Source organism: Blastococcus sp. CT_GayMR19, from assembly GCF_004570385.1.
Lineage (GTDB): Bacteria > Actinomycetota > Actinomycetes > Mycobacteriales > Geodermatophilaceae > Blastococcus_B.
In genome coordinates, this window is the sequence record NZ_SPQL01000002.1 from 280306 (window position 1) to 485289 (window position 204984).

At 72.5% G+C, this 204984-nt stretch carries 204 protein-coding genes, 2 pseudogenes and 3 riboswitches (1 of these 209 only partly in view); of the genes and pseudogenes, 109 read left to right on the top strand and 97 right to left on the bottom strand.

Annotated elements, in window-relative coordinates; translation table 11 throughout:
- From E4P39_RS04020 to E4P39_RS04035, 4 genes are all read right to left on the bottom strand, one after another.
- Positions 1–308 carry the 5' portion of a helix-turn-helix transcriptional regulator gene (locus tag E4P39_RS04020; protein WP_209306331.1) on the bottom strand. The gene continues 16 nt to the left of window position 1, outside the view, so the window shows 308 of its 324 coding nt (coding positions 1–308); it begins with the start codon at positions 306–308; its stop codon lies beyond the left edge, outside the window.
- 27 nt (positions 309–335) lie between these two features.
- The gene (locus E4P39_RS04025) at positions 336–515 is read right to left on the bottom strand and encodes a hypothetical protein (RefSeq protein ID WP_135135088.1); all 180 of its coding nucleotides are present in this window, start codon (positions 513–515) and stop codon (positions 336–338) included.
- Positions 516–577: 62 nt separating this feature from the next.
- A complete protein-coding gene (locus E4P39_RS04030; RefSeq protein ID WP_135135089.1) occupies positions 578–1045 on the bottom strand; it encodes a DUF6691 family protein in 468 nt (155 codons plus the stop codon).
- Positions 1042–1539 carry a YeeE/YedE thiosulfate transporter family protein gene (locus E4P39_RS04035; RefSeq protein WP_167761568.1) on the bottom strand — a complete coding sequence of 166 codons (498 nt, stop codon included), beginning with the start codon at positions 1537–1539 and terminating at the stop codon, positions 1042–1044. The genes E4P39_RS04030 and E4P39_RS04035 overlap by 4 nt, the downstream gene beginning before the upstream one ends.
- 116 nt (positions 1540–1655) lie before the next feature.
- Between E4P39_RS04035 and E4P39_RS23125 the strand changes: the two genes are divergently transcribed.
- Complete coding sequence (locus E4P39_RS23125) at positions 1656–1790, top strand: hypothetical protein (RefSeq protein ID WP_280790783.1); 135 nt, start codon at positions 1656–1658, stop codon at positions 1788–1790.
- A 7-nt stretch (positions 1791–1797) separates the two neighbouring features.
- Here the strand turns inward: E4P39_RS23125 and E4P39_RS04040 are convergent, their stop codons facing one another.
- The 4 genes from E4P39_RS04040 to E4P39_RS04055 all read right to left on the bottom strand — a co-directional run bounded on the left by E4P39_RS04040 (position 1798) and on the right by E4P39_RS04055 (position 5298).
- Entirely contained in the window at positions 1798–2319 is a 522-nt protein-coding gene (locus E4P39_RS04040; protein ID WP_245159617.1) for an OsmC family protein, read from the bottom strand.
- 73 nt (positions 2320–2392) lie between these two features.
- Positions 2393–3940 (bottom strand): acetolactate synthase large subunit, encoded by a 1548-nt coding sequence (locus tag E4P39_RS04045; protein ID WP_135135091.1) that lies wholly within the window; start codon positions 3938–3940, stop codon positions 2393–2395.
- Between the two features lie 25 nt (positions 3941–3965).
- Positions 3966–4277 (bottom strand): EthD family reductase, encoded by a 312-nt coding sequence (locus E4P39_RS04050; RefSeq protein WP_135135092.1) that lies wholly within the window; start codon positions 4275–4277, stop codon positions 3966–3968.
- Positions 4278–4362: 85 nt separating this feature from the next.
- The gene (locus E4P39_RS04055; protein ID WP_135135093.1) at positions 4363–5298 is read right to left on the bottom strand and encodes an NADP-dependent oxidoreductase; all 936 of its coding nucleotides are present in this window, start codon (positions 5296–5298) and stop codon (positions 4363–4365) included.
- 116 nt (positions 5299–5414) lie between these two features.
- Here E4P39_RS04055 and E4P39_RS04060 point away from each other — a divergent pair, with 116 nt between their 5' ends.
- Positions 5415–6119 (top strand): DUF4230 domain-containing protein, encoded by a 705-nt coding sequence (locus E4P39_RS04060; protein ID WP_135135094.1) that lies wholly within the window; start codon positions 5415–5417, stop codon positions 6117–6119.
- Between the two features lie 3 nt (positions 6120–6122).
- Here E4P39_RS04060 and E4P39_RS04065 read toward each other — a convergent pair whose 3' ends face one another.
- Complete coding sequence (locus tag E4P39_RS04065) at positions 6123–7322, bottom strand: acyl-CoA dehydrogenase family protein (RefSeq protein WP_135135095.1); 1200 nt, start codon at positions 7320–7322, stop codon at positions 6123–6125.
- A 228-nt stretch (positions 7323–7550) separates the two neighbouring features.
- On the opposite strand from E4P39_RS04065, the gene E4P39_RS23130 reads away from it, so the two are divergent.
- Positions 7551–8207, top strand: coding sequence for a DUF4190 domain-containing protein (locus tag E4P39_RS23130; protein WP_280790784.1), 657 nt, complete (start codon positions 7551–7553; stop codon positions 8205–8207).
- Between the two features lie 86 nt (positions 8208–8293).
- Here E4P39_RS23130 and E4P39_RS04075 read toward each other — a convergent pair whose 3' ends face one another.
- The 3 genes from E4P39_RS04075 to E4P39_RS04085 all read right to left on the bottom strand — a co-directional run bounded on the left by E4P39_RS04075 (position 8294) and on the right by E4P39_RS04085 (position 11203).
- The gene (locus tag E4P39_RS04075; protein ID WP_135135096.1) at positions 8294–9247 is read right to left on the bottom strand and encodes a CoA ester lyase; all 954 of its coding nucleotides are present in this window, start codon (positions 9245–9247) and stop codon (positions 8294–8296) included.
- Between the two features lie 163 nt (positions 9248–9410).
- Entirely contained in the window at positions 9411–10334 is a 924-nt protein-coding gene (locus E4P39_RS04080) for a DMT family transporter (RefSeq protein WP_135135097.1), read from the bottom strand.
- Positions 10331–11203: a PhzF family phenazine biosynthesis protein gene (locus E4P39_RS04085; protein WP_135135098.1), complete on the bottom strand. Its 873-nt coding sequence runs from the start codon at positions 11201–11203 to the stop codon at positions 10331–10333. Before E4P39_RS04085 ends, E4P39_RS04080 begins: the two co-directional genes overlap by 4 nt.
- A 105-nt stretch (positions 11204–11308) precedes the next feature.
- Here E4P39_RS04085 and E4P39_RS04090 point away from each other — a divergent pair, with 105 nt between their 5' ends.
- The 3 genes from E4P39_RS04090 to E4P39_RS04100 are packed head-to-tail and all read left to right on the top strand — an operon-like array spanning position 11309 to position 13822.
- Positions 11309–12547 carry a CBS domain-containing protein gene (locus tag E4P39_RS04090; RefSeq protein ID WP_135135099.1) on the top strand — a complete coding sequence of 413 codons (1239 nt, stop codon included), beginning with the start codon at positions 11309–11311 and terminating at the stop codon, positions 12545–12547.
- Positions 12540–13070 carry a DUF1003 domain-containing protein gene (locus E4P39_RS04095; protein ID WP_135135100.1) on the top strand — a complete coding sequence of 177 codons (531 nt, stop codon included), beginning with the start codon at positions 12540–12542 and terminating at the stop codon, positions 13068–13070. Before E4P39_RS04090 ends, E4P39_RS04095 begins: the two co-directional genes overlap by 8 nt.
- Before the next feature lie 20 nt (positions 13071–13090).
- Positions 13091–13822, top strand: coding sequence for an SDR family oxidoreductase (locus E4P39_RS04100; protein WP_280790799.1), 732 nt, complete (start codon positions 13091–13093; stop codon positions 13820–13822).
- 6 nt (positions 13823–13828) lie between these two features.
- Here E4P39_RS04100 and E4P39_RS04105 read toward each other — a convergent pair whose 3' ends face one another.
- Genes E4P39_RS04105 through E4P39_RS04115 form a run of 3 tightly spaced genes read right to left on the bottom strand, consistent with a single transcriptional unit; the run spans position 13829 to position 15549 of the window.
- Positions 13829–14485 (bottom strand): hypothetical protein, encoded by a 657-nt coding sequence (locus E4P39_RS04105; RefSeq protein ID WP_135135102.1) that lies wholly within the window; start codon positions 14483–14485, stop codon positions 13829–13831.
- A gap of 54 nt (positions 14486–14539) precedes the next feature.
- Complete coding sequence (locus E4P39_RS04110) at positions 14540–14857, bottom strand: AzlD domain-containing protein (RefSeq protein ID WP_135135103.1); 318 nt, start codon at positions 14855–14857, stop codon at positions 14540–14542.
- Positions 14854–15549, bottom strand: a complete 696-nt coding sequence (locus E4P39_RS04115) for an AzlC family ABC transporter permease (RefSeq protein ID WP_245159619.1) — start codon at positions 15547–15549, stop codon at positions 14854–14856. The genes E4P39_RS04110 and E4P39_RS04115 overlap by 4 nt, the downstream gene beginning before the upstream one ends.
- Before the next feature lie 152 nt (positions 15550–15701).
- On the opposite strand from E4P39_RS04115, the gene E4P39_RS04120 reads away from it, so the two are divergent.
- Positions 15702–16853: an Mrp/NBP35 family ATP-binding protein gene (locus E4P39_RS04120; RefSeq protein WP_135135105.1), complete on the top strand. Its 1152-nt coding sequence runs from the start codon at positions 15702–15704 to the stop codon at positions 16851–16853.
- On the top strand, positions 16850–17305 hold the full coding sequence (locus E4P39_RS04125; RefSeq protein WP_135135106.1) for an SRPBCC family protein: 456 nt from the start codon (positions 16850–16852) through the stop codon (positions 17303–17305). The genes E4P39_RS04120 and E4P39_RS04125 overlap by 4 nt, the downstream gene beginning before the upstream one ends.
- Before the next feature lie 124 nt (positions 17306–17429).
- Here E4P39_RS04125 and E4P39_RS04130 read toward each other — a convergent pair whose 3' ends face one another.
- From E4P39_RS04130 to sigE, 4 genes are all read right to left on the bottom strand, one after another.
- Positions 17430–17798, bottom strand: a complete 369-nt coding sequence (locus E4P39_RS04130; protein ID WP_135135107.1) for a twin-arginine translocase TatA/TatE family subunit — start codon at positions 17796–17798, stop codon at positions 17430–17432.
- Positions 17799–17862: 64 nt separating this feature from the next.
- Entirely contained in the window at positions 17863–19170 is a 1308-nt protein-coding gene (locus tag E4P39_RS04135) for a trypsin-like peptidase domain-containing protein (protein ID WP_245159620.1), read from the bottom strand.
- A gap of 284 nt (positions 19171–19454) precedes the next feature.
- Positions 19455–20045, bottom strand: coding sequence for a zf-HC2 domain-containing protein (locus E4P39_RS04140; RefSeq protein WP_245159621.1), 591 nt, complete (start codon positions 20043–20045; stop codon positions 19455–19457).
- The gene (gene sigE / locus E4P39_RS04145; RefSeq protein ID WP_135135108.1) at positions 20042–20626 is read right to left on the bottom strand and encodes an RNA polymerase sigma factor SigE; all 585 of its coding nucleotides are present in this window, start codon (positions 20624–20626) and stop codon (positions 20042–20044) included. Before sigE ends, E4P39_RS04140 begins: the two co-directional genes overlap by 4 nt.
- Positions 20627–20917: 291 nt before the next feature.
- On the opposite strand from sigE, the gene E4P39_RS04150 reads away from it, so the two are divergent.
- The gene (locus E4P39_RS04150; protein ID WP_135135109.1) at positions 20918–21574 is read left to right on the top strand and encodes a class I SAM-dependent methyltransferase; all 657 of its coding nucleotides are present in this window, start codon (positions 20918–20920) and stop codon (positions 21572–21574) included.
- Positions 21575–21612: 38 nt separating this feature from the next.
- On the opposite strand, the gene glgC is transcribed toward E4P39_RS04150, so the two are convergent.
- Complete coding sequence (gene glgC, locus E4P39_RS04155; protein WP_135135110.1) at positions 21613–22833, bottom strand: glucose-1-phosphate adenylyltransferase; 1221 nt, start codon at positions 22831–22833, stop codon at positions 21613–21615.
- A 72-nt stretch (positions 22834–22905) separates the two neighbouring features.
- On the opposite strand from glgC, the gene glgA reads away from it, so the two are divergent.
- The 4 genes from glgA to E4P39_RS04175 all read left to right on the top strand — a co-directional run bounded on the left by glgA (position 22906) and on the right by E4P39_RS04175 (position 27186).
- The gene (glgA, locus tag E4P39_RS04160; RefSeq protein WP_135135111.1) at positions 22906–24078 is read left to right on the top strand and encodes a glycogen synthase; all 1173 of its coding nucleotides are present in this window, start codon (positions 22906–22908) and stop codon (positions 24076–24078) included.
- 19 nt (positions 24079–24097) lie between these two features.
- Positions 24098–24230, top strand: a riboswitch (cobalamin riboswitch).
- 79 nt (positions 24231–24309) lie between these two features.
- Positions 24310–25287, top strand: coding sequence for an ABC transporter substrate-binding protein (locus E4P39_RS04165; protein WP_209306332.1), 978 nt, complete (start codon positions 24310–24312; stop codon positions 25285–25287).
- 13 nt (positions 25288–25300) lie between these two features.
- Positions 25301–26401 carry an iron ABC transporter permease gene (locus tag E4P39_RS04170; RefSeq protein ID WP_245159622.1) on the top strand — a complete coding sequence of 367 codons (1101 nt, stop codon included), beginning with the start codon at positions 25301–25303 and terminating at the stop codon, positions 26399–26401.
- Positions 26398–27186, top strand: a complete 789-nt coding sequence (locus E4P39_RS04175; protein ID WP_135135112.1) for an ABC transporter ATP-binding protein — start codon at positions 26398–26400, stop codon at positions 27184–27186. Before E4P39_RS04170 ends, E4P39_RS04175 begins: the two co-directional genes overlap by 4 nt.
- A 175-nt stretch (positions 27187–27361) precedes the next feature.
- Here the strand turns inward: E4P39_RS04175 and E4P39_RS22150 are convergent, their stop codons facing one another.
- On the bottom strand, positions 27362–28213 hold the full coding sequence (locus E4P39_RS22150) for a biotin-dependent carboxyltransferase family protein (RefSeq protein WP_167761570.1): 852 nt from the start codon (positions 28211–28213) through the stop codon (positions 27362–27364).
- A complete protein-coding gene (locus E4P39_RS22155) occupies positions 28214–28852 on the bottom strand; it encodes an allophanate hydrolase subunit 1 (protein WP_167761572.1) in 639 nt (212 codons plus the stop codon).
- Positions 28853–28938: 86 nt separating this feature from the next.
- Between E4P39_RS22155 and E4P39_RS04185 the strand changes: the two genes are divergently transcribed.
- Complete coding sequence (locus E4P39_RS04185; RefSeq protein WP_245159623.1) at positions 28939–29670, top strand: GAF domain-containing protein; 732 nt, start codon at positions 28939–28941, stop codon at positions 29668–29670.
- A 5-nt stretch (positions 29671–29675) separates the two neighbouring features.
- Here the strand turns inward: E4P39_RS04185 and E4P39_RS04190 are convergent, their stop codons facing one another.
- Positions 29676–30452 (bottom strand): 5-oxoprolinase subunit PxpA, encoded by a 777-nt coding sequence (locus tag E4P39_RS04190; RefSeq protein WP_245159624.1) that lies wholly within the window; start codon positions 30450–30452, stop codon positions 29676–29678.
- A gap of 166 nt (positions 30453–30618) precedes the next feature.
- Between E4P39_RS04190 and E4P39_RS04195 the strand changes: the two genes are divergently transcribed.
- On the top strand, positions 30619–32292 hold the full coding sequence (locus E4P39_RS04195) for a SpoIIE family protein phosphatase (RefSeq protein WP_135135114.1): 1674 nt from the start codon (positions 30619–30621) through the stop codon (positions 32290–32292).
- 12 nt (positions 32293–32304) lie between these two features.
- On the opposite strand, the gene E4P39_RS04200 is transcribed toward E4P39_RS04195, so the two are convergent.
- A complete protein-coding gene (locus E4P39_RS04200; RefSeq protein ID WP_135135115.1) occupies positions 32305–32991 on the bottom strand; it encodes a DUF6766 family protein in 687 nt (228 codons plus the stop codon).
- Positions 32992–33076: 85 nt separating this feature from the next.
- Positions 33077–33487 (bottom strand): hypothetical protein, encoded by a 411-nt coding sequence (locus E4P39_RS04205; RefSeq protein WP_135135116.1) that lies wholly within the window; start codon positions 33485–33487, stop codon positions 33077–33079.
- A gap of 138 nt (positions 33488–33625) precedes the next feature.
- Here E4P39_RS04205 and crtI point away from each other — a divergent pair, with 138 nt between their 5' ends.
- Both crtI and E4P39_RS04215 read left to right on the top strand, forming a co-directional pair.
- Complete coding sequence (crtI, locus tag E4P39_RS04210) at positions 33626–35128, top strand: phytoene desaturase family protein (protein ID WP_135135117.1); 1503 nt, start codon at positions 33626–33628, stop codon at positions 35126–35128.
- Positions 35129–35155: 27 nt separating this feature from the next.
- Positions 35156–35716 (top strand): peroxiredoxin, encoded by a 561-nt coding sequence (locus tag E4P39_RS04215; RefSeq protein ID WP_135135118.1) that lies wholly within the window; start codon positions 35156–35158, stop codon positions 35714–35716.
- 6 nt (positions 35717–35722) lie between these two features.
- On the opposite strand, the gene E4P39_RS04220 is transcribed toward E4P39_RS04215, so the two are convergent.
- The 10 genes from E4P39_RS04220 to dapE all read right to left on the bottom strand — a co-directional run bounded on the left by E4P39_RS04220 (position 35723) and on the right by dapE (position 47109).
- Entirely contained in the window at positions 35723–36760 is a 1038-nt protein-coding gene (locus E4P39_RS04220; protein ID WP_135135119.1) for a class I SAM-dependent methyltransferase, read from the bottom strand.
- A gap of 60 nt (positions 36761–36820) precedes the next feature.
- Entirely contained in the window at positions 36821–38326 is a 1506-nt protein-coding gene (locus E4P39_RS04225) for a leucyl aminopeptidase family protein (protein WP_245159625.1), read from the bottom strand.
- Positions 38327–38424: 98 nt separating this feature from the next.
- Entirely contained in the window at positions 38425–38592 is a 168-nt protein-coding gene (locus E4P39_RS04230; protein ID WP_012947303.1) for a DUF3117 domain-containing protein, read from the bottom strand.
- A gap of 127 nt (positions 38593–38719) precedes the next feature.
- The gene (locus E4P39_RS04235; protein WP_280790786.1) at positions 38720–39307 is read right to left on the bottom strand and encodes a DNA-3-methyladenine glycosylase I; all 588 of its coding nucleotides are present in this window, start codon (positions 39305–39307) and stop codon (positions 38720–38722) included.
- 38 nt (positions 39308–39345) lie between these two features.
- Positions 39346–43206 (bottom strand): hypothetical protein, encoded by a 3861-nt coding sequence (locus E4P39_RS04240; protein ID WP_135135121.1) that lies wholly within the window; start codon positions 43204–43206, stop codon positions 39346–39348.
- Between the two features lie 123 nt (positions 43207–43329).
- Positions 43330–44235 carry an EamA family transporter gene (locus E4P39_RS04245; RefSeq protein ID WP_135135122.1) on the bottom strand — a complete coding sequence of 302 codons (906 nt, stop codon included), beginning with the start codon at positions 44233–44235 and terminating at the stop codon, positions 43330–43332.
- Between the two features lie 53 nt (positions 44236–44288).
- Entirely contained in the window at positions 44289–44750 is a 462-nt protein-coding gene (locus E4P39_RS04250) for an SRPBCC family protein (protein ID WP_135135123.1), read from the bottom strand.
- Entirely contained in the window at positions 44743–45126 is a 384-nt protein-coding gene (locus E4P39_RS04255; RefSeq protein ID WP_245159626.1) for a DivIVA domain-containing protein, read from the bottom strand. Before E4P39_RS04255 ends, E4P39_RS04250 begins: the two co-directional genes overlap by 8 nt.
- Position 45127: 1 nt before the next feature.
- Positions 45128–45994 carry a TIGR00730 family Rossman fold protein gene (locus E4P39_RS04260; RefSeq protein WP_135135125.1) on the bottom strand — a complete coding sequence of 289 codons (867 nt, stop codon included), beginning with the start codon at positions 45992–45994 and terminating at the stop codon, positions 45128–45130.
- Entirely contained in the window at positions 45991–47109 is a 1119-nt protein-coding gene (dapE, locus tag E4P39_RS04265; protein WP_245159627.1) for a succinyl-diaminopimelate desuccinylase, read from the bottom strand. The genes E4P39_RS04260 and dapE overlap by 4 nt, the downstream gene beginning before the upstream one ends.
- Before the next feature lie 72 nt (positions 47110–47181).
- Here dapE and dapD point away from each other — a divergent pair, with 72 nt between their 5' ends.
- Together dapD and E4P39_RS04275 are read left to right on the top strand one after the other, a co-directional pair.
- Positions 47182–48156 carry a 2,3,4,5-tetrahydropyridine-2,6-dicarboxylate N-succinyltransferase gene (dapD, locus tag E4P39_RS04270; RefSeq protein WP_280790787.1) on the top strand — a complete coding sequence of 325 codons (975 nt, stop codon included), beginning with the start codon at positions 47182–47184 and terminating at the stop codon, positions 48154–48156.
- Positions 48157–48300: 144 nt separating this feature from the next.
- The gene (locus E4P39_RS04275) at positions 48301–49683 is read left to right on the top strand and encodes a TrpB-like pyridoxal phosphate-dependent enzyme (RefSeq protein ID WP_245159628.1); all 1383 of its coding nucleotides are present in this window, start codon (positions 48301–48303) and stop codon (positions 49681–49683) included.
- A 96-nt stretch (positions 49684–49779) separates the two neighbouring features.
- On the opposite strand, the gene E4P39_RS04280 is transcribed toward E4P39_RS04275, so the two are convergent.
- Positions 49780–50886 (bottom strand): alpha/beta hydrolase, encoded by a 1107-nt coding sequence (locus tag E4P39_RS04280; RefSeq protein ID WP_135135126.1) that lies wholly within the window; start codon positions 50884–50886, stop codon positions 49780–49782.
- 134 nt (positions 50887–51020) lie between these two features.
- Here E4P39_RS04280 and E4P39_RS23135 point away from each other — a divergent pair, with 134 nt between their 5' ends.
- The 5 genes from E4P39_RS23135 (at position 51021) to E4P39_RS04315 (ending at position 56868) form a co-directional block, all read left to right on the top strand.
- A complete protein-coding gene (locus E4P39_RS23135; protein WP_135135127.1) occupies positions 51021–51689 on the top strand; it encodes a hypothetical protein in 669 nt (222 codons plus the stop codon).
- A gap of 85 nt (positions 51690–51774) precedes the next feature.
- On the top strand, positions 51775–53199 hold the full coding sequence (locus E4P39_RS04290) for an ATP-binding protein (RefSeq protein WP_135135128.1): 1425 nt from the start codon (positions 51775–51777) through the stop codon (positions 53197–53199).
- Positions 53196–53867 (top strand): response regulator transcription factor, encoded by a 672-nt coding sequence (locus tag E4P39_RS04295; RefSeq protein WP_135135129.1) that lies wholly within the window; start codon positions 53196–53198, stop codon positions 53865–53867. The genes E4P39_RS04290 and E4P39_RS04295 overlap by 4 nt, the downstream gene beginning before the upstream one ends.
- Before the next feature lie 459 nt (positions 53868–54326).
- A riboswitch (cyclic di-GMP riboswitch) is annotated at positions 54327–54409 on the top strand.
- Between the two features lie 34 nt (positions 54410–54443).
- Positions 54444–56147, top strand: coding sequence for a hypothetical protein (locus E4P39_RS22160; protein WP_167761574.1), 1704 nt, complete (start codon positions 54444–54446; stop codon positions 56145–56147).
- Positions 56148–56355: 208 nt separating this feature from the next.
- A complete protein-coding gene (locus E4P39_RS04315; RefSeq protein ID WP_135135132.1) occupies positions 56356–56868 on the top strand; it encodes a hypothetical protein in 513 nt (170 codons plus the stop codon).
- A 4-nt stretch (positions 56869–56872) separates the two neighbouring features.
- On the opposite strand, the gene dapC is transcribed toward E4P39_RS04315, so the two are convergent.
- On the bottom strand, positions 56873–58009 hold the full coding sequence (gene dapC, locus E4P39_RS04320) for a succinyldiaminopimelate transaminase (RefSeq protein WP_280790800.1): 1137 nt from the start codon (positions 58007–58009) through the stop codon (positions 56873–56875).
- A complete protein-coding gene (gene fdxA / locus E4P39_RS22165) occupies positions 58006–58332 on the bottom strand; it encodes a ferredoxin (protein WP_167761576.1) in 327 nt (108 codons plus the stop codon). Before fdxA ends, dapC begins: the two co-directional genes overlap by 4 nt.
- Positions 58333–58540: 208 nt before the next feature.
- On the opposite strand from fdxA, the gene E4P39_RS04330 reads away from it, so the two are divergent.
- Together E4P39_RS04330 and E4P39_RS04335 are read left to right on the top strand one after the other, a co-directional pair.
- Positions 58541–61390 carry an EAL domain-containing protein gene (locus E4P39_RS04330; protein WP_348633807.1) on the top strand — a complete coding sequence of 950 codons (2850 nt, stop codon included), beginning with the start codon at positions 58541–58543 and terminating at the stop codon, positions 61388–61390.
- A gap of 48 nt (positions 61391–61438) precedes the next feature.
- Entirely contained in the window at positions 61439–62209 is a 771-nt protein-coding gene (locus E4P39_RS04335; RefSeq protein WP_135135136.1) for a GNAT family N-acetyltransferase, read from the top strand.
- Here the strand turns inward: E4P39_RS04335 and E4P39_RS04340 are convergent.
- From E4P39_RS04340 to E4P39_RS04370, 7 genes are all read right to left on the bottom strand, one after another.
- On the bottom strand, positions 62142–62615 hold the full coding sequence (locus tag E4P39_RS04340) for a hypothetical protein (RefSeq protein ID WP_245159629.1): 474 nt from the start codon (positions 62613–62615) through the stop codon (positions 62142–62144). The two genes, E4P39_RS04335 and E4P39_RS04340, sit on opposite strands and share 68 nt — an antisense overlap.
- Positions 62612–63505, bottom strand: coding sequence for an N-acetyl-1-D-myo-inositol-2-amino-2-deoxy-alpha-D-glucopyranoside deacetylase (gene mshB / locus E4P39_RS04345; RefSeq protein WP_135135137.1), 894 nt, complete (start codon positions 63503–63505; stop codon positions 62612–62614). The genes E4P39_RS04340 and mshB overlap by 4 nt, the downstream gene beginning before the upstream one ends.
- Positions 63506–63698: 193 nt before the next feature.
- On the bottom strand, positions 63699–64727 hold the full coding sequence (locus E4P39_RS04350) for a dipeptide ABC transporter ATP-binding protein (RefSeq protein ID WP_245159645.1): 1029 nt from the start codon (positions 64725–64727) through the stop codon (positions 63699–63701).
- Between the two features lie 49 nt (positions 64728–64776).
- Entirely contained in the window at positions 64777–65829 is a 1053-nt protein-coding gene (locus tag E4P39_RS04355; RefSeq protein ID WP_135135139.1) for an ABC transporter ATP-binding protein, read from the bottom strand.
- Complete coding sequence (locus tag E4P39_RS04360) at positions 65826–66776, bottom strand: ABC transporter permease (RefSeq protein ID WP_135135140.1); 951 nt, start codon at positions 66774–66776, stop codon at positions 65826–65828. Before E4P39_RS04360 ends, E4P39_RS04355 begins: the two co-directional genes overlap by 4 nt.
- Entirely contained in the window at positions 66769–67692 is a 924-nt protein-coding gene (locus E4P39_RS04365) for an ABC transporter permease (RefSeq protein ID WP_135135141.1), read from the bottom strand. Before E4P39_RS04365 ends, E4P39_RS04360 begins: the two co-directional genes overlap by 8 nt.
- 141 nt (positions 67693–67833) lie before the next feature.
- Positions 67834–69495 carry an ABC transporter substrate-binding protein gene (locus E4P39_RS04370; RefSeq protein WP_209306333.1) on the bottom strand — a complete coding sequence of 554 codons (1662 nt, stop codon included), beginning with the start codon at positions 69493–69495 and terminating at the stop codon, positions 67834–67836.
- A 377-nt stretch (positions 69496–69872) separates the two neighbouring features.
- Here E4P39_RS04370 and E4P39_RS04375 point away from each other — a divergent pair, with 377 nt between their 5' ends.
- The gene (locus E4P39_RS04375; RefSeq protein WP_135135142.1) at positions 69873–70043 is read left to right on the top strand and encodes a CsbD family protein; all 171 of its coding nucleotides are present in this window, start codon (positions 69873–69875) and stop codon (positions 70041–70043) included.
- Positions 70044–70171: 128 nt separating this feature from the next.
- Here the strand turns inward: E4P39_RS04375 and E4P39_RS04380 are convergent, their stop codons facing one another.
- Entirely contained in the window at positions 70172–70738 is a 567-nt protein-coding gene (locus E4P39_RS04380; protein WP_167761577.1) for a DUF559 domain-containing protein, read from the bottom strand.
- A gap of 467 nt (positions 70739–71205) precedes the next feature.
- Positions 71206–71967 (bottom strand): NUDIX domain-containing protein, encoded by a 762-nt coding sequence (locus tag E4P39_RS22575; RefSeq protein WP_135135144.1) that lies wholly within the window; start codon positions 71965–71967, stop codon positions 71206–71208.
- A gap of 35 nt (positions 71968–72002) precedes the next feature.
- On the opposite strand from E4P39_RS22575, the gene E4P39_RS04390 reads away from it, so the two are divergent.
- From E4P39_RS04390 to E4P39_RS04415, 6 genes are all read left to right on the top strand, one after another.
- Positions 72003–72476 carry an Rrf2 family transcriptional regulator gene (locus tag E4P39_RS04390; protein WP_135135145.1) on the top strand — a complete coding sequence of 158 codons (474 nt, stop codon included), beginning with the start codon at positions 72003–72005 and terminating at the stop codon, positions 72474–72476.
- Between the two features lie 27 nt (positions 72477–72503).
- Positions 72504–73037 carry an adenylyl-sulfate kinase gene (cysC, locus tag E4P39_RS04395; RefSeq protein ID WP_135135146.1) on the top strand — a complete coding sequence of 178 codons (534 nt, stop codon included), beginning with the start codon at positions 72504–72506 and terminating at the stop codon, positions 73035–73037.
- 241 nt (positions 73038–73278) lie between these two features.
- Positions 73279–74967, top strand: coding sequence for a nitrite/sulfite reductase (locus E4P39_RS04400; RefSeq protein ID WP_135135147.1), 1689 nt, complete (start codon positions 73279–73281; stop codon positions 74965–74967).
- A gap of 1 nt (position 74968) precedes the next feature.
- The gene (locus E4P39_RS04405) at positions 74969–75139 is read left to right on the top strand and encodes a hypothetical protein (RefSeq protein WP_209306355.1); all 171 of its coding nucleotides are present in this window, start codon (positions 74969–74971) and stop codon (positions 75137–75139) included.
- On the top strand, positions 75136–75852 hold the full coding sequence (locus E4P39_RS04410) for a phosphoadenylyl-sulfate reductase (RefSeq protein WP_135135148.1): 717 nt from the start codon (positions 75136–75138) through the stop codon (positions 75850–75852). The genes E4P39_RS04405 and E4P39_RS04410 overlap by 4 nt, the downstream gene beginning before the upstream one ends.
- Positions 75853–75921: 69 nt before the next feature.
- The gene (locus E4P39_RS04415; RefSeq protein WP_135135149.1) at positions 75922–76215 is read left to right on the top strand and encodes a 4a-hydroxytetrahydrobiopterin dehydratase; all 294 of its coding nucleotides are present in this window, start codon (positions 75922–75924) and stop codon (positions 76213–76215) included.
- A 73-nt stretch (positions 76216–76288) separates the two neighbouring features.
- On the opposite strand, the gene E4P39_RS04420 is transcribed toward E4P39_RS04415, so the two are convergent.
- From E4P39_RS04420 to E4P39_RS04435, 4 genes are read right to left on the bottom strand one after another with little or no spacing between them, the layout of a single operon-like run.
- Positions 76289–76681, bottom strand: a complete 393-nt coding sequence (locus E4P39_RS04420) for a DUF3037 domain-containing protein (protein WP_135135150.1) — start codon at positions 76679–76681, stop codon at positions 76289–76291.
- The gene (locus E4P39_RS04425; protein ID WP_209306334.1) at positions 76678–77523 is read right to left on the bottom strand and encodes a HipA family kinase; all 846 of its coding nucleotides are present in this window, start codon (positions 77521–77523) and stop codon (positions 76678–76680) included. Before E4P39_RS04425 ends, E4P39_RS04420 begins: the two co-directional genes overlap by 4 nt.
- Positions 77524–77536: 13 nt before the next feature.
- The gene (locus E4P39_RS04430) at positions 77537–79180 is read right to left on the bottom strand and encodes a polyketide antibiotic transporter (protein WP_135135152.1); all 1644 of its coding nucleotides are present in this window, start codon (positions 79178–79180) and stop codon (positions 77537–77539) included.
- Positions 79177–80094: an ABC transporter ATP-binding protein gene (locus tag E4P39_RS04435; RefSeq protein ID WP_135135153.1), complete on the bottom strand. Its 918-nt coding sequence runs from the start codon at positions 80092–80094 to the stop codon at positions 79177–79179. The genes E4P39_RS04430 and E4P39_RS04435 overlap by 4 nt, the downstream gene beginning before the upstream one ends.
- Positions 80095–80676: 582 nt before the next feature.
- On the opposite strand from E4P39_RS04435, the gene E4P39_RS04440 reads away from it, so the two are divergent.
- On the top strand, positions 80677–81549 hold the full coding sequence (locus E4P39_RS04440) for a hypothetical protein (RefSeq protein ID WP_135135154.1): 873 nt from the start codon (positions 80677–80679) through the stop codon (positions 81547–81549).
- Between the two features lie 337 nt (positions 81550–81886).
- Here E4P39_RS04440 and E4P39_RS04445 read toward each other — a convergent pair whose 3' ends face one another.
- Together E4P39_RS04445 and E4P39_RS04450 are read right to left on the bottom strand one after the other, a co-directional pair.
- Positions 81887–82636, bottom strand: coding sequence for an ABC transporter permease (locus tag E4P39_RS04445; protein ID WP_135135155.1), 750 nt, complete (start codon positions 82634–82636; stop codon positions 81887–81889).
- Positions 82633–83535, bottom strand: a complete 903-nt coding sequence (locus E4P39_RS04450) for an ATP-binding cassette domain-containing protein (RefSeq protein ID WP_135135156.1) — start codon at positions 83533–83535, stop codon at positions 82633–82635. Before E4P39_RS04450 ends, E4P39_RS04445 begins: the two co-directional genes overlap by 4 nt.
- Positions 83536–83669: 134 nt before the next feature.
- Here E4P39_RS04450 and E4P39_RS04455 point away from each other — a divergent pair, with 134 nt between their 5' ends.
- Entirely contained in the window at positions 83670–85790 is a 2121-nt protein-coding gene (locus E4P39_RS04455; protein ID WP_135135157.1) for a catalase, read from the top strand.
- 106 nt (positions 85791–85896) lie between these two features.
- On the opposite strand, the gene E4P39_RS04460 is transcribed toward E4P39_RS04455, so the two are convergent.
- The gene (locus E4P39_RS04460; RefSeq protein WP_135135158.1) at positions 85897–86490 is read right to left on the bottom strand and encodes a hypothetical protein; all 594 of its coding nucleotides are present in this window, start codon (positions 86488–86490) and stop codon (positions 85897–85899) included.
- Between the two features lie 318 nt (positions 86491–86808).
- On the opposite strand from E4P39_RS04460, the gene E4P39_RS04465 reads away from it, so the two are divergent.
- The 6 genes from E4P39_RS04465 to E4P39_RS04490 all read left to right on the top strand — a co-directional run bounded on the left by E4P39_RS04465 (position 86809) and on the right by E4P39_RS04490 (position 94247).
- Positions 86809–87510: a succinate dehydrogenase cytochrome b subunit gene (locus E4P39_RS04465; RefSeq protein WP_245159631.1), complete on the top strand. Its 702-nt coding sequence runs from the start codon at positions 86809–86811 to the stop codon at positions 87508–87510.
- 18 nt (positions 87511–87528) lie between these two features.
- The gene (locus tag E4P39_RS04470; RefSeq protein ID WP_135135159.1) at positions 87529–89475 is read left to right on the top strand and encodes a fumarate reductase/succinate dehydrogenase flavoprotein subunit; all 1947 of its coding nucleotides are present in this window, start codon (positions 87529–87531) and stop codon (positions 89473–89475) included.
- A complete protein-coding gene (locus tag E4P39_RS04475) occupies positions 89472–90287 on the top strand; it encodes a succinate dehydrogenase/fumarate reductase iron-sulfur subunit (protein WP_245159632.1) in 816 nt (271 codons plus the stop codon). Before E4P39_RS04470 ends, E4P39_RS04475 begins: the two co-directional genes overlap by 4 nt.
- A 152-nt stretch (positions 90288–90439) precedes the next feature.
- Positions 90440–91003 carry a PaaI family thioesterase gene (locus E4P39_RS04480; protein ID WP_135135160.1) on the top strand — a complete coding sequence of 188 codons (564 nt, stop codon included), beginning with the start codon at positions 90440–90442 and terminating at the stop codon, positions 91001–91003.
- 216 nt (positions 91004–91219) lie between these two features.
- Positions 91220–93757 carry a bifunctional diguanylate cyclase/phosphodiesterase gene (locus E4P39_RS04485; RefSeq protein ID WP_135135161.1) on the top strand — a complete coding sequence of 846 codons (2538 nt, stop codon included), beginning with the start codon at positions 91220–91222 and terminating at the stop codon, positions 93755–93757.
- Positions 93758–93857: 100 nt separating this feature from the next.
- On the top strand, positions 93858–94247 hold the full coding sequence (locus tag E4P39_RS04490; RefSeq protein ID WP_135135162.1) for an MmcQ/YjbR family DNA-binding protein: 390 nt from the start codon (positions 93858–93860) through the stop codon (positions 94245–94247).
- On the opposite strand, the gene E4P39_RS04495 is transcribed toward E4P39_RS04490, so the two are convergent.
- Complete coding sequence (locus E4P39_RS04495; RefSeq protein ID WP_135135163.1) at positions 94244–95140, bottom strand: DUF1028 domain-containing protein; 897 nt, start codon at positions 95138–95140, stop codon at positions 94244–94246. The genes E4P39_RS04490 and E4P39_RS04495 overlap by 4 nt on opposite strands.
- Positions 95141–95301: 161 nt before the next feature.
- Here E4P39_RS04495 and E4P39_RS04500 point away from each other — a divergent pair, with 161 nt between their 5' ends.
- A complete protein-coding gene (locus E4P39_RS04500) occupies positions 95302–95790 on the top strand; it encodes a hypothetical protein (RefSeq protein WP_209306335.1) in 489 nt (162 codons plus the stop codon).
- 49 nt (positions 95791–95839) lie between these two features.
- Positions 95840–97231, top strand: coding sequence for a multicopper oxidase family protein (locus E4P39_RS04505; protein WP_209306336.1), 1392 nt, complete (start codon positions 95840–95842; stop codon positions 97229–97231).
- Between the two features lie 19 nt (positions 97232–97250).
- Here the strand turns inward: E4P39_RS04505 and E4P39_RS04510 are convergent, their stop codons facing one another.
- On the bottom strand, positions 97251–98303 hold the full coding sequence (locus E4P39_RS04510; protein ID WP_135135164.1) for an adenosine deaminase: 1053 nt from the start codon (positions 98301–98303) through the stop codon (positions 97251–97253).
- A gap of 209 nt (positions 98304–98512) precedes the next feature.
- On the opposite strand from E4P39_RS04510, the gene E4P39_RS04515 reads away from it, so the two are divergent.
- The 3 genes from E4P39_RS04515 (at position 98513) to E4P39_RS04525 (ending at position 103159) form a co-directional block, all read left to right on the top strand.
- A complete protein-coding gene (locus E4P39_RS04515; protein ID WP_167761579.1) occupies positions 98513–99436 on the top strand; it encodes an ice-binding family protein in 924 nt (307 codons plus the stop codon).
- Between the two features lie 212 nt (positions 99437–99648).
- A complete protein-coding gene (locus tag E4P39_RS04520; protein ID WP_135135166.1) occupies positions 99649–100098 on the top strand; it encodes a class F sortase in 450 nt (149 codons plus the stop codon).
- A 238-nt stretch (positions 100099–100336) separates the two neighbouring features.
- Complete coding sequence (locus E4P39_RS04525) at positions 100337–103159, top strand: discoidin domain-containing protein (protein ID WP_135135167.1); 2823 nt, start codon at positions 100337–100339, stop codon at positions 103157–103159.
- Between the two features lie 85 nt (positions 103160–103244).
- On the opposite strand, the gene E4P39_RS04530 is transcribed toward E4P39_RS04525, so the two are convergent.
- Positions 103245–103979, bottom strand: a complete 735-nt coding sequence (locus E4P39_RS04530) for a hypothetical protein (protein WP_245159633.1) — start codon at positions 103977–103979, stop codon at positions 103245–103247.
- A 182-nt stretch (positions 103980–104161) separates the two neighbouring features.
- Between E4P39_RS04530 and E4P39_RS04535 the strand changes: the two genes are divergently transcribed.
- Together E4P39_RS04535 and E4P39_RS04540 are read left to right on the top strand one after the other, a co-directional pair.
- Positions 104162–104686: a hypothetical protein gene (locus E4P39_RS04535; RefSeq protein WP_209306337.1), complete on the top strand. Its 525-nt coding sequence runs from the start codon at positions 104162–104164 to the stop codon at positions 104684–104686.
- A gap of 64 nt (positions 104687–104750) precedes the next feature.
- Positions 104751–107297, top strand: coding sequence for an HAD-IC family P-type ATPase (locus E4P39_RS04540; protein WP_245159634.1), 2547 nt, complete (start codon positions 104751–104753; stop codon positions 107295–107297).
- Positions 107298–107377: 80 nt separating this feature from the next.
- On the opposite strand, the gene E4P39_RS04545 is transcribed toward E4P39_RS04540, so the two are convergent.
- Together E4P39_RS04545 and E4P39_RS04550 are read right to left on the bottom strand one after the other, a co-directional pair.
- Entirely contained in the window at positions 107378–108430 is a 1053-nt protein-coding gene (locus E4P39_RS04545) for a ribonucleotide-diphosphate reductase subunit beta (RefSeq protein ID WP_245159635.1), read from the bottom strand.
- Positions 108427–110805 carry a ribonucleoside-diphosphate reductase subunit alpha gene (locus tag E4P39_RS04550; RefSeq protein ID WP_135135168.1) on the bottom strand — a complete coding sequence of 793 codons (2379 nt, stop codon included), beginning with the start codon at positions 110803–110805 and terminating at the stop codon, positions 108427–108429. The genes E4P39_RS04545 and E4P39_RS04550 overlap by 4 nt, the downstream gene beginning before the upstream one ends.
- 116 nt (positions 110806–110921) lie before the next feature.
- Positions 110922–111140: riboswitch (cobalamin riboswitch) on the bottom strand.
- Between the two features lie 76 nt (positions 111141–111216).
- Between E4P39_RS04550 and E4P39_RS04555 the strand changes: the two genes are divergently transcribed.
- From E4P39_RS04555 to E4P39_RS04570, 4 genes are all read left to right on the top strand, one after another.
- Positions 111217–112461: an MFS transporter gene (locus E4P39_RS04555; protein ID WP_245159636.1), complete on the top strand. Its 1245-nt coding sequence runs from the start codon at positions 111217–111219 to the stop codon at positions 112459–112461.
- A 196-nt stretch (positions 112462–112657) separates the two neighbouring features.
- Positions 112658–113488 (top strand): hypothetical protein, encoded by an 831-nt coding sequence (locus tag E4P39_RS04560; RefSeq protein ID WP_135135169.1) that lies wholly within the window; start codon positions 112658–112660, stop codon positions 113486–113488.
- Positions 113488–115281 carry a fumarate reductase/succinate dehydrogenase flavoprotein subunit gene (locus E4P39_RS04565; RefSeq protein ID WP_209306338.1) on the top strand — a complete coding sequence of 598 codons (1794 nt, stop codon included), beginning with the start codon at positions 113488–113490 and terminating at the stop codon, positions 115279–115281. The genes E4P39_RS04560 and E4P39_RS04565 overlap by 1 nt, the downstream gene beginning before the upstream one ends.
- A 73-nt stretch (positions 115282–115354) precedes the next feature.
- Positions 115355–116110, top strand: coding sequence for a succinate dehydrogenase/fumarate reductase iron-sulfur subunit (locus E4P39_RS04570; RefSeq protein ID WP_135135170.1), 756 nt, complete (start codon positions 115355–115357; stop codon positions 116108–116110).
- Between the two features lie 110 nt (positions 116111–116220).
- Here the strand turns inward: E4P39_RS04570 and E4P39_RS04575 are convergent, their stop codons facing one another.
- On the bottom strand, positions 116221–116712 hold the full coding sequence (locus E4P39_RS04575; RefSeq protein WP_245159637.1) for a DUF4234 domain-containing protein: 492 nt from the start codon (positions 116710–116712) through the stop codon (positions 116221–116223).
- 196 nt (positions 116713–116908) lie between these two features.
- Positions 116909–117136: a hypothetical protein gene (locus E4P39_RS04580; RefSeq protein ID WP_135135171.1), complete on the bottom strand. Its 228-nt coding sequence runs from the start codon at positions 117134–117136 to the stop codon at positions 116909–116911.
- Between the two features lie 135 nt (positions 117137–117271).
- Between E4P39_RS04580 and E4P39_RS04585 the strand changes: the two genes are divergently transcribed.
- On the top strand, positions 117272–117760 hold the full coding sequence (locus E4P39_RS04585; protein ID WP_209306339.1) for a hypothetical protein: 489 nt from the start codon (positions 117272–117274) through the stop codon (positions 117758–117760).
- Positions 117761–117782: 22 nt separating this feature from the next.
- On the opposite strand, the gene E4P39_RS04590 is transcribed toward E4P39_RS04585, so the two are convergent.
- Together E4P39_RS04590 and E4P39_RS04595 are read right to left on the bottom strand one after the other, a co-directional pair.
- Positions 117783–118196, bottom strand: coding sequence for a CBS domain-containing protein (locus tag E4P39_RS04590; protein WP_135135173.1), 414 nt, complete (start codon positions 118194–118196; stop codon positions 117783–117785).
- Positions 118197–118315: 119 nt separating this feature from the next.
- Positions 118316–118762 (bottom strand): nitroreductase family deazaflavin-dependent oxidoreductase, encoded by a 447-nt coding sequence (locus tag E4P39_RS04595; RefSeq protein ID WP_135135174.1) that lies wholly within the window; start codon positions 118760–118762, stop codon positions 118316–118318.
- 156 nt (positions 118763–118918) lie between these two features.
- Here E4P39_RS04595 and E4P39_RS04600 point away from each other — a divergent pair, with 156 nt between their 5' ends.
- From E4P39_RS04600 to E4P39_RS04610, 3 genes are all read left to right on the top strand, one after another.
- The gene (locus E4P39_RS04600) at positions 118919–119431 is read left to right on the top strand and encodes an inorganic diphosphatase (protein ID WP_135135175.1); all 513 of its coding nucleotides are present in this window, start codon (positions 118919–118921) and stop codon (positions 119429–119431) included.
- Between the two features lie 130 nt (positions 119432–119561).
- Positions 119562–119957: a hypothetical protein gene (locus E4P39_RS04605; RefSeq protein ID WP_135135176.1), complete on the top strand. Its 396-nt coding sequence runs from the start codon at positions 119562–119564 to the stop codon at positions 119955–119957.
- Positions 119958–120087: 130 nt separating this feature from the next.
- The gene (locus E4P39_RS04610) at positions 120088–120735 is read left to right on the top strand and encodes a PilZ domain-containing protein (RefSeq protein ID WP_167761581.1); all 648 of its coding nucleotides are present in this window, start codon (positions 120088–120090) and stop codon (positions 120733–120735) included.
- Between the two features lie 13 nt (positions 120736–120748).
- Here E4P39_RS04610 and E4P39_RS04615 read toward each other — a convergent pair whose 3' ends face one another.
- Together E4P39_RS04615 and E4P39_RS04620 are read right to left on the bottom strand one after the other, a co-directional pair.
- Positions 120749–122650, bottom strand: a complete 1902-nt coding sequence (locus tag E4P39_RS04615; protein ID WP_135135178.1) for a CoA-transferase — start codon at positions 122648–122650, stop codon at positions 120749–120751.
- Positions 122651–122663: 13 nt separating this feature from the next.
- Positions 122664–124001, bottom strand: a complete 1338-nt coding sequence (locus E4P39_RS04620) for an MFS transporter (protein WP_135135179.1) — start codon at positions 123999–124001, stop codon at positions 122664–122666.
- 632 nt (positions 124002–124633) lie between these two features.
- On the opposite strand from E4P39_RS04620, the gene E4P39_RS04625 reads away from it, so the two are divergent.
- Both E4P39_RS04625 and E4P39_RS04630 read left to right on the top strand, forming a co-directional pair.
- On the top strand, positions 124634–125227 hold the full coding sequence (locus E4P39_RS04625; protein ID WP_135135180.1) for a carboxymuconolactone decarboxylase family protein: 594 nt from the start codon (positions 124634–124636) through the stop codon (positions 125225–125227).
- On the top strand, positions 125224–126093 hold the full coding sequence (locus E4P39_RS04630) for an RNA polymerase sigma-70 factor (protein WP_135135181.1): 870 nt from the start codon (positions 125224–125226) through the stop codon (positions 126091–126093). Before E4P39_RS04625 ends, E4P39_RS04630 begins: the two co-directional genes overlap by 4 nt.
- 4 nt (positions 126094–126097) lie before the next feature.
- On the opposite strand, the gene E4P39_RS22815 is transcribed toward E4P39_RS04630, so the two are convergent.
- Together E4P39_RS22815 and E4P39_RS04640 are read right to left on the bottom strand one after the other, a co-directional pair.
- Positions 126098–127150: a helix-turn-helix transcriptional regulator gene (locus E4P39_RS22815; protein ID WP_135135182.1), complete on the bottom strand. Its 1053-nt coding sequence runs from the start codon at positions 127148–127150 to the stop codon at positions 126098–126100.
- A gap of 66 nt (positions 127151–127216) precedes the next feature.
- Positions 127217–128170: an IS481 family transposase gene (locus E4P39_RS04640; protein ID WP_135135183.1), complete on the bottom strand. Its 954-nt coding sequence runs from the start codon at positions 128168–128170 to the stop codon at positions 127217–127219.
- 185 nt (positions 128171–128355) lie between these two features.
- Here E4P39_RS04640 and E4P39_RS04645 point away from each other — a divergent pair, with 185 nt between their 5' ends.
- The gene (locus E4P39_RS04645) at positions 128356–129726 is read left to right on the top strand and encodes an FAD-binding oxidoreductase (protein ID WP_209306341.1); all 1371 of its coding nucleotides are present in this window, start codon (positions 128356–128358) and stop codon (positions 129724–129726) included.
- Positions 129727–129801: 75 nt separating this feature from the next.
- On the opposite strand, the gene E4P39_RS04650 is transcribed toward E4P39_RS04645, so the two are convergent.
- Positions 129802–130236, bottom strand: coding sequence for a hypothetical protein (locus tag E4P39_RS04650; protein ID WP_135135184.1), 435 nt, complete (start codon positions 130234–130236; stop codon positions 129802–129804).
- 253 nt (positions 130237–130489) lie between these two features.
- Between E4P39_RS04650 and E4P39_RS04655 the strand changes: the two genes are divergently transcribed.
- Positions 130490–131113: a hypothetical protein gene (locus E4P39_RS04655; RefSeq protein ID WP_135135185.1), complete on the top strand. Its 624-nt coding sequence runs from the start codon at positions 130490–130492 to the stop codon at positions 131111–131113.
- 371 nt (positions 131114–131484) lie between these two features.
- Here the strand turns inward: E4P39_RS04655 and E4P39_RS04660 are convergent, their stop codons facing one another.
- Positions 131485–131994 carry a toll/interleukin-1 receptor domain-containing protein gene (locus tag E4P39_RS04660; protein WP_135135186.1) on the bottom strand — a complete coding sequence of 170 codons (510 nt, stop codon included), beginning with the start codon at positions 131992–131994 and terminating at the stop codon, positions 131485–131487.
- Positions 131995–133314: 1320 nt separating this feature from the next.
- Here E4P39_RS04660 and E4P39_RS04665 point away from each other — a divergent pair.
- Positions 133315–134142, top strand: a complete 828-nt coding sequence (locus E4P39_RS04665) for a hypothetical protein (RefSeq protein ID WP_135135187.1) — start codon at positions 133315–133317, stop codon at positions 134140–134142.
- A 168-nt stretch (positions 134143–134310) separates the two neighbouring features.
- Here the strand turns inward: E4P39_RS04665 and E4P39_RS04670 are convergent, their stop codons facing one another.
- The 3 genes from E4P39_RS04670 to E4P39_RS04680 form a co-directional block, all read right to left on the bottom strand.
- The gene (locus E4P39_RS04670; protein WP_135135188.1) at positions 134311–134925 is read right to left on the bottom strand and encodes a hypothetical protein; all 615 of its coding nucleotides are present in this window, start codon (positions 134923–134925) and stop codon (positions 134311–134313) included.
- Positions 134926–135210 carry a hypothetical protein gene (locus E4P39_RS04675; RefSeq protein ID WP_135135189.1) on the bottom strand — a complete coding sequence of 95 codons (285 nt, stop codon included), beginning with the start codon at positions 135208–135210 and terminating at the stop codon, positions 134926–134928.
- Between the two features lie 140 nt (positions 135211–135350).
- A complete protein-coding gene (locus tag E4P39_RS04680) occupies positions 135351–135842 on the bottom strand; it encodes a hypothetical protein (RefSeq protein WP_135135190.1) in 492 nt (163 codons plus the stop codon).
- A gap of 552 nt (positions 135843–136394) precedes the next feature.
- Here E4P39_RS04680 and E4P39_RS04685 point away from each other — a divergent pair.
- Positions 136395–136784: a hypothetical protein gene (locus E4P39_RS04685; protein WP_135135191.1), complete on the top strand. Its 390-nt coding sequence runs from the start codon at positions 136395–136397 to the stop codon at positions 136782–136784.
- A gap of 244 nt (positions 136785–137028) precedes the next feature.
- Positions 137029–138282 (top strand): IS110 family transposase, encoded by a 1254-nt coding sequence (locus E4P39_RS04690; protein ID WP_135135192.1) that lies wholly within the window; start codon positions 137029–137031, stop codon positions 138280–138282.
- A gap of 276 nt (positions 138283–138558) precedes the next feature.
- Here the strand turns inward: E4P39_RS04690 and E4P39_RS04695 are convergent, their stop codons facing one another.
- Positions 138559–139791, bottom strand: coding sequence for an IS110 family transposase (locus tag E4P39_RS04695; RefSeq protein ID WP_135135193.1), 1233 nt, complete (start codon positions 139789–139791; stop codon positions 138559–138561).
- A gap of 571 nt (positions 139792–140362) precedes the next feature.
- Between E4P39_RS04695 and E4P39_RS04700 the strand changes: the two genes are divergently transcribed.
- From E4P39_RS04700 to E4P39_RS04710, 3 genes are all read left to right on the top strand, one after another.
- Complete coding sequence (locus E4P39_RS04700) at positions 140363–140620, top strand: hypothetical protein (protein ID WP_209306342.1); 258 nt, start codon at positions 140363–140365, stop codon at positions 140618–140620.
- A 181-nt stretch (positions 140621–140801) separates the two neighbouring features.
- Positions 140802–140972 carry a helix-turn-helix domain-containing protein gene (locus tag E4P39_RS04705; RefSeq protein ID WP_135130945.1) on the top strand — a complete coding sequence of 57 codons (171 nt, stop codon included), beginning with the start codon at positions 140802–140804 and terminating at the stop codon, positions 140970–140972.
- A gap of 192 nt (positions 140973–141164) precedes the next feature.
- Positions 141165–142160 (top strand): site-specific integrase, encoded by a 996-nt coding sequence (locus tag E4P39_RS04710; protein ID WP_245159638.1) that lies wholly within the window; start codon positions 141165–141167, stop codon positions 142158–142160.
- Positions 142161–142215: 55 nt separating this feature from the next.
- Here the strand turns inward: E4P39_RS04710 and ychF are convergent, their stop codons facing one another.
- The 11 genes from ychF to E4P39_RS04765 form a co-directional block, all read right to left on the bottom strand.
- On the bottom strand, positions 142216–143289 hold the full coding sequence (gene ychF / locus E4P39_RS04715; RefSeq protein WP_135135195.1) for a redox-regulated ATPase YchF: 1074 nt from the start codon (positions 143287–143289) through the stop codon (positions 142216–142218).
- Positions 143290–143414: 125 nt separating this feature from the next.
- Positions 143415–144053, bottom strand: coding sequence for a response regulator transcription factor (locus E4P39_RS04720; RefSeq protein ID WP_167761583.1), 639 nt, complete (start codon positions 144051–144053; stop codon positions 143415–143417).
- Entirely contained in the window at positions 144050–145291 is a 1242-nt protein-coding gene (locus E4P39_RS23140; RefSeq protein WP_280790790.1) for a sensor histidine kinase, read from the bottom strand. Before E4P39_RS23140 ends, E4P39_RS04720 begins: the two co-directional genes overlap by 4 nt.
- Positions 145288–146112 (bottom strand): ABC transporter permease, encoded by an 825-nt coding sequence (locus E4P39_RS04730; protein WP_135135197.1) that lies wholly within the window; start codon positions 146110–146112, stop codon positions 145288–145290. Before E4P39_RS04730 ends, E4P39_RS23140 begins: the two co-directional genes overlap by 4 nt.
- Positions 146109–147023 (bottom strand): ABC transporter ATP-binding protein, encoded by a 915-nt coding sequence (locus E4P39_RS04735; RefSeq protein WP_135135198.1) that lies wholly within the window; start codon positions 147021–147023, stop codon positions 146109–146111. The genes E4P39_RS04730 and E4P39_RS04735 overlap by 4 nt, the downstream gene beginning before the upstream one ends.
- 106 nt (positions 147024–147129) lie before the next feature.
- Positions 147130–147873 carry a GAF and ANTAR domain-containing protein gene (locus E4P39_RS04740; RefSeq protein WP_209306343.1) on the bottom strand — a complete coding sequence of 248 codons (744 nt, stop codon included), beginning with the start codon at positions 147871–147873 and terminating at the stop codon, positions 147130–147132.
- Between the two features lie 2 nt (positions 147874–147875).
- On the bottom strand, positions 147876–148676 hold the full coding sequence (locus E4P39_RS04745; protein WP_209306344.1) for a GAF and ANTAR domain-containing protein: 801 nt from the start codon (positions 148674–148676) through the stop codon (positions 147876–147878).
- Between the two features lie 20 nt (positions 148677–148696).
- On the bottom strand, positions 148697–149089 hold the full coding sequence (locus E4P39_RS04750) for an STAS domain-containing protein (RefSeq protein WP_135135200.1): 393 nt from the start codon (positions 149087–149089) through the stop codon (positions 148697–148699).
- A gap of 186 nt (positions 149090–149275) precedes the next feature.
- Complete coding sequence (locus E4P39_RS04755; protein WP_167761585.1) at positions 149276–151195, bottom strand: EAL domain-containing protein; 1920 nt, start codon at positions 151193–151195, stop codon at positions 149276–149278.
- A gap of 148 nt (positions 151196–151343) precedes the next feature.
- On the bottom strand, positions 151344–152162 hold the full coding sequence (locus E4P39_RS04760; RefSeq protein ID WP_135135202.1) for an ABC transporter permease: 819 nt from the start codon (positions 152160–152162) through the stop codon (positions 151344–151346).
- Positions 152159–153124 (bottom strand): ATP-binding cassette domain-containing protein, encoded by a 966-nt coding sequence (locus E4P39_RS04765; protein WP_135135203.1) that lies wholly within the window; start codon positions 153122–153124, stop codon positions 152159–152161. The genes E4P39_RS04760 and E4P39_RS04765 overlap by 4 nt, the downstream gene beginning before the upstream one ends.
- A gap of 98 nt (positions 153125–153222) precedes the next feature.
- Here E4P39_RS04765 and E4P39_RS04770 point away from each other — a divergent pair, with 98 nt between their 5' ends.
- The 5 genes from E4P39_RS04770 (at position 153223) to E4P39_RS04790 (ending at position 158321) form a co-directional block, all read left to right on the top strand.
- A complete protein-coding gene (locus tag E4P39_RS04770; RefSeq protein ID WP_135135204.1) occupies positions 153223–153999 on the top strand; it encodes a TetR/AcrR family transcriptional regulator in 777 nt (258 codons plus the stop codon).
- A gap of 124 nt (positions 154000–154123) precedes the next feature.
- Complete coding sequence (locus E4P39_RS04775) at positions 154124–155653, top strand: AlkA N-terminal domain-containing protein (RefSeq protein WP_280790794.1); 1530 nt, start codon at positions 154124–154126, stop codon at positions 155651–155653.
- A complete protein-coding gene (locus tag E4P39_RS04780) occupies positions 155653–156189 on the top strand; it encodes a methylated-DNA--[protein]-cysteine S-methyltransferase (RefSeq protein ID WP_135135206.1) in 537 nt (178 codons plus the stop codon). The genes E4P39_RS04775 and E4P39_RS04780 overlap by 1 nt, the downstream gene beginning before the upstream one ends.
- 85 nt (positions 156190–156274) lie before the next feature.
- Positions 156275–157342 (top strand): DNA recombination protein RmuC, encoded by a 1068-nt coding sequence (locus E4P39_RS04785; protein ID WP_135135207.1) that lies wholly within the window; start codon positions 156275–156277, stop codon positions 157340–157342.
- 172 nt (positions 157343–157514) lie between these two features.
- Positions 157515–158321, top strand: a complete 807-nt coding sequence (locus E4P39_RS04790) for a DUF6542 domain-containing protein (protein ID WP_135135208.1) — start codon at positions 157515–157517, stop codon at positions 158319–158321.
- Positions 158322–158403: 82 nt separating this feature from the next.
- On the opposite strand, the gene E4P39_RS04795 is transcribed toward E4P39_RS04790, so the two are convergent.
- Positions 158404–159381 (bottom strand): 4-hydroxy-3-methylbut-2-enyl diphosphate reductase, encoded by a 978-nt coding sequence (locus E4P39_RS04795; RefSeq protein WP_135135209.1) that lies wholly within the window; start codon positions 159379–159381, stop codon positions 158404–158406.
- Between the two features lie 128 nt (positions 159382–159509).
- Between E4P39_RS04795 and E4P39_RS04800 the strand changes: the two genes are divergently transcribed.
- The 3 genes from E4P39_RS04800 to E4P39_RS04810 all read left to right on the top strand — a co-directional run bounded on the left by E4P39_RS04800 (position 159510) and on the right by E4P39_RS04810 (position 162318).
- A complete protein-coding gene (locus tag E4P39_RS04800; protein ID WP_135135210.1) occupies positions 159510–160661 on the top strand; it encodes a hypothetical protein in 1152 nt (383 codons plus the stop codon).
- Between the two features lie 48 nt (positions 160662–160709).
- Entirely contained in the window at positions 160710–161945 is a 1236-nt protein-coding gene (xseA, locus tag E4P39_RS04805) for an exodeoxyribonuclease VII large subunit (RefSeq protein ID WP_135135211.1), read from the top strand.
- Positions 161946–162096: 151 nt separating this feature from the next.
- A complete protein-coding gene (locus E4P39_RS04810) occupies positions 162097–162318 on the top strand; it encodes an exodeoxyribonuclease VII small subunit (RefSeq protein ID WP_135135212.1) in 222 nt (73 codons plus the stop codon).
- A 19-nt stretch (positions 162319–162337) separates the two neighbouring features.
- Here E4P39_RS04810 and E4P39_RS04815 read toward each other — a convergent pair whose 3' ends face one another.
- Both E4P39_RS04815 and E4P39_RS04820 read right to left on the bottom strand, forming a co-directional pair.
- Complete coding sequence (locus E4P39_RS04815; protein ID WP_135135213.1) at positions 162338–162580, bottom strand: hypothetical protein; 243 nt, start codon at positions 162578–162580, stop codon at positions 162338–162340.
- Positions 162581–162816: 236 nt separating this feature from the next.
- Positions 162817–163434, bottom strand: coding sequence for a DUF4245 domain-containing protein (locus E4P39_RS04820; RefSeq protein WP_135135214.1), 618 nt, complete (start codon positions 163432–163434; stop codon positions 162817–162819).
- 117 nt (positions 163435–163551) lie between these two features.
- On the opposite strand from E4P39_RS04820, the gene glpX reads away from it, so the two are divergent.
- Entirely contained in the window at positions 163552–164598 is a 1047-nt protein-coding gene (gene glpX, locus E4P39_RS04825) for a class II fructose-bisphosphatase (protein WP_135135215.1), read from the top strand.
- A gap of 115 nt (positions 164599–164713) precedes the next feature.
- Here the strand turns inward: glpX and E4P39_RS04830 are convergent, their stop codons facing one another.
- Entirely contained in the window at positions 164714–165343 is a 630-nt protein-coding gene (locus E4P39_RS04830) for a DUF1707 domain-containing protein (protein WP_135135216.1), read from the bottom strand.
- 195 nt (positions 165344–165538) lie between these two features.
- Here E4P39_RS04830 and E4P39_RS04835 point away from each other — a divergent pair, with 195 nt between their 5' ends.
- The 4 genes from E4P39_RS04835 (at position 165539) to E4P39_RS04850 (ending at position 170833) form a co-directional block, all read left to right on the top strand.
- Positions 165539–166957: a class II fumarate hydratase gene (locus E4P39_RS04835; RefSeq protein WP_135135217.1), complete on the top strand. Its 1419-nt coding sequence runs from the start codon at positions 165539–165541 to the stop codon at positions 166955–166957.
- Positions 166958–167071: 114 nt separating this feature from the next.
- Complete coding sequence (locus E4P39_RS04840; protein ID WP_348633808.1) at positions 167072–168346, top strand: citrate synthase; 1275 nt, start codon at positions 167072–167074, stop codon at positions 168344–168346.
- A gap of 118 nt (positions 168347–168464) precedes the next feature.
- Entirely contained in the window at positions 168465–168656 is a 192-nt protein-coding gene (locus tag E4P39_RS04845; RefSeq protein ID WP_135135219.1) for a hypothetical protein, read from the top strand.
- A 170-nt stretch (positions 168657–168826) separates the two neighbouring features.
- Positions 168827–170833, top strand: a complete 2007-nt coding sequence (locus E4P39_RS04850; RefSeq protein WP_245159639.1) for an NlpC/P60 family protein — start codon at positions 168827–168829, stop codon at positions 170831–170833.
- A 75-nt stretch (positions 170834–170908) separates the two neighbouring features.
- On the opposite strand, the gene E4P39_RS04855 is transcribed toward E4P39_RS04850, so the two are convergent.
- From E4P39_RS04855 to E4P39_RS04895, 9 genes and pseudogenes are all read right to left on the bottom strand, one after another.
- A complete protein-coding gene (locus tag E4P39_RS04855; RefSeq protein WP_135135220.1) occupies positions 170909–171670 on the bottom strand; it encodes a hypothetical protein in 762 nt (253 codons plus the stop codon).
- Positions 171670–172014: a hypothetical protein gene (locus tag E4P39_RS04860; RefSeq protein ID WP_135135221.1), complete on the bottom strand. Its 345-nt coding sequence runs from the start codon at positions 172012–172014 to the stop codon at positions 171670–171672. The genes E4P39_RS04855 and E4P39_RS04860 overlap by 1 nt, the downstream gene beginning before the upstream one ends.
- 569 nt (positions 172015–172583) lie before the next feature.
- Positions 172584–173687: a flagellar biosynthesis protein FliA gene (locus E4P39_RS04865; protein WP_135135222.1), complete on the bottom strand. Its 1104-nt coding sequence runs from the start codon at positions 173685–173687 to the stop codon at positions 172584–172586.
- Positions 173688–173754: 67 nt separating this feature from the next.
- A complete protein-coding gene (locus tag E4P39_RS04870) occupies positions 173755–174237 on the bottom strand; it encodes a hypothetical protein (protein WP_135135223.1) in 483 nt (160 codons plus the stop codon).
- 389 nt (positions 174238–174626) lie between these two features.
- A pseudogene (gene csrA, locus E4P39_RS23305) lies at positions 174627–174800 on the bottom strand (carbon storage regulator CsrA); the annotation flags it as partial.
- 96 nt (positions 174801–174896) lie between these two features.
- On the bottom strand, positions 174897–175343 hold the full coding sequence (locus E4P39_RS04880) for a flagellar assembly protein FliW (RefSeq protein WP_135135224.1): 447 nt from the start codon (positions 175341–175343) through the stop codon (positions 174897–174899).
- A gap of 49 nt (positions 175344–175392) precedes the next feature.
- On the bottom strand, positions 175393–176280 hold the full coding sequence (locus E4P39_RS04885; RefSeq protein WP_135135225.1) for a flagellar hook protein: 888 nt from the start codon (positions 176278–176280) through the stop codon (positions 175393–175395).
- A 5-nt stretch (positions 176281–176285) separates the two neighbouring features.
- The gene (gene flgK / locus E4P39_RS04890) at positions 176286–177698 is read right to left on the bottom strand and encodes a flagellar hook-associated protein FlgK (protein WP_135135226.1); all 1413 of its coding nucleotides are present in this window, start codon (positions 177696–177698) and stop codon (positions 176286–176288) included.
- A gap of 73 nt (positions 177699–177771) precedes the next feature.
- On the bottom strand, positions 177772–178260 hold the full coding sequence (locus tag E4P39_RS04895; RefSeq protein WP_135135227.1) for a flagellar protein FlgN: 489 nt from the start codon (positions 178258–178260) through the stop codon (positions 177772–177774).
- 199 nt (positions 178261–178459) lie between these two features.
- Between E4P39_RS04895 and E4P39_RS04900 the strand changes: the two genes are divergently transcribed.
- The 30 genes and pseudogenes from E4P39_RS04900 to E4P39_RS05045 all read left to right on the top strand — a co-directional run.
- Positions 178460–179425 carry a sigma-70 family RNA polymerase sigma factor gene (locus E4P39_RS04900; protein ID WP_245159640.1) on the top strand — a complete coding sequence of 322 codons (966 nt, stop codon included), beginning with the start codon at positions 178460–178462 and terminating at the stop codon, positions 179423–179425.
- 139 nt (positions 179426–179564) lie between these two features.
- Positions 179565–180698 (top strand): flagellin, encoded by a 1134-nt coding sequence (locus E4P39_RS23150; protein WP_135135228.1) that lies wholly within the window; start codon positions 179565–179567, stop codon positions 180696–180698.
- A gap of 137 nt (positions 180699–180835) precedes the next feature.
- Entirely contained in the window at positions 180836–182221 is a 1386-nt protein-coding gene (fliD, locus tag E4P39_RS04910) for a flagellar filament capping protein FliD (protein WP_135135229.1), read from the top strand.
- A gap of 61 nt (positions 182222–182282) precedes the next feature.
- Positions 182283–182669 (top strand): flagellar export chaperone FliS, encoded by a 387-nt coding sequence (fliS, locus tag E4P39_RS04915; protein ID WP_135135230.1) that lies wholly within the window; start codon positions 182283–182285, stop codon positions 182667–182669.
- Complete coding sequence (locus E4P39_RS04920) at positions 182666–183034, top strand: hypothetical protein (RefSeq protein ID WP_135135231.1); 369 nt, start codon at positions 182666–182668, stop codon at positions 183032–183034. Before fliS ends, E4P39_RS04920 begins: the two co-directional genes overlap by 4 nt.
- 431 nt (positions 183035–183465) lie before the next feature.
- Positions 183466–183813: a flagellar basal body rod protein FlgB gene (gene flgB / locus E4P39_RS04925; RefSeq protein ID WP_135135232.1), complete on the top strand. Its 348-nt coding sequence runs from the start codon at positions 183466–183468 to the stop codon at positions 183811–183813.
- Position 183814: 1 nt separating this feature from the next.
- Positions 183815–184219, top strand: coding sequence for a flagellar basal body rod protein FlgC (flgC, locus tag E4P39_RS04930; RefSeq protein ID WP_135135233.1), 405 nt, complete (start codon positions 183815–183817; stop codon positions 184217–184219).
- A gap of 2 nt (positions 184220–184221) precedes the next feature.
- The gene (fliE, locus tag E4P39_RS04935; RefSeq protein ID WP_135135234.1) at positions 184222–184536 is read left to right on the top strand and encodes a flagellar hook-basal body complex protein FliE; all 315 of its coding nucleotides are present in this window, start codon (positions 184222–184224) and stop codon (positions 184534–184536) included.
- Positions 184536–186131, top strand: a complete 1596-nt coding sequence (gene fliF, locus E4P39_RS04940; protein ID WP_135135235.1) for a flagellar basal-body MS-ring/collar protein FliF — start codon at positions 184536–184538, stop codon at positions 186129–186131. Before fliE ends, fliF begins: the two co-directional genes overlap by 1 nt.
- A gap of 61 nt (positions 186132–186192) precedes the next feature.
- On the top strand, positions 186193–187272 hold the full coding sequence (gene fliG, locus E4P39_RS04945) for a flagellar motor switch protein FliG (protein WP_135135236.1): 1080 nt from the start codon (positions 186193–186195) through the stop codon (positions 187270–187272).
- Between the two features lie 15 nt (positions 187273–187287).
- Entirely contained in the window at positions 187288–188025 is a 738-nt protein-coding gene (locus tag E4P39_RS04950) for a FliH/SctL family protein (RefSeq protein ID WP_135135237.1), read from the top strand.
- A 73-nt stretch (positions 188026–188098) separates the two neighbouring features.
- Positions 188099–189409 (top strand): FliI/YscN family ATPase, encoded by a 1311-nt coding sequence (locus E4P39_RS04955; RefSeq protein ID WP_135135238.1) that lies wholly within the window; start codon positions 188099–188101, stop codon positions 189407–189409.
- Positions 189406–189873 carry a flagellar FliJ family protein gene (locus E4P39_RS04960; protein ID WP_135135239.1) on the top strand — a complete coding sequence of 156 codons (468 nt, stop codon included), beginning with the start codon at positions 189406–189408 and terminating at the stop codon, positions 189871–189873. The genes E4P39_RS04955 and E4P39_RS04960 overlap by 4 nt, the downstream gene beginning before the upstream one ends.
- Positions 189861–190808 (top strand): transglycosylase SLT domain-containing protein, encoded by a 948-nt coding sequence (locus E4P39_RS04965; RefSeq protein ID WP_135135240.1) that lies wholly within the window; start codon positions 189861–189863, stop codon positions 190806–190808. Before E4P39_RS04960 ends, E4P39_RS04965 begins: the two co-directional genes overlap by 13 nt.
- A complete protein-coding gene (locus E4P39_RS04970) occupies positions 190805–192448 on the top strand; it encodes a flagellar hook-length control protein FliK (protein WP_135135241.1) in 1644 nt (547 codons plus the stop codon). Before E4P39_RS04965 ends, E4P39_RS04970 begins: the two co-directional genes overlap by 4 nt.
- Positions 192449–192466: 18 nt before the next feature.
- On the top strand, positions 192467–192889 hold the full coding sequence (locus E4P39_RS04975) for a flagellar hook capping FlgD N-terminal domain-containing protein (protein ID WP_135135242.1): 423 nt from the start codon (positions 192467–192469) through the stop codon (positions 192887–192889).
- 65 nt (positions 192890–192954) lie between these two features.
- On the top strand, positions 192955–194205 hold the full coding sequence (locus E4P39_RS04980) for a flagellar hook protein FlgE (RefSeq protein ID WP_135135243.1): 1251 nt from the start codon (positions 192955–192957) through the stop codon (positions 194203–194205).
- 239 nt (positions 194206–194444) lie between these two features.
- Positions 194445–194732, top strand: a complete 288-nt coding sequence (locus E4P39_RS04985) for a flagellar FlbD family protein (protein ID WP_135135244.1) — start codon at positions 194445–194447, stop codon at positions 194730–194732.
- Between the two features lie 3 nt (positions 194733–194735).
- Positions 194736–195506 (top strand): MotA/TolQ/ExbB proton channel family protein, encoded by a 771-nt coding sequence (locus E4P39_RS04990; protein WP_135135245.1) that lies wholly within the window; start codon positions 194736–194738, stop codon positions 195504–195506.
- Complete coding sequence (locus tag E4P39_RS04995) at positions 195503–196405, top strand: flagellar motor protein MotB (RefSeq protein WP_135135246.1); 903 nt, start codon at positions 195503–195505, stop codon at positions 196403–196405. The genes E4P39_RS04990 and E4P39_RS04995 overlap by 4 nt, the downstream gene beginning before the upstream one ends.
- A complete protein-coding gene (locus tag E4P39_RS05000; protein WP_135135247.1) occupies positions 196402–196851 on the top strand; it encodes a flagellar basal body-associated FliL family protein in 450 nt (149 codons plus the stop codon). The genes E4P39_RS04995 and E4P39_RS05000 overlap by 4 nt, the downstream gene beginning before the upstream one ends.
- A gap of 143 nt (positions 196852–196994) precedes the next feature.
- The gene (locus E4P39_RS05005; RefSeq protein ID WP_135135248.1) at positions 196995–198092 is read left to right on the top strand and encodes a flagellar motor switch protein FliM; all 1098 of its coding nucleotides are present in this window, start codon (positions 196995–196997) and stop codon (positions 198090–198092) included.
- Positions 198089–198835 carry a flagellar motor switch protein FliN gene (fliN, locus tag E4P39_RS05010; protein WP_135135249.1) on the top strand — a complete coding sequence of 249 codons (747 nt, stop codon included), beginning with the start codon at positions 198089–198091 and terminating at the stop codon, positions 198833–198835. The genes E4P39_RS05005 and fliN overlap by 4 nt, the downstream gene beginning before the upstream one ends.
- A complete protein-coding gene (locus E4P39_RS05015) occupies positions 198832–199263 on the top strand; it encodes a flagellar biosynthetic protein FliO (RefSeq protein WP_135135250.1) in 432 nt (143 codons plus the stop codon). The genes fliN and E4P39_RS05015 overlap by 4 nt, the downstream gene beginning before the upstream one ends.
- Positions 199260–200114, top strand: coding sequence for a flagellar type III secretion system pore protein FliP (gene fliP, locus E4P39_RS05020; RefSeq protein WP_135135251.1), 855 nt, complete (start codon positions 199260–199262; stop codon positions 200112–200114). Before E4P39_RS05015 ends, fliP begins: the two co-directional genes overlap by 4 nt.
- Entirely contained in the window at positions 200114–200389 is a 276-nt protein-coding gene (gene fliQ, locus E4P39_RS05025; RefSeq protein ID WP_135135252.1) for a flagellar biosynthesis protein FliQ, read from the top strand. Before fliP ends, fliQ begins: the two co-directional genes overlap by 1 nt.
- Positions 200390–200392: 3 nt before the next feature.
- A complete protein-coding gene (gene fliR / locus E4P39_RS05030; protein WP_135135253.1) occupies positions 200393–201157 on the top strand; it encodes a flagellar biosynthetic protein FliR in 765 nt (254 codons plus the stop codon).
- Position 201158: 1 nt separating this feature from the next.
- Positions 201159–202307, top strand: a complete 1149-nt coding sequence (locus tag E4P39_RS05035; RefSeq protein WP_135135254.1) for an EscU/YscU/HrcU family type III secretion system export apparatus switch protein — start codon at positions 201159–201161, stop codon at positions 202305–202307.
- Between the two features lie 198 nt (positions 202308–202505).
- Positions 202506–204551 carry a flagellar biosynthesis protein FlhA gene (gene flhA / locus E4P39_RS05040; protein ID WP_135135255.1) on the top strand — a complete coding sequence of 682 codons (2046 nt, stop codon included), beginning with the start codon at positions 202506–202508 and terminating at the stop codon, positions 204549–204551.
- Positions 204532–204984 (top strand): annotated as a pseudogene (locus tag E4P39_RS05045) (hypothetical protein); the annotation flags it as partial. The gene flhA and the pseudogene E4P39_RS05045, both read left to right, overlap by 20 nt.

Here is a 204984-nt window from a genome sequence, read left to right on the forward strand (position 1 = left end):
TGCGGCCGGAGCCGGCGCGACGGCGCGGGCCGGTAGGCACGGGCGAGCGCGGCGCGTGCGGCCTGGACGCCGTCCGCCGTCAGCGCGTAGTACCGACGGGCAGGCCTGCCTTGGGCACCGGTGTCGATGTCCTCCCACCTCGAGGCCAGCCACCCGTAGCCCTCGAGCCGGGCAAGGATCGGGTGCACCGTGCCGCTGCGCAGCCCCGCAGCCTCGCCGATCTCCAGGCCGTAGAGCTCCCGCTGCGGATCGTCCAGCAGCGCCTCGAGCACACGCTGCGTCGGGATGGTCATCCGCGGTTCGGGCATGTCGGGGTCTCCCTCGGTCGGGACGGGTCAGGCCCCTCCGGGCCACGGCGGCGTCGTCATCAGGCCGCGCGCCGCCGGCGGACGGTCCAGCCCGCAGCGGGCGCAGATCTGGAATCGGCCCCCGTCGGCGGTGCTGCGGGACACGAAGTCGTGCCACTGGAACACCCGGCACCGCCAGAACGGGACACGGATCGCAGGACGGGTCATGGCGTCCTCCTTGGCCTGACAACAGTCGTACTCTACCTAGCCCCCTAGGTAGAGAACAAGTGTCACTCACGTGCGAGGTCACGGACCACGGGCACGAGCGGCTCGATGCTCAGCGGCTGCCGCTGCCGCCGCTCGACGCGGCCACGGAGCCACAGTCCCCCGAGCAGACCGACGAGGACGACGAGGCCGTAGAGCCCGCCGGTCGTCGTCATCACGACCGTCATGCCAGGGCACGTGGCGCCGACCCCGAAGCCGACCCCGAACACCGCACCGCCGTAGACGTGCCGGCGCTCGATGCGCGCGTGCGGCAACGCCAGCGGGCCGGCGAAACGCGTCCGGCCGAGCCGGCGGAGAACGGCGAGGCCGGCGAACGCGACGGCCATCGCGCTGGCCATCATTCCGAAGATGTAGGGGTTCTCCAGCAGCAGCCCGTCGTGGATGGTGTCGTAGTCGCCCAGGCCGCTGACCGTGAGCAGGAACCCGAAGGCGGCGCCGACGGCGAGCACCGACCAGCGGGCCCCCCGGCTCACAGGGCCCCGCCGGTGACGGCGTTCAGCGCCAGCGTCACGACGACCGCGACGGTGAAGAACGTCGCCGTCATGACGAGACTGTCCGGGGAACCGGCCGCACAGCCCGACATCCCGTGCCCGGACGTGCACCCACCCGCCCAGCGGGCGCCGTAGCCCAGCGCTCCTCCCACCAGCAGCAGGACCGGGATCAGAGCGACCGGCGGCAGGAGCTCCGACAGCCGGCCGTACCCGTGGACCACGACCGGCGGGCCGAGCAGCGCCGCGACGATCGAGCCGCCGACCAGGGCGAGGAGGAAGGTCTTCCGCCACGGCTCGGGCCGCCAGCCCTCCATCGGCGCGATCGTCGCCAGCCATGCGCCGGACACCCCCAGGCGCGCGTTGACCAGCCCGTACAGGGCGACGACGCAGAGGCCGACCCCCGGCCCGGTGATCCACCACGGGAGCTGACCATCGATCCAGCCGAGCACGGCGAACCCCTTCGACGACGGGCGCACATGCTGCCATCCCCGGCCGCGGTGCGACGGTCCTCCGGACACGCCGGAAACGGACCTCCTCGGCGTAGCGTCCGCGCCACGGAGCCGTTCGGGCTCCCGACGAGGGAGCGCACACCATGGGTGACAAGTCCCCGAAACAGACGAACGCCAAGAAGCCGCACGGGAAGTCGATCAAGGAGAAGCGGCTGGAGAAGAAGTCGAAGGCCGACACCAGCTCCCAGATGGACAACCTGACCCACGGCAGGAAGTAGCCGCCCGCTAGGCCCTCGCTGCCCGCCGGATCGTGAGGTGCGGCGGGCGGGCGAGGGTCTGGGCGACGACGCAGTAGCGCTCGGTCAGCTCCGCCAGCTTGGCGAGCGTCGCATCGTCCGCGTCGGTGTCCAGCTCCGCGACGACGTCGATCTCGCCCAGGCCGACCCGTGCCTCGCGGGCGACGCCGAGCGTGCCGCGGGCGTCCATCTCGGTGTCGGCGCGCAGCCGGCCGCCGCGGATCTCGATGCCCATGGCCGTCGCCACGCTGCGCATCGTCACGCCCGCACAGGCCAGCAGCGCCTGGAGCAGCATGTCGCCGGAACAGGCATCGCTGCCGTCGCCCCCGGTGAACGGGTGGAAGCCGGCGCGCGCCGGGCCTGCCCAGGTGCCCACGGTGCAGGTGATCCCGGCGTCGGAGAAGTCGGCCTTCGCGTGCAGCTTCGCCCGAGCGGACTCCGGGTCGTCGCGGTACCTCTGCTTCAGCGGGGCCTGCAGCTCACGCAGCGCGGTGGCGTCCATGGGGGTCATGGAAGCACCGGGACGCGGCCGACGGCGGTGTCGACCGCCTGCGACACCTCCGTCGGGCGCAGCTCGGCGTCCATCAGCGAAGCACCGCGACGACGAGGTGCGGGCCGGGCTCGGCCAGCGCCGTCCGCAGCTGGTCGGCCAGCTCGTCCGCCGTCGTCGCCCGGGTGGCCGGCACACCCATCCCGGTTGCGAGCGCCACGAAGTCCAGGTCCGGCGCCCCCAGGTCGAGCAGCCGGCCCGCACGCTCGCCGTCGCCCTGCGCCCCGACGCGCGACAGTTCGTGCTCGAGGATCGCGTACGAGCCGTTGTCGCAGACGATCGTGGTGACGTCGCACCGCTCGCGCGCGTAGCTCCACAGTGCCGAGATCGTGTACATCGCGCTGCCGTCGGCCTGGATGCCGATCACCGGCCGGTCGGGGCAGGCGACCGCCGCGCCCAGCGCCATGGGCAGCCCGGCCCCGATCGCACCGCCGGTGAGGGTGAGCCAGTCGTGCCGCGGCGCACCCGAGGTCAGCTCGTTCAGACCGACGCCCGACGTCAGCGCCTCGTCCACCACGATCGCGTCCTCGGGCAGCAGCGCCCCGATGACGGCCGCCATCGTCCGGGGGGTCAGCTCGCCCGACGGCAGCTCGGGCCGCGACGCCTCCAGCAGCTCGGGGACGGCGTCGGGGGCGGCGAGGTCGGCCAGCGCGCGCAGTGCGGCGACGCCGTCCTCCCCCGGTGCGCTCAGGACGTGCACCGTGCAGTCCTCGGGAACGGGGGAACCGGGCACGTCCGGGTACCCGAAGAAGTGCACCGGCGCCTGGGCTCCGGCGAGGACCAGGTGCTTGGTGCCGGCGAGCGCGGCGATCGCCGTCTCCGGCGGGTAGGGCAGGCGGGTGAGGTCGGGCAGCCCGGCGCCGCGGGCCGTCCGCGCCGGGAAGGTCTCGGTCATCAGGCGCGCCCCGGTGCCCGCCGCGATCTGCCCGGCCGCGAGCTGGCCCTCCTCCCCCACGACGACGTCGCCGCCGAGGAACAGGACCGTCGGCTCACCGGCCCCGAGCACCGCCGCGACGTCCTCGATGACCGACGGCGCCACCCGGGGCGCGGGGCGGCCGGGCAGCGCGTCGGCGACCGCGGCGCCGTCCTCCCAGGACACGTCCGCGGGCAGGATCAGCGTCGCGATCGTCCCGGGCGACGCCGCGGCGGCGGCGACCGCCTCGGCCGCGTCGGCCGCCACGTCGGCGGGGGTCAGCGACCGCCGGACCCACCCCGAGACCGTGCCGGCCACGGCGTCGATGTCGGACTCCAGCGGCGCGTCCAGCCGCTTGTGCGACCGGGAGTGGTCGCCGACGACGTTGACCATCGGTGTCCGGCCGCGGCGCGCGTTGTGCAGGTTGGCGAGGCCGTTGCCCATGCCCGGCCCGAGGTGCAGCAGCGTCGCCGCCGGGCGGCCGGCCATCCGGGCGTACCCGTCGGCCGCGCCGGTGGCCACGCCCTCGAAGAGGGTCAGGACAGCCCGCATGTCGGCGACGTCGTCCAGCGCGGCGACGAAGTGCATCTCCGAGGTGCCGGGGTTGGCGAAGCACACGTCCACGCCCGCGCCGACGAGCGTCCGGATCAGCGCCTGCGCCCCGTTCACCGGCAGCCGTCCGCGCCCCGAACGGTCACGTCGCCTCGTGCACGTCGAAGTGCAGCAACGTGAAGCCGCCGGTGGCGAAGTTGGCGAGATCGCCGCCCGCGGCCTTGCCCTCCGGTGACGCGAGCGACTCGCCCATGGCCTGCTCCGACTCGAAGTCGAGCTCGGCGACGAGGTAGGGCGGCGACTCCGCCGTGCCCATCACCTGGGGGTGCCCGAAGGTCAGCCGGAGGAGGCCCGGCTGCTTCAGCGCCAGGGGGGTGTGGGTGTCCCGGTAGTAGGCGTCGAACGCCTCGGGATCCTCGGGCCGGCCGTAGTTGACGACGAGTCGATGCACCATGGAAGAACCTCCCGACGGGCGCCGGAACTCCGCTGTCCCACGCCGTGCGTCCTACCCAATCAGGTGCCGGCGGCCCGGCGCGAGTTCAGAAGGTGAGCACCAGGCGGCCCCGGACCCCGCCGCGCGCGAGCGACCGGTGTGCCGAGGCCGCCTCCTCCGCCGGGAACGTCTGCGCGACCCGCAGGGTGAGCACGCAGTCCTCGACCTGCTGCCGCAGCCGGTCCAGGGCGGCCCGGTCCTCCGCCGCCCGGCTCACCCGCGTGGGGAGCACCCGCAAGCCCCGCTGTCCGTCCCCGCGGTAGCCCCGCACCGTCGCGACCGCTCCCCCGTCGCGCACCGCCGGCAGCACGAGCGCCTCCTGCACCGAGCCGTCGGCCAGCCCGTCCACACCAGCCGGGAAGTGCTCGCGGATCCGGTCGGCCACGTCGTCCCCGCGGGGGACGACGACGTCGGCACCCAGCTCCCGCACCAGCTGCTCGTCGGCCTCGGAGGCATCGGCGACGACGGTCAGCCCGTCGGCCTTGGCCAGCTGGACGACGTAGCCCCCGAAGGCCCCGGCGGCGCCCGTCACCGCGACCACCTGCCCCGGGTCCAGGCCCATCCGGTCGAGTGCCATCCGGGCGGTGAGGCCGTTCATCGGGAGGGTCGAGGCCGCCGCGGCGTCCGATCCGGCCGGCGCACGCACGACCGAGCCCCCGGGGAGGACGAGATCCTCCCGGTACGCCCCGTGCGCACCCGTCGGGACGACGATGCCCATCGCGGGATCACCGACGCGCAGGTGGTCGACGCCGTCCCCCACCTCGGCGACCACCCCGGCGACGTCCATCCCCGGGACCCACGGCGGCTGCTTCACCGTGTCGCGCGCGGCGTAGGCCCCCAGGACCAGGTGGGTGTCGGTCGGGCTCACCGCGGCCGCGGCCACCCGCAGCCGCACCTGCCCGGGGCCCAGCGGCTCCTCGGGCACATCCACCACGTGCAGGGCCTCCGGCCCGCTGAATTCGGTGACTCCGACCGCGCGCATGGCTCCTGCCTACACGGCCCGTCGTGTTCCCCGCGTGTCGGGAATGACCGCGGCTCCTCCGCCGCTGTAACCGGTGAGCACCGCCCCTCCCCCTTTCCCGGCACGAGAGGTCGCGCATGCCCACGCTGCTGTTCTCCCGCCCCGCCCCCGTCGTCGAGTCGGCCCCGCGTCGCCGGCGGCGGGTCCCCTTCCGGCTCCTGGCGGCGGGCGCCGGCCTGGCCGTGCTCGTGCCGGTCGGCGTGACGGTGGCGGGCTGGCTGCCCGACGAGCCGTTCGCCCAGGACGTCGTCGACCGGAGCACGACCCCCCTGGTGCTCGCCCTGCAGGACCTGCACGAGTACCACGCGGCGACCGGCACCTTCCAGATCGTCGTCGAGCGTGAGGTGGACACCCGCTACGTGCCGTCGGTCATCAGCGGTGAGCGCGTCGAGTTCCTCGCCACCGGGACCGCCGACGCCTACGTCGACTTCGCGGGCCTGGACGCCGGCCGGGTCACCCTCTCCGCCGACGGCACGTCGGCGACGATCGCGTTGCCCGCGCCGCGCGTGGACGAGGTCCGGATCGACCCCGAGCAGAGCCACGTCCTCGACCGCGACCGGGGCCTGGTCGAGCGGATCGGCGACGCCCTGGGCGACAACCCGGTCGACGACAGCGAGCTCTACGCCCTGGCCGAGGACCGGCTCGCCGCGGCCGCCGCGGAGAGCGACCTGCGGGACCGCGCCGAGACCAACACCCGGGCCATGCTGACCGGTCTCGCCGGGTCGCTCGGCGTGGACGAGGTCGAGGTCCGCTTCGCCGAGCCCACCGGGAACGCCGGCTGATCGTCAGCGCTTGAGCGCGTACTCCTTGAGCAGGCCGCGGCTGATGATCGTCTTCTGGATCTCGCTCGTGCCCTCGCCGATCAGCAGGAACGGCGCCTCGCGCATGAGCCGCTCGATCTCGTACTCCTTCGAGTAGCCGTAGCCGCCGTGGATCCGGAAGGACTGGGTGGTTACCTCCGCGCAGAACTCGCTGGCGATCAGCTTGGCCATGCCGGACTCGACGTCGTTGCGCTCACCGGAGTCCTTCATCCGGGCGGCGCGGACCATCATCGTGTGGGCGGCCTCGACCTTGGTGGCCATCTCGGCGAGCTGGAAGGCGATCGCCTGGTGCTGGGCGATCGGCTTGCCGAAGGTCTCCCGCTGCTGGGCGTAGGCGATCGCGAGCTCGAAGGCACGGATCGAGATCCCGCAGGCCCGGGCGGCGACGTTGACCCGCCCCACCTCGACGCCGTCCATCATCTGCGAGAAGCCGCGGCCCGGCGCCCCACCGAGGATGTCGCCGGCGTCGGCGGAGTAGCCGTCGAACACCAGCTCGGTGGTGTCGACGCCCTTGTAGCCCATCTTGTCGATCTTCCCGGGGATGGTGAGGCCGGGAAGCACCTCGCCGAAGCCGGCGGGCTTCTCGATCAGGAACGTCGTGAGGTTCTGGTGGGCCTTCTCGGCGCCCTCGTCGGTGCGCACCAGCGCGGCCACGAGCGTGGAGCTGCCGCCGTTGGTCAGCCACATCTTCTGGCCGTCGATCGTGTAGTTCCCGTCCGCGCCCTTGGTGGCCTTGGTGCGGATGCCGGCGACGTCGGACCCGAGCCCGGGCTCCGACATCGAGAACGCCCCGCGCACCTCACCGGTCGCCATGCGCGGCAGGAGGCGTTCCTTCTGCTCCTGGGTGCCGTGCTGGATGATCATGTAGGCGACGATGAAGTGGGTGTTGATGACGCCCGAGACGCTCATCCAGCCGCGGGCGATCTCCTCGACCACGAGCGCGTAGGTCAGCAGCGACTCACCGAGGCCGCCGAACTCCTCGGGGATGGTGAGGCCGAAGATCCCGAGCTCCTTGAGCCCGTCGACGATCTTCTGGGGATAGATGTCGCCGTGCTCGAGCTCCTGCGCGTTCGGGATGATCTCCCGGTCCACGAAGCTCCGGACGGTCGACAGGATCTCCCGCTGGATGTCGGTCAGGTCGGCGGTCTGGGCGAGACGGGGCATCGGCGCAACTCTCCTCAGGGGACTCCGGCGTCCGTGGTTACCGGGGAGTATGGGCCACCCCGCTCGCGCGTCCGGCGTGTCCCTGCTCCCGCAGCCGTCCGGGGCGATCGGCGCGCCGGAATGGCCGATGATGACCGCACGGCCGCTCGCCCGTGATGGAGTACCCCGGACCGGGAAGTCCCGGTATCGCGTGGGCCGTGCGAACGGCCGCTGGACAGGGAGGCCTCGATGAGCACTTCGGACAAGGACGCCGAGGGGACGCAGCCGCTCTCCGGGAGCTCCGCGGCGCCGACGCCGTCCGGCGGCGGGTACGACCCGAACCAGGAACAGCCCGGCTACGGGCAGCAGCCCTACGGCCAGGAGCCGTCCGGGCAGGGCTACGGACAGCAGCCGTACGGCCAGGAGCCGTCCGGGCAGGGCTACGGACAGCAGCCCTACGGCGAACAGCCGTCCGGGCAGGGCCACGATCAGCAGTCCTACGGCCAGCAGCCGTCCGGGCAGGGCTACGGGCAGCAGTCCTACGGCCAGCAGGGATACGGGCAGCACTACGGCCAGCCCGCATACGGGCAGCAGCCCTACGGACAGCCCGCGTACGGACAGCAGATGCCGGGCTACGGGCCGCCGGTCGGCTACGCGCCCCCGCAGTACGGCCGGCCGACCAACACGATGGCGATCCTGGCGCTGGTGATGGCGTTCGTCTTCGCTCCCGCCGGTCTGATCCTGGGCATCATCGCCCGCAAGCAGATCGCGCGGACGGGCGAGGACGGTGACGGCCTGGCGCTGGCCGGGATCATCGTCGGCGGCCTGATCACCGCGTTCTTCGTCGTCATGATCATTTTCATGATCATCGCGTTCGCCGGGATGTCGAGCTACTCGACGTACTAGGCCTGCTCGACGTCGCAGGCGCGGACGGACGACGCGGCGGCTCCCCGGATCCCCGGGGAGCCGCCGCGTCCGCGTTCAGACCAGGCTCACTCCTCCGGCGGCGTGAACGACGACGACCGCTCCATGCCCGCGGCGCGGCCCTTGCCGGCGATGACCAGCGCCATCTTGCGGCTGGCCTCGTCGATCATCTCGTCGCCCAGCATCGCCGAGCCCTTCTTGCCACCGGCCTCCGACGTCGCCCAGTCGTAGGCGTCGAGGATCAGCTCGGCGTGGTCGTAGTCCTCCTGCGACGGCGAGTAGATCTCGTTGGCAGCGTCGACCTGACCCGGGTGCAGCACCCACTTGCCGTCGAAACCGAGCATCGCCGAGCGCTTGGCGACCTCCTCGAAGGCCGGGACGTCGCGCACCTGCAGGAAGGGGCCGTCGATGGCCTGCACGCCGCGGGCGCGGGCGGCCATGAGGATCTGCATGAGGATGTAGTGGAACGGGTCGCCCGGGTAGTCCGGGTGCAGCGCGCCCACGACCAGCGACTTCATGTTGATGCTGGCCATGAAGTCGGCCGGCCCGAAGATGATCGTCTCGATGCGGTCGCTGGCGAACGCGATGTCGTTGACGTTGATCAGGCCCTGCGCCGTCTCGATCTGCGCCTCGATGCCGATCCGGCCGACCTCCAGACCGTTGGCCTTCTCGATCTGGGTGAGCAGCAGATCCAGCGCCTTGACCTGGGCGGCGTCCTGCACCTTCGGCAGCATGATGGCGTCGAGCTCGGCACCCGCGCCGCCGACGACCTCGACGACGTCCTGGAAGGTCCACTCCGTCGTCCAGTCGTTGACGCGGACGGTGCGGATCTTGTCGCCCCAGCCGCCCTCGTTCAGCGCCGCCACGATGTTCTTGCGCGCACCGGGCTTGGCCAGCGGCGCGCAGGCGTCCTCGAGGTCGAGGAAGACCTGGTCGGCGGGCAGGCCCTTCGCCTTCTCGAGGAACCGCGGGTTGCTGCCCGGGACGGCGAGGTTGGAACGACGGGATCGGAGCTCGGCCACGGTGCCTCCGCTGGGGGATCGATCGGGAAGGTCGGTTACCGGAGGGTAGCGACGACCGTTTCCCGCTGCTTCGCCGCGTTGATCACCGGGTTGATGCCGCCCGGTGCGGCATGTCCTCGCGTGTCTGCGGCAACAACTCGATGATCAACCGGGACGTCGGCCGTCAGGTGCCGGGCTCGACCAGCGTTGTGGGGCGGCTGGCCCGCACCACGAGCGCGACGCCGACGACGACGAGGGCCACGCCCGGCAGCGCCAGCAGCGGCGGGACCTGCCCGAGCAGCACCAGGGCGAACAGCAGCGCGCCGGGCACCTCGAGCAGGACGGCGAGGCTCACCACGGTCGGCCCGACGGTCGAGAGCACCAGGTTGAGCAGCGTGTGCCCGAACAACTGGGCCGCCACGGTGATGGCCGCGATCAGCCACCAGTTGCGGGCCGTGAACCCGCCGAGCGGGGCATCGACGACCACCGCCGAGACCGCGATCATCGCCGCGCAGACGGAGTAGCAGATGACGGCGTAGGCCGACGTGGCCAGCCGCTGCCGCGCACGGGCACCGGCCAGCACGTAGCCGCCGGCGCAGATGGCGCCGAGCAGGGCCAGCCCGTCCCCCTTCAGCGCCTCTTCGCTGACCTGGATGTCCACCCCGACGATCAGCGCGACGCCGACGACCGCGAGCAGCAGCCCCCACCAGACGGCGGCCGGCAGCCGCACCCCGGAGATCCGCGCGGCCAGCGCCGTCCAGATCGGCGTCGTCGTGACCAGTGCGATGGAGGCCGCGACGCTGGTCATGGAGATGCTCGGCAGCCAGGTGGCGAAGTGGGCCGCCAGGAAGAGGCCCGCCACGACGGAGCTGCGCAGGTCCCGCCAGCGCAGCCCGGCCAGCGTGGCGCGCTCGCGGGTGAGCAGCACCGGCAGGAGGGCGGCGGCGCCCGCGGCGTTGCGCCAGAACGCGAGCGCCAGCATCGGCGCGGTCACCATCGCCGTCAGCGGTGCGGAGAGCGAGACGCCCACGACGGCGAGGGAGAGCAGGCCGACGTCGCGCGTGCCGGGGCGGTGCAGCGCCCACGCCTCGGCAGAGGCGGTCGTCACGCCGGGACGCGGATGCGGCCGCTCGCGATCGGCACGACCGCACCTCCCACGGTCACCGACACGGCCGTCCCGCCGGCCGCGGTGACCGTGCAGGACAGCACCGAGGGCCGGCCAAGCCGCTCGCCCTGCCGCACGGTGTAGGACGACGTCCCCTCCCCCGGCAGCAGGCGGCCGGCGACGAGCCAGACGCCGAGGCCGAGGGCGGCCGCGCCGGTCGCGGGGTCCTCACCCCAGCGCAGATCGCCGGCGAAGACGCGGGCGTAGGCGGTCGAGGTCGCCGCGTCCCAGGACAGGACGGAGACGCCCTCCCCCACCCCGAGCCCGTCGAGCGCCGGCTGGACGGGCGTGGCTCGGTCCACGACGGAGCGTGGCACCGACAGGTACGCGAAGGGCAGCCCGCACCCGGCGAGCCGGGACGGCGGACCGATCGCGTCGGCCGTGGTGAGCCCGACGGCGGCGGCGAGGGCGGCGTCGTCGGGCCCGGACTCCAGCGTCGGCGGGCCGCCCGTCAGCGTCGCGCCGTCGTCGTCCACCGCCAGCTCCAGGACGCCGGCGCCGCACTCCTGGTGGAGCGTGCCCGCGGCCAGCCGACCGGTGCGGACCAGCGTGTGCGCGGCCCCGACGCTCGGGTGCCCGGCGAACGGCAGCTCGGCGAACGGCGTGAAGATCCGCACGCGGTAATCGGCGCCGGGCTCGGTGGGCGCCGAGAGGAACGAGGTCTCGGAGAGGTGGAACTCGAATGCCAGGGCCTGGCACTGCTCCGTGCTCAGGGCGTCGGCGTCGAACACCACGGCCAGCGGATTGCCCGCGAAGGCCCGCGGGGCGAACACGTCGACGACCTCGTAGTCAAGAGATTCCGGGGACCCCACGGCTCCGACGGTAACGTTCACGCCGGCGACCGAGCTTGCGAGGTCGCCCAGAGACAGGGCACCCCGGGTCACGGGGACCGACGAGCGTCAGCGAGGAGGGTCCCCGTGACCACGGCGAGCAGGGCGTACGTCTCCCGGCTCGCCGGATTGACCGTGTTCGACCCCAACGGCGACCGCGTCGGGAAGGTCCGGGACGTCGTGGTCGCCCTGCGCGTCGGGACGGCGCCGCCGCGCGTGCTGGGCATCGTCGTCGAGGTGGTCGCCCGCCGCCGCATCTTCGTGCCGATGGGCCGCGTGACCGCGGTCGACCCGGGCGCGGTGATGCTGGCCTCGGGCACGCTCAACCTCAAGCGCTTCGAGCAGCGGGCCGGCGAGACGCTCGTCCTCGGCGAGCTGCTCGACCGCACGGTGCGGATCCTCGAGTCGGGCAAGCCCGCGCACGTCGTCGACGCAGGGATCGAGCAGACCCGCACCGGCGACTGGGTGCTCTCCCGCCTCGCCGTCCAGGAGCCGGGCCGGATCGGCCGTCGCGGGCAGCTGCACCAGCTCTCCTGGGCCGAGGTGGAGGGCCTGGCCCTGCCGCAGGTCGGTCAGGGCGCGGAGACGCTGATCGCCACCTATCGCGAGCTGAACGCGGCCGACGTCGCCCACGCGCTGCAGGAGCTGCCGATCAAGCGGCGGCACGAGGTCGCCGAGGCGATGGACGACGAGCGGCTGGCCGACGTGCTCGGAGAGCTGCCCGAAGCCGAGCAGATCGTGATCCTCGGGACCCTGGAGGAGCGCCGGGCCGCCGACGTCCTCGAGGCCATGGACCCCGACGACGCCGCTGACCTGCTCGCCGAGCTGTCGAACGTCGACCGGAACCGGCTGCTCGAGCTGATGGAACCCGACGAGGCCGAGCCGGTCCGGCAGCTGCTCAAGTACTCCGAGGACACCGCCGGCGGCATGATGACCAGCGAGCCGGTCATCCTCACCCCGGACGCCACCATCGCCGAGGCGCTGGCCCGGGTCCGTGACCCCGAGCTGACCCCGGCGCTGGCCAGCCAGGTCTACGTCTGCCGGCCGCCGTCGGCCACGCCGACGGGGCGCTATCTCGGCCTCGCCCACATCCAGCGGCTGCTGCGCGAGCCGCCGTCCACCCTGGTCAGCGGCGTGCTGGACGACCTCGAGCCGCTCAAGCCCGAGGCGCCGCTCGCCGAGGTCACCCGCTACTTCGCTACCTACAACCTGGTCGCCGCGCCCGTGGTGGACGTGCAGGGCCGGCTGGTGGGCGCGGTCAGCGTGGACGACGTCCTCGACCACCTGCTGCCGGACGACTGGCGCGAGCGGTCGCGTCGTGGCTGACCGGCAGCGGCTCGACGTCCCCCGTGGGCGGACCCGTGGCCTCGCGAGCTACCTCCGGCTGAACAACGACGCCGTCGGCCGGTTCGCCGAGGGCATCGCGCGCTTCCTGGGGACGGGCCGGTTCCTGGCCGTGCAGACGATCCTGGTGATCGCCTGGATCGCGCTGAACGTCTTCGCCGTGCGGCTGCGCTGGGACCCGTACCCCTTCATCCTGCTCAACCTGGCCTTCTCGACCCAGGCCGCCTACGCGGCGCCGCTGATCCTGCTGGCGCAGAACCGGCAGGCCGACCGCGACCGCGTCCAGGCCGAGGAGGACCGCGCCCGGGCGGCGTCCACGCGGGCCGACACCGAGTACCTGGCCCGCGAGCTGGCCGCCCTGCGGGTGGCGATCGGCGAGCTGGCCACGCGCGACTTCATCCGCGGCGAGCTCAACCGGCTGACCGACGACGGCGGCGACGACGGCGAGAAACGGGAGAAGAAGGCCAAGAAGCGCCGCGAGGCAACCGCCGGGGACATCAGCTGACCAGCCGGCGACCGGTCACGATCGTCACCGGCGGAAGCCGCGGGATCGGGGCGGCGACCGCGGTGCGGCTGGCCCGGGCGGGTCACGACGTGGCGATCAGCTCGCGGACCGGCGGGACCGAGGCGCAGCGCGTCGGGGAGCTGGCGGATGCCGCCGGTGCCCGGTTCCTCGCGGTCACGGCGGACGTGACCCAGGAGGCCGATGTCGAACGGCTCTTCGCTGAGGTCGGCGAGCAGCTGGGGCCCGTCACCGGCCTCGTGAACAACGCCGGCGCCACGCTGCACATCGGCGACCTCGCGGACACGCCGGTCGCGATCGTGCGCCAGGTCCTCGACGTCAATCTTCTCGGCACCGTCCTCTGCGCCCGGCAGGCCGCGCGCCAGATGTCCACCTCCCGCGGCGGTGCCGGTGGCGCGATCGTGAACGTCTCCTCCGCCGCGGCGACGCTGGGTTCCGCGCACGAGTACGTGCACTACGCCGCGGCCAAAGCCGGGGTGGACGCCCTCACCGTCGGGCTGGCCAGGGAGCTCGGTGGCCAGGGGATCCGGGTGAACGCGGTCGCGCCCGGGATCATCCGCACCGGCATCCACGCCGACGCGGGCGACCCCGGTCGGCCGGACCGCGTCGCCGGCAGGGTCCCCGCCGGGCGGGCAGGGGAGGTCGATGAGGTGACGCCCGCCATCGCCTGGCTCCTGGGCCCCGAGGCCGCCTACGTCACGGGCGCCGTCCTCCGTGTGTCCGGCGGGCTCTGACCAGCGTCAGCGGAGGATGCCCGTCCCGTAGAGCGCGACGGCGATCAGCCGGTCGGCCAGCCACCACATGGGCAGGACCAGCGCCAGCCCCCAGACCCGGGTGCTCCGGTGCCGCGGCAGCAGCAGGGTGAGGACCAGCACGGCGACCACCTCAACCACCGCCTGAACGGGCTGCAGCGCCGTCGCGGGGTACGAGTCGGCCCACCACAGGTACAGCCCGCGCAGCGCGCCGCCGACCAGTGCGGTCCCGGCGACCAGGGCCACCAGCCCGCCGGCGACCAGCCCCGGGCGCCGCGTCGCCCACCAGGTCGCCGCGGCGACGGCGGCGACGGCGGTGGCCGACAGGGCGAGCCAGGTGACGACCAGGCCGGGTTCGTAGCCGAAGCCCAGCACCCACACCGCCCACGCGTAGTAGGCGAGGGTCATCGCGGCGAAGAAGGTCGCCGCACGACCGGCGGCGAGCGGCAGCGTGGGCGAGCAGCGGCCGATCAGCGCGACCGCCAGCACCCAGGCCGCCGGGAGAGTGCCCAGCTCGGCCGCCCAGGTCAGGCCCGACTCGTCCGCGGCCTTCGCCGCGATGCCGGCGAGCACGCCGAGCGCGGCGAACCCGCAGAGGAGCACGATCTGCGGCGGGCGCCCGCGCGTACGGGTGTCGGTGGTCATCGGAACCCCGATGGTGGCGGAAGGTCGGGCCTTGCGTAGCGCGGACGCGCCCGTTCAGCCGGTGACGACGTGCGCCAGGGCACCGGCAGCGCCGGCCAGCAGCAGGACGACGATGAACGGCGCCCGCAAGGCCAGCGCGACCGCGGCCACAGCGAGCCCGGCCAGCTGGCCGTCGACCACCAGTTCGTGCCCGCTGGTGACGGCCTGCACCGCGACCAGCGCGGCCAGCAGAGCGGCAGGGACGAAGTCGACGACCCGGGCCACCCACGGCTGCTCCACCCACGTGGCGGGCACCGACAGCCCGGCCAGTTTGAGCAGGTAGCAGCCCAGCGACCCGGCGATCACCGTCGCCCACAGCGCCGTCCCGCTCACGGCGCGACCGCCGTGCGCCGGGGCCGGCCGGCCAGTGCCACCGCGACGACGGCGGCGATCACCTGCACGCCCGGCGGCACGAACGGGGTCAGCGCCAGCGCCACGACCGCGCCGCCGACGGCGACCCGGCGCTGGACCGCCGCCTCGGGGAAGGCCCGCTGCAGGCGCGGCCACAACAGGGCGAGGAACGCAGCGGGGACGACGGCGTCGAGCGCCGCCTGGGCCGGACCGCCGAGGGCTCCCGCCCCGAGGGCACCGAGCACCGTGGTGGCGTTCCAGACGACGAAGATCGAGGCGCCGCCGGCGAGGAAGGCCAGCCGGGCCAGCGCGCGGTCGGGCGCGGCGATGGACAGCGCGGTCGTCTCGTCGATGACCCAGTGCGCCGACCCCAGCCGGCGCAGGATCCCGCGCGTCGGCAGCAGCTGCACCAGCCGGACGCCGTAGACGGTGTTGCGCGTGCCCAGCAGCAGCGCGCTGCCGACCGCGGCCAGCGCGCTTCCCCCGGCCCCGAGGACGCCGACCAGGGCGAACTGGGAAGCGCCGGTGAACATCAGCAGTGACATCGCCGAGGCCTGCCAGACGTCGAGTCCGGCCGCGACGGCCGCGGCACCGAAGGCCGCCCCGTAGAGGCCGACGGCCAGGCCCAGCCCGACGGCGTCGCGGAGCACCCGGGAACGGACGGGAGAGGACACTCCCGCGACCCTAATCACGCCTCCGTTGCGCATTGAACGACCCTCGGCGGCCGGACCGGGCCGTTGTCCGCCGTACAGTGGCAGGCGACCCGATCGCGCAGGTCCAAGCCCCTGCGCCCGGGGTCCACCGTCGAAGGAGACAGACGCACACGATGTCCGACACCCTGACCGGCTCCCCGGCGCTCGACGCCATCAATGCCGCTCTGGCCACCGTCCAGGACCCCGAGATCAACCGCCCGCTGACCGAGCTGGGCATGGTCAAGGACGTGCAGATCGCCGCCGACGGCTCCGTCCGCGTCGACGTCTACCTCACCGTCTCGGGCTGCCCGATGCGCGAGACGATCACCAATCGGGTCACGCAGGCGGTCTCCGCCGTCCCCGGTGTCACCTCGGTGTCGGTCGTCCTCGACGTGATGAGCGACGAGCAGCGCGCCGAGCTGCGGCGCACCGTCCGCGGCAGCGACACCGCGGAGCCGGTGATCCCGTTCGCGCAGCCCGGCTCGATGACGCGCGTCTACGCCGTCGCCTCCGGCAAGGGCGGCGTCGGCAAGTCCAGCGTCACCGTGAACCTCGCCGCGTCGCTCTCGAGGCGCGGCCTGTCGGTCGGCGTCGTGGACGCCGACATCTACGGGCACTCCGTGCCGCGCATGCTCGGTGTCGACGACAAGCCGACCCAGGTCGACAACATGATCATGCCGCCGCAGTCCTACGGCGTGAAGGTCATCTCCATCGGCATGTTCACCCCGGGCAACACCCCGGTCGTGTGGCGCGGGCCGATGCTGCACCGCGCGCTGCAGCAGTTCCTCGCCGACGTCTGGTGGGGCGACCTCGACGTCCTGCTCCTGGACCTCCCCCCGGGCACGGGTGACGTCGCGATCTCGGTGGCCCAGCTGGTGCCCAACGCCGAGATTCTCGTCGTGACGACGCCTCAGCTCGCCGCCGCCGAGGTGGCGGAGCGGGCCGGCGCGATCGCGACGCAGACCCACCAGCAGGTGGTCGGCGTCATCGAGAACATGTCCTGGCTCGAGCTGCCGGACGGCTCCCGCATGGAGATCTTCGGCTCCGGCGGTGGTCAGGCGGTCTCCGACGCGCTGACCACGACCCTCGGCGCCCGGGTCCCGCTGCTCGGGCAGATCCCGCTGGACACCCGCCTGCGCGAGGCCGGGGACGCCGGCGCGCCGATCGTCCTGGCCGAGCCCGACTCCCCCGCCGCGCAGGCGCTGGAGAAGATCGCCGACGGCCTCGCCGTCCGGTCGCGCGGCCTCGCGGGCATGTCGCTGGGGCTCACCCCGGTCAAGAGGTGAGTGGGCAGGCGGTCTCCGAGACGATCACGGTCGCCGCCCCGCCGGCCGTCGTGTTCGACATCCTGGCCGACCCCCGGCAGCACTCCCGCATCGACGGGTCGGGCTCGGTCGGCTCGGTGCTCGCCGGCCCCGAGCGGCTCACCGCCACGGGCCAGACGTTCACCGTGCGGATGAAGCTCTTCGGGGTGCCGTACCTGATCCGCAACCGCGTCGTCGAGTTCGAGCCGGAGCGGCGGATCGCGTGGCGGCACTTCACCGCCAACCGGTGGCGCTACGAGCTGTCCCCCACGGCGGACGGCGGCACGACGGTCACCGAGACCTTCGACAGATCGCGCGCCAACGGGGTCACCGACGCCGTCGTCCGCTGGGCGGAGTTCCCGGAGCGCAACCGGCAGGGCATCGCCGACACGCTGCAGCGCTTGAAGCAGGCCGCCGAGGCGGATGCCACATGATCCGTCGATGACTCTGTCGTCCTCCGGACGACACCGCGGCCAACTGCCGTCCCCCGGAGCGTTGAGCGCGCCGGCGCCCACCTGCGGGACCCCTCCGGGGGCCCACTCGGCGTGACAAGACTCCTTACGTCGCGTCGGGATCGAACGGCGGTGGGGTGCCGCGGTCGCGGGACCTGGCCACCACCGGCGCGGCAGCGGTCGCACCGGCTGCCGTGGCACTGCCCCGGTGCACCGTAGGGGCGTCGTCGTCGAGCAGCTGGCTGCGGATGAAGGTCCTCGGGTGGTACTTGCGCAGGTCCAGGTCGCGCAGCTCCGGCAGTTCGTCACCGAAGGACTCGTTCACCTGCTCGCGCACGCCGGTGATCGCCGTCCTGACCCGCTTGAGCCCGGCGGCCGCCTCCTTCGCGAGGTCCGGCAGCCGCTCCGGGCCGAAGATGAACATGGCGATCAGGGCGAGGACGACGATCTCGCCCCAGCCGATCGAGTCGAACACCGCCCCTCCTCATCCCTGCGTGGCCGCGCGCGCGACCGGCCTCCCAGCGTAGGTGGGCGGTTGATCAGGCGGCGTCGAGCGTGACCTCGAGCTCCTGGGAGGTACCCCCGCCACGCACGATCTCGATGGTCACCGTCTCGCCGGGGTCGTAGGCGTCGACCGCGACGACGAGCTCCTCCGAGCTGCGGACCTGCTTGCCCTCGACGGCGATGACGATGTCCTGCTCACGGATGCCGGCCTCGGCCGCGGCGCTGCCCGGCTCGACGTTGAGCACCAGCGCCCCGTTGCGGACGACGTCGGTCACCGAGCGGGCGCTGACCCCGAGCGACGCGTGCACCGCCGTCCCGGTGGAGATGAGCTGCTCGGCGATGTCGCGCACGGTGTCGATCGAGATGGCGAACCCGAGACCCACGCTGCCCCCGCCGACCGACGCGATGGCGGTGTTGATGCCGATGACGGCGCCGGTGGCGTCGACCAGCGCTCCGCCGGAGTTGCCCGGGTTGATCGGCGCGTCGGTCTGCACCGCGCTGATCACGGCGTTGGTGTCGCTGCCCTCCCCGGCCAGCCGCACCGGGCGCTCCAGGGCGCTGACGATGCCGGTGGTGACCGTGCCGGCCAGGCCGAGCGGGGAGCCGATGGCGACGACGGGGTCGCCGACGACGACGTTCTCGGACTTGCCGAGCGCGGCGGGCACCAGCCCGGGCTTCTCGACCTTGAGGACGGCGATGTCGCTGGCCGGGTCGCGCCCGACGATGCGGGCCGCCGAGCCGCTGCCGTCGGAGAACACCGCCCGGATCTCGGCGCCGTCGATCCCGTCGGCGCCGGAGACCACGTGGTTGTTGGTCACGATGTAACCGTCGTCGGCCTCGATGACGACGCCGGAGCCGGTCGCCCCCGACTGACCGACGCGCACCTCGATGGAGACCACCGCCGGGGTGACCCGGGCGGCGATGTCGGACACCGAGCCCGGCTCCCGGTCGATGGCCGCGTCGACCTCGGACAGCTCCGTCCCGGGTGCGAGCAGCGGCGACTCCGACGCCGTGCGGGTGAAGAACCAGCCGAGGCCTCCGCCCACGGCGCCGACCAGCAGGACGGCGAGCAGCACCAGCGCGGAGACCCGCACCGAGAGGTCGCGCAGCCGCAGCTTCTTCCGGCCGCGGGCGTCGACGATCACCGGACCCGGCTGGGTCTCCTCGTCGTAGACCGCGGGTCCGCCCAGCGCCACGGGGGCGTCGGGATCGCGCCAGGGATCGCTGCGGGCGTCGGACTTCCACCACGGTCCCGTGGCGGTGCGCCGCCGGCCGGGGCGGCCGCCGGGAGGGTCCTGCAGCCCGGACAGCCCGGCGGCGGTCGGCCGGAAGGCCCGGAGCACCGCCTCGGGGGGCGGCGGCGGTGCGGGCGGGGACGGCACTGTCGGGCGGCCGCCGGCGAACCCGGCGTCGACGGTCGCCGGGCGCCCGAAGGCGGCCTGCTGTCCCGGTGAGGGTCGAGGCGCAGTTACCGGACGCGGCGCCAGCCGGTCGGGGACGTCCGCGAACGGCCCCGTCCTGCCCGCCGGCCGTGCGAACAGACCGTCGGGCGGACCGGCCGCGGCGGGCCCGTCCGGCCCGGGTCCCGAGGAGATCGTCTCGTCGCCGGGCGGCCCGCCCGGGCTGCTCAGGGCGTCCCGTCCTGACGGTTGGTCGTGCCGACGCTGAGGGTGCGGACGACGGGGGGCACGACCTCGGTGTGCCGGTCGGACACCGTGGCGCCCGCGACGGGGCCGCCCACGGGAGTCCGGGGAACCGCCGTGTCCGGGGGAAGGTTCAGGGCCAGCGCGGTGACGCCCATGCCCAGGCCGACGAGCGTGCCGACCAGGCCGCGCCGCAGCCAGCGTGCCGTGTGCTCGGACGTGTCGGGCCGGTCCTCCGGGGACAGGTCGACCGACCACGAACCCGAGGCGCCGGTGACGGTGAGCTCCCCGGGCCCGGCGGACAGCGTGCCGGATCCCGGACCGCCCGCGCCGGGCACCTCGGCCGTGAACGGGATCGCACACAGCCGCGACAGCAGGTCACCGGGGACGACGACGTCCTGGGATGCGTGCAGCGCCTCCTTGGCCTCCCGCTGGGCCTCGACCGCCAGCCGGCACTGCAGGCAGCCGGCGAGGTGGCGGGCGGCGCGGCCGGCCGGCCCGGCGGGCAGTTCGCCGTCGACGAGGGCGGCGATCGCCTCCTGGGCGAGGTGGGTGGCGGGGATGCTCAGGCTCATGCGCCGGCCTCGCCCGCGATGGCCGGGAGCGCACCGACGCGGCCGGGCGCCAGGTGCGCGAGGGCCTGCCGCAGCTGCACGCGGCCCCGGTGGATGCGGCTGCGGACGGTGCCCAGCTTGATGCCGAGGGTCGCCGCGATCTCCTCGTAGGTCAGGCCCTCGATGTCGCAGAGGACGACCGCGACGCGGAACTCCGGGGAGAGCGCGTCGAGCGCGGCCTGGATCTGGGGATCGAGGTGGGTGTCGGCGTACACCTGCTCGGGGCTGGGCGAGGTGCCGGGCAGCCGCTCGGTGTCCTCGGGCAGCGCGTCGAACCGGATCCGCGCGCGGCGCCGGACCATGTCGAGGAACAGGTTGGTCGTGATCCGGTGCAGCCAGCCCTCGAAGGTGCCGGGCGAGAAGTCGGCCAGCGAGCGGAAGACCCGGACGAAGGTCTCCTGGGTCAGGTCCTCGGCGTCCTGCGGGTTGCCGGAGAGGCGGTAGGCCAGCCGGTACACCCGCGCGGAGTGGTCGCGCACGACCTGCTCCCACGTGGGCGCGACCCAGCCCTCGAGGGCGGGGCGGACGGCGGGCTCGGACACGTCAACAGGATCGCAGACAGCAGCCCCCGTGACCTCCCCGGCGTCGACGGGGTGGGCGGAGGCGGCTCGCTTCAGGCGCACATCGTGATCAACGGCCGGGAACCCGGGCGGTGTTCCCGTCCGGCACGGCTCCCAGGGAACCCACAGGGAACCCATCGGCCGCAGCCGCCACCCGACACCCCGGCCGCGCTCCGCGCGATCCGGGGGCGGCGCCGCCGGCCACTACCCTCGGCCGGTGATGACCTTCGGAGCACGGCGCAGCCGTTCCGCTCCGCCACCGGAGGTGTGTTGATGAGCGCCGAGCAACCGCCGTCGCGGGGCGGCGCCGAGGGTGCCGCCTACGCCGACCGCTTCGCCGTGGAGACCCCGGAGATGGCGGCGGCCCGGGCCCGCGCCGTCCAGCTGCCCGGCCCGCCTCCCGTCGAGCCGGCCGTGGGTGCCCTGCTCGCCGTGCTCGCCGCCGGATCGGCTGCCCGCTCGGTCGTCTCGATCGGCAGCGGCGGAGGTCTCGTCGGGCTGTGGCTGCTGCGCGGCATGCGGACCGACGGCGTCCTCACCGCGCTCGACGGCGATCCCGAGCAGCTCCGGGCCGCGAAGAAGGCCTTCGCCGACGCCGGCATCGCCCCGAGCCGGACCCGGCTGATCTTCGGCACGCCCGGCGAGGTGCTCCCCCGGTTCTCCCCCGGCGCCTACGACCTGGTCGTCTGCGCGGGTCCGCCGCGCGAGTACTCCCCCCACCTGCAGGAGCTGCTCGGGCTGGTGCGGGTGGGCGGCACGCTGGCCTGCCACGGGGTGCTCGAGGCCGGCCGGGTCGCCGACCGCACGGCCCGGGACCCGCAGACCGTCGCCTGGCGGGAGATGGCCCGCACGATCAGGGACGACGAGACGCTGCTCCCCGCCGTCCTGCCCATCGGCGCCGGTCTCCTGGTCGCGACGAAACGCGCCTGACCCCAAGGCCCAAGAGCACGTTTTGGCCGGTCAGGGCCTCAGATGAGGGCGCGGGCGCCCTTGCCGAGGACGGTCACTCCACCCGCGCTGACGTGGTACCGCTCCTTGTCGGACGCGAGTTCCACCCCGACGCGAGCCCATGGCGGGACGACGGCGTTCTTGTCGAGGATCGCCCGCCGGACGTAGGCGCCCTCGCCGATGACCACGCCGTCCATGAGCACGCTGTCCTCCACCCGGGCGCCGCGCTCGACGCGGACCCCCGGCGAGATGACCGAGTTGTGCACCGACCCGCCGCCGATGATCGCGCCGGCGCTGACCATCGACTCCTCCGCCCGGCCGCCGAGCACGAACTTCGCCGGCGGCTGCTGAGGCGGCAGCGAGTAGATCGGCCAGCGGTCGTTGTAGAGGTTGAACACCGGGGTCACCGACACGAGGTCCATGTGCGCGTCGAAGTAGGCGTCGATCGTCCCCACGTCGCGCCAGTAGCCGTGGTCGCGCTCGGAGGCCCCCGGGACGACGTTGGTCGAGAAGTCGTAGACCCACGCGTCCCCGGCGTCCGCGAGCATCGGCATGATCGAGCCGCCCATGTCGTGCACCGATTCCTCGTCCTCGGCGTCCTTGCGCAGCGCCTCGAGCAGGGCCTCGGTGGTGAAGACGTAGTTCCCCATGGAGGCGAAGCTCTCCTCCGGGGAGTCCGGGAGCCCCGGCGGGTCGGCCGGCTTCTCGAGGAAACCGCGCACCTTGCCCTCGGCGGTGGCGTCGATGACGCCGAACTCCGTCGCCTCCCGGCGGGGCACGCGCAGGCCCGCGATGGTCACGCCGGCACCGGTCTGCAGGTGCTGGTCGACCATCTGGCCCGGGTCCATCCGGTAGACGTGGTCGGCCCCGAAGACGACGACGATCTCGGGCCGCTCGTCGTAGATGAGGTTCAGGCTCTGGAAGATCGCGTCGGCGCTGCCGGTGTACCAGCGGGGGCCGAGCCGCTGCTGCGCCGGTACCGGGGTGACGTAGTTGCCGAGGAGCGAGGACATCCGCCAGGTCTGGGTGATGTGCCGGTCCAGGCTGTGGCTCTTGTACTGCGTCAGGACGGCGATCTGCCGGATCTCGGCGTTGACCAGGTTGGAGAGCACGAAATCGATCAGGCGGTAGTTGCCGCCGAAGGGAACGGCCGGTTTCGCGCGGTCATCGGTGAGCGGCGCCAGCCGCTTGCCGGCTCCACCCGCCAGGACGATGCCGAGTACTCGTGGGCCGCCGCGCATGTCCAGAAACTAGCCGGTGGGCTGCGCTTCCGCGCCCTGCCGCGTCCTGATGCGCCCCCTAGGGTGACGATCGTGCGCATCGGCATAGCAACACGGGAGTGGCCGCCGGACGTCTACGGCGGCGCGGGAGTCCATGTGGAACACCTCGTGGCGGCGCTCCGGTCGCTGCCGGCGGGGCCGGAGATCGACGTCCACTGCTTCGGCGGGCCGCGCGACGACGCCACCGCGCACGGCGTCCCGGAGGAGCTGCGCGGTGCGAACGGCGCCCTGCAGGCGTTGGGGGTCGACGTCGCGATGGCCGCCGCGCTGGGCGACGCCGATCTCGTGCACACCCACACCTGGTACGCCAACGCCGCCGGCCTCCTGGCCTCGATCGTGCACGGCGCGCCGCACGTGGTCACCGCGCACTCCCTGGAACCGCGCCGGCCGTGGAAGGCCGAGCAGCTGGGCGGCGGCTACCGGCTGTCCTCCTGGGTGGAGCGGACGGCGTACCTCGCCGCGGACGCGGTGATCGCGGTCAGCCACGGCATGCGGGCCGACGTGCTCGACGCCTATCCCGAGCTGGACCCCGTGCGGGTGCACGTCGTCGGCAACGGCGTCGACGCCGAGGCCTACCGGCCGATCGAGGCCCCGGACGTCGTCCGCGGGCTCGGCGTGGACCCCGACCGGCCCTACGCACTGTTCGTCGGCCGGATCACCCGGCAGAAGGGCGTGGTCCACCTGCTGGCCGCGGCGGAGCAACTGCCGCCCGAGGCGGGCCTGGTCCTCTGCGCGGGCGCCGCCGACACCCCCGGCGAGCGGCAGCAGGTGGCGGACGCGGTTGCCGAACTGCAGGCCCGGCGCAGCGGCGTGGTCTGGATCGAGGAGATGCTGCCCCGCGACAGGCTGGTCCCGTTGATCACCGGGGCGACCGTGTTCGTCGTCCCGTCGGTGTACGAGCCGCTGGGCATCGTCAACCTCGAGGCCGCCGCCTGCGGCACCGCGGTCGTCGCCAGCGACGTCGGGGGCATCCCGGAGGTCGTGGCCGACGGGCGGACCGGCCTGCTGGTGCACTACGACGCCGACGACACCGCGGCCTTCGAGTCAGGGCTGGCCGCGCGGATCGCGGAGCTGCTGGCCGACCCGGCGCGGGCCGCCGCCATGGGGGCCGCCGGCCGCGAGCGCGTGCTGGCGGAGTTCGGCTGGCCCGCGATCGCCCAGCAGACCGTCGAGGTCTACTCGGCGATCCTCGCCGCCCGCGGCTGACGGCGGCCCGCCGCCTCCCTGGTACTTTCCCGTCGCCGGCCCGTGCGCCGGTGACGCAACGGCAGCGAAGTCCGGTGGAACCCCGGCGCTGTCCCGCAACTGTGAGGGTCGCTCGCGACCTGAGCCAGATCGCCTGCCCTGCGTCATGTCACCGACCCTCGCGGCAAGGGTCGCGCATCGAGCGCTGGGTCCGCTCATGAGCGATTTCGCCGCCTCCACCACGGAGGCCTCGTGTTCCACTCCATCCCCCGGCCGGCACGGCCGACGCCCCCGAAGCTGCGCCTGGCCGCGCTGGGCGCCCTTCTCCTCTCCGTCCTTCTGGTGCTGACCGCCTGCGGCGGATCGTCCGACGCCGGCGGCAGCAGTGCCTCGAGCACCACCGGCGCCGACGCCGGGGGCTGGCCGGTCACCGTCACCGGGGACAACGGCGAGCTCACCCTGGACGAACAGCCCGAGGCCATCGTCTCGCTCTCGGCCACCGCGACCGAGATGCTGTTCGCCATCGGCGCCGGCCCGCAGGTCGAGGCCGTCGACGACACCTCGAACTACCCCGAGGACGCCCCGGTCACGGACCTGTCCGCGTTCACGCCGAACGCGGAGGCGATCGCCGGCTACAACCCCGACCTGGTCGTGCTCAGCGACGACATGAACGGGGTCGTCGACGCCCTCGGCGCCCTCGAGATCCCCGTGCTGCAGCTGACCGCCGCCCAGACCCTGGACGACAGCTACGAGCAGCTGGAGACCCTCGGCACCGCCACCGGGCACGCCGACGACGCCGCGAAGGTCATCACCGACATGCAGGACCGGATCGAGGCGGCCGTGGAGTCGGCCGGGGACAGCGGCCAGGGCCTGCGCGTCTACCACGAGCTCGACCCCACCTTCTACTCCGCGGCCAGCTCGACGTTCATCGGCAGCGTCTACGAGCTCTTCGGCCTGGAGAACATCGCCGACGGCGCCGAGGACGCCTCCGGCGGCTACCCGCAGCTGTCGGCCGAGTACGTCGTCGGCCAGGCACCCGACCTCGTGGTGCTCGCGGACACCCTGTGCTGCGAGCAGTCCGCCGAGACCCTCGCCCAGCGGCCGGCGTTCGACACCCTCCCCGCCGTCCAGGAGGGCCGGGTGCTCGAGGCGAGCGACGACATCGCGTCCCGCTGGGGCCCGCGCGTGGCCGACTTCGCCGAGTCGGTCGCCGGGACGCTGGCCGGCTGACGACGTCCGGACGATGACGGTGACCACCGGCAGCACGCGGGCGGGCGAGGCGCATGTCGACCGCGTCCGCGTCCGGTCGCGGCGCCGTCCCGCCCTGGTGCTGGGCGGCGCGCTGCTGGCGCTGGTGGCCGCCGTCCTCGCCGGCATCTGGGTCGGTGCGTTCCCGCTCCCGCCGGGGGCCGTCGTCCTCACCCTGGTCGACCGGGTGGCGACGGCCCTCGGCGGGGGGCACGTGTCCGGCGGCCTGGACGCGACCGGGACGGCGGTGCTGCTCCAGCTCCGCCTCCCCCGGGTGCTGCTCGCGGTCCTCGTCGGGGCCGGCCTGGCCGTCTCCGGCGCGGCCTTCCAGGGCGTCTTCCGCAACCCGCTGGCCGACCCGTACCTCCTGGGCGCTGCCGCGGGCGCGGGCCTCGGTGCCACCCTGGTGATCGCGTACTCGCCGGCGCAGGAGATCGGACCGTTCGGGATCGTCCCGCTCGCCGCGTTCGCCGGCGCCCTGGTCGGCGTCGGCTGCGCACTGGCGCTGGGCACCGCGGCCGGCGGCTCCCAGAGCGCGACGCTGCTGCTCGCCGGCATCGCCGTCGCCTCGTTCCTCGCCGCCGGGCAGACGCTGGTCCAGCAGCAGAACACCGAGGACCTGCGGGAGGTCTACGGCTGGCTGCTCGGCCAGCTCGGGCGCTCGCAGTGGTCCGACGTCGGCATGGTGCTGCCCTACCTGGGGGCGGCCGTCGTCGTCCTGCTGCTCTGCGGCCGCGCGCTCGACGTGCTCGCCGTCGGCGACGACGAGGCGTCGTCCCTGGGCGTGCACCCCGGCCGGGTGCGGCTCCTCGTCATCCTCGCCGCCTCGCTCGCCACGGCCAGCGCCGTCGCGGTCAGCGGCCTGATCGGCTTCGTCGGGCTGGTCGTTCCGCACATCGCCCGCCGGCTGATCGGCAGCTCGTACCACCTCGTGCTGCCGGCCTCCCTGCTCATCGGCGGCGCATTCCTCGTGCTCTGCGACCTCGTGGCGCGGGTCGTCCTCTCCCCCGCCGAGCTGCCCATCGGGGTGGTGACGGCGTTCATCGGCGCCCCCTTCTTCGCGGGCCTGCTGTGGGTGGGGGCGCGACGACGATGACGACGGCCACCACGACCGGCGCCCGCGTCGAGATCATCGACCTCTCGGCCTCCTACGGCCGGACCCGCGTGCTCGACGGCGTCCGGCTGACCGTCGAGCCGGGCGGCTGGCTGGCGGTCATCGGTCCGAACGGCTCGGGCAAGTCCACCCTGCTGCGCTGCGCGCTCGGCCTGCACACCCACGACGGGATGGTGCGCATCGACGGCGTCCCGGCCGCCGGGATGCCCCGCCGGGAACGGGCCCGCCAGGTGGCCTACGCCCCGCAGTCGCCGGTCCTCCCGGAGGCGGTGTCCACCCGTGACTACGTGCTGCTGGGGCGCACCCCGCACCGGGCGCTGCTCGCCGCTCCCCGCGCGTCGGACCGGCGGGTCGTCGCCGACGTCATGGAGCGGCTGGAGATCGGCGACCTGGCCGACCGGCAGCTGCGCACCCTCTCCGGCGGCGAGCAGCAGCGCGCCGTCCTGGCCCGGGCGCTGGCCCAGCAGCCGCGGGTGCTGCTGCTCGACGAGCCGACGGCCGCCCTGGACCTCGGGCACGCCCAGCAGGTCCTCGACCTCGTCGACGGGCTCCGGCGCCAAGACGGGCTGACCGTGCTCAGCTCCCTGCACGACCTGACGCTGGCCGGGCAGTACGCCGACCGGCTCGCCCTGCTCTCGGCGGGCCGGGTCGCGGCGGAGGGCCCGCCGGACGAGGTCCTCACCGCGGCGGCTCTGCGGACCCACTACGGCGCCCGGGCGGAGGTGGTCCGCGGTCCGGACGGGCCCGCCGTCCTCCCGGTGCGGTGACACTGCGATCCTCCGGATCGCACCGCGGCCGTGACACTGCGATCCTCCGGATCGCACCGCGGTCAATTGCCATCCTCGGGTGCGCTGAGCCGTTTCGTCGCTCGATCGCGGGACGCTCCGCGCCCCACTCCTCACGACACGTCGCCGTTCGGGGGCCCACTCGGGACGATCATGCTCAGCGCGCGATCCTGAACCTCACGGTGTCGCCGGGCCGGAGCTGGGCGACCGCCGGCAGGTCGGCGGTGACCACGACGGCCGGCACGGGGTAGCCGCCGGTCACCGGATGATCGGCGAGGAACAGCACCGGGGCACCGTCGGGCGGCACCTGGATCGCCCCGGGCAGCAGGCCCTCGCTGGGCAGCTCGTCGGTCCGTGCCCGATCCAGCCGGGGGCCGGTCAACCGCAGACCGACCCGGTCGCTGTCGGCCGAGACGGTCCACGCCGTGGAGGTCAGCGTCGACCAGGCGGCCGGCAGCAGCCAGTCGCGGCGGGGACCGGGCAGGACGCGGACGACCGGGTCCGCCGACGGGGGGCGCACCGCCGCGACGTCCACGACCGGCTCGGCGGCGCCCAGCGAGCCGATCCGGAGGACGGTGCCCGCGCGCAGCGGCTCCGGCCCCAGGCCGGACAGGGTGTCGGTGCTGCGCGAGCCGAGGACCTCCGGCACGTCGATGCCACCGCGGACGGCGAGGTAGCTGCGCAGCCCCACCGCCGGCAGGCCGAGCGCCAGCTCCGCACCCGGGCGCAGCGTCACGGGGGAGTTCAGCGGTGCGGGACGGCCGTCGACCGCCAGCGGCGCCGGTGCCCCGGTGACCGCCACCAGCACGGTGCGTTCCGCGCGCACCCGGAGGCCACCCGCCGTTCCTTCGATCACCGCGGCCGACGGGCCGTTGCCGACCAGCCGGTTGGCCAGGGCGGCGGCGGCGCGGTCGGCCGCGCCCGAGCGGGTCACCCCGATCGACGCCCATCCCGGACGGCCACGGTCCTGCACCGTCGCCAGCGGGCCGGAGGCCAGCACCGTCAGCACTCAGCTCACCTGCCGGAACCGCACGCGGATGCCGGGGGCCAGCAGCGCCGGGGGATCCCGGTCCACGTCGAACAGCACCGCGTCGGTGCGGCCGACGAGCTGCCAGCCGCCGGGCGAGGCGCGCGGGTACGCGCCGGCGAAGGGTCCGGCCAGGCCGACCGCCCCCGCCGGGACGCGGGTGCGGGGGGTCTCCCGCCGCGGCACGTGCAGCTCCGGCGGTAGCCCGGTGAGGTAGGCGAAGCCGGGGGCGAAGCCGACGAACGCGACCGTGAGCTCGGGCGTCGTGAGGGCCTCCACCAGCGCCGGCACCGACCGGCCGGTCAGGCCGGCGACCTGGGCGAGGTCGGGTCCGTCGAACACCACGCCCAGGTCGACCACCCGTGCCGATCCCGCCGCGGCGTCCGCGTCCACGCGCATCCGGCGCAGGCTTGCGACATCGGTCTCCGACGGCGGTCGGTCCAGGACGACGAGCACCGTCCGCGCTGCCGCGACCAGATCCCGCTGACCGGGCAGCGGCGAGCGCTCCAGCGCCAGCCGCACGGCCGCGACGGTCGCGAGGTCGGGCACCTCGACCAGCAACGCGCGGTCGCCGTACGGCAGGACGCGCACCGGCTCGCGCTGCGTCTCGCGGCCGGGCATGTCCTCATCGTCGCAGCGCCCGGAGCGCGGCGCGTTCAGGACCTCCGGCCCGGTTCGGGAGGGACATCCGGGGGCACGGGTGTCCTGTGACCATCGCCGGGCGCTTCCAGGAGGCCCTGCTCGAGGCGGACGAGCCCGGACTCGGCGGCCCCGAGCTGCTGCCCGTCCGGCTGGCCGGGGCAGCCGCCCGGATGCTGAGGGTGGACGGCGCCGGCCTCAGCCTGCTCGACGGCACGGGCAGGCGCGTCCCCCTGGGCGCCAGCTCGGAGCAGGCGTCGACCGCGGAGCGGCTCCAGTTCACCACCGGTGAGGGCCCCTGTACGACCGCCCAGGAGACGCGCCAGCCGGTGTTCGCCATCGAAGAGGACCTCATGCGCCGGTGGCCGGCCTTCGCCGACCTGCTGCTCGGGGCGACCCCGTTCCGCGCGGTCGTCGCGCTGCCCCTGCTGCCGGCGCTGCCCGGCGACGGCGCGATGGACCTCTTCTTCATCCGCCCGGACGAGGTGACCGACCTCGACATCTTCGAGGCCATGGCGGTCGGCGAGCTGGTCACGACCACCCTGAGCGATGCCGCCGTCTGGTCGACCTGGTCGCCCGATGCCGGCCCGGAGTGGCTGCACGGCCCCGTGCCCCGACGGCGCGCCGCGGTGTGGACGGCCATTGCCACGCTCGGTGTCGACCTCGATCTCACCGCACCCGCCGCGCTCGCCCTGATGCGGGCGCAGGCCTACGGCAGCGGCCGCTCCGTGGACGACGTCGCGGCAGACCTCCTCGCCGGCCGGCTGCGCCCTGACCAGCTGCGGGATCCGGACACCTGACCGGCTCAGCCGCCGAGCGCGGTGACGGTCAGCCCCGCGGACTCGAGCGCCGTCCGCACCGTCCGCGCCAGCTCGACGGCACCGGGGGTGTCGCCGTGCACGCAGATCGACTCGACCGGCATGAGCAGGGCCGTCCCGTCCACCGTCTCGACGACGCCGTCGGCCGCCATCCGCACCGCGCGCGCGGCGACCACGGCGGGCTCGTGCACCAGGGCGCCGGGCTGCGTGCGGGGCACCAGGGTGCCCTCCGCCGTGTATCCACGGTCGGCGAACCCCTCGGCGACGGGGCGCATCCCGGCCGCCTCCGCGGCCCGCAGCAGCGCCGATCCGGGCAGCCCGAGCACCGGCAGCCTGCGGTCGAAGGCGAGGACGGCGTCGACGACCGCCCGCGCGTGGCCCTCGTGGGTGACCGCCGCGTTGTACAGCGCCCCGTGCGGCTTGACGTAGGACACCCGGCCGCCGGTGGTCCGCGCGATCCCGTCCAGCGCGGCCAGTTGGTAGAGCAGGTCGTCGGCCAGCTCGGCGGGCTCGACGTCCAGGAAGCGGCGGCCGAACCCGGCCAGGTCGCGGTAGGACACCTGCGCGCCGACCGCGACGCCCCCGGCCGCGGCGCGGGCGCAGACCCGGCGCATGGTGGAGGGATCCCCCGCGTGGAAGCCGCAGGCCACGTTCGCGCTGCTCACGATGCCGAGCAGGGCGTCGTCGTCGCCGAGCCGCCAGACCCCGAAGCCCTCGCCGAGGTCGGCGTTCAGGTCGATCCGGCGGGTTACTGGCGCGCTCACCGGGGCAGTCTCGCACCCGGGGCCGGGGACCTGAACGACGAACGGAGACGACGGATCGAGGTCTCGACTTGGCGACATGTCGACAATCCGTGGCCGCAGTAACACTTTCCGCATGCGATCGTTGAGCAGCGGCAGGACGGGCCTGCCGGGGGGACAGGGGGTGCGGATGCCGACGTCAGGAGTCGCCGCCACCGCCCTCCTGGAGGCGCTGCCCGACGTCGTGGTCGTCGCCGACGCCCACGGCTGCATCGTCTACACCAATCCGGCGGTCCGCTCGCTCCTGGGCCGGGACCCCGCCGCGCTGCGCGGCGAGCCGCTGACCGTGCTCGTGCCCGAGCGCTTCCGCTCCGCCCACGTGCAGGGGTTCCACCGCTTCCTGGCCACCGGTGTCGGACGGCTGGTCGGTGCGACGACCCAGGTGCCGGCCCTGCACGCGGACGGTTCCGAGGTCGCGGTCGAGCTGACCCTCTCGCGCCTGGACGGCGTCGCCGACGGCACGGTTCCCGCGCCCGAGCAGGCGGCGTCCGGTGGCGTCGTCGTCGCCGTCCTCCGGGACGCCAGCACCCTGATCCGGCTGGAGCGTCAGCTGGAGGTCGGCCGCTACCTCGCGGCGACCCTCCGGGTGACCGCCGCGCTGACGGAGGCGCGGGACGCCGAGGTCGCCTTCCGGCAGCTCCTGCCCACCCTGTGCGCCGAGCTCGACTGGGACGCCGCGACGCTGTGGCAGCCGGACGGGTTCGGCGGCCCGCTCGTCCGCACCGGCGCGTGGACCCCGCCCGGAGCGCCCGTGCCCGCCCTGCACGACGACGTCCGCCGCCGGTCGTTCGCCCGCGGAGAGGGGCTGCCGGGCCTGGCCTGGCAGCGCGGTGCGCCCGTGGTGATGGAGGACCTCTGGGCAGATCCGGACTTCCTCCGCACCGACGCCGCCCGGGCCGACGCCCTGCGCACCGGCATCGCCTTCCCCGTCCTCCGCGGCGACGACCTGCTGGCCGTGTGCGAGTTGTTCTCCCGCGAGCCGCGTCCGGTCCCGCAGGAGCTCGTCGACGTGCTGGCGAGCGCCGGCCGGCAGATCGGCCAGTTCCTGGCCCGGCTCCGTGCCGAGTCCGAGGTCCGCGAGCTCGCCGACACGCTGCAGCGCAGCCTGCTGCCCTCCCACCTGCCCGCGATCCCGGGGGTCCAGCTCGCCGCCCGCTACCGGGCGGGCGCCGAGGGCGTCTTCGTCGGCGGCGACACCTACGACGTGGCGCCGCTGCCGGACGGCCGCTGGATGGTGCTGATCGCCGACGTCTGCGGGACCGGGGCCGAGGCCGCGGGGATGACCGCCCTGACCCGGCACACCGCACGGGCGGCGTCGGCCTCCGGGAACCCCGCGGACGTGCTGTCCGCGGTCAACACGGCCCTCCTCCACGAACAGGGGGCGGGCCCGCTCCGGTTCGTGACGGCCTGCTGCCTGGTGCTCGAGCTCGGGTCCGGGAGCGCGACCGCGCGGGTGGCGCTCGCCGGGCACCCGCGGCCGATGCTCCGGGACGTCGACGGCACCGTCGCGGAGATCGGCGCCGTCGGGCTGCCGCTCGGCATCGACGTGGACGTCGCCTACGCGGAGGTGAGCGTTCCGCTGTGCCGCGGTTCGATGCTGGTCCTCTACACCGACGGGGTCACCGAGGCCCGGGACGACGACGGCGTCCAGTTCGGGGAGGCCGGGCTGATCACCGTCCTGCGGGAGACGGCGGGACGGCCGGCCGCCGTCACCGTGGAAGCCGTCTCCGCGGCGGTGGAACGGCAGCTGCGGGGGTCGCGGTACGGCGCGGACGACCAGGCCGTGCTCGCCCTGGGTTGCTGACCGCCCGCCGGCTCAGCCGGTCTGGCCGGTCTCGGCGTGCGCGACGCCGACGGGCTTGGACTCCGGGGATCCCCGCTGGCGCAGATAGACGGAGAACACCGCCATCGAGCCCACGGCGAGCATCTCCGACTGCCAGTTCTGGAAGGACCTGTTCCAGAAATCGGCCTCCGCGAGGTAGCCGAGCCAGCTGACGGGGTCCTGTCGCCGGCCGAGCTGCTCGCTGTTGAACGCGGCCCAGCCCGCGATCGAGGAGGCGGCCCAGGTCAGCAGGAACAGCCCGCCCATCAGGAGCCCGAGCGATCGCGAGAACAGCGTCGTGCGCCAGCCTCCCGCGCGGGCCCACTCCGGCGAGTCCTCGGTCGCATGCCGCCCGATGCGCTGTTCCTCGTCGGACTCCGGGCCCTCCTCCCCGGGCTTCTTGGACTCGGCCGAGCCGCGCTGGATCAGCCACACGGTGCCGAAGATGTACAGGAAGAACTGGAGGTACTCCGACTGCCAGTTCTCCATGACGTCGACGCCGAACGACGACGACGTGACGTAGTCGAGCAGAGACACCGGCTCCAGCCCGTCGGCGATCTGCTGGGCGTTGTAGTCGGCCGCGCCGGAGAGGGCCTGGCCGACGAGGGTCGCGAGGAACAGCCCCCCGAAGGCGAGGCTGAGCGCGTTGTCGCGGACGAAGCCGCGCGAATGCTCGGTCATCGGCCCATCAGCCCCAGGGCAGTGACGTACACGATGCCGACCACGATCACGGCCAGGTAGAGGGCGAACACTGCCCGGACGGTCTTCACGGTCCGTCCACCTCGCAGTCGTACGGCGCCTCGCCCCGCGACTCGCAGGCGGCCGCGCTCACGCGCCACCCGGCGCGGGTCTCCGTCAGGAAGAGCGTGTCGCCGGCGAGCCGGACCTGCGCGTTGCCGCCCCAGATCTCCACCGACTCCACCTCGCCGCCCTCCAGCGGCACCTGCTCGATCGCCTCGGTGCACGCCGCGGACTCGCTCTTCTCGAACTCGGCCAGCGTCGCGGGAGCCAGCAGGTCGCACCGGGCCCCGGGATCGGCGCCGGGGTCCTCGAACGTCACGGCCACGCCCTGCACCTCGGGCTGCTGCATGCTCGAGCACCCGGTCAGCAGCATCCCCGCGGTCGCCAGTGCCACCGGCAGGGCACGGGCCCTCGACCAGGCACCTGAGCGGTTCATGGCACCTCCTCCCGGGTCGGACGACGGAACCGAAGGCCCATTCGACGGGTCGCTACCCGGGCCCGAGCGGCGGACGAACGATCGTCACCCGCCCGGACGACGCCCGCCTCGCCGTCCCCTCGCGACTACGGTGCGGGCGTGGCTCGGGTTGCAGTCGTGGGTGCCGGGCTCGGGGGGCTCGCGGCCGCGGCGCGGCTCGCGTCGACAGGCCACGCGGTCACCGTGTTCGAGCGGGCGGACACCGTGGGGGGCAAGCTCGGCCGGTTCACCCGGGACGGCCACGTGTTCGACACCGGGCCCAGCCTGCTCACGCTGCCGCAGGTGTACCGGGACCTCTTCGCGGCGACCGGCGGGCGCCTCGAGGACGCGGTCGATCTCGTCCGGCTCGACCCGGCCGTGGCCTACCGGTTCGCCGACGGGACGCGGCTGACCATGCCCGGCACCGCCGAGGCGGTCCCGGCCGCTCTGGACGCCGCTTTCGGCGGGAGCGCCGGCGCGCAGTGGGGAGCCCTGCAGGAGCGGGCGGCGCGGATGTGGCGGATCAGCGAGGCGCCCTTCCTGCGGACGCCGCTGCAGGGTGCCGCGACGCTGGCCCGGCTGGCCCGCGACCCGGCGGACGTCGCCGCGATCGCACCCTGGCAGACCCTGCGGGGCCTGGGACGGCGCTACCTCCGCGACCCTCGCCTGCGGACGCTGCTCGACCGCTATGCGACCTATTCGGGCTCCGACCCCCGGCGCGCGCCCGCCGTCCTGGCGACGGTGCCCTACGCGGAGCAGGCGTTCGGATCCTGGTACGTCCGCGGCGGCCTGCACCGGCTGGCCCTGGCGGTGGCGGACCGCGCGACCGCGCACGGGGCCGTCGTCCGGACCGGCTGCGCGGTGCGCCGCATCGTGGTCGACGGCGGCCGGGCCGCCGGGGTCGAGCTGGCGGACGGCGAGCGGGTGCCGGCGGACGTGGTCGTCTCCGGCGCGGACGCCGCGGCGCTCTACGGCGGCCTGCTCCCGGAGGACCGGCGGACCCGCGGCGTGCGGCGGGACCTGGGGCGGGCCACCCCCTCGCTCTCGGGATTCGTCCTGCTGCTCGCACTGCACGGCCGGACCCCGGGCCTGGCGCATCACACGGTCCTCTTCCCCGCGGACTACGACGCCGAGTTCGACGCCGTCTTCGGCACCGGCCGCTTCCGCGGGGCGCCTCGCCCGGTGGCCGACCCGACGGTCTACATCAGCGCGCCGGACGACCCCGCGCTGCGCCCCGACGACGCCGGCGAGTCCTGGTTCGTCCTGGTCAACGCGCCGCGGCACGACCCGGGTCGCGGAGTCGACTGGGACGAAGCCGGGCTGTCCGAGCGGTATGCCGACCGGGTGCTCGACGTGCTGGCGGAGCGCGGCCTCGACGTCCGGGACCGAGTGACGTGGCGGGTCGTGCGGACGCCGGCCGATCTCGAACGGGACACGGGCAGCGTCGGCGGTTCCATCTACGGGACGTCGAGCAACGGCGCCCGCGCGGCGTTCCTCCGGCCGGGCAACACCTCGCCGCTGCCCGGGCTGTTCCTCGTCGGCGGTTCCGCGCATCCCGGCGGCGGACTGCCCCTGGTCGCCCTGTCGGCGGAGATCGTGTCCGGGCTCATCGGGCCGGCCTGACGGAATGCGCGGGGTTAGCGTGCCCGCATGACCCACGACCCGGCCGTGCTCCCGCCCGGTCTGCCCGTGCCCGAGGACGACGGCGCCGCCGCACACCTGCCCGGGCTGCCCGTCCCCTCCGTGGCCCTTCCAGCCACGGGTGGCGGCACGGTCGACCTCGCCGAACGGAGCCGCGGCCGGCGGGTCGTGCTGTTCGCGTATCCGCGGACCGGGCGCCCGGGCCAGGACCCGCTCCCCGGCTGGGACGACATCCCCGGTGCACGCGGCTGCACCCCCGAGGCCTGTTCCTTCCGCGACCTCGCGCCGGAGTTCGCCGAACGGGGCGCCGAGGTCTATGGGCTCTCCACCCAGAGCGCGGCCGACCAGCAGGAAGCGGCCACGCGGCTACGCCTCCCGTACGCCCTGCTCAGCGACGCCGGGTCGGCGTTCGCGATCCCTCTCCGGCTGCCCACGTTCACCGCCGGAGGCCTTCGCCTGCTCCGCCGGCTGACCCTCCTCGTGCACGACGGCACCATCCAGCGGGTGCTCTACCCGGTCTTCCCGCCCGACCGGGCGGCGGCCGACGCCCTCCGCGCGCTGGACTCCTGAGCTCCGTCAGCCGGGCAGCGTCGCCGTCACGGTCACGGCCGGGGCGCCCGGCGCGATCGGGCGCGGTCGGTCCACGACGAAACCGGCCTCGGTCAGCTGGCTCACGAGCCCGTCGGCGTCCGTGAGCTCCATCCGGCCCTCCTGGGCGCGGAGCAGCAGGTCGAAGTGCCGGCTGAAGAACTGCGGGGTCGCCACGGTGGCCACGAGGAACAGCAGTCCCCCCGGGTTCAGCAGGCCGGCGATGTCGCGGAGGAGGGGGACCCGCTCGGCCATCGGCAGGTAGTAGATGACGTTTGCGAGCAGCGCGACGTCGAACGGCTCGGCCAGCGGTCCCGACGCCCGGGCCGAGGGATCGCGGATGTCGGACCGGACGACGGAGGCGCGGCCGGAGAGCCCCCGCTCGCGCAGCGTCCGCTCCGCCAGGTCGGCGGCCTCGGCGTCGAGGTCGATCCCCACGCCGTGGGCCGCGGGCGCCGCCTCGAGCATCACGGCGAGCTCGAGACCGGCGCCGCACCCGACGTCGAGCACGCGGCGGGGACGACGCTCGGCGACGGTCCGCGCCAGCGCGTCCATGACCAGCGACTCGAACCCCTGGGAGATCCGCGCGATCAGCGCGCCGTGCTCGGCCATGTCCCGGCGCCGCTCTCCGCCCCTCAGCAGCGTCGCCATCTCCCGGTAGACGGCGCTGTGCAGCCCGGAGAAGGCCTCGTACCCGGCCCGGACCAGGTCGTCCTCCACGATCGCCCGGCCGCGGGCGGTGAGACGCCAGGGCCGGCCCTCTCCCCCGCCGATCAGCCCCACCGACGCCGCCACCCGGAGGAACGCGGTCAGCAGCTCCTCGTCGACCGCGCCCAGCCGCCGCGCGAGCTCGGCCGTGGTGGCGTCCCCGGTGGCGAGCGAGTCGAGCAGGCCCGTCTCGACCGCGGCCGCACCCAGGTGCAGGCGGACGGCGGTGAGCCCGTCGCGGGTGGCGCGCAGCCTCGCGCGTGGGTGCCCCGCCCGCACGATCTTCCACAGCGCGCCCGGGTTGATCAGCCCCGGCATGAGCGGTCCCTCCTCCGGCGGGTGCGCTCCGGCGGCGCGCTGCCCGCGGGCGTCAGGTTCTCAGTCCAGGACCGTCTCCGGACCGTCCACGGGCGCGCCGGCCTCGAGCCAGCGCAGCAGCGTGCGTGCTCCGAAACCGGTGCCGCCCTTGACGATCTCGCCGTCGTCGGCGCCGGCGCGGGCCGGCCCCGCGACGTCCAGGTGCGCCCACGCGAGAGTGCCGGCGAAGGGCCGGAGGAACAGCGCGGCCGTCGTCCCGCCCGGACCGCCCGGCGCGTTGTTGGCGTCGGCGACGGTGCTGTCGAGCAGGTCGGTGTACTCCTCGGCCAGCGGCATCCGCCACAGCGGCTCCCCCGCGTGGGCGCCGGCCGTGAGCAGCGCATCGGCGAGCCCGTCGGAGGTGGCGTACAGCCCGGCGGTCTTGGTGCCGAGGGCCACCTTCATGGCGCCGGTCAGGGTGGCGACGTCGACCAGCACGGTGGCCCCGAGCTCCAGGCGGGCGTAGGCCAGCCCGTCGGCCAGCACCATGCGGCCCTCGGCGTCGGTGTTGAGCACCTCCGTCGTCCGCCCGCCGACGTGGCGGACGACGTCGGCCGGACGGTAGGACGACCCGGAGACGGCGTTCTCCGCGGCCGGCACGACCGCCGTCACGGCCACCGGCAGCTCCAGGCGCGCAACGGCGTCCAGCGTGGCCAGCACGGCGGCGCCGCCCGCCATGTCGGTCTTCATCTCCCGCATCCCGGCGTTGGGCTTGATGGAGAGACCACCGGTGTCGAACGTGATGCCCTTGCCGACCAGGACGGGATGCGCGGGCCCGGCGGACGGCGGGCGGTAGCTCACGACGACGACCCGGGGCGGGGTCGCGGACCCGCCGCCGACCGCGAGCACGCCCCCGAAGCCGCCGGCGCGGAGCTCGTCGGGGCCGAGCACCGTGACGGTGGTGTGCGGGAGACCGGCGAAGCGCGCGGTGACCTGCTCGGCCAGCCAGGCCGGGTTCTTCGTGTTGCTCGGGGTGTTGATCAGGTCGCGGGCCCACGCGACGGCCTCGCCCGAGACCTGTCCGCGCCGCCCGCCGGTGACGACGGCGGGATCGGCGCCGTCGGCCGCGACCAGGCTGACCTCGGCCAGCCGCTTCGGGTGATCGGCCGAGGTGTCGCGGAAGCGGTAGCCGGCCAGGAGCGCGGCCTCGACCGCCGCCCGCACCTCGTCCGCCCCGGCCGGGGACGCGGCGCTGTCCAGCGGCACGACCAGGCGCTTCGCGCCGAACTCGGCCAGCGACTGGGCGCGCCGGACGGCGGCTGCGACGTAGCCGCGCATGTCGGGCACGGTTGCCTCGCCGACGCCGACGGCGAGGACGCTCCGGGGGCGACGGCCGGCGATGGGGATAGCGGTGACCGTGCCGGGCTTCCCCCTGTTCCCGGTGTCGGCCAGGGCTCCGGTGAGGAGCTCGGGACTGACCGGCGGCGCCGGGTCGCTCAGCCAGCCCGGCAGCGCGGCACCGCTGCCGACCGGCACCGCCAGCACGTCGTCCGGACCGAGGACGGGCAGGTCGGCCAGGACGTCCACCCGAGGCAACGGCGCGGCCCCGGTCGCCGGCGTGCTGCCGGCGGCCGGGGCCGTGTCGTCGGTCGCGGCGCTGCCCGGGGGCAGGTTCGCGGCGGTGTTCAGCTGGTCGCGCCCTTCAGGGCCTCCGAGAGCGCCGCCGCCTCGTCGGGCGACAGCTCGACCACGAGGCGACCGCCCCCCTCGAGCGGTACGCGCATGACCAGGCCTCGCCCCTCCTTGGTGACCTCGAGGGGACCTTCACCCGTGCGCGGCTTCATGGCCGCCATGCGTGCCTCCTTCACGGCCACACCCCTCCCACCTGGGGCGGAAGGAATGCGGCGTCCGTCGATGCTGTGCGCTCCGGGTCAATGATCCCGTATGAGACGCCGTCGTCCAACATGAGCCCCCTGACGGTCACCCTCCCGCGCTCGCACGGAAGCAGTCGGCGACGTGGTCGTCCACCATCCCGGTGGCCTGCATGAGCGCGTAGGCGGTCGTGGGCCCGACGAACACGAAGCCACGGCGCTTGAGCTCCTTGGCCATCGCGACGGACTCCGGACTCGTCGCCGGGACGTCGGCCAGGGTCGCCGGCCGGCCACGCGGGCCGTCCGGGGCGAAGGACCAGAGCAGCTCCGACAGGCCCTCCGGCAGACCCTGCGCGGCCCGGGCGTTGCGGATGGCGGCGGAGATCTTCGCCCGGTTGCGGACGATCCCCGCATCGGCCATGAGGCGCGCCTCGTCCTCGTCGGTGAACCCCGCGACCGCGTCGATCGCGAAGCCCGCGAACGCCGACCGGAAGGCCGGCCGTTTCCGCAGGATCGTGATCCAGGACAGCCCCGACTGGAACGCCTCCAGGCAGAGCCGCTCGAACAGGGCGTCGTCCCCGCGCAGCGGCGTCCCCCACTCCTCGTCGTGGTAGACGACGTACTCCGGAGAGCTGTCGCCCCAGGCGCACCTCGTCACCGGAGGGAGGTCGGTCTGCACGGACTGGTCGATCAGCACGCCGCGACGCTAGTGCCGCCCACCGACAGTTCCACCGGTCAGCCGATCGGTGATCCGGCCACGCCGCTGAGCAGGTCCTTGGTGTACAGGTCACGCAGCCGGTTGGTGTCCCCGGACGCGAGCGCCTGGGAGGTCAGGACCAGCACCCGGTCGCCGGTGGCGGCGAAGAGGCGGCCGTACTCGGCGGGCGCGACCGAGCCCGCCGGTCCGGTGGTCGCCGCCCCGCCGGCGTCGGCGGTGACCAGGACGAGGGGTGCGCCCCCACCGGCGTCGAGATCCCGCCGGTAGAAGTCGCTATGCAGGTTGGTGTCCCCCGCCAGCTGGCCGGCGGCCGTCGAGAAGAACCCGTAGCGGCCGGTCGGGTCGAGCTCCACCCGGTGCTCCCAGACGCTCTGCTGGCCGTTGCCCATCGCGACGACGCTCCCGGTGACGAGGTCCTTGCGGTAGGCCAGTCCGGTGCCGCCGATCGAGCCGGGGGTCGCCGTCATGATCCGGGCCGCCGTCACGAACGCCACGTACCGGCCGTCGTCGCTGATCGCGATGTCACCGGCGTCCCGGTAGACGGCGAACTGCGTGGTGCTGCCGGACACCACGACCGAGGAGACCACGACGAGTTCGCCCGCGCCGGCGCCGGCCAGCGTCTTGCGGTGCAGCAGGATCGCCCCGTTGGTGCCGGTGGCTGCCGGGAAGAGCGCGAACCGGCCGTCCGCGGTCAGTGCCAGGGCGGGACCGACCGCCTCCCCCGGGAGGTTCGCCCCGGCGCTCGTCGTCGAGACCCGGGTGACCACGCCGGTCGAGAGCCGCTTCGCGAACAGGTCCACGGCACCGTTGGTGTCACCGGCGACCAGGTCGGCCCGCTCCGAGTAGAAGAGCACGAGGTCGCCGTCCGCGGAGACCGCCACCGACGGGGTGATGGCGTAGACCGACGAACCAGGCTGCAGGACCGTGCCCGCGGTCGAGGGGTGCACCGACCCGGCGAGCGGGACGCTGACGAGGGTGCGGGTGCCGGCGGTCATGTCCAGGCGGTAGATGTCGGCCAGGCCGTTGGTGTCGGCGGGCAGCAGGGCGGCCGTCGTGACGAGGACGACGTACCGGCCGTCGTCGCTGATCGCCGGCGCGGCGGAGTTGGTCGGGTCGGTGTCACCGGTAGCCGACGCCGACAGCGGGGCGATCCGCCGGGCGGTGCCGGCGGTCCGGTCGAGCAGGTACAGCTCGTAGGCGGAGTTGGTGTCGGAGGCCTCCCGCTGGGCGCGCGTGCCGACGACGACGAACCGTCCGTCGCCGCTGACGGCCGCGCCGCCTCGCTCCCCGGCCCCCGTCGCCGGGACGGTCGGCGAGACGGGCACCACCGAGACCTGCACCGAGCCGGCCGAGACGTGGCCCCCGGCGTCGACCGCCACCACCGTGAACCGGTGGGTGGTCCCGTTGGTGAGGAGGGAGACGGTCGCCTGGGTGGCCGGCGCCGTCGCGGTCGCCGCGATGCTGCCGTCCTCGGCCAGCACCCGGTAGCCGACGACGTCGGGATCGGGCGACGCCGTCCAGCTGATCACCGCGCGTCGGTCGCCGGGGGCGGCCGTCGGGCCCGTCGGGGCCGCCGGCGGCCCGTCCCGCGGCGTCGCGGGAGCCGGTGCCGATGCGGTCGACCGGTTCCCGTGGGTGTCGACGGCGACGAGCGTGTAGGTGTAGGTCACGTCGTTGGTCAGGCCGGTGTCGGTGTACGTGGTCCCGGTGACCGTGGCGATCTCCACCCCGCCCCGCAGCACCCGGTAGCTCGCCAGGTCCGGCTCGGCGTTCGCCGTCCACGACAGGCCGACCCGGTTCTCCCCGGCAGCCGAAACCAGCCCGGTCGGCGCCGACGGTGGGGTGAGGTCGGTGGGCGTCGCGGAGACGGGGCCCGAGGCCGCCGACCGGTTGCCGCTCGTGTCGACGGCGACCAGCGTGTAGGAGTAGGTGACGTCGTTGGTGCGCCCGGTGTCGACGTAGGCGGCGGTGCCGGTGACGGTGGCGATCTCGACGCCGCCCCGCAGCACCCGGTAACTCGCCAGGTCGTTCTCGGAGTTCGCCGTCCAGGCGAGGGTCACCCGGCCGTCCCCGCGGGTGGCGGTCAGCCCGGTCGGCACGGCGGGCGGAGTGACATCGGCGCTGGACGTGATCCCTGCGGACGGCGCCGAGCGGTTGCCGTGCGTGTCCACCGCAACCAGCGTGTAGGTGCGGTTGACGCCGTTGGCCTGGGTGTCGGTGTAGGACGTGCCGGTGACCGCGGCGATCTCCACCCCGTCCCGGAGAACGCGGTAAGTGGCCAGGTCAAGCTCGGAGTTCGGCGTCCACGACAGGGACACTTGCCCGCTGCCCTTGGTTGCGATCAGCCCGGTGGGCGCGGCAGGCGCGGTCAGGTCGGTCGGGGTGGCGATCACCGGTGCCGAGTCGGCCGACCGGTTGCCGTGGGTGTCGATCGCGGCCAACCGGTAGCTGTAGGCCACGTCGTTGGTCAGCCCGGTGTCGACGTAGCCGGTCGTCCCCGTCACGACGGCGACCTCCAGGCCGTTCCGCAGCACCCGGTAGTTCGCCAGGTCCGGCTCGGAGTTCGCCGTCCACGACAGGGTGACCTGCTGATCCCCCCGCACGGCCGCCAGTCCCGTGGGTACCGCCGGAGCTCCCAGGTCCGTGGGCGTCGCCGGCACCACCGGGCTGGAGGACACCGAACGGTTGCCGTGCGTGTCGACGGCGACGAGCGTGTAGCCATAGGTCGTGTCGTTGATCAGGCCGGTATCCACGTAGGTGGTCCCCGTGACGGTGGCGACCTCCACGCCGTCCCTCAGTACGCGGTAATCGGCGAGATCGGGCTCGCCGTTCGCCGTCCAGGACAGGCCCACCTGCCCGTCGCCCCGGATGGCGGCCAGCCCGGCCGGTGCGTCCGGCGGTGTCAGATCGGTCGGCGCGACCAGCACCGCGGCCGAGGGTGCCGACCGGTTCCCGTGGGTGTCCACCGCGACGACCGTGTAGCTGTAGGTCGTGTCGTTGGTCAGCCCCAGATCGAGGTGGCTGGTGGCGGTGACGGAGGCGACCTCCACGCCGTTGCGCAGCACCCGGTAGGAGGCCAGGTCCGGCTCCGCGTTGGCATCCCACGACAGACCGGCGCGTTCGTCGCCCCGGCCGCCGACGACGCCCGAGGGCGCTGCGGGCGGGGTCAGGTCGGTCGGCGTCGCGGTCGCCGCCGGCGAGGAGGAGCCCGACCAGTTGCCCGATGTGTCGTGGGTCTGGACGGTGTAGGCGTAGGTGGTGTCGTTGACCACCGTCGCGTCCGTCCAGCCGGTGGTGCCCCGACCGGCGAGGAGCGCGGTCAGCGGCGCCCCGTCGCGCAGCACCCGGTAGCCGTCGGCGTCGTAGTCACCGCTGTTCACCACCCAGGACAGGGCGACCTGGCCGTCGCCGCGAACCGCGGTCACGCCGGTGGGTGCGGCCGGGGGGACGGCGTCGCGCGGCGTGCCGGTGACCGGCGTGCTCGCCGTCGTCCCCTCGTTGGTGCCGATGAACGTGGTGACGGTCGTGACGGTGACGACATAGCCCCGGCCGTTGACGAGTCCGGTGACCGTCGCCGACGTCGACGAGGGGCTGGCGGCCAGCGTGCCGTCGAGGTACACCCGGTAGCCGCTGATGAACCCCTCGGTGGAGGCGGTCCACGAGACGTTCAACGCCCGGTCGGCCGCCACCGCGGTGACGGCGGTCGGCGGGGTCGGGTTGGCCGTGCTGGCCAGGCGCAGGTGCGTGGACGGCAGCGGCGTCGGCGCACCGCCGGGGATGCCCGTCATGGCGAGTACCGCGAGGACGGCCGTCGCCCGCAGGACCCACGAGCGGTGCCGGTGCCGCGCAGGGCGGGCTCCGACGTCCTGGTCGCGCACGGGTGCCTCCGATCCGGGCACCCGCGAGCCATCGGACTGCCGTACCGGTTCTCGGCACCCCGAGCCGGGGAGTTGACCTGTCCACGAGGTCGCCGTGGCGGCCTACGCCGGACCGGGTGCCACTCAGCGGCAGACGGCGTCGACCCCCTCGGCCTCCGGCACGGGCGTCCGCGCGGGGCTGGGCCGGGTGGCCAGCACGCAGCCGGCCAGGACCAGCGGCAGCCCGAGTGCGATGCCGAGGGTGAAGGGTTCGTCGAGCAGCAGGACGCCGAGGAGCACCGCCACCGCCGGGTTGACGAAGGTGATCACCAGCGCCCGCTGGGGGCCGACCTCACGGATGAGGGCGAAGAACAGCGCCAAGGCCAGCGCGGTGCAGAGGGCGCCGAGAGCCGCCAGGGCGAGCCAGGCGGGAACCGATGCGTCGGCGAGCGTGCCCAGCTGCGGCACCGCGAAGGGCGTGTAGACGACGGCCGTGACGAACAGCGCGATGGAGCTCGCCGCCACGCCGGAGACGCCGGGCAGCGCGCGGGTCACGACCAGCGGCCCGGTGGCGTAGCCGATGAGCACCAGGCCGATGGCCAGGAGGGGCAGCAGCTGGGCGCCCTCGAGGTCCAGGCCCAGGAGGACGGCGATGCCGACGACGCCGATCACCATGCCCACGATCCGGATCGGGGTCAGCCGCTCCTCCTCACCGAGGAGCACGGCGGCCAGGGCGGCGACGAACGGGACGCCCGCGATCAGCAGCCCGGTCAGCGAGCTCGACAGCGATTCCTCGGCGTAGGCGATCAGCAGCCAGGGGCCGGCCATCTCCAGGACCGTGAACAGCAGCAGCGCCCGCCAGTGCCGCAACGCCGGCCGCAGGTGCCCCTTCGCGATCGTCCAGGGCAGGAGCAGCGCCGCACCGATGACGCACCGCACGAAGACCAGGACGACCGGCGAGACCTCCCCGACGGCGACCTTGATCAACAGGTACGGAACGCCCCAGATGACCGACATGCTCAGGAACAGCACCCAGCCGCGCCGGCTCACGGCTGCTCCCCTGTCCGGCTCCCGTGCGTCACCGGCTCATTCTCGCCGACGGGTCAGATACTTCCGCGGGAGGCTGCGACCGCGGCGAAGCGCTTCAGCGACCGGCGGATGCCGAGCAGGGCGAACGGCCGCACCAGGAACCAGCCGAGCTCGCCCAGGTAGCCGTAGGGCAGGTACAGACGCTCGGTCCACACGAACGTCGAGTGCGGTCCGCGCGGCTCGATCTCGAAGATTCCCGGGCCGCGGATGAGCCGGCCCGTGTGCTGCACCTCCACCAGCCGCGGCGGCTCCCACTTCGTGATGATCATGGTGTCGAGGACGCCGACGTGCCGGCCACCGGGCAGGGGCAGTCCCGTCCGTGCGACCAGCCGGCCGTGCAGGCCCTGGGCGGGGCCGCCGACGGTGCGGACGTCGGTCGCGAGCATCCACTCGCCCTGGCTCTCCCAGTCGGTCAGCGCCGCCCAGACCTGGTCCGGTGGGGCGTCGACGTCGATCCGTTCGACCAGCTCAGGCATGTGGACGCTCCTCGTCGGGGTCGCGGGCCTCGTCCACGGTGGCGGGGTCCTCCCCCTGCTTCGTCGCGCCGGCGGCCTGCGGATGCGCCGGGCCGCGGAGGGCGGCCAGCTCGGCGTCCCGCTCGTCGAGGAGCTGGGCGAACTGGTCGATCAGCCAGTCGACCTCGGACATGCGGTAGCCGCGGAAGGCCGGCGAGAGCCGCAGCGAGCGCACGTCGTCGCCGACCACCGGGCGGTCGTCGGGGAGCTCCACCGGCGAGCGGGTCAGCTCGGCCGGCGGCTGCGTCTCCCCGCGTCCCAGCAGCAGGGAGGCGCCGAGGAAGAGCAGTCCGCCGACGACCAGGACACCGACGACGAAGACGAAGAAGTCCAACACGTCAGTCGAGCGGTCCCGGGTTCACCGGCGCCCGCATGCCACCGCCGCCGTTCCCCTGCTTGCGCGCGTCGTCGGCGGCCTGGATGACGGAGACGACCTCGGCGATGTCGTCGGTCACCGTGAACAGGTCGAGGTCGGTCGGGCTGATGGTGCCCGTCCCGCCCATGGTGCTGCGGATCCAGTCGATCAGCCCCGCCCAGTAGGCGGTGCCGAAGAGGATCACCGGGAAGCGGGTCACCTTGCGCGTCTGCACCAGGGTGAGCGCCTCGAACAGCTCGTCGAGAGTGCCGAACCCGCCGGGGAGGATCACGAACGCCTCGGCGTACTTCACGAACATCGTCTTGCGGACGAAGAAGTAGCGGAAGGCGATGCCGACGTCGACCCATTCGTTGAGGTCCTGCTCGAACGGCAGCTCGATGCCCAGCCCGACCGACAGCCCGCCGGCCTCCGACGCGCCCCGGTTGGCCGCCTCCATCGCACCCGGGCCGCCGCCGGTGATGACCGCGTAGCCCGCCTGGGCGAGGGCCGCGCCGATCTGCACGCCCGCGGCGTAGTGCGGGTGGTCGCGCGGGGTTCGGGCGCTGCCGAAGACGCTGACCGCTCGCGGCAGCTCGGCCAGCAGCCCGAAGCCCTCGACGAACTCGCTCTGGATCCGAAGCACGCGCCACGGGTCGGTGTGCACCCAGTCCGTCGGCCCGCGCCGGTCGAGCAGCCGCTGGTCGGTGGTCGAGCCCTGGGACTGCGCGGGCTCACCGCCGCGCAGCACGACCGGGCCGCGGTGCCGGGTGGGCCGGGGACGGCGGCCGTCCGGCGGGGTGGGTGGGGGCGGGTCCGGCAGCGCCGGGGGCGGGTTCGGCGGGGTGGTCATGCACGGCTCCCGGACAGGTAGGCGATCAGGGCGTCCTCGGCCGGCTGCAGCCGGTCGACGAGGACGTGTTCCTCACGGGTGTGGGCCAGCTGCGGGTCCCCGGGGCCGTAGTTGACCGCCGGGATGCCGAAGGCGGCGAACCGGGCGACGTCGGTCCAGCCCAGCTTCGCGCGCGCGGGCCGGCCGACGGCGGCGATGAACGCCGCCGCCGCGGGTTCCGCGAGGCCGGGAAGGGCTCCGCCGGCGTTGTCGACGACGGTCAGGGTGGCCCCCTCGGGAAGGACGTCGGCGAACACCTCGCGGACGTGCGCCTCGGCGGCGTCCTCGTCCCGGTCGGGGGCGTAGCGGAAGTTGACCTCGATCCGGCAGTCGTCGGGGATCACGTTGCCCGCGTTACCCCCCTGGATCCGCACGGCGTTGAGGCCCTCGCGGTAGGTGCAGCCGTCGATGTCCACCTCGCGGGCGCGGTACGCGGCCAGCGTGGCGAGGACGTCCGCGGCACCGTGGATCGCGTTGACGCCGAGCCAGCTGCGCGCGCTGTGCGCCCGTCGTCCCGGCACCTCGATCACGGCGCGCAGGGTGCCCTGGCAGCCGGCCTCGATCTCGCCGTCCGTCGGCTCGAGCAGGACCGCCAGGTCGCCGTAGAGCCAGCCGCGCCGCTCGCGGGCGACCCGGCCGAGCCCGTTGCGGGCCGACTCGACCTCTTCGTTGTCGTAGAACACGAAGGTGAGGTCGCAGCCGGGCTCCGCGCCGGGGACGCCGAAGCGCCCGGCCAGGCGCAGCATCACCGCGTCGCCGGACTTCATGTCGCTCGTGCCGCATCCGTACAGCCGTTGTGCCCCGTCGACCTGCCGGAGCTCCGACGGCACGTTGTCGGCGATCGGCACGGTGTCCAGGTGCCCGGCGAGCACCACCCGGGTCGGCCGGTCGAGAGTGGTGCGGGCGAGGACGGTGTCGCCGACCCGCTCGACCTCGAGCCCGCCCATACCCCGCAGCGCCGCCTCGACCGCGTCGGCGAGCGCCGCCTCGGTGCCGGACACCGACGGCGCGTCGACCAGCGCTCGGGTGAGGGTGAGGACGTCGGCGGAGAGATCGAGCGGCGGCAGGTTCCTCACGGGGACCGAGCCTAGGCGGCGCCCCCTGCACCGGCCGTCCGGACGGGCCGACAGCTCGGTAGCGTCCTTGCCGTGACTTCCGCCGCAGCCATGTCCGCCGTAGCCGCGGGTCTGGCCACCCTCAGCCCGTCCGGCACCGTCCTCGACACCTGGTACCCCGAGCCACGGCTCGGGGCAGCGGACGGCGCCAGGCCGGGGACGACGCGGCTCGGCGCGCTCGAGCTGTCGGGTGAGCTCGGCCCCGACTACGGCGGCCTGGTGCGGCGGGACGAGGCGCGGGGGGTGGAGATCATCGCCGTCCGCACGGTGATCCCCGACCTGTCGCAGCCGCCGGCCGACACGCACGACGTCTGGCTGCGGCTGCACCTGCTCAGCCACCGGCTGATCCAGCCGCACGGGGCGAACATGACCGGCGTCTTCGGACTGCTGACCAACGTGGCGTGGACCAGCGCGGGCCCGGTCGAGGCGGCCGGGTTCAACGTGCACCGGCTGCGGGCCGCGGTCGGTCACGTGACCGTCTTCGGCGTCGACAAGTTCCCGCGGATGGTCGACTACGTCATCCCCTCGGGAGTGCGGATCGCCGACGGTGACCGGGTGCGGCTGGGCGCGCACCTGGCCGAGGGCACCACGGTCATGCACGAGGGTTTCGTGAACTTCAACGCCGGCACGCTCGGGCCGTCCATGGTGGAGGGCCGGATCAGCGCCGGCGTCGTCGTCGGGCCGGACAGCGACATCGGGGGCGGGGCCTCGATCATGGGCACCCTGTCCGGGGGCGGCACCGAGGTCATCTCCATCGGCAGCGGCTGCCTGCTCGGGGCCAACGCCGGCATCGGCATCTCGCTCGGCAACGGCTGCGTCGTCGAGGCCGGCTGCTACGTCACCGGTGGGTCCCGCGTCAGCCTGCCCGACGGCTCGGTGGTCAAGGCGCGCGAGCTGTCCGGCCGCGACGGGCTGCTGTTCCGCCGCAACAGCGTGAGCGGGGCGCTCGAGGCACTCCCCCGCGACGGCGACTGGGGCGCCCTCAACGCGGAGCTCCACAAGAACTGACCCCATCCCGCTTTCGGTACCGAGAGCGGGGCCCGCCGACGTCGCTTTCGGTACCGAAAGCGCCGCCTGAAGGTGGACGACGGCCCCTGGACCGGCACTAGGATCGCCCGCACTTCGGGGCGCGACGAGTCGAGGGAGACGCCGGTGACCGGGGTCCGGAACCAGCAGCACAAGGTCCTGCTCGACGAATCGCAGATGCCGACGCAGTGGTACAACGTCGTGCCCGACCTGCCCAGCCCGCCGCCACCACCGCTGCACCCGGGCACCCTGCGGCCGGTCGGCCCGGACGACCTCGCGCCGCTGTTCCCCATGGACCTCATCGCCCAGGAGGTGACCACCGAGCGGTACGTGGACATCCCCGGCGAGGTCCTCGACGTCTACAAGCTCTGGCGGCCCTCCCCGCTGTACCGGGCGCACCGGCTGGAGAAGGCACTCGGGACGCCCGCCCGGATCTACTACAAGTACGAGGGCGTCTCACCGGCCGGCTCGCACAAGCCGAACACCGCCGTCCCGCAGGCGTACTACAACGCCAAGGCCGGGGTGCGGAAGCTGACGACGGAGACCGGCGCCGGTCAGTGGGGCACCGCCCTGGCCTTCGCCGCCACGCTCTTCGGGCTCGAGTGCGAGGTCTGGCAGGTCGGCGCCTCCTACGACCAGAAGCCCTACCGGCGGATCATGATGGAGACCTACGGCGCCACCGTGCACCGCTCGCCGTCGGACCTCACCGCGGCCGGCCGGGCCATCCGCGCGGACAACCCCGATCACCCGGGCTCCCTCGGCATCGCCATCAGCGAGGCGGTGGAGGTCGCCGCCGCGGACCCGGAGACGCGCTACGCCCTCGGGAGCGTGCTCAACCACGTGCTGCTGCACCAGACGGTCATCGGCGAGGAGGCCCTGCTGCAGTTCGCCGCGATCGACGAGACTCCAGACCTGATCGTGGGGTGCACCGGCGGCGGCTCGAACTTCGGCGGGCTCACCTTCCCGTTCCTGCGCGAGAAGCTGGCCGGCCGGATCTCCCCGACGCTCCGGGCGGTCGAGCCGGCGTCCTGTCCCTCGCTCACCCGGGGCGTGTACGCCTACGACTTCGGCGACACCGCCGGCATGACCCCGCTGATGAAGATGCACACGCTGGGCCACCGGTTCATCCCCGACCCCATCCACGCCGGCGGCCTGCGCTACCACGGGATGTCCCCGCTGCTCTCGCACGTCTACGAGCTGGGCCTGATCGAGGCGATCGCGCTACCGCAGACCGAGTGCTTCGAGGCCGCGCTCCGGTTCGCCCGGACCGAGGGAATCGTGCCCGCCCCGGAGCCGACGCACGCCGTGGCCGCGTGCATCCGGGAGGCGCTGGCCTGCAAGGAGTCCGGTGAGGAGAAAGTGATCCTGACGGCACTGTGCGGGCACGGGCACTTCGACCTGGCCGCCTACGAGTCCTACCTCGCCGGCGCGATGGTGAACGAGGACGTGTCCGACGAGCGGTTCGCCGAGGCGCTCACCGACCTGCCGCAGGTGCCCGCCGGCGCCTGAGCAGGGACCGCCTCGCACGTTCGCGGCGGGCCATCCAGCGCGCTTTCGGTACCGAAAGCGCGACCCCTCCGCCCCGCTCTCGGTACCGAAAGCGGGTCAGGTGAGGTTGGCGGGCGCCTCGGCTGGGACGTCGAGGTGCTCCAGCAGGGCGACGGCGAACTCCTGCGGCCGTTCCACGTGCGGGGAGTGGCCGACGCCGGGCAGCACGACCTCCCGGTAGGCGCCCCCGGTGGCGGCGTAGCGGTCCAGCACCGCCCGCGTCTGGGTGACCATCGGCTGCGGCGGGCAGGTCTCCGCACCCGGCCAGCCCGGCACCGCACCGACGGACCCGAGGAAGGCGAGGTCGAACACCGAGGTGTCGGAGATGATCTGGTCGGCGTCGCCCCGGATCCAGAGCACCGGCGGCTTGACCGGCAGGTCCACGATGCCCGAGACGTCGAAGACGGTCGGCGCGAACGTGTTGAGCACCCCACGGCGCCCCGGGGCCGTGCCGGGCCAGGTCTCGACGGCGACCGCGTCGCCCGGGTAGTGGTCGACGCCGGTGCGGGTGCTGTTCATGGACGCGACGAAGACGTCCTCGAGGTGGGGGTCGAGCGGCAGCGACCCGGGGGCCACGTAGAACGCGCGCAGGACCGACCGAGGGCTGGTCGGGCTGTCCGCGGTGGTGTCGCCGGCGGCCAGCGCCGCGACGAACTCCGGATTGGCCGCCCCGCCGCCGGAGCCCGCGCCGTCCTCGGACAGCGGCACGCCGTCGGGGCCGGCCGTCCCCCCGAATCCGTACGGCGAGACGGGCGCGACCAGCGCGACGGACGCGACCCGGTCGGGCGCATCCAGCAGGTACTGGAGGACGACGCCGCCGCCCATGCTCCAGCCGACCAGGTGGACCCGGTCCAGCCGGAGGACCTCGATCAGCGCGGCGAGGTCCTCGGCCCAGTCGCGCATCCCGCGCGTCGCGTCGATCGGGAGCGGGTCGGTGTCGCCGTAGCCGCGGAGGTCCACCGCGAGCGCCCGCATCCGCCCGGTCTCCGCGAGGGCGAGAAGGGGCTGCTGCCAGAAGAGCGAGGAGCTCACGTTGCCGTGCACGAACAGCACGGCCTCCCCCGGGCCGGCGGGCTCGACGCCGTCCGCGTGCAGGACCTGCTGGGTCAGCCGTGGCGTCTCCACCCGCGTGGCGGCGATGCCGGGCAGCAGCAGTTCGGGCATGTCGTCTCCTGGGCTCGGCCGACGGGGCCCGCACACGCTAAGCGACGGACGGCCCTCCGCGACAGCGCCCCGGACCCGCCGACGTGACCGCGGGCACCCCGGAACTGCCAGGAACCCGACCTACAGTCGGGCCGATGTCCAGCCCGCAGACCGCCGTGCACCCGTCGGGCACCCGTCGGTCCGCCTCGCGACGGCCGGTGCGGCGGCGGCGCCCGACGCGGGTGGCGGGTCGCCGTCGGTCCTCGACCACGGGGCCCCGGCGGCGGTCGCCAGCTCGGGCCAAGGGGAACTGGTGGTCCGTCGTCCTGGTCGCCGTGGCGGTCCTCGTTGCGGTGGCCTGGAGCAGGGACGATGGGCCCGAGTCGACCGTTCCGACCTGTCCCCTCCCGGGCTCGGCGATCACGATCACGTCCGAGCAGGCCGGGAACGCGGCGGTCATCGCCGAGGTGGGCTGGGAGCGCGGTCTGCCCGACCGGGCCGTCGTCATCGCGCTGGCCACCGCCCAGCAGGAGTCGGGGCTGCGCAACATCGACTACGGCGACCGGGACTCGCTGGGCCTGTTCCAGCAGCGCCCCTCCCAGGGCTGGGGCACCGAGGCCCAGGTCACCGACCCTGAGTACGCCGCCGGCATGTTCTTCGACCGGCTCGTCGGCGTCCCCGGCTGGGACAGCGGGCGGCTCACCGAGGTCGCCCAGGCCGTGCAGCGCAGCGGTTTCCCGGAGGCGTACCAGAAGCACGAGGCGATGGCGATCGATCTCACAGCTGCACTACGCGCCGGCGGCGGCGAACTCGCCTGCAGCTGATCGGGTTCGGGCCCGCGCCACTTTCGGGCGAGATTCCGGTTCCCCGAGTCTCGGTGATGCGAGATCCGCCCTAGCCTGGCCCCCGATGTCCACCACGGGGGGTTCGGGCTCTCGTCAGCATCCCGCTGCGCTGGCCGGGTGGGTCGCCGGAATCGCTTCCGCGGCCACCGTGGCCGTCGTCGCGTTGCCCTTCGTCGGTTTCGCCTACCGGGCACCGGCTCTGCACGTCGCGCTGGAGACGGCCAACGCCCTCATCGCCCTGCTGGTCGGCTACCTGGTGTACGGCCGGTACCAGCAGAGCCGGCGACTGCAGGAACTCCTGCTGGTGCTCGCACTCGGAACGGTCGCGATCGCCAATCTGCTGCTGACGGCGCTCCCCACGGCGGTGACCATCGGGAGCGACGACGAGTTCAGCCGGTGGGCGGCGGTCGCCATCCGCTTCCTCGGCACGGCCCTGCTGGCCACTGCAGCGCTCTCCCCGGTCGGTATCCGGCTCGATCAGCGGCGCGCGCGGGCCGTGATCCTGGCTCTCGGGGTAGTCGTGGTGGCCGTCGGAACGGCGGGCCTGGTCTGGGGTGGGGACCTTCCGCCCACCGTGGACCCCGCCGTCGAACTCGGCGACGCGACGCGGCCCCGGCTCGCGGCGCATCCCCTCGTGCTGGTCGCCCATGCCGTCGGCGTGCTGCTCTACTCCGTCGCGGCGGTCGCGTTCACCCGCCAGTCCGCACGACGCGGCGACGAACTCCTCCGCTGGGTCGGGGCCGCGTGCGTCCTCGCCGCCGTGGGCCGCGTGCACTACCTCCTCTTCCCCTCCCTGTACTCCGAGTACGTCTACACCGGGGACGTGCTGCGGCTGGGCTTCTACCTCCTGTTGCTGGTGGGTGCCGCCCGGGAGATCAAGTCGTACTGGGAACTCAGGACCCGCACCGCGGTGCTGGAGGCCCGTCGGCGGATGGCACGTGATCTCCACGACGGCCTGGCTCAGGAGCTGGCGTTCCTGTGGAGCCAGTCCCGGGCCCTGGCCAGCGGTCCCCCGGACAGCGCAGCTGTCGAGCGCATCGGCGGGGCGGCTTCCCGGGCGCTCGACGAGGCTCGGCGGGCGATCGCCGCGTTGACCCGCCCGCTCGACGAGCCGTTCGCCCGCGTCCTGCAGCAGGTGGCCGACGACCTGGGCAGCCGGTACGACGTGAAGATCGTCGCGACGGTCGATCCGGAGGTGGAGGTCAGCGCTGAGCAGGGCGAAGCGCTCGTGCGGATCGCTGCCGAAGCCGTGCGCAACGCGGTGCGGCACGGAAAGGCCGAGCAGATCGACCTCGTGCTCGCCGCGGATCCACTGTGCCTCTCCATCACCGACGACGGACGGGGCTTTGCCGGGACGCTGGGCGTCGCGGGGCCCGCCGGCGGGTTCGGCCTCACCAGCATGCGTGAACGCGCCCGGGGGATCGGCGCGGAGTTCTCCATCTCCTCCCGTCCGGGGGAAGGGACCACCGTGCTGGTGACCACGCGATGACCGATGTCCTGCGCGTCGTCATCGCCGACGACCATCCGCCCACCCGCGTCGGGGTGCGCGAGGCACTGGAGAAGCAGTCCTGTGCCGTCGTGGCCGAGGCCGCAACGGCCGAGGAGGCGATCGCCGCCGCACGAGAGCACGCGCCCGATGTCTGCGTGCTCGACATCAACATGCCCGGCAGCGGGATCGCCGCGGCGGCCGAGATCACGCACACCATGCCCGACATCGCCGTGGTGATGCTCACCGCATCCCGCGATGACGAGGACCTCTTCGCCGCTCTCCGGGCAGGAGCGTCGGGCTACCTGCTCAAGGACATGGACCCGACCCGGATCGGTTCCGCTCTGCGCGGTGTCCTGGCCGGTGAGGCGGTCCTCCCCCGGTGGCTCGTCCTCAAGGTCGTGGAACAGCTCCGGGCCACCCCGCGGCGGCGGATCGCACTGCCGAATCGGAAGGCCACGGCGCAGCTGACCGAGCGCGAGGCCGAGATCCTGGACCTGATGGCGAACGGGCTCTCCACCGAGGACATCGCCGGCCGGCTCTTCGTCGCCCAGGTGACCGTGCGGAGTCACATCGCCGCGATCCTGCGCAAGCTCCGGGTCAAGGACAGGAACGCGGCCGTGCGGCTGGCGCAGGGCACCAGGGATTCACCGGACCTGCCGTCGCGTTGAGCAACCACCAGGGAGACGGTCACGGAGAACAGAACCGCGACCACGCCGACCGACTGAAAGAGAACAAGAGCAGCAGCAGCGACCGGGAGCACGCCTACCCGACCCCGTGACCTGTCGGCCCTCGGGCCCGGAGTCCCGAGACCTCGCTCGAGCAGCCCGTCGCCCTCGCGGCGGCGGGCTGCCCGCTCGTTCACCGGCGCCGTCCGCCCCCGGCCGGTCGTCATCCCCGTGCAGCCGATCGCCGGCCGCCGTGGACGGCTCACCGCATGAACCTCAGGAACGCAGACGGCGCCGGACGACAGTGCCGCAGCCCGCGCGCCGGGGGCGCAGTCAGGCAGACGTCCGCCCGGCCAGGGGCCGTTCCGAACGACTGCGATCCGGAACCGTTGAGGAATCTCAACGCCGAGCAGCCCCTTTCACCCATTGTGGGCGACGGATTGCAGGTCGTAAGGTCCGTCCGTCAGACCGTGACGCACTGATCCGGGGCCTCCATCTGGTCGCTTGGGCCCCGGGGAGCGAGTAGCGAAACCGCGCGGTGAAGGGCTCGCTTGCGAGCTCACCACGGGGAGTCTTTTCATGCGCACTCGCACTCGTTCGCGCGCCCTACCGGCGCCCCTGACGGCCACGGGTTCCGCCTCGCGGACCGGACGGGCCATCCGGCGTTCGCTGGTCGTCGGCGCCTCCTCCGGGGTGCTCCTGCTGGTCGCCGCCGTGACGCCCGCGTCCGCCGATCACAACATCACGCACACCCGGCAGCAGATCTGCACGGCGGCCGGAGGGACCTTCTCCGGGCCGGGTACCACCACCCCCAACACGTCCCAGCAGGACAACCAGCGGTGCACCGTCACCACGACCGCCGACGGGCCGGCAGTGCCCTCCGGCAGCCCGCAGACCACCGACGGACCGGCGTCCCCGTCCGGCTCGTCCACCAGCGTGGACTCGCCGCCCGTTCCCGAGGGAGCACCGACCGACTCCGTCGAGACGGTCGACAAGGGGGAGCCCGTCGTCGTCGTCACCGATGAGCGCGGCACGCCCCGGATCGAGACGGACGAGCGGAACAGCGGCGACCCGACCGCCACCTCCGAGACGGTGAACAAGGGCACGCCGACGGTCACGCGGGAGACCGTGAACAGCGGCGAGGCCGTCGTGACGTCGCAGACGGTCAACAACGGCACCCCGACGTTCTCCTCCGAGACGAACGACGTGGGAGAGCCCACCAGCACCTCCGAGACCGTGAACGACGGCGCGCCGGTCATCACCACCGAGACCCGGCGCGGCACTCCTACGACCACCCGCGCGGCGGGCCCGCCGGTGAACTGCCAGTCGGCCGGCAAGAGCAGCAAGGTCCAGAAGTGCGAGCGCTCGGAGATCACGACCACGACCACACCGACCACGGTCGTCACCACCGTCACCCAGCCCCGGCAGACGGTCACGACGACCACACAGCGGCGTGAGACGACGACGACCACGACCCAGCAGCGGGAGACCGTCACCACGACGACACAGCCCCGGGTGATCGTGGTCACGACCACCCAGCCCCGCGAGCGGGTGACGACCACGACCCAGCCGCGGGAGACCGTCACCACGACGAGCACCGACGTCACGCCGATCACCACGAGCACTCAGCAGCGCGAGACGGTCACCACGACCACGCAGCCCACGACCGTGCTCACGACGACGACGCAGCCCACGACGTTCGAGCGGACCGTCACGCAGCAGACGACGATCACGACGACCACGACCACGGCCGTGTTCTCCTTCAGCCGGCCCGGCAACGCGCTCGTGCCCGTCGGCTCCCCGACGAACAGCACGAGCACTCGCCCGGGCGACCCGATCGTCACGACGACGACGCTTCCGGGCGAGCCGGTCGTCACCACCAGCACCGCCGCCGGGACGCCCGTGGTGACCGAGGTGCGGACGCCGGCCGACCCGGTCATCACCATCACGCGTGGGGAGACCACGACGGAGGCGATCGTCGTGGTCACCCCCGCCGAGCCGGTCGTGACCGTCACCCGTGAGGACGTCGCGGACGAGGTGACCGTCGTGGAGCTCCCCACCGAGCCGGAGGTCACGACCAGCCGGGAGGCTGCCGACTCCGTCGTCACCACGGCCACCACGCCGGCGGACCCCGACGTGAGCATCACCCGGGAGGCGGCCGAGCCCGTCGTCACCAGCACGCCGGCGCCGGGCGCGCCGATCGTGACCAGCACCACCCGGTCCACCGGACAGAAGTGCGTCAAGAACCCCAGCACCGCCCAGGAGCGCGCGAACGCCTGCTGATCGGCTCCGTCCCGACGATGCCCCGACCGCCCAGGCGGCCGGGGCATCGTCGTTCCTGGGCATCGTCGTTCGGGGGTCTCGACACCGGCGGCGCCCTCCGTCGCCGGACCGGGCAGAGCAGCGGCGTTCCCCGCTTCCGTTCCCCCGGCGGAGGGACATCGGGGCGCCGCCGCTCAATGCGGGTCCCGGAGCGGCCGAAGAGGGAGGCATGGTGCCTGCCCCCGAAGCCGCCGCCGTCGCGGCCCTGCCCGATGCGACCGGCGTGCCCGTCGGCGAGGTCCCCTCGCTGCTGCCGCCGCGCGAGGCCGTGCTCGTCCGCCTGGCCGAGCAGCTGCCCGCCACGAGCGGGACGACCGCCACGCTGGTGGTCCTCGGGCTGATGCGCCGTGACGACGGGCGGCCCGTCGCGGGGAGCACCGTCGCGCGGGTGACCGCGCTGCTCGCACGCTCGCTGCGGGGTGAGGACTGGCTCGGCGGGTCCGGACCGGCCGAGTTCGTGATCGTCATGTCCGGCGCGGCCACCGGCGCCGAGATCGCGGCCCAGCGACTGGTCGCCGCCGTCGAGGGGCTCGGCGTCCCCGGCCTGTCCGCCGCGGCGGGACTCGCCCCGCTGACCCCCGACCTCACCGCCGGGGAGGCGTTGCGCCGCGCGACCGTCAGCCTGACCGCCGCCCGGCGCGTGGGCTGCGGCACGGTCGTCCAGCACCGCCTGCCCTACTGACGGCTCAGGGGGCGAGCCGCTCCACGGCGGCGGCGATCCGCTCGTCGGTCGCGGTCAGCGCCAGGCGCACGTGCCGCGCCCCGGCCGGCCCGTAGAAGATTCCGGGCGCAGCCACGATCCCCAGGCCGGCCAGCCAGTCGATCGTCGTCCAGCAGTCCTCGTCGCGGGTGACCCAGAGGTAGAGCCCGGCCTCGGAGTGGTCGATCCGCGCCCCGGTGGCCCGCACCGCGGGCGCCAGCAGGTCGCGGCGGGCGCGGTAGCGCTCCCGCTGGGCGTCCACGTGCGCGTCGTCCTCCAGCGCCGCCACCATCGCCGCCTGCACCGGACCGGGCACCAGCAAGCCCAGGTGCCGCCGGACCTCCCAGATGCGGCGCACGAGAGCGGGGTCGCCCGAGATGAGCCCGGCGCGGTACCCCGCAGCCGTGGACTGCTTGGACAGCGAGTGCACCGCGAGCAGGCCCGTGTGGTCCTCCCCCGCGATCGACGGGTGCAGCAGCGAGCGCGGCTCCGCCTCCCAGCCGAGCGTCACGTAGCACTCGTCGGCGACGACCGGGACGCCGTGCGCCCGGCCCCACCCCACCCACGCCCGCAGCTCGTCGTGGGAGAGCACCCGGCCGTGCGGGTTCCCGGGCGAGTTCAGCCAGACGAGCACGACCCCCACGGCGTCGGCCGGCGGGGTGTCGGTACGCCGCACCCCGAGCCCGGCCAGGACCGCACCCACCTCGTAGGTCGGGTACGCGACCTCGGGGACGATCACCGTGCCGCCGCCGGACAGGCCGAGGAGGGTGGGCAGGAGCGCGACCAGTTCCTTGGACCCCACCGTGGGGATCAGCGACAGGTCGGCACCACCCAGCGGATCGGCCACCTCGACCCCGAGGCGGCGGCGCAGCCAGGCGGCGGCCGCGGTCCGGAGGGCCGGCGTGCCCAGGGCGGTGGGATAACCCGGTGCGTTGCCTGCCGCGGCGAGCGCCCTGCTGAGGACATCGGGAGTGTCGTCGACCGGCGTGCCGATCGAGAGGTCGACGACCCCGCCGGGGTGCTGCGCGGCGCGGGCGCGCGCCCCGGCCAGCGAGTCCCAGGGGAAGTCCGGCAGCGCGTGCGCGGTCCCGGAACCCGCGCCCCCCGGGGGTCGAGCCGTCAGGAGCCTTCCGCCTGCGGCGGCAGGGCGGCGACCAGCGGGTGGTCCTTGCCGATCTTCCCGGTCTTGGCGGCACCACCGGGGCTGCCCAGGTCGGAGAAGAACTCCACGTTGGCGTTGTAGAAGTCCTTCCACTTGTCCGGGACGTCGTCCTCGTAGTAGATGGCCTCCACCGGGCAGACCGGCTCGCACGCACCGCAGTCGACGCACTCGTCGGGGTGGATGTAGAGCATCCGGTCGCCCTCGTAGATGCAGTCCACCGGGCACTCGTCGATGCACGCCTTGTCGAGGACGTCGACGCAGGCCTGTGTGATCACGTAGGTCACGGTGGTTCCCTCCCGGGGACGGGGTAGTGGCCGCCGGCCCGGAGAGACGCCTGGCCAGCGGCGATTTTTCGCGCCTCCAGTATGCCGCGCCCCCACGGGGCGGGCGCGACGGGTTCCCCGCCTTCGGGACACCGCTCCCCCTCGGTGGGGGTGGGTGGTCGGAGGGGCCCGGCTCAAGCACTGCCGCTGACGGGCCGATCTCGGTCGCGTGTCCGAGGGACGAGCACGGCCTGGCGCTGCGGGACGTCGCGCCCACCCATCGCCCTTCGACGCCCAGGCGGCAATGGAGGACCTGCTCACCCGGCTGAGGGCATCCACCGGCGCAACCCGCATCTCGGTGTGGGTGCACGAGGCCTCGACCGAGATGGTGGTGCCCTTCCACCGCGTGGTCTGCGCGTCGGGCGAACCACCCCCCGTGCACTCCCGGCTGACGATGCCGATCACCCTCGACCAGTCCTTCCTCCTGTCCACCGTCATCCGCGACCGGCGGCCCGTCATCGCCCGGGCGGACGGCCGACGCGCGGTGGACAAGGAGTGCGCCGCGCTGGGCATCCGGTCCGGTCACGGCGAACCACTGATCCGGGACGGCGAGGTCATCGGCGTCCTGACCGTCGAGCCCGCGGCGGCCGCATCCCCGCACCTGCTCCGTACGGTCGCTCCCCAGCTCGCCGCGGCGGTGGCCGAGGCCTGGGCCCGGCGATCGGACCGGCGCCGTCTGGAGCAGGCGGCGGTCCTGCTGGGCCTGATCGAGTCCGCGGCCAAGGCGGAGTCCATGCGCCAGCTCCTGGGGGCGGCCTGCCGGCAGCTCGCGGAGCTCGGCGAGGTGGAGCGCGCCAGCATCTTCCTGCTCGACGACGCAGGCAATCTCGTACCCCGGATGGCCGCCTATGCCGACGGACGACGGGACCCGGCCACCCTGAAGCGGTTCCGCAGCGCGCCCGTGCCGCTCGGCATCACCGAGACGGTCCTCCGCACCGGCGAGCCCATGGCCGCGGACCGCGACTCCGGCCTGCTGTCCGCCTGGTGGGTCGAGAACTTCGGCGCCGTCTCGGTCCTGGCCGTCCCGCTCGGCCGCGCCCCGCACCTGACCGGGGTGCTCACCCTGGACAGCAGCCAGGTGCGGCCGTTCTCCGAGGACGTGCGGCGGCTGGCCGTCGCGGCCGGCGCCCACCTCGGCGGCGTGATCGAGCAGGCCCGGGCCAGTCAGGCGCGCGAGACCTCCCTCAAGACCGCGCAGACCGTGCGGCAGCTGCTCGTCGACGGTGCCGGCGCCACCGGCGTCGCGGAGGCCGCCGAGGTCGTGGCCCGTGCGGTGCAGCGGCTCGCCCGCACCGACCGCAGCGCTGCCTACCTCATCGGCGACGACGGCACGATCGGCGACGTCCGCCACGTGGACTGGCCCGAGGCGCACAAGCAGGTGATCCGGGCGCAGCTCCTCGGCCGCCCGGCGAGCGACGTCCCGCTGTGGCGGCGAACAGCGGCGGAGATGCTCCCCGTCTTCGTCCGGGACGCCTCGGCCAGCGATCTCCTCGATCCCCGACTGGTCGCCGACCTGGCCCTCGAGTCCTACATCAGCGTGCCGCTGCTCTCCGGCGACCGGATCCTCGGGCTGATCGTCACCGGTTCGACCAGCGAGTCCCGGCACTGGTCGCCGTCGGTCCGGGAGGCCGTGCGCCAGGTGACCCTCGAGGGCGCCCTCGTGGTCCAGAACGCGGAGCTGCGCGCGGTCGAGCAGCTCCGCCTCACCCAGCTGGCCACCGAGGCGCACCAGGACCCGCTGACCGGCCTGGCCAACCGCCGCCGCTTCATCGAGGACCTGGAGGCCACGGTCTACGGCGACGGGGACCGGCCGTGCGCCGTCCTCATGATCGACCTCGACCGGTTCAAGGAGGTCAACGACAGCTTCGGGCACAGCGTCGGCGACGACCTGCTGTGCCTGGTCGGACCGCGCCTCCAGGGCGCGCTCTCCGACGGCGACCTGCTCGCCCGGATGGGCGGCGACGAGTTCGCCGTCCTGCTGCCCGACGCCGACACGACGCGCGCACAGCAGGTCGCCACGCGTCTCGGGAACGCACTCCGGGACGCCTTCGTCCTGGACGGGACGTCCCTGCACGTCGACGCCAGCATCGGCATCGCCGTCTGCCCCGACCACGGCCGGGACCGTTCCCTGCTGCTCGCCCGTGCCGACACCGCGATGTACGCCGCCAAGCGCGGCCGCCACGAGTTCGAGGTCTGGGCGCCCGACGGCACTCCCGACTCGCGCGACCGGCTGGAGACTCTCGAGCAGCTGCGGGACGCCCTGGACTCCGACCAGCTGGTCAACCACTACCAGCCCAAGCTGGACCTCCGGACCGGCGCGGTCATCGGCGTCGAGGCGCTCGTGCGCTGGGACCACCCGTCGCGCGGTCTCCTCTACCCCGACGTCTTCCTGCCGCTCGCCGAGCAGGCCGGACTGATGCGCCGCCTCGCCCTCGGGGTGCTGGAGCGGTCGCTGCGCGACCTGCAGGCCTGGCGCGCGGCCGGACACGACCTGTCCGTCGCGGTGAACCTCTCGGTCTCCAACCTCCAGGACGTCGCCCTGCCCGAGCAGGTCGAGATGCTCCTCGAGGCGTTCGCCGTGCCGGCCGAGGCACTCATCCTCGAGATCACCGAGGACCTCCTGATGGCCGACGCGGCACGCAGTTCACAGGTCATGACCGGGCTGCGCGCCCTCGGTGTCCTCCTCTCCATCGACGACTACGGCACCGGCTACTCCTCGCTCTCCTACCTGCGCGCGCTCCCCGTCGACGAGCTCAAGCTGGACCGCAGCTTCGTCGGGCAGCTGACGTCCGACGAGCGGGCCGCGGCCATCGTGCGCAGCACCCTGCAGCTCAGCCGCGACCTGGGTATGACCATGGTGGTGGAGGGCGTGGAGGACGCCGCGACGCTCGACGCCCTGCGCGGATGGGGCTGTGAGTACGCCCAGGGGTACTTCATCGCCCGGCCCATGCCGGGGGACGACGTGCTCGGCTGGCTGGCGTCCCAGGAGCGATCCGTGCTGCGTCCCGCCCGCTCGTAGCCCCCGCCGTCTCCTGGGCGCCGTTCGCGCCTTGCGAGGATCTCCCGCATGGCCGGACCCCATCCCCCGCCCGGGGTCGCGCACCTCGAGCGCCTCACCGCGCGCAGCTGGCGGGGACTCGAGGAGGAGCCCTACGGCGACTGGGTGCTGCGGGCCGGGGGCGGGTTCACCGGCCGCGCCAACTCCGTGCTGGTCGTGGGTGAGCCGCCGGAGGACCTCGCGACCGCCGTCCGCACCGTCACGCGCTGGTACGCCGAGCGCGGTCTCCGGCCCCGCGCCCAGGTTCCGCTGCCCGGGAGCGAGGCGGCGGACGGCGCGTTCGCCGCCGCGGGTTGGGCCCGCGACGACGACAACCTCGTCCTGACGGCGGCACTGTCCGATTGGGAGGCACCGACGGTGGACGTCGACCTCGCGCCGCGACCCGACGACGCCTGGCTGGCCGGCTACCGCTACCGCGGGACGCCGCTGCCCCCGGAGGCCCACGACGTGCTCGTCAACGCCGAGGACCCGGTGTTCGCCGCCATCCGGTGCGGCCCCGGGCCCCTGGCGGCCGTTGCCCGGGGCGTGCTGGTCGAGGGCTGGCTCTGCGTCACGGCGGTCACCGTCGACGAGCGGTACCGCAGGCGGGGACTGGCCACGGCGGTGATGGCGGGACTCGGCGCCTGGGCCCGGGAACGGGGCGGGCGCTCCTGCGTCCTGCAGGTCGCCGGCGGCAACGCTGCTGCGCTGGCCCTCTACGCGCAGCTCGGGTTCACCGAGCACCACCGCTACCACTACCGGCTGGGTGCGGAGCGGGCTTCCGGGGCGGCCCCGCGCTGACCGCCGTCCGCCGCGGCGGGCTGCCGAGCGCCCCGCCGACCGCGACGGCCGCGGCCGTCACCCCCAGCAGCAGGAAGGCGAGGCCTACGACGCCGAGCGCCCCGCTGCCGCTGAGGATCAGGTCACCCTCGGGCCGGCGTCCCATCGCGGCGAGCACCACTCCTCCCCAGGTGAGGGCCGGCAGGGCCGCGACCAGCCGCGACCCGGTCAGCCGGAGCGCCAGCCGGACGAGCAGGAGATTGCCGACGACGGCCGCGACGACCGAGATCGGCACCAGCACGCCGGCGACGCGCAGCGGCAGCCAGAACACCTCCACCACGGCCAGCCAGGCCGCGACGACGACCACGGCGACGGCGCTCCCGGCGACGGCCAGGCCGCGGACCAGCCGCGCGCGGAGTCCGCTCACGGCACCAGGCCGGCGAACAGGTCGTCCTCCCACCCCTGCGGGCTGCTCCCGGCCGGGCCGCGCTGCCCCTTGACCAGGCGGAAGTGCTCCACCGCCAGGACCTCCTGGCCGAGCCTGTTGGACAGCGCGAAGAAGGGGCCGTCCACGAGGATCTGGGTCGGATGGGCCCGCATCGCGGCGTGCTTCTGCGCGACGTGGGCCTTGCCGTCCACGGCGGCCGTGACGTCCTCGTCGTCCACCGCGAAGGGAAGGTCGGCTGCGTCGGTGACCCCCTCGAAGAAGGACTCCCCGACCTCGGCCAGCGCGTCGATGCCGTGCTGCAGGACCGTGCGCGGCACGCAGCACCAGTAGACCTTGGCCACCTCCCACGGCTTCCCGAGCTCGGGGCGGTAGGCGGCGTCCGCGGCGGCCTCGACGGCCGCCATCGCGACGCGGTGGGCCTGGATGTGGTCGGGGTGGCCGTAGCCGCCGTTCTCGTCGTAGGTGACCAGCACCTGCGGCCGCACCTCGCGGACGACGTCGACGGCGTGCGCCACCGCCTCGTCGAGGTCGGCGTTCCAGAACGCGCGAGGGTTCTCGTTCGCCGGCGTCCCGATCATCCCCGAGTCCCGGTAGCGGCCCGGCCCACCCAGGAAGCGGGAGTCGGTCACGCCCAGGGCGTCCATCGCTCCCCGCAGCTCCCAGATCCGGTAGCCGCCGAGCTGGTCGGCCTGGTCCGCGGCCAGCTGCGCCAGTTCCGGGACGAGCACCTCGCCCTCCTCCCCGAGCGTGCAGGTGAGCAGGGTGACCGAGGCGCCCTCGGCGACGTACCGGGCCATCGTCGCCCCGCTGTTGATCGTCTCGTCGTCCGGGTGAGCGTGGACCAGGAGCAGGCGGCGGGAGGGAGTCACGGAAGTGATCTTCCCCTACGGGGGGACGGCTCTGTCGCGCCGAGTGGCGGCCCGGAGGGTCTCGGCCATGACACTGCGATCCTCCGGCTCGCACCGCGGCCAGGAGCCGTCCCCCTGTCATGCGGAGCGGCTGCGTCGCGCCTGCGCGGAGCCCTCCGGGCTCCACTCGGCGCGACAGAACAGGCTGGCTCCCCTATTCGGCTTCCACCGGGACGACCTGGCGCGCCTCGGCGAAGTGGCAGGCGGCGGGGTGACCCTGGCCGCGGTCGATCAGCGCGGGGATCTCGACGGCGCAGACGTCCTGCGCCTTCCAGCACCGCGTGCGGAACCGGCAGCCCGAGGGCGGGTTCGCGGGGCTGGGCACGTCGCCCTGCAGGAGGATCCGGTCCTTCTGCCCCCGCAGCGCCGGCTCGTGGAGGGGAACGGAGGACAGCAGCGCCTGGGTGTAGGGGTGGGACGGTGCGCCGTACACCTCGTCGTCGGTGCCCTCCTCGACGACGCGGCCGAGGTACATGACAGCCACGCGGTCGGAGATGTGGCGGACCACGGACAGGTCGTGGGCGATGAAGAGGTAGGAGAGGCCGAAGTCGTCCTGCAGGTCCTCGAGCAGGTTGACCACCTGCGCCTGGACCGAGACGTCGAGCGCCGACACCGGCTCGTCGCAGATGATGATCTCCGGCTGGAGTGCGAGCGCCCGTGCTATGCCGATGCGCTGGCGCTGGCCACCGGAGAACTGGTGCGGGTACCGGTTGACGAAGTCGGGGTTGAGCCCGACCCGGTCCATCAGCTCCTGGGTGCGCTTGAGCCGTCCCTTGCGCGGGGCGATGTCGGCGTGCACCGACCAGCCCTCCGCGACGATGTCGCCGACGGTCATCCGCGGGTTCAGCGAGGCGTACGGGTCCTGGAAGATGATCTGGACCTCGCGGCGGTACTGCTTGAGCGCGCGGCCGCCCATCTTCGCGACGTCCCGGCCCTTGTAGAGGATCGATCCGTCGGTGGGCTTCTCCAGCGCCACCAGCAACTTCGAGACGGTGGACTTCCCGCACCCGGACTCGCCCACCAGGCCGAGGGTCTCGCCGCGGCGCAGGGTCAGGTCCACGCCGTCCACGGCCTGGACGTGACCGACGGTGCGCCGGAAGACGATTCCCTGCGTGAGCGGGAAGTGCTTCTTCAGGCCCCGGATCTCCAGCAGCGGCTCGCCGGGCGGGGGCGCCGGCGGCAGGGCGGAGCCGACGTCCGAGGCCTCGGACGCCGCGGTGGCTCCGGTGAACTCAGACACCGAGCACCTCCTCGCTGTAGTGGCACGCTGCCTCGCGGCCGGGGACGACCAGGCGCAGCGGCGGGCGGTCGACGGCGCAGTCCCGACCAGGCAGCGCCGCTGCGCCGAGCCGGCGCCGCGCGCAGCGCGGGTGGAAGGGGCAGCCGGAGGGGATCTTCGCCAGGTTCGGTGGCTGGCCGGTGATCGGCTGGAGCCGACCACCCTTCACCTCGACCTGCGGCACGGACTTCATCAAGCCCTCGGTGTACGGGTGCGCCGGCCGGGTGAAGACGTCGTCGACGGTGCCCCGCTCGACGATCCGGCCCGCGTACATGACCGCCACGTTGTCGGCCACCTCGTTGACGACGCCGAGGTCGTGGGTGATGAGCACCAGGCCCATCCCGGTCTCCCGCTGCAGGTCCTTGAGCAGGTCCATCACCTGCGCCTGGACGGTCACGTCGAGGGCCGTCGTGGGCTCGTCGGCGATGAGGATCTTCGGGTCGAGCGCGATCGCCATCGCGATCATCACGCGCTGCCGCATACCGCCGGAGAACTGGTGGGGGTAGTCGTTCACCCGCTGCGCGGCCGCCGGGATCCGCACCCGGTCCATGAGCTCGGCGGCCAGGCGCTTGGCCTCCTTGCGGGAGGTCCCCCGGTGCGCGCGGAACATCTCACCGATCTGGAATCCGACGCTGTACACGGGGTTCAGGGAGGACAGCGCGTCCTGGAAGATCATCGAGATGCCGGGACCGCGGATCCGGCGCCGGTCCTCGTCGGACATCGCCAGCATGTTCCTGCCCTCGAACAGGATCCCCCCGCCGCCGATCACGGCCGGCGGCGTGTCGAGGATGCCCATGATCGCCTGCGCCGTGACGGACTTGCCCGATCCGGACTCGCCCAGGATGGCCAGGGTCTCGCCGTGGGAGACGGTGTAGCTGACGCCGTTGACGGCGTTGACGACGTTCTCCCGGGTGCGGAACTCGACGTGCAGGTCGTCGACGTGCAGCACCGGGGCGCCGGCCACGGCGGTGGACTCGGGGTAGGACGAGAGATCAGGTGCGGTCACGAGCGCTGCCTCGGGTCGAGAGCGTCGCGCAGGGCGTCGCCCATCATGATGAAGGCCATCACGGTCAGGGTCAGGATGATGCTGGGGAAGAACACCAGGTGCGGGGCCGTCCGGAGCAGGGACTGGCCCGCGTCGATCTGCAGGCCCCAGGAGATGGCCGGGCGCTGCAGTCCCACGCCGAGGAACGTCAGCGTCGCCTCGGCAGCGATGAGCACTCCGACGGTGATGGTCGCGTAGACCAGCACCGGCGCCACGGCGTTCGGGAGGATGTGCCGGACGAGGATGCGCCCGTTCGACGCCCCCATCGCCCGGGCGGCCGCGACGTAGTCCGAGCTCTTCACCGCGATCACCTGGGAGCGGACCAGGCGCATCGCGGTCATCCAGCCGAACGCAGCGAGCGCGATCGCCACCGCCACGACGCCGCGGCCGAGGCTGCCGGTCCGCAGGATCACCAGCGCACCCAGTACCAGCGGCAGCGCGTAGAAGATGTCGGTGACCCGGGACAGCAGGCTGTCGATGACGCCCCCGAAGAAGCCGGAGACGGCGCCCACGATGACGCCCAGCACGAGGATGACCAGCACGGCCAGCGCACCGATGATGAGCGAGTTCCGTGCGCCGAAGACCACGTTGGCCAGGTAGTCGCAGCCCTGCTGGTCGAAGCCGAACCAGTGCTCGCCCGACGGCTTCTGCTTGCTGTTGGCAAGGTTGCAGGCCCGCGGATCCGCTCCTCGCGCGAAGACGCTCGGGAACGTCGCCATCAGCAGGAAGAGGACGCCGAGGACGGCGCCGATCCAGAACAGCCGGTTCCGCTTGAGGTCGCGCCACGCGTCGCTCCACAGGCTGTTCTGCCGGGCGTCGGTGACGTCCACCGAGGGCGCCGCGAGGCCGGTCGTCGTCCCGGCCTCGACCTCGTCATGGCGTCGGTCGGCCTGCTGCTGGTCAGTCATAGCGGATCCTCGGGTCGAGGACGGCGTAGAGCACGTCCACGACCAGGTTGAAGAAGATGAAGAAGAAGACCATCAGCGTGACGATGCCGACGACGACGGCACCCTCCTGCTGGCGCACGGAGTCGAAGATCGCCCGGCCGACCCCGGGCAGGTTGAAGACCGACTCGGTGACGATCGCGCCGCCCATCAGGTTGCCGATGTCGGCGCCGATGAAGGTGACCACCGGGATGAGGCTGTTGCGCAGCGTGTGCCGCACGACGACGGTGCGGTTCGGCAGACCCTTCGCCCTCGCCGTCCGGACGTAGTCCGCGCGCATGTTCTCGGCCACGGAGGTGCGGGTCAGGCGGGCGACGTAGGCCAGCGAGCCGGAGGCGAGCACCAGGCCCGGCAGCAGGAAGCTGTACCACCCCTCACCGAGCCCCGAGATCGGGAACAGGCCCAGCTGCAGCCCGAAGACGTACTGCGCGACGAAGGCGAGCACCAGGATCGGGATGGACACGATGAGGGTGCTCGACACGAGCACGAGGTTGTCGAGGAAGCCGTTGCGCCGGATCCCGGCGAGGACGCCGGCGATGATCCCGATGACGGCCTCGAACAGGATGGCGACCAGGGTGAGCTGCGCCGTGACCGGCAGGCGCTGACTGATCGTGTCGATCACCTGGCGGCCACGGAAGTCGGTGCCCAGGTCGCCCTGCAGCAGGTTGCCGACGTACTTCCCGTACTGCACGACCAGCGGGTCGTTGAGGTTGTACTGGGCCCGCAGCTCGGCCACCACCCCGGGCGACAGCGGGCGATCTCCGCCCAGGGCCCGGATCGGGTCGCCGGGGAGTGCGTAGACCATCGCGAAGATGAGGAACGAAGCGCCGATCATGACCGGGATGGCGAGCAGCAGGCGGCGCGCTACGTAGCGGCCCATGTCCCCCCTCGGGTGTGTGCGCCGGCCTTGTGGGCCGACGCCGGTTCCATCGTGCCCGGTGCGGGGCACGCGTGCCGCCGGGGGCGACCGTCCTGGTAAGGACGGCGCCCCCGGCGGTGTGGTGCGGGTGCTGCTAGTGCGTCAGCCGACGACCCGGACGGCCGCGGCGTCGATGCGACCGAAGGCGTCGATGATCACGTTCTCGACGTTCTCCGAGTGTGCCCCCTGGTTCAGGCGGTAGAACAGCGGGGCCGAGGGGAAGTCCTCGAGGAGGATGTCCTCCGCTGCCTGGTAGGCCGCGATGGCGTCCTCGTCGTTCGAGGCCGAGTTGCCCTCCACGAGCAGCGCGTCGAACTCCGGGTTGCTGTAGAAGGTGTAGTTCGACCCGGCCGGCGGGAGCGCGGCGGAGGAGTACAGCGGGCCGAGGAAGTTCTCGGCCACCGGGTAGTCCATGACCCACGCGTCGCGGAACGGACCGGTCATGCCCTTGGCGTCCTTGAGGGGCAGGAACTCGGACTGCTGCAGATCGCCGCGGAGCTGGAACTCCACGTCCAGGTTCTCGCGGATCTGGTTGCCGACCGCCTCCATCCAGCCCTCGTGGCCGGCACCGGCGTTGAACCAGAGGTCCACCGGCTGGCTGCGGTCGAAGCCGGCCTCGTCGAGCAGGCTGTTGGCCTCCTCCACGTTGAGCTCGCACACCTCGCAGGCGTCGTCGCGGTGACCCTTGACGACCGGGCTGATGAACGACGTCGCCGGGGTGCGGGTGCCGTTGAAGATGGCGTCGCTGATCGCCTGCCGGTCGATCGCCATCGAGAACGCCTTGCGCACGTTCGGGTCGGCGAACCGCTGGTCGTAGGTCGGGAAGCCGAGCGAGGTGATGTCACCCTGCGCCGTCTCGATGTAGCGGTCACCGAACTCGTCGGGCGCCGAGGCGATGGCGTCCGGCGGCAGCGTGTCCATGATGTCGACCTGACCGCCCTGCAGGTCGGTGTAGGCGGTCTCCTGCTCGGCGTAGACCACGTACTTGACCGAGTCGGCGTTGGCCGGCTCGTCGCCGGCGTACTCCTCGTACTTGGTCAGCGTGATGCCCTCGTCGGGAACGAAGGGCTCGTCCGCCTGGAAGGGGCCGTTGCCGATCGGCTGCTCGCCGAAGCCCTCGGGGTCCGCGAAGAAGGCCTCGGGCAGCGGGAAGAACGCGGTGTACCCGACGGTGGTCGGCCACTGGGCGTACGGGGAGGTCAGTTCGACCTCGAAGGTGAGGTCGTCGACGACCCGCAGGCCGCTCATCTGCTCGGCGACCGGCGGCGCGATGACGACGTCGTTGTCGTCGGTCTCCGCCTGCAGGTCGCCGTAGCCGGCCACGTTGGCGAAGAAGTAGGAGTTGCCCTGCGCGTTCGGGCTGTACGCCGTGTAGTTCCAGGCGTCGACGAACGACTGCGCGGTGACGTCGGTGCCGTCGTGGAAGGTCCAGCCCTCGTTGAGGGTGACGGTCCAGGTCTGCTTGTCGTCGGACTCGATCGACGCGGCCACGCCGCTGAAGACGGCCTCGTTGGTCTCGGCGTCGTACTGGACGAGACCGGTGAACAGCGAGTCGAGGACCTGCCCACCCTCGGTCTCGTTCGTGTTGCCCGGGACCAGCGGGTTCTCCGGCTGGCCGATGTACATGCTGAACGTGCCACCGGCCTGTTCGGCGGCTTCGCCCTCGCCGCTCCCCTCCTCGTCGCTGCCGCCACAGGCGGTCATCAGCAGTGCGGCGGCGACGGCCGTCGCGACGAGCGAACTGTTGCGCTTGCTGAACTTCACGTGCAAGGCCTCCCTCAACCCGCGTTCGCGGGGGGAACGGACAGGTCGATCCGCGCCCATGACAGGGCTGGCGGACGACTGATTGGTCACGATCTGAGCGCACCGGGAAGACAGCCGTCTCCCTGCTACGACGAGTGGACCCTAGGCACCCTGCCGGAGGGGTGTCCAACCTCGTCATCGAGTTGTGACCTGCACCAGCGCCATCTGTGATCAGGCGCAACTTCGTCCCCACCTGGCCCCGCAGAACCGCCGTCTTTCCGCTGTTGAGCCGAAACCGCCGGATGGTTTCCGGTGGGGTGGATGAGGCGCGTGTCAATCGGTGATCTTCCGGGTATGGGCGCTCAGCACACGTCACCGTCAGCAGAGGAGAGCGCCACATGAGCGGCATCGACAAGATGAAGAACAAGGCCGAGGAGCTCTCCGGCAAGGGCAAGGAAGCCGTCGGCGACGCCACGGGCGACCGCGACCTGCAGGCCGAGGGCCAGGCGGACCAGGCCTCGGGCAACATCAAGCAGGCCGGCGAGAAGATCAAGGACGTCTTCAAGTAGGCCGCTCCGTCCTCGACCACGACGGACGCCGCTCCCCCGGGACGGCGTCCGTCGTCGCGTCCGGGACCTTCCCGCTTTCGGTACCGAAAGCGGGAGCCGCCGTCGCCGCTTCCGGTACCGAAAGCGGGTCAGCCGGCCAGGAAGGGCAGTCCGAGCTCGCGGGCGATCCGCGCGACGACCGCATCCAGGTCGCGGAGGTCAGGGCCGCTGAGCCGGATGACTCGCCATCCCGCCGCGATCAGGCGGTCGTAGCGTCGATCGTCCCGGCGGATCTGCAGATCGTCGAAGTGGTAGGCACCCTCGTACTCGACGACGAGGCGGCTCTCGGGCCAGGCGAGGTCGACGCGGCCCAGGAACTGACCGGCCTCCTGGACGTCGTACTGCGGCACCGGCGCAGGCAGTCCCGCCCGGGCGCACGCGACCCGGACCCACGACTCGGGCGGACTCTCGCTGCGCCCGTCGACGAGAGGGAGCACCTTCGCCACCCGCCGTGACCCCCACCGTCCCTTCGTGGATTCGACGAGACGGCCCAGAGCAGGGGCGCTGAGGTGGCCGGCACGCACCATGCCGTCGAGCAGGGCGACGGCCGTGGCCATCGGTTCGATCGCGCAGATCTCCCACGCTGTCCGCAGCGGCGTCGTCAATCGGACCGCGCCGCCGTCGTCCTCCATGACCACCGTTTCGGACCGAGCCACGTGCCTCCGGTGGACGCGCACACCCCTGGGACCGCGCCAGGCGGTGTCAGGAGGGACCACCGCGAGAACAGGCTCGGTCGGTCCCGCGAACGGAGCACCGAACCAGGCGGCGGCTGATCTGCCCCCGAGCACGGCAGTCGCCGGCATCACCAGCAGCGCTCCTCGCGCATACAGCCGATGGTCAGCCGGGAGCCGCGGATCGGCGTAGACGTTGTGGAGGAGGCGCCGGTACAGACCCGACTGCAGTTGATGCCGGGTGACCGCACCCTCCGCAACGGCGTGAGAGCCGACGAAGACGCCATGAAGTCCCCGCCTCGATGAGTTCACGCCGCAAGGGTGGGGCACGGCCGGCCTCGGCCCGGGCCGCTGTCCACAGGCCCGCACCGTCGGACGCCCCTCCCCCGCTTTCGGTACCGAGAGCGGGCGCCTCAGCCCGCGCTTTCGGTACCGAAAGCGGGAAGTGGGGGTCAGGGGCGGGCGAGGAGGGTGCGGACGGCGGGAAGGAGGGGGCGGTCCGCCGCGATCCAGTCGAGGCCCTCCAGCTCGCCGGCCCCGAGCCAGCGGATCTCCCCGTGCTCGTGCGCGACCGGCCGGCCGGCCGCGATCCGGGCACTCCACAGGCGCAGCGTCGAGACCCCCGGTGCGCCGCCACCGACCACGCCGTCCAGGAGCACCTCGCCGAGGAACGACTGCGGCACGATCGCCACCCCGAGCTCTTCCTCGATCTCGCGCGTCAGGGCGGTCAGGTCGGACTCCCCCGGCTCCACCTTGCCTCCGGGGAACTCCCAGCAGCCGTCGTAGGGACCGCCCGAACGCTGCGCCACGAGCACGCGCTCTCCGTCGACGATCGCGGCACCGACGACCTGCACCACGTCCAGCGCCCGACGCGCGGCGGCCGCGGCGTAGGCGTCGAGGTGCGCCTGCATCGCACGGAGGATGCGCCGGCGCAGCACCAGCTGGTCGAACAGGCGGCCCAGCACACCGGGCAGGCCCGTGTCCCAGTCGACCTGCTCGTCGACGAGCGTGCCCTCGCCCGTGGCGGAGAACCGCCGGGAGTGGGTCAGCCAGCGCCAGCCGGTCCCTGGGCCGACGGCGTAGACGTCGCGCACCGGGCGGGTCGAGACGATCTCCTCCAGCGGCGCCCCCCAGGGCCGGCCCAGAGTCCTCGCCACGTCGAACGCCACGGTCAGCGGCGCCTCCACCAACGTGGTGAAACGCAGCCGGAACACGGTGCGAGCCTCCCAGACGCAGGCAGGATGGGTCCGTGCGCATCACAGCCCGGGTCGACTACGCCGTCCGTGCGGCCATCGAACTCGCGGCGGCAGCGCCGGACACCCTGACCGCCGACCGGATCGCCACGGCGCAGGGCATCCCCGCGCGCTTCCTCCAGGCGATCCTCGGCGACCTCCAGCGCGCCCACCTCGTGACCAGTCAGCGCGGTCGCGACGGCGGGTACCGGTTGGCGATCCCGGCCTCGGAGGTGTCGATCGCGCGCGTCATGCGCATCGAGCAGGGCTTCCTCGCCGAGGTGCACGGCCAGCGTCCCGAGGACGTCGCCTATCCGGCCGCCGCCGCCGAACTGGCGAGCGTCTGGGTGGCCGCCCGTGAGGCCTACCGCCGGGTGCTGGAGCAGGTCACCCTCGCCGACGTCGTCTCCGGCTCGCTGCCCGCACCCGTGGCGGATCTCGTGGCCATGGACAGCGCCTGGCGGTCGTTCGGGAACGTGCCCGCCGGCTGAGCGCAGCGCTCCGGGACACTGGCCGTCATGTCAGCTGTGCAGCCCCCCGGCGTCACCGTGTTCCTGACCGGCCTCTCGGGTGCGGGCAAGTCCACGATCGCCGACGCACTCGTCGCCGGGCTGGAGGCGGAGGGCCGGCCGGTCACGGTTCTCGACGGGGACGTCGTCCGCACCCACCTCTCCAGCGAGCTGACCTTCTCCCGCGAGCACCGCGACCTCAACATCCGGCGGATCGGCTGGGTCGCCGGCGAGGTGGTGCGGCACGGCGGCACGGTCGTCGTCGCCGCCATCGCGCCGTACGAGGCCGCCCGCGAGGAGGCCCGGCGACTGGTGGAGAAGCACGGCCGGTTCGTCCTGGTGCACCTGGCCACCCCGCTCGAGGTGTGCGAGCAGCGCGACGTCAAGGGCCTCTACGCCAAGGCCCGGTCCGGGGTGATACCGGAGTTCACCGGCGTGAGCGACCCGTACGAGCCGCCCGCCCGCGCCGAGGTCGTGATCGACACGTCGGTCACCCCGCTGCCGGAGTCGGTGGCGCGGATCCGTGCGGCGATGGACGCCTGAGCCCTCCTCCGGAGAAATCCGGCCCGGCGGGCGGGTGTGGCACCATAGACCACGTGACCGACCGCGGCAGCCTCCTCGTCGCGCGTCTGCACATCGACCTGGCGCTCGTCTCCAGCGCCGCCTGTCGCGCTCAGCGCTGAGCCCGGTCCCCCGCGCGGTCGCCGCCGCGCCCCCGATCTGCAGCGCCCCCTCCGCCCGGCCGGCTGCCGAGCGGGCGGCGAGCGCAGGAAGAAGTCCCCCCGTGACCTCCCCCCGCACCAGCACCCGGCCCCCGCGTCGCGACGCAGCACCGCGTGGACAGGGTCAGTGGGCCCTGGGCTACCGCGAGCCGCTCAATCCCAACGAACGGATGAAGAAGGACGCCGACGGGCTCACCGTCCGTCAACGGATCCTCGACATCTACTCGAGGACCGGCTTCGACGGCATCGACGCCGGTGACCTCCGCGGCCGGATGCGCTGGATGGGCCTCTACACCCAGCGCGCGCAGGGCATCCCCGGCGGCAAGACCGCGCTGCTGGAGCCGGAGGAGCTCGAGGACTCCTACTTCATGATGCGGGTCCGCATCGACGGCGGGCAGCTGACCAGCGAGGCGCTGCGGGTCATCGGCGGCATCAGTACGGAGTTCGGCCGGGACGTCGCCGACGTCACCGACCGGCAGAACGTGCAGCTGCACTGGATCCGCATCGAGGACGTGCCCGAGATCTGGCGGCGGCTGGAGTCGGTCGGCCTGTCGACCACCGAGGCCTGTGGCGACGTGCCCCGCGTGATGCTCGGCTGCCCGCTCGCCGGGATCCTCGAGGACGAGGTCGTCGACGCCACCGACGTCCTCGCCGACACCGTCGCGAAGTACGTGGGCAGCCCCGAGTTCAGCAACCTGCCCCGCAAGTGGAAGACGTCGATGTCCGGCTGCGTGGACCACTGCACGGAGCCGGAGATCGACGACGTCTCCTTCGTCGGTGTCGTGAACGAGGCGGGCGAGGCCGGCTACGACCTCTGGGTCGGCGGCGGGCTGTCGACCAACCCGATGTTCGCCCACCGGATCGGCGTCTTCGTGCGGCCCGACCAGGTCACCGACGTCTGGGCGGCCGTCACGTCGATCTTCCGCGACTACGGCTACCGCCGGCAGCGCAACCACGCGCGGATGAAGTTCCTCATGGCCGACTGGGGTCCGGAGAAGTTCCGTCAGGTGATGCAGGTCGAATACCTCCACGAGGCGCTGCCCGACGGCCCCGCCCCCGCGCCGGCCAAGCACGACCAGCGCGACCACGTCGGCGTCGCGAAGCAGAAGGACGGCGCCAACGCGGTCGGGTTCGCGCTGCGCAGCGGCCGGATCAGCGGCAGCCTGCTCACCCGCATCGCCCACCTCGCCGACGAGTTCGGCGCCGGCCGCATCCGGACGACGACGCAGCAGAAGCTGGTCATCCTCGACGTGCCGGACGAGAAGGTCGAGGACCTCGTCACCGCGCTCGCCGAGCACGACCTGCAGGTCCGGCCGAGCGCGTTCCGCCGCGGAACGATGGCCTGCACCGGCCTGGAGTTCTGCAAGCTGGCGATCGTCGAGACCAAGCAGCACGCGCAGGACCTCTACGCGGAGCTGGAGAAGCGCCTGCCCGACTTCGACGTGCCGATCGGCATCAACGTCAACGGCTGCCCGAACAGCTGCGCCCGGTTCCAGACCGCCGACATCGGGTTCAAGGGCTCGATGGTCCGCGACGCGAACGGCGAGATGGTCGAGGGCTTCCAGGTGCACCTGGGCGGGCACCTCGGCGTCGAGGCCACCTTCGGCCGCAAGTTCCGCGGGCACAAGGTGACCAAGGCCGAGACCGCGGACTACTGCGAGCGCGTGCTACGCGGCTTCCAGGAGCGCCGGACGCCCGGCGAGTCCTTCGCCGCCTATGTCGGCCGCGCCGAGGAAGCCTGGCTGCTCTGACGTGAGCGAGGACCAGCCCGCGGGAAGGCGCCGGCAGCTGCCGGTGTTCCACTGCCCGTACTGCGGCGACGAGGAGCTGACCCCGCACGGGGAGAGCTCCGACGCCTGGCGCTGCGGCGCCTGCCTGCGGGCCTTCTCGGTCCGCCTGATCGCGACGGGAGTGACGGAGTGACGATCGCCATCCGGCCGACGCCGACGCCTGAACTGGCTGCCGATGCCGACGCCCGGTTCGAGGGCATCTCCGACCCGGTCGAGCAGGCCCTCGCCGTCCTCCGCTGGGCCGGGGACACCTTCGGCCCGACCTTCGCGATCACGTCGTCCATGGCCGACGGCCTGCTGGCTCACCTGGCCAGTCGCGTGATCCCCGGGGTCAACGTCGTCTTCCTGAACACCGGCTACCACTTCGCCGAGACCATCGGCACGCGGGACTGGATCACGTCCGCCCTGCCGATCACCCTGGTCGACGTGCAGCCGCCGACCACCGTGGCGGAGCAGGACGCCGAGTTCGGCCCGAAGCTCTACGAGCGGGACCCCGATCTCTGCTGCTCGCTGCGCAAGGTCCAGCCGCTGGCCACGACGCTTGCCGGGTACCTGGCCTGGGGTTCGGGCGTCCGCCGGGACGAGTCGCCGACGCGCGCCGGCACGCGGCTGGTCGACTGGGACGCCAAGCGCGGGATGGTCAAGGTCAATCCCATGGCTGCCTGGACCCAGGACGTCGTCGACGCGTACGTCACCGAGCACCAGGTGCCGGTCAACCCGCTGTTCGAACTCGGCTACGGCTCGATCGGCTGCGCTCCCTGCACGCGTCCGGTCGCCCCGGGCGAGGACCCGCGCGCCGGCCGCTGGGCGGGCAAGAACAAGATCGAGTGCGGCATCCACACCTGATCACAGCTCCGCTGGGGAACCCGAGCGGCTCCGCCGTGCAGCCGTCCTGACGAGGGGCAGGATGAGCTCATGCCCCGCCCGCCGCGCCTGTCCCCCGACGAGATCGCCGCCGCACTGCATGGGCTGCCGCTGTGGTCCGGCGACGGGGACGGCCTGCGCCGGACCGTGGAGCTGCCGAGCTTCCGGGACGCCGTGGCCGCCATCGCCGCGATCGCGGACGTCGCCGAGGACTTGGACCACCACCCCGACGTCGACCTCCGCTGGCGCACGCTGCACCTGACCCTGGTCAGTCACTCGGCCGGCGGGGTCAGCGAGCTCGACCTGGAACTCGCCCGCCGCATCGACGCCCTGCTCCCCGGTTGATACAGCCGCTGTAACGGACTTTCCGCGCGGAACGTCCTGGGGCGAGGCCGGCCTCTCGGCGCGGAAGTCCGGTTCAGGCCTCGACAGGGAGGACGAGCAGGCGCAGCAGGCGGTCGGCCTCGGCGTCCGGGTCGTCGGTGAGTCCGGTGTGCACCGCCCCCGGCTGGACGACGGTGCTCCGCGGCGCGGTGAGCCAGCGGAAGCGCGAGCCCAGCGCCTCCCGCCCTGCCGCACCCGCAGCCGGGTCTGCCGCGCAGACGTCGGCCGCGGCCCGCAGCGCCCGCCCGATCGCGTCGGCGTCGGCGGTCGGGTCCAATGCATACAGTCGCTGTACGTCGAGGTGCACCCGCGAGCCGAGGTAGTCGCGCTGCCGGCAGTAGACCAGCACCCCGGCGTTCAGCGCCTCGCCCCGCTCGACCCGCGGAACCACCCGCAGCACCGCGTACTCGAAGGTCTCCTTCGTCATCGCTGCGTGACCCCCTCGGGCGGTGGCGGGCCCAGCCAGGCGGGCCGGTTCTCCCCGCGGGGCGCCCGTCGGCGGCCCTTCCCCCCGGTCGCGGCCGCGGCGACCAACCCCGGCAGCCAGGCCTCCCGCGCCGCCAGCCGGGCGAGCAGCTGCGCGACGTAGCGCTCCCGGCTCGCATCCGCGACGCCGTCCTCGAGCCAGTCGTCGGGCACCTGCGCCAGCACCTCCTCGAGCAGCCGCCGGGTCACCCGCGGCGCCAGCGCGGCGTCGGCGGCCGGCACGTCCGGCTCGCACTCGATCAGCGCGTGCGCCGCCGCGTCGTAGGGCCGGTCGACGGCGGCCGCCGCACCCGGCCAGGAGTGGTGGAAGGTCAGCGCCGCGCCGTGGTCGATCAGCTGGAGCCGGCCGTGCCAGAAGAGCATGTTCGGGTTGCGCCAGGAGCGGTCGACGTTGCCCACCAGGGCGTCGAACCACAGCACGCGGCCGGCGAGGTCGGGGTCCACGCCGTCCGCCCCGGCCTCGAAGTCGAGTGCGCCCGGCAGGTAGTCCAGGCCCAGGTTGCGTCCGGCGGAGCGCTTGAGCAGCTCCTGCACCTCGACGTCCGGCTCCCCGACCGCCAGCTCGGGTGCGACGTCGACGGTCACCAGCCGCGGCACCGGCAGCTCCAGGGCGCGGGCCAGCTCGGCGCAGACGACCTCGGCGACCAGCACGTTCACTCCCTGGCCGGCGGCCCGCCACTTGACCACGTACGTGCCCAGGTCGTCGGCCTCCATGAGCCCGGGCAGCGAGCCACCCTCGCGCAGCGGGGTGACGTACCGGGTGGCGGTGACGGCGGTCAGCACAGTGCCGGTCAACCTACGTGGTCGGGACGTCCCGTCGCCGGAAGGCACCGACGGCCGCGACGGCGAGCAGCCCGGCCACCAGCGTCAGGACGGCGACCGGGGCCGGCTCGAACGCCTCCGCCGGGATCACCGGCGTCCACCCGAACGGCGACGTCCTCAGCACCGCCTCCGGCAGGCCGAGCAGCCCTCCGAAGAGTCCCAGCACCAGCGTCCAGGTGACCGCCGGCCAGGCGAGCGCCGCGCCGCCCGGCACCAGGCCGACCAGCAGCGCGGCCACCCCGGCCAGCACCAGCACAGCCGGCAGGTGCACCAGCTGCGCGCCCAGCTGCGTGGCCACCAGGGCGGCATCCCCGCGGACGGCCGCTGCGGCCGTTCCGGTGCCGAGTCCGGCGGCGACCAGCAGGAGGAGCGAGGCGACGGCGGTCACGCCGAGGACGGCGGCCAGGTAGCGCCGGCGGTCCAGGGACGTGGCCAGCAGCAGCTCCGTCCGGCCCGCCGCCTCCTCCGTCCGCAGGCGCAGCACGGAGCCGACCGCGAACGCCCCCACCCCCAGCGCGAGGTAGAGCGCCGTCGCCCCGAGGAAGGCGTCCGTCGGATCGCTCGCGCCCAGCGCCGCGAACGCCTCCTGCAGCCGGGCGTTGCCGGCCACCATGGCGGCGACCTCGTCGGCCAGCGAGCCGAACACCATGCCCATCAGCAGCAGAGCCGTCGCCCAGGAGAGGACCGCGGCCCGCTGCAGCCGGAAGGCCAGCGAGCCCGGTCCGGACAGCAGGGGGGACGCACCGGCCGGGCCCGGCCGGTCCGGGAGCAGGCCGGCGCCGACGTCCCGCATCCCCACCAGGCGGTAGGCCACAGCGGTGAGGACGACGGCGAGCGCGACCGGCAGCAGCAGCGGCCACCACCGCAGGTCGACGAACGCGCGGGTCTGCTGGGCCCAGCCGACGGGGGACAGCCAGGACAGCAGCGAGCCGCCGCGTTCCATCACGTCACCCACGCCGCGGAGCAGCACCGCCGCCGCCAGGACGGCGAGGGCCGCGCCCGAGGCCGCCCTCGAATGCTCGGTCAGCTGCGCCGTTACCGCCGCGACGGCGCCGAACGTCAGCCCGGTGACCCCGATCCCGGCCGCCAGTGCGAGGGAGTCGACGACGGCGAGGCCCGCGACCGCGAGCCCGGCCGTCATCCCTGCGGCCACCGCCGCGTTCGCCAGGGCCGTCTCCAGGAGGGTGGCGGTGAGCGCGGCACGCCGGCCCACGACGCCCGCGCGGACGAGCTCGGCGCGGCCGGACTCCTCCTCGGCACGGGTGTTCCGGACGACGAGCTGGATCGACATGATCGCGGCCGCCACCATGACCGCGAGCGCCACCTCGTTGGCGATGATCGCGCCGAGCGTGTAATCGCCCAGGCCGTACCCGGGGCCGCTGAGCAGCACCGCGGCCGGGTTGGCCTGCACCGCGGCGCGCCCCTGCCGGTCGGCCGCGGTCGGGTAGGTGGCGTCCAGGACGACGGCTCCGTAGACCGTCAGGGCAGCGAGCGACAGCACCCACACCGCCAGCCGCACGCGGTCGCGTCGCAGCGCGAACCGGAGCAGGACGCCGGATCCGGCGAACAGCCGCGGCCCGGCCGCCGGTGCCGTCGCCGGAACCGTCGGCGTGGTCACGGCGCGGGTACCCCGGCGGCGGCCGGCTCGTCCCCGTAGTGCCGCAGGAACAGCTCCTCCAGGGACGGCGGGGCAGCCGTCAGGCCGCGCACCCCGAGCGTGCCGAGCGCGCGCACGACGCCGTCCAGGTGCGCGTCGTCCACGAGGAAGGTGACCCGCCCGCCGTGGACGGCGAGGTCGTGCACCCCCGGCAGCCCGGCGAGCACGGTCGGGTCGGCGTCGGTCACCACCGTCACCGTGCTGCGGGTGAGATGGCGCAGGTCGGCGAGCGTGCCGGACTCCACGGTGCGGCCGCTCCGGATGATCGTCACGGTGTCGCAGAGCTTCTCGACCTCGGCGAGGATGTGGCTCGACAGCAGCACCGACCGGCCGGCCAGCCGCGCCTCGTGGACGTACTCGGTGAACACCGCCTCCATGAGCGGGTCCAGTCCGGAGGTGGGCTCGTCCAGGACGAGCAGTTCCACCTCCGCGGCGAGCGCCGCCACCAGCGCCACCTTCTGCCGGTTGCCCTTCGAGTACGTGCGCGCCTTCTTGGTCGGGTCCAGCTCGAACCGCTCGAGCAGCTCGGCCCGGCGGCGTGGGTCGAGCCCGCCGCGCAGCCGCCCGAGCAGGTCGATGGCCTCGCCCCCGGTGAGGTTCGGCCACAGGTTCACGTCACCGGGGACGTAGGCCAGCCGCCGGTGCAGCGCGACGGCGTCGTCCCACGGGTCGCCGCCGAGCAGCCGCACCGAGCCCGCGTCCGTGCGCAGCAGCCCCAGCAGTACGCGGATCGTCGTCGACTTGCCCGAGCCGTTCGGACCCAGGAAACCCACCACCGAACCCACCGGGACGGTGAGCTCCAGGCCGTCCAGGGCCGTCACCGTGCCGAAGGACTTCCTCAGGCCGTGCACCTCGACGGCCGGGCTGTCGGACATGGCGAGCCTCCGGGAACGGCGCTAACAGGCCGGTCGTCCCCGCACGCTAGATCCCTGCCGGTTCCGGCCCAAGAAGGTTTCGCGCGCCCATTGGCCCCGGCCGGCCACGGGCAACCGTCGCCCTGATGGCGGCTTCAGGGCTACCCTCCGGCCGTTCGTCGAAGCACCGCGAGCGGCATCGGAGGCGCAGATCAAGCCCGTGAGGGGCGCTCGTCGCCTTCGCGTCTGACGAGCGGGTGAGGTACTGGCCTAGAGGCCCGAAGCGGACCGCGGGACTGCCGTATCTGGGCCGTACCCGTGGGCAACAACGAAGGCCGCGATCGACCCGTACTTCTCACGGATCACCGCCGTTTCGGCGACACGGTCATGCGTTTGCACGAAGAAGCGGCCCCGCTTCGTAGCTCCACCGCATCCGCAGAAGCACGAACCGGTGGGCGCCAGGTCGGTCATGGCAGGACGCTCTCACGCGAGCGGACGACCTCGGCGGCCGTTGGTCTACGGACTGGGAAATTACGTCGTCCAGGTGAAAGTGTCGACGACAGATGCCGATCGCTCCTGCAGACCGGGCGCCACGAGGCGTCGGTGATCGAGAATGCGGAGAGCGCAGTGTCGCTGACATACGGTGGGCCGAGTCGGCCGCCAGCCTTCAAGCCATGCGAGCGGTTCAACCGCGATGGCAGTCGCTGCAGTAACGACACCCACCATGTCGACGCCTGGTGCCGACGACCCGGCTGCGATGGCTTCCGCCGAGCTGGCACGGCGTCGGCACCACCGCCGACGCCGGACACCGCGACGGGCGGACTGCCGCGTGCGCGCCAGGCAGACGGTGATGCCGCGGCGCTTCCATACTTCGAGCCGGGCACCGTGCACATCACCACGGCGGCAATTGACAGCTACCGCTACCACCATGGGGGCTCCATGGAGTCGGCCCGCGGGGAGCTGCGGGACATGCTCGAAGCCTTCGCCCCTACGGCGGCGGTTCGATCGTCGCAGGGCTACATCAGTCTGCTGCGTGACGGCTACAAGCTCATTCTGAACGCTGATCTCGACGTGTTGACGAGCTACTTCACCGTGCACCGCGAGCGGACGTGGGCGCAACTGCAGGCCGGCGTGACCTCCCGCTTCCCCGGCGGTGGCTCTAAGGGGTCGCCGGGCGAGCCATTGAAGAAGCCGGCCGAGTTCCAGTCGTTGACCTGCGATCCGCAGACGGTGGAACTCAAGCCGCGGCACCTGCGAGCGTTCGCGGTGCGAACGGACCTCGAGCACCTGGCTGGAGGTCAGCTGGAAGTCGCCTTCCGTCGCTTCATAGTCGAGAAGTTCGCCTCCCAGCCCGGGGTTGTCCGCAGAGACAACTTGGTGGAGTTCACCGAGGGGGACGTGCGTGTCATCTTCTCAGCCGATCAGCAGCGGGTATTGACCGTCTTCTGGCCACGTCGAGCAGACGCTGAGGACTGAGCTGTCTCCATCCCACAAGGAGGCAGCTCCAGCCGCTGCCCAACCGCAACGGCACTAACCTGCCCAGGCCGACCTGGTACCGCCGCGGTCCGCCGGATTGCTGGTGCTGTTCGTGATGACGCTTGCAAACACCGTCTAGGCCCGCCGGCAGAACCAATCCGGTTCTCGGTAGCCACTGTCCTGAGTGGGCCGCTTGGGGACACCCGCTTCAAGCTCAGGAGTTCCCGCGGAAGCGTCGTCAAGTCGCACACCTTGACCTTCTTCCGCGGAAGCGTGTTCACCTGCTCCGTGTCCTTGAAGTAGGGCCGGTTACGGCCAAACGTCGGCGGCCGCTGAGCTACACGTCGCGGCGTCCTAGCAGCATCGCGCCGAGCAGCCAGGCGACGACCGCCCAGCCCGCGACGATCGCCAGGCCCACCGGCCAGCTCGTGGCGACCGCGGCGAAGGCGTCCTCCCCCACCCGCAGCGCCGGCAGCGCCTGGGAGGCACGCATCGCGAGCTCCTTCCCCCAGAGCGCCAGGGCCGGCGGCAGGACGAAGACCAGCGCCACCCCGATGCCCACCGCCCCCGCGGTCGACCGGAGCACCGTGCCCAGCGCGACGGCGAGGACCGCCACGAGCGCACCGTTGACCACCTGCAGCCCCATGGGCCGGAGCACCTCCGGGCTGGTCAGTGCCAGGCCGCCCGGAACGTCGGTGAGGGTGAACGCCGCCGCGGCACAGACCACGACGAGGACGGCGGTGAGCAGGGCGCAGTACAGGGTGACGACGAGCGTCTTGGCCGTCAGCAGCCGCGTGCGCCGGGGCGCGACGGTCAGCGAGACCAGTGCCATGCCGGACGCGAACTCGGTGGTCACGGCCAGCACGCCGAGCACGAGGACGACGAGCTGACCGATGCCGAAGCCGGTGAGCGCGACACCCAGCGCGACGTCGGACCGCGGGGCCGAGTTGGTGCTCGCCGCCGCCAGCCACCCGGTGCCGCCGACCACGAGGAGATACAGCGCGGTGCACCACCAGGTCGAGCGGATCGACCGCAGCTTGGTCCACTCGCTGCGCAGCAGGGCCCGGAAGGGCACGGCCCCCCTCATGCCGACACCGCCCGGAACTCGACCTCGTCCTCGGTCAGCGCGAGGTAGGCCTCCTCCAGTGACTCGTTCACCTGGGTGAGCTCGTGCACGCGCAGGCCGGAGAGGAACGCCACGTCGCCGACCTCGACGACGTCCAGGCCCTCGACCCAGAGCGCGCCATCGGTCAGGACGTCGATGCGGGCGCCGGCCCGCTCGAGCGCCCGTGCCAGCAACGAGGCCATGGGGCTGCGCACCCGGACGGCGGAGTGCTGCCCCAGCAGGTCGGCCATCGGCAGGTCGGCGAGCAGGCGGCCGTGGCCCAGCACGACGAGGTGGTCGGCGGTCTCCTCCATCTCGCTCATCAGGTGGCTGGAGACCAGGACGGTGCGCCCCTCGTCGGCGAGGTCGCGCAGCAGCTCCCGGACCCACCGGATGCCCTCGGGGTCCAGGCCGTTCACCGGCTCGTCCAGCACGAGGACGTCGGGGTCGCCGAGCAGGGCCCCCGCGACGCCGAGGCGCTGGCCCATGCCGAGGGAGAAACCGCGGACGCGCTCGTGGGCGACACTGTCGATGCCGACCAGCTCGATCACCTCGTCCACCCGCTCGCGGGGAAGATCGTTGCTCTGCGCGAGGGCGAGCAGGTGTGCGTACGCCGTCCGGCCGGGGTGCCGGGCCCGGGGGTCGATCAGTGCCCCCACCCGCTGCATCGGCCGGGAGAGTTCCCGGTACGGCCGGCCGAGGACCATCACCCGTCCGGCCGTGGGCCGGGTGAGACCGAGGATGCAGCGCATCGTCGTCGTCTTGCCCGAGCCGTTGGGGCCGAGGAATCCGGTGACGCGGCCCGGCTCGATGGTCACGGTGAGATCGTCGACGGCGACGCGCGCGCCGTACTGCTTGGTCAGGCCGTCGATCTCGATCACGTGTCCAGCATGGCCAGGGCCGCGGCGCCGCCGGAGGAGGCGCGCCCCGCCGCCGCCCCGCCCGCCCCACCGTTCACTCGGCTCGATCCCCGTACGCGGTTTCGCCCTCGGCGAGGCGCGGGTAGCGGCGTCGCATGCCTCCCGCGCGCCGACCCGACCAGTTTGCCCCGACGACCGTCAGCCCGACCGGAGTTCTCCACGAGGGCCCGAAGGGCGGCCGTGACCCACGGGCTCAGGCCGGCGACACGCTGACCTCGCCGAACGGCGTGCGCATCCCGGACAGCGACCACTCGCTGAAGGCGGGCCCGCGGGGCCCGGTCCTCCTCGCCGACGACTTCCACCTGCGCGAGAAGATCATGCACTTCGACCACGAGCGGATCCCGGAGCGCGTGGTGCACGCCCGCGGCGCCGGAGCGCACGGGGTCTTCACGGCCAACGGCGCCGCCGCGACCGTGACCCGCGCCGCCGTGCTGGCGGAGAAGGGCCTGGAGACGAAGGTCTTCGTGCGGTTCTCCACCGTGCTGGGCTCGCGCGGCTCGGCCGACACGGTGCGCGACACCCGCGGGTTCGCGACGAAGTTCTACACGAAGGAAGGGACCTGGGACCTCGTCGGCAACAACATCCCGGTCTTCTTCATCCAGGACGCGATCAAGTTCCCCGACGTCATCCACGCGGGCAAGCCGCACCCCGACCGGGAGATCCCCCAGGCCCAGTCGGCGCACGACACCTTCTGGGACTTCGTCACCCTCCACACCGAGGCGACCCACCACACGATCTGGAACATGAGCGACCGGGGCATCCCGCGCAGCTACCGGATGATGGAGGGCTTCGGCGTCCACACGTTCCGGCTGGTGAACGCCCAGCGGGAGACGGCGCTGGTGAAGTTCCACTGGAAGCCGCGGCTCGGCGTGCACTCGCTGACCTGGGAGGAGGCGCAGATCGCCGCGGGCGTGGACCCCGACTTCCACCGCCGGGACCTCTACGACGCCATCGAGAACGGCGCCTTCCCCGAGTGGGACCTCGGCATCCAGGTCTTCCCCGACACCCCGGACGAGACCTTCGAGGGCATCGACCTGCTCGATCCCACCAAGATCGTCCCGGAGGAGTTCGCGCCGGTGCAGGTCATCGGGACGCTGGTCCTGAACGGCAACCCGACCAACTTCTTCGCCGAGACCGAGCAGGTGGCCTTCCACACCGGGCACCTGGTGCCCGGGATCGAGCCCACCAACGACCCGCTGCTGGCCGGCCGGAACTTCTCCTACCTCGACACCCAGCTGACCCGGCTCGGCGGGCCGAACTTCACCCAGATCCCGATCAACCGGCCGCACGCCCCGGTCAACGACAACACCCGCGACGGCTTCCACCAGCACGCCGTGCACACCGGGCAGGCGCCCTACACGCCGAACAGCGTCGACGACGGCGTCGCGTTCCCGGCGGACTGGGCCGAGGGCGGCTACGTCAACGTCCCGCGGCACGTGGAGGGGGACGTCGTCCGCGCCGCGCCCGCCTCGTTCGACGACCACTACTCCCAGCCGGCGCTGTTCTACGCGAGCCTGACCAGCGTCGAGCAGCAGCACGTGATCGACGCGTACACCTTCGAGCTGGGCAAGTGCTACGAGCAGGGCATCAAGGAGCGCGGGCTCACCGTACTGGCCCGGATCGACGCGAACCTGTGCGCGCAGGTGGCCGCCGGCCTCGGTCTGCCGGTGCCCAAGAAGATCAAGCCGGAGAAGCCGCGGGTGCAGTCGCCGGCGCTGCGCCAGATCAAGCCGACGCCGTTCCCGATCGCCGGGCGCATCGTCGGCGTCGTCGCCGGGCCGGGCGCGGACCTCGACGGGATCGCCACGCTGCGCAAGGCCCTGGAGGCCGAGGGCGCGCTGCTCCGGGTGATCGCCCCGCACGGGGGTCAGCTGAAGAAGGGCCGCCAGGTCGAGATCGTCGAACGGACCTTCGCGACCGGGCGGTCGATCGAGTTCGACGCGATCGTCGTCGCCGACGGCGCACCGAAGGACGGCGACTTCCGCGCGCTGGTCATGCTGCAGGAGGCGTTCCGGCACCTGAAGGCCGTCGGCGCGTGGGGCGACGGCGTGGAGGTGCTCCGCGCCGCCGGCATCGCCCCGCAGGCGCCCGGCGTGCTCACCGGGAAGAAGGCGAACGCCAAGCTGGCGGCCGCCACGGTCGCCGCGCTGGGCCTGCATCGGGCCTGGGACCGGATGCCCCTGGTGGCGGCCTCGGCCGTGCCCCCCACGGTCTGACCGACCGCCCGACCGCACCGACCCGACCGACCCGACCGACCCGGCTCGACGCGATCGGCGAGCCGGCGTCGGCGGCCGTGCGTGGCCGCCCCGTCCCCGCGTCAGCTCAGCGTCGCGGGGGCGGCGGCGGCGGGCGGTAGGCCGGCCCCGGGGGAGGCTGCGCGTAGCGGCCGGGTCCCGGTGGGGCCGGCGTGTAGTAGCCGGGCCCCTGCGGAGGCGGGCCCCGGTGACCGCGGTCCTCGCCGGGCAGGTCTTCGATGAATGGGATCTTGGCGATGTACTGCTGGTAGAGCTTCACCCCGTCGTCCACCGACAGATTGCCGAACTGGAGCAGGCTCGACAGGCCCTCCAGATCGGCGTTGACCGCCTCTGCGGCGCCCAGCCGGCCGACGTCGTCCTGGGACTTGCTGAGGTTGGTCAGCACCGCCCCGCCCACCGACACCAGGAGCGCCAGCAGGCAGAGGATCCGCCAGACGTAGGAGTCGCTCTGCAGTGCCAGCAGGTTCTGGATGTTCTGGGCGAACGGCTCACCGCCCAGCGCCGGCCCCGCGGTGGCGAGCGCGGACACCGAGGTGAGCAGGATGATGAGGTTGGCGCGGCGCCGGGTGCGCGGCCGGTTCGCCCGCAGGAAGGCCTGAACCGCAGCGCGGCGCATCTCGATTCGCGTGAGCAGGTCGCGGCGAAGCTGGTCGTCGGCCATCAGCAGATCCCCCAGGCGTGGGCGTGCACGCTGGCCGAAGCGTAGCGGCGCCGGCAGCCGCAACGGGGGGCTCGCGCCCTGCGAGATGGCTCGGCCGGCGGTCACCGCACCCCCTCTCCCACGATCGGCAGACCGCGCCCGAGTCGCGGCAGCGGCGTCGACCGTCCCGTGGCGCAGCGCAGTCCGGTCAGGGTCCGGCCGGCGATCTCCACCGCGCTGACCGGGCCGGCCCGACCGCAGGTAAGGGCATCCTTACGAGAGCTGTGTCACCCCGTGTTTACGTGGCCGCAACCCCCGCTGAGATCTAGCTTTACCCCTGTGGTGACGGTGACGGACTCGGGCCAGCGCAGGACCCCGAAGGCGGCGAAGACCAACTCGGTCTTCAAGAAGGTCGTGATGGCGGTCAGCGGCATCGTGATGCTGCTGTACCTGGTCGCCCACGTGGTGGGGAACCTCAAGGTCTTCGCCGGCCGGGAGTCGTTCAACTCCTACTCGGAGTGGATCCGGACGGTCGGCGAGCCCGCCGTCCCCAGCTACACCGTCCTCACTGTCGTCCGCATCGTGCTCATCGTCGCCGTGGTGGCGCACTTCTGGGCCGCGGTCTCGCTCTGGCGGCAGGCCAAGCGCGCCCGCCCCGACCGGTACGTGACCAAGAAGGCGGTGGCCCAGAGCTACGCCTCGCGGACCATGCGCTGGGGCGGCGTCATCGTGCTGCTCTTCATCGTGTGGCACATCCTCGACCTCACCACCGGCACGGTGAACCCCGACGGCGACGCCTCGCCCTACGACCGGCTGGTCGCGAGCTTCTCCAACCCGTTCAGCACCGCGTTCTACGTCCTCGCCCTGATCCTGCTCGGCATGCACCTGCGGCACGGGATCTGGAGCGCCACGCAGACCCTGGGCCAGAGCAACAAGCGGCGGGAGCGGACGGTCAACGCCTTCGCGATCGCCTTCTCGACGGTACTGATCGCAGGCTTCCTGCTCGTGCCCTTCAGCGTCCTCTTCGGGCTCGTGGACTAAGGACAGGTATTCACCTCCATGCCTCTCGACCTCTTCACCGAAGGCGACCCGATCGCCGACACCAAGGCCCCCACCGACGTCCCCATCGGTGAGCGCTGGAGCACCCGGCGCTTCCGCGCCCGCCTGGTCAACCCGGCCAACCGCCGCAAGCTGACCGTCATCGTCGTCGGCACCGGCCTGGCCGGCGGCTCGGCGGCCGCGACCCTGGGCGAGGCCGGCTACAAGGTCAAGTCGTTCTGGTACCAGGACAGCCCGCGCCGTGCGCACAGCGTCGCCGCGCAGGGCGGGATCAACGCCGCCAAGAACTACCGCAACGACGGCGACAGCGTGCACCGGCTGTTCTACGACACGGTCAAGGGCGGCGACTTCCGCTCGCGCGAGGACAACGTGCACCGCCTCGCCGAGGTCAGCGTCAACATCATCGACCAGTGCGTGGCCCAGGGCGTGCCCTTCGCCCGCGAGTACGGCGGCCTGCTGGACAACCGTTCCTTCGGTGGCGCGCAGGTCTCCCGCACCTTCTACGCCCGCGGCCAGACGGGGCAGCAGCTGCTCTACGGCGCCTACCAGGCCCTCGAGCGGCAGATCGCGGCCGGCACCGTCGAGCAGCACGCCCGCACCGAGATGCTCGACCTGATCGTCGTCGACGGCCGGGCCCGCGGCATCGTCGCCCGCGACCTGGTGACCGGCGAGGTCAGCACGCACTTCGCGGACGCCGTCGTCCTCGCGACCGGTGGCTACGGCAACGTCTTCTACCTCTCGACGAACGCCAAGGGCTCCAACGCGACCGCGATCTGGCGGGCGCACAAGAAGGGCGCCCTGTTCGCCAACCCCTGCTACACCCAGATCCACCCGACCTGCATCCCGGTCAAGGGCGACTACCAGTCCAAGCTCACGCTGATGAGCGAGTCGCTGCGCAACGACGGCCGCGTCTGGGTGCCCAAGGAGCGCGGCGACGACCGTGACCCGCGGGAGATCCCCGAGGACGACCGCGACTACTACCTGGAGCGGATCTACCCCGCCTTCGGGAACCTGGTCCCCCGCGACATCGCCTCCCGTCAGGCCAAGAACGTGTGCGACGAGGGCCGGGGCGTCGGCCCCGGCGGGCTGGGCGTCTACCTCGACTTCGGCGAGGCCATGCAGCGCCTGGGCCGCAAGGCCATCGAGGCGAAGTACGGCAACCTCTTCGACATGTACGCCCAGATCACCGGCGAGGACCCGTACGAGACGCCGATGCGGATCTACCCCGCGGTGCACTACACGATGGGCGGGCTGTGGGTCGACTACGACCTGCAGTCGACGATCCCCGGCATGTTCGTCATCGGGGAGGCCAACTTCTCCGACCACGGGGCCAACCGGCTCGGCGCCAGCGCGCTGATGCAGGGCCTGGCCGACGGGTACTTCGTCCTGCCGAACACGATCAACGACTACCTCGCCGACGGCCCCTTCGAGAAGGTCGGCGAGAGCCACCCGGCCGCCGCCGAGGCGATGCAGGGCGTGCAGTCGCAGGTGCAGAAGCTGCTCAGCGTCAACGGCACCCGGAGCGTCGCCTCCTTCCACCGGGAGCTGGGCAAGCTGATGTGGGACATGTGCGGCATGGAGCGGTCCGAGGAGAGCCTGCGCAAGGCACTCGACCGCATCCCGGAGATCCGCCAGGAGTTCTGGACGAACGTGAAGGTCTCCGGTGACTGGCATTCCTTCAACCAGACCCTGGAGCACGCCGGCCGGGTGGCCGACTTCATCGAGCTCGCCGAGCTGATGTGCATCGACGCCCTGCACCGCAACGAGAGCTGCGGCGGCCACTTCCGGGCCGAGAGCCAGACCCCCGAGGGCGAGGCCCTGCGCGACGACGAGAACTACGCCTACGTCGCCGCCTGGGAGTGGACGCCGGAGGGCGCCCCGCCGGTGCTCCACAAGGAGAACCTCGAGTACGAGTACGTCCACCTCGCCCAGCGGAGCTACAAGTGACGATCACCCAGGACGGCTCGCGGTCGACGGCCGGCGCTGCCTCGGAGCGGCGCGGCATGAACCTGACCCTGCGGATCTGGCGGCAGAAGGACCCGACGGTCAAGGGCAAGATGGTGACCTACAAGGTCTCCGACGTCTCCCCCGACATGTCGTTCCTCGAGATGCTCGACGTGCTCAACGAGCGGCTCATCCTCGACGGCGACGACCCGGTCGCCTTCGACCACGACTGCCGCGAGGGCATCTGCGGCATGTGCGGCGTCATGATCAACGGGATGGCGCACGGCCCGCAGCAGACCACCACGTGCCAGCTGCACATGCGCAAGTTCAAGGACGGCGACACGATCGACGTCGAGCCGTGGCGGGCCAGCGCGTTCCCGGTGATCAAGGACCTCGCCGTCGACCGCAGCGCCCTCGACCGGATCATCCAGTCCGGCGGCTACATCAGCGTCCCGACCGGGACGGCGCCCGACGCGCACGCGGTACCGGTGCCCAAGAAGGACTCCGACGCCGCCTTCGACGCGGCCACCTGCATCGGCTGCGGCGCCTGCGTGGCGGCCTGCCCGAACGCGTCGTCGATGCTGTTCACCGCGGCGAAGGTCACCCACCTCGGCCTCATGCCGCAGGGCCAGCCCGAGCGCAACGACCGCGTGGTCAACATGGTCGCCCAGCAGGACCGCGAGGGCTTCGGCGGCTGCACCAACATCGGTGAGTGCTCCGCCGCGTGCCCCAAGGGCATCTCGATGGAGAACATCTCGCGGCTCAACCACGACCTGCTCGGTGCGCTCCGGGCCGGAGCGCGACCGAAGAGCTGAGTCGTCCACGAGAGGACCCGTCCCCGTCGGGGCGGGTCCTCTCGTGCGTCCGGGGCCTGCGACTGTGCAGATGCCGGGCCCGACGGACACCGATCAACCCGAGCACGGTCGCCGGGTTGGCGGACGTCGGTTCAGTATGTGAACCTAGAGCCGTGACCACCGACGCCGCTTCGCCCGCCTCCCCGCCCACGTCGACCGACGCCGCACCGGATGCCTGGGGTGAGCCCCGGTCCCGGACGGTGACGTGGCACGACCCGCTGCTCACCGCCGCCGGGGCGCTGCAGCGGTCCGGCCTGGAGACGATGCAGGCGATCCGCGACGGTCTGCTGCCACCGGCCCCCATCGCCATGCTGATGCAGTTCGACATCCGCTCCCTCGAGGAGGGCCGCGTGGAGTTCGGTTGCGTGCTCGACGAGTCGGTCTACAACCCGATCGGCGTCGTCCACGGTGGGCTCGTCTGCACGCTGCTCGACACGGTCGCCGGGTGCGCGGTGCACACCACGCTCCCCGCGGGCCTGGCGTACACCTCGATCGAGCTGAAGGTGAGCTACCTGCGGCCCGTGCACGCCTCCAGTGGTCCGCTCACCGCCATCGGCACCGTGGTGAAGCCGGGACGCCGGGTCGCCTTCGCCGAGGGGACGGTCCTGGACGGCGCCGGGCGCACGGTGGCGACGGCGTCGAGTTCCCTGCTCGTCTTCCCGGTACCGGCCGCCTGAGCCCGGGAGGCAACCCAGCGAGAACGCGGGCGGACGGCACCTCACCCCGTCGGGGGAGGTCAGCCACGATCCGGTGAACCGATGCCCCCTTCGGGCCGATGCAGTTCCGGAGGGAGGTGAGTCATGTCCACACCGAGCATCGAACGTACGACGTCCGCCGTCGCAGTGCCGGCACCACCGGTACCCGAGGGAGAAGAGCACGACGCTGCGCGCCCCGTGCGCGGGATCGCGCGTCGCATCCGGCCGTCCGGGCAGACGCTCATCGTCCTCGCGGTCATCGCCGTCCTCCTGGCGATCGGCGTCGTCCTGGGCCTCCCGTTCCTGCACCAGGGCCCGTTCCTCCCCTCCGCGACCCTCCCCTGGTGGGTGCTCGCCATCGCCTTCGCGGTGACCGAGACCTGCGTCCTGCACATCCAGCGGAGCCGCGAGGCCCGCTCGGTCTCGATGAGCGAGCTGCCGCTGGTCCTCGGTCTCTTCTTCGCCTCACCGGTCGCCCTCTTCGCGGGGCGGCTCCTCGGGTGCGCGGCCACCCTGGTGGGCCTGCGCCGCGCTGCCCCGCTCAAGACCTTCTTCAACCTCGCCCTCTTCACCGCCGAGACGGCCGTGTCGCTCGCCGTGTTCTCCACCGTGAGCTCCTGGGGTGGCGGGCACATCGTCCTGACGTGGGCCGGCGCGTACGCGGCCGCCTTCGCGGCCAACGTGCTCGGCGGCTGCGCCATCGGTCTGGTCATCGCGGTGCACGACGGCCGCCTGCGCCCGCGGGCGCTGCTGGAGGAAGCGTTCGGCGGCCAGGCCGCGGTGCCGATGGTCGTCACGGTCGGCCTCGTCGCCGTCACCAGCCTGGACGCCTCGGCGGAGAGCGCGTGGCTGCTCGCCGGGTTCGGCCTGCTGCTGCTGCTCGCCTACCGGGCCTACGCCTCGCTCGCGGACCGGCACCTCAACCTGGAGCGGCTCTACCGGTTCAGCCAGCTCGTGAGCACGTCACCCGAGATCGACCAGGTCATGAGCACCGTCCTCGGGGAGGCGCGTGAGCTGTTGCGGTCCGACCGCGCGTCGGCGGCGTTCGTCGGCCCCGACGGCGGGCTGATCGCCCGCGTGCGCCTCGGTGCCAGCGGCCGGCTCGCACGCTCGGAGGAGCCCTCCACCCCCGAGGACGACTGGGTGCTCCAGCACGTCGTCGCGGGTGGGCAGCCGCTGCTCATGCCGCGGACCACGCGTGACCCCGACGCCCGGCGCTGGCTCGCCACCTACGGCATGCGCGAGGCGGTGGCGGTCCCCCTCAAGGGCGGGACCGGCGTCGTCGGCGTGCTCGTCGTCGCCGACCGGCAGGGCGAGGTCCGGACGTTCGAGCAGAACGACGTCCTCCTGCTGGAGACCGTCGCCAACCAGGCCGGTGTGGCACTGCGCAACGGCGAGCTGATCGGGCAGCTGCGTCACGAGGCCCTGCACGACGCCCTCACGGGGCTGCCGAACCGGACCAACCTGCAGCGGCGCCTGGGCTCCGCGCTGGACGACGTCCGGACCGGTCGCACGACCGGCGCGGCGGTGATGATCCTCGACCTCGACGACTTCAAGGAGGTCAACGACACCCTGGGGCACCAGCAGGGTGATCTGCTCCTGGTCGAGGTGGCCGCCCGCCTGACCGCGGCGGTCGGCGCGGCCGGCTCGGTCGCGCGGCTCGGCGGCGACGAGTTCGCGATCCTCGTGCCGGACAGCGCGGACGAGAACCGGGTGCTCCGCGTCGGCCGCCGGGTGCTCCGTGCCCTCGAGCAGCCGGTGTCGCTGGACGGTCTCGAGGTGGAGGTCGGCGGCTCCATGGGCATCGCCCTGGCCCCCGCCCACGCCGACGACCCGGCCGCCCTGCTCAAGCGGGCCGACATGGCGATGTACGACGCCAAGACGTCCACCCGTGGCCTGCGGCTCTACGAGCCCGAGCTCGACACGAACAACCCCCGCCGGCTGACGCTCGTCTCGGAGCTGCGCACGGCACTGCAGAGCGGCGGGATCCAGGTCCACGTGCAGCCGCAGGGCCGGCTGTCCGGCGGCCAGGTCGTCCAGGTGGAGGCGCTGGCCCGCTGGCGCCACCCCGAGCTCGGCAACATCGCCCCCGACGAGTTCATCCCCATCGCCGAGCGCAGCGGTCTCATCGGCCCGCTGACGACCTACGTGCTCGACTCCTCGCTGGCCGCCTGCGCGCAGTGGCGCGCGAACGGTCACGACATCGGCGTGGCGGTCAACCTGTCCACGCGCAGCCTGCACGACGCCGACCTCGTCGAGGAGGTGGACCGGCTGCTCCGGCGGCACGGCGTGCCCGCGCACCGGCTGACGCTGGAGGTCACGGAGGGCTCGGTCATGGCCGACCCCGCCCGCGCGGTCGCGCTGCTGCACCGGCTGCGCGATCTCGGCGTCCGCCTCTCGGTGGACGACTTCGGCACCGGCTACTCCTCGCTGTCCTACCTCAAGCGCCTGCCGGTGCAGGAGGTCAAGATCGACCGCAGCTTCATCACGTCGCTGCGCGAGGGCAGCGAGGACGTCGCGATCGTCCGGGCGATCGTCGACCTCGGCCGGCACCTGCAGCTGGAGGTCGTCGCCGAGGGCATCGAGGACCAGGAGACGTGGGACCTGCTCGCGTCGATGGGCTGCGACCTCGGGCAGGGCTGGCACCTCGGCCGGCCGATGCCCAGCGAGGAGCTGCAGCCCTGGCTCCGGACCCGGGACAGCGCACGGTCCCGCGGCGGCCTCCGCGCCGTCTGATCCCCGCGGCGGCCCCCGCGCCGGCTGGGCCCCGCGGCGACCCCGCGCCGTGGTACGACGAGCCCGGCGGACGACGGTTCCGAGGAAGGGAACTCGGGCGATGGCGACCTGGGACGACGTGGCGCGCATCTGCCTGGCCCTGCCGGCGGCCACCGAGGGGACCTCGCGGGGCTGGCGCCAGTGGCAGGTCCGCGACAAGGCGTTCGTCTGGGAGCGCCCGCTGGGCAAGAAGGACGTGACCGAGCTCGGCGACGCGGCGCCCACCGGTCCGGTCGTCGCGGCCCACGTCCCCGACGAGGGTGCGAAGCACGCGCTGATCGCCGAGGAGCCCGACGTCTACTTCACGACGTCGCACTTCGACGGCTACCCCGCGGTGCTGTGCCGACTGGAGGAGATCGACGAGCAGTCGCTCACCGAGCTGGCCGCCGAGGCGTGGGCCTGCCGCGCACCCCGGCGGCTGCTCGCGGAGCATCCCGTCCGGCCCGACTAGGGAGCGGGCACGATCCGCTCGATGACGTCCGCGGGCATCAGGCCGGCCTTGCCGAAGCGGCGGGCCGCCTCCAGGAACTGCGGGGCGCTGGCCGCGAGCTCCCCGAGCATCTCGCGGGCGGCGTCCTCCCGTCCGGCCAGCGCCGCGACGACCGCGCGCCACATCAGCTGATCGGGCTCCGTCACCGGGTCCATCGGCCGCAGCAGCTCGAGCTCCCGGTCGGCGGTGACCGGGTCGCCGTCGATGGCCTGCTGGAAGGCGCGCACGACGTCCTGGTACCGGGCGCGGGTGACGAGCAGGGCGGCGAGGGCGGCCACCGGATCGGGCGAGTCGTCGACCCGGAGGTCCACGACGGTGTCGTGCCACGGTCGGCCCGTGGTGGAGGACCGGATCACCAGGATGGCCGCGGACCGCCGTCCCCGGAAGTCGCCGCCGGCCTCCTCCGCCGCCAGCAGAGCGTTGAGCAGCCGCTGTGCCAGCGGGCCGCCCGAGCCCTCGAATCGCTCGACCATCGACTCCCACACCGCCGGGGAGGCGGCCATGTTGGCCAGGGCGACGGAGGTGTCCCCGACGAGGTGGCCGGCGGACTCGACGCACTGGTCCCCGGTGTACGCGGCCAGGTCGCCGTTCACCCCCAGGACGGCGACCTGCCGCCGTTGCGGCTGCGGGTCGACGCTGCTCAGTGCCGTCAGCACCTCCTGCGCGGTGAACCCTCCCTGCAGCAGCTCGAGCCCGACGGAGCCGTACATCGGCTCGGCCATCGACTGGGTGGCGATGACGCCGTGGCCGGGCAGGGCGAAGGGCACGCTGCTGCCGACGGCGAACGCCTGGGACTGGGTGGCGACCCCCATCTCCCCGGTCGCGGCGTCGCGGGCGACGATCGAGTAGGTCACCCGGCAGGCCTACCTGCCCCTCCTCCCGGGCACAAGCCTGCTTGCTGTCCGCAACATCAGTTCCACCGTCGGTAAAGCCCTGGTCCCCGAAGGCCACGCGGTGTACAACCTCCAGCGTCATCGGGTCACGGCGGCCCGGAAGAGCAGTGGGAGGTACCCCCTTGAAGCAGACCTACCGTGTCCTGGCCGGACTGATCGCGCTGGGGGTGCTCGTGCAGGCGGGGTCCGTCGCCTACGGCTGGTTCGACGCCATCTCCGCCGTCGACGCGGGCACGGTCATCGACGGGAACTACGAGGGCAACGCCGGCCACATGCTGCACGGCATGATCGGCATGATGGTCATGCCGCTGCTCGGGCTGATCCTCCTGATCCTGTCCTTCGTGGCCGCGAAGTCCATCCCGCAGGCCCGGAAGTGGGCCGGGATCGTGTTCGGCCTCATCGTGCTCCAGGTGGCCCTGGCGTTCGCCGCCTTCAGCGCGCCGATCATCGGGGCGCTCCACGGGATCAACGCCCTGGTCCTCTTCGGCGCCGCGGCGCGGGCGGGCGCCCTGACGCGGGCCGCCGGTGCCGGCGGTCACGGCGCCCCCGCGGGTGCCGTCCCGAGCCAGCGGACCGGGACGAGTGCGACGGGATCCTCCCTCCCTGCCTGACCGGATCCGTCGCCGCTGGCGGCTTCTCACCTCGCTCCTCCTGCTCGTCGTGGGCCTGGGTCTCGCCGGCTGGTACTGGTCGGCGAGCCTGGTGCCATCGACGTACTCCGTCATGGACATGGGCCACATGGACTACGGCGGGGGCCCCACGCACGCGCACGGGGCGGGCCGCAGCGTCGCCGAGCTGACCGGCCCGGCGAGCGGCGAGCCGGACGTCGCCGTGGAGCTGGCCGCCCGCCAGGAGTCCGTCGAGCTGGCCGGCGGGGAGCGGATCGAGGGCTACACGCTCAACGGCACCTCGCCCGGGCCCGCGATCGAGGCCCGGCAGGGTGACCTGGTGCAGGTCACCCTCACCAACGTCGACGTGCCGGACGGCGTCACCCTGCACTGGCACGGGGTCGACGTGCCGAACGCCGAGGACGGCGTCGCCGGGGTGACCCAGGACGCGGTCCAGCCCGGCGAGGACCACGTCTACCGCTTCCTCGCCGAGGACGCCGGGACGTACTGGTACCACTCCCACCAGGTGTCGCACGTCCAGGTGCGCGGCGGACTGTTCGGCACGCTGGTGGTGCGGCCGCCCCGTGTGCCCGACGAGCAGGACGTCGTCGCGGCGGTGCACACCTACGACGGCCGGCGCACGATCGGCGGGCGCACCGGCGTCAGCCAGGTGGACGCCGAGGCCGGGGAACCGGTCCGCGTGCGCGTGGTCAACACCGACAACAGCCCGCTGCGGGCCTGGGTCAGTGGCTCGCCGTTCCGGGTCGTCGCCGTGGACGGCACCGACGTCACCGGGCCGGCCGAGCTCCGCGAGGAGGGTGTCGTCGTGACCGCCGGCGGCCGCGTGGACCTCCTGGTCACCGCGCCGGCGCGGATCGACACCGGCGGGGGGTCGGCGCTGGTGGTGGGCCCCGAGGGCTCTGAGGTACCGGCCCGTCCGGCCCCCGACCGCCAGGTCGACCTGCTGGAGTACGGCAGCCCGGTGGCGCTCCCCTTCGACCCCGCGTCCGCGGACCGCCGGTTCGGCTACGAGATCGGGCGCCGGATCGGCCTCCTGGACGGCAAGCCCGGCTTCTGGTGGACGGTCAACGGCCGCCTCTACCCCGACATCCCGATGTTCCACGTCGAGGAGGGCGACGTCGTGCGGATGACGATCACGAACGACAGCGGCGACGTGCACCCGATGCACCTGCACGGCCATCACGCCGTCGTCCTGTCCCGCGACGGGGTTCCGGCCTCCGGCAGCCAGTGGTGGGTCGACTCGCTGAACGTCGAGGACGGCGAGAGCTACGAGATCGCCTTCGTCGCCGACAACCCGGGCATCTGGATGGACCACTGCCACCATCTCGACCACGCCCGCGACGGCCTGATCGCCCACCTGGCCTACGCCGGGGTCACCGAGCCCTTCCGCATCGGCGGAGCAGCGCACAACGAGCCGGAGTAGCCGGGCCCGGCCGCGGACGTCAGGCGGGGGCACCCGCGGCGGCCGCGACCGCCTTGAGATGGCGCTGCTTCTCGGCCTCGGGCAGGAAGCTCGCCCGGAAGCTGTTCTCCGCCAGGGTGCGCCGCTGCCCGGCGGTCAGCCCGAGCGCGCGGGTCACCGCCGTCACGTTGTCGTGCAGGTACCCGCCGAAGTACGCCGGGTCGTCGGAGTGGACCGACACGAGGAGGCCGGCGTCGAGCATGCGGCGCAACGGGTGGTCCGCCATCCGGTCCACGCAGCGCAGCGCCACGTTCGACAGCGGGCACACCGTCAGCGGCACCTGCTCCTCCCGCAGCCGGGCGACGAGCGAGGCGTCCTCCAGGCTGCGGATGCCGTGGTCGATCCGCTCCGCGCCGAGCCCGTCGAGGGCCGACTCCACGTAGGCGGGCGGCCCCTCCTCCCCCGCGTGCGCCACCCGGTGCAGCCCCGCGTCGGCGGCGAGGGCGTAGGCGCGCTCGAACAGCTCCGGCGGCCGGCCGACCTCGGCGCTGTCCAGGCCCACGCCGACGATCACGTCGCGGTACGGCAGCAGTTGCGGGACCAGCGCCTCGGCCTCGGCGGGGTCGCGGTCGCGCAGGAAGCAGACGATCGCGCGCGCCGTGAGCCCGTGCCGCTGCTCCGCCGTCCGGAACGCCTCGCCCAGACCCGCCATGACGACCTCGAGCGGCACCCCCCGGCTGGTGTGCGCCTGCGGGTCGACGAAGACCTCGGCGTGCCGGACGCCCTGCGCCGCCGCCCGCGCGAAGTAGGCGTGCGCCAGGTCGGCGAAGTCCTCCGGCGTCCGGAGCACGGCGCTCAGCTCGTAGTACAGGTCGAGGAAGGACTGCAGGTCGGAGAACGCGTAGGCCTGCCGCAGCTCGTCGAGACCGGCGTATCGGAGCGGAGTCCGGTTGCGGGCAGCCAGGGCCACGGCGAGTTCCGGCTCCAGCGTGCCCTCGAGGTGCACGTGCAGTTCGGCAGTCGGCAACGCCGGGACGCCGTCTCCCTGACCGTCGAGCGCACCCCGCTCGTCGGGTCCGTAGGGCGGGGCCATGGCTGACGAGGCTAGTGGCGGGCGCGTCGGTTGCGGTGCCTGTGATGAAAGTTAGCCGGTGTGGACCAGTACGGGTCGCACATGCATCATCACTCAAAGTGATAGATTCGTCCCACCGAGGGCACCTCGTGCACCGGCACTCACGCCGGCGTCGTCTTCAGCGCACCACCACATCCGACCAGTCGAGTGTCGGAGACGGGAGCGCCGACGTGACGTCGGTTCGCTACAACCACCGCAGCCCCACCGCCCGACCACGCGGCCGAGCCGCTGCGCGCCACGGCGCGGCCGGAACCGCGGTCCTGCTCGCCCTCTCCGCCGGCCTCCTGGCCACCGCGGGCAGCGCCCAGGCGGTCGCGACATCGGTCCCGCTGGGCACCGCCGAGCCCTTCGCCGTGCTGTCCGGGCTGGGGATCACCAGCACCGGACCGACCACTGTGAACGGCGACATCGGGACCTACCCGAACCCCGCGATGGTGGTATCCGGACCGCTCATCCTCAACGGCACCGACCACGCGGGCGACGGCGTCACCCAGACCGCCAAGAGCGATCTCACCGCCGCGTACCTCGCTGCGGCCGGGCAGTCACCCGACACCACCGTCAGCGCCGACCTCGCGGGCCAGACGCTGACACCCGGGGTCTATTTCAAGAGCGACGGGCTGGAGATCAACGGCCCGTTGCCGCTGACGCTGGACGCCAACGGAGACGCGAGCGCAGTGTGGGTCTTCCAGTCCGGCTCGCATCTCACCACGATGCCGAACACCCGGGTCGAGCTGGTGGATGGCGCCCTGGCGTGCAACGTCTTCTGGCAGGTCACCAGCTCCGCCACACTGGGCGTGAACTCCGCCTTCGTGGGCACCATCCTGACGCTGACGAACAGCTCGCTCAACACCGGCGCGACCCTTGAAGGCTCGGTGTTCTCCCGCAACGGCGCCGTGACGCTGGACCAGAACACCATCGTGCGGCCGGAGTGCGCGTCAGACGTGACGGCGACATACAGCGGCGGAGGCACGGGCGGCACCGGCGGCACCGGCGGCACCGGCGGCCAGGTCACCCGGGTACCGGTCGGCTCGGTCGACGCCGGAGGCGGTCTCGCGGCCGTCGCCCCCCGGTTCCGTCCGGTCACAGCACGCTGACCACCTTCCCTCCGGCGCCCGCTTCCCGGCGCTGGAGGACACTCCAGGCTTCCCACCCTCGATGGACGGCGGGCATCGCCGCGCTGGCCGTCGCGCTGGTCGTTGTCACGGCCGGTTGTTCCAGCGAGCCGGCTGCCGAAGCGACGCCCGTCGCTGCGGGCACCACCGCCGGTTCGCCAGAGGCGGAGCCGGCCGTTCCCGACCCTGTGGTGATGGGGGCGTCCCCGCCGGTCCGCATCCGGATCCCGGCGATCGGCGTGGACTCCGGGCTCATGGCGCTCGGGTTGCAGTCCGACGGTTCGCTCGAGGTGCCCCCGGAGGGCTTCCCGGCCGGCTGGTACACCGAGGCGCCGACGCCGGGCGAGCTCGGCCCGGCAATCATCGCAGGGCACGTCGACTGGGACGGCTCCCCCGGGGTCTTCTTCGCACTCCGCGACCTGACCCCGGGGTCGGAGATCGCCGTCGAGCGGGAGGACGGCAGCACGGCGGTGTTCCGGGTGGAGTCGGTGGCGCAGTTCCCGAAGGGCGACTTCCCCACCGACGCGGTCTATGCCGACCTCGACCACGCCGGCCTTCGATTGATCACCTGCGGCGGATCCTTCGACCGACAGGCGCGCAGCTACAGCGACAACATCGTCGTCTTCGCCGCACTGAGCAGCTGACGGGCGCCTGTCCACACCGACCTCCCGCGCCGAAAATGGTCACCCCCAGTCACGACGAACGGCCTGCGCCCTCGGCCTGCGGATCGCTGAACGGCCGCTTCACCCCTCCGGGTTGAGGAGGCTACGCCCGAGCCCCCGCGCCGATTACCGTGCGTGATGACCGCAGGCGCGGTCAGACCATGGGGGAAGCACTGTGACGAAGCTGTACTGGCCTGGCCGGACGTCCGACCGCACCACGATGACCGAGCGACCGGAAGGCCGCCTCGCGCGGGTGGTCCGATCCGCCACCGCCGTCGCCGTCCTCACCGTCCTGGGTGTCGCCGCCGGCGCCGGCCTGACGGCCACACCCGCCTCGGCGGCTGCGGGCTGCACCGTGAACGTCGTCGCGCACCCGGACGACGACCTCTTCTTCCAGAACCCGGCGGTGCGCAACGACATCGTCGCCCGCAAGTGCGTGGGCACCGTCTACGTCACCTCGGGTGACGCCGGACAGGGCGCCGCGTACTCGCGGAACCGGGAGAAGGGCGTGCAGGCCGCCTACGCGAAGATGGCCGGCGTCTCCAACAAGTGGCAGACCAAGACGGTCGCCAGCAGCGGCCAGACCGTCACCACGAGCACGCTGCTCACGGCGCCGCAGATCAGCCTGACCTTCCTGCGCCTGCCGGACGGCAATCCGGACGGCAGCGGGACCAGCGCCTCGGCGTTCACCAGCCTCCAGCAGCTCCACCTGGGCGAGATCGCGTCCCTGAAGACCGTGGACTCGCCCGTCCAGACCTACACCTGGGCCGGCCTGGTCAAGACCGTGGGCAAGGTCCTCACCACGCTGAACGCCACCACGGTCCGCACGCTGGACCACCTCGGCGACTACGACGAGGGCGACCACAGCGACCACTACACGGTGGCCCGGCTCGCCGCGCTCGCCCGTGCGACGTACATGCCCTCCGCGGCCCTGGTCGGGTACCTCGGTTACCCCGGGGAATCACTGAGCGCCAACGTCACCGGAGCCGAGCACACGGCCAAGCTGGCGGCCCTCATGGCCTACGTGCCCTACGACCCGTCGACGTGCCAGACCCTGCAGGCGTGCACGGCCAACCCCTGGGTCGCCCGGCAGCACCTGGCCACCGCGCTGCACCCGGCCCGGCCGGTGACCCCCGGCAACGTCGCGCCGGTGGCGACCGTCAGCGCCTCGTCCCAGAACACGGCCACCGGGCAGACGGCGAAGAAGGCCATCGACGGGATCGTCGACGGCTTCCCGGGCAAGGCGACCGCCGAGTGGGCGACCAACGGCGGCGGCGCCGGCAGCTGGCTGCAGCTCAACTGGCTGGAGCCGATCCAGATGGACAAGGTCGTTCTCTACGACCGGCCGAACACCAGCGACTGGGTGACCGGCGGGAAGCTCACCTTCTCGGACGGGTCGACCGTGGCCGTGCCCAAGCTGGACAACGCCGGCGGTCCCGTGACGGTGACGTTCAAGGCCCGGGTGGTCTCGAGCCTCCGCCTGACGATCACGACCGTGGGCCCGGCCACCGGCAGCGTGGGACTGGCCGAGTTCCAGGCCTGGACGTCCGGGTCGACCCCGACGTACTCCCCCGCCCCGGTGCCGCCGCCGATCACGCCGACCGCGCCCGTGCCGCCCCCGGTCGAGCCGGTCGTCTGCGGGACGCCGACGTCGCCGACCACCGCGACCGTGCCGACCCCCAGCACGATGCCGGCGGTCTCGACCGACCTCGCGGCCGCCGCCTCGGTCACCGCCTCCTCGGAGAACGCCGCCGACGGCCAGACCGCGGCCAAGGCCGTGGACGGCACCGTGGACGGCTACCCCGGCGACTGGACCGCCGAATGGGCGGCCCAGGGCTGCACCGCCGGCACCTGGCTGCAGCTGACCTGGCCCACCGCGGTCACCCTGGACCGGATCGTGCTGCACGACCGGCCCAACGCCAACGACCAGGTCACCGGCGGCACCCTCACCTTCGCCGACGGCACCACCGTCGCCGTGCCCGAGCTGGCCAACGACGGCTCGGCCACCACGGTGAGCTTCCCCGCCCGCTCGACGACCAGCGTCCGGCTCACGGTCACCGGCGTCAGCGCGACCACCAGCAACGTCGGCCTGGCGGAGGTCCAGGCCTGGACGGCGGTACCCGCCCCGGCGGCGCCGCCGGTCGTGCCGGTCGTCTGCGGGACGCCGACGTCGCCGACCACCGCGACCGTGCCGACCCCCAGCACGATGCCGGCGGTCTCGACCGACCTCGCGGCCGCCGCCTCGGTCACCGCCTCCTCGGAGAACGCCGCCGACGGCCAGACCGCGGCCAAGGCCGTGGACGGCACCGTGGACGGCTACCCCGGCGACTGGACCGCCGAATGGGCGGCCCAGGGCTGCACCGCCGGCACCTGGCTGCAGCTGACCTGGCCCACCGCGGTCACCCTGGACCGGATCGTGCTGCACGACCGGCCCAACGCCAACGACCAGGTCACCGGCGGCACCCTCACCTTCGCCGACGGCACCACCGTCGCCGTGCCCGAGCTGGCCAACGACGGCTCGGCCACCACGGTGAGCTTCCCCGCCCGCTCGACGACCAGCGTCCGGCTCACGGTCACCGGCGTCAGCCCGACCACCAGCAACGTCGGCCTGGCAGAGCTCCAGGCATGGACCGCGGTACCTGCCGCCCCCGTGACGGTGCAGGCGCCTGCGCCTGCGCCTGCGCCTGCGCCGACGACGACGGTCCCGTCGACCGTCGACCTGGCGCCGACGTCGACCTTGACGGGTGGCGTCGGCACCCAGTGGAACGGCGTGGGTTCCTGGATCCAGCTGAACTGGCGGCAGGCGGTGACCACCGGACGGATCGTCATCACCGACCCGACCGGCACCCTGGGGCTCACGGGGGCGACGGTCACCTTCTCCGACGGCACGACGGCGACCGTTCCGGTCCAGGCGATCGACGGGAAGACGCTGGCCCTGGTCTTCCCGCCCCGCTCGACGACCACGCTCCGGCTCACCGTGACCTCGATGAAGGGCACGCTGGCGAACGCGGACAAGGCCGGGCTGCAGGTCTTCGCGTCCTGACAGGTACCGGCGAGCAGTAGATCGCCCGATCCCGGCCCGTCCGCGCACTGCGCGGGCGGGCCGGAGTTCTGCCGGGGCCGGCGGGTCAGCGGCTCTGCAGCGCGTCCAGGGCGACGGCCATGGACGCCGCGACGCGGAAGTCCAGGCGCGGGTCGGGCACGGTCACGGTGTACCGGTCCCGGATGGCCTTCTGCCGTTCGCTGACCAGCACCACGGCTCCCGTGGCGGTGTCGACGAAGTCGAAGTGGAAGATGAACGGCACCCAGATGTCGCCCACCACGGGGAGGAAGTCCCAGACCCGGCGGAGGATCGCGATCACCGGGCGCCGCTCCTGACCGACGGCGTTCAGTCCCGGCACCGACAGGTTCCAGGTCGAGCGCAGCAGGCTGGCGCCGAACTGCTTGCTGAACATGCCGAGCGCGGTGCCGTACTCGTCGTAGACGTCGTGCTGGGCGCCGACATCGAGCCGCTGGCGCGCCTTGAAGGAGAAGACCCGGCGGCTCTTGGACTCGTCGGCGTAGAAGATCACCTCCTCCTTGAGCTTCATCCGCTTCTGCTCGGCCAGTGCCAGCAACTGCCCCTCGGTGCCGTCCGGGTTCGCGGCGAGGACCTCGTACCGGTTGACCATCATCGTGATCCGCTGCTTGACGAAGAAGGCGGGCACGACCATGGCGGCCGGCGGCTGGTAGCCGGGCGAGGGCTGCTGGCCGGGAGGAGGCGGCGGCTGCTGGCCGGGAGGAGGCGGCGGCTGGTATCCGGGAGGCGGCGGCGGCTGGTATCCGGGGGGTGGCGGTGGCTGGTATCCGGGGGGATCGGTCACGGCTGGGCTCCCCTGGTCGTCGGCTGGAGACGCCCATCCTGGCCCATCGCAGGACCGGTCGCGGCGGTTCCGGGCGTGGCACCCACAGGACTCCCGGACGCCGGTCCCAGCCCCCTCCCAGCAGCCGCCCGAACAGTGGGCTGCACACGGCCCACCGCGGGCCCACGCCGAGGAGGTTCACGATGACCAGCAGGAAGCCATGGCTGCGGTACGGGGGTGCGGCCGGCCTTGTCGCGAGCGGTCTGATCGCCGGGGGCGTCCTCGCCGGCACGCTCACCGCCAATGCGGCCGAGGACACGACCGCCGGGACCGGGAGCTCGACCAGCCAGGCGGCCGGCGAGGAACTGCTGACCGGCGACACGAAGACCCAGGTCGAGGACGCGGTGCTGGCCGAGTACCCGGACGCCACGATCGAGCGCACGGAGTCGGACTCCGGCGGCGTCTACGAGTCGCACATCGTGACCGCTGACGGCGAGCGGCTCACCGTGCTGGTCGACGAGGACTTCGCGGTCACCGGCACCGAGACCGGCGGGCGCGGCGGCCGGGGTCCCGGGGGTGGCGACTGCCCCGAGGACGACGCGTCCACGACAGAGGAGCGCGGCACGTCGGAGAGCCCCGGCACCGGGACCCCGTCCACCGGGACCCCGCCCACCGGGACCCCGTCCACCGAGGCCCCGGACAGCACCGACGGGTCCGGCGGCAGCTGATGGGTGCGGTCCGGTCCCGTTCGCGGACGAGCGGGACCGGACCGGGCCGGACAGACTGCGGGACGTGGCACCAGACGCGGTCGTGCAGGCCACCGGCCCGGAACCGCTGACCGAGGGCCTGACCGACGCCGAGGCCGCCGCCCGTAAGCGGCGTGGCGAGGCCAACGTCGCCGTCACCGGCACCTCGCGCACGTACGCGACGATCCTCCGGACCAACGTCTTCTCGTTCTACAACACGATCCTCTTCGTCATCGGCGCGGCCCTGCTCGCGCTCGGCCGGTACAACGACGCGATCGTCAGCGTCGGGCTCGGCCTGGTCAACGCCGCGATCAGCGCGATCCAGGAGATCCGCGCGAAACGACAGCTGGACCGGCTGCAGCTGCTCAGCCGCACCGTCGTCCACGTGGTGCGGGACGGCCGCGAGATGCCGGTCGCACCCGAGGACGTCGTCCGCGGTGACGTCGTGCGCGTCCGGCCGGGCGAGCAGATCGTCGTCGACGGGCCGGTGCTGGACGGCGGCCGGCTCGAGGTCGACGAGTCGCTGCTCACCGGCGAGGCCGATCCCCTGGTCAAGGGCCCGGGGGACGACCTCCTGTCGGGCAGCTTCTGCGTCGGCGGGGACGGCCGGCAGCTGGCCCGCGACGTCGGCGCGTCGAGCTACGCCAACCGGCTCACCGCCGAGGCCCGACTGGACTCGACCGACGTCACGCCGCTGCAGCGACGGATAGCGTTCGTCGTCCGGCTGGTGATGGTGCTGGTGGCGCTGATGAGCGGGGCGATCCTGCTCCAGGCTGCGCTCGAGGGCTTCTCCCTGCTCCGGGTGGTGCAGACGTCCGCGGTGCTGTCGGGGCTGGTGCCGTACGGACTGTTCCTGCTGATCGCGGTCGCCTACACCGTCGGTGCCGTGAAGTGCGCCGGCCGGGGCGCGCTGGTCCAGCGGGTCAATGCCGTCGAATCGGTCAGCAACGTCGACGTCGTCTGCACGGACAAGACCGGCACCCTGACCACCGGCCGGCTGGCCCTGGCGGAGGTACGACCCGCGGACGGCGCCGAGGCGGCGACCGTCGAGGAGCAGCTCGGCTCCATGGCCCGCAGCGCGGCCGCCCCGAACCTGACCACGACCGCGCTGGCTGCGGCACTGCCCGGGCAGCCGTGGACGGTGCACGAGGAGATCCCTTTCAGCTCGGCGCTCCGCTGGAGCGCGCTGCGCACCGACGGGGGCGTGTGGGTGCTCGGCGCACCGGAGGCGCTCGCACCCCGGCTGACCGGCGCGTCCCTGGCCGACGCGGTGGCCGACCGGACGAGGCGCGGCCTGCGGGTCCTCGTCCTGGCCCGCGCCGTCGACGCGTCCGCCCCCCTGCGGAACGGCGACGGCCGGGCGCAGCTGCCCGCTCTCGAGCCGCTGGCCGTGGTCGCGCTCGCCGACGAGCTGCGTCCGCAGGTGCCGGAGACCGTCGAGCGGCTGGCTCGCGAGGGTGTGGCGCTCAAGGTGCTCTCCGGCGACGACCCCGGCACCGTCGCCGCGCTGGCCCGGCAGGCCGGACTCGACGGCGGGCCACCCGTGCACGGCGCCGACCTCGACGCGCTGTCCGACGCGGAGCTGGACGAGGTGGTGGACGGCGCCTCCGTCTTCGGCCGCATCGCGCCCGAGCAGAAGGAACGCATCGTCGGCTCGCTGCGCCGGCAGGGCCGCTACGTCGCGATGATCGGCGACGGCGTCAACGACGCGCGCGCCCTCAAGACCGCCCAGGTCGGGGTGGCGATGCGCAGCGGGAGCGCGGTGACCCGCGACGTCGCGGACATCATCCTGACCGACGACTCGTTCGCCGCGCTGCTGCCGGCGCAGCAGGAGGGCCGGCGGATCATCAACGGCATCGCGACGTCGATGCAGGTCTTCCTGGTCCGGGTCGCGACGCAGGGCCTGGTCATCCTCACGGTCACCATGCTCGGACTGGGCTTCCCCTACTCCCCCACGCAGGTCGGCCTCACGCTGCTCACGGTCGGCGTCCCCACGCTCTTCCTGACCGCGTGGGCCCGGCCGTCCCCGCCGGATCCGCACCTGCTCGCGTCGCTGGCCCGGTTCGTCGTTCCCGCTGCCCTGGTGACCGCCGCGGGCGGGGTCGGGGTGTACGCCTACCTGTACACGCTGGTGTCCTCGGGTCTGAGCGCCTCCGACATCCCTGCCGGTGTCATCGCGGACTTCGAGGGCTACACGGGGATCTCCTCGGCGGACGCCGGCTTCACCGAGGCGGCCGCCACGATCGGCGCCCAGACCGGGCTGTCCACGTTCGTCTCGCTCGCCTCGTTCGTGCTGGTCCTGTTCCTCGAGCCGCCCACCCGGTTCTTCGCCTCCTGGACCCGGCCGAGCCCGGACAAGCGCCCCGCCATCCTGGTCGGCGTCCTGGTTCTCGTCTTCGCGGCGGTGCTGTTCACGCCGGCCCTGTCGGACTACTTCGGCCTCACCGGGCCGGCGCCGCCGGTGTTCACGACCGTGCTCCCGGCGCTGGTCCTGTGGTTCGGGGCGCTGAGTGCCGCCTACCGCCTCCGGCTGCTGGATCGCGTCCTCGGGATCGACAGCCTGCCGGCCACGACCGGTCCGACGGCTCGCTGATCGCAACGGCGCGGACCCGCGGCCACGGCGCCGGTGTGCGGTTGACACGCATCCACACACCGGAGCCGCGGGCGCCGCGACTAGAAGTCGTCGTCGTCGAAGGAGACCTGCCCACTCACCCCCAGCTGATAGGCCGACACGCGTCGTTCGAAGAAGTTCGACAGCTCCTGCACGTCCTGCAGCTCCATGAAGGCGAACGGATTGGCCGAGCCGTACCGGGCGGGAATGCCGAGCAGTTCCAGACGCCGGTCCGCCACGTGCTCCAGATAGGCGCGCATGTCGGTCAGGCTCATGCCGGACACGCCACCCCCGAGCAGGTCCTCGGCGAACTGGACCTCGCACTCGACCGCTTCGGCGACCATGTCGCTGACCTGGCCGGCGAGCTCGTCGTCCCAGAGCTCCGGTTCCTCGCGCCGGACGGTGTCGACCACGTCGAACGCGAAGGCCATGTGCATGGACTCGTCCCGGAACACCCAGTTGGTACCGCTGGCCAGCCCGTTGAGCAGGCCCCGCGAACGTAGGAAATACACGTAGGCGAAGGCGCCGTAGAAGAACAATCCCTCGATGCAGGCGGCGAAGCAGATGAGGTTGAGCAGGAAGGCCCGCCTGTCCTGACGCGTGCGCAACTGGTCGAGCTCGCCGAGCGAGTCGATCCAGCGGAAGCAGAAGTCAGCTTTCCGCTTGATGGACGGAATGCTGTCGACCGCCGTGAAGGCCTCGGCCCGCTCGGCCTCATCGGGTACGTACGTGTCGAGCAGCGTCAGATAGAACTGGACGTGCACCGCCTCCTCGAACAGTTGCCGGGAGAGATAGAGCCGTCCCTCTGGTGAGTTCACGTGCTCGTAGAGGTTGAGCACCAGATTGTTCGCGACGATGGTGTCGCCGGTCGCGAAGAAGGCCACCAGTCGGCCGACCAGATGCCGCTCGGCCGGGGTCAGCCGTTGCAGGTCGGCGAGATCCGAGTGCAGGTCCACCTCCTCCACGGTCCAGGTGTTCTTGATCGCGTCGCGGAAACGGTCGTAGAAGTGCGGGTAGCGCATCGGCCGGAGGGTCAGCTCCATGCCTGGGTCGAGCAGCATCGGGTTCTCCTGGGCGGTGGGGACGTCGATGGAAGGCTTCGGGACGGCGGTCACTGGCACGCCTCGCAGCTCTCGGGGTTCTCCAGGGAGCAGGCGACGGCGTCGTCGTCAGCAGGTCGTGCCGTGATCCCGACGGTGGCCTGCTGGATGCGCGTGGCCGGCCGCGACCGCAGGTAGTAGGTGCTCTTCAGTCCGCTGGCCCAGGCGTAGCGGTACATCGAGCTCAGCTTCCCGATCGTCGGGCTGGCCAGGAACAGGTTGAGCGACTGGCTCTGGTCGACGTAGGGCGCCCGCGCGGCGGCCAGGTCGATGAGCGCCTTCTGCGGCAGTTCCCAGGCCGTGCGGAACAGCCGGCGGGTCTCCTCCGGTAGGCCGTCGATCCCCTGCACGGAGCCCTCGGCCCGCTTGAGCGCCTGCCGGACGTCGTCGTCCCACCTGCCCAGCCGCTTCAGCTCAGCCACCAGCGCGCCGTTGACCTGGAGGAACTCGCCGGAGAGCGTCTCGCGCTTGAACAGGTTGGACACCTGCGGCTCGATGCACTCGTAGCAGCCGGCGATCGAGGCGATGGTGGCCGTCGGCGCGATCGCGACCAGCAGGGAATTGCGCAGCCCGTGCTCGGCCACAGCCGCACGGAGGCGGTCCCAGCGTGCGGTCTGGGTGGGGGTCACGTCCCACAGATCGGGCTGCAACTGCCCGCTCGCCGCCCGGGTCTCCGGGAACGCCGGATGGGCACCGTGCTCAGCGGCCAGACCGGCCGAGACCTCCAGGGCGGTCAGGTACATCTCCTCCGAGATGCGGGTGGAGAGCTCCTGAGCCTCGGCGCTGTCGAAGGGCAAGCCCAGGGCGAAGAAGACGTCCTGCAGGCCCATCAGCCCGAGGCCCACCGGACGCCACCGGGGGTTGCTCGCGGCGGACTGCGCGCTCGGGTAGTAGTTGATGTCGATCACGCGGTCCAGGAACCGGACCGCGGTACGGACGGTGGCCCGCAGCCGCGTCCAGTCCATCCCCGAGGCCTGGCCGTCCGGGGTCCGCAACAGGTGGGCGGCGAGATTCACCGAACCGAGGTTGCAGACCGCCGTCTCGCCGTCGCCGGACACCTCGATGATCTCGGTGCACAGGTTCGACAGATGCACGACGTTGCCCGGTCGGCCGGTCTGGTTGCAGGTTCGGTTGGCGGCGTCCTTGAACGTCATCCAGCCGTTGCCGGTCTGGGCGAGCGTCCGCATCATCCGCCCGTAGAGCTCCCGCGCCGGCACCTGGCGGACGTAGCGTCCCGCCGCCTCGGCCGCCCGGTAGGCGGCGTCGAAGTCCTCGCCCCACAGGTCGGGCAACTCCGGGACCTCGTCGGGGTCGATGAGCGACCACTGTTCGTCGGCTTCGACCCGCCGCATGAACTCATCCGGGATCCAGTTGGCCAGGTTCAGATCGTGGGTACGGCGGGCGTCCTCACCTGTGTTGTCCCGCAGCTCCAGGAATTCCTCGATGTCGGGATGCCACGGCTCGAGGTAGACACAGGCCGCCCCCTTGCGCCGGCCACCCTGGTTCACCGCGGCGACCGACGCGTTGAGCGTCCGGAGCCACGGGACGATCCCGTTCGACCGGCCGTTCGTGCCGCGGATGAGTGCGCCCCGGGAACGCACACGGGACCACGAGATGCCGATGCCACCGGCGAACTTGGACAGGGCTGCGACCTGCGCGTACCGCTCGTAGATCGAGCCGAGCTCGTCACGCGGCGAGTCGACCAGGTAGCAGGAGCTCATCTGGGTGTGCCGCGTGCCCGAGTTGAAGAGCGTCGGCGAGCTCGGCAGATAGGCCAGGGAGCTCATCAGCCGGTAGAAGCCGATCGCCTCGGCCGGTGTCCGTGACAGGCCGCAGGCCACGCGGAGCAACCAGTACTGCGGCGTCTCCACCACGAGTCGGGTCGCCGGATGCCGAAGGAGGTACCGATCGGCGACCGTGCGCAGCCCGAAGTACTCGAACCGCCGGTCGGCGGCCGGGTCGATCGCGTCGTCGAGCTTGCGGGCGTGCCGGGCCACGAAGGCCGCGGTCTCGTCACCGATCAGTCCTTCCGCATGGCCGAGCGCGACGCTCTGACTGAAGGACGCGATCCCCTGACCGGTGACCTCCTTGCGCACGTAGTTGGCCAGGAGCCGGGCGGCGAGCCGGGAGTACTCCGGCTCCTCTCCGGTCATCTCGGCCGCGGTCTGGATCGACAGGCGGTCCAGCTCGGCGCTGGTGGCGCCGTCGTAGAGACCGCTGATCGTGCGTGTGGCGACCCGCAGGGGGTCCACCGACGAGAGGTCGTCGCACCAGCGATCGACGGCTCGGACGATCTTGTTGACGTCGACGGGCTCCAGATCGCCGCTGCGCTTGCGCACCTGCATGGTGGCGCGGCCGACGGCCGGTGGGGCGTGTTCGGTGAGGGTCATCTGCTCGCTCCTCGTGAGCCGGACTCCGAGGTCCGGGCGAGGACGAGCCGCCAGCCCCGGGAAGCCCGGAGCTGTCCGACGGACCCGATCCCCGAGGTCCCGGACGACCGCGCACGGGCGTGCGCGGTGCGGCTGGCAGGTCTTCGGACTCGTGGGCACGCCGACCGGGTCGGCTCCTACTGGCCGTCGCTTCCCGGGTGCCGGTGACACCCAGTGCGTGATGACGGCGGTCGTTCCCACTCACCGCTGCGGGACAGTCCCGGATTCGCACCGGGTTCCCTCTTGCCCCGGGCCGCTCGTGCAGAGCGACCCGGACCAGCTGCGGGACCACCATATGTGGCAACGCTCTCGTGACGTGGCACAACATGTGGCGCGGCGTGTCGCCGAACCGCGAGCGGGCAGAGTGCTCTCGTGGCGCCCACGGACCGTGATGCCCGCCTAATACCGGGGGGCGGACTGCCGGAGGGACACCGGGCCGGTGCCCGCGAATCGCGACGGGCCTCCCTGGCGATCTTCCTCGCCGGCGTCGCCGTCTTCGCCATGTTGTACGAGCCGCAGGCGCTGCTGCCCGAGCTGACCCGCGCCTTCGGCGTCTCCCCGGTCGCCTCCACCCTCGCCATCTCCGTGTCCACCGCCGGCCTCGCCCTGGGCCTGCTCGTGCTCGGCCCGCTGTCGGACCGGCGCGGGCGGACGGCGATCGTGCACGCCGGGCTGGTCGTCTCGGCCGCGCTGGCCGTCGCGGTCCCCCTCTCCCCCAGCTGGGAGTTCCTGCTCGTGGTGCGCGCCCTGCAGGGGGTCGCCCTCGCGGGCCTCCCGGCCGTGGGGGTCGCCTACCTGCGCGAGGAGCTGCACCCGTCGATCAGCGGTCGCGCCATCGGACTGTTCATCGGGGGCAACGCCATCGGCGGGCTGACCGGACGGTTGCTGGGCGGGCTCCTCGTCGACGTCGGCGGCTGGCGGACGGCGTGCGCCGCGATCGCCGTCCTGGGGGTGGCCTGCACCGTGGCGGTGCGCCTGCTGCTGCCGCCCTCGCGCCGGTTCGTCCCCGTCCCGCGCGGCGCGCCGCTGCTCCGGCAGCTGTCGCAGGCGGTGACCGACCCGGTCCTGCTGGGCATCTACGGTCTCGCGGCCCTGCTGATGGGCAGTTTCGTGGCGGTGTACAACGCGGCCACGTTCCGGCTCGAGGGACCGTACGGACTGCCGACCTCGCTGGCGAGCCTGGTCTTCCTCAGCTACCTGCTCGGCTCGGGCGCCTCCCCCGCCGCGGGCTGGCTGGCCGGCCGCAGCAGTCCGCGGGTCGTCGTCCCGGTCTCCGTGGCCGTCATGGGGGCCGGGCTGGCGCTCACCCTCGCCGCATCGCTGGGTCTGTTCGTGGCGGGGGTCGCCGTGGTCACCGTCGGCTTCTTCGCCGCCCACGGCGTCGCCAGCGGCTGGGTCGCGACCCGGGCGGCGCTCGGGGGCCGCCCCGTCGGTCAGGCCGCGTCGCTCTACTCGTTCTGGTACTACGCCGGCTCCTCGGTCGGCGGGACCGTCGCCGGCCGGGCGTGGGACGCCGGGGGCTGGCCTGCGGTGGTGCTGCTGACCGGCTCGATGACCGCCGGTGCGCTGGTGCTGACCCTCGTGCTCGGCCGGACACGGAGCCTGGCGGCCGACTGACCGCGGGCCGGGGAGCGCACGCCGTGTGACCCGCCGCACAGAAACGCCGTCCAGGCTCTTTCCCTCCGGCCGATCTCCGTGATCGACTGCGCTCCTCCGCCGCGCCGACGGCGTCGCAGCATCTGGAGGCAGGGATGTCGTTGGGTCAGGACGGGGCGACCGACGAGAGCAAGCGCGTGCCGCGCGGGATTGCGCGGTGACCGCCACCGCGCCACGCGGGACCGGGGCGGTCTCCCCCGGGCACGGGAACGGGATGCCGGCGCCGCGCCGCGCGACCATCACCGAGCGAACGCTGCGCACCGACAGGTGGTGGGTCCAGCCGCTGATCACCGTCGTCGTGCTGGTGCTGTTCATCATCTACGCGACGTTCCGGGCGTTCCAGAACGCCCACTACCTCTCCGAGCCCTACATCTCGCCCTTCTACTCGCCGTGCATCACGACGCAGTGCGAGGGCGACACCTTCCCGGAGCTGTTCACCGGCCCGGCCTGGATCTCCCCGGCCCTGTACATCCTGATCTTCCCGCTGGGCATCCGGCTGACCTGCTACTACTACCGCAAGGCCTACTACCGGTCGTTCTGGCTGTCGCCTCCGGCGTGCGCGGTGGCCGAGCCGCACAAGCGCTACACCGGTGAGACCCGGCTGCCGCTGATCGGCCAGAACATCCACCGGTACGCGCTCTACGCGGCGCTGGTCATCAACGTCATCCTCTTCTACGACGTCGTCCTGGCGTTCCGCGACGAGACCGGCGAGTGGGGCCACATGGGCCTCGGCACCGTAGTACTGCTCGTCAACGCGGTGCTGCTCTTCCTCTACTCGCTGTCGTGCCACTCGTGCCGGCACATCGTCGGCGGCCGCATCAACAACTTCTCGAAGCACCCGCTGCGCTACAAGGCGTGGGGGCTGGTGTCGCAGCTCAACGGCCGGCACATGCAGTTCGCCTGGGCCTCGCTGTTCAGCGTCGCCTTCGCCGACTTCTACGTCCTCCTCCTCGCCACGGACACGATCACGGACCTGAGGTTCTTCTGATGGAGCTGGAGCGGCACACCTACGACGTCGTCGTTGTCGGGGCGGGGGGTGCGGGCCTGCGGGCCGCGATCGAAGCCCACGAGTCCGGCGCGCGCACCGCCGTCGTCTGCAAGTCCCTGCTGGGCAAGGCGCACACGGTGATGGCCGAGGGCGGCATCGCCGCGGCGATGGCGAACCTCTATCCCGAGGACAACTGGCGGGTGCACTTCCGCGACACCATGCGCGGCGGGAAGATGCTCAACCACTGGCGGATGGCCCAGCTCCACGCGCAGGAGGCGCCGGACCGGGTCCGCGAGCTCGAGGACTGGGGTGCGCTGTTCGACCGCACCCCCGACGGCCTGATCAGCCAGCGCGACTTCGGCGGGCACCGCTACGCGCGGCTCGCCCACGTCGGTGACCGCACCGGCCTCGAGCTGATCCGGACCCTGCAGCAGCGCACCGTCGCCCTCGGCATCGACGTCTACATGGAGTGCACGGTCACCCGCCTGCTGACCGACGAGGGCGGGATCACCGGCGCGTTCGGCTACTGGCGCGAGTCGGGGCGCTTCGTCGCCTGGCAGGCGCCGTCGGTCGTGCTGGCCACCGGCGGCATCGGGAAGTCCTACAAGGTCACGTCGAACTCGTGGGAGTACACCGGCGACGGGCACTCGCTGGCGCTGCAGGCGGGCGCCTCGCTGGTGAACATGGAGTTCGTCCAGTTCCACCCGACCGGCATGGTCTGGCCGCCCTCGGTCCGCGGGATCCTCGTCACGGAGAGCGTGCGCGGCGACGGCGGCATCCTGAAGAACTCGGCCGGCAACCGGTTCATGTTCGACTACATCCCCGACTTCTTCCGCAAGGAGACGGCGGAGACCGAGGCCGAGGCCGACCGCTGGTACGACGACAAGAAGAACAACCGGCGGCCGCCCGAGCTGCTCCCCCGCGACGAGGTCGCCCGGGCGATCAACAGCGAGGTGAAGGCCGGCCGCGGGACGCCGCACGGCGGCGTCTTCCTGGACATCGCCTCGCGCCGCTCGGCGGAGTACATCCGCAAGCGGCTGCCGTCGATGTACCACCAGTTCAAGGAGCTGGCCGAGGTCGACATCACCGCCGAGCCGATGGAGGTCGGGCCCACCTGTCACTACGTGATGGGCGGGGTGGAGGTCGATCCCGACACCGAGGCCGCGCGGGTGTCCGGCCTGTTCGCGGCCGGTGAGGTCGCCGGCGGCATGCACGGCTCCAACCGGCTGGGCGGCAACTCCCTGTCGGACCTGCTGGTGTTCGGCCGGCGCGCCGGGGCGGCCGCGGCGGAGCACGCACGCGGCCGGCACGGGCTCGAGCTTCCGGACGAGGCACTGGCCGACGCCGCCCGGGCGGCGCTGGCGCCGTTCGACCGGGAGGGCGGCGAGAACCCGTACACCGTGCAGCACGACCTGCAGCAGACGATGCACGACCTGGTCGGGATCATCCGCACCGCGCCGGAGATGGAACAGGCGCTGGAGCGGATCGCCGCGCTGAAGGAGCGGGTGGCCAACCTGTCGGTGGAGGGGCACCGGCAGTACAACCCCGGCTGGCATCTGGCCCTCGACCTGCCGCACATGCTCGTGGTCAGCGAGTGCATCGCCCGCGCCGCGCTGGAGCGGCAGGAGAGCCGCGGCGGGCACACCCGCGACGACTTCCCGGCGACCGACGCCGAGTGGGCGAAGACCAATCTGATCTGCACGCAGGCCGCCGACGGCTCGGTGGCGCTGACCCGGCAACCGCTGCCGCAGATGCCGTCGGACCTCGCCGGGATCTTCGAGGAGACAGCGTGACCGAGCCGGCGAGGTCACGAATGGACAGAGCAGTCCCGCGGACGCGGCCGACGAGCGCCGGGAAGGAGGACGCGTGAGCTACGACGCGACGTTCCGGGTGTGGCGCGGGAACGCCGACGGCGGTGACCTGCAGACCTTCACCGTCGAGGTGAACGAGGGCGAGGTGGTCCTCGACGTCATCCACCGGTTGCAGGCGACCCAGGCCGGCGACCTCGCCGTCCGGTGGAACTGCAAGGCGGGCAAGTGCGGATCCTGCAGCGCCGAGATCAACGGCCGTCCGCGGCTGATGTGCATGACGCGGATGAGCACGTTCGGCGAGGACGAGACGGTGACCGTGACGCCGATGCGCGCGTTCCCCGTGGTCCGGGACCTGGTCACCGACGTGTCCTACAACTACGACAAGGCCGCGCAGATCCCCGCGTTCAATCCCCGGCAGCGGGACGCGGACGGCAACCACCGGATGCAGCAGATCGACGTCGAGCGCTCGCAGGAGTTCCGCAAGTGCATCGAGTGCTTCCTCTGCCAGGACACCTGCCACGTCATCCGTGACCACGAGGAGAACAAGAAGGCCTTCGCCGGGCCGCGGTTCCTGATCCGGCTGGCGGAGCTGGACATGCATCCGCTCGACGTGACCGACCGCAAGGACGCGGCGCAGGACGAGTTCGGCCTCGGCTACTGCAACATCACCAAGTGCTGCAGCGAGGTCTGTCCCGAGGGCATCCACCTGACCGACAACGGGATCATCCCGCTGAAGGAGCGCGTGGTGGACCGCAAGTTCGACCCGCTCACGTTCCTCGGGTCGAAGATCCGCCGCCGCCCCAAGGACTGACGGACGGCGTCCCACCGGGGCCGCCCCGGACGCTCCGCCCGGATGCCCACGTCACGAGCCGACGGGCCCGCTCTCGCACCAGCGAGAACGGGCCCGTCGGCTGAGAGCGGTCAGGCGGCGCCGAGGCTCCGCCAGTAGGCGTTCAGCGCGCCGTTGGTCTTGATCAGCCACACCAGGGGGCCGATCAGGATGATCGAGCCCAGGAGGACCCAGAGGCCGGTCGTCGCGGTGACCGGACGGGGACGGCCCTGGCGCGCGTACAGGTTGCCGACCTCGTTCGGGAGCAGGAAGGGCGTGACCAGTCCGAAGGTGAAGATCGCGAGGACCAGCCCGAGCGCTCCGCCGACGCCCTCGCCCGAGTGCCGCTTCATCTCCTCGTGCGTGGCGAAGTAGTAGTACAGGGAGTAGATGCCGAAGGTGATGATGCTGAGGCCGATGACGGCCCAGGTGCTCCGGACCTTGCCCACCGGGCCCAGAGGGCGGCCGTGGTGCGCCGGCGACATCGGCTGCCCGTAGCCGACCGGGACGTGCTGTGCGTACTGCGCCTGAGCGTGCGGGCCGGGCGCGTACGCCTGGCCGGCCGGCTGGTCCAGAGTGGACATGGAGACCCCCGATCGAATGCGCCGGTCTGTCCGGCGGCACGGGCGAAGGTAGGCGAGCGGAACCACGCAGATCCGTTGTTCCGCACCCCGCGGCCGCGTGGCGACCACCACAGTCGCTGGCGCCACACGGAGCCCGCGCGCACCACCCGGAGGCGTCGGGCGGCGTCCCGCGCCGGGCGTATCGAGGAGGAACTCCTCAGTCGTCCCGCTGGGCGGCCGCGCGTCGTTCGGCGCCGGTCTCCCCCGCGTATCCGACGTCCTGGCCGGCGACCCGGCCGACGAACGCCTCGGACTCGCCCGTGCCGGTCGTGCTCCCCGCGTCCGGCTCGTCGCTCGGGCCGCCACCGGTGGCGCGGGACAGCGCCTGGGCGTCGTCGGGGTCGACGTCGGCCTCCTGGGGTCTCGGATCAGGCTCCGTGCTCATCGGGCCAGGGTGTGCGCTGATGCGCGGTTCCGCGACCCGAGCTGCCGATCGGCGCACACTGTTCGGCGAGGAGGCGTCCGTGACGAGACCGGCGAACCGATGACGGGCAGGGCCAGAGCCACCGCCGTCGCCGCAGTGCTGATCACGACAGCCTGCGGCGGGCCCTCGGACACCGGCGGGGACGCCGCATCGCGGCCGGCGACGTCGTCCGAGGCGACCTCCACCGCGCCCAGCGCGACCGCTCCGTCGTCCAGTCCCACGCCCGTCGCCGGCACCGCCATCACGACGGCGGACAGCGAGTTCGGCGAGATGCTGTTCGACCAGCCGGGGCAGGCCATCTACCTGTTCGACAAGGAGTCGTCCGGCCGCCCCGACTGCTACGGGGAGTGTGCGACCGCCTGGCCGCCCGTCCTCACGACCGGGACGCCGCAGCCGATGGGTGCAGTGCGGGCCGAGCTGCTGGGGACGGTCGCACGGGACGACGGCTCGATGCAGGTCACCTACGCCGGCCATCCGCTCTACTACTACGCGCACGAGGGCCCCGGCCAGGTCCTCTGCCATGACGTCGTGGACTTCGGCGGGCGCTGGCTGGTGGTCACGCCGGAAGGCACCGCCGCCCCGTGAGCCCGAACGGGACGTCCACCCCTCAGCTCGAGATCGCCTCGACGAGGTCGCCGACCTTCTCCTCGGGCACGTTGCGTGCGACGTCGCCCTGGCTGACGACGCCGACGAGGTCGTGCCCGTCGATGACCGGCAGCCGGCGCACCTTGTACTGGGTCATGGTCCGGAGGATCTCCTCGACCGGGTCGTCGGCCCCGATCGTGACCGGCTCGCCCTGTGCCAGCGCCCCCGCCTTCGTGGAGGACGGGTCGCCGCCGTCGGCCAGGCACTTCACCACGATGTCGCGGTCGGTGAGCATGCCCTTGAGGCGGTTGTCCTCGCCGCAGATCGGCAGTGATCCGACGTCCAGGTCCCGCATCTTGCGGGCCGCATCGACCAGCGTCTCGTTCTCACCTACGCACTCGGCGCCGCCGGTCATGATGTCGCGTGCTGTGGCCATCCCACTCTCCTGAGAACCGGCCCTGGCCGCGGCCGATCCGGGCAGGTACGCCGGTTCCCAGAATTTGCTCCGGCTCGTCGGCGCGCGCAACGGGTTCCCGCACCGAGAGCGAACCGCCCTCAGTCGCGGCGTTCGACGACGAAGACCGGGATCTCCCGGTCGGTGCGCCGCTGGTGATCGGCGTAGCGGGGAAAGGCGGCGACGGCCCGCTCCCACCACAGCGCCCGCTCCGCACCGACGAGCTCCCGGGCGACGCCGTCCCAGGGTTCTGGGCCGTCCTGCACGGTGACCTGACCGGGATGGGCCTTGAGGTTGTAGTACCAGGTGGGGTGCTCGTCGGCCCCGCCGTGGGAGGCGACCACGGCGTAGACCCCGTCGCGCTCGACGCGCACGAGCGGGTTCTTGCGGACCTTGCCGGTCCGGGAACCCCGCGTGCTGAGGACGACGACCGGGAACGGTCCGGTGTTGCTGGTGTTGCCCTCCCGACCTCCGGTGCGCTCGTAGAGGGCCACCTGGTTGCGGACCTTCTCCAGCGGACTGGGCTCGTACTCACCGTCGAGGGGCACGCCTCGGGACCCTAGGCGAACGGGCTGCTCCGCACCCCGCCGAGCCGGATCCGCACCGTCCGGGTCCGTGGCGGCGCCGCGGAGCCGATCCTTCGGCTTGACGCGGGGCCGGGCACCGGGCGAAGGTCGCCTGGCCGGTGCAGAGGGAGCGTGTCCGTGGACGTCGACGTGATCATCGAGATCCCCAAGGGGTCGCGGAACAAGTACGAGTACGACCACAAGCTGGACCGGATCCGGCTGGACCGGATGCTGTTCACCTCGACCGGCTACCCGGGCGACTACGGGTTCGTGCCGGACACGCTCGCCGAGGACGGCGACCCGATCGACGTCGTCGTGCTGCTCGACGAGCCGACCTTCCCCGGCTGCATCATCCGCGCGCGGGTCATCGCCGTGTTCTGGATGCGCGACGAGGAGAAGGCCGACGCCAAGCTGCTGTGCGTCTCGGCCAACGACCCGCGGAAGGCGCACCTGCAGGACCTGGGCGACGTGCCGATGCACCTGATCGCCGAGATCTGGCACTTCTTCGAGATCTACGAGGCGCTCGAGCCCGGCAAGTCGTTGGCCGGCACCCGCGGGTGGGAGCGCCGGAAGGAAGGGATCCAGGCGCTGGAGGACGCCCAGCGCAGGTTCGCCGAGCACAGCGCCGTCGTCTCCCGCTCCCCTTCCTGAAGCAGCCCCGTCGCGGTTCGTCGGACGCCGATAACCGAGGTGGACCGACCACGCGTCGGGCTCAGCCGTGCGAGCGCGTGGCGCTCGCCGCCTGCTGCCGTGCTGCCGGACACGACGACATGAGGACTCCATGCGCACGCTCGCCACCACCCTGGCTCTTGCCGCAGTCCTGACGGCCGGCTGCTCGTCGGGCTCCGCGGTCGAGTACCCGCCGTCATCTGCGGACGACGTCGACGTCACCGAGGACCTGCAGGCGGCGGCCGGGGGCGAGCCGTGGGCACAGCTGATCACCGAGGCCACCCGGACCGAGGACGATCGACTCGAGGTCCGGACGACCGTCGTCGACCCGCGCGCGGCCGGCTCACCCGAGATGGGCCAACCGGCGATCGACATCTGCAGCGCTGCCGTGCAGTGGCTGCAGGCCCAGGGGGCCGGCGATCCCGACGTCAGCGTGATGGAGGCCGACGGCTCCACGTACGTCGTCTTCGGGCACCCGTCGTACCCGGGCGGCTGCACCGAGGTCTGAGCCCGGGTCTCCCGCGGCGATTTGCGCCGGACACGCCGTCGGTTGTCCCTCCTTCCGCTCGGCGTGCCTTACCTTGCGCCGGGCGGCGGGAAGCCGACGCTGAATGGCGACACACAGCGAAGGGCACCTCATGACCGACCCCGATCTCGATCAATTCGTCGACCGCCCCGAGGAGAGCGCCTCGGCCGACGTCACGCTGATCTCGCGCGGGGTCACCCTCACGGCGCACGTCGAGGTGTCGGACACCTACGTCGTCGTGGTCCGGCCGACCGGTGGCGGGCCCGGCTGGGAGAGCGCCGAGATCCAGGTGGGTGATCCCGTCGAGCTGTACTGGATCGGCGGTCAGGAGGAGCGGACGCTGGCCGGCACGGTCTCGCAGGTCGAGGGCGGTGAGGCGCGGTGGCACGTCGCGGTCTCGGGGCAGGCCGAACGCAGTCAGCGGCGGAAGGCGGTCCGGGCGCGGGTCGAGCTCGAGGTGCTGATCCCGTGGGCCGGCGCGCAGATGTCCGGCACGACCGTGGACCTCAGCGAGGGCGGGATGCGGGCGCTGATGGACGGCTGGGGGCTTCCGCCCGACTCCGGAACCCTCTCCCAGGTCAGCCTCATGCTGGACGACGTCCCCCTGCTCCTGCACGGCGAGATCGTCTGGACGTCGATCCGCGGAGCCCAGTGGCTGCTGGCCATGAAGTTCCACGACGTGTCGGAGAAGGCCGGCGACCTGCTCCGCCGCAGGGTGTTCCAGGCCCTTCGCGACGAGCGGGCGGCATCGGCCGGCTGACGTCGGGCCTCCCTCAGCGACGGTCCTCGCTGAAGTTGGCGTAGATGTCGCGCTCGTTGAACTCACGGCCGAACTGTCGCCGGAAGAAGGCGCTGGTCGAGTACCGGGTCGAGGAGAGGAAGAAGCGTTCCTCGTTCCGCTTGACCATCGCGAAGAAGGTGTCCGCCGCGTCCGGGCCCAGGTCGAAGTTGTCGTAGTTGACGACGACGTGCACCCGCTGACCGAGTTCGGCGAACCGGCGGTCGAGCTCGGCGGCCAGGTCGACGGCGTCCTGCGCGGTGACCAGCCGCAGGCCCTCGAAGTTGACGTAGACCGTGTCGGTGGCCCGATCGAACCGGAAGCGCTCGTCCATGCCGACCGGTGGCCGGTCACGCAGTCCCATCGGCCGGTCGCGGAAGATGACCGCCTCCATCGTGCACAGGTCGTCGCTGACGGCGGGACGGACCGCCATGTGCGCCAGCACGTCCCGTTCCACGTCGATGCCCGGAGCGACCTCGACCAGTGCGAGACCGTGGTCGGTGAGCCGCAGGACGCAGCGCTCCGTGACGTAGTGGACGGACTGCCCGCGTTCGACGGCCAGGCGCCCGTTGAAGGTCACCTGCCCGACCTGGTCGCGGAACTTCGGTATCGCGCCGGTGTCGTCGACGACCAGCGCGCCGTCGCGCACCGCCACCCGCGAGCGCGCCGTGAACGTGCCGAGGAAGAAGACCGCCTTGGCGTTCTGGCTGATGTTGATGAAGCCGCCCGCACCGGCGACCCGGCGTCCGAACCGGCTGACGTTGACGTTGCCCTCGGCGTCGGCTTCGGCCATGCCCAGGAACGCCTGGTCGAGGCCGCCGCCGTCGTAGAAGTCGAACTGGTACTGCTGGTCGATGATCGCCTGAGGATTGGTGACGGCGCCGAAGCTCAGCCCGCCGGCCGGGATGCCGCCGACACCGCCGGGCTCGACGGTCAGGGTGATCAGGTCGAGGATCCGCTCCTCGGCGGCCACCGCCGCGACCCCCTCGGGGATCCCGATCCCGAGGTTCACCACCGCGTTGGGCGACAGGAACATCGCGGCGCGGCGGGCGATCACCTTGCGCGCATCCAGGGGCATCGGCGCCAGTCCGGTGCTGGGCGCGGTGATCTCGCCGGTGTAGGCGGGGTTGTAGGCCTCGGCGAACGTCTGGCCGTGATTCGCGGGCTCCGCGACGACGACCGCGTCGACCAGGATGCCGGGGATCTTCACCTCGCGCGGGCTCAGCGTCCGGCGCTCGGTCACCCGCTCGACCTGCACGATGACCACGCCACCGGAGTTCTTCGCGGCCTGCGCCATCGACAGCACCTCGAGGGTGAGCGCCTCCCGCTCCATCGTGATGTTGCCCTCGGGGTCGGCGGTCGTCCCGCGCAGCAGGGCCACGTGCACCGGCTGCGCGGGGAAGAACAGGTGCTCCTCCCCGCGCAGCGTCACCAGTTCGACCAACTCCTCCGTGGTGCACTCGTTCATCCGGCCGCCCCCGTGGCGCGGATCGACGAACGTGCCGAGCCCGACCTTCGTCACCACGCCGGGGCGGCCGCCGGCGATCTCCCGGAACAGGTGGCTGATGACCCCCTGCGGCCAGCAGTACGCCTCGATCCGGTCGTCGAGCGCGAGCACGCCGAGGCTCGGCACGAGCCCCCAGTGCCCGCCGATGACGCGGCGCACCATGCCGTCGGCCCCGAAGTGGTTCAGCCCCCGCGTGCCGCCGTCGCCCTGGCCCGCCGCGTAGACCAGGGTCAGGTCCCGCGGCGAGCCAGTGGCCTCGAACCGCCGTTCCAGCGCGAGCGCCAGCTCCTCGGCGAACCCGACGCCGACGAAACCTCCGGTCGCGACGGTGTCGCCGTCGTGGACGATCTGCGCCGCGGCGTCGGCCGAGATGACCTTGTTGCGCTGCACGGGACGACGGGACTCAGCGCCGGCCGGCGCCGGCCGTGGCCCGATCGGCGGCGGGATCCCGCGTCAGGTCGCTGTGCGCCGTCTCCCGGCTGAGCACGACGGCGAGCACGGTGAGCACCGCGGCGCCGGCGAGGTACAGCGAGATCGGGAGGGAGTTGCCGTACTCCAGCAGCAGCGCCGTGGCGATGATCGGGGCCAGGCTGCCCGCCACGATCGAGGACACCTGACCGGCCACCGACAGACCGCTGTACCGCACCTGGGTGGAGAACATCTCGGAGAAGAAGGCCGCCTGGGGCCCGTACATCGCTCCGTGGAGGACCAGTCCGATCGTGCCGGCGAGCGCCAGCAGCAGGAACGACCCCGAGTCGTACATGGTGAAGAAGACGAAGCCCCACACCCCGACGCCCACGGCGCCGACCAGGTAGACCGGCCGTCGGCCGAACTTGTCGGACAGGGCGCCCATCGCGGGGATGGCCACGAAGTGGATCGCCGACGCGATGAGCGCCGCGTTGAGCGCCGTCCCCCGCGAGATACCCACCTCGGTGGTGGCGTAGGCCAGCGCGAACGCGGTGAAGATGTAGTAGCCGATGTTCTCGCCCAGGCGGGCGCCGATGGCCAGGATGATCTCCCGCGGGTACTCGCGCAGCACCTGGACGACGGGCAGCTTGGGCGCTTCCTCCGCCGTGGCGGCGTGCTCCTTGGCGGCGCGGAAGACCGGCGACTCCTCGATCGAGACCCGGATCCAGAGACCCACGCCCACGAGCACCGCGCTCAGCAGGAACGGGATGCGCCAGCCCCAGGACTCGAACTGCTGGTCGTCGGTCATCGCCGAGACCACCGCGAGGACGGCGACGGCGAGCAGGTTGCCCGCCGGCGCGCCGGCCTGCGGCCAGGAGGCCCAGTACCCGCGTCGCTCCGGCGTGCCGTACTCGGCGGCCATCAGGACGGCGCCGCCCCACTCGCCTCCGAGGGCGAAGCCCTGCACCAGGCGGAGCACGATCAGCAGGATCGGTGCCCAGACGCCGATCGCCCCGTACGTCGGCAGCAGGCCGATCAGGAACGTCGCGCCGCCCATCAGCATCAGCGTGATGACCAGCATCTGCTTGCGGCCGATCTTGTCGCCGAAGTGCCCGAAGATCACGCCACCGATCGGCCGGGCCGCGAAGCCCACCGCGTACGTGGCGAACGCGAGCAGCGTGCCGACGAGCGGGTCGAAGTCGGGGAAGAACAGCTTGTTGAAGACCAGCGCGGCGGCCGAGCCGTAGAGGAAGAAGTCGTACCACTCCACGGTGGTCCCGACGAGGCTGGCACCGACGACCTTGACGATGGACGTGCGCGACTCGGGCGGCACGGCGGCTTCCTGGTGGGACCTGGACAAGGCTCATTCCCTTTCACGTGTGCAGGGCGGTCGACGATTCCTGTGTCTTCGGCAGAAGGCTCTAAACCCATTGGCGATGCTCGCCCGGCGACCGTCGGCCGCCTCCGTCGATCCGGGCTCGGTTCGACGCGCCCCGCGCTGGTGCGGTGTGGCGCGGCAGCGACGAAACGACCGGATGAGAGGCGAGCGGTCCGGCGCCGGAGGGGCACCCGGTCAGCCGGAGGCCGTCCCTCGGGCAGCGGCTGATGGTGCGTGCCTCACCGGCGCGTTCGGCGGCGATCGGGAACCGGCGGCGTCCACGGAGGACCGTGCCAGCGCCATCGTGTCCCGCCTCTCCGTCGGTGCCCGGCCACAGCATGCCCAAGGTCCCGGGTTCTCGCTCATCGGAAGGCCGCACGGGGAAGGGAGCCCATCTCCCCACGCCGGACGCAGAGCAACGAGGCCAGGAAGACGGCTCTTGAGGACTGCGACGGCCGGCCCAGCCGCAGCGCGGCCGTCCGCGCGCTGCGGTGGCTCGAGCCTTCGCCCGGCGGAACGCGTCGCGGTGTCACGTCCGGCTCGTGGCCGGTGTCTCCATGTCGACGGGAGCAGACACAGGAGGAGACATGACGAGCACCACCCGGATCCCCGCGACCGAGATCACCGGCATCTACGGGGCTCTGATCAAGACGATCAGCCGCAGGATGCTCGGCCAGGTGCCGGACGCCGTCGGCGTGATGTGGCACTACCCGGCCCTGCTGAAGGACCAGATGAAGTTCGGTCGCCGGACCGAGTCGTGGAACCGGCTCGATCCGAACCTGGCGTCGCTCGCGACCATGGCCGCGGCCGCATCGATCGGCTGCAGCTTCTGCCTCGACCTCCACTACTTCATGACGCACAACCGCGGCCTCGACGAGACGAAGGCGCGGGAGGTGCCGCGCTGGCGGGAGTCCACTGCCTTCGCTCCCCTGGAGCGGCGGGTCATGGAGTACGCCGAGGCGATGTGCCGGACGCCGCTCACCGTCACCGACGAGATGTCGGCCGCGTTGCTCGACGACCTGGGGGCGGCCGCGCTCCTGGAGCTGACTGCCCGGATCGGCGTGATGAACATGACCGCCCGGGGCAACGTCGCACTGGGGATCCGCTCGGCGGAGTTCTCGGCGTCCTGCGGGCTGCCGCCCATGGCGGTCCCGTCGGCGGACGGCGTCGCCTCGGCATGACCGACGACCCCTTCATCGCCCACCGCAGCCTGCTGTTCACCGTCGCCTACGAGATGCTCGGCTCTGCCGCCGACGCCGACGACGTGGTGCAGGAGACCTGGCTGCGGTGGGCGGAGGTGGACCGGACGACGGTGCGCGACCCGCGGGCCTACCTGGTGCGGATCGTCACCCGTCAGGCGCTCAACCGGCTGCGCACCGTGTCCCGCCGCCGCGAGGACTACGTCGGCGAGTGGCTGCCCGAGCCGCTGCTGACCAGCCCCGACGTCGCCGAGGACGTCGAGCTGGCCGAGAGCGTCTCGATCGCGATGCTCACCGTGCTGGAGACGCTCGGGCCGACCGAGCGCGCGGTCCTGGTGCTGCACGAGGTGTTCGACGTGCCCTACGACGAGATCGCCGAGGCCGTCGGCAAGACGAGCGCCGCGGTCCGGCAGATCGCGCACCGGGCACGTGAGCACGTGGCCGCCCGGCGCCCGCGGATGGCGGTGAGCCGTGCCGAGCAGCAGCAGGTGGTGGAGCGGTTCCTCGCCGCGGTCACCGCGGGTGACCTGGAGGGGCTTCTGGACGTGCTGGCACCCGACGTCGTCGCGGTCGCCGACAGCGGGGGCCTGGCGCCCGCCGCCCGGCGCCCGGTCGTGGGCCGGGAGCGGGTGGCCAACGCGCTGTCGCGCTTCGCGGAGTTCGCGCCCCGGGTGGAGATCACCACGCCGCTGGTCAACGGCACGGTCGGCGCGCGGATCGACCCGGGCGGCGAGTACGACACGGCGATCACCTTCGTCGTCGAGGACGGCCGGATCACCCGCATGTACGCGATGCGCAACCCGCACAAGCTGGGCCGGCTCGACGAGGTGGCCGAGCTCCGGCGGTGACCGGTCAGACGCGCGGCAGGTAGTGGTCGAAGAACAGCCGACCGGTCAGCTCGCCGCGGCTCCGGACACCCGTCTTCTCGAAGACGTTCTTGACGTGGTCGGCGACCGTGTACGGCGACAGCCACAGGGCCCGGGCGATCTCGGCGTTGCTGTGCCCGCGGACGACGAGCCCGACGACCTCGACCTCCCGCTCGGTCAACCGGTAGGCGTCGGTCAGCAGCGCCGCGATGTCGGCCGGCCGCGAGGGCTCGACGACCAGGCTCACCGTCGACCCGGCCAACCGCTCGGCGTGCAGGGTGAGCCAGCGGCCGGTCCGGGTGCGCAGCCGGCAGCGGGAGCTGCCCCGCCGGCTGTGCGCGGACCGGACGAGCGAGGTGACGGCGAAGGGCAGTCCGTCGACGTCGCTGTCCTCGACCTCGGCCAGCCGCTCCAGCGCGGTCGGCGATCCGGTGAGGACGGCGACGCCGAGATCGGTCACGTCCACCAGGACGACGCCGGGCCCGTCCGCGGTCTGCTCGGCCGCGCGCGCCGCGAGCTGCACGCGGCGCAGCGCGTCGGCGACCCGCGCGCTCAGCGTGCCGAGGAGCGCGGCCTCCACCGTCGTGAAGTCGGGGACGTCGGTGCCGCGGAAAAGGATCATGGCGCCCCAGGGGGTCCGGCCCTCGCGGTGGACGGCCCGGACCTCGTGCGGGAGTCCGGCCGGCTGCAGCACCTCGCGGAACCGTGCGCTGCGGAACGGGTGGCGGCCGGTCTCCTCCGACAGCCGGGACACCGGCGGGTCGGCCCGGGCGATGTCTGCCAGGCGGCCCACGTCGGCCTCGTCCCCGTACTCGAGTTCGAGCAGGCGCGGGACCAGGGACATGGGCAGGCCCTCGACGTGGAAGCCACCGGTCGGCAGCGCCGTCGACGGGTCGAAGCTCATCGCGCACCAGCGGTCGAACGGCACCGCGGTGGCCACCGCCCCGGCGACCGCCCGGTGCAGTTCGGTGGCGTCGGTCGCCGTCCGGCAGGAGCGCTCGACCTCCGCCGTCACCTGGCGAACCCGTCGCTGGTCCATGGCAGGAAGTGTCCGGCCGGACGTGCCCCTGACGGAACCCCTAGCTGTCGTGACCTGACACGTTGTTCACGCGGCGAGTCGGCTGATCGGTGATCGGCCTCCGAGTGCTGAGTGGCTGCGGGCAGTGTTATAGAGGTGGAGCCAGGCGTCCAGCGCCAGGGTGCGTGCGTCGTTGCTGGTCCAGGGCCGGGCGTAGGCCCATTCGGTCTGCAGGGTGCGGTTGAACCGCTCGGCCTTTCCGTTCGTCCAGGGCCGGCCGGGCCGGATGAACCGGCGGCCGATGCCGAGCTCGTCGCAGGCGGAGATCCAGGCCGCACCGACCCGGTAGCAGCGGGCGTTGTCGGTGAGGACTCGCCGCACGGTGACGCCGTGGGCGGCGAGCCAGGCGACCGCGCGGCGCAGAAACGCCGCGCAGCTGCCGACTCGCTCGTCGGGCAGCACTTCTGCGTAGGCCAGCCGGGTGTGGTCGTCGACGGCGACGTGGACGTAGTCCCAGCCGTTGCCCCGGCCGCGCACCTGCTCGCTGCGGCCGTGGATCCGCCAGCCGCCGCCGTCGGGCACCCGCCCCAGCTTCTTCACGTCCACGTGCAGCAGGTCCCCGGCGCAGGGGTGCTCGTAGCGGCGGTCGCTGTGCCGCCGGCCGCGCAGCAGCTCGCCGGTGAGCCGGTCGACCTCGGTCAGCCGGGGCAGCCCGGCGCGGGTGATCACCGCCCCGATCGTGGAGGCCGGCAGGTCCAGCAGCGCGGCCAGGCGCACAGGGCCGGCGTGCTCCGCCACCCGCGCGGCCACGATCGCCGCGGTGGTCTCCGCCGAGGTCAGGCGGGCCAGCCGGTGCGGTCGGGAGGACCGGTCAGCCAGCCCAGCCAGACCCTCGGCTCGGTAGCGGCGCACCCACTTGTAGACCGTCTGGCGGCTGACGCCCAGCTGCTTGGCGACCTCGCCGGGCCGGTGACCGGCCAGGACACGATCGACGAGCAGCCTGCGGGCATAGACCGTTGTGCGGGCATTAGCGTGACCCACTAAGACCTCCGGTTTGGAACGGCGACGTCAAGCACCGCCACTCCTTCCGGAGGTCTCCTACGTGATCAAGCCGCCACGCCGACCGTCAACAACGTCCCTGGTCACGACACCTAGCGCTAGGGATGGTTCGCCGCCCCTGCCCTCCTCGACGGTCGGTTCCACACACCGATGCCGAGGAGACCGCGATGACCACCACTCGCATGCCGACGTTCACCGGCACCCTGCTCACGCCCGGGGCGCCCGGCTACGACGACGCCCGCCGGGTCTGGAACGGTGCGATCGACCGCCGTCCCGCCTTCATCGCCCGCTGCCGGCACGCCGACGACGTCGCCGCCGCGCTCGGGTTCGCCCGCCGGCACGACCTCGCCGTCGCCGTGCGGGGCGGCGGGCACAGCATCCCCGGCTGGTCGGTCTGCGACGGCGGGCTGGTCGTGGACCTGACGGCCATGAAGGAGGTCCGCGTCGACCCGTCGTCCCGGACCGCGGTGGTGCAGCCCGGCGTGAACTGGGGCGAGTTCGACGCGGCCGCCCAGCAGCACGGCCTGGCCACCCCCGGCGGGGAGATCTCGCACACCGGGATCGCGGGGCTGACCCTCGGCGGCGGCATCGGCTGGCTCAGCCGCATGCACGGCCTGGCCTGCGACAACCTGATCGCCGCCGAGGTCGTCACCGCCGACGGCGAGATCGTCGGCGTCGACGACGCCACGGACCCGGACCTGATGTGGGGCCTGCGGGGCGGGGGCGGCAACTTCGGCGTCGTCACCTCGTTCACCTACCGGCTGCACGAGGTCGGTCCCGTACCCGGCGGAGTGGTGTTCTTCCCCGGCGAGCGGGCGCCCGAGGTGCTGCGCCTCTACCGGGACCTCGGCGCCGTCGCGCCCCGGGAGCTGTCCCTGGTCGCGGTTCAGGTGACCGCGCCGCCGGCGCCGTTCGTGCCGGAGGACCTGCGCGGACGGCCGGTGGCCGGACTGTCCGCGGCGTGGTTCGGCGACCCCGACGAGGGCGAGCGGGTGCTGTCCCCGCTCCGGGCCGCCCTCGGTCGGCCGGCGATCGACCTGCTCGGGGTGCTGCCGTACTGCGCCCTGCAGCAGTCGGTCGACGCCAGCGCGCCGTGGGGCATGGCCGCCCACGTGAAGAGCGACTTCCTCGACGAGCTCGACGACGCCGCCCTCGACACGCTCGCCGAGCACGCCGCGCAGCGCAGCCACCCGGCGTCCCACGTACTGGTCCGTCGGCTGGGCGGGGCGATCGCCGACGTGTCCTCCGATGCCACGGCCTTCGCGCACCGGCGGGCCGCGCACATGACGACGATCGTGGGCGTGTGGGACCCGGGCAGCGACCCGGCGTCCGAGATCGACTGGGCGCGGCGGACCTGGGCCTCGACCCGGCGGCTCGCGTGCGGCACGTACGTCAACCACCTGGAGGACGAGGGCGCCGCGCGGGTACGGGAGGCCTACCCGGTCGCCACGTTCGAGCGGCTGACGGCGCTGAAGACCCGGCTCGACCCGGCCAACGTCTTCCGGCACAACCAGAACATCCCGCCGTCCGCCGGCTGACGGGAGGGCGACGCGCGAGACACCTCGGCGACGGGAGCCGAGGCCTTCTCCCGGGGTTGGCCGGGTTCTCGGATCTCAGCCCGGTGGGGCCTCCGTCCACCGCAGCCGCTTCTGCAGCAGGACGTCGAGGTCGAAGACCTCGCCGTCCCCTGCGCCCTTCCCGACCACGAGGGGCGGAGGGGCCGGGTCGACCCGGACGGTGCGCCACCTGCCGAACCGCACCGGCGGCACGGTGAGGACGTAGAAGCGGCCGTCGACGTCCACGCCGACCGATCGGTTGGTGCGCAGGTACCACCCGACGACGCCGGTGCGGTAGCGACCGGACCCGGACCAGGGCCGAGCCGTCAGCTCCTCGGTCGGCACGCCCTGCTGCTTCGCCTGCGCGACGAACCGATCGAGAAGGACCTGCGCCTTCGCCGACTCCGCCTCGCTCCGCCGACGCTGCACCTCCACGTGGTACGCGGCGCGTTCGGTCAGCTCGCGCCGGCGCTCTTCCGCGTCGTTGCCCATCGGGACCTCCATCCGGTCGCGAGGTCCATTGGACGACGTCGTCGACGGCGCCGCGATGCGGGCGGGGTGGGACGTCGGGGCGGAACGCCGACACGTCGTCGTCCTGCACGTGGCCGGTCCCGGGGTCCGCGCTCCCCGTCAGGCCGCGCCAACAGCCATGATGCAGCGCGCACGTCGACGAGGGACCCCACACGGGCGACGTCGGTGAGGGGATCACCGACGTCCCGTCCAGGCCGGACACCGGGAGCGAGACATGGCGATCATCCTCGGCATCTTCGACCTGCTCGCGTATGCGGTACCGGGATCGCTCTACCTGACCACGTTCGCGTACGTGTCCCACCGAGCCGGCTGGATCGACGTCCCGAGCCTGCTGGGGCTTCCCTCGCTGCTGCTGGTCATCGCCATGGCCGTCGCGGCGTTCCTGACCGGGCAGGCGTCTCACCCGCTCGGAAACCTGGTCGATCGATTCAACCCGTTCGGTTCGATGCGGCTGTCGGAGGAGGCGAGGGAGGAATTCCTTCGCCGCAATGCCATCGCCACCCCGCGAAAGTTCCTGCAGCTGGATCCGTTCACACTGCTCGCCGCTCTCGCGGTGGACGACAAGGAAGCCGCTGCCGACGTCTTCCGCCTGAGATCCGTCGGCCTGATGCTCAGTCGTTCGGTCCCCGCGCTCGCCCTGGGCGCCGCGATCGCTCTCGCGGAGATCTTCACCGGCACGCTTCCACTGTTCGCGGGACTGACCGGCCTCTTCCTCGTACTCGTCGCTGCGGGATGCCTCTACCAGTCGGCGACGTTCCGCAAGTGGGCGATCATCCGGACGTACGAACTGTCCTTCTGGAACGACGACATGGACGCACGACTCCCCGACGAGGAGTAGCAGGAGATGGGCGGCCGCTCGTCGTGCGTCATCAGACGTTGAAGCGGAACGTTCTGAGCGTGCTCGACAGTCGTTGACAGCCGTGGAGACTCGCGGTTGACCAGCGCATTCGTTGTTGGACGGCGTTGGTCGACAGCAGCCTCGAATGGAAGTCTTGTTGACTGGTTGTTGACTGACGTCTACGCGGTCGGGCGCGTCGCCAGCTCCGGTTGCCGCTCGGTCGAACCAAGATCGGACACCGATTGAGTGCGCAGAGTTCAGGTGGGGCGGCGAGCCGGCCAGGCAGCCCCACCGGTGGGTGTTCCAGTGAGGACGCACGACAGCCCCGCCTCCCGGTGACCCCAGGGGGCGGGGCTGTCGTGTTGGTGGGCTCAGTTCTCCCAGGCGGGGGGCAGGGCAGCGGCAGCCGCAGCGATCTTGGCGGCCACGGCGTCCAGCGAGGACTCGGCGGTGCTCAGACCCGCGTGCGAGGCGAGCATGGGGCTGACGTCGTAGAGCTGGTCGAAGGTGACCCCGTGCGTCACCGGGATGACGCGGTTGCTGCCGAGCAGCACGGCGAGTTCCTTCTCGGCGATGCCCTCGTTCTTAATGCTCTCCAGCAGCGCGGGCGTCACCAACACGATGCCGACGCGGGAGTTGCGGAGCCCCTTGTCGATCTCGCGGGTCATCAGCGACCCGAGGGGGATGTCCTCCTCGGAGAACCACACCGTCGCGCCGTTCGTCTTCAGGTGGCCGTGGAGCTCGGCCGCGCTGCCCTGCCGGTCGGGCCATGCGTGGCAGAGGAAGAGGTCCCGACGGTCCGGATTGACGCGGGCCTGCTCCGCCGCCTTCTCGGCGAAGGGCTGAAACTTCTGCCACTCCGTCGGGGTGTACGAGACCACCCGGCCAGCTCTGGTCCGGCGCGAGCCTCCACCGCCAGACGACCCGCCGGACGAGCTGCGGTAGCTCGACCCGCCGTAGCCGTAGGACGACCGAGGCGGGTAGGGCGAGTAGGACGAGCGGCGCGACCGCCCGTACCTACACACCGGGCAGTTCGCCGCCCCACTCGCGGTGCGGTGGCCTTCACGCGGAGCTGTGCATTGCGCCATCTGGGTGTGTTCTCCTTCGTCCGGGTAACCCCCGGCATGGTGGAGAGCGGCACATGTTGCTAGCGTTCGGCGATCTACCCCACGTAGACGCACCCCGGTTCGCGGCCCCCGGCCATACGGACCGGGGTGTGACGTATCTCCGGGTGAATCTTGACATGCCGCGTGGACAACTCCGGGGGGTCCGACCGGCGTGTCATGTCCGCCGAACGACGAAGTCCCAGGTCAGCGGCTCGAGAACTGATACCCCAAAAGTAGACAAAGGCCCCGATCGGGGTGCTCAGGAGCCCGCCGGGAGCTCAGTCCTCCCAGGTGAAGTCGAGACGGGCCCGCAGCGTGCGCGCCGAGGTGGCGATGGCGCTGCCACCCTTGCGGCCCAGGGGGACCTAGCGTCGCCGACCGAGTTCAGGGAGTCCGCCGCTGACGGCTCGTACCGACGAGCTTGGCTGCCTGCTGCCCTTGTCGGCTTCTTCGGCGGCACGGCGCTGCTCCCGGATACGACGCTCAGCTGCCATTGCCGTTCGGTATTCGTCGCGAGGTGAGGTCGCCGCAGATGGTCGCCGAGCCTGTGGGCTAGGAACTTGGTGCTCTGCGGCCTTTTCGCAGCGGCCGCAGACGCTTGTGCGATTCGAAGCGATGTCCGAAAGCACGCCATCCCTCGTCGACCAGCCCGCCCCAATGGGTCGCCCACCGCAAAGTGTATTCTGGCCGTCTTCACGGAGCCGGTGCCAGGCAAGGCGACCGTGCCAGGGTGCCTGCATTTGAACCCAACGATCACTTCCAGTCGACCCCACGTCGCCAGGCTATTCGCGGCCAAGCCGAACCGTCGTCCAAGGCGCTACGTATGGGTAAGCACCCGGGCCCCTCCTCTTGGCAGTACTGACGTCTCTCAGCGGCCCGCCTTGGGACAGCCCGGCGTCTAGCTCGCAAGCGCCAATCAGACCAGCCGGCGGCTTTGACGAGACCCGTCACGGCACAACGGTTTCGCCCTCGTACGTCGCCGAACCTCTTCCCGTTCCTGGGGGTGATCCCGACTGGGTCCACCGGCCGGCCAACTTCTGTCGGTGGTCTCGGTTACGGTCCTGCCTCGGCCGGAAACCGGAAGGGACTACGCCCATGTGGGACGACGACCCCGACCGTCAGGAGTCGGTGGAGTACGTGCTCGGCGCAACCGCCCACCTGCTTGCCCAGATGGGCGATCAGCAGGCAGCTCTGCTCCTTGAGGACGTAGAACGACTCGACATCGAGTTCGAGCAACGCGGGTTGATGGAGAAGAACCCGTGGGCCGGAGATGACTCTTTGTCGCCAAAAAGCTCCAGCGTCTACTACTTCGACGTCGAGCCGTACCTCAAGCCTCGGTTCACCCCGCAAGTGCTGGAGCGCATCTTTCCCGTGATGCGGAGCCTCGCCAAGCGGACGTACCTCCCCGAGCCCGAGTTCCTCGATACCCGCCTCGCGCTGCCCAGCATCGACACCAAGACCTGGCGAGAGTCGCTGCGCCACCAGTACGCCAGCGCGGACGTCACCAACTCGGCGCGCAAAGAGAGGCTGGACCCTCAGTCGCCAGTTGCCGATGGCCTCACTTTCACCAACGCCGAGGAATTGGCGGTCTACGACGCGCTGGTCCGCTTGCAGGCTGCGACGCTCGAGGACCGAACGTTCGCAATCTCGCCGCTACCCGGCACCCGTATCCGGGCGGGCAACGTCTGGACGCCGGACTTCCTTTTGATTGGGAACGGGCGAGCCATGCTGATCGAGGTCGACGGACCGCACCACTCCCAGGCGCAACGCAGAGCCGACGACGACATGCGAGACGCGCAATGGCGACGTTGCGGAGTCCAAGTTCGTCGGGTCCCGGTGGAGTACACCCGAGCAGAGCGCGCCAGCGAGCTGAGGGCGTGGCTCAAGGTGGAGGTAAAGGACGGTCTCGGATTCGGGCGCTGAAGCCTCGAGCCCTCCCTCCCGCAGGGACGGACGATGGTGTTGCTTGAGCGTGCGAGCCACCGCTTTGGTGAGGTCTCCCGGAGATCCGACAGTGTGGGCTCCTGGCGTCCAGGGCCATGGCTTTCGCCCGTGCCTCGTAAAGCCGCCCCGTCTCCCAGAGCGGCCCACTTAGGGACAGTCCGGTCGCTTTGGAAAGGGGCCGGTTTCGGGGGTCAGTCCCCATACAAGCGGCCACTGGATCGGCATGGCGTCAAGGACACTGTCAGTCGGTCCGTCAAGCGAGCGGATTGGGCCGATACCGAAGGCTGCAGGGATCTCGATACCGACCAAGAACGCGCCGATCGGTGATACCACGGGCACAATGCCCCGGCGGTCCGGTCCGCGGTAGCCGACCGCTGTCACGTCCCGCCCGACCCGACCACCGACGAGTCCGTAGCAGCCACCAGTCGACGGGGATCGCAGCTCACTGGTGAGGCCCATGATTGCCACAACACCGGAGGGGATCGGGGCGTCCAGGTCTCCCAGCCACGAGCCACCCCCGGAGCTCGCGAGCTGCCAGCGACCCGCGTTGACGAACGTGTCGACCCGCGCGTCCACCTCGTCACTGTTCCGTTCGCGTTCGACCCACAGCACCGCAGCCACATCTCCCTGCTGCCAGACCGCCAGCGGGACCTCGACGATCTCGTCGACAGCGACCGGCATCCGGGGAGGCGGGGCCGGCATCCCCTCGGCGAGAAAGCGCTCGAGACGGGCCACCCATGGGTCGGCAGGCGGGAACGTCATCTACGGGGCACCTCCGTGATCGCGCTCCCAATGCCAGTCAGTTAGCCGCTCATGTACCGGCACGGTGTTGATGTAGAGGTCGCGCCACCCCTCCGACTCCAGCCTCGTGATGCATGCCGCAGCTTCTCCTTCGGTCATGAACGCGCCCAGCTGGTAGGAGCTACCGTCCTGCTCGTTGATTTTCTCCACCATGTGGACGACGAACGGATCCTTGTACCCCGAGGGCAGCCACATGACATGGGAGCGATAGCTGCGTAGCACCAGGCGGCCAAGGCGGATGCGCACGCCGGAACCCTAGTTCGGCGGTGGTGCCAATCGATCTGGCCTCAGTGGACACGCGGGCCGCCTCGAGCGGCCTGACTTCCCCCAGTCGGCGACTGGCAGAGTCGGGTCCAAGTATGGGGACGTGCTGCTGTGCCGCGCGATCAGCTGACCATCTCGCAGGCGTCGCGGTTGAAATCCACTTCGCTGACGACAACGTTGACGTCCCCGGAGGCGTCATTGTCGCCGGCCCAGTAGACGACCCGGCCCGGCTCGACGGTCGCAAGTTCCGCCAGGGTGAAGGTGACGGAGTTCGCGGACCAGGAGTTGTCGCTGGTCCACCCGTAGAGCGTGTAGTCGATACCAGGCTGCAACTCACCGAGAGGCGGTGCTGCCTCCCAGTCGGATGGCGGATCAGCCAGCGACCACTTGGCGAACTGCGTTACCGGATCCGAAGCCGTCCAAGAGCCCAAGTCGTCGTTCTCGTCGTGGTAAATCGTCGCCCCGTGGATGCTGTCGTGGCAGACACGCAGATACCCGACGAGCCGACCCAGCTTGTCAACGCCTACTCCTGCGACGGCTGCGCCGGGTACTGAGCAGGCAGAGGTCAGCATTGGCGCGATAAGCGTCGCGACGATCAGTAGCAGTCGGCGCACGCGCGGAGCCTATGGGTTGCGTGGCGTCACCTACTGGACCTTGATCGGACTGTTGCGCAGCAAACACAACATGCCTAGACAGGTCGGGTTCCTGGGCTATGCCGGCCCTGTGTCCCAGAGCGGCCCACCTAGGGACACCTGTTGACGCCGGACCGGCCCTCCACCCCGGCGGACCGTGAGATGGTCAGCGAGCCATGCTGACGCCAGAATCGCGCGAGCTGCTTCGGTCCGTCTACGAGGACCTGTCGCAGCCGGATCCATACCCGGAAACCGCCAGCGACGCAGACCAAGATGCCTGGATGGACCGAAAGGAGGCGGAGTCGGCACTCGCCGGCCTGATCAGCACTGCACTTGCGCCCGGCCGTGTGGACAAACAGGCTCTGAACGAGACGCGTGCCCTCGTGGAGAAGGGTGGCACTGGCGCCGACGCTGCGCGGGTAGCCGCGGCGCTCCGCGTCCTGGCTCAAGCGACTTAGGCAGCCGGGTGTCTCTAGGGCGACTGCGCTGTCTCTGAGCGGCCCACGTAGGGACAGCTGCGCGTGAAGCGGGGGCGTGTCCAAGGTCGTCAAAGGCAGGGCGTGCGATCTTGAGGTCATGTGGCGAGGGGACGATGGACGGTTTCACACGGTCGCTCTGCCTGATCCCGGCGAGGTGTTCACAGAGCCAGCCTTGGCGGCCATCGAGCAGGTGCTAGCTCAAGCGAAGTCGGAGGACATCGCCGAGCTGGTGGAGCGCCGTGAGCTGGCCGTTGTTGAGTACTGGGACGACCAACCGGTCGATGGAGAAGCCGAAGCGCCGTTCGTTGACTCGACCCCGCCCATCGGCTTGTTCGATCGCGTCGTCGGGAGTCTCTCGGAGCTTGAGGCCGCCCTGGCTGAAGTCGACCCCCGCTGGGGACTGGACGTCGTTACAGCTCTTGACGACCTCGTAGAAGCAGACTGAGCGGGAACTCCGCCCTGTCCCTGAAGTCCCGTTGGCCCCTGTTGGGGAGCGCCGTTCCGGGCTGAAAATGGTGTGCGGCCGCCCGTTGACGTCGTAGTCGCCTGGTCGTTCGAGGCCGTTCTGAAGTCGGGCGCCGGGAGCTGTGCTGTGGGCCGTTTCGTGTGCTTCGAGCACGAGGATTAGATTCGCCGATCCCTGCAGCTCCTACGGGTGACCGCCTCCAGATCAGCTCGGAGGAGGCGAGATGCAGGTCGAGACCGACGAGCCCGAGATCATCGAACGGGTCGCCGCGCTGGATGTGAGCAAGGCCGAGGTGGTGTGCTGCGCCCGGGTGCCCGGCCCCGGCCGGCAGCGGATGCAGGAGGTCCGCACCGTCTCCACGATGACGGCGGCGCTGCTGGGTCTGGGTGACTGGTTGGCCGGCCTCGGAGTGACCCGGGTGGTGATGGAGGCGACCAGCGACTACTGGCGCGCGCCGTTCTATCTACTGGAGGACCGCTTCGAGACGTGGCTGGTCAACGCCCACGACGTCAAGCACCTGCCCGGCCGGCCCAAGACCGACCGGCTGGACGCGGTGTGGCTGTGCAAGGTGGCCGAGCGGCAGATGCTGCGGCCCAGCTTCGTGCCCCCGCCGGCAATCCGGCAGCTGCGCGATCTGACCCGCTACCGGGTGGACCTGCTGGCCGTGCGCACCGCGGAGAAGCAGCGGGTGGAGAAGCTGCTCGAGGACGCGCTAATCAAACTCTCGGTCGTGGTCAGCGACCCGTTCGGGATCTCCGGGCGGGCCATGATGGCCGCGCTGATCGCCGGCGAGCGTGACCCGGCCGTGCTCGCCGAGATGGCCCGCGGCAGCATGCGCTCCAAAACCGCCCGGCTCACCGAATCGCTGACCGGGCGGTTCACCGAGCATCACGCCTTTCTGCTGACCCAGATGCTGCAGCGGGTGGACGCGGCCACCGCCGACATCGCCACCGTGCAGGCCCGGATCGAGGCCCGGATCGGCGAGCTGGGGCCGGCGGTCGCCCGCCTCGACGCCATTCCCGGGATCGGGCCGGTCGCCGCGCAGATGATCCTCGCCGAGATCGGCACCGACATGGGCCGGTTTCCCACGCCGGGGCACCTGACCTCGTGGGCGCGTTTCGCGCCCGGAGTAAGTGAGTCCGCCGGCCGTCCGACGGGCAACTCCGGCACCGGAAAGGGCAACCGCTACCTGGCCCGGGTGGTCGGCGAAGCCGCGGTCAGCGCCGCCCGCACCGACACCTTCCTCGGCGAGCGATATCGACGGATCGCCCGACGACGCGGCAAGAAGCGAGCGATCGTCGCGGTCGGCCGCTCCATTCTGGTCATCGTCTGGGCGCTGCTCTCCGACGACGAGGCCCAGTTCGTCGACCTCGGCCCAGACTTCTACACCGCCCGCACCAACCCCGAGCGCAAGGTGCGCCAGCACATCCGTGAGCTTCAGGCCTTGGGCTACGCGGTGACGCTCAACCCCGCCTGATTAACCTCGGCAGAACTCCCCCCGCTCTGCTGGGAGGCCGCCCCCTGCCCTGGTCACGTTCATTTTCGGATTAGCCGCCTTCAGAGACACCGCGCCCACCACGCCCCACTCGCCGTCACGCCTGATTCGCGGTGTCTCATCACGCAGGAACGGGCCGCCTCCCGACACTGGAGAACTGCAAGATCACGAGGCCACACAGACCCGTGAATAACGGTGTTGCAGGCGCGCGTCAGCGCGGGACGGGCGAAGCCCGTCCTCCAGTTCTTCTGCAGTTGGTCAGGCGACCGGGTCGAGGACCACGGTGTGGCCGAGGCGCTCCAGCTCGGCGATCAGTCGACGGGCATGGCCCTCGTCGTTGCGGCGGGCCAGCCATTCCGGGCCGAGGTCGCGGTAGGGCTCGTCACGGGTCAGCATCCAGTAGGCCGAGACCAGGATCGAATGGCCGACCGCCACCTGGGCCCGGGCCATGCCCCGGCGGCTAGTCAGCCTCGCGTGCTGGGCGGCGAGGTAGTTCGCGCCCTTCATCCGCCCCACCGAGCCGGCGGCCTCAACCAGCATCGCGGCCAGCCACTTGTTGCCGTGTGGCGGCCGCACCGGATAGCGCTTGCCGGCCGACTCCCGGGTGCCGGGCGAGACCCCCGCCCACGAGGCCAGATGGTCCGGAGTCGGGAAGCGGGACATGTCCCCGCCGGTCTCGGCGATGATCACCTGGGCGACCTTCTCCCCCACCCCCGGGATGGTCTGCAGCAGCTCGAGCTGGTGCGCGAATGGCGCGAACGCCTGGGCGAGGACGACATTCAGCTCGGCCAGCGCCGCCTCGACCGAGGAGATGCGGGACAGCATGCTGCGCGCCAGCTGGGCGTGCCCGGCGTCGAAGTGACCGGTCAACGCCTCGGTCAGGGCCGGGATCTTGCGGCGCATCTTGCCCTTGGCCAGCTCCGCCAGCACCCGCGGATCGTCCTCCCCACTGATGAGCGCAGCGAGCATGGCCCGGGCGGAGACGCTGGTCAGGCTCGCCGCGACGGAGGAGACCTTGATCGAGGCGTCCTCCAGCATCAGCTCCAGCCGGGTGATCTCCCGCGTCCGGTCGGCCATCAACTGCACCCGGTAGCGGGTCAGCATCCGCAGCCGCCGGATGTCCGGCGGCGGCACGAACGACGGTCGCAGCAGCCCGCACTCCAGCAGCTGGGCGATCCACTCGGAGTCCTTGACGTCGGTCTTGCGCCGCGAGATCGCCTTAATGTGCGCGGCGTTGATCAGCCAGACCTCCAGGACCTCCTCGAGGCAGTAGAACGCGCCCTTCCAGTAGGTCGAGGTCGACTCCATCGCCGCGTTCGTCACCCCCGACTCCAGCAGCCAGTCCCGCATCACCTGAAGTGAGCGGGTCATCGTCGAGAACGTCCGCGTCTGCGTCCGCCGCCCACCGCCCGGCGCGGGTGTGCGCACACAGACCGTCAGCGTCTTCTTGCCGATGTCCAGCCCGGCGACGCGTTCGTACAGAACTTCCATCTCCGATCCCTCCTCCGGTCGACGACCTGCAGGGCGTCGTCCGGAGGGTCCTCAACCCAAGGACACAGACCCGCGCGCTCACGGCAGCAATCAGAGGCACCCGAGGACCCCGCGCCATACACCTAGGCGGGCTCTCCCGCACCAGTGTGTGCCGACGTCGCCGGACGACAGGACCATTCTCATCGCCAGAGACTGCGATCAAGATCGCAAAGGGATACACCTCTTGCATCTCGGGGTCGGACAATTCGTGGTGGCGAGTAACTGGAGGCTTGTCAGCACCCTCAGCGACATGGGCAGCAAGGGGACGGCGGACTACCGAAGGCGGCGCGTGGAGGCCGAGCGCCGACGTCGAGTGAAGGCTGACCGGACGGCGTTCGAGCCCACGCTTTCAACGGCCGTCGATAGCGAAGGGCGCTCACCGGAACGACGAGCCGCCGCGGCCACCGACTGCGCTTGGTGCGGCGGGCCGATCACCCGACGCAGCCGTGGCCCGATCCCGAAATGGTGTTCGGCCACCTGCCGGCACCGCGCGTGGGAGCAGACCAGGGCCGCAGCGTCGGGCCGGTCCGCCGTGGAGGTAGTCGAGCGGCGCGTCAAGGTTGCCGTCCCTGTCTCACCGGCACGCCGCGACTGGCCGGGCCTGCTCGAGGAGCTCGCTCGCCAGATCGAGGACGGCCGGGTCTACAACCGCGACCTATTGGACCTGTCCGATGCCCTCAGCACCGTCCTCGAGGCATACCGCCGCCACCCATATGTGCGCAGTGGATCTGTCGACCACCAGCGCCAGGCGCAGGCGCGACAGCGAGCCCGTCGCAACCGAAACGGCTGAGCGACGACCGCGCTCCTGGGACTGCAGGACAACTGGAGAAGCGCCCGCACGCTGACTGATGCGTGAGGTGGTCGACCGGTGCTGACAGCAGTTGCGGCCACTCCGCCAGCCACCAGCCAACATCCAGCCCCCGGAGAGCCGCGTGACTCACATCAACCCGTCGACCAGCACAACCGACCTCATGACCCTCGCCGAGACCGCCGCCTATCTACGGACACCCGTCGCCACACTCCGGTACTGGAGACATCTCGGCGAAGGACCGGCCGGCTTCCGCCTCGGACGCCGAGTCGTGTACCGACGCGAAGACGTCGACCGGTGGATCGGTGAACGCCAACGGTCTGACGCGTCCTGAGGGGTCGGGGCCTCGGTCTACGTTGGCCAGGCATCTGCACGTCACAGCGCGATTGACCTGGAGGTCACCGTGGCGAGCATTCAGGACCGGTGGCGACGCAAGGACCCGATCACGGGCCGGCTGGTGCCAACAGCCCAGGACGGGCAAGGCCTGCGCTACCGACCTCAGTTCCGCGATCCGTCGGGACGTCAGGTGGCGAAGTCCTTTGCCCTGAAGCGGGACGCCCAGCGCTGGCTCGACGACCAGACGGCGCACGTCACGCGGGGCACCTACGTCGACCCGGGCGCAGGACGCATCACCTTCCGCGAGTTCTACGTCGACTGGTCCAGCCGGCAGGTGTGGGCGCCCGGGACGGTTCTGGCGATGAAGCTGGCCGCCGGTTCGGTGCCGTTCGCGGACGTTCCGCTGCGCTCACTGCGCCGCTCGCACATCGAGGGCTGGATCAAGGGCATGGTCAACCGCGGACTCGCCCCCGGCACTGTCCACACCCGGACCAACAACGTGCGCGCTGTCCTGCGCGGCGCCGTCGCGGACCGGCTCATCTCCAGCGACCCGAGCATCGGGGTCACACTCCCCCGGCGCCGGCGCGCGCAAGCAGCGATGACGCTGCCTACTGCAGCGCAGGTCGGGGCCGTTCTGACGGCGGCCGACGAACGCTTCCGACCGTTCGTCGCGCTGTGTGCGTTCGCCGGCCTCCGGCTCGGCGAGGCCGCCGGCCTTCGGGTCGAGGACATCGACTTCCTCCGTCGCACTCTCACCGTTACCCGGCAGGTCCAGCGGGCCGGACGAGGTCAGGTCGAGATCCGAGCCCCCAAGTACGGCAGCGAGCGGGTCGTCTTCCTGGCGCCAGGGCTCGTCGACATGCTTGCCGCGCACATCGCTGCTCACCGACTGGAGAACGACTGGATCTTCACCGGAGAAGGCGACCAGCCACCGCACCAGAACACCGTCGGCCACCGCTGGCGCACCGCCACGGCGGCTGCCGGGGTCCCCGGTCTGCGGATGCACGACCTCCGGCACTTCTACGCCTCGGGCCTGATCGCTTCCGGATGCGACGTCGTCACCGTGCAGCGCGCCCTCGGGCACGCCTCGGCCACCACGACTCTCTCGACCTACTCACACCTGTGGCCGACCGCCGAGGACCGCACGCGGGCGGCCGCTCAGGCCTTGCTCGCAGAATCCTGTTGACTGGGTGTTGACTGGAGACATAATGCAGGCCGCTGACCTGCGCAAACAGGGCCGCTTACACGTTGAAGCGGAACTCCACGACGTCGCCGTCCTGCATGACGTACTCCTTGCCCTCCATGCGCACCCAGCCCTTCGACTTCGCCTCGGCCATCGAGCCGGCCTCGATCAGGTGGTCGTAGGACACGATCTCGGCCTTGATGAAGCCGCGCTGGAAATCGGTGTGGATGACGCCGGCGGCCTGCGGCGCGGTGGCACCGACCGGGATCGTCCAGGCGCGCGCCTCCTTGGGCCCGGCCGTCAGGTAGGTCTGCAGCCCGAGGGTCGCGAAGCCGACCCGGGCCAGCTGGTCGAGGCCCGGCTCGTCCTGGCCGATCCCGGCCAGCAGCTCAGCGGCCTCCTCGGCGGGCAGCTCGGCCAGCTCGGACTCGATCTTCGCGTCCATCAGGATCGCCTCGGCCGGCGCGACGAGACCCCGCAGCTCGGCGATGAGCTCCTCGTTGGCCAGCTCCTCCTCGTCGACGTTGAAGACGTAGAGGAAGGGCTTGGTGGTCATCAGCCCGAGCTCGCGCAGCGGCGCGGGGTCGATGCCGGCGGAGAAGAGGGTGCGCCCGGAGTCCAGCACCTGCTGCGCCTCGACGGCGGCCGCGTGCAGGGTCGCGCGCTCCTTGTCCTTGCGCATCTCCTTCTCCAGCCGCGGGATCGCCTTCTCCAGCGTCTGCAGGTCGGCCAGGAGCAGCTCGGTGTTGATCGTCTCGATGTCGTCGGCCGGGCTGACCTTCCCGTCGACGTGCACGACGTCGGGGTCGGTGAAGACCCGGATCACCTGGCAGATGGCGTCGCTCTCGCGGATGTTGGCCAAGAACTTGTTGCCCAGCCCCGCGCCCTCGCTCGCACCGCGGACGATGCCGGCGATGTCGACGAACGACACCGTCGCCGGGATGATCTTCTGCGAGCCGAACACCTCGGCGAGCTTCTCCAGCCGCGGGTCGGGCACGCCGACCACGCCGACGTTCGGCTCGATGGTGGCGAACGGGTAGTTCGCCGCGAGGACGTCGTTCTTGGTCAGGGCGTTGAAGAGGGTCGACTTGCCGACGTTGGGCAGGCCGACGATCCCGATGGTGAGGCTCACGGGTACTCAGGCTACGTGGGCGGTGACGCCCGCCTTGGCGCGACGGACAGCAGCAGTGTGCGCTGGTCGGCACGAATCTGGCGCAGGACTGCCGATCGGCGCACACCCTCGCGCGAGACGGTGAGCTACGTGCCGGGGTTCGGCAGCAGTCCGCGCTCGACGGCGACCATCACGGCTCGGGTCCGGTCATCGACGCCGAGCTTGGCGAAGACCCGCAGCAGGTGGGTCTTCACCGTCGCCTCCCCGATGAACAGCTCCCGGCCGATCTCGGCGTTGGTCAGCCCCCGCGCCACTCCCGCGAGCACCTCCAGCTCCCGCGGCGTGGGCGCCTCGATCGCCGGCGCCCGCATCCGGGACACCAGCCGTGCCGCCACCGGAGGCGCCAGCACCGTCTCCCCGCGCGCCGCCGCGCGCACCGCGTCGGCGAGCTGGGGCAGCGGGGTGTCCTTCAGCAGGTAGCCGGTCGCACCCGCCTCCACCGCCCGCACGATGTCGGCATCGGTGTCGTAGGTCGTCAGCACCAGCACCCGGACGGCGGGGTGCGCCGCCGCGATCCGCTCGGTCGCCGCGACGCCGTCCATGCGCGGCATCCGCAGATCCATGAGGACGACGTCCGGCGCGTGCTCGGCCACCGCCGCGAGCGCCTCGAGCCCGTCGGCGGCCTCCGCCACGACGTCGATGTCGGGCTGCGCGGCCAGCCACCCGACGACCCCGCCCCGCACCACCGGATGGTCGTCCACCACCAGCACCCGCACGCTGCTCACCGCGCCGGCACCCGCACGGTCACCCGCGTGCCCTGACCCGGGGCGGAGACGACGTCCAGCGCCCCGCCCACCTCCTCGGCCCGGTCCCGCAGGCCCGCCAGCCCGACGCCGGGCGCGCCGGCCGGGTCGAAGCCGATCCCGTCGTCCTCCACGTGCACCGACACCTGTGCCGACTCCCCCGCCCCCACCCGGCTGACCCGCAGCACCACCGCGGTCGCCGACGCGTGCCGGCGCACGTTGGTCAGGGCTTCCTGCGCCCCGCGCAGCAGCACGACCTCCTCGCTGCGGCTCAGGTCGACGCCGTCCCCGAGCGCCGCCGTGTCCAGCCGTGTATCCAGGCCGGTCTCCCGTCCGAACCGCTCGACCAACCGGCCCAGGGCCTCCACGAGGGTGGACGAGTCGAGTGCGACCGGCGAGAACGCGGCCACCATCGCGCGGGCCTCCGCCAGGTTCTCCCGCGCGACCTCCTCGATCAGCGCGAGTCGCTCCGCCGCGGCCTCCGCGCCGGCCGGCAGGCCGGCCGCCGCCGTCTGCGCCAGGACGACGATGCTCGTGTAGCCCTGCGCGAGGGTGTCGTGCACCTCGCGGGCGAGCCGCTCCCGCTCCGCGACGATGCCCTGCGCGTGGTGTGCGGCGGCGAGCTCGGCCCGGGTCCTCTCCAGCTCCTGGATCAGCTCCGCCCGCTGATGACTCTGCTCGAGCACCCGGAACACCCAGATGCCCATCGCGATGCTGAAGGTGAGCCCGACGAGGGTTCCCCCCGGCCCGGACAGCGGCTCCTCCCCCTGGGTCCAGTCGATCACCGGCCCGAGCGTGCTGGCGAGCGCCAGCGCCACCGTCCAGAGCACCCCCCGCCGCAGGGACTCGGCCAGGAACCAGACGTGCGTGTAGCCCAGGAAGAGCAGGAACAGCAGCGACGGCTCCTCCCAGGCGAGCACGCCGAACACGAGGACCAGGACGACCAGGTAGGCGTTCGCCCGCCGGCCGTCCCGGCTGCTGAGAGCCGGGGCACCGAGGAGGAGATAGGCCAGCGCGAGCACGCCTGACGCCGTCAGGAGGAGCGCCCGGGAGCCGTCGACCGGGGCGAGCACGATGGTCGCCACCGCGATGCCCATGAGCACGACGAAGACGACGTGCAGTCCGACGACGGTGACGCGCCAGCCGCGCGCGGACAGCGGCCGACCGCCGCCGACGTCCTCGCACGAGGGGTCGACGGCGGCGGCAGGGGTCACGGTCACCCGTCGGCCCGACGCCAGCGGAACGTCCGCACGCACACCACGGCACCGATGATCACCCATGCGGCAAGGACCAGGGCCGTCCTGCCGTGTTCCCATCCCCCGGCGATCTCGAAGGCACCGGCCTGATCGGGAAGGAACGCTGAGCGCATCCCCTGGGTCAGCCACTTCAGCGGGAAGAGGGCAGCGAACTGCTGCATCCAGCCCGGCAGCTCGAGGAAGCCGAAGAAGACCCCCGAGAAGAACTGCAGCACGAGCGCGAACGCGGACACCCCGGTGCCGACGGACGCGGCGCTGCCGGGCAGCGCCGAGACCGCGACACCGAGCACCGTGCCGGCCAGCGCCCCCAGCGCCGCCACCCATCCGAACGTGACCCAGTGGGAGAGATCGACCGGCAGCGGGACGTCGTAGCCGTAGCGGGCCACGGGCAGCAGCAGCGCGAGCTGCGCGGCGGTGGTGACCAGCACCTGGCCGGCCTTGCCCGCGAAGTAGGCCACTGCCGGCGTACCGAGCAGCTGCAGCCGCTCCAGCTGGCCGGTCTCGCGCTCCTCGGCGATCGAGATCCCGACCGCCTGGAAGCTGGTGAGCATCATGCCCGTGGCCGCGATCCCGGCCAGGAAGTACTGGGTGAACGGGATGTCGCCGGGCCGCTCGTCGCCGCCCAGGATGGCCGCGAAGATCACCAGCATGACCACCGGATAGGCGAAGGAGAACACCACCTGCTGCCGCGCCCGGAAGAAGAGCCGCAGCTCCAGCCGCACCCGGGCGAGCGCGATCCGGGCGGCGGACGGCGGGGCGGGACGGTCGGTCAGGACGGCGGTCATCGGAGTGCTCCCTCGGATGCGGCGGGGACGGCCCCGACGAGCTGGAGGTAGACGTCCTCCAGGGTCGGGCGGGTGACGGTCAGGCCGGGGACGTCCCCGTGGACGCTCGCGGCGAGCAGGTCGCGCAGGACGGGCCCGGGCGACTCGGTGCGCACGCCGCGGGCCACGCCGTCCTCGATCCAGTGGACGGTGGCCAGCCGGCGCAGCTCGGCGCCGAGCTCGCCGGGCGGCGCCACCTCGACCAGCCGGCCCTCGGCGACGACGCCGACCCGGTCGGCCAGCTCGGCGGCCTCGTCGAGGTAGTGGGTGGTGAGCAGCACGGTCGTCCCGTCGGAGCGCAGGCCGCGGATCAGCTCCCAGAACTGACGGCGGGCCACCGGGTCCATCCCGGTGGTCGGCTCGTCGAGGAAGACCACCTCGGGCCGGCCCTGCACGCCGAGGGCGACGGCGAGCCGGCGGCGCTGACCGCCGGAGAGGCGGCCGATCCGGGTGCCCACCTTCTCCTCGAGCCCGACGGCGGCGACCAGCTCCCCGGTCGGCCGGGGTGTCGCGTGGTAGCCCGCGAAGTGGTCGAGGATCTCGCGCACGGTGAGCTCCTGGGCGGCGCCCTCCGCCTGGCTGACCACGCCGATCCGCGCCCGCCACTCGCGGCCGGCCCGGGCGGGGTCGACGCCGAGCACGCGGACCTCGCCGTCGTCCCGCTGCCGGACCCCCTCCAGGATCTCGATCGTCGTCGTCTTGCCGGCGCCGTTGGGCCCCAGCAGCGCGAAGACCTCGCCGCGGCCCACGTCGAGGTCCAGGCCGTCGACGACGGCCCTGCCTCCGTATCTCTTGACCAGTCCGCGCACGTGCACGGCCGGTTCCGTCCGGGTCGCCGTCGCCACCGGACCGGGCGTTGCTGTTGTCGTCATGGGACGACCCTGCTGCGCCGACAGCACTCTCCGGGACCACCGACCCGTTGGTCCGCCGTCCACCGACCGGTGGACGGTGGATCACCTGCCCTGGGGTGAGCGATGCTCAGCGGTTGCTGGTGCCCCCGGACCGCTCGAGCACGAGGCCGGCGGACAGCCGACGGGCCACGACCGCCTCGGCCACGGCGGTGAGACGCAGGTTGTGATCACGGGCGTAGCGCCGGAGGGCCGCGAAGGCGTCCTCCATCGGCAGCAAACCCTGCTGCGCAAGGACACCCTTGGCCTGTTCCAAGACGATCCGGCTGGTCAGGGCGGTCTGGAGCTGTTCGTTCACACTTCTCTGGTCCGTCGTCGCCTTGTCCTGAACGAGTGCGACGCTCGCGACGTCGGCGAGCGCCTGCCCCAGCGACAGGTCATCGGGATCCAGGGGGCCGGCGCTCGTCCCGAACAGACCCAATGCGCCGAGCACCGTGTCGCGCAGGCGCATCGGCACGGCGTGAACACTGACGAAGCCGGCCTCCAGCGCCGCAGGCGTGAACAGCGGCCAGCGATCGATCTCCTCGCGCAGGTCCGGCGCACTCACGGGTGCCCCGTCGAGGTAGCAGTCCCGACAAGGGCCGTCGGACCGCTGCACCTGGAACAGCTCCAGCTGCCTGGTGCGCTCCGACGACGCGGCCATCACGTGCAGCACCCCACGGCCGTCGGCGAGCAGCAGCCCGGCCGAGGCGACGTCGAGCAGGAGCGCACAGTCCGCAGTCAGGTTGCTGAGCAGATCGACGACGTCGTAACCATTGACGAGACTGCTGGCGAGGTCGACGAACGCCCGGGTGACGTCGCGCTCGCGTGACACGCTCATCGGGATCGTTCCGTCCTACCGTCCGGTCCCAGCCAGTCGCCGGGTTCCAGGGATACGCGGCCCTCCACGATCCCCCAGGCCGTTTCGGCTGCGGTCATGCCGTGCGAGAACGCGTACGCCCGCAGCCGCACGAGTGCCTCCGCCGGGCCGATGTCCAACGCGCCGATCAGCATCCCCGTCGCCTGGTAGACCTCCACCCGGGAGAGCGACGCGAGCTGCTCCCATCCGTCGCCGCCTCGGGCTGCGACGTCCCACTCGAGATCGGAACCCATCAGGTCCAGCAGCGGCAGCGCCGCGAGCTCGGCAGCGAGCAGCCCGCCGGTCAGTGCGGCAGCGCTGAGCTGACCCCGGCGCCGCCGGAAGAGGTCCAGTGCCCCGATCTGCTGCGAGGCGATCGTCACCGGCAGCGCGAACACGGCATTCACGCCCGACTTCAGGAGCGCTCCGGTGAACGCCGGCCAACGGTCCTCGGAAGGATCGTCCAGATCCGCGACCAGCACAGGGCCTCCTTGCCGGACCGCATCCAGGCACGGTCCCTCGCCGAAGGTGAACTGCAGCTCATCCAGCTGTCGGCTCATCGCCCCGCTGGAGCCGAACGTCCCCTGGGTGCTCCCGTCATGGGCGAGCGAGACCGACGCCCCGTCCACCTCGAGCAGCTCGACGCAGGCAGTACAGAGCCGATCCGCGGCCCCGAGCGCGTTCTCGGCACCGGACATGGCCTCGGCCAGCGTCGCCCGCAGTCGTTCGTCGTCCCCGATCGCTGCCTCCCTGCCCTGCGGAGCACTGTCCCACGACACTCATGCGGACGACGAACCTCTCACGGCGTCCGAGCACGCCCGCAGCCAGGACGTCCCGGACGGGGGCCGATCGACATGGCCGCCGCGCCGCGGCGTGTCGTCAATCTGCTGTGCAGGCGGGAGAGCAGCGGCGACATCCCGCGCATCTCCACTTGTACACCTGCCTGCAACGCGACGTCGACAGCCGCGAGCAGCGCACGAACGCCGGCCGAGTTGCAGAACTCCAGGTCGGTGAGATCCAGGATCAGCAATCGGGGACCGTAGGCGAGGGCCGCGGTCAGCTGTTCCCGCAACCGCGGAGCCGTCACCCAATCAGCCTCACCGGCCACGACCACGACCAGACGTGGCCCAGCGGCGACGGGTGACACGCACAGCTCCGGGGTCCGGCGTTCGAGCGGCGGGCTGCTGACCATGACCGGCTCCTTCAGGGACACCACACGAGGTGGACGTCACCAGGGTCCGGAGCGACAGCGCCGACGATGCGGCGGTGATTCGAGGCTACGACGATGCCACGGATCTGTCGCCGTACCTCGGCCTACCCATTTCTGTCCGGTCCGGCGACCGCGGAGTGCGACGGGGCTGCTCCGCACCGCGGGCGTTCAGGCCGCACCCAGGTCTTCCTCGACAGCTGCGCGCTGCTGCCCGGTGCCCTGCGGCGCATGCTCGCCCGTCAGCCCCGGACGAGGCACCGAGAAGTCGAGGCCGGTGCGAAGGAGCGCCAGGATGCTCGAAGCCGGCACCGGGTGGCTGTAGAGGAATCCCTGGGCGTGCTCGCAGCCGATGCCGGCGACCGCGTCGTGCTGCTGCTCGGTCTCGATGCCCTCCGCGGTGACCGTCAGGCCCAGGACGTGTGCGAGGTTGCTGACCGCCGCCACGATGGCCGCCCCCGAGGGGTCGTGCCCGATGTCGGCGACGAAACCCTGGTCGATCTTGATCGTGTCCACGGGGAAGCGCCGCAGGTAGCCCAGGGAGCAGTAGCCCGACCCGAAATCGTCCAACGCCAGCCGCACACCCATCCCCTTCAGGTCGGCCAGGACGCTGGTGGCCCGGTTGCCGTCCTCGATGAAGACGCCCTCCGTCAGCTCCAGCACCAGGGCGGCCGGATCCATCCGGGTCGCATCGAGGATCTTCGCCACGGTCGTGGCGAAACCTGCACTCATGAGCTGGCGGACCGAGATGTTCACCGACACGTCGAGCGGCTGACCGGGATGCGCGGCCAGCCAGCGGCCCCGGTCGCGACAGCTGCGCTCCAGGACCCAGGCGCCGATGCCGCTGATCAGGCCGTTCTGCTCAGCGATGCTGACGGTGGTCAGGGCCGGGACCGCACCGTGTGTCGGGTGGGTCCAGCGCAGCAGTGCCTCGGCACCGACCAGAGCACCGTCGGCAGTGCGCACGATGGGCTGGTATGCCAGGTCCAGATGACCACCGGCCATTGCCGAGCGCAGGTCCCGGTCGAGGCGGTTGCGGTCGCCGGCACTGCTCGCGCCGCGCAGGTCGATCACGTGATGAGTGGCCCCGCCGAGGCGCTTGGCCTGGTACATCGCGAGATCGGCATGGGTGATCAGCTGGTCGGTGACGGTCTCACCCGGACCCGAGTAGGCGATGCCCACGCTCACGGTCATCGCCACCTGGGTGCCGGCCAGGTCGAACGGCTGCGCGAACGCCTCGTCCACCCGCCTCGCCAGGCTGACGACGTCGCTGACGTGCGCCAGGTCCTCGCACAGGATGACGAACTCGTCTCCCGACACCCGGGCCAGGGTGTCGCCCGGACGGACGACGGCGGACAGGCGGCGGGCCACCGCGATCAGCAACTCGTCACCGAACGGATGGCCGTAGGTGTCATTGACCCACTTGAACCGGTCGAGGTCGGCAAAGAGCACCGCAGCCTGGCTGTGCGATCGGTGGGCCCGCTGGGCAGCGTGCTCGAGCCGCTGCTGCAGCAGCACGCGATTCGGCAATCCGGTCAGCGCGTCGTGCAGCGCGCTGGTCCGGAACCGGTCGGAGATCTCCAGGGCTTCCTGGCGCGCCTGCGCGTTGAGCAGGTACGCCGCCGCGACGTCGGCAAGGGTCTGCGCCGCCGCCATGTCCCTCGGATCCAGCACCCCAGGGGTGTCGCGGTACAGATCCAGCGCGCCGAGCCGGCCGTCACCGTGCCGCAGCGGGAACGCGAAGACCGCACCCATGCCCGCCGCCAACGCCGCTGGAGCGAACTCGGGAAAGCGGTCGTCGCGCCGCATGTCGGGCACCGACACCGCCTCCCCCGTCTGGTAAGCGACCAGGCAGGGCCCCTGTCCGAGTTGGGTCTGCAGCCGCTCGAAATCCAGAGCGTCGGCGTCCGACGCCGCGACGTAATGCGGAGCCATCCCCGGCGAGATCAGCGTCACGCCCGCCGCGGTCACCGCCAGGACGTCGACGATCCGTTCCACGAGGTGATCGAGGATCCCCTGGATCGGGAAGTCGGTGATCAGGGTGCGGGCGAAATCGCTCAGCACCGACGACAGCGTGTCTTCGTCAACCACGGTCGCTCCAGCCCACGGGAAGAAGGCCCGCGGGATCTGGACGGGGCACGCCAGCGGCGTGGTGACCAAACGGTACGACGCCGATCAGCCAGAAGCAGCGCGCCACGGACACCTGCGGCTCAGCGGAGTCCGGCCAGGACCGAGCGGCTCACCGGGACAGGCCCTGGAACCGGCGGACGCCGAGCACGGCGAACACGACCGTGAGCACCACGGGCCAGGCCACGGAGAGCAGCAGCGCGTGCTCGGTCGCCCAGCCACCTCCCGTGCCCACGGGAGCGCCGAGGAGCTCCCGGACGGCGGTCACCGTGCCCGCGACCGGGTTCCACTCGGCGACCGTCGCCAGCCACCCCGGCATGGAGGATGCGGCGACGAACGCGTTGGACAGGAACGCGAAGGGCCAGACCAGGATCTGGACGGCGGTGACCGTGGCCGGGTCGCGGGTGAGCAACCCCAGGTAGATCCCGATCCACAGGAACGCCAGGCGCAGCAGCAGGAGCAGGCCCACCGCGACGAGCGCCCGACCCACACCGGCCGGTCGCCAGCCGATGGCGAGGGCGGCTCCGACGAGGACGACCAGGCCCACGACGGAAGCGGCCATGTCGGCCAGGCAGCGGCCCGCGACGACCGCCGACGGCGCCATCGGCAGCGACCGGAACCGGTCGGTGATGCCGCGCGCGGTGTCCGTGACGACGGCGGTCATCGTCGCCTCCACACCGAAGACCATGGCGAGCGCGAGCATCCCGGGGACGAGGAAGTCGCGGTAGTCGCCCCCGCCGGGAACCACCATGCCGCCACCCAGGAGGTAGACGAACATCAGCAGCAACAGCACCGGGAACAGCGCGCCCACGAGCACGGCGGCGGGCTGCCTGCGCCAGTGCGCGACGTCGCGGCCGGCCACCGTCCAGGCGTCCGTCACCGCCCAGCGGAGCCGCACGGCGGTCGACTCGTCGTCGGTCCGGGTGGTCATGCCGGCACCTCCGTCCGCGCGTCGTCCGCGCCGGTGATCTTCAGGTAGGCCTCGTCGAGGGTGGTCGGCCGGAGGACCACGTCGTCGACCGCGATGCCGGCCTCGTCCAGGGCGCGCACCACGTCCCCGACGACGCCCCGCCGCCGGGCCAGTGGCACCACCACCCGCTCCCCGGAGCCGACGGCGTCCGCCACCGGCCCCGGGGCCGCGACCTGCTCGGCCAGCAGTGCCGCCTCCCGGGCGCGGGCGGGATCGGTGACGACGAGCTCCAGCCGGTCACCGCCGATCGCGGCGGTCAGCTCGCGAGGGGTGCCGCGGGCGACCACGCGCCCGCCGTCCAGCACGCACACGTCGTCGGCCAGCTGCTCGGCCTCCTCGAGGTACTGGGTGGTGAGCAGCACCGTGGTGCCCGAGGCGACCAGCGCCCGGATGGCCTCCCAGACGTCGCGCCGACCGGCCGGGTCGAGCCCGATCGTCGGCTCGTCGAGGAAGAGCACCTCCGGGGCGAGCACCAGGCCCGCCGCGATGTCCAGCCGTCGCCGCATGCCGCCCGAGAACTGCCGGACCGGCGTCGTCCCCGTGTCGGCCAGGCCCACCTGCTCGAGCAGGTCATCGGCCCGGATGCCCGCGGCCCGGCGGCCGAGGTGGTGCAGCCGGGCGAACAGCACGAGGTTCTGCCGGGCCCCGAGGACGTCGTCGACCGCCGGTTGCTGCCCGATCAGGCCGATCCGCCGGCGCACCTCCCGCGGCCGCCGGACGACGTCGATCCCGGCCACCTCCACCCGTCCGCCGTCCGGCCGGGTCAGCGTCGTCAGGATCCGTACCGCCGTCGTCTTGGCCGCTCCGTTGGGCCCGAGAAGGGCGCATACCGACCCGCGCGCCACCTGCAGGTCGACGCCGTCGAGCACCGCCTTGCCCCCATACCTCTTGATGAGTCCCGTCACCGAGATCGCACTTTCCACCGCCGCCTCCGTACGCTGTACGTAGTTCACGCGAGCGTCAACGTACGCCGTACGGAGATGTTCCGCCAGCGGCCAGCGAGATGCGGGAGAGTGAGGGCATGGCCACCGAGTTCACGGGCACCGGCGACCCCGCGCGCAGCATGGCGCTGCTCTGGCGCACCTCGCCCACCGCGGACTCCCGGCCGGGGCCGAAGCCGTCGCTGGACGTCGACCGGATCGTGGCCGCGGCGGTGCGGCTCGCGGACGCCGAGGGTCTGTCGGCCGTCACCATGCGCCGGGTCGCGGTGGAGGTCGGCGTGCCGCCGATGACCCTGTACGGCCACGTGCCCGGCAAGGGCGAGCTCGTCGACCTGATGCTCGACTCCGTCCTCGGCGAGCTCTACCCGGACGAGCGGGTGCCGACGTCCGGCACCTGGCGGGCGCGCGTGGAGTCCGTGGCGCGGGCCAACTGGGACTTCTTCGTGCGACACCAGTGGGCACTGCACGTCGCGACCGGCCGGCCGCCGCTGGGCCCGAACATCATGCGCAAGTACGAGCTCGAGCTCCGCGCCGTCGACGGGCTGGGCCTGTCGGAGGTGCAGATGGACCTGCTCGTCACCCTGGTGAACGGGTTCGTCCGCGGCACGGTCAGCGGCGTGCACGAGAAGGCGGCCGCCGAGCGGGCCACCGGCATCACCGAGCAGCAGTGGTGGGAGGCCACCGCCCCCTACGTCGCGCAGGTCTTCGACCCCGAGCGCTTCCCCACCGCGGCCCGGGTCGGCCCCCTCGCCGGCGAGGAACTGCAGGGCGCCGTCGCCCCCGAGCGGTCCTTCGAGTTCGGCCTGGAGCGGCTGCTCGACGGGATCGGTGTCCTGATCCTCAACCCGTCCCGTTGACCCTCCGGGGACTTTCCGCGCGGAAAGTCCCTCCGTCCGGCCGGACTCTCAGCGCCGAAAGTCCCCAACGGCGACGTCCGAAAACCGCCAGTCGGCGTCGGTCGCGGCTGGCATGCTCGTCTCCGTGAGCGAATCCCTGGACGTCGAGCGGTGCTACCGGGCCGTCGCCGGACGGGACGCCCGCTTCGACGGCTGGTTCTTCACCGCCGTGCACACCACCGGCATCTACTGCCGCCCGTCCTGCCCGGCCCGCACTCCCCTGGCCCGCAACGTCTCCTTCTTCACGACCGCCGCCGCCGCCCAGGGCGCCGGCTTCCGCGCGTGCCGCCGCTGCCGGCCCGACGCGGCACCCGGGTCGCCGGAGTGGGACGTGCGGGCCGACGTCGTCGCCCGCGCCATGCGGCTGATCGCGGACGGCGAGGTGGAGCGGGCCGGCGTCCCCGGGCTGGCCGCCCGTCTCGGGTACTCCGAGCGGCAGCTGCACCGGCAGCTGGTCGGCGAGCTCGGCGTCGGCGCCCTGGCCCTCGCGCGGGCCCAGCGCGCCCAGACGGCGCGGCTGCTGGTCGAGACGACCGACCTGCCGATGGCCGACATCGCCTTCGCGGCCGGGTTCGCGAGCATCCGCCAGTTCAACGACACCGTCCGCGAGGTCTTCGCGACGACGCCGACCGGGCTGCGCCGAACCGGTTCGGGGGCGAATCAGGCCGCACCCGGCTGGCTGACGCTCCGGCTCGCCGCCCGCGCGCCCTACGAGGCGGCCGAGGTGCTCCTCTTCCTCGGCGCGCACGCGGTGCCCGGCCTCGAGGAGTGGGACGGGACGACGTTCTCCCGGGTCCTCGACCTGCCGCACGGTCCCGCCGTCGTCCAGCTCTCCCCCGCCCCCGGCGGCGGTACGGGCGTGACCGCGCGCCTCCGGCTGGCCGAGCTCCGCGATCTCGGCGCCGCGGTCACGCGCTGCCGGCGGATGCTCGACCTCGACGCCGACCCGGCCGCCGTCGACGACGTCCTCGGCACGGACCCCGCGCTCGCCCCTCTCGTCACCACCGCACCCGGCCGTCGCGTCCCGGCCTCGCCCGACGCCCCCGAGCTGGCGGTGCGGGCGGTGCTCGGCCAGCAGGTGTCCGTGGCCGGCGCGCGCACCCTCACCGCGCGGGTGCTCACCGCGGCCGGCACGCCCCTGCCGGAGCCGGTCGGCACCCTGACCCACGCCTTCCCGCGGCCGGACGCCCTGGCCGACGCCGACCTCACCGCGGTCGGGCTGACCGGCGCCCGCCGCCGCACGGTGCACGCACTCACGGCCGCGCTCGCCGGCGGGTCGATCCCCCTCGACCCGGGCGCCGACCGGGACGAGGCCCGGCGTGCACTGCTCGCCGTCCCCGGCATCGGCCCGTGGACGGCGGCGCTGGTCGGCCTGCGCGGGCTGGCCGACCCCGACGTCTGGCTGCCCGGCGACCTCGCCCTCCGGAAGTCGCTCGCCGCGCTCGGCAGCTCCGACACCGACGCCGCGACCCGCTGGCGGCCGTGGCGGTCCTACGCCGTCCTGCACCTGTGGGCGCTCGCCGTGCCGTCGCTCTTCACCCGCCCGACCACACCCTCCACCCGCACGCACGCCACCCCGCTGACCCCAGCACCCGCCCTCCCGAGGAGCGCCTGATGTCCCTGCCCACCCTCGCCCGCCATGCCACGATCCCGACGCCGCCCGGCCCGTTCACGGTTCTCGTGCAGAGCGACTCCGACGGACGCGACGTCGTCCTCGCGAGCGGCTGGACCGACGACACCGCCGATCTGCTGCAGGTCGTGCACGCCTCGCTGCGGCCGGCCGGGAGCGAGCGGGTCGACGACCTCGCCGTCCTCGACGTGGTCGAGAAATTCTTCGCCGGGGACGTGACCGCCATCGACGAGGTCGTGGTGCGCCAGCGGTCCGGCCCGTTCCTCCAGGAGGCGTGGGAGGTCCTGCGGACCGTCCCCGCCGGCCGGCCGGACAGCTACGCCGCCTTCGCCGCACGCTGTGGCCGGCCCGCGGCCGTCCGAGCGGCGGCCAACGCCTGTGCCCGGAACGCCGCAGCACTGTTCGTGCCCTGCCACCGCGTGCTCGGTTCCGACGGCGGCCTCGGCGGCTTCCGCTGGGGGACGCCGGTCAAGCGCTGGCTGCTCGACCACGAGGCCGCGCACGCGCCCGTGGCGGCCTGACCCGCGGACGCTCCGTCTCTGAGTGCCGGTGCACTCAGAGACGGAGCGTGCGGAACTGTCGGACCCCTCCGGCACCCTGCCGTACATGGACGCCGCTTCCCTCTTGACCGGGCTCCTCCTCGGCGCGCTGCTGGCCACCGCCGTCACGCTCGGGATCGTCGCGCTGTTCGCGCGGCGCAAGCCCGAGGAGACCGGGCTCGAGCCGGTGCACGAGTCGCTGGACCACCTGCACCGGCTGCTCGCCGGCATGGAGCGCGCCCGTGCCACCGCGCACGGCGAGCTGCGCGAGCAGATGGGCACCGTCGGCCAGACCTCCGCGCAGCTCAAGCACGAGACGGCCGCCCTGGTCACCGCACTGCGGACGCCGCACGTCCGGGGGCGCTGGGGTGAGGTGCAGCTGCGCCGCGTGGTCGAGGTGGCCGGACTGCTGGAGCACTGCGACTTCGTCGAGCAGCCCACCGGCACCAACGACGCCGGGGCGGGCGTGCGCCCGGACCTCATGGTCACCCTGGCCGACGGGAAGCAGATCGTCGTGGACGCCAAGGTGCCGTTCACCGGCTACATCGAGGCGGTGCAGGCCACCGACCAGGCTGTGCGGGACCAGCGGGTGGCGATGCACGCGCGCCAGCTCCGGACGCACGTCGACACCCTCGCCGCCCGCCGGTACCCCACCGCCTTCCGCCCCGCGGCTCCGTTCACGGTGCTGTTCGTCCCCTCCGACGGCTTCCTCACCACCGCTCTGGAGGCAGAACCCGGCCTGCTCGAGTACGGCTTCTCGCGCGACGTGGTCCTGGCGACGCCGAGCACCCTGCTCGCCCTGCTGCGCACCGTCGCGTACTCGTGGCGACAGGAGCGGCTGGCGCAGGACGCCGAGGAGGTGCTGGAGGTGGGCCGCCGCCTGCACGCCCGGCTCAGCACACTGTCGGGCCACCTCATCCGGCTCGGCGCCGCCCTCGGGAGCACGATGACCCGCTACAACGAGACGATCGGCTCCTACGAGCGGTCGGTCCTGGCCGCGTCGCGCCGCTTCGACGACCTCGGCGTGGCGGAGAGCCCTGTCCCCGTGCCCACCCCGCTCGAGGCCACCGTGCGCGCTCTCCGTCCGGCCGATCCGCTCGACGAGGAGGAGAGCCGCGACGGCACGCACGGGTGACCGGCTTCTCCCAGGTCGCCCCGCCAGTCCCATGCATCACGCAGGGACGCCGAGCCCCACGTGTGGCCCGCGATCGGCGGCGTCTCCCGGTGGGTTGCGGAAATCGTCGCTACCGTGAGTTCCGATGGTCCGGCCGCTCGGCCGCCACGGTGGAACGGGACGGAGGTGCGCCATGGCCACGGCGAACACTGCCGATGCATGGCGACAGGACGGGGGCTACCCCGACCGGTCGTCCGCCGCCTCGCGAGCCCCGTGGCCCGACCGCGGCATGGGTGCCGAGCGATCGTCACGTCCGGTCCGCACCGGCCCCGCCCGGCCCGCGCGGCCGGCCGACCGCCTGCGCGCGGTCGAGGCCCGCAACCGCGACGCCGACTTCGGGCGCTCCCCCGCACCCCGCCGCGGACCCGAGGCGGTCCGGTCCACCGGCCGACCCGAGCGCGGCCGGTTCGAGGGCCGCCGTTCCGAGGAGCGGCGTCCCGAACGTCCGGAGGAGCGGCGTCCCGAAGCGCGGCGTCCCGAAGGGCGGCGTCCGGTCGACCGGCCCCGCCCCGACGAGCGCCGGCCGGCCGAGCCGCGAGTCGCGTCGGTGTCCGCCCGCCCGCGTCCGGCGAAGCCCGCCGCCGACGGTGGCCGTATCCGCGGGGTCGTCGCCGTCCTCGGCATGTTCCTGGTCACCCTGGCCGGCGCGGGAGTCGACTCCTTCGTGGGCATCGGCCTCGGTCTGGTCACCCTCGTCTCGCTGGTCGCCGTCACCGCGCTCGCCGTGCTGGTGGTGCGCCGCCGCGACCTGCTCTCCGTGATCGTCGCGCCGCCGCTGATCTTCGTGGCAGTCGCCGCCGTCAACATCGCCCTGGCACCCTCGGCGAGCTTCAACCTCGCCACGATCGCGACCCTGCTGGTCCGCGGCTTTCCCACGATGGCCATCGCCACCGGCGTCGCCGTCGTGCTCGGCCTCATCCGCGTGGCTGCCCGGCGCTGACGCCGGGGCACTGCGGCCGGCGCTGACGTCGGGGCGCCGACGCCGGGGCGTTGCCGCCGGGCGGCGACGCCCGGCGCTGCCCTCAGCTGCCGTCGTCGGCGGACTGCGCGGCCTTCTCGGCGCGGCGGAGCTCGTGCGGCAGGGCGAAGACCAGGCGCTCCTCCGCGGCCTTGACCGTCTCCACGTCGGGGTAGCCGCGCTCGGCGAGCAGGTCCAGCACCTCGCTGACCAGGATCTCGGGCACGGACGCCCCGCTCGTGACGCCCACGGTGCTCACGCCGTCCAGCCACGCCGGGTCGATCTCGGCGGCGAAGTCGACGAGGTAGGACGCGCGGGCGCCGGCCTCCAGCGCCACCTCCACCAGGCGCACCGAGTTCGACGAGTTGGTGGAGCCGACGACCAGCACCAGGTCGCACTCGCCGGCCATCTGCTTCACGGCCTGCTGGCGGTTCTGCGTGGCGTAGCAGATGTCGTCGCTCGGCGGCGCCTGCAGCGCGGGGAAGCGGCCCTTGAGCTGGTCCACCGTCGCGAGGGTCTCGTCGACCGACAAGGTGGTCTGCGACAACCAGACCACCTTCTCCGGGTCGCGCACCTGCACGTTGGCGACGTCCTCGGCGCCGTCGACGAGCTGGATGTGCGAGGGCGCCTCACCGGCGGTCCCCTCGACCTCCTCGTGGCCGCGGTGGCCGATCAGCAGGATGTCGAAGTCGTCGCGGGCGAAGCGCTTGGCCTCGTGATGCACCTTCGTCACCAGCGGGCAGGTCGCGTCGATCGTGCGCAGCTGCCGTGCGGCGGCCTCCTCGTGCACCGCCGGCGAGACGCCGTGGGCGCTGAAGACGACGACCGCGCCCTCCGGCACCTCGTCGGTCTCCTCGACGAAGATCGCGCCCCGCCGCTCGAGGGTGGCCACCACGTACTTGTTGTGGACGATCTGCTTGCGGACGTACACGGGGGCGCCGTGGATCTCCAGGGCCCGCTCCACGGCCACCACCGCCCGGTCCACACCGGCGCAGTAGCCCCGGGGATCGGCCAGCAGGACACGTCCGCGCTGATCAGCCATGCACCCATGGTAGGTGCGCCGGCGGCGGGAATCCCCGTCCCGGCGGGTGGGACAGGACACCACCTCCGCACGGGTGGATCTCCCGGGGCCACGCTGCCGCGGTGGAGCTCGTGAGGCACGCTGTCGTCATGGCTCGAGAACTACCTGAGATCGTCCGCGCCGCCGCAGGGCTGGCCGCAACCGTTCTGGACGAGGCACGCAAGCTGCCCGAGACGCTGCCCGGCCTGCCGGTCCGGGTCATCGGGGTGGCCATGCAGCAGGCCATGAAGGTCCAGCAGCAGTACGCCGGACTGGTGGCTCGCGGGGACGAGCTCTTCACCGGCCTCCGCGGCGAGGACGAGCCGGGCCTGGCCACCTTCGACGACGACATCGAGCCCGTCGTCGTGACCCCTCCCGGATTCCGGGACTCACCCTTCGACCGGGCCGGCGAGACCTCCGCTTCCGACGCCGCGACCTACCCGGTCACCGACGCCGAAGCGGACGAGCTCCCGGACGATCCGGCCGCCGATGCGGTCACCGCCGTCGTCGACGACCTCGCCGATCAGGTCGAGACCGGCAGGCAGTCGATCGAGGAGCTCGTCGACGAGGCCCCCGCGATCGCGGAGATCCTCGACGAGATCGCCATCGACGACCTCGTCGACCAGGCGCCGTCGCTCGACGAGACGGCTCCCACCGCCGAGGACACCCTCGACGCCGAGCCGACGGCGGACGTCGCCACCACCGTGGACGTGCTCACCGCCGAGGGCGATGTCGCCGCGGTCGAAGCCACGGTCACCGACGAGGGCATCGCCGCGCCGGAAGCGCCGGATACCGACGAGGGCATCGCCGCGCCGCAAGCGCCGGCCACCACCGCCGATGCCACCGGGAGCGCCACCGCCACCGACGAGAGCGGCTCACCCGTCGCCGCCGCGACCGGCGTCCGCACCGACGTCGGCGAGACCGACACCGCCGAGGAGGACGCCGCCATCGCCGAGGGGGCGGCGGTCGACGCGGTCGGCGAGACCTCGTCGTCCGCGCCGACCGACGACGCCGCGGGCGGCAGCGAGCTCTCCGGTTCGCAGGCCGCCGGTACCGCTCCCATCGACGGGTACGACAGCTTCTCGATCGCCCAGCTGCGGGGCCGGCTGCGCGGGTACGCGCTGAGCACCGTCCAGGACCTCGTGGCGTACGAGGAGGCCACGCGGGGCCGGCAGCCCTACCTGAAGATGCTCCGGAACCGGCTGGAGAAGCTCGAGGAGCAGGCGGTCGCGGCCAGCCCGCTGGCCCCGCGCGGCGCCTGAGCAGCGGGCTGATCCGACCCGTCGGGGGCTCGTGGCACGCTCGGGCCCGTGACGTCCCCTTCCTCCCCCGAGGCGCCGTGGCCGGTGCGCACGGTGGCCCGCAAGGTCGCCGACTGGATCGGCCGCCTCGGTGAGGTGTGGGTGGAGGGGCAGGTCGCTCAGCTCTCCCGGCGCGGCGGGGCGGCGACGGTCTTCCTGACGCTGCGGGACCCGGCGGCGGACATGTCGATCCCCGTCACGTGCCACCGTGACGTCGCCGAGCGACCCGGGCTGGAGCTGACCGAGGGCGCCCGCGTCGTCGTCCGCGCGCGGCCCGACTACTACGTCGCCCGGGGCTCCTTCTCGCTGCGCGCCACCGAGATCCGGGCGGTCGGCCTCGGCGAGCTGCTGGCCCGCATCGAGCGCATCCGGCAGCTGCTGGCCGCGGAGGGCCTCTTCGACGCCGTCCGCAAACGGCCGCTGCCCTTCGCCCCCGCCGTCGTCGGGGTGATCACCGGCCGGGACAGCGCCGCCGAGCGGGACGTCGTGGTCACGGCCCGCCGGCGGTGGCCCGCGGTCCGGTTCGAGATGCACAACTGCGCCGTGCAGGGCCCCATGGCGGCGGTCTCGGTGATCGAGGGCCTGCGGCGCCTGGACGCCGACCCGTCGGTCGAGGTCATCGTGGTGGCCCGCGGCGGCGGCTCCGTCGAGGACCTGCTGCCCTTCTCCGACGAGGGGCTGGTGCGGGCCATCGCCGCCTGCCGGACGCCGGTGGTCACCGCCGTCGGCCACGAGACCGACACCACCCTGGTCGACCACGTGGCCGACGTGCGGGCGGCCACCCCCACCGACGCGGCGCACCGCATCGTCCCGGAGATCGGTGAGCAGCGGCGGCTCGTGGACGGGATGCGCGCCCGCGCCCGAGCCCTGCTGACCGGCCGGATCGACCAGCAGGTCCGGTGGTTGGACTCGGTGCGTACCCGGCCGGTGCTCGCCTCGCCCGACCGCCTGCTGCACGGCCGCGAGGAGGACGTCCACGCCCTGCGCAGCCGCGCGCGGCGCACGCTCGTGCACCGCGTCGACGTCGCCGGGCGCGATCTCGAGCATGCCCGCGCCCGGGTCGCCGCCCTGTCCCCCGCCGCCACCCTGGAGCGGGGGTACGCCGTCGTCCAGCGGGCCGACGGCTCGCTCGTCCGGGACCCGGCCGAGGTCGGCGACGAGGAACGCCTGCAGGTACGGGTGGCGGGCGGCCGGCTGCCGGTGCGCGTGGACCGTGCTGCCGACCGGCAGGATGACCAGCCGTGAGCCGACAGGCGCGTGGGCATCGCAGCGAGGCGGCCGCTGACAGAGCGGGAGCATCGCGGCGAGGAACGAGCGAGGAGCGGACCGACCGCGGAAGCGGCCGACGACCCGAAGCGAGGAGCGGAGCGCTCCGCGGAAGCGAACCGAGGACATCGTGAGCAGCGAGAACGCCGAACCGACGACCACCTACGAGCAGGCGCGGGAGGAGCTGGCCGACGTCGTCCGCCGGCTGGAGTCCGGTGGCCTGACGCTGGAGGAGTCGCTCACCCTGTGGGAGCGCGGCGAGGAGCTCGCGAACCTGTGCCAGCACTGGCTCGACCGGGCACGCGAGCGGCTGGCCGCCGCCGCTCCGGCCGACGGCGCCGGGCGGGACTGACCCAGCGCCGTCGGCGGCGTCAGGCGGCCTGCCGCATCTCCCCGTCGGACGTGACCACGAGACCCGCGTCCGACAGCAGGGCGAGAACCCGGTCGGCCCGGAGGCGCAGCAGGCGGGAGATCTGCATGTCGGCGAGCCGGTGGTTGTTGACGTCGGGCGCGAGCGGGTCACCCGGGCCGTCGTAGAGGCAGCGCGCGAGGGCGTCGCGGACCTCGGGCCGCACCCGCGACCCCGGGCGCACGGGCGCCGGTCGCGACGGCACCCGGGTCACCATCCCGCAGGCACACGGACCGCCGGTGGCGGGGGGCCGGTGGTCCCCGCCCGGGGCAGAGAACGCGAGGAGGCATGGGGGCTCCTGGGAGGTGCGTGAGCGGCTCGCGGAACTGGTGGGAGCCAGTGTCCCGTCCGCGCGTGGACACGCGCGCCGCAACGGAATGTGATCAGCTCGTCACGTAGTCACACATTTGTAACAGCGGCGACAGCCCGTGCGCAAGACGGTCAGCCGGTGTACGGCTCCACCGCGGCCGCGACGGCCGCGAGCTCCTCGTCCGACGCCGACCCGGTCACCACGACGGTGATCCCGTCGGCCTCGCGGGAGAGAGCGGTCTCCTCCTTCTCGGTGGTCGACCGCGTCCACGTCTGCCCGCCGACGTCCAGGGTGCCCTGCTCCTCCGCGCCGTCCAGCACGGTGGCCAGCGGATCGGCCCGCGGGTCGTCGCTGACGACGAAGCCGGCGTACTCCTCCGAGGGCGTCAGGTAGCCGATCTGGAGCGTGACCGGGTCGCCCTCCCCCGCGTTCCCCGCGTCCGTGCGCGCGCTGGTGACCAGGTAGTCCTCGTCCAGCCCGGCCGGCAGGAGGAGCGGGTATCCGGCGCGCGCGGCGGCGAGCTGCACGGTGCTGGACGGGTCGACCGTCCGCACGCCCGCGTCCCCGCTCTGCCGGAACGTCGTCCACCAGACGATGACCAGGCAGATCAGCACCAGCGGCAGCATCGACCGCAGCATGTTCGCGGCGTTGAGCCGGTTGGCCCGCTCGATCGCGGGGTTGACCACCGGTGGGGGCGCGCCGTCTTCCGGGCTGTGCGGTCGCTGACTCGTCGGGCCGACTCCGGTCATGCACCTAGGATCGCAGGAGAGCTCTCGCACCCCGCCGCCCAGCGCCTGCGCGGCCACCCCGCCGGCCCCGCCGGCGGCAGCGGCCGGTCGCCGGGGCTGGCCCCACCAGGAGGTCCCGTGTCGCTGCCCGTTCCTGAAGGCCCGCTCCGGTCCAGCGGCTTCCGCGCCGATCGCCCGGCGCCCGACCGCAACCTCGCCCTCGACCTGGTGCGGGTCACCGAGGCGGGCGCCATGGCCGCGGGCCGCTGGGTCGGCCGCGGTGACAAGAACGGCGGCGACGGCGCCGCGGTCGACGCGATGCGAGCGCTCATCGGCACCGTGAGCATGAAGGGCGTCGTCGTCATCGGCGAGGGCGAGAAGGACGAAGCGCCCATGCTCTACAACGGTGAACAGGTGGGCGACGGCCACGGCCCGGAGTGCGACGTCGCCGTCGACCCCGTCGACGGCACCACCCTGATGGCCAAGGGCATGCCCAACGCGATCGCCGTCATGGCCGTGGCCGACCGCGGCGCGATGTACGACCCGTCGGCCGTCTTCTACATGGAGAAGCTGGCGACCGGCCCCGCCGCCGCCGACGTCGTCGACATCACCGCCCCCGCCGGCGAGAACATCCGGCGCATCGCCAAGGCGAAGAAGAGCTCCGTCGGTGACGTGACGGTCTGCATCCTCGACCGCCCGCGCCACGAGCAGCTGGTGCAGGAGGTCCGCGAGGCCGGCGCCCGCATCAAGTTCATCACCGACGGCGACGTCGCCGGCGCGATCGCCGCCGCGCGCGAGGGCACCGGCGTCGATCTGCTGCTCGGGATCGGCGGCACCCCGGAGGGGATCATCGCCGCCTGCGCCCTCAAGTGCATGGGCGGTGCGCTGCAGGGCAAGCTCTGGCCGAAGGACGACGAGGAGCGGCAGAAGGCCCTCGACGCCGGCCACGACCTCGAGCGCGTGCTGCACATCGACGACCTCGTCCGCGGCGACGTCTTCTTCGTCGCCACCGGCATCACCGACGGCGAGCTGCTGCGCGGGGTGCAGTACCGGTCCGGCGGGTGCACCACGCAGTCGCTGGTCATGCGGTCGAAGTCGGGCACCATCCGGTCGATCGACAGCCTGCACTCCCTGGAGAAGCTGCGCGCCTACTCGGCCGTCCCCTTCGACCGCAACGAGCAATAACACTGCGATCCTCCGGATCGCACCGCGGCCACGTGCCGTCCCGGCCTAGCTGAGCCGCTGCGTCACGCCTGCCCGGGACCCTCCGGGCCCCACTCGGCGCGACACTGCGCGGCCTTCACCGCACCTCCGGCCGCCGCTGGGCCAGGCGCTCGAGCAGCGCCGCCCAGCGGCTCGCCGACTCCCCCGGTGCCAGGCTGCGGAGCCGGAGGTCGCCGAAGATCGCCCTCGCGTGGACGACGACCAGCGGCGTGCCCGCCAGTCGCTGCACGGGGGCCAGCTGCACCTTGCGATCGCCGAACACCGTGCGGCCGTGCAGCTCGGCGTCGACCCCCTCGGCGACGATCACGTCGATGTCGCCGAAGACGGTGCTGAGGTGGAGGTCGATCCGGTCGGCTCCCGTGCGCAGGCCGCGCAGGTCGATCCGGATGTCGCCGAAGACGGTGCCCGCCCGCTGCGGAGGCGTGGTCGCGACCGCCAGCCTGATGTCGCCGAAGACGCTCGACACCTCCTCCGCCGGCCGCTGACCGACGATCTCCACCGGCCGCGGTGCGTTCGCGGGCAGGTCGGCGACGAGCAGGTCGAGCTCGGCGCGGGTGACGGCGGCGTAGGCCGCGTCGGCGCGCTGGCCGAACTCGTCGAGGTCGATCCGCCCCTCACCCACCGCTGTCTGCAGACGCGTGACGATCGCCTCGCGGTCGGCATCGGAGGCGCGGACGGCCGGGGCGTTGTCCTGGTCGTCGGGCACGTCTCGGACCGTAGTCGACCGGAAGCCCCGGACGGCTGCGCTACGCACCGGCCCGACTGCACCAGGCAAGGGCCCGTGCCGCTTCCCCCGATTCCCGTAGTCGCCGGTCCACGGGGAGGGGTCCGTGCCCTCGCAACCCGCGATCTAGGGTCGCTCCCGAAGCACTGTCACCTTTCACACCACCGGGAGCGCAGCGTGGCCGCACAGCAGGACGGCGCACGGCAGGACGGCGATCAGTACCGCATCGAGCACGACTCCATGGGCGAGGTCCGCGTGCCGGCCTGGGCGAAGTGGCGGGCCCAGACGCAGCGCGCCGTCGAGAACTTCCCGATCTCCGGCACACCCATCGAGCGTGAGCTCATCGGCGCGCTCGCCTCGATCAAGGGCGCGGCAGCGGCGGTCAACGCCGATCTCGGCGTCCTCGACGCAGACATCGCCCGCGCCGTCACCGACGCCGCCGCCACCGTGGCCCGCGGCGACTGGGACGAGCACTTCCCGATCGACGTCTTCCAGACCGGGTCCGGGACGTCGAGCAACATGAACACCAACGAGGTCATCGCCACGCTGGCGACCGAGGCGCTCGGCAAGCCGGTGCACCCGAACGACCACGTGAACGCCTCGCAGTCGTCCAACGACGTCTTCCCGTCGGCGATCCACGTCGCGGCCACCGGGGCCATCGTCCGCGACCTGATCCCCGCGCTGCGGCACCTCGAGGCCTCGCTCTCACGCAAGGCCGAGGAGTTCGCGACCGTCGTCAAGAGCGGGCGCACGCACCTCATGGACGCCACCCCGGTCACCCTGGGCCAGGAGTTCGGCGGCTACGCCGCCGCGATCCGCTACGGGGTCGAGCGGCTCCAGGCCTCGCTCCCCCGCATCGGCGAGCTCCCGCTCGGCGGGACGGCGGTGGGCACCGGCATCAACACCCCGCCCGGGTTCGCCGCCGCGATCATCGAGAGGCTGGCCGCCGACCTCGACCTCCCGCTCAGCGAAGCCCGCGACCACTTCGAGGCGCAGAGCTCCCGCGACGGCCTGGTCGAGGCGTCGGGCCAGCTGAAGACGATCGCCGTCGGCCTAGTGAAGATCGCCAACGACCTGCGCTGGATGGGCTCGGGCCCGCGCACCGGACTGGGCGAGATCTTCCTGCCCGACCTCCAGCCCGGCAGCTCGATCATGCCGGGCAAGGTCAACCCGGTCATCCCGGAGGCGACGATCCAGGTGGCCGCGCAGGTCATCGGCAACGACGCCGCCGTCACCTTCGCCGGGACGACGGGCAACTTCGAGCTCAACGTGACCCTGCCCCTGATGGCCCGCAACGTGCTGGAGTCCATCCGGCTGCTGGCCAACGTCAGCCGGATCCTGGCCGACCGCACGGTCGACGGGATCACCGCCAACGTGGAGCGCTGCCGGGAGCTGGCCGAGTCCTCGCCGTCCATCGTCACGCCGCTGAACAAGTACATCGGCTACGAGGAGGCGGCGATCGTGGCCAAGCAGTCGCTCAAGGAGCAGAAGACGATCCGCCAGGTGGTCGTGGAGCGCGGCTACGTCGCCGACGGGAAGCTCACCGAGCAGCAGCTCGACGAGGCTCTCGACGTCCTCTCGATGACCCACCCCTGACGCCGCCGGAGGCCGGGGAGCAGTGGAACGGGCTCCCCGGCCTCCGGCCGTACCGCCTGGGGGAGCATCGCCGGGCCGGGCACAGTAGCGTGCCCCTCCGTGAGCGAGACAGACATAGCCCTGCGCTACCCCGGTGGAGAACTGCCCCTGCCCGTCGTCAAGGCAACGGAGGGAGCCGACGGCTTCGACACGAGCAAGCTGCTGTCCACGACCGGCAAGGTCGCCCTCGACATCGGCTTCGTCAACACTGCGTCGTGCACCTCGGAGATCACCTACATCGACGGTGACGCCGGGATCCTGCGCTACCGCGGCTATCCGATCGACCAGCTGGCCGAGAAGTCCAGCTTCCTCGAGGTCACCTACCTGCTGATCTACGGCGAACTGCCGACGGCCGACCAGCTGGGAGAGTTCGACCAGCGCATCCGCCGGCACACGCTGCTGCACGAGGACCTGAAGATGTTCTTCAACGGGTTCCCGCGCGACGCGCACCCGATGCCGGTGCTCTCCTCGGCGGTCAGCGCCCTCTCGACCTTCTACCAGGACTCCCTGGATCCCTTCGACGAGCAGCAGGTGGAGATCTCCACCCTCCGCCTGCTCGCGAAGTTGCCCACGATCGCCGCCTACGCCTACAAGAAGTCGGTCGGGCAGCCGTTCCTGTACCCGGACAACTCGTGCGGCCTGGTCGAGAACTTCCTGCGGATGACGTTCGGTTTCCCCGCCGAGCCGTACGAGCAGGACCCGGACCTGGTCAAGGCCCTGGACATGCTCTTCATCCTCCACGCGGACCACGAGCAGAACTGCTCGACGTCCACCGTCCGGCTCGTCGGCTCATCGCACGCCAACCTCTTCGCCTCCGTGTCGGCAGGGATCAACGCGCTGTTCGGTCCCCTGCACGGCGGTGCGAACCAGTCGGTGCTCGAGATGCTCGAGTCGATCCAGGCCGACGGCGGCGACATCCCGCGCTTCGTCGAACGGGTGAAGAACAAGGAGCCCGGCGTCAAGCTGATGGGCTTCGGACACCGTGTCTACAAGAACTACGACCCGCGCGCGGCGATCGTGAAATCGACGGCGGACGCCGTCCTCGACAAGCTCGGCGGCAACAACCAGCTGCTCGACCTGGCCCGCCAGCTGGAGGAGATCGCTCTCAAGGACGACTACTTCATCCAGCGCAAGCTCTATCCGAACGTGGACTTCTACACCGGCCTCATCTACCGGGCCATGGGCTTCCCGACCCGGATGTTCACGGTCCTGTTCGCCATCGGCCGGCTCCCCGGCTGGATCGCCCAGTGGCGCGAGATGATCGCCGACCCGAGCACCAAGATCGGCCGTCCGCGGCAGCTCTACACGGGGGCGACCGAGCGGAACTACGTCGACCTCTCCGCTCGCTGACCGCACCGCCGAGCCGGGCCGGGTAGCTCTTCCGTTCGAGGAGAGCCACCCGGCCCGTCCGCGTCTCCCGCCCGGCCCCCTACGGTGGATGCGCCCGCGCATACCTGGAGGTCCACCGATGGTCGAGCCGCCCGGCGAGGACGTCCTCGTCGTGCCACCGATCCCGCTGGCGACGGGGCGGCTGCTGGAGCCCGAGGACGACGGCCCTCCGGTGCGGGTCACCGCCCTCGAGCTGGTCATCTCCACGGAGGACGGCGAGCAGCTGCGCATCCCCCTGGTCCACCGCCACGGTGCCTGGTGGGCGCCCTAGAAGCCGGTCCGGATCCGCCCGGCGAAATTCATCCTCACCCGGAGGGGTGAGGTCCGCCCATGAGGCTTTCAGACACCCCCCTCAGCGCGTCGATACGAGGTCGAACGCTCCGCTGCACCCGCAGCCGGAGCCCGCCACGTAGGCCGACGAGACCGCCGGGGGACGCTGCAGTGCCAGCTACACGCACTCCCTCGCGCTCGACCACGTCCGGGAGCCGGACCTCGGCCACCGGCCGTGGTCGGAAGCCCGGCCGGCCCGTCCTCAGCGCCGCCGAGCTGCAGGCGCTGCGCGAGGCGCTCGCCCTCCGACAGACGCTCGCCGCGGGCCAGACCCTCACGCCCGAGCAGTCGGCCGCCCTCCGGGTCGCCACCGCCGCTGCGACGCGCACGCGCCCGGCCGGCACGGACACCGCTCGCCGGGCCGCTCGGCGCACGCCCGCGCGGAAGTCCGCCACCAAGGCACGCCGGGCCGCCAAGGCCGAGCGCGCGGCGACGCCCCGCACCGGCGGTCGGTGGTCGACCCGCCTGCGCGTGATCGCCCTGAGCACCGTGCTGCTGCCCGCCGTCGCCACCCTGGCACTCCCCGGCGCTGAGGACGGCGCTCCGGGCGGCGGCCCGCTCGACGTCACCGCCCTCGCGCTCACCACGCAGAGCTCGCTGCTCGAATCCGCCGGCGAGTACCGCCGACTCGAGCAGGAGGCCGCGACGCGGGGCACCGAACTCGAGCAGGCCCGGGCGGCCCATCGGGCAGCGGTGGCCCAGGTCGCCGCCGACCAGCAGGTCGTCGGGCAGAGCGCAGCCGGCCTGTACCGGGCCGCGGCCGACGTCCGCTATCCCCTGCTCGGCGTCACGGTCCACGACGGCGCCGCCACGTCCGCGGCCCTCTACCGGCAGGCGCTCGCGGAGCGCTCCGGCCGGCTGGTCGAGGGCGCGGTGGTCCGCGCCGAGCGCGCCGGAACCAGCCTCGAGGCCGCAGCCGGCCGGGTGGCGGAGGCGCAGGCCGCCGTCGACGCCGCGACCCGAGAGGCCGCGAGCGTCCTGGCCGCCGTCCGCGAGCGGGTCGGGGAGCTCGACACCGACGTGACCAGCCGACTCGCCGGACTGGGCGTTCTCCCGGCCGCGAACGCCCAGCAGGAGCGCAACACCCAGGCCATGACGCGCTGGCAGTCCTACCTCGGTCAGCTGACGGCGGCGGGCATCGAGCCGCCGCCGGCCGCGGAGCTCAGCGACCCCGCCGACCTCCCCTCCGGCCTGTCCCCCGCGCTCGACGCCGCAGGGTCCACGGTGCCTGGGGTCGCCTGGGCGGTCATCGGCAGCACGCCGGTGACCGTGCTGCCGGCCGAGACGGTGGCGGCGGTCAGCGCGGCGCTGTCCCAGCTGGGCAAGCCCTTCGTGCCCGGCACCAGCGGGCCGGAGACCTACGACTGCGGCGGCTTCACTGCGGCGGCGTGGCTCCTGGCCGGCCACGCGGTGCCCACGACCCCGCAGGACCAGTGGGCCACCGGGACCCCGGTGCCGCTGGCGGACGTGCAGATCGGTGACCTGGTCTTCGCGCCCGGCGGGCAGGACGTCGGCATCTATCTCGGTGAGGGCGACGTCCTCGGCGCCTCCGCCCGCTCGTACCAGGTGGGGGTCGGCACACTGGCGGCCGGTTCGTCGGCCACGCGCGTCGTCCTGCCTGCACCTGCGGAGCCCAACGCCGCCCTTCCCCCCGGTGGCGACAGGGGGGCGTGCGGCGCCGACCTGCCCGTCCCGGGGAAGGCCAGCCCGGCGTGGGGCGGCTGGGCGAACGGCCAGATCCCGGTGGAGACCCTGTGCGCGCTCGGCGTGAACCGCCACGCGCTGCGGTGCGACGCCGCGGCGTCCTACGCCCAGCTGAACACCGCCTACGAGGCGACCTTCGGCGCCCCGCTGTGCATCACCGACTCCTACCGGTCCCTCGGCGGGCAGAAGGCGGCCTTCTCGCTGAAGCCGGCACTGGCCGCCGTTCCCGGCACGTCCAACCACGGCTGGGCGCTGGCGGTCGACCTCTGCGGAGGCATCAACATCGCCGGCTCCGCGCAGTGGACCTGGATGACGATCAACGCCGGTCGCTTCGGGTTCGTGCAGCCGGACTGGGCCGGCCCCACCGGCGAGAAGCCGGAGCCGTGGCACTGGGAGTACGGCTACATCTCCTGACCGAGGTTCCCCGCTTTCGGTACCGAAAGCGGCGGCCCGGGTCCGCGCTTTCGGTACCGGAAGCGGGTGCTGCGATCAGATCCAGGGGAGGTCGGCGAGGGCACGCCAGGGCAGCGTCACGCTGGCCTCGGTCGTCTCCCCCGCCAGCCGGGCGGCGATCCCCGGCCCCGCGCACGCCACCGGACGGTGCGGCGTCACCACGACGTGCATGTCCGGCAGGTCCAGGCCCGCGACCCCGATCCGGTCGAGCATCCGCTCGGGAGCCACCAGCGCGGCGGTCGCCAGCACCGGTAGGTCGGGGTGGGTCCAGAGCGCCACCGGCCCCTCGACCCGCAGCTCCAGGACGACGTCGTGTGCCCGACCGGTCGCGCTCGACCGGGTCCGGTGGACGACCGGCGCACCCGAGGCGGCCAGGGGCGTCCAGGGCAGCGCCAGCTCGCCCCGGCGGACGACGACGCGCCAGCCGACCGCGGTCTGATCGCGATCCCGCCAGTCGAGGACGGCGATCCCGGAAGCCGCCGCGGCGGCATCGGTCACCGGGCGATGGGCCACCCAGGACGACAGCGCCGCGGAGATGCCCGCGCGGGTCGGGACGACGCCCGCGCGGGTCATGTCGTCGGCCAGCTCGTCGAGGTGCACGCGCACGCGTCGCTCGTCCTCCTCGAGGACGACGACCGACGCCGAGCCGGACCGCTGCACCATGTCCAGTCGCAGTCCCGGGGTGGACAGGACGGGCAGGACGGCGGAGGCGACCTCGCGGAGGTCGGCGACGCCGATCCGGGCCGGGCGCAGTCGTTGCAGCAGGCCGGCCGACGATCCCCCGAACCGGTTGTCCATCAGGCCCCCGCCCCACCGAGCAGGGCGCGCAGCGCGGCCGGCAACGTGGGCAGGTCCAGCACACTCGTCAGCTCCGCGGCGCTCAGCCGCACGGGCAGCACGTCCTGACCCCAGCCCGTCGCGAGGCGCACCCGGGCCGCCGACGCGGGCCAGACCGCGTCCCGCGCGGCCGCCACGTGCAGCTCGGTCAGGACGTCCTCGAGATGGAACGCGGCCAGCGGGTGCACCATGCGTCCGGCGAGAGCCTCGCGGACCGCCTCCGCCAGTTGCTCGCGGTCGGTCCCGGCGAGCCAGTGCGGAACGAGGACCTCGGGGCCGGACGCGCCGGCCGGAGCCGCGGTCACGGGCGACCCAGGTGGACGACCGACATGGCCCGCTCCCCTGCTCCACGTGCCACGGCTCCTGCGGAGCGGCGGCTGCACGGGCGGGGCGTCACGAGGTGGATATCGGCAGCGCGGGACCCCGATGGACCCGTCCGGCCAGAATTAGCCACCCGCACCCGGCACCCGCACCCGGCACACCGGCGTGGCGCCGGGGCGCCGCTGAGGCGCCCAGGCGCCCGGGCCGCTGAAGGTCATCGGGCCGGTGACAGGCAGAAGGGCCCCGACGCGCATCGCGGGTGATGGCCGGCACACCGCGCAGGACGTACAGGTCTCGACCGACCCGAGCATCGGTCGGGTCGATCGACCCAGCCAGCCGCGCGGACACCGCGAAGGGGCGCACGGCCCCTCCGATCGCCCGGAACAGCGACGCGGACAGCTCCGGGCGCCGGCACCATGCCGGAGCACACCGCGACGCGGGCCCCCGGCCACGCCCGCGGTCGACGCCGGCAGCGCTGCTGGTCCACGGAAAGGTCCCGTCAGGAACGGGACGCGGGCGTCGTCGCCCGGGACGTGCGAGGAACCTGCGGCCGCTAGTCGGCCAGCTCGGCGAGCCTGGTCTTGAGGGCCTGCTCGACCCGGTCGGCGTAGACGTTCATGTTCCGGACCGACGTGTTGAGGTCGGCCGACAGCTGCGTCTTCGTCTGCCCGCCCCAGGTCGTCAGGTACCAGGTGGCCCAGCCCAGGACGTTCGGCTGGCCGGCCCGCTGGTCCGGCCGCGCCGACGGGTCGGGCGCGCAGGCAGCGGTGAGGGCGTGGGAGAGCAGGGTCTGCTCGGCCTCACCCATGATCTCGTCCGGCGCCTCCGAGGAGTCCGGGAGGAGGATCTCGGTCGCGTCCGGGCCGCCGTCGAGGGACTGCAGGTTGCGCAGCCCGTTGAGGGTCGCCACGGTCTGGGAGTTGCGGCGCAGCGTGGCCACGCTCTGCCCCATGTAGGCCGCGAGCTCCTTCTCGCTCGGCCGGCGCTGGTGCTCGGCGATGAAGGCCGCGATCGCCTTCTGCTGCTTGTGCTCGGTGTCGGCGGCGGTGCGCCCGTGGGCATTGCGGCCCAGGTCGTGCACCCACTTGGACAACTGCGTCGCCAGGAAGGCGCCGAACGGGACCGACTTCGTCTCGTCGTATGTGCTGACCGCCTTGAGCACCCACTCGTACACCTGCTGGCCCAGATCGTCCGGGTCGGGCAGGTGCAGCCGGATCGTGCTCATGTTGCGCTGCAGCCGCTTGAGGCTGATCGGGCCGTAGTGCCGGCACAGGTCGCCCAGGAAGTCCGCGGGCAGGTCCCGCGGGGCGCGACGCCGGACGTCGGTCTCGGCCCGCAGCCCGATGGTCGAGCTCCCGTGCCGCGCGGCCCAGGCCTTCACCCAGTCGGCCAGCACCGCCGCCGAACCGCACACGCCGTCCACCCGGTAGAGACCGTCGCCCTGGTCGTAGCTGACCGTGACGCCGTCCGGGAGCTCGGCCCGGAACTCCGCCAGCGGGAGTTCGTGGTCCACCCGGAAGTGCACGCGGTCCCGCGGGGTGATGGGCGCGAGCACCCACCCCTCCGCCTCGGGGATGCCGCCGAACACGAGCGGCTGACGGACGCGGGGACGGTCATCGATGACGGTAGAGGTCGACGAAGAAAAGGAATCGGACACCGGTACTCCTGGGCACTACGGGGAAGGAGGGCCTCGGGGAAGGAGGCCCGGAAGTGTCGGGAGGCCGTCAGGCCGAGATGCGCTCGTCGGGCGAGGGAACGCGGGGCGCGGGGATCGACGCGGGGTCCGCGGGGATGCCCTCGAGGACGTCGGCGGCACTCGCGCCGTTCGCGGCCTGCTCCAGGAGGACCGCCGCCGCAGCGCGCTCCGCCCCGCTGGGCTCGGCGGTGTAGACGGGCATGTGGTCGTACAGGCTGGTGAAGACGGCACTGACGAAGGCGTAGGCCGCCTGCGCCTGGGGGGAGAACTTGGCGACGGCGGTGCGCGGGCCGAGGTCGACACCGACGGTCACGCGGACCACCCGGTCGTCCTTGCTCAGGCCCGTCACGGCGAAGGAGACCTCCTCGTGCTCGGCGGCCAGGGCCGCGAGCGCGGTGAGGCACTTCCGGGTGGCGCCACGACGCGGCCGGAGCTGGACGTGGACCACCACGGACTCCTGCTCGCTGCCGAGTTCGACGGCAGCCTGTGCGTTGGATGCACTGCGTTGCATGTTGATCGCCCCCTGTCACTTGCTTGAGGGGAAATCTGCCTCATCCATCGGCAACGAGGGGCACAAGACTCGCCGTGTCATACGCAGGTATGGGCACTTACTTAGGCACTTGTTGCCCGTGTCGCTTCGCCAGCCGACACGGAGCCCGCGCGCGAGGCAATCTCTGCCAAAGCGCGCCGCGCCCCACTGGTCAGCACTGTCAGGCGGAGCCCCGCGCCGGCCCCGTCATCGGTCGGAACCCGTGCCGGTGCGGCCGCTCGTCACGCCTCGGGTGGCGTCGTCGGAGCGTCACCCGCCGGCTGCGCCGACTCCGGCGCGGCCGCCTCCTCCGCGGCGGCGGACGGTGCGAACGCCGCCAGCGCGCCGAGGCTGTCGGCGGTCACCTGGGCGGCCAGCAGGTTGGCCTCGGCGATCTGCCGGTAGACCTCTTCCCGGTGGATCGCGACTTCCCGGGGGGCCTTGAAGCCCAGCCGGACGGTGCCGCCCCGGACCTCGACGACGTGGACCTCGATGTCGTCACCGATGCGGATCGTCTCGCCGACGCTGCGGGTGAGCGTGAGCATGGGTTACCCCTCCATGGGTTTCGTGATGGCCATCCGTGGCGTGCCCGAGCGAGCGGGCGGGCGGCGGCTGCCCGTGTGGCAGCGCCGCCGGAGTGGTTATCGGCGGAGCGGCCTCCTGATGGGATGCCTGCCGTCCGCGAGGACGACCTGTCGGGCCTGGGACGTGACGGGGTTGACCACCACCGGGGCGCGGAGGTTGGCGGTCGCCGCGGTGATGTCGCCGTCCGGCACCGTGACGAGGCAGTAGAGCTCCGCCTCGCCCACCTCGCTCATGCCCAGCTCCGCGCAGGCCCCGGGGGGCACGGCCGGCGCGTAGTCGGGGAAGTAGGGCGCCGCCGGCACGGCGAGGAACCGTGGGCCGTCCGGCGCCACGGACTGGAGCCAGAAGACACGGCCGGAAGGGTCCGCGGCCACGAGGACGTAGGCGCGGTGCCCCGGGAAACCGGGCAGCGGCTCGGCCAGCGCGAGGGCGCGTACCGGGGCCGGCGTCGCCGTGGGCGCGGCCGGCCGGTCGGGCAGGGTCGCGGTCGGGGACGGCGTCATGCGGGCAGCCTCCTCGGCCGACGGGACAGGGGGACGGGTCGGTGGGACATCAGCGCAGGTAGTCCAGGAGCGACGGCTGGATCGCCTTGGCAGTAGCCGCGAGCGCGGCCTCGTAACCCACCTGCTGCATCTGGAGCCGCATGATCGTGTTCGGCAGGTCGATGTCCTCGGTCTCGGCGAGCTGCGAGCTCAGCGCGATGCCGCGGTCGAAGTTGACCTGGTCGAGCGTCTCGACGCGGGAGGCGCGGGTGCCGACGTCCGCGACCGCCGCCCCCATCTGGTTCATGATCGCGTCGAGGTCCGCCAGGTGCGCGTCGAGGGCCCCCGGGGTGCCGAGGACCAGGTCCTTGGCGATGCTGTCGACGATCTTGAACAGGTCCTTGGCCGGCGGGCCGAAGGCCTCCGGGCCGGTGAGGTCCACCCGGATCTTCTCGGTGTCGGAGACCCGCCGGGTCACCGGGGTGCCGTCCTGACCGGCCCAGTCGCCGGTGGCGGGGTCGTAGGCCTTCCCACCGGAGGTGATCCCCCCGAACAGCGGCCGCCCCTGGATCTGCAGGTTCGCGGTCGAGAGGAGCCCCTCCCGCAGCGACGCGACCTCGGTGGCCAGGGCCTCCTGGGCGACGCCCGGCTGCGCGCCCTCGTTCAGCCCCTGGACCGTCAGGTCGCGCACCCGCCGGGTGGCGTTGAGCATGGTCTGCAGCGCCGAGTCGGTCTGCTCCAGCCAGCTGCGGGCATCGGTGATGTTCCGCGACTGCTGGGCGACGGCCGCCTGGTCGCCGCGGGTCTGCATCGCCCGGTTGGTGCCGGTCGGCGAGTCGGACGGCGCACTGATGAGCCGGCCGGAGGTGAGCTGCTGCTGCAGCTTGCCGACGGCGTCGAGGTTGCGGTTGAGCCCCTGGAGGCTGGTGAGCGCGACGGCGCGCTGAGTGATCCTCATTCAGCTCAGCGCCCCACGAGCCCGGTGCGGTTGATCAGGACGTCGAGCGTCTGGTCGATCGCGGTGACGAGCCGGCCGGCCGCCGCGTACGCGTGCTGGAACGACAGCATGTTGGTCATCTCCTCGTCGATGTTGACGCCGGCCACGGACTCGCGGGCCGCGTCGACCTGCGTCGTGATCACCTGCTGGATGCCGAGATTCCGCCCGGTCACCGCCCCCTGGACGCCCAGCTCGACGATCATCGCGCGGTACTTGGCGTCCGGGCCGGTGGTCGAGAGCCGGAGCTGGCCGATGGCGTCGGCGTTGCCGCTGTCGAGAGCGGGCTTGGGCGGGACGCCGGACGGGGCCACCGCGGAGGCCGCCACCAGGCGCTTGTCGGTGATGAGCACGCTGATCGAACCCGCGGTGAGCGGCCCGGCAGAGGGCCCGAGGATGTCGACTCCCGGGTTCCCGTCCAGGTCGTAGCCGTCGCCGTGGGCGGTGTTCAGCGCCGTCGCCAGGTTGTTCGCGAAGGTGTCGAGCTCCGCCCGGGAGCCCGGGATGATCACGTTCAGCGCGTGCAGCTGACCGGCCGCCGTCCCGCCCGTCCGGACCCCGAAGCCACCGGCGTCCGTGATGAGGCGGGGCGGGTCGGCCGCGACGGTGTCGGGGTTCAGGGAGCCGGCGACCTTGAGTGCGCTCGCCGTGTTCCCCGTGACCAGCGCCATCCCGCCGACCACGACGTCGAGCATCCCGTCGTCGGCGGGACGGACGACGGCGCCCAGCTGTTCGGCCAGCTTCATGATCAGCACGTCACGCTGGTCGGTCAGGTCGTTGGCCGGCGTGCCCGCCTGGGTCGCGCGCTGGATCGCCCCGTTCAGCAGGGCCACCGACTCCGCGGCCTTGTTCGCGTCGGAGACCAGGACCTGCAGGTTCTCGCGCGTCTGCTTCCACTGTGTGCCCATGGAGGCGTGACTGAACTGGAGCCCGCCGACCAGCGTCTTCAGGGTCTCCAGCACCTGCCCGCGGCTGGCGAGCTCGTGCGGACCGTTGTCGACGTCGCCCCAGGCGCTCCACATCTCGGACATGAGGCTCTGGATGCCGGTGTCCCCCGGCTCGCGGAAGGCCGACTCGACCTGGACATAGGCATCGGCCTCGGCGGTCAGCCGGGCGATGTTGGCGTGCTCGGTGTGGCCGCGGCCCTCCAGGAAGGCGTCGCGGATGCGGGTGACCCCCTCCGCGCTCACCCCCGCCCCGATGCCGGGGCTGGTCGAGTAGAAGGCGGGCACCGGGCTGCCGCCGATGGCCTGCAGGTCCGCGCGCTGCCGGGAGTAGCCCTCGGTGTTGACGTTGGCGATGTTCTGCCCCGTCACGTCGAGTGCCCGGCGCTGCGACCAGAGCGCGGTCGTCGCCGCGTTGAGGCCGGAGAAGGTGCTCACTTGCTTTCCTCGCTAGCGCTCGTCAGCTGCGTTCGCAGGGCTCCGTCGTCCATCGGTGAACTCGCACGCTCGTTCACAGCGCCCCGTCCAGGGTGACGGCGCGGTGCGAGCCGTCATCGGTGTTACGGCCGGTGGCGCCGTAGGTGCCGGCCGAGGGGGATCGCACGGAGAGCAGTGCGTCCCCGATCGCGGCCAGGCCGCCCTCGATCAGCTCACGGTTGGCGTCGGACAGGCTGCGCAGGTCGGTGACCAGGACGAGCAGCGCCTCGTGGTGCTTGGCGAGCAGGTCGTTCCACGGGGACGGCGCGGCCTCGGCGAGCTGACGCAGGGAGGGGTTGGCGCCGACACCCAGCCGGACGGCGAGGGCCTCGGTCGCTGCCGCGCGCTCCACCTCGAGCGTGCGGAGCTGGTCGAGGACCACCTCGATCTCGTGGGCGATGCGGGCCAGCCAGCGGGTCTTCCCCGTGAGGATCAGGTACTGCTTCTCCTCGGCCTTGAACAGCAGCAGGTCAAGGAGCTCCTGCTCCCGCCACAGCAACGTCGACAGGTGCTGGTAGTCCACGTGTCCACCGCCTTCCGTCGTCTCGCTCCGTGATCTCGCCGGCAGGTCTTCCCTGCTCAGGGGAGATTCTTCGTCGAGCTGCCATCGGCACCGCGCGGCGAGGCCTCAAGCCGAAGCCCTCAACTCGGCCCTCAAGTTGGGGAGGAAATGTGCGCAAGCGTGGTGCGACGCGCGCCTGGGCCCGCCGAGAAGAAGGAACGTGAGCCCAGCCAGCGCCCTCGTGAATGCGCGCCCCCTGCGGAAGCCCTCAGCGGCCGAGCAGACGCCGCGCGAACGGTCGCAATCCGGCCGGCACTCCCCGCGCGGCCGGTCGCAGCAGCAGATCGACGCGCTGGTGACCGAGCATCTCCCGCTCGCCTCCTTCGCGGTCAACGCCGTCGCCGCCCGCATCTCCCTGCCCAGCCACGTCAGTCGCGAGGACCTGCTCTCCTGCGCCCACGTGGCGCTCGTCGAGGTGGCGAAGCGGTTCGACCCGACGGCCGGCGCCTCGTTCGCCACCTATGCCCTCGCCCGGCTGCAGGGCGCGGTGCTCGACGAGCTCCGGTCCGGCGACTGGGCCAGCCGCTCGGTGCGGGCCGCCGCCCGCCGCACCGACGCGGCCGCCGATGCGCTGACGATCTCCCTCGGCCGCCCACCGACGCGGGAGGAGCTCGCCGCGAGCCTCGGCGTCCCCCGCAGCGACCTCGACAGCCTCCAGGTCGACGTCCACCGCGCCGTCATGATCAGCATCGACGCCGAGTCCGGTGCCGACGGGACGTCGCTGGACCTCCCGGACACCGGGGAGTCCCCCGAGCGCGCCGTCCTCCGGGGCGAACGGGCCCGCTACCTGCTCGAGGCCATCCGGGCACTGCCGGACCGTCTGGACGAGGTGGTCGAGCGCAATTTCTTCGGTGACGAATCACTGACCGACATCGCGGAGGACCTCGGCGTCACCCTCTCGCGGGTCTCGCAGATGCGCGCGCGTGCCCTCACGCTCCTGCACGCCGCGATGAGCGAGGTGTGGGAGGGCACGGCGGTGCCGGCCGACGGTGGTGTCCGCGCCCGGAACCAGCAGCGCAGCTACGTCGACCGGGTCGCCGGCCGCTCCCCCATGCCCGGCGGCGTCCCCCGGCAACGCACGAACTGGCCGACACCCGGCCGGAGAGCGACCTCGCAACCCGCTTGAGTGACGGCCGGCGAAAAAGAGCTTCGATTCGCCTCAAGTCACAGCCGCCCCACGCCGTAATCAGCAGTGCGACACCAGCACGGCCCGCAGCACGGATGCAGCGGGAATCCCAGTAAGACCCCTTCCAAGGAGGAACATCATGGGTCTGCGCGTCAACACCAACATCGCGGCGCTCAACGCTTACCGCAACCTGTCCGTCACCGACGGCCAGATGGGCAAGTCGCTGGAGAAGCTCTCCTCCGGCTTCCGCATCAACCGCGCTGCCGATGACGCAGCCGGTCTGGCCATCTCTGAGGGCCTCCGCTCTCAGATCGGTGGTCTGAAGGTCGCCGTCCGCAACACCCAGGACGGCATCTCGGTCGTGCAGACCGCTGAAGGTGCACTCACGGAGACCACCTCCATCCTCCAGCGCATGCGTGACCTGTCGGTCCAGGCGTCGAACGACGGTGGCCTGAACGGCGATGCCAAGACCAACATCCAGTCGGAGATCACCCAGCTCAAGTCCGAGCTGGACCGGATCGCCACCAAGACCACCTTCAACGGCAAGGCGCTGCTCGACGGCACCTTCTCCGCGAAGTTCCAGGTCGGCGCCAACGCCGGCGAGAACATCAGTGTCGCTGTCGGCACCTCGATGTCCTCGACCGGTCTGGCCGTCAACACCGTCGATGTCACGGCCTTCGGAGCCTCGGAGACCGCTGCCACCGGCACGTACGACTTCGACGCGGGCGCTGCGCCGACGGCTCTCACCGTCATCTACAAGGGCAGCACCCACACCATCGACACGACCGGCTGGGACACCGGCGCCACGGCTGTGTCGGCGGAGAAGAACCAGGCGCTCATCCAGAAGCAGTTCGACACGAAGCTGAGCGGCACCGGTCTCAACGCCAAGGTCAACTCCTTCGGTGGCGTGGTCATCAACGGGCCGGTCGGCATGGCGGACGGCGAGGTGACCGGCACGCTGACCACGACCTACGCAGCGGCCGGCGGCTCGAGCGGTGCCGAGAGCGCCATCGGCGCGATCGACCTCGCGATCAAGACGGTCTCCACCACGCGCGCCAACCTCGGTGCCGTGCAGAACCGGTTCGACCACACCATCAACAACCTCAACGTCACGGTGGAGAACCTCACCGCGTCGGAGAGCCGCATCCGCGACGCCGACATGGCGCAGGAGATGGTCCAGTTCACCCGGAACCAGATCCTGTCCCAGGCCGGTACCGCGATGCTCGCGCAGGCCAACCAGGCCTCGCAGGGTGTCCTGTCGCTGCTCCGCTGACCCCCGGCCGCCTAGCGGCCTGATGTCACGGAACGGCTGAGGCAACTCAGCAGTACCCCGGGTGAGGGGGGAGGCCCTCGGGCCTCCCCCCTCACTCACACCCGGCCCCACCCACCCCAGTACCGGAGGCAGAACCCATGACGATGAGCGTCGGCGGCCTGATCTCGGGTATGGACACCAGCTCCCTCGTCAGCCAGCTGCTCCAGGCCGAGGCGGCTCCGCAGACGGCCCTCAAGAGCCGGCTGACCAAGACCCAGACGGCGGCGTCGGCCTACCGCACCGTCAACACCACGATGGCCGCCGTCCGCGCCGCCGCCGAATCGCTCACCGCCACGAGCATCACGAGCGCGCGGACCGCCGCCAGCTCCAACCCGAACGTCACCGCGAGCGCGTCGGCTGCGGCCACGAAGGGCAGCAAGGTCACCTTCACGGTGACGGCCCTGGCCAGCACGCACACCCTCGCCACGTCAGCCGCGTGGACCGCTCCCGGCGACGACGTGACCCTGCACGGCCCGGACTGGCCCATCACGATCTACGACGCCGCGAAGAACGTGGCCCTCGGCACGGTCTCCCTCCCCGCCGCCCCCGCCGTCACCAGCCTCGCGGACGCGGCGAAGGCGATCAACACCGCCAACCTCGGGGTGAGCGCCGCGGTGCTCAGCACCTCCGACGGGTACAAGCTCCAGCTCACCAGCGCCAAGGGCGGCGAGGCCGGCGCCCTGCGGATCGTCGGCGCGGACGAGGACCCGCTCACCGGGGGGGCGCACTTCCTGGAGACGTCGCCCGCGAAGGACGCGACCCTCGACCTCGGCGGCGGTCAGATCGCGAAGTCGGGCACCAACACCTTCGCCGAGCTCCTCACCGGCCTGTCGGTCACCGTCTCCACGGCGGACACCAAGCCGGCCACCGTGACGGTGGGCAGCGACCCCGCCGGGGTCGCGACCAAGGTGCAGGCACTCGTGGACGCGGTCAACTCCGCGCTGACCAACGTGAAGACCTACAGCTCCAACGCCCCCGGCAGCACGGCCACACTGAAGGGCGACTTCTCCCTGAGCAGCCTGGCCGGCGAGATGCTCCAGGCCGTGTCGAGCGCCGTCGGGGCGGACGGGTCGCCCGCCAAGGTCGGCTTCCAGTTGACCAAGGACGGGAAGATCACCTTCGACAAGGCGAAGTTCACCGCGGCGCTGGAGGCCACGCCCGAACTGGCGCAGCGCATGATCGGCGGCACGCCGGCCGTTACCGGCCCGCCGGCCGTGGCCGCCGTCCCCGGCGTCGCGACCCGGCTCTTCGACGTCGCCAAGGCCGCCTCGGACAGCACCACCGGGTCGCTCGTGGCTCTCGCCAACGGCAAGGACTCACTCGTCAAGGACCTCCAGGGTCGCATCGACTCCTGGGATCTCCGCCTCGCCAAGCGCAAGGAGATGCTGAACCGCCAGTTCTCCGCCATGGAGACGGCGCTGAGCTCACTGAAGAACCAGTCCACGTGGCTGGCCGGGCAGATCAACTCGCTGCCGACCGGCTGACCCGGGCCACGCCTCCCCCACAGGCCCAGCACACCCTCTCTCAGCTCCAGGAGTTCTCCCGATGAGTGCCGCTTCCCTCCGCGCCCGCTACCTCGGCGACGCAGTCGCCACGAGCTCGCCGCAGCAGGTCCTGGTCATGCTCTACGACCGGCTGGCCCTCGACCTGGAGCGCGCGCAGAAGGCCGCGGCGGCCGGCGAGCGGGAGAGCGCGAGCGACCAGCTGCTGCACGCGCAGGACATCGTGCTGGAGCTGCTGTCGAGCCTGCAGGTCGACGCCTGGGAAGGCGGACCCCGGCTGGCCGCGCTCTACAACTGGCTGATCAGCGAGCTGGTCCAGGCCAACATCAAGCTGGACACCAACCGCATCTCCGCCTGCCGTCAGGTGGTCGAGCCGCTGCGTGACGCGTGGCGGCAGGCCGCAGCCTCGCTGGCCGGCAGTCCGTCATGACCGACCCCCGTCCGTTCGACGGCGCGGGCGCCGGGAGCCGGCCGCCCGCTCCGGTGAACTGGGCGGTCGTCCTGGACCACCTCGAGGGAGAGGTCCTGGCGGCCGAGGAGACGTTAGCGCAGGGCCGGGCCGAGGAGATCGCCACCTGGGGCCGTCGAGCCGACGAGTGGCTCCCCCCGTCGAGCCTCGGCGTCCTGCCGGCCGACCTGCGCGAGCGCGCCGCGCGACTGCTGCAGCACCAGCTGGCCGTCGCGGAGGCCCTGATCGAGCGCATCACCCAGTCGCAGCGCCAGCGCGACGTCGCGGCGCGGATGTCCTACGGGCCGCTGCGCCCGGTGCCGTCCTACATCGACCGCGCCCTCTAGACCCGCGCGTTCCGCGTCCTCCGAGCCCGGCGTCGCGTGCCCTCTCCGGGGCGCGTGACGGCCGGGCTCATTGCCGTGCGCCGGCAGGGTCCCGGCCCGGCCCACTCGCCCCCGGTCGTTGTGACATGTCGCGGTAGCGAGCCACCCGTGAGCGGGATCGTGCACGGAATCCGCCAACTCGTGGACCCCTTCCGCCGCTCGAGGCCTCCCGGAACACCGTTCGTCACACGGGCCCCGTGAACATCTTCTGACCACTCGCTTCCCTCCCGCGGGCGACATGTGGTCAACCGTGAAGTGCCGGGTGCCGATGAGGCAAGAGCACGGACAGCACCACTTCGCCACGGATCGGCGGACCCCGCACTCGCTCGCGAGTGCCTTCCGCGTACCCGGAGGCCGATCGTGTCCTGCCCCTACTGCCGGCGAGAAGTGTCGTGATCGGCGAGATCACGCCCGCCGCGCTGCATGCCAGCCTGTCCGGGCTGGCCCAGCGGCAGCGCGTCACCGCTGACAACATCGCGAACGTCAACACGCCCGGCTTCCTCGCCGGCCGGGTCGACTTCGAGTCGTCCCTGCGCGGAGCACTGCGCAACGGCGATACCCCGCAGATCAACGGTGGCATGACGGTGCGCTCGCTGGAGCCGACGAACACCAACGGGAACAACGTCAATCTCGACGCCGAGACGCTGATCCAGTCGGAGACGGGCCTGCGCTACCAGTTGGCCCTCAACGCGCTGGACGGCAAGTACAACTCGCTGCGCACCGCCCTCAGGACGCAGTGAGATGGCCATCTTCGATTCGCTCGGGATCTCCGGGTCCGGGCTCATGACCCACCGCAAGTGGCTCGACGCCGTCTCGGACAACATCTCGAACATCAACACGGTCCGGCGCACGAACGAGGACGCGTTCCAGGAGCGGTTCATCGTGGCCCAGTCGGTGGACTACGGCTCGGGCGGGGGTGGCGTTCGCGTCGCGCGCACCGAGTTCGGAACCGGCGAGGGGCGCATGGTCCACGAGCCGGACCACCCGCTCGCCGACGCCGAGGGCTACGTCAAGTACCCCGACGTCGACCTCGGGGACCAGATGACCCAGCTGATGATGGCCCAGCGGGGCTACCAGGCCAACCTCGCCGTCGTGGAGCGCGCCACCAGCATGTACCAGGCTGCCCTCCAGCTCGGGAAGGGCTGATCATGTCGTTCCCGATCGGCGGGATCATGCCCGTCGGCATGGGCGCCGTCACCGGCGTCGCCGGCGCCACCGAGGGGGTCGCCCAGGCGCAGCGCGCCGACGGCTTCTCCGCGGTGCTGTCCGCGACCTTCGACAAGCTGCAGGGCACCCAAGCGGCGTCCGACCAGCTCGCGGCGCAGGCTGCGACCGGCGACCTGAAGGACGTCCACGACTACATGATCGCCAGGAACGAGGCGTCCCTCGCGACCGAGATGGTCGTGACCTTCAAGAACAAGGCCGTTGAGGCCTTCAACGAGATCATGAGGATGCCTGTCTGATGAAGTCGGCACTCGCCGGGACGGTGGAGCGCGCCCGTTCCACTCTCTCCACGATCAGCCTGGGGCAGAAGGTCGTCATCGGCCTGCTGCTCGTCGGGCTGCTTCTCGGCGGGTTCTTCTTCCTCCGCTGGGTCACCGCCCCCACCCAGGCACCGCTGTTCTCCAACCTGGCGTCCGCGGACGCGTCGGCGATCGTCGACGAGCTCGCCGCGGCCGGTGTGGCCTACGAGCTCACCGACGGCGGCCAGACGATCATGGTCGCGAAGGACTCGGTCTACGACCTGCGCCTGTCCATGAGCGGCAAGGGCCTGCCGGCCGGCCAGGACACCGGGTACGCCCTCCTGGACGAGGCGGGCATCACGACCAGCGAGTTCCAGCAGCAGGTGACCTACCAGCGGGCGCTGGAGGGCGAGCTGTCGAAGACCCTCGAGGCCCTCGAGGGCGTGCGTTCGGCGGTCGTGCACGTGGCGCTGCCCGAGGACGAGGTCTTCGTGACCGAGGAGGCCAAGCCGACGGCCTCGGTGCTGCTCGACCTGGCGCCGGGCACGGCCCTCTCCGGCGAGCAGATCCAGGCCGTCACCAACCTGGTCTCCTCCAGCGTCCAGGACATGGAGCCCGACCAGGTGACGGTCGCCGACTCCACCGGGCAGGTGCTCTCGGCCGCCGGGACCGGTGTGACCGCGGCCGCCGGTGATGCCCGCTCGCAGGTCGAGCAGGACTACGAGAGCCGGCTGTCGGCCAGCGCGCAGAAGATCCTCGACTCCGTCGTGGGCCCGGGCCGGTCGGTCGTCTCCGTCCGCGCGGACGTCGACCTCTCCCAGCGGGACACCACGTCGGAGACCTACACCTACGACAACGGCACGCCCCCGATCTCGGAGAGCACGACCACCGAGAACTACAACGGGGCCGGGGTGCCGGTCGGCGGCGTCCTCGGGCCGGAGAACATGCCCGACGCGGCGGCCAACGCCGGCGCCGGCGACTCCAGCTACGAGAAGGAGTCGACGACCTCGAACAACGCCGTCGGCAAGACCACCGAGGTCGTCGAGGGCGCGCCCGGTGACATCCGGCGGCTCACCGTCTCCGTGGTCATGGACGACGCCGTGGCCGCCAACCTCAACCAGCAGCAGATGCGCGATCTCATGATCACCGCCGTCGGCCTGGACGACGCCCGCGGCGACGACATCACGGTGGCGTCCCTGCCCTTCGACACGACCGCCGCCGACAACGCCGCCGCCGAGATGGAGGCCGCCCGCGAGGCGGAGGCCGGCGAGGCGATGTGGTCGATGATCCGCTCCGGCGGCATCGCGGCCGGCATCGCGCTCGTCGTCCTGCTCGTGTGGCTGCGCTCCCGCCGGATGCGGGACGACGAGGAGGACTACGAGCCCCTCGAGCTCAGCGACGACATGCTGCTCGAGCTCGACCGGCTCCGCATCCAGAGCACCCGCGAGGCGGCTCCGACGATCGACACCCGCCAGATGGAGCTCGAGGCCGCGGAGCGCCAGAAGGTCCGCGGCGAGATCTCCACGATGGTCAGCGAGAAGCCCGACGAGGTCGCGGCGATGCTCCGCGGCTGGCTGAGCGAGAACAAGTCGTGACCACCGGACCACGCAGCACCCGGACCGCGGGCGCACCGACGACGACCAGCGAGGAGGCGGCATGAGCATCGCCAGTGTCGAGGCCCTCCTGGGGGTGGGCGGGAACCTGCCCGCGCCCATCGCCCCGCCCCCGCCGCGCCCGGAGATGCCGGGCCTGCGCAAGGCGGCGGTCTTCCTCGCCCAGATGAGCAAGGAGGAGGCCGGCGTCCTGCTGTCCAAGCTCCGGCCGCGCGAGGTCGAGGCGCTGACCCGCGAGCTGATGCGCCTGGGCTCGGTGGAGTCCGAGGACGTCGACGGCGTCATGAACGAGTTCCACGGCCTGATGACCGCGCAGCACTTCATCGGGCGGGGCGGCGTCGACTTCGCCCGCGAGATCCTCGCCGCCGGCCTGGGCGAGGACAAGGCCGGGGACATCCTGTCGCGGCTCAACGTCGTCTACACCGAGGTGCCGTTCGCCTCCCTGCGCAATGCCGACGTCCGCCAGCTCGTGACCTTCCTCAAGGACGAGCACGCGCAGATCATCGCGCTCGTCCTCGCCCACCTCACCGCCGCGCAGTCGGCCGAGGTGCTCTCCGGGTTCGCCCCCGAGCAGCAGGCCGAGGTCGCCCACCGGATCGCCATGATGGACCGCACCTCACCGGAGATGGTCCGCCTCGTCGAGGAGGAGCTGGGCCGCCGGATGGGCTCGCTGCTCGCGCACCAGGACATGACCACCGTCGGCGGCGTCGAGACCCTCGTCGAGATCATCAACCGCTCCCCGCGGCCGACCGAGCGCTCGATCCTCGAGTGGCTGGACAACACCGACCCGGAGCTCGCCGAGCAGGTCCGCTCGCAGATGTTCGTCTTCGAGGACATCGTCACCATCGACGACCGGTCGCTGCAGCAGGTGCTGCGCGAGGTCGAGGCGAACGACCTGGCCACCGCCCTCAAGGGGGTCCGGCCCGACGTCCGCGACAAGGTCGTCCGGAACCTCTCCGAGCGCGCCGCCGAGAACCTCTCCGAGGAGATCGAGCTGCTCGGCCCGGTCCGCACCCGCACGGTCGAGGAGGCCCAGGCCAAGGTCGTCGGGATCATCCGCACGCTCGAGGAATCGGGCGTCCTGACGCTGACCCGTGGACAGGACGATGAGTTCGTTGCGTGACGCTGAGTGGGACCGATGACGGCGCGTGAGGGCGTCCTGCTCCGCGGCTCGGGCGCGGAGCGGGCGGTCCCCTACCGCGACCAGGGCCCGATCCAGCAGCAGCACACCGGCGAGCGGCGGACGACGATCCGGCGCGCGGCGGACCTGCCGGTCGCCGTCAACGGCGGGACGTCCTTCCGCCTGGGCGACGTCTACGCCGAGGAGCTGACCCGGCTGCGCCACCACGCGCACGCCGAGGGCTTCGCGGCCGGCCACGCGGAGGGCATGACCGCCGCGGCCTCCGTCGTCGCCGAGGCCGAGCGGGTGGCGGCGGAGCGGCTGCTCGACGTCCAGGCGCGGTGGGAGCGGCGGGTCGCCTCCGCGACCGCGGCCCTCGGTGCGGCGGCTACACGGTTCGACGACGCCGCGACGCCGGTGGCCGACGAGATCCGCGAGACCATCATCGGGACGGTCCTGACCCTGGTCGAGGACCTCCTCGGCCGAGAGCTGGAACTGGCCGACTCCCCCGTCCTCGACGCCATCCGCCGGGCGCTGACCCTCTGCCCCGCCGACGCGCCGACCGTGGTCCGGGTCCACCCGGACGACCTCGCCGAGGTCCCCGCAGAGGCCCTCGCGGCGCTCCCCGACACCGTCCGGGTCGTCGGCGACCCCTCGATCGAGCGGACCGGAGCGGTCGCCGAGGCCGGCGCCCAGCGGATCGACGCCCAGCTGCGGGCCGCGCTCGAGCGGGTCCAGGCGGTGCTGGCGACGTGACCGAGCTTGCGAGGTCACGCAAAGACACAGCACCAGTGGTCACGTGTCCGACGAGCGCCAGCGAGGAGGTCACGTGACCATCCCCCTCCCGCTGCTGAACCGTGCCCGGGCGGCCGCCCGCCCCCAGGTCACCGGCTCCGTCACCGGCGCGATGGGCCTCACCCTGACCGTCGACGGCATCTCCGCCGCGGTGGGCGACCTGGTGGAGGTCAACCCCGGCGACCGGGGTCTGCTCGCCGAGGTCGTCGCGGTCGGCCGCGACCGGCTCACCTGCATGCCACTGGGCAACCTGTCCGGCGTGCACGCCGGCGCGCCCGTCCGTGCGACCGGCATGCCCCTGCAGGTCCCGGTCGGCGAGGCGCTGCTCGGCCGGGTGCTCGACGGGCTCGGCCGCCCGGTGGACGGCGGCCCCGCCCTCGGCTCCATGGTCTCCTTCGTCGACCTGGCCAGCGAGACGCCGCACGCCCTCTCCCGTGCCCGGGTCGAGCAGCCGCTGACCTTCGGCGTCCGCGCGCTGGACACCCTCGTCCCCTGCGGCAAGGGCCAGCGCCTGGGCATCTTCGCCGGCTCCGGCGTCGGCAAGTCCAGCCTGCTGGCCCAGATCACGCGCGGCACCGACGCCGACGTCCGGGTCATCGGCCTCATCGGCGAGCGCGGCCGCGAGGTCCGCGAGTTCCTCGAGGAGAACCTCGGCCCCGAGGGCATGGCCCGCACCGTCGTCGTCGTCGCGACCTCCGACGAGCCGCCATTGGTCCGGCTCAAGGCCGCCTTCGTGGCGACCCGCATCGCCGAGGCCTTCCGCGACCAGGGCCGCGACGTCCTCCTGCTCATGGACTCGATCACCCGGACCGCCATGGCCCAGCGCGAGGTCGGGCTGTCGGCCGGGGAACCGCCGGCCACCCGCGGCTACCCGCCGAGCGTGTTCGCGATGATGCCGACGCTGCTGGAGAAGGCCGGCACCGGCGTCACCGGCTCCATCACCGGGCTGTACACCGTCCTCGTCGAGGGCGACGACCACAACGAGCCGATCGCCGACACCGCACGATCCATCCTGGACGGGCACATCGTGCTGACCCGGAAGCTGGCCACCACCGGCCACTTCCCGGCGATCGACGTCCTCGAGTCGATCTCCCGCGTGGCCTCCGCCGTGGTGCCGCCGCAGCAGATGGCCGACGCGCGCGAGGTCCGCCGGATGATGGGCGCCCTGCGCGACGTCCGCGAGCTCATCGAGATCGGCGCCTACCAGCCGGGCAGCGACCCGCTGGTCGACCGGGCGCGGCAGCTGGCGCCGGCGATCGAGTCCTTCCTCCAGCAGCCCATGGGTGACTCGACCCCGCCGGAGGAGTCCTGGGCGTGGCTCCAGCGGATCGTGAGGGGCGCATGAAGCGCGCGACCTTCCGGCTGCAGCCGGTCCTCGAGCTGCGCCGCACCCAGGAGCGGGCCGCGGCCACCGCCGCCGCCGAGGCCGCCACCGCGGCGGCCGACGCGGACCGCCGCGCCACCGACTACGAGACCACCCTCGCCGCAGCGGTCCTCCCCCGCTCCCTGACCCCCGGCGCGTTCGTCAGCGCCATGACGCTGCTCCGGACGGCGGCCACCGACGCCTCCGCCGCCCGCTCGCTCGCGACCGCCTCGGCCGAGCAGGCGGAACTGGTCCGCGCCTCGTGGACGGAGGCCGCCCAGCGCACCAAGGGCCTCGAGCGGCTGAAGGAACGCCACCATGCCGCGCAGCAGGCCGCCGAGGACGCCGCGGAGGAGCGGGCCGTCGACGACCTCGTCACCGGCCGCGCCGGTCGGGTCCACCCCCTCGACGCGTCGTCGGACGGGGAGGCGTCGTGGACGCGGTGATGCAGGTCCAGGCGCGGATCAGCGAGATCCAGACCCGGTTCGTCTTCGGGGCACGGCCGTCCTCCTCCGCCGGCTGGACCTCGGCGGCCTCCGCCGCCGGCCTGTACGGCACGACGGACGCCTCGGCGTACGGCGCGACCGGCGGCACGGCGTCGGAGAGCGCGGTCGTGGCCGAGGCACAGAAGTACCTCGGCGTCCCGTACGTCTGGGGTGGCACGGACCCGGCGAAGGGGCTGGACTGCTCCGGCTTCACCAAGCTGGTCTACGGCAACCTCGGGATCGAGCTGCCCCGGGTCTCCTCCCAGCAGGCCACCGCCGGCGAGCCGGTCGCGTCGCTGGCCAAGGCGCGCCCCGGCGACCTGGTGTTCTTCGACCACTCGAAGGACCGGCCCGGCATCGACCACGTCGGGATCTACATCGGGAACGGCAAGATGGTCGCCGCTCCCCAGCCCGGCGAGTCGGTCAAGGTCCAGGACGTCGGCAACCCGACGGTCATCCGCCGCGTGCTGCCCGCCCAGGCCACGCCGGCCACCGCCACATCGGGCGCCGCGCTGGCCGGCGTCCCCTACGCCGACCTGTTCTCCCGCGCGGCCAGCCGCCACGGGATCGACGCCTCGCTCCTGGCGGCGGTGGCGCAGCAGGAGTCGAACTTCAACGCCTCCGCGGCTTCGCCTGCCGGGGCCCAGGGCCTCATGCAGTTCATGCCGGCGACGGCGGCCGGACTCGGCGTCAACGCCCTCGACCCGGGGTCGGCGATCGACGGTGCCGCGAAGTACCTCGGCAGCCTGACCAAGCAGTTCGGCTCGACCGAGCTCGCCCTGGCGGCCTACAACGCCGGCCCCGGCACGGTGAGCCGCTACGGCGGCATCCCGCCCTATCCCGAGACCCAGAACTACGTCCGCAGTGTGCTGACCAAGGCGGAGGCCTACCGATGAACGCTCCCGTGACCGCCACCCTCCCGGGCGTGCGACCGGCTACCCCGCGCTCCTCCGAGAACGGGGGCGGACACAGCGCTGCACCGTTCGCGTCCGCCCTGGACGGCGCACTGTCCGAGAACCGGGCGTCGGAACGGGGCGTCGAGCGGCGCAGCACCCCCGGCGACCGCGCCGACCGCGCCGACCGCGCCGACGAGCGGGCCGCGCCCAGGGACCAGCGGATCGAGGACCGGGCGCGGGCCGCCGGTGCGCGGGCCGACGACCGGACCGCCCGGGCGGAGGCTCGAGCGGAACGGGCGACCGCGCGGACCACCCGCACGGCCGCCGAGAAGGGGCAGCGGGACGTCGCGGACGCCGACCCGGGGAGCCGGGACGGCGACGCGACGGTGCCCGAGGAAGGCGCCCCGGCCGCCGAGGAGACGACGGACCCGGCCGGGAAGTCCGCGGAGGCCCCTCGTGGCGGACTGCCCGCCCTGTGGGCCCTGCTCATGGGGGGCTCGCTGGCCACCGCCCCTGTCCAGGACGCCGCTCCCGACGCGGGCGCTCCCGCCGCGCCGCTGCCGGGCGTCGCGGGCATCGACCCGGCCACAGCGGGCGGTCCCGCATCGACCGCCACCGTTCCGGGCATCCTCCCCGGCGACGCGGCGGCGGCAGCCGCTCCGGCGGTCACGGGCGTGGCGGTGCTCGCCCAGGCCGTCGCGACGACGGTCCCCGCTCCGTCCGCTCCGGCCGCCGAGGGGCTGCCCGCGGCCTTCTCCGCCGTCCTCGCCGAGGCCGACGCCGTCGTTCCGACGGCGACCAACCCGCAACCGGGCGCGCCGGCAACGGCTGCGGCTCCGGTCAGCGCCCTGCCGGTGGATCTGGTCCTCGACGCCACGACGGCTGTGGGCACGACCGCCCCGACGGAGGTGCCGGTCGTCGTCCCGACCCCGGCACCGGTGACTCCGGACGGCGAGGTGGCGTCCCCGACCGGCTCGAGCAGCGCTGACGCCGTCGTCGCTCCTGCGGGCGGCACCCCCGGCGAGGCGCTGTCCGCCGATGCCGGTGGCGCCGGCCAGCCGGGCGGCGACGACAGCCCGCCGCCGGCCGTCGGCACTCCCGGCCAGGCCGCCGTCGCCCCGGTGGCATCCGGTGCCTCCGCGACCACGGCCGCCGTCGCTGCCGCCGACGGCGCCACCGGGGCGGACGCGAACCTGCCGGTCGGTGCGCAGGTGGCCCGCCAGGTCGCCGTCCTCAGCGGGGGGCCCGACGGGGACCACTCGATGACGCTCGTGCTGACGCCGGACACCCTGGGCGAGGTCCAGGTGCAGGTGACCCTGAGCAAGGGCTCGATCGAGCTCGCGCTGCGGGGCGCCCACGAGCACGGCCGCGCCGCGCTGATGGACGCGCTCCCCGAGCTGCGGCGCGAGCTGGAGGCGGCCGGGCTGAATCCGTCCCGCGTGGAGGTCGCCCGCGACACCGGCGGCTCGTGGCTGGACCGCCAGCCGAGCCCGCAGCAGGGCTTCGGCGAGCGCGGCGGTCAGCACGATCGCGGCGAGAACCGGTCACGACCCTGGGGTCGCCCTGCCGATATCGGTGGGAGCGGGCCGTCCACGAACCCCAACCGTTCCACGTCGTCCGGCGTGGACGTGCTCGTCTGAGAAGGAGCTGAGCGACCGATGCCGGACGCAGTGAGCGCGACGAACGTGGCGACGTACTCCGCCGCCACCACCGTGGAGCGCAAGGACCAGGGCAGCCAGAAGGACATGTTCCTGAAGCTGCTCGTCGCCCAGATGAAGTACCAGGACCCGTCCAACCCGGCCAGCAGCAGCGAGTTCATGGCGCAGACGGCGACCCTCACCCAGGTGGAGAAGCTGGAGGAGATCGCCGCACAGAACGCCTCGATGCTCGCCCTGCAGCGCTCCAGCAGCGCCGGCGCCCTCGTCGGGCGGACCGTCAGCTACACCGACGACACCGGGGCGACGGCGACCGGCAGGGTCAGCGCGGTCCGACTCGGTAACGGCAGCTCCGAGGCCACGGCCATGGTCGGCGGCGTCGCCGTCCCGATGGGCCGGATCACCGAGGTGTCCACCTCCGCCTGACCGCCCGACCCACATCGACCGGCACACCGCCTGACGGCGACCCGACTTCCGAGGAGCTCCTCCGCATGCTGCGTTCCATGTTCTCCGCCATCTCCGGCCTCCGCGCCCACCAGACGAAGATGGACGTCACCGGCAACAACATCGCCAACGTCAACACCGTCGGCTTCAAGGGTTCTCAGACCGTCTTCCAGGACACGCTGTCCCAGGTGATCCGCGCCGGCGGCGCCCCCGCGGCCGACCGTGGTGGCACAAACCCGGCGCAGGTCGGTCTCGGCGTCAAGGTCGCCGCGATCACCACCAACTGGACCCAGGGCGCGACGCAGTCCACCGGCCGGTCGACGGACTTCATGATCGAGGGCGACGGCTTCTTCGTGACGCGGAGCGGCACCGAGGAGCTGTACACCCGCGCCGGCTCGTTCGACTTCGACGGCACCGGCAAGCTGGTCACCCCCGACGGGTCCGTGCTGCGGGGCTGGATGGCCCAGCCCGACGGCACGGTCAACCCCAACGGGCCGATCGACGACCTGTCCGTCCCCTACGGCCAGCTGGTCAACCCGGTGCAGACCACCGGCGGCAACGTCATCGGGAACATGCCGTCCGAGACGCTGCCCGGCGAGTCCGTGCAGACCGGCATCACGATGTACGACAGCCAGGGCGTTCCGCAGAAGGTCTTCTACAACTTCACCAAGGACAACTCCACGCCCCCGGTCCCGGACACGTGGACCCTCGACGTCGTCCACAGTGACGGCACGGTCCTGCTCAGCGGCGAGGCCGTGGAGTTCGACTCCTCCGGCGTCCTCGTCACCCCGGACCCCACCGACCCGACCACCATGCCGCAGTTCACGCCCCCGGCCGCCTACGCGAGCTGGAGCGGCCCCGTGACGATCGACCTGTCCGCGATGACCCAGTTCGGCGGGGCGAACACGATCACCGCCCCGAAGCAGGACGGCTTCGCGCTCGGCTCGCTGCAGTCCTTCCAGCTGGGCAACGACGGCACGATCATGGGCGTCTACTCCAACGGCCTGCGCCAGCCGCTGGGCCGCCTCGCGCTGGCCTCGTTCAACAACCCGGGCGGTCTGGAGAAGGCCGGCAACTCGTCCTTCCGGGTCGGCGACAACTCCGGCGTGGCGCAGGTCGGCACGGCGGGCACGGGCGGTCGCGGCGTCCTCAACTCCGGCGCGCTGGAGATGTCCAACGTCGACCTCGCCGAGGAGTTCACCGGGCTGATCGTGGCCCAGCGCGGCTTCCAGGCCAACAGCCGCGTGATCACCAGCTCCGACGAGATCCTGCAGGACCTGGTCAACCTGAAGCGCTGACCCCGTCTCCTCCGCTTTCGGTACCGGAAGCGGAGGCGGGACGCGCAGCTCTCGGTACCGAAAGCTGAACCGGGCGGCCCGGTCACCCCTCGCGGGGGTGACCGGGCCGTTCGCGTGTCCCGCGTCGCCCGCCACGCGGGCGGGAGCGACCGGTTCGGCTCAAGGGAAGACGCAGGTGAGCCGATGTGAACAGTGAAGATCCCGCCCGCTCCGGGCCCCATCGAGCAAGAGGACCGACCGTGATCCGTGTGACGCGCCTGAACGGAGAGCGGTTCGCGCTCAACCCCGACCTGATCGAGCGGGTCGAGGCACACCCCGACACGGTCGCCTTCCTCGTGGACGGCACCAAGTACGTGGTGAAGGAGAGCGTGCACGAGGTGCTGCAGGAGATCCGCGAGTTCCGCGCGAGCATCCTCGCGACCTCCTACGAGATGGACCGGGGCGAGTACCACGGCGCCCCCGCCGCTGAGGCCGACACCACCGTCGTCTCCTCCGTGGTCCCGTTCCCGAGCCGCGAGGAGCGCTGACCCATGGATCCGGCCACTCTGATCGGGATGGCAGTCGCGGTCGCCGCGCTGTTCACCTTCATGATCCTCGAGGGTTCCGACCCCATGGCGATCTTCTTCCTGCCGGCGATGATCCTCGTGCTCGTCGCCACCCTGGGCGCGGCCATCGCGGGCTCGACCATGGCCGACGCCAAGAAGATCCCCGCCTGGTTCAAGCTGGCGATCCTGCCGGCCAAGGTGCCGCCGGTGACCGACCAGATCGCGATCCTGGTCAGTCTCGCCGAGAAGGCCCGCAAGGAGGGCCTCCTCGCGCTGGAGGCGCAGGTCAAGGACATCGACAACCCGTTCCTGAAGCGCGGCCTGCAGATGGGCATCGACGGCACCGACCCCGAGGAGCTGCGCGCCGTCCTGGAGGCCGAGATCGCGGCCAAGAAGGGCGAGGACAAGGTGGCCGCGAAGTTCTTCGCGGGCATGGGCGCGTACGCCCCGACCATCGGCATCATCGGCACGGTCGTCGGTCTGATCAACGTGCTGCAGAACCTCAACGACCCGGGATCGCTCGGCCCGATGATCTCCGCCGCCTTCATCGCCACGCTCTGGGGCGTCCTGAGCGCGAACTTCTTCTTCCTGCCCATGGGCGCGAAGATCCTGCGGATCAGTGAGGTGCAGGCCGCGCAGATGGAACTGCTGGTCGAGGGCATCACCGAGATCCAGGCCGGCACCAGCCCCCGCGCCGTCCGTCAGAAGCTCACCTCGCTGGTGCCGCCGAGCGAACAACAGAAGGAAGCTGCGTGAGCAGCGCCGGCCACGGTCGGAGAAGGCCGAAGAAGCACGAGGAGGAGGAGCACGAGAACCACGAGCGGTGGCTGGTGTCCTACGCCGACATGGTCACCCTCCTCATGGTGCTGTTCATCGTGCTCTTCGCCATCAGCCAGGTCGACAAGGCCAAGTTCGAGGAGCTGGCCAGCGGCCTGGCGTCGAGCTTCGGCGGCCCCATCAGCGTCGTCCAGGGAACCGCGCAGGAACCCAGCGTCCTCGACGGCGGCCAGCTGCCGGTGGACATCAAGAACGCCATCGGCCCGGCGCAGGACGTCGAGCAGGCGGCGGTCGACCAGGCCGCTGCGCAGGCGGCCGCCGAGCGGGCCGAGCGGGTGGCCGCCGAGGCCGCGGTCGCCTACGACGAGCTCGCCGAGGCCCGCGACCGGATCGACGCCGCCCTCAAGGCTGCCGGTCACGACGGCGCGGCCCGGTACGAGATCGACGAGCGCGGCCTGGTGGTCCACATCGTGGCCGACGCCGTCCTCTTCGACGCCGAGGAGGCCGTCCTGCGGCCCGAGGGGCGGCAGATCCTGGACGCCGTCGCGCCCAGCCTGACGTCGCTGCCCAACGTGCTGCGGATCGAGGGTCACGCCAACCACTTCCCGGTCTCGGCCGGCGGTCCGTGGCCGTCGAACTGGGAGCTGTCGGGCTACCGCGCCAGCACCGTCCTCCGCCACCTCGCCGGGAACGGGGTGCCGGAGCCGCGGATGTCCGCGACCGGCTACTCGTCCACCCGGCCGCTCGTCCCGGAGACCGACCCGACCGCCGTGTCGGTCAACCGCCGGGTCGACATCGTCGTCCTGTCCACCGCCTCGGCAGAGGCCAACGGCCTGCTGCCGGGCATCGACGCCGCACACCAAGGAGCCACGCCATGAGCACCAAAGAGAAGGCCCCCGAGACCGACGAGGCGCCGGTCAAGGGCGGCAAGAAGAAGCTGATCCTGATCGTGCTCGTCGTCCTCCTGGCGGCCGCGGGCGCGGCGTACTTCTTCCTGTTCACCGGCTCTGCAGAGGCCGAGGAGCCGGTGGCGGGCGAGGTCCTGTCGCTCGAGCCGGTCGCGGTGAACCTGGCCGGCGGCGGCTACCTGAAGGTCGGGCTAGCCCTCCAGCTGGTCGCGAGCGAGGAGGGGGGCCACGGCGCCGCTACCGGCCCCAGCGGCGCCAAGGCGACCGACCTGGTCATCTCCACGTTCTCCCAGGCCCAGCCGGCCGACGTCACCGGCGCCCGCGACGCGCTGAAGGAGGCCCTGGAGGAGAAGATCATCGAGGCCTACCACGGCGAGGTCATGGGGATCTACTACACGGAGTACGTGACCCAGTAGTCCCGTGGGACACGGTCCCCGGACCGTGCCCGTCCATCACGTCGCAGGCATCCCCGGCACCATCCGTCACATCTCTCCCCACGACCGGCGGCGCTCCGGCGCCGCCGGTCAGGGTGGGCCCACCCTCCGCCGATGAGGGGAGGGTGACCCAGCCCCCCGAGACCGGACCGGCCCCCGCCGGAGCGGAGGAGTCGTCCCCGGTCACGCCTCCGGCCCCCGCGCCCGAGGCCCCGGCACCGGCGGCCCCCACGCCCGAGGCGGCGGCAGGGACCGCAGCCCCGGCGCCGACCGCCGCTGCGCCCGCCACCCCCGCCCCCGTCGCCGGCTCCGCCGGCCGGAGCCGGCGCGGAGAGCCCCGCACCTACGACTTCCGCCGGCCGACGAAGCTCTCCCGTGAGCACGTCCGGGTCCTGCAGATCGCGCAGGAGGCGTTCGCCCGTCAGGCGACGACGATCCTCACCACGTTCCTCCGGGCGGGCGCCCGTCTCGAGCTCGTGGGCATCGAGCAGTTCGCCTACGACGACTACCTGGCGACGCTGCCCAACCCCGTCTTCATCACCACGTTCACGCTGGAGCCGCTCGCCGGCAAGGGCCTGCTGGCCTACCCGCTGGACATGGCCATGGCCATCGTCGACCACATGCTGGGCGGCTCCGGCCGGGCCGAGCAGCCGAACCGGCCGATGACGGCGATGGAGTCCGCCATCACCAACCACCTGCTCAGCCGGCTGCTCGACGAGTTCGCGACCTCGTTCGCCACCATCACCGAGATCCAGCCGGCCCTGAACGGGTTCGAGTACAACCCTCAGCTGGCCCAGGCCGCGTCGGGGTCGGACACGGTCATGGTGGCCACGTTCGACATGTCGGTCGGCAGCCGCGAGGGCGAGGCCACCCTGGTCCTGCCGTTCTCCTCCTTCGCGTCGGCGCTGAACAACGCGGCCTCCCCGCAGCTGTCGGAGACCGCCCTGGCCAAGCGCAGGCGCGCGGCCGAGGCGCTCACCGAGCGGCTGAACCTGGTGCCCGTCGACGTGAGCGTCCGCTTCGCACCGCTGACCGTGTCGTCGGCCGACCTGCTCTCCCTCGCGGTCGGCGACGTCCTGCTCCTGCGCCATCCACCGGACAGCCCCCTCGAGGTCACGACCAACGACGTGACGTTCGCCTACGCCATCGCCAGCAACCACCGGCGCCGCCTCGCAGCCGCCATCGTCCCCACTCCGTACGCCGCCGCGAAGGACACCGCATGACCACGCCCCGCACCGACTCGTCGCAGGACTCCCAGACCGTCTCCGCCGTGGTCACGGCCGCCGCGCGCGCCGCGGCGTCCCTGGTCCCCGCCATGGTGGCGCTCGTCCCCGGAGCTCCCGTCAGCGACCCCGACACCGTCCCGCTGCCCCCGGGTGCCGCCTCCGCCGTGTCGGCCGGGCTCTCGGGCGAGGTCAGCGGCGACATGGTGCTGGTCATCTCCGCGGACGTCGTCGAGGCGCTCAACAACTCCCCCGTCGGCCGGCTCGACATCGCGGCCGCCCTGCGCCCCGCGCTGGAGGCCGCCGCGGCCACGCTCGGCCGCGTGCGCGTCGCCTCGGAGCGGGTCGAGGAGCCGGTCGCGGCCCTGGACGGACTGCGCGACAAGGGCATGTTCGTCGCCGTCCCGCTGCTGGCCGACGGCGAGCACCAGGCGACCTTCGCCCTGCAGGTCACCCTGCCGGCGACGCGCACGCAGCGCGGCAGCCTGGACCTGCTGCGCCACGTGGCCATGGAGGTGACCGTCGAGATCGGCCGCACCCGGATGACCGTGCAGGAGCTGCTGTCGCTGCACCCCGGCGAGGTCGTCGAGCTCGACCGCGCGGCCAGCGCACCCGCCGACCTGCTGGTCAACGGCACGCTCATCGCCCGCGGCGAGGTCGTCGTCGTCGACGAGGACTTCGGCCTGCGGATCAGCGAGATCGTCACCGACGCCGCCGCCGAGCTGGGGCAGCTGTCCGCATGACGTGGATGATCATCCGGCTGATCCTGTGCCTGGGCTTCATCGCCGTGGTGCTGTTCTACGCCTCACGGCTGGCCAAGAAGCGTGGGCTCGGGCAGGGCAACGGCCTCATCGAGGTCGTCGCCCGGCAGCGCATGGGCCGCACGAGCACGGTGAACGTCGTCCGCATCGCCGACATCGTGCTCGTCGTCGGGGCCACCGAGGAGCAGGTGACCCTGCTCGCCGAGGTCGACGCCGAGACGATCGACCTCGCCCTCAGCGAGCGGCGTGGCCCCGTCCGGCTGGGCGCGGGCGAGGCCGGCCCGGCACTCGGCACCCCGGGCCTCGCCGCCCGGTCGACGTCAGGCGCGCTCGCCGGATCGGTGTTCGACCGCAACGGGTGGGGCACCTTCGTGCACCAGCTGCGCGAGCGGACGGTTCGCCGGTCATGACCGCGACCGCGCACCCGTTCCCGCGGGCGGCCGGCCCGGTCCTGCGGCGCCGCGCCGCCCTCGTCCTCCTCTTCGCCCTGCTCTGCACGGTGGGCGCCCTGGTGCTCGCCGGCCCGGCCGCCGCGGCGCCCGGTGACCCGGTGGCGCCGACCGCGCCGGTCGCCCCGGTCGCGCCGGTCGTGGACGGCGGCGTCGACATCTCCATCGGCGACGGCTCCCCGAGCTCGTCCATCACGCTGATCCTGGCGATCACGGTGCTCTCGGTGGCGCCGTCGGTGCTGCTGCTCTGCACATCGTTCACCAAGATCATCGTGGTGCTCGGACTGACCCGGAACGCACTCGGGCTGCCGTCCTCGCCGCCCAACCAGGTCCTCACCGGCATCGCCCTGTTCCTGACCCTGTTCGTCATGGGCCCGGTGCTCTCCGACATCAACGACATCGCCGTGCAGCCCTACATGGACGGCCTGATCACCGTCTCGCAGGCCTACGACTCGGGCGTCGTCCCGCTGCGGGAGTTCCTCCTGGACAACACCCGCTCGGACGAGCTGAAGCTGATGATCGGCCTCTCCGGCGAGGAGGCGCCGGCCGACCCGACGCAGGTCAGCATGACCACGCTGGTCCCCGCGTTCGTGCTCTCCGAGCTCAAGAGCGCCTTCATCATCGGGCTGGTCGTCTTCATCCCGTTCCTGGTGCTCGACATGCTCGTCAGCGCCTCGCTGATGGCGATGGGCATGATGATGGTGCCGCCGACCATCGTGTCGCTGCCGTTCAAGCTGCTGCTGTTCGTGGTGGTGGACGGCTGGGCGCTGATCACGACAGCCCTCGTGGGTTCCTACGGGGGTAGTGGCTGATGAGCGACGCCGACGTCACCCAGATCGCGGCCCAGACGATGATGGTCGCCGCGAAGGTCGCCGCCCCGATCCTGCTGACCGCCCTGCTGGTCGGCTTCCTGATCTCGGTGTTCCAGGCGGCCACCCAGATCCAGGAACCGACGCTGTCCTTCGTGCCCAAGATGATCGCGGTCGCGATCGCGCTGCTGGTCACCGGCAACTGGGTGCTCTCCGAGCTGGTGAGCTTCACCGAGAGCCTGTTCGACTCGCTGCCGCGGCTGCTCGACCGGACCTGACCGGTGGACTTCGAGGTCCCGGTAGCCACCCTCGCGGCACTGCTGCTGGGCGTGGCCCGCGCCACCGGCTTCGTGCTGCTGGCGCCGCCGTTCAACTCACGGAGCATCCCGGCACCGGTCAAGGGTGCCTTCGCGATGGCGCTGTCGCTGCTGCTCTCGACCCAGATCGCCCCGTCCCTGCCCGAGCCGACCCCGGGTTTCCTCGTCGTGGCCGCGGTGACGGAGGTGGTGATCGGCGCGGGGCTCGGCTTCGTCGTCCAGCTGCTGTTCACCGCCGTGCAGATGGCCGGCGACCTGCTCGACGTCACCGGCGGCTTCTCGCTGCAGCCGGCCTACGACCCCCTGGCGATGACGCAGAACTCCAACGTGGGCCGCCTGCACTACCTGCTGGCGATCACGCTGCTGTTCACCAGCGGCGGGCACCTCCTGATCGTCAAGGGGTTCGCCACCTCCTACGTGGGTCTCCCCGTCGGCGGCGACGTCCCCACCGATCAGCTCGCCGCCGTGATCATGACCGCCTTCTCGATGATGTTCCTGGCGGCCCTGCAGATCGCCGGGCCCATGGTGGCGGTGCTGCTGCTGGCCGACGTCGCGCTCTCGCTGCTCAGCCGGGCCGCGCCCGCCCTGAACATCTTCGCCATCGGGTTCCCGGTGAAGATCATGCTCACGCTGGCGATGCTGGGACTCACGTTCCCGCTGCTGCCGCCGGCCCTCGACGCCCTGCTCGAGCAGGGTGCCCGCGCCATGATGTCGCTGAAGAGCGGCTGACATGTCCAAAGACGGTCCCGGTGGTGAGAAGACCGAGAAGCCCACTCCCCAGCGCCTGAAGAAGGCGCGCAAGGAAGGGCAGATCCCGCGGACGCAGGAGCTCGGCACCTGGCTGGGCGTGGCGGCCGCCAGCGCGCTGCTGCCGATGCTCGTCAGCGACGCCTTCGACGAGGTGCAGAAGCTGTTCGTGCAGGTCGGTGCGGTGGCGGCACAGCCGGAGACCGAGAAGGTGCAGGTGCTGCTCGGTCAGGCACTCACCGCCTTCCTCACGGCGGTGCTCCCCACCGCCGTCGGGATGATGGTGGTCGGTACCGCCGCGTCGGCGTCCCAGGGCGGAGTCACGTTCGCCACGAAGTCGATGAAGCCCACGCTGAAGAAGATCAACCCCTTCCCGGGAATGAAGCGCATGTTCGGCACCCAGGGCCTCTGGGAGGCGGTCAAGGCGCTCATCAAGACGGCGGCCCTCGGGACCGTCGTGGTCATCACGAGCGACCGGGCGCAGGCGCTGGTCTCCTCGGCCGGCGCGCTGCCGCTCTCGGCGGTGGCGTCGACGTTCAGCGACTCCGCCATCCTGATGTTCCGGGTCGTCGCGGTGACCGGCCTCGTCATCGCCGTCGCCGACTACGTGGTCGTGCGCATGAAGATGATGAAGACGCTCAAGATGAGCAAGTACGAGATCACCCAGGAGTACAAGCAGGCCGAGGGTGACCCGCACATGAAGGCGCACCGCCGCGGGATCCAGATGGAGATGTCCCGGAACCGGATGATGAGCGACGTCGCCGAGGCCGACGTCCTCCTGGTCAACCCGACCCACGTCGCCGTCGCCCTGAAGTACGACCCGCAGAAGGGCGCCCCCCAGGTGGTGGCCAAGGGCGCCGGCGAGGTGGCCGCCAAGCTCCGCGAGATCGCCTCGGCGTCACGGGTGCCCCTCGTCCAGGACATCCCGCTCGCACGTGCCCTGCACGCCTCCTGCGAGCTCGGCCAGGAGGTCCCGGCCCAGCTGTTCACCGCGGTCGCCCGCGTGCTGGCGTTCGTGATGCACCTGGATGCGCGCGGCGTGAAGGGCGGCTTCCACCGGCCCGGCTTCGAGCCACCGGAGCTCGAGGGCCTGCCCAAGGCCGGACGACGCCGGGCGACGCCTGTCCCCTGACGGTGACCGACCCCGCGCGCCGGTGCCGCACCGCGGTCCCGGTGGCGCGCCGGTGCCGCACCGCCGTAGCGAGTTCCCGCTGCGGCGCGGTACCCGCTGCCGCGCCGCGGTCCCGCTGCGGCCGGTACCGCCCCGCCACCGGGCTGCCGATGAAGAACGGGTGACCCTCCGCCTGTCCTGCCTCCCGAGGACGGGCGCATGAAGGGCATGGGGAAGATGGCCGTCCCCATCGGCGTCGTCGCGATCGTCCTCATGCTGGTCGTGCCACTGCCGGCGGCGCTGATCGACATGCTGCTCGCGATCAACATCACGGCCTCGCTGCTGATCCTGCTGGTCGCGATGCAGATCAAGAAGCCGCTGGACTTCGCCGTCTTCCCGTCGCTGCTCCTCGTGGCGACCCTGTTCCGGCTGTCGCTGAACGTCTCCTCCACCCGGCTGGTGCTCACCGACGGCTACGCCGGAAAGGTCATCGAGGCCTTCGGGCACTTCGTGATCGGCGGCTCGCTGGTCGTCGGTCTGGTGATCTTCCTGATCCTGACCATCGTGCAATTCGTGGTCATCACGAACGGTGCCGGCCGTGTGGCCGAGGTCGGCGCCCGGTTCACCCTCGACGCCATGCCCGGTAAGCAGATGGCGATCGACGCCGACCTGAACGCCGGCCTGATCAACGAGAACCAGGCCCGCAAGCGCCGCCACGAGGTCACGGCCGAGGCCGACTTCTACGGCTCGATGGACGGTGCGTCGAAGTTCGTCAAGGGCGACGCCATCGCCGGCATCGTCGTCACGCTGGTCAACCTGATCGGCGGCTTCGCGATCGGTGTCATGCAGCGGGGCATGGAGCCCGGCGAGGCCGTCTCCACGTTCTCGCTGCTGACCGTCGGCGACGGCCTGGTCTCCATGATCCCGGCCCTGCTGATGTCCACCGCGACCGGCATCATCGTCACGCGCTCGGCCACCGAGGGCGACATGGGCACCGACCTGCTCGCGCAGCTCGGGCGGTTCAAGCAGCCGATGCGGATCGCCGGTGGCGCGGCCATCGCGCTGTGCCTCATCCCCGGTCTCCCCAAGCTGCCGTTCCTGATCATCGGGGGCGCCTTCCTCATCATGGCTTCGCGCATGTCGGAGACGCCGGTGGTCGACGAGGAGGCGGAGGCCGCGGCGGCCGCCGCCGACAACGAGCCGAAGCCGGACTCCCCGGAGGCCATCGCCGAGAAGATGCGGGTCGACCCGCTCGAGCTCGAGGTGGCGTTCGACCTCGTGGAGCTGGTCGACACCGCCCGCGGCGGCGACCTGCTCGACCGGGTCAAGGCCCTGCGCCGCAAGGTCGCCATGGAGACCGGCCTGGTCATCCCGCTCGTCCGCACCCGGGACAACCTGGACCTGCCCGGCTCGCAGTACGTCATCTGGCTCAACGGCGTCCCCGCCGCGAAGGGCATCTCGCCGGCGGGCACCGTCCTGGCGATCGGCGACAACCTCGACGGCATCCCCGGCAAGGCGACCCGGGAGCCGGTCTTCGGACTGGCGGCCAAGTGGGTCCCGGTCGAGCTGCAGCGTCAGGCGGAGATGTCCGGCGCCACCGTCGTCGACCGCTCCTCGGTCATCACCACGCACCTGGCCGAGGTCGTCCGGCAGAACGCCGCGGACCTCCTAGGACGCGAGGACGTCCGGCTCCTCGTGGAGATGGTGCGACGCACGCACCCCATCGTCGTGGAGGAACTGACCCCCACCCTGCTCACCCTGGGAGAGGTGCAACGCGTGTTGCACGCGTTGCTCGAAGAGGGTGTGTCGATCCGGGACCTGGTGCGCATCTTCGAGGCACTCTCTGTACGTGCAAAGTCGTCCCCCGACCTCGACGGTCTCGTCGAGGCGGCCCGGGCGGCCCTGGGCCCGGCGATCAGTCATCCGTACGTGACACCCGACGAGCGCCTCCACGTCTTCACCCTCGAGCCGGGCTTCGAGCAGCGGCTCCTGGAGTCCATCCGGCCGACGGACGCCGGCCTGGTGCTGGCCCTGGACGCCGCTGGCATCGACGCCCTCGTGCACGGCTGCAGCGGCATGCTCGAGGAGGCCGAACGTTCCGGCCTCTCCCCCGTCCTGGTGTGCTCCCCTCAGGTCCGCGCGGCCCTCTCGCGCCTGATGCGCCAGGTCCTTCCCCGGCTTCCGGTGATCTCCTACGCCGAGGTGTCCCGGACAGCGCAGATCGAATCGCTGGGAGTTGTGAGCGGTGCCGTTGCGATCCGTTGAGGCCGCCACGCGCGACGATGCGATCGCCGCGGCGCGCGAACAGTTCGGCCCCACCGCCCGCGTGGTCGGCGTGCGCCGCGTCCGTTCCGGTGGCGTGCTCGGGTTCTTCGCCACGGAGCGATACGTGGCCGAGGTCGCCTCCGAGCCGGCCGGCCGGCCCGCCGTCCCGGTGCCCGCCGCGTCCCGGTCCTCGGACGACGCCCGCGACGAGGCGCCGTCCGACTTCTCCTCCCCGCTGGCCTCGGCCGCACCCGCGCGGGCCCGGGTCACCGCGCCCGCGCGCAACGGTGCCGCGGCGTGGGCGGCCGAGGCGGCGCGCACCTCCGTGTCCTCCCCTGCCTCTTCCCCGGCCATGGCACGGGTCGCTTCCCCCGCCGCGGCCGACGTCCGGCCGGTCACGGCGCCCCGGCCGGCGTCTCCGGCACGGACCGGG

Bases quoted from the DNA above. Each gene is read 5' to 3' on its own strand.
- E4P39_RS04625 (WP_135135180.1), top strand. From the start codon at position 124,634: ATGACGAGCACCACCCGGATCCCCGCGACCGAGATCACCGGCATCTAC.
- E4P39_RS04885 (WP_135135225.1), bottom strand. From the start codon at position 176,280: ATGAGGATCACTCAGCGCGCCGTCGCGCTCACCAGCCTCCAGGGGCTC.
- E4P39_RS04260 (WP_135135125.1), bottom strand. From the start codon at position 45,994: ATGACCACCCCGCCGAACCCGCCCCCGGCGCTGCCGGACCCGCCCCCA.
- E4P39_RS04060 (WP_135135094.1), top strand. From the start codon at position 5,415: ATGCCCACGCTGCTGTTCTCCCGCCCCGCCCCCGTCGTCGAGTCGGCC.
- E4P39_RS04960 (WP_135135239.1), top strand. From the start codon at position 189,406: ATGAAGCGCGCGACCTTCCGGCTGCAGCCGGTCCTCGAGCTGCGCCGC.
- E4P39_RS22155 (WP_167761572.1), bottom strand. From the start codon at position 28,852: ATGCCCGGCCGCGAGACGCAGCGCGAGCCGGTGCGCGTCCTGCCGTAC.
- E4P39_RS04770 (WP_135135204.1), top strand. From the start codon at position 153,223: ATGGCCACCGAGTTCACGGGCACCGGCGACCCCGCGCGCAGCATGGCG.
- E4P39_RS04435 (WP_135135153.1), bottom strand. From the start codon at position 80,094: ATGTCCGACAGCCCGGCCGTCGAGGTGCACGGCCTGAGGAAGTCCTTC.
- E4P39_RS04525 (WP_135135167.1), top strand. From the start codon at position 100,337: ATGACCGAGCGACCGGAAGGCCGCCTCGCGCGGGTGGTCCGATCCGCC.
- E4P39_RS04975 (WP_135135242.1), top strand. From the start codon at position 192,467: ATGCCGGACGCAGTGAGCGCGACGAACGTGGCGACGTACTCCGCCGCC.
- E4P39_RS04855 (WP_135135220.1), bottom strand. From the start codon at position 171,670: ATGGACAACCGGTTCGGGGGATCGTCGGCCGGCCTGCTGCAACGACTG.
- fliP (WP_135135251.1), top strand. From the start codon at position 199,260: ATGACCGCGACCGCGCACCCGTTCCCGCGGGCGGCCGGCCCGGTCCTG.
- E4P39_RS04290 (WP_135135128.1), top strand. From the start codon at position 51,775: ATGTCCACCACGGGGGGTTCGGGCTCTCGTCAGCATCCCGCTGCGCTG.
- E4P39_RS04280 (WP_135135126.1), bottom strand. From the start codon at position 50,886: ATGCCCGAACTGCTGCTGCCCGGCATCGCCGCCACGCGGGTGGAGACG.
- E4P39_RS04630 (WP_135135181.1), top strand. From the start codon at position 125,224: ATGACCGACGACCCCTTCATCGCCCACCGCAGCCTGCTGTTCACCGTC.
- E4P39_RS04055 (WP_135135093.1), bottom strand. From the start codon at position 5,298: ATGCGCGCGGTCGGAGTCACCGAATTCAGCGGGCCGGAGGCCCTGCAC.
- E4P39_RS04550 (WP_135135168.1), bottom strand. From the start codon at position 110,805: ATGACCCTCACCGAACACGCCCCACCGGCCGTCGGCCGCGCCACCATG.
- E4P39_RS04365 (WP_135135141.1), bottom strand. From the start codon at position 67,692: ATGGGCCGCTACGTAGCGCGCCGCCTGCTGCTCGCCATCCCGGTCATG.
- E4P39_RS04295 (WP_135135129.1), top strand. From the start codon at position 53,196: ATGACCGATGTCCTGCGCGTCGTCATCGCCGACGACCATCCGCCCACC.
- E4P39_RS04655 (WP_135135185.1), top strand. From the start codon at position 130,490: ATGGCGATCATCCTCGGCATCTTCGACCTGCTCGCGTATGCGGTACCG.
- flgC (WP_135135233.1), top strand. From the start codon at position 183,815: ATGGCCATCTTCGATTCGCTCGGGATCTCCGGGTCCGGGCTCATGACC.
- E4P39_RS04950 (WP_135135237.1), top strand. From the start codon at position 187,288: ATGACGGCGCGTGAGGGCGTCCTGCTCCGCGGCTCGGGCGCGGAGCGG.
- E4P39_RS04970 (WP_135135241.1), top strand. From the start codon at position 190,805: ATGAACGCTCCCGTGACCGCCACCCTCCCGGGCGTGCGACCGGCTACC.
- E4P39_RS04220 (WP_135135119.1), bottom strand. From the start codon at position 36,760: ATGCCGGGGCTGATCAACCCGGGCGCGCTGTGGAAGATCGTGCGGGCG.
- E4P39_RS04920 (WP_135135231.1), top strand. From the start codon at position 182,666: ATGACCGACCCCCGTCCGTTCGACGGCGCGGGCGCCGGGAGCCGGCCG.
- E4P39_RS04750 (WP_135135200.1), bottom strand. From the start codon at position 149,089: ATGGTCAGCAGCCCGCCGCTCGAACGCCGGACCCCGGAGCTGTGCGTG.
- E4P39_RS04230 (WP_012947303.1), bottom strand. From the start codon at position 38,592: ATGGCGGCCATGAAGCCGCGCACGGGTGAAGGTCCCCTCGAGGTCACC.
- E4P39_RS23130 (WP_280790784.1), top strand. From the start codon at position 7,551: ATGAGCACTTCGGACAAGGACGCCGAGGGGACGCAGCCGCTCTCCGGG.
- E4P39_RS04795 (WP_135135209.1), bottom strand. From the start codon at position 159,381: ATGGCTGATCAGCGCGGACGTGTCCTGCTGGCCGATCCCCGGGGCTAC.
- E4P39_RS04690 (WP_135135192.1), top strand. From the start codon at position 137,029: ATGCAGGTCGAGACCGACGAGCCCGAGATCATCGAACGGGTCGCCGCG.
- E4P39_RS04150 (WP_135135109.1), top strand. From the start codon at position 20,918: ATGAGCGCCGAGCAACCGCCGTCGCGGGGCGGCGCCGAGGGTGCCGCC.
- E4P39_RS04650 (WP_135135184.1), bottom strand. From the start codon at position 130,236: ATGGGCAACGACGCGGAAGAGCGCCGGCGCGAGCTGACCGAACGCGCC.
- E4P39_RS04665 (WP_135135187.1), top strand. From the start codon at position 133,315: ATGTGGGACGACGACCCCGACCGTCAGGAGTCGGTGGAGTACGTGCTC.
- E4P39_RS04170 (WP_245159622.1), top strand. From the start codon at position 25,301: ATGACGGTGACCACCGGCAGCACGCGGGCGGGCGAGGCGCATGTCGAC.
- E4P39_RS04880 (WP_135135224.1), bottom strand. From the start codon at position 175,343: ATGACGCCGTCCCCGACCGCGACCCTGCCCGACCGGCCGGCCGCGCCC.
- E4P39_RS22815 (WP_135135182.1), bottom strand. From the start codon at position 127,150: ATGGACCAGCGACGGGTTCGCCAGGTGACGGCGGAGGTCGAGCGCTCC.
- E4P39_RS04535 (WP_209306337.1), top strand. From the start codon at position 104,162: ATGACCAGCAGGAAGCCATGGCTGCGGTACGGGGGTGCGGCCGGCCTT.
- E4P39_RS04990 (WP_135135245.1), top strand. From the start codon at position 194,736: ATGGATCCGGCCACTCTGATCGGGATGGCAGTCGCGGTCGCCGCGCTG.
- E4P39_RS23135 (WP_135135127.1), top strand. From the start codon at position 51,021: ATGTCCAGCCCGCAGACCGCCGTGCACCCGTCGGGCACCCGTCGGTCC.
- E4P39_RS04375 (WP_135135142.1), top strand. From the start codon at position 69,873: ATGAGCGGCATCGACAAGATGAAGAACAAGGCCGAGGAGCTCTCCGGC.
- E4P39_RS04065 (WP_135135095.1), bottom strand. From the start codon at position 7,322: ATGCCCCGTCTCGCCCAGACCGCCGACCTGACCGACATCCAGCGGGAG.
- E4P39_RS04520 (WP_135135166.1), top strand. From the start codon at position 99,649: ATGGGGGCGTCCCCGCCGGTCCGCATCCGGATCCCGGCGATCGGCGTG.
- glgC (WP_135135110.1), bottom strand. From the start codon at position 22,833: ATGCGCGGCGGCCCACGAGTACTCGGCATCGTCCTGGCGGGTGGAGCC.
- E4P39_RS04470 (WP_135135159.1), top strand. From the start codon at position 87,529: ATGCCTCTCGACCTCTTCACCGAAGGCGACCCGATCGCCGACACCAAG.
- fliQ (WP_135135252.1), top strand. From the start codon at position 200,114: ATGAGCGACGCCGACGTCACCCAGATCGCGGCCCAGACGATGATGGTC.
- E4P39_RS04780 (WP_135135206.1), top strand. From the start codon at position 155,653: ATGTCCCTGCCCACCCTCGCCCGCCATGCCACGATCCCGACGCCGCCC.
- fliF (WP_135135235.1), top strand. From the start codon at position 184,536: ATGAAGTCGGCACTCGCCGGGACGGTGGAGCGCGCCCGTTCCACTCTC.
- E4P39_RS04790 (WP_135135208.1), top strand. From the start codon at position 157,515: ATGGCCACGGCGAACACTGCCGATGCATGGCGACAGGACGGGGGCTAC.
- E4P39_RS04315 (WP_135135132.1), top strand. From the start codon at position 56,356: ATGGTGCCTGCCCCCGAAGCCGCCGCCGTCGCGGCCCTGCCCGATGCG.
- flhA (WP_135135255.1), top strand. From the start codon at position 202,506: ATGAAGGGCATGGGGAAGATGGCCGTCCCCATCGGCGTCGTCGCGATC.
- E4P39_RS04695 (WP_135135193.1), bottom strand. From the start codon at position 139,791: ATGGAAGTTCTGTACGAACGCGTCGCCGGGCTGGACATCGGCAAGAAG.
- E4P39_RS04510 (WP_135135164.1), bottom strand. From the start codon at position 98,303: ATGGCCCCGCCCTACGGACCCGACGAGCGGGGTGCGCTCGACGGTCAG.
- E4P39_RS04120 (WP_135135105.1), top strand. From the start codon at position 15,702: ATGTCCGACACCCTGACCGGCTCCCCGGCGCTCGACGCCATCAATGCC.
- E4P39_RS04575 (WP_245159637.1), bottom strand. From the start codon at position 116,712: ATGTCCACTCTGGACCAGCCGGCCGGCCAGGCGTACGCGCCCGGCCCG.
- fliN (WP_135135249.1), top strand. From the start codon at position 198,089: ATGACCACGCCCCGCACCGACTCGTCGCAGGACTCCCAGACCGTCTCC.
- E4P39_RS04335 (WP_135135136.1), top strand. From the start codon at position 61,439: ATGGCCGGACCCCATCCCCCGCCCGGGGTCGCGCACCTCGAGCGCCTC.
- E4P39_RS04645 (WP_209306341.1), top strand. From the start codon at position 128,356: ATGACCACCACTCGCATGCCGACGTTCACCGGCACCCTGCTCACGCCC.
- E4P39_RS04580 (WP_135135171.1), bottom strand. From the start codon at position 117,136: ATGAGCACGGAGCCTGATCCGAGACCCCAGGAGGCCGACGTCGACCCC.
- E4P39_RS04735 (WP_135135198.1), bottom strand. From the start codon at position 147,023: ATGACGACAACAGCAACGCCCGGTCCGGTGGCGACGGCGACCCGGACG.
- E4P39_RS04670 (WP_135135188.1), bottom strand. From the start codon at position 134,925: ATGACGTTCCCGCCTGCCGACCCATGGGTGGCCCGTCTCGAGCGCTTT.
- E4P39_RS04845 (WP_135135219.1), top strand. From the start codon at position 168,465: ATGGTCGAGCCGCCCGGCGAGGACGTCCTCGTCGTGCCACCGATCCCG.
- E4P39_RS04360 (WP_135135140.1), bottom strand. From the start codon at position 66,776: ATGACTGACCAGCAGCAGGCCGACCGACGCCATGACGAGGTCGAGGCC.
- E4P39_RS04980 (WP_135135243.1), top strand. From the start codon at position 192,955: ATGCTGCGTTCCATGTTCTCCGCCATCTCCGGCCTCCGCGCCCACCAG.
- E4P39_RS04200 (WP_135135115.1), bottom strand. From the start codon at position 32,991: ATGACCGAGCATTCGCGCGGCTTCGTCCGCGACAACGCGCTCAGCCTC.
- E4P39_RS23150 (WP_135135228.1), top strand. From the start codon at position 179,565: ATGGGTCTGCGCGTCAACACCAACATCGCGGCGCTCAACGCTTACCGC.
- E4P39_RS04490 (WP_135135162.1), top strand. From the start codon at position 93,858: ATGGCGACCTGGGACGACGTGGCGCGCATCTGCCTGGCCCTGCCGGCG.
- E4P39_RS05015 (WP_135135250.1), top strand. From the start codon at position 198,832: ATGACGTGGATGATCATCCGGCTGATCCTGTGCCTGGGCTTCATCGCC.
- E4P39_RS04050 (WP_135135092.1), bottom strand. From the start codon at position 4,277: ATGGTGCATCGACTCGTCGTCAACTACGGCCGGCCCGAGGATCCCGAG.
- E4P39_RS04195 (WP_135135114.1), top strand. From the start codon at position 30,619: ATGCCGACGTCAGGAGTCGCCGCCACCGCCCTCCTGGAGGCGCTGCCC.
- E4P39_RS04205 (WP_135135116.1), bottom strand. From the start codon at position 33,487: ATGAACCGCTCAGGTGCCTGGTCGAGGGCCCGTGCCCTGCCGGTGGCA.
- E4P39_RS04415 (WP_135135149.1), top strand. From the start codon at position 75,922: ATGCCCCGCCCGCCGCGCCTGTCCCCCGACGAGATCGCCGCCGCACTG.
- E4P39_RS04590 (WP_135135173.1), bottom strand. From the start codon at position 118,196: ATGGCCACAGCACGCGACATCATGACCGGCGGCGCCGAGTGCGTAGGT.
- E4P39_RS04420 (WP_135135150.1), bottom strand. From the start codon at position 76,681: ATGACGAAGGAGACCTTCGAGTACGCGGTGCTGCGGGTGGTTCCGCGG.
- E4P39_RS04140 (WP_245159621.1), bottom strand. From the start codon at position 20,045: ATGAGCCTGAGCATCCCCGCCACCCACCTCGCCCAGGAGGCGATCGCC.
- E4P39_RS05035 (WP_135135254.1), top strand. From the start codon at position 201,159: ATGTCCAAAGACGGTCCCGGTGGTGAGAAGACCGAGAAGCCCACTCCC.
- E4P39_RS23125 (WP_280790783.1), top strand. From the start codon at position 1,656: ATGGGTGACAAGTCCCCGAAACAGACGAACGCCAAGAAGCCGCACGGG.
- E4P39_RS04105 (WP_135135102.1), bottom strand. From the start codon at position 14,485: ATGACCACCGACACCCGTACGCGCGGGCGCCCGCCGCAGATCGTGCTC.
- E4P39_RS04565 (WP_209306338.1), top strand. From the start codon at position 113,488: ATGGAGCTGGAGCGGCACACCTACGACGTCGTCGTTGTCGGGGCGGGG.
- E4P39_RS04760 (WP_135135202.1), bottom strand. From the start codon at position 152,162: ATGACCACCCGGACCGACGACGAGTCGACCGCCGTGCGGCTCCGCTGG.
- cysC (WP_135135146.1), top strand. From the start codon at position 72,504: ATGTCAGCTGTGCAGCCCCCCGGCGTCACCGTGTTCCTGACCGGCCTC.
- E4P39_RS04040 (WP_245159617.1), bottom strand. From the start codon at position 2,319: ATGACCCCCATGGACGCCACCGCGCTGCGTGAGCTGCAGGCCCCGCTG.
- E4P39_RS04800 (WP_135135210.1), top strand. From the start codon at position 159,510: ATGGCTCGAGAACTACCTGAGATCGTCCGCGCCGCCGCAGGGCTGGCC.
- fliS (WP_135135230.1), top strand. From the start codon at position 182,283: ATGAGTGCCGCTTCCCTCCGCGCCCGCTACCTCGGCGACGCAGTCGCC.
- E4P39_RS04025 (WP_135135088.1), bottom strand. From the start codon at position 515: ATGACCCGTCCTGCGATCCGTGTCCCGTTCTGGCGGTGCCGGGTGTTC.
- E4P39_RS04730 (WP_135135197.1), bottom strand. From the start codon at position 146,112: ATGACCGCCGTCCTGACCGACCGTCCCGCCCCGCCGTCCGCCGCCCGG.
- E4P39_RS22160 (WP_167761574.1), top strand. From the start codon at position 54,444: ATGCGCACTCGCACTCGTTCGCGCGCCCTACCGGCGCCCCTGACGGCC.
- E4P39_RS04460 (WP_135135158.1), bottom strand. From the start codon at position 86,490: ATGGCCGACGACCAGCTTCGCCGCGACCTGCTCACGCGAATCGAGATG.
- E4P39_RS04175 (WP_135135112.1), top strand. From the start codon at position 26,398: ATGACGACGGCCACCACGACCGGCGCCCGCGTCGAGATCATCGACCTC.
- E4P39_RS04785 (WP_135135207.1), top strand. From the start codon at position 156,275: ATGGACGCCGCTTCCCTCTTGACCGGGCTCCTCCTCGGCGCGCTGCTG.
- E4P39_RS04870 (WP_135135223.1), bottom strand. From the start codon at position 174,237: ATGCAACGCAGTGCATCCAACGCACAGGCTGCCGTCGAACTCGGCAGC.
- E4P39_RS04705 (WP_135130945.1), top strand. From the start codon at position 140,802: ATGACCCTCGCCGAGACCGCCGCCTATCTACGGACACCCGTCGCCACA.
- E4P39_RS04605 (WP_135135176.1), top strand. From the start codon at position 119,562: ATGCGCACGCTCGCCACCACCCTGGCTCTTGCCGCAGTCCTGACGGCC.
- E4P39_RS05000 (WP_135135247.1), top strand. From the start codon at position 196,402: ATGAGCACCAAAGAGAAGGCCCCCGAGACCGACGAGGCGCCGGTCAAG.
- E4P39_RS04610 (WP_167761581.1), top strand. From the start codon at position 120,088: ATGACCGACCCCGATCTCGATCAATTCGTCGACCGCCCCGAGGAGAGC.
- E4P39_RS04455 (WP_135135157.1), top strand. From the start codon at position 83,670: ATGCCTCCCGCGCGCCGACCCGACCAGTTTGCCCCGACGACCGTCAGC.
- fliE (WP_135135234.1), top strand. From the start codon at position 184,222: ATGTCGTTCCCGATCGGCGGGATCATGCCCGTCGGCATGGGCGCCGTC.
- fliD (WP_135135229.1), top strand. From the start codon at position 180,836: ATGACGATGAGCGTCGGCGGCCTGATCTCGGGTATGGACACCAGCTCC.
- E4P39_RS04445 (WP_135135155.1), bottom strand. From the start codon at position 82,636: ATGAGGGGGGCCGTGCCCTTCCGGGCCCTGCTGCGCAGCGAGTGGACC.
- E4P39_RS04215 (WP_135135118.1), top strand. From the start codon at position 35,156: ATGACCCACGACCCGGCCGTGCTCCCGCCCGGTCTGCCCGTGCCCGAG.
- fliG (WP_135135236.1), top strand. From the start codon at position 186,193: ATGAGCATCGCCAGTGTCGAGGCCCTCCTGGGGGTGGGCGGGAACCTG.
- E4P39_RS04250 (WP_135135123.1), bottom strand. From the start codon at position 44,750: ATGCCTGAGCTGGTCGAACGGATCGACGTCGACGCCCCACCGGACCAG.
- E4P39_RS04820 (WP_135135214.1), bottom strand. From the start codon at position 163,434: ATGACCGGAGTCGGCCCGACGAGTCAGCGACCGCACAGCCCGGAAGAC.